This is a genomic window from Bradyrhizobium sp. 215_C5_N1_1 (assembly GCF_052075935.1).
Lineage (GTDB): Bacteria > Pseudomonadota > Alphaproteobacteria > Rhizobiales > Xanthobacteraceae > Bradyrhizobium > Bradyrhizobium barranii.
Genome location: NZ_CP197228.1, coordinates 6,336,247 through 6,566,932, shown reverse-complemented (window position 1 = coordinate 6,566,932; position 230,686 = coordinate 6,336,247). Strand labels below are relative to the sequence as shown.

Below are 230,686 nucleotides of genomic sequence, written 5' to 3'. Positions count from 1 at the left end.
CCTTCCAGGTCGACGGCACACACGGCTCGGCGGTCGCGGGCCTGTCGGATTGCATGATCCAGGCGCGGCAGGCAACGCCCCGGCCGGTGTGGAATCCCGACGAGAAGCGGCTGCACGACTTCTACGGCGACTGGCAGAAGCTGCCTGACAACGTCACCTACGACAACGGCTTCAAGGAGCAGTGGGAGATGTTCATCCGCCACGTCTACGAGGACGCGCCCTACAAGTTCACGCTGCTCGAAGGCGTCAAGGGCGTGCAACTCGCCGAATGCGCGCTGAAGAGCTGGAAGGAGCGGCGCTGGATCGACGTCGCCCCGATCGAGGCCTGAGGTCAGTTGGATAAGCCGCGATGTTTACCAAGCCGTCATTGCGAGCGAAGCGAAGCAATCCAGAGTCCCTCCGCGGCGACGGTCTGGATTGCTTCGTCGCTTCGCTCCTCGCAATGACGGGGAGAGGTCTGAAATCATGAACAAACCCGTCCAACCAATGTCGTCATTGTCGCTCAAGCTCCCGAAAGCGGATCGTTCGATCGAGACCTACCGGCTCGCGGCGTCGCGAACGTTCCCCGCGAAGCTCGAAGGACCTTTGAACCGCATCGCGTTCTCGGCCGTGCACACGGTTGTCGATCCCTTTGCGGACAACGATCCCTGGCTCTCGGCTGCCATCGACTGGGACAAGACCATCGCCTTCCGCGAGCATGTCTGGGACCTCGGCCTCGGCGTCGCCGAAGCCATGGACACCGCGCAGCGTGGGATGGGGCTGGACTGGCCGACCTCGCTGGAGCTGATCACACGTTCGGTCGGTGCCGCCAAGCGGCGCAATGCGCTGGTGTTCTCCGGCGCAGGTACGGATCATCTTGCGGTCGAGGATGCCAAGAGCCTCGACGACGTCATTCGCGCCTATGAGGAGCAGCTCTCGGCCGTCGAGAAGGTCGGCGGCCGCATCATCCTGATGGCGTCGCGTGCTCTCGCAAAACTCGGCCGCAGCGCCGACGATTACGCCAAGGTCTACAACCGCGTGCTGTCGCAGGTCCGCGAGCCCGTGATCATCCACTGGCTCGGCGATATGTTCGATCCCGCTCTGACCGGATATTGGGGCACCAAGGACCTGGACAAGGCGATGGACGTTGCGGTGGCCATCATCAACAACAACGCGGCCAAGGTTGACGGCGTCAAGGTTTCGCTACTCGACAAGCAGCGCGAGATCGACATGCGCAGGCGCCTGGACAAGCGCATCAAGATGTACACCGGCGACGATTTCAACTACGCGGAGCTAATCGCCGGCGACGACCAGGGCTTTTCGCACGCACTGCTCGGCATCTTCGATGCCATCGCGCCGGCTGCCTCTTATGCGTTGTCACGCCTCGCGGCAGGCGACGAGGCCGGCTTCCACGACGTGCTGGGGCCGACCGTGCCGCTGTCGCGTCATATCTTCAAGGCGCCGACGCGCTTCTACAAGACCGGCGTGGTGTTCATGGCCTATCTCAACGGCCACCAGGATCATTTCACCATGGTCGGGGGACAGGAGAGCGCGCGCTCGATGCTGCATCTGGCCGAGCTGTTCCGCCTCGCCGATCAGGCCGGGCTGCTGGCCAACCCCGAACTGGCGACCCGTCGCATGAAAACAGTGCTGGCCTCTCACGGGCTGGACTCCTGATGCGCGATTTTTCGTCCGACCATCGCTGGCTGTCGCTCAACACGGCGACGGTCCGCAAGCAGGGTGACCTCGTCGAGATCATCGACGCCTGTGCGAAGCATGGCATCCGCGCCATCGACCCCTGGCGCGATCAGGTCGCTGCCGTCGGTCTCGACCGCGCCGCACGCGCGGTGCGCGACGCCGGCCTCGAGCTGTCGGGCTATTGCCGCGGCGGCATGTTCACCTCGGACGCATCGCGTCGCGGCGAAGTGCGCGACGACAACCGCCGCTGCGTCGACGAAGCCAAGGCGCTGGGCGCGCCCTGCATCGTTCTCGTCGTCGGCGGTCTGCCGCAATATTCGCGGCCGGGCAGCGAGGCGTCCAAGGACATCGTCGCAGCGCGCGGTCAGGTCGAGGAGGCTCTCGCCGAGATGCTCGACTATGCCAGACAGGCAAAGCTGCCGCTGGCGATCGAGCCCTTGCATCCGGCCTACGCTGCCGACCGCGCCTGCGTGAACACGACGAAACAGGCGCTCGACATCTGCGATCGGCTCGACCCGGGCCGCAGCGGCATGCTTGGCGTCGCGCTCGACGTCTATCACATCTGGTGGGATCCGGAGCTGATGGCCCAGATCGCGCGTGCCGGCAAGGATCGCCTGCTGGCCTTCCATGTCTGCGACTGGCTGGTGCCGACCAGGGACATCCTCAACGACCGCGGCATGATGGGCGACGGCGTGATCGACATCAAATCGGCGCGCGCCGCTGTCGAAGCGCAAGGCTATGCCGGTTATTCGGAGATCGAGATCTTCTCCAACGACTGGTGGAGCAAGCCGATGGACGAGGTGCTGCGCACGTGCATTACGCGGCACAGGACGGTGGTCTAGCTCCCACGCGCGCTGTCCTCACGGGCTTGCGACTTGTTGCCGCGTGTTGAAGCGCGCCTTCCCCTTCACGGCACCGAAGCGGCGGGCTCGCTCAGCGAGCCGGTTGGAGTACCACCAACGAGAGGTGGACAGCCGTCAGCTTTCAGGCAGAATGATATCATCCCGATGCCGCAGCCTCGCCACGGTCTGCGCCAGATCGGATGCGGTAATCAGTGGCATCAACGATCGGCAGGCACGGCGGATGTACCCACGCCTGATGATCTTGAATGGCCCCGGCGCGCAATCGTCGGGGCCATTGTTGTGATCGGCGGGGCAAGGCTAGCGACTTTTGCCGGAGGCCCCGGCGTGTTCCAGCCCCAGGCCCGTTCTATTGCGGCAATAAGGAAAGACCGCCCGAAGGCGGTCTTGCAGTCCAATGTGCCGGGCCAAAATAGTTTCGGGATCAAACCTTGTCCGGCCCGGTCTAATCGCCAGCTAACCACTATCCCGGGAAGGCCGCTGACAATTAAGATTTCAGTCCTGAAATGGAATGCAACAGCGACTTGGGAACCCGTCGTCCGACGCGAGTCTTGTTGCGTGCCTGCGTACAGCGCTGGCCGAAGGGGCTACGGCGCTGAGAACTTCGACTAGCTCTCAGGCTGGAGCTGCTCACGTCGGTGAAAAGTCAGACGATTGCGCTATCATCGATTGACCGTCAAACACCGGACTATCACTCGTCAATTCAATCTGCGAAATTGTGACAACATAAGTGCGCTTGTAAACAAGCTGGCGCGAAGGGAGGTTCGCAGTGGAGGCAGTGGAGAGAGTGCAGCGCTTGCGTGCGATGAGTTCGCTGTGCCGCCAACAGGCCGCGTACAACAGCATGAACAAATGGAAGCTGCTCGCAGAAGCAGAATACTGGGACCACCTGGCCGATCTTGAGTTGTCTGCTCACTCCCAGCAATGCAGCGCCATCAGCTCGGATGAGAAAGAGCGGCCTCAAGCGATCCCAACCGCGACTGACGCTGGACCGAAGACGATTTCCGTCGCGTGAGGTCAAGGCGAGGCGGTTGTTTGCATTCCGTGCCACCGCATTTCTCACAGAGAGAAGCGGCCCGGACACGTATGTTCTGGCCGAACTGTGGAGCAGGGCGATGATGGCACCCCGCGTCGCTCGGCCGCTGCGCACATTGCAACGAGGGAATGCGACGCTGCTGCCGTCACGGGCCTGCGAGCTGTTGCAGCGTGTTGAAGCGCGCCTTCTGCTCGCTGCTCAGCGTGGCATAGAACTCGTCCAGGGCGGGCTCGACCAGCTTGGCGGCCTGAAGCATGGCCTCGAGCCGGTGCTGCATCGCCTCTAGTCGTCCGACCGGCGTCAGCGGTACATCGTTCGGACAGGCCGCCTGTAGGCCCTCAACGCCCTTCGCCGTCGCCTCGCCGAGGCGGTCGAGCGCTTCCTTCTGCTTGCCCGCGGGGTGGAGGACAGCCTCGATCCTCTGGATCGGCAACTGGGTCAGGCCGGACTTCGGATCGCCGCAGCCTTCGGCACTGGCTTCCTGGGCATTGGCTTCCTGCTGCCGAGGCGAGCGGTCGCCGATTTTGGGGCCGAGCGCGTTGAAGCGGGCCTGCTGCTCGTCACTGAGCGAGTTGTAAAAAGTCTCCAGTGCCGGTCGCACGATCTTGACAGCATCCAGTGTCGCGCTGACGCGGTTCATCATCGCCCGCAAGCGGCCAGGCGGCGTCAGTGCATATGTCTCTGCGCAGGAGTCCTTGAAAACACCGGCGGCGTTGGCCGCCGCGGTCTTCAACGCGTCGAGCAGCGCGCGTTGCTCCGCCGTCGGCCGCACTGCCCGCGTGATATCGTCAAGCGGCCAAGCGGTGACGCCCTTGTCCGGTGTGCCGCACAATTGCTGCAGCGTTTGCGGGCTCACGCTGGCGCGCTGGCGCGCGCGGGTGCCGCCGCCGGCTTGCGGATAGTCATTCGGGTTGGTGCTGGCATAGGCGGAATAGGGGCTGTCATCGCCCCAGAACATGGTGTCGACGAAGTCGTCATACGCGTACGCCCAATAGCCGGGCTCGTAGGCATAGGACCAGAACGTGTAGTCAAAAATGTCGGAATAGGCGTAAGGCCAGAACACGGGCCCAAGCCATGCCACGAACACCGCGGGATGGCGGTGTCGCCAGGCCTGCCGGGGAGCCCAGCCGCTGTGGCGGGCGACGAGGGCCGCCTGGGTTTGTCCGGCCGCCCGCTCGCGGAAGTGCGCGGCAAACCGCCCGCGCGCGGCGGCCGCCGCTGCAACTGATGCAGCGGGGGCCTGCAGCCCCAGCCTCTGCTGGCGCGCCAGATCGATTTGCTGCGCCCGTTGCTCGTGCTGCAGCAGACGGTTCTGCGCCTGCAGCGCGCGTTCTTGTGCGCGTTGCGCGCGTGCGCCGTCCGGCTTTTGCGACTGCAACGTCTGCACACGCTGCTGGAGGCGATCGATGCGGGTCTGGCGCTCCGCGGTCTGGCGCGACAGCATCTCGCGCTGTCCCTGCTCGACGTGCTGCTCACGCTGTTGTACGCGCTGCTCGCGCTCCAGCAGCCTATTCTGCGACTGCAGCAATCGCTGCTGCTCGCGTTGCGCTCCCGCGCCTTCCGGCTTTTGCGACTGCAATGTCTGCACACGCTGTTGCAAGCGGTCGATGCGGCCCTGGCGTTCCGAGGCTTGGCGCGACAGCGTCTCGCGCGGCCGTTCCGGCCGCTCGCTCACGGCCGGCGGCGCGCTGGGGTGTGAGGGGGCGGCAATATGCGGCGTCGGCGGCGGTGCCATCGCCGGACGTTGCGGAGCTGCCGGCGCGCGATGGAATTCAGGTCGCGGTGCCGCCACGTGCGGGGCAGCTCGCTGCGGTGGTGCCGCGAAGTGCGGGGCCGGGCGCGGTGGCGGTGAGGCCATGCGAGGCGCCGGACTCGGCGCCATGGCCGGTCGCTGCGGCATGGCCGGAGGATGAAATGCCGGCGCAGCGGGACGCGCCATCGCAGGTGGCGCCGCCGGTCGGGCCATCGCAGGCGGCGCTGCCGGTCGGGCAGCCGCTCCCGGCGGCCCACCCCGACCATGATGGTCCTGGGCGGACGCACCGACGCTCGCCGTGAGCATCGACACACCGACCAAAAACGCCGAAAGGCACACGGCACGCGGAAGCATGATCGCAACTCCACGCTCGTCCCAGTCGCCCGGAACCGTTCAACGCGCAGGTGGCGAAATCGTTCGTTGTTGACTGCCCGCGGCCTTGCGGTCTTCCGACGCAGGCAGAGCTCAGGCGAAATCCTGCGTCAGGGTGGCAGCGATTCTCTCCAAGGCCCAATCAACCTGGTCACTGGTAATCACCAGCGGCGGGGCGAAGCGGATCGTGTGCTCGTGGGTATCCTTGGCGAGGATGCCTTCGGTCTGCAGAGCCTCACAGTAGCGGCGCGCACGGCCGGCTTCAGGGTTGAGCTCGACCGCCAGCATCAGCCCGCGTCCGCGCACGTCGCGCACCGTGTTGGCGCGGATGCTTCTGAGGCCTTTCAGGAAGCGCTCACCTTGCACCGCAGCGTTCTCGATCATCCCTTCCTCGACGAGAACGCGGAGCGCCGCCCGCGCCACCGCGCAGGCGAGCGGATTGCCACCGAATGTTGAGCCATGCTGACCTGGTTTCAGCGTGCCGAGGACCTCGTTGTTGGAAAGCACGGCCGAGACGGGATAGAAACCGCCGGACAAAGCTTTGCCGAGCAGCGTCACATCCGCCTCGATGCCCTCGTGCTGTTCCGCAAGCAGCTTGCCGGTGCGGCCGAGTCCAGTCTGGATCTCGTCGAGGATCAGCATCACGTCGTGCGCCGTGCAGAGCTCGCGCACCCCCGTGAAATAGCCTGCCGGTGGAATGATGACTCCGGCTTCGCCCTGGATGGGTTCGACCAGGAAGGCGACGGTGTTCGGCGTGATTGCGTCTTCCAGCGCGGCGAGATCGCCGAAGGGAATGATTTTGAAGCCCGGCGCAAAGGGGCCGAAATGTTCGCGCGTGGCCGCGTCGGTCGAGAAGCCGACGATGCCGAGGGTGCGTCCATGGAAATTGTTGGCGCAGACGATGATCTCGGCTTGCCCGTCGGGCACCCCCTTCACCTCATAGCCCCATTTGCGCACGGACTTGATCGCGCTCTCAACGGCTTCGGCTCCGCTGTTCATCGGCAGCACCTTGTGAGAGCCGGTGAGTTCCGCGATCTCCTCGTAGAAGGGAGCGAGCTGGTCGTTGTGGAATGCACGCGAGGTCAGGGTCAATCGGCCGGCCTGCTCGACCATGGCGGCCAGGATTTTCGGGTGGCAATGGCCCTGGTTGACCGCCGAATAGGCGGAGAGGCAATCCAGATATCGGTTGCCCTGGGTGTCCCAAACGAAAACGCCTTCGCCGCGCGACAGGACAACGCCAAGCGGCTCGTAATTGCGGGCGCCGAAGCGCGCCTCCCTCGAGATGAAATCAGCGACTGGCGGACTACTCATTCGTCACTCCAGCTCACGTGTCTTACGCATTCTAACAGATAATGCGTCGCTCGTTCGAAACGATGCCCGCGGGCCTCAACCTATAGAGCAGGGCACGCTCAGGAAGCCGCGGAACCGCACCCGTCCGCCCCGCACCGGATGGCCGCTCACGGCATAGTTCGGGAAGCGCGCCAGGAAGCGCGAGATCGCAATCGCGCCTTCGAGTCGCGCCAGCGCCATGCCGGCGCATTGATGCGCGCCGGTGGCGAAGGCGAGATGCCGGTTCGGCGTGCGCGCGATGTCAAAGCGTTCGGGCTCCGGAAACTGGGCGGGATCGCGGTTGGCCGCCCCGATGCACAGCGTCACCGACGTGCCGGCGTCGAGCATGACGCCGCCGAGCTCGATCTTCTCTGTCGTCATGCGGTTGCCGAGCTGGTTCGAGCTCTCGTAGCGCAGCATCTCCTCGACGGCAGTCTTGATCATGTCGGAGTTTTCGATCAGCCGCTGCTTCTGGTCCGGATTCCGGTGCAGCGCGACGAGGCCGTTGCCGATCAGATTGGTGGTGGTCTCGTGCCCGGCGTTGAGCAGGAAGATGCAGTTGTGCAGCAGCTCCTTCTCCGTCAGCCGCTCGCCGTTTTCCTCGCCGTTGCCTTCTCCCTGGATCAGGCGCGTCAGCACGTCACGCTCGGGATTGCCGGGCTTTTGGCGCCTGCGCGCGACCAGGGTTTCGAGATAGGCGAGGAAGTCCTTTACCGCCTTGTTGCCGCGCGCAGCCACTTCGGGCGACACCACCGGCTCGAGTGCACCGAGGATCGCCAGCGACCAGTCGCGCAGCGGCTCGCGTTCGTCGTGGGGAACGTCGAGCAGATTGCCGATCACTTCGATGGGGATCGACGCGGCGAAGTCGTCGATCAGCTCGCAAGCCCCCTTGGCGGCGATGGCATCGAGCAGGCCGTCGACCAGCTTGACGATATCGGGCTCCATCCCCGCGATCGCGCGCGGCGACAGCGCGCCCATGATCAGGCGGCGCACGCGGGTGTGGGCGGGCGGGTCGTTGAAGACGAGGCTCGTGGTGTGGTGCTCGTAAAGCGGGGTGTCGCCGTATTTCGGCGCGAACTCGCGCTTCTTGTCCGAACTGAACGACTTTGTGTTCTTGTAGGTGGTGACGAGATCGTCATAGCGGGTCAGGAACACAGTGCCGTTGGGGAGGCGCTTGACCGGCTCGTTTTCCCGCAGTGCACGATAAGTCGGGTAGGGATCGTCGTAGAATTCGGGTGTCAGCTTCTCCAGATCGAAATTGGCCGCCAGTTCTTTCGCACTTGCGTTCATCGCCGCCATACTCGCCGGTTGAGACCGATATGCTGTTTTCGCTCTTTCGAGCGGCTCGGCTCACCGTCTACAGTCGTGTCGTGATTTGCAAGCCGACCGGACAGGAAAATGCACGCCCGCGCTGACGCTGCCGACACGGCCCCGAATTGGCCCGACGATATTTTCGCGACATTGCAACGCTTCGACGTCCGGCAGGCGCCTTACGTGCCCGACGCCGGCCATTCGAAGTTGATTCAGCGCGTGCTGGCCTCAACCACGATGCGCGGCATTCCGCTGACGACGGAGGAGGAGGGCGTCGCGCTCCTGGCCGGGGCCTGGACCGGCGGACAGCGCGGCGTGCTTCTGATGCAGTCGAGCGGGGTCGGCAATTGCATCAACATGCTGTCGCTGATCCCGATCCTGCGCTTTCCGTTCCTGACGCTCGTGACCATGCGCGGCGAGTGGGGCGAGTTCAATCCATGGCAGGTGCCGATGGGATCGACCACGCATTGCGTGTTCGAGCTCTCTGGCGTCCAGGTGCTGCGCGCGTCCAATGCGGCCGAGGTGCCGGCCGTGCTGGAGGCGGCCGCAGCGCAGGCCTACAACGCGCTCACGCCCACCGCCGTCCTGCTGTCGCAGCGCCTGATCGGCGCCAAGGTTTTCACCAAATGAGCAAGGCCAATCTCCTCGACCGCCGCCAGGTGGTGTCTACCCTGCTTGCGAACCGCAAGAACGTCGTCGCAATCGGCGGCCTCGGGGCCTCCACCAACGACATGTGTGCCGCTGGCGACCACGCGCGCAACTTCTACCTCTGGGGCGGCATGGGCGGCGCGGCGATGATCGGGCTTGGTCTGGCGCTGGCGCAACCAAAACTGCCGGTGCTGGTCATCACCGGCGACGGCGAGATGCTGATGGGGATGGGGAGCCTTGCCACCATCGGCCTGCAGAAGCCGTCCAACCTCTCGATCGTGGTGCTCGACAACGAGGCCTATGGCGAGACCGGTGGCCAGACCAGCCACACCTCCGCAGCTGCCGACCTCGTCGGCGTCGCCAGGGCCTGCGGCATCGGGGACGCCCGCGCGATCTCGACCATGGCCGAGGTCGAGGCCTTCGCCAAAGCCGTCCACAACGTCTCGGCGGGGCCGCGATTTGCCAATGTGAAGATCGATAGCGCCAGCCTGGACCGGATTCTCCCAGTCCGGGACGGGACTTACATCGTCAACCGGATCCGTGGCGATCTCGGCTTCCAGCCGATCTAGCCCTGCTTGGCTCCGTCCTGAGCAACGTTCCGGGCCCTCCGGGCGGGGAAGTGTGACCATTTTCCAACAAGTTTGCACCCACGTAGGTTGCGTCGCAGCATTCTGCTTGACTTTTGCGTGGGTGAGTGCTTACTCACTAACATGAGCTCACTGCGAATGACGAGCGACCTGAGGCGTCAATTGATCCTCGGTGCCGCAAAACGCTGCTTTGCCCGACACGGCTATACCGGCACCACGACCAAGAGCGTGGCGGCCGCCGCTGCCATTTCCGAGGCGCTGCTGTTCAAGCATTTTCCGTCCAAGGCGGCGCTCTACGCCGAGATCCTCAGCGACGAGTGCGAAGCCGATCCGGCACTGACGGACCTGCTCGAGCGGGAGCCCTCGACGGCCACGCTGGTCGAGTTGATCCGCGGCATGGTCCAGCATTTCCTCCACATCGCCGACGGGCCCGATCAGGAGGAGGCGCAGCGCCTGCGACTGATGGCCACCAGCCATCTGGATGACGGCGAATTCGCCCGTCTGCTATATGCCAAGATCGAGAAGCTGATCGGGGCGGTCTTCCTCGCCTCGCTCGAGCGCGCGGTTGCCAGCGGTGACGCGCGGCCGTTCAGCGGCGATCCGCTCAACCTGTTCTGGTTCGCGCATCATTCGGTGATGATGGCTGCGCTGACCAGGCTGCCGGCCACGCCCTGCCTCGTCTACGGCAAGGCGAACGATCTGGAGCGGCAGCTCTGTGAGTTTCTCCTGAGGGGTATCGGACTTAACGACGCCGCAATTGCTTCGCATTTGGGCCGCGATCAGGCCGCGGATGCGGGCAAGACGGCGATTGCAGAAAGCGCATGACATGAACATCGTAACCGAACACAAGATTTCGGGCGAACCGATCGACACCAAGGCTCCCAAGCGTCCGGTCAGGCCGGTGCTGTGGTTCATCATCGTCGGCACGCTCCTGGGCGTGCTCGTTGGCGGCCTCGTCTGGTTCAATTACTTCCGCGGCCAGATGATCAAGCAGTTCTTCGCCAACAACAAGCCGCCGCCGACCGCGGTCAGCGCGGCCGAGGCGAAGTCCGAGGTGGTGCCGAACCTGCTCACCGCAGTCGGTGGCCTTGCCGCCGTGCACCAGGTCGACGTCAGCGCCGACGTCAACGGCCGCGTCACCGAGATCAAGTTCGAGCCGGGTACGCATGTCGATTCCGGCACGCCACTGGTGCAGTTCTTCGACATGCCGGAGCAGGGCGACCTCGCCAACTACAAGGCGCAGGCAACCGTCGCACAGCTCTCGCTCGACCGCGCCAAGCAGCTGGCATCGCGCCAGTTCGGCCCGCAGGCGACCGTCGATAACGCGCAGGCCGCCTACGATCAGGCGCTGGCCGGCATCGCCAAGACCGAGGCGGTGATCTCGCAGAAGCTGGTGCGTGCGCCGTTCTCCGGCGATCTCGGCGTCCGCAAGGTCGAAGTCGGCCAGTACCTGACGGCCGGCACGGCGATCGTCTCGCTGACCGATCTGTCGGAGCTGTGGGCCAACTTCACGGTGACCGAAAAGGACTCGGGCAACCTCAAGGTCGGCCAGCCGGTCCGGCTCAAGGTCGACGCCTACCCCGGCCGCACCTTCGATGCCAAGATCACCACGATCGAGCCGCAGGTCGCGGCCGACACCCGCAACATCCGCGTGCAGGCGACGGTCGCCAATCCGGAGAAGATCCTGAAGCCGGGCATGTTCGTGACCACGACGGTGGTGCTGCCGGCGAAGCCGGCCGTGATCACCGTGCCGGAAACGGCGGTCGATTACACGCTGTACGGCGACTCCGTGTTCGTGATCACCGAGAAGAAGGAAGAGGACGGCAAGACCAGCCTCTCCGCAGTGCGCACGTTCGTGCAGACCGGCAGCCGGGTCGACGGTCGCGTCGAAATCATCAAGGGCGTGAAGGTGGGCGACAAGGTCGTCGCTGTCGGCCAGCTCAAGCTGCAATCGGGCGCCCCAGTTGCGATCTCGACCGATCCGGCGCCGCAGATCCCGGCGCAGCCGCCGCGCTACTGATCCAATACATCCAGGTGATCCGGCCTCGCCGGGTCACTTTTCTTGAGACAAAGAAATCGAGATCGCCGCGATGCGCTTTACCGATATTTTCATCAAGCGACCGGTCCTGTCGGTCGTCGTCAGTCTGCTGATCCTGCTGATCGGCCTGCGCGCGGCGATGGTGCTGCCGATCCGGCAATATCCGAAGCTGTCGAACACGGTCATCAACATCACGACCGTCTATCCCGGCGCGTCCGCAGACCTGATCCAGGGCTTCATCACGACGCCGATCGAGCAGGCGGTCGCCTCGGCCGAAGGCGTCGACTACATGACCTCGTCCTCGGTGCTCGGCACCTCGACGATCCAGGTCTACATCAAGCTGAACTTCGATCCGAACCAGGCGCTCACCGAGGTGCTCGCCAAGACCAACTCGGTCAAGTACCTGATTCCAAAGGAATCCAACGACCCGATCGTCACCAAGACCACCGGCCAGACCACGGCCGTGATGTATCTCGGCTTCTCCTCCGAAGAGCTGTCGGGCTCGGCGATATCAGACTATCTGACGCGTGTGGTGCAGCCGGTGCTGTCGACGGTCGACGGCGTGGCCTCGGCCGACATTCTGGGCGGCCAGACCTTTGCGATGCGGCTGTGGCTCGATCCCATGAAGATGGCCGGCCGCAACGTGTCGCCGGCCGATGTCGCCGCCGCGATCGCCGCCAACAACTTCCAGTCCGCAGCGGGGCAGACCAAGGGCTATCTGATCGTTTCCAACATCTCGACGAACACCAGCCTGACTGACGTCAACCAGTTCAGGAAGATGATCGTCAAGGCCAAGGACGGCGGCTTTGTGCGGATGGAGGACATCGCCACAGTCGAACTCGCCGCCCAAAGCACGGATGCCAGCGTCGCCTTCAATGGCGAGCATGCGATCTTCATTGGCGTGAACGCGACGCCGCAGGGCAACCCGCTGACGCTGGTCAAGGGCGTGCGCGCACTGTTCCCCGAACTCGAGCGCAATCTTCCGCCGTCGATGAAGATGAAGGTCGCCTACGACTCGACCAAGTTCATCCAGTCTTCGATCGACGAGGTGGAGAAGACGCTGGGTGAAGCCGTGATCATCGTGATCGTGGTCATCTTCCTGTTCCTGGCCTCGCTCCGTTCGGTCATCATTCCCGTCGTCACCATTCCGCTGTCGATGATCGGCGTCTGCACCTTGATGCTGGCGTTGGGTTTCAGCTTCAACCTTCTGACCCTGCTCGCGATGGTGCTCGCGATCGGCCTCGTGGTCGACGACGCCATTGTCGTGGTGGAGAACATCCATCGCCATCTGGAGGAGGGGAAGACGCCGGTTCAGTCGGCGCTGGAAGGCGCGCGCGAAATCGTTGGGCCGGTCATCTCCATGACCATCACGCTCGCGGCGGTGTACGCGCCGATCGGCTTCCTCGGCGGCCTGACCGGTTCGCTGTTCCGCGAATTCGCCTTTACGCTCGCGGGCTCGGTGATCGTGTCAGGTGTGATCGCGCTGACGCTGTCGCCGATGATGTGCTCTATTCTGCTCAAGAATACCGAAGAGGGCCGCTTCGCCAAGCTGGTCAACAAGGTGTTCGGCGCTTTGACGCGCTGGTATGGGCGCAGGCTCGACCGCTCGCTCGATTACAAGGCGATCACCGGTCTGTTCGCGGTGACGATCCTCGGGCTGGTTGGCTTCCTCTACATGCACACCTCGAAAGAGCTGGCGCCTGAGGAGGACCAGGGCATCGTGTTCGCGGTGACCAAGGCGCCGAAATACGCCAACATCGACTATGTCGATTTCTACGGCGAGAAGCTCGACGAGAAATTCCAGAAGTTCCCCGAAACCGATCTGCGCTTCGTGCTGAACGGCATCAACGGCCCGCAGGGCGGCATCGCCGGCATGCTGCTGAAGTCGTGGGACGAGCGCAAGCGCTCGTCGATCCAGTTGAAGCCGCTGGTGCAGGCCGAGCTTTCCAAGATCGAGGGCGTGCAGGCTTTCGCGTTCAACCTGCCGCCGTTGCCGGGTGGCCCCGGCGGTCTGCCGGTTCAGATGGTGATCAATTCCACCGCGGGCTTCCAGACGGTCTATGAGCAGATGGAGAAGCTGAAGGACGCCGCGCGCAAGAGCGGCATGTTCATCGTCTCCGACAGCGACCTCGCCTACAACCAGCCGAACGTGGAGGTCACGATCGACCGCACCAAGGCGCAGGATCTCGGCGTTAACATGCAGAACCTCGGCTCTACGCTCGCGGTGCTGCTCGGTGGCAACTACATCAACCGCTTCAATCTGGAGGGCCGGTCCTACCAGGTGATCCCACAGGTGCCGCGCAGCAGCCGGCTCTCGCCGGAATCGCTCGGCGGCTATTATGTGACGACCAACACGGGCCAGCAGCTCCCGCTGTCGACCGTGGTCTCGGTCAGGACCAAGACTGATCCGAATTCGCTGACGCATTACAATCAGCTCAATTCGGCGACGTTCTCGGCTGTGCCGATGCCCGGCGTGACGGTCGGATCGGCGGTCGACTTCCTCGAAGGCGAGGCCAAGAAGCTGCCGGCCGGCTTCAGCCACGATTATCTCGCGGACTCCAGGCAATACGTGCAGGAGGGCAACCAGCTTGCGATCACCTTCGGTTTTGCGCTGATCATCATCTTCCTGGTGCTGGCGGCGCAGTTCGAGAGCCTGCGTGACCCGTTCGTGATCATGATCTCGGTGCCGATGGCGATCGTGGGTGCGCTGATCCCGCTGTTCTTTGGCATGGCGACCATGAACATCTACACCCAGGTCGGTCTGCTGACCCTGGTCGGCCTGATCACCAAGCACGGCATCCTGATGGTGGAGTTCGCCAACGAGCTCCAGGTCAACGAGCGGCTCGACCGCCGCTCGGCCATCGAGATGTCGGCCCGCATTCGTCTGCGGCCGATCCTGATGACCACGGCCGCGATGGTGACCGGCCTGATCCCGCTCCTGACTGCGTCCGGCGCGGGCGCGGCCAGCCGCTTCTCGATCGGCCTCGTGGTGGTCGCCGGCATGTCGATCGGTACGCTGTTCACGCTGTTCGTGCTGCCCGCAGTCTACGTCGTGCTGGCAACCGACCACCGCGCGGCGGCCGATTCCGAGCGGAACAAGGAGGTCAACGATCTCGACCTCAATTCCAAGGCGCTGCGACCGACCTGAGCCGCAGGTCAGCGAACCAGAGGGCGGCAGCGGCATCCGTTGCCGCCCTTTTCATTTGCCCCGCAGCCTGCGGACGCCGTCAGGCTTAGGGGGAGCCCTTTCCGCGTTGGCGAGAGACAAGTTCCGGCCTTCTTGCTAGATTCGCCGGGATGAGCATCTCCCTCCACCCCGACACCCCGCAAGCCAGGACGGCGCCGAGCGCGGCCGCGGCTGGCGTCGTGCCCGGCGAGGCGGCGGGGCGCGGGATCAGGACCCGGCTTTTCACCAAATATGTCGCGCTCTTCGTGGCCGTCGTCGCCATTGCGCTGCTGGCCAACGGGCTGTTCGAGGTCTTCTTCTATTATCGCGAGCACAAGGCCGCGCTGATCCGGGTCCAGCATGAGCAGGCGGAGGCGGCGGCGGCCAAGATCGGCCAGTTCGTCAAGGAGATCGAGAGCCAGCTAGGCTGGACCACGCAGCTGCCCTGGTCGGCGGGCTCGATCGAGCAGCGCCGGTTCGACGCACAACGGCTGCTGCGCCAGGTGCCCGCGGTCACAGAGCTCGCCCAGGTGGATGCGACCGGCAAGGAGCGCTTGCGGGTCTCGCGGCTGGCCATGGACGCGATCGACAGCGGGATCGACCTGTCGGCCGACCCGAAGTTCACCGAGGCGGTCGCGCACAAGGTCTATTACGGCCCGGTCTATTTCCGCAGGGAGTCCGAGCCCTACATGACGCTCGCGCTGGCCGGCGCGCGCAAGGATGCCGGCGTCAGCATCGCGGAGGTCAATCTCAAGCTGATCTGGGACGTCGTGTCCCAGATCAAGGTCGGCGAACACGGGCACGCCTATGTGGTCGGCCCGGAGGGACGCCTGATCGCGCATCCCGACATCAGCCTGGTGCTGCGCAACACCGACATGTCGGGCCTCGCGCAGGTGCGCGCCGCGCAGGCTGGAGGCGGCACCCTGTCCGACGCGCTCCCCGAAGCGCGCAATATCCAGGGGCAGAAGGTGCTGACCACATCGGCCCCGATCGAGCCGCTGCATTGGACCATGCTCGTCGAGCTGCCGGTCGAGGAGGCCTATGCGGCGCTCTATGCTTCGCTGCAGCGGCTGGCGATCGTGTTGCTCGCAGCGTCGATCTTCGCGGTGCTCGCCGGGATTTTTCTCGCACGCCGCATGGTCGGACCGATCCAGGCCCTGCGCAGCGGCGCCGAGCGGATCGGCGGCGGCGATTTCTCGCAGCGCATCTCGATCAAGACCGGCGACGAGCTCGAAGGACTCGCCGACCAGTTCAACGACATGGGCGCGCGATTGCAGGAATCCTATGCGGATTTGGAAAACAAGGTCGAGCGGCGGACGGCTGAATTGTCCGAAACGCTCGAGCAACAGACGGCGACTTCTGAGGTGCTGGAGGTCATCAGTTCCTCTCCGGGCGAACTCGCTCCCGTGTTCTACAAAATGCTCGAAAATGCGACGCGGGTCTGTGGCGCAAGTTTCGGCGTCATGAATCTCTGGGACGGTGAAAGCTTCACGATTGCGGCGGATTACAATGTGCCGGCTGCGTTCGCTGCTTCGCGAAAAGATGTGGAAATCCGACCTCGTCCGAACAGCGCGCTCGCCGAGGTCGTCAGGACACGTGAGGTCGTCCACGTTCACGATGTGCGAAACACACCTGCCTATCTTGCTGGTGGGCCTGCCGTTCGCGCGATCTCAGACGTCGCCGGCGCCCGTACGATCGTCATCGTGCCGATGCTGAAGGAGAACGAGCTGATTGGCACGATCGCGGTCTATCGCAAGGAGGTCCGTCCGTTCGCCGACAAGCAGATCGCACTGGTTGAGAATTTCACCAAACAGGCTGTGATTGCGATCGAGAACGCTCGACTGCTCAAGCAGCTTCGTGAGCGTACCACGGAGCTGTCGCAGTCGCTCGACAATCTGCGTACCGCGCAGGATCGCCTGATCCAGACCGAGAAGCTCGCCTCCCTCGGCCAGCTCACGGCGGGGATCGCCCACGAGATCAAGAACCCGCTCAATTTCGTCAACAATTTCTCCTCGGTCTCGACCGAGCTGATCGATGAACTCAACCAGGCCCTGCAATCGGCTTCGCTCGACGGCAAGACGAAGGAGGAGGTCGACGAGCTGACCGGCATGCTCAAGAGCAATCTCGAGAAGGTGGTGCAGCACGGCAAGCGCGCCGATTCCATCGTCAGGAACATGCTGCTGCATTCGCGCGCGGGTTCCGGCGAGCATCGTCCCAGCGATATCAATGCCATCGTCGAGGAAAGCCTCAATCTCGCCTATCACGGCGCGCGCGCGGAACGGCCCGCCTTCAACGTCACGCTCGAGCGCGAGTTCGATCCCGGGGCCGGGATGGTCGATGTCTATCCGCAGGAGATCGCGCGCGTCTTGCTCAATTTGATCTCGAACGGCTTCTATGCTGCGGCCAAGCGCAAGGAGAGCGCGACGGACGGCTTCGAGCCCACCTTGAACGCGGCCACCAAAAACCTCGGCGACAAGGTCGAGATCCGGATCCGCGACAACGGCACAGGGATTCCGCCCGAGGTGAAGGCGAAACTGTTCAATCCGTTCTTCACCACCAAGCCGGCCGGCGAGGGCACCGGGCTTGGCCTGTCCATGAGTCATGACATCGTCGTGAAACAGCACGGCGGCACGATCGACGTGAACACCACACCCGGTGTATTCACCGAATTCATCATCACGTTGCCGCGCCAGATGGCGGCGGACGATACTCCCGGAGGCAAGAATTGAACGTTTACATCCTGGTCGTCGATGACGAGCCCGACGTCGAGGCGCTGTTCCGGCAGCAGTTCCGGCGTGACCTGCGCGCCGGACGCTTCCAGATGGAATTCGCGCCGTCCGCGTCCGATGCGCTCAGGCTCGCCTCCGAGGTGCGCGACCCCTCGTTGATCCTGATCCTGTCCGACATCAACATGCCCGGCATGAGCGGGCTCGACATGCTGCCCAAGGTGCGCGCCGAGCATCCGGACGTTCCCGTCATCATGATCACGGCCTATGGTGACGCCGAGACGCGCCGGAAGGCGATCGAGCGTGGCGCCATCGGGCTCCTCACCAAGCCGATCGATTTTGCGCTGCTGCGGCAGGAGATCGACACGAGGCTCGAGCAAGCCGCATGACTTCGACCATCCTCTTCGTCGATGACGAGCCAGACCTCGAGGCGCTGATCCTGCAAAAGTTTCGCAGGCAGATCCGCGACGGGCTCGTCGACATCATGTTTGCACGCGACGGCGTCGAGGCGCTGGAATCCCTCGAGCAGAACCCGCATGTCGACATGGTGGTCTCCGACATCAACATGCCGCGGATGGATGGGCTGTCGCTGCTGGCGAAGCTCCAGGAGGCCGAGGACAAGAAGTCGACCATCATCGTCTCGGCCTATGGCGACATGAGCAACATCCGCACCGCCATGAACCGCGGCGCGTTCGACTTCCTCACCAAACCGATCGACTTCGCCGACCTGGAAGCCACGATCGAGAAGACCATTCGCCATATCGAGATGCTGCGCGAGGTACGGCGCCGTCAGATGGAGGCGGAGCGGGCCCATGCCGCGCTATCGCGCCATTTCTCGCCCGAGCTCGCCAAGCGTCTGGTGGCTGGCGGCGAGGGTGAGGGGATCGAGGTGCAGTGGCGCGATGTCGCCACCATCTTCACCGATATCACCGGGTTCACCTCCCTGGTCGAGAGCGCGCCGCCCGAGACGCTGGGCGCGCTCCTCAACGAATATGTTGGCGGGATGACCGAAACCATCTTCGCGCATGAGGGGACGGTCGCAAAAATCATCGGCGATGCGATCCAGGTGCTCTTCAATGCGCCCGGCGATCAGCCGGACTATGCGACGCGTGCGGTCGCCTGCGCCCATGACCTCGATGCCTGGGCGCAGGATTTCTGCGCGCGCCAGAGGGCCGTGGGCGTGAACTTCGGCACCACCCGCATCGGCATTCACGCCGGGCCGGCTCTGGTCGGCAATTTCGGAGGCAACCGCTTCTTCGACTACACCGCGTATGGAGACACCATCAACATCGCGGCGCGACTGGAGGCCGCCAACAAGCATCTGGGAACACGCATCTGCGCCAGTGCCAGCGTCGCCAAGGCGGCCGAGCATTTTCAAGGCCGTCCCGTGGGTGATCTGATGCTGCGCGGACGCAGCGAACCGCTGCGCGCGTTCGAACCGTTGCTGCAGGAAAAATTCGAAGCGCCAAGGACGGCGCAATATTCCGAGGCTTTTGCCAAGATGGAAGCCGGCGACGTCGCGGCGATGCCGGCCTTTGCCGCGCTGGTCGGGATCCACGCCGACGATTCCCTGGCCGGCTTTCACCTGAAGCGCCTGCTCAACGGCGCCAAGGGTGTCCGCATGAAACTGGAATAGGAGTTCGACATGATTGGTGATTTCTCCGCCGGCAACTATCGTTTCATTCCGTCCGTGTTCCAGTATTCGGCGGGTGCCGCCGCTGACGACGGCTACGAGATCGAGCGGGTTCGGTTCGACCGCCTGGTGCCGCTGGCCGAGGGATTTGCGCTCGCGGCGAAGTATATCCAGGAAGCAGGCCGGCCGCTGACGGCGTTCTGTGCCTGCGAGTTGCGCTCACCGGCGGCCTTCAGCGAGGACGGCTTTCGCGCATTCAACCTGCACTATGTGAAGACGCTGTCCGAATGGGGCATCTTCGACGGCACCACCAATCCGGTGGCGCGCAGCAATGTCTGTCCGGAGATCGATCCGCCGTCCGAGCCGTCGTTCTATGCCTTCTCCTTCACGCGTCCGACGACATCGAAGGCGCCAAGTTTCGTGATCGCCGGTGGCGCCGAGACGCGCGAGGGCGGCGGGACCTATGTCGAGCGCACCGTGCGCTACCGCGACCTCAGTCCGGAGGGGCTGCGCGAAAAGGTGCGCTTCACCACCACGTCGCAGATGGAAAACCGGATGACGGCCTTCGGCTTCGGCTGGAAGGACACCACCGGCGTGCAGGCCTATTCCGTGCACGATTTCCACCACGCGCTGGTCGACGAACTGGTCCGCCGCGGCGCGTTGCGCTCCGGCCTGACCTGGCATTTTGCCCGTCCGCCAGTAGTCGATCTCGAATACGAGATGGATTGTCGCCGCGTGATGCGCGAGACCGTGATCTAGCGCTGACGCGGGTCGAGCGCGTCGCGCAGGCCGTCGCCGAGCAGGTTCAGCGACAGCACCACGAGGAAGATCGCAAGGCCCGGCCAGATCGCCATCCACGGCGCCTGGGTCAGGAAGCGCTGCGCCGCGTTGAGCATGCTGCCCCAGGACGGTGCGGGCGGCTGCTGGCCGAGGCCGAGGAACGACAGCGCGGCTTCGGCGATGATGGCGGCGGCGATCGACAGCGTCGCCTGCACCAATAGCGCGGGAAGGATGTTCGGCAGGATGTGCGAGAAGGCAATGCGCCACGGCGGATTGCCGAGCGCGCGCGCCGCCTCGACATAGTCTTCGGCCTTGACGCTCAAGACCTGCCCGCGCGTCAGACGGATGAAGATCGGCGTGGCCGAGATGCCGATTGCGATCATGGCATTGCCGAGGCTGGGACCGAGGAAGGCGGCCAGCGCAATCGCCAGGATCAGGAACGGGCAGGCCAACATTGCATCGGTGATCCGGCTGATCAGCGCGTCAACAAATCCGCCGCGATAGCCGGCGAGGAGGCCAAGAGGGACACCGATCCCGAGCGCGATCGCGACCGAGATCAGACCCGCCATCAGCGAGGCCCGCGCGCCGTAGATGACGCGGCTCAGGATGTCGCGGCCGAGATCGTCGGTGCCGAACCAGTGAGCGGCGGTGGGCGGCTTGCGCACCAGGCTCCAGCTCGTCGCAATGGGATCATAGGGCACGACCAGCGGCGCAAGGGCCGCAAGCAGGATGAAGGCCGTGATCACGACAAGCCCGAAGACCGCAGCCTTGCGCTTGAACAGGCGCCGCCGCGCACGGCGCGCCGGGCTGTCCAGCTCGTAGGCCTGGGAGGCGGGACTGGCTGGCAGTGCGGCGTCGGTCATCGTCTAACCTCGCAGCCGCGGATTGACGAGGACATAGGCGACGTCGGCAACGAGATTCAGTGTGATGTAGACTGTGGCCGTCACCAGCACCACGCCCTGCACCACCGCATAGTCACGGTTGAAGACGGCATCCACGATCAGCTTGCCGAAGCCGGGAATGGAGAAGATCTGCTCGGTCAGCACCGCGCCCGACAACAGCGTGCCGAGCTCGAGCGCACCGAGGGTGATGATCGGCGTGAGCGCGTTGCGCATCGCATGCTTGAGGATCACCGAGCGCTCGGAGAGACCTTTCGCGCGCGCGGTGCGGACATAGTCGCTCTCCAGAACCTGGAGCATGGCGCTGCGCGTGTGCCGCATCAGGACCGCCGAAATTGCGTTGCCGAGCACGAAGGCCGGCATGATGGTGGCTGCCAGGCTCGCGCGCCAGTCCTCGGTCAGCGGCACGTAGCCTGAGGCCGGCAGCCAGCCCAGGTGAATCGAGAACAGGAAGATCATGAGGATTCCGAGCCAGAAATTCGGCGTCGAGATACCCCACAGCGCGAACAGGTTGGCACCATAGTCCCAAACCGTGCCCTTCTTCACCGCGGAGATGATGCCGGCGGGAATGCCGATGAGGAACGCGATCAGGATCGCCATCGAGCCGAGCTGGAGCGTCACCGGCAGCTTCTGTGCGATCAGCTCGCGCACCGGCATCTTGTTGCGCAACGACTCGCCGAAATTGCCTGAGAGAACGCCCTTGAGCCAATAGACGTACTGCACGGGGATCGGCTGATCCAGCTTGTACTGCTGGCGGATCTGTTCGATCACGGCGGGATCGCGCTCCTCGCCGGCCATCACCAGCGCGGGATCGCCCGGCAGCAATTGCTGGAGCGAGAAGATCAGCACCGACACGAAGAACAGTGTCGGCACGATCTGCGCGATTCGGTGGGCGAGGAAGTTCAGCATGGCTCCACGCGCGTCCCAACCGCTGCCGTGATCACTTGAACTTCAATCCGACCACACGCACCAGCCCATCGGGCATCTGCCTGTAGCCGTCGAGCTTCTTCGTGTGCGCGATCAGCAGTGTGCGGTGGTAGATGTAGATGATCGGAAAATCGTCAAGCAGGATCTTGGTCAGCTTTTCGTAGATCGCCTTGCGCTCCTCGACGTCGGACGTCATGCGTCCATCTTCCATCAGCTTGTCGGCCTCGGGGTTCGAATACACGCCGTCGTTTTGCGGCGCCTTGCTGCGCATGAAGATGTAGGAATTGCCGTCGGGATCGATGCGGCCGCTCCAGTTGATCTGGAAGATCTGGAACTCGCCGGCTTGAGCCTGCTTGAAGGTCGTCGCGAATTCGACCGCGCGGATCTTGATGTCAAAACCCGCTTCCGCGGCCATGGACTGGACGACCTGGGCGACGGCTTCGTTCTCCGCGCCCTTGGGGATCATGTAATCCACCGTCACCGGCGTGGTGACGCCGGCTTCCTTCAGCAGCGCCTTGGCCTTCGCGATGTCGCGACCGCGAACCGGGAACGCTTTCTGGTAATAGGGATGCTTCGGGCTGACCCACTGATTTCCAGGCGTGAACTCGCCGTTGAAGACGACCTGGTTGAGCGCTTCGCGGTCGATCGAGAGATCGAGTGCCTGGCGGACCTTCGCCGACTGGCTCAGCGGCCCCTTGGTTTTGTCGTTTCCGATATTGACGGTCAGGCCGAGATAGCCGAGCTCCGGCGCGGTCGACAGCACGAGGCGGGAATCGGCGCGCACGTCCTTGATGTCGGTGGCGAGCACGCGCTCGATCAGATCGAGCCCGCCGGACTTGAGGTTGGCAAGGCGCACCGTCGCGTCGACAATCGGCAGGAACACGACGCGGTCGATATGGATGTTGTCCTTGTTCCAGTAGTCGGCAAACTTCTCGAACACCATGCGGTCCTGCTGGACGCGCTCGACGAATTTGTAGGGACCGGCGCAGACCGGATGCAGGCCGAACTTGTCGCCGGCTTCCTTCGCCGCCTTCGGCGAGACCATCATGCCGGAGCGGTCGGTGAGCTGGGCGATCAGCGGCGAGTAGGGCGTCTTCAGCACCAGCTTGATGGTCAGCGGATCGACCACCTCGACATGGTCGACGCTGGCAAGCTCGGACTTCCGGAACGAGGTCGGCAGCGTCATGTGACGCTCGATCGAGAATTTTGCGGCTTCGGCGTCCAGCGGCTCGCCGTCGTGGAATTTGACGTTGGGCCGGAGCTTGATCGTCATCTCCTTGCCGTCGGCCGAGGTCTCGTAGGACAGCGCGAGCTGCGGCACGATGTTGAGCTTCTCGTCGATGTCGAACAGCTTGTCGCAGAAGGCGGAGAAGACGATGCGGCCGACATAGGTGCGGCCGATGCTGGGATCGAGGATGTCGGGGTCTTCGGCGATGCCGATGCGAAGCGTGGTCTGAGCCTGGGCTGCGCCCGCGAGCGACGTCAGCACAGCCGACGCCAGGATTGTCAAACGCATGAAACTCATCGCTCTCAACCTCTGTTTTGCGGCTATGCCGGGTCCGTTCCCAATGAACTAACCCCGCTGCCGCGGACTGCTTCCGGGCCGCCGCTGAAGGCGGCGACCAATTTTTCAAGGACCGGCGAAAAGCCGCCGTCGGACGGGACGATCGCCGCGGAGGACGGCAGTTCCGACGTTCGGTGACAGGCCGTTGCATGTCCGATGCCATCCGGCACCAGCTGCGGCATTTCACTGCGGCAGCGGTCGACGACGTAGGGGCAGCGGGTGTGGAAGCGGCATCCCGGCGGCGGGTTGAGCGCGCTCGGGATCTCTCCCTGCAGCACAATCCGGCTGCGCTTTGCCCGCGGTTTAGGCATGGGGATCGCGGACAGCAGCGCACGGCTGTAGGGATGGCGGGGTGCCGCGAACAGGGCGTCCGCCTCGGCAGTCTCGACGATCTGGCCGAGATTCATCACGGCGACATGGTCGGCGATGTGCTTGACCACAGCCAGATCGTGCGAGACGAAGATGTAGGCCAGCCCAAGCCGGTCCTGCAGCTCGCGCAGGAGGTTGAGGATCTGCGAGCGGATCGAGACGTCCAGCGCCGAGACCGGCTCATCGCAGATGATCAGTTTTGGTTCGACCGCGAGCGCGCGGGCGATGGCGATGCGCTGGCGCTGGCCGCCGGAGAATTCGTGCGGATAACGCCGCTCGAGCCGCGGCTCGAGGCCGACCAGTCGCAGGATTTCCGCGACGCGCTCGCGCCGTTGCGCCGGCGGTACCAGATCGTGCAGCGCCAGCGGCTCGGCGAGAATCTGGCCGACCGTCATGCGCGGATTGAGCGAGGCGTAGGGGTCCTGGAAGATGATCTGTGCTTCGCGGCGGAAGGCGCGGAGCGCCCCGGCGTCCAGCGAGAGCAGGTCACGGCCGGCGAAACGCACCGTGCCTGCATCCGGCTCGATCAGCCGCAGCACCAGGCGACTGACGGTGGATTTGCCGCAACCGGATTCGCCGACCAGGGCCAGCGTCTTGCCGGCGTCGAGAGAGAAGCTGACGCCATCGACCGCTTTGACATGCCCCAGTGCCCGGCCGAACAGCGAGCGCCCGGCGACAAAATGCTTGACCAGGCCTTCGACCTCGAGAAGCGCCATCACGACACCAGAAGTTCGAGCGGCGCGCGGATGCAGCGCGAGAGGTGGCCGGGGCTGACTTCGACCAGCGGTGGCGGCGCCTTGGTGCAGGCGTCCAGCACGAAGGGGCAGCGCGCGGCGAAACGGCAGCCAGCGGGTGGCTGCGCCATGTTCGGCACCATGCCCTCGATCGTGGCCAGTTGCTCGGCGCGATGATCGAGCCGCGGGATCGAGCCCAGCAGGCCGACGGTGTAGGGATGCTGCGGCATGGCGAACAGCTCGTCGACCGGCGCGCGCTCGACGATCTCGCCGGCATACATCACCGCGACCTCGTCGCAGACTTCGGCGACGACACCGAGATCGTGGGTGATCAGGATGATAGCGGCGCCGCTCGCCGCCTTCAGTTCGCGCATCAGCTCCAAAATCTGCGCCTGCAGGGTGACGTCGAGCGCGGTGGTCGGCTCGTCTGCGATCAGCAGCCGCGGGTCGCAGGCCAGCGCCATCGCGATCATCACGCGCTGGCGCATGCCGCCGGAGAGCTTGTGCGGATATTCGTCGATCCGCCGCTCGGGCGAGGGGATGTGAACGCGCCGCAGCAGCTCGATGGCCCGCTCGCGCGCGCTGCGCCGGGAGCCGCCGCGATGGCGCAGAATGGTCTCGATGATCTGGTCGCCGATGGTGAAGCTCGGGTTGAGCGACGTCATCGGCTCCTGAAAAATCATCGCCAGCCGGTTGCCGCGGAGGTCGCGCAGCGTCTGGTCAGGAGTCTTCAGCAGGTCGAAGCCGTCGAAGCGGATTACGCCGGAGATCTCCGCGCTTTGCTTCGGCAAAAGCCCCATGATCGCCAGCGACGTCACGCTCTTGCCGCAACCGGATTCGCCGACGAGGCCGAGCGTCGCGCCATTGGCGACGCTGAGATCGACGCTGTCGACGGCGTGGGTCACGCGGCCGTCGTCGCCGTGGAAGCGGATGCGCAGATCCTTGATCTCGATGAGAGGACTTGCGCTCATGATTGCCTTGCTCGGCTCGCAGCAATGCTGGCGTCGATGACGCTGCGATCGGTGTTGCCTGCCGGGTTCTGCCGCGTCGGCATGGAAGAGCGGAAATGCACCCAGAGTTCCTGACTGACGCGCTCCAGCCGTTCGAGTTCGCCCAGCGGATCGAGATGATCGTCGGCGCGAATGTCCAGCGCCGGCCATTCCTCCTCGCCGTGGATCAGGAGCGCAGCGGATTGCTTGCCGCGCTTGTCGCCGCCGGCGGCCTCGCCCGCGCGCATGGCGGCGAGCAGGCGGCGCGGGAAGGGCAGGCTGTCATTGGCGATATAGGTCTTCGCGGTCTCGTCGAGCACGTCGGCGCCGGCAAGCATGTTGCCGGCGATCGAGAAGCCGCTGCCGGCGATGTGCCCGCACCAGTCGACGCAGTCGCGCCCGGTATGCGCGGCGATCGCGCCGCTGGCGTCCATGATGTGGATCTGGCGGCTCTCGCGGCCGTCGTCGGTCGCGAGCTGGGTGGCGAGAACGTTATGCGCATTCAGGCCCTCGCGCAGCAGCTTGACGCCGTCGATGCCGTAATAGGGATTGACGAAGGCCTGGGTCGCGATGGCGCCGAGACCGGCCGCGATGTAGGGCACGCGCGCTCCGACGGCGAAGAAGCGGGTAGCTACAGCGATGCCGAACTGGCCGGTGGCAGGGTCTCGCGCGATGATCGACCAGGTCATGTGCTGCCTTCAGCGCCCTGCGGCGTAGCCCTGCATGCCACGCGGGTTGGCGGCGGCGCGGCGGCGCACCCCGACGCGCGAGGCCGCGGTGAGGCGACCTTCCGACCAGTCGGGGCCGACCTCGACAATGTGTCCGCGCTCGCGAAGGTTCTCGATCGTCGCCTTCGGCACGCGGTTCTCGACCACGAGCACGCCGGGGCGCGCGGTGCGCGGCCAGAACGAGATCGGGAAGTGCTCGGAGTGCCAGGCCGGCGCGTCGATCGCTTCCTGCAGATTGAGGTTGCAATGGACGTGCCGCAGGAAAAACTGCGTGATCCACTGATCCTGCTGGTCGCCGCCGGGCGAGCCCCAGGCCAGATACGGCTCGCCGTCGCGTAGCGCCATGGTCGGCGACAGCGTCGTGCGCGGCCGCTTGCCCGGCGCAAGCGCGGCGGGATGGTCTTCCTCCAGCCAGAACATCTGCGCGCGGCTGCCGAGGCAGAAGCCGAGCTCCGGAATGATCGGCGAGGATTGCAGCCAGCCGCCCGATGGCGTCGAGGACACCATGTTGCCGGCCTTGTCGATGATGTCGAAATGCACGGTGTCGCCGCGCACCTCGCCGAAGCGCCCGACTGTCGGCTCGCCCGCGCCAAGCGCGCCGACCGCCTCACGCTGCCCCTCGGCGCGGCGCAGCTTGACCACGCCGCCAAAACCTTCGACCGAACCGGGGAGGAAGTCGAGCGATGCCTTCTCTGAGATCAGTTTGCGACGTTCGTCGTTATAGGCATCCGACAGCAGCGTCGCGATCGGGATCTCGCTGAATTTGGGATCGCCGTAGAATTTTTCGCGGTCGGCAAACGCGAGCTTGGCGCATTCGATCTGGAGGTGGATGAATTCCGGCCCGGTCGGATCTAGCCCGTCGAGCGCAAAGCCCTTGAGCAGCGCGAGCTGCTGGAGCGTCACCGGACCCTGGCTCCAGACGCCTGCCTTGCAGACGGTGTAGCGGCCATAGTCGTAGGTCAGCGGTGCCTCGATCGTCGGCTGCCAGCGCGCCATGTCGTCGGCCGAGAGCACGCCGCGATGCGGCGAGCCGCTGACATCCATCACTTCCTGGGTGCGGCAGAACTTGTCGATGGCTTCCGCAACGAAACCTTGCGACCAGGCCTTTCGCGCGCGCTCGATCTCGGCGTCGCGGTCACCGCCGCCGCTCTCGGCTTCGCTGAGAATGCGGGCGTAGGTCGCAGCCAGCGTCTTGTTGGTGAAGAGCGTGCCGGGCCTCGGCACTTCGCCATTGGGCAGATAGACCGCCGCCGAGGTCGGCCAATGCTTGCGGAACAGTTGCTCGACGGTCTGGATCGTGGCGCAGGCGCGCTCGACCAGCGGATAGCCGTCGCGCGCGTAGGAGATGGCCGGCTCCAGCACGTCGCGCACGCGCATCGTGCCGTAGTCGCGCAGCAGCATCATCCAGGATTCGAACGTGCCGGGGACGCAGGCCGCGAGCAGGCCGGTGCCCGGCACCATGTCGAGGCCTTCGCTCTTGTAATGCGCGATGGTGGCGCGCGCCGGCGCCGGGCCCTGGCCGCAGATCACCTCGGTGCGTGCGCGTTTGACGTCATGCACGATGATGGGCACGTCTCCGCCGGGGCCGTTCAAATGCGGTTCGACGATCTGGAGCGTGAACGCTGTGGCGACGCCGGCGTCGAAGGCATTGCCGCCCTTTTCCAGGATGGCCATGCCGACCGCGGTCGCGATCCAGTGTGTGGTGGCGACGACCCCGAATGTGCCCTCGATCTCGGGGCGCGTCGTGAAGGGATCGGGATTGACGTTGCTGGCCATGGGATTTCGCTACCTTATTTGTCGCGCGCGCAATTGATCACAGGCAATGCCGTGCCGCCAATGCGCAGGCCGCATGGCACGCGCGCGTCACGCCGGGACCGGCGCGGTGTTCACCGCATGGCAGGCGACGCCGGCGATCAGTTCCGGGGCTTCCTTGCGGCAGAGATCGAACGCCAGCGGGCAGCGCGGATTGAAGGCGCAGCCGGGCGGCGGATTGATCGGATTCGGGATCTCGCCCTTCACTGGAATACGCTGGCGGCCCGACATTGCGAGATCGGGCACGGCGCCCAGCAGCATCTTGGTGTAGGGCATGCGCGGTCGGGCGAACAGCTCGCGTCCCTCCGCGATCTCGACGATGCGGCCGAGATACATCACGCCGACGCGGCTCGCCATGTGGCGGACCACGGCGAGGTTGTGGCTGATGAACATGTAGGTCAGGCCGAACTTGTCCTGGAGGTCGCGCATCAGGTTCAGGATCTGCGCCTGCACGGAGACGTCGAGCGCCGAGGTCGGCTCGTCGCAAACGATGAACTCCGCATCGGAGGCGAGCGCTCGCGCGATCGCGATGCGCTGGCGCTGGCCGCCGGAGAATTCGTGTGGAAATTTCAACCGGTCGTCGGGATGCAGCCCGACAAGGCTGAGCAGTTCGCCGACGCGCGCCTGGATGTCGCGCTCGCCCTGGATCAGGTCGAAGGCGCGGATCGGCTCGGAGATGATGGCATCGACCCGGAAGCGCGGGTTCAGGCTCGCATAGGGGTCTTGAAAGATCATCTGGATGCGGCGGCGCAGTTTTCGCCGCGCCTGCGCCTGCCGTGGATCGGTCATCGAGATGCCGTCGATCAGCACGTTGCCGGAACTCGGCGGCAACAGGCCGACGACCATCCGCGCCACCGTGGTCTTGCCCGAGCCGGACTCGCCGACCAGAGCAAAGGTCTCGCCCTTCCTGATGTCGAAGCTAACGTGATCGACAGCCTTGAGATATTCGAGATGCCCGCCTTCGAGCACGCGGTTGAGCCAGGGTTTTGAGACGTCGAAGACGCGGCGCAGATTTGTGGCCTGGACGAAGGGCGTGCTCATGCCGCGCTCTCCGCAGGCACGGTGTCGTAGAGATGGCAGGCAACGGACTGTGTGCCGCGCGATAGTGGCTCCGGCCGTTCAACCCGGCAACGATCGAAGGCGAAGGCGCAGCGCGGATTGAACGAGCAGCCGCGCGGGATCGCCGACAGGCGCGGCATGGAGCCGGGGATCTGCACCAGGCGCTTGTCGTCCCCGGCAAGCGTCGGGATCGCGCCCATCAGGCCCTTGGCGTAAGGGTGCAGCGGATTCCTGACGACGTCCTGTACCGGGCCGATCTCGGCGACGCGGCCGGCATACATCACCGCGACGCGGTCGGAGGTCTCCGCGATCACGCCCATGTCGTGCGTCACCAGCATCACGGCGGTGCCGTGGTCGCGGCCGAGCCGCTTGATCAGCGAGATGATCTGCGCCTGCACGGAGACGTCGAGCGCGGTGGTTGGCTCGTCCGCGATGATCAACTCGGGCTCGGCGCAGATCGCCAGCGCAATCACAACGCGCTGGCGCATGCCGCCGGAGAATTCGTGGGGATAGCCGTCGATGCGCTTTTCCGGCGCGGGAATACCGACCTCGGCGAGCAGGTCGATGGCGCGGCGGCGGGCGGCCGTCTCGGACAGGTTCAGGTGGGTTTTGATCGTCTCGATGATCTGGTCGCCGACGCGGTACAGCGGATTGAGCGAGGTGAGGGGATCCTGGAAGATCATGCCGATCCGTTTTCCCCGGATGCGGCGTATCTGCTCGGCGGGCAAATTGTCGATGCGCTGGCCGGCGAGACGAATCTCGCCGCCGGCGATGCGACCGGGCGGATCGATCAGGCCGATCACCGCCAGGCCGGTGACGGACTTGCCGGCGCCGGATTCGCCGACCACGCCGAGCACCTCGCCCTTGGCGATGTCGAACGAGACGCCGTCGATCGCGCGCAGCGTGCCGCGGCGAGAGGCGAACTCGACCTGAAGATTGCGCACGGAGAGAACGGGTTCGGTCATGGGCGAGGCGTTTTCATCGAAGCTTTGCTCATCGAAGTTTCGGGTTGAGCGCGTCGCGCAGCCAGTCGCCGAGCAGGTTGATCGACAGGATCAGCGCGGCGAGCGCAAGCCCGGGGAAGGCGACGATCCACCATTCGCCCGCGAACAGATAGTTGTTGCCGATGCGGATCAGCGTCCCGAGCGACGGCATGGTGTCGGGCAGGCCGACACCGAGGAAGGACAGGGTCGCCTCGGTGATGATGGCAAGCGCGAGGTTGATGGTGGCGATGACCAGGATCGGTCCCATCGTGTTGGGCAGTACGTGTCGCAGCATGATCTTTGGCGCGGGCAGGCCGATCAGCTGCGCTGCGGCCACGTAATCCTTGTTCTTCTCGACCATCACGGAACCGCGCACCGTCCGGGCATATCCGACCCAGAAACTAAGCCCGATCGAGATCACCAGCACCACCAGCATGCTGTTGGCATCCAGCCGGTTGCCGAGGATCGATTTCGCGATGCCGTTGATCAGCAGCGCGATCAGAATGGCGGGGAAGGTCAGCTGCACGTCGGCGATCCGCATGATCACGCCGTCGACCGCGCCCCCGAAATAGCCGGCGGTCAGGCCGAGTGCGATTCCGAGCGCGCCGGCGAAGACCACGCCGGCGACGCCGACGGCGAGCGAGATGCGCAAGCCATAGAGGATGGCGGAGAACACGTCGCGGCCCTGCTCGTCGGTGCCGAGCAGGAACGGGCTCTGGCCGTCGGCGGTCCAGAGCGGTGAGATCCGCGAGTTCATCAATTGCAGCTGCGCCGGATCGAACGGGTTCTGCACCGCGAGTGCCGATGCAAAGATCGCGAGCAGGAAGAACAGCACGGTAATGGCCGCCGCCACCATGGTCAGCTTGGAGCGGCGGAACGAATAGAAAATGTCGCTGTCGAGCGCGCGGCTGAGCCAGCTGCGGGCGGCATGCGTCGGCAGCGTGCTCTGCTTGTCGGAATTTGAGGCGACTACGTCGGACATGGAGGCTGCCTCATGCGGCGCGGCCGATGGTCGAGCGCAGGCGCGGATCGACCACGGTGTAGAGGATGTCGACCACCAGATTGATGGTGACGAAAATCAGAGAGACCATCAGCAGGTAGGCGGCCATAATCGGGATATCGACGTTTTGCACGGCCTGCACGAACAGAAGTCCCATGCCGGGCCATTGGAATACGGTTTCGGTGATGATCGAAAATGCAATAACCGAGCCAAACTGTAGTCCGGCCACCGTGATGACGGGAATGAGCGTGTTCTTCAGTGCGTGGCCGAAATGGATGGCACGGGTGGTCAGCCCGCGGGCCCGAGCGAAGCGAATATAGTCGGTCCGAAGCACTTCCAGCATTTCCGCGCGCACCAGCCGCATGATCAGGGTCATCTGGAACAGGCCGAGCGTGATCGAGGGCATGATCAGCGCCTTCAGGCCCGACAGCGTGAGCAGCCCCGTCGTCCACCAGCCGAGCTTGACCACCTCGCCGCGACCGAACGAGGGCAACCAGCCCAATGTCACCGCGAACAGATAGATCAGGAGAATGCCGATCAGGAAAGTCGGCAACGAGATGCCGATCAGCGAAACCGCCTGGAATAATTTGGCGAGCACGGTGTCGCGTTTGAGCGCCGAATAGACGCCCATCAGGATGCCGAACACCATTGCGAATACGGTCGCGCAGATCGCCAGTTCCAGCGTCGCGGGCATGCGCTCCATCAACAGCGTAGAGACCGGCTGACGGAACTGATAGGAGACGCCGAATTTGAACTGCGCGGCGTTGCCGAAATAGCGGACGAACTGCACCGGCACGGGATCATCGAGGCCGAGCGATTTGCGCACGGCTTCGCGTTCGGCCGCCGACGTATCGATCGAGACGATCTGGTTGACCGGGTCGCCGGCGAAGCGGAACATCGAGAACGCGATGATGCCGACGGCGAACATGACGCCGATGGCCTGAAGGGCGCGGCGAAGAGTGAAAGCGAGCATGCCTTCCACTATCCTTGGGTGTGCGTTTGGCTGACGTCTTTGTCAGCCGGAAAAGGAAAGGTCCCGGAAGCCTGACGCTGCCGGGACCTCGTGTTCAACTGTCGCTATTCCTTCTTGGTCGCCCAGTGGAACATGACCAGATTGTCGGCGCGCTGCGGCAGGTTGACCTTCTTTGATACGCCCCAGGCCAGCGCCTGCTGGTGCAGCGGGATGTAGGACCAGTCCTTGTTGCCGATTTCGTAGGCCTGCTTGATCAGCTGGTTGCGCTTGGCGGTGTCGGTTTCGACCAGCACCTTGTCGGTGATGGCGTCGAACTCCTTGTTGCAGTAACCGCCGAGATTGGCTTCGCCGCGCGAGGATTTGGCATCGTCGCGGCAGCCCATGATGTCAAAGAGCACGTTGTGGGAATCCATCGTGCTCGGCGTCCAGCCCAGCATGTAGAACGAGGTCTGGTAGCCGCCTTGCTTCAACACCTTGGCGAAGTATTGCGCCTTGGGCTGCGCCAGCAGATTGATCTTGACGCCGATGCGGGCGAGCATGCCGACGACGGCCTGGCAGATCGCGGCGTCGTTGACGTAGCGATCGTTCGGGCAATCCATGGTGACCTCGAAGCCGTCGGGGTAGCCGGCCTCGGTCAGGAGCTTCTTGGCGCCTTCAGGGTCGAATTTCGGCCGGGTGAACTCCTTGGACAGCAGGAACAATTCCGGAGCGATCATCAACGCCGACGGCGTCGACAGCCCGCGCATCACGCGCGTCTTGATCAGCTCGATGTCGATCGCCTTGTAGAAGGCCTCGCGGACGCGGATGTCCTTGAATGGGTTCTTGCCCTTGATGCTGGAGTAGAGCAACTCGTCGCGGACTTGATCGAAGCCGATGAAGATGGTGCGCAGCTCCGCCCCCTTCAGCACCTGGGCGTTCGGGCTCGAATCGACGCGGGAGATGTCCTGGATCGGCACCGGCTCGATGACGTCGACTTCGCCCGACAGCAGCGCGGCGACGCGGGTGGCGTCGGAGGCGATCGGGGTGAAGATGATCTCCTTCAGGTTACCTTCGACCTTGCCCCAGTAATTGGGATTGGCCTTGAACACCGTCTTCACGCCGGGCTGGTGGCTCTCGATGATGAAGGGACCGGTGCCGTTTTCGTGGAGCGAGGCGTAGCTCGGCGTGGTCGCCGCCACCGGCGTCGGGTCGACGACGTTGTTCTCCTCGGCCCATTTCTTGTCCATGATGTACCAGACATCCCACGCGTTATGCAGGATGGGATTGGGCGAGGGCAGGACGAAATCGACGGTGTAGTCGTCGACCTTGATCACCTTGACGTCCGGAGCAAGGCGGGTCTGCATGTTGGACCCCTTCTTGCGGACGCGATCGGCCGAGAACAGCACGTCGTCGGCGGTGAAGGGATCGCCGTTGTGGAATTTCACGCCTTTGCGCAAATGGAAGCGCCAGCGGGTCGGCTCCGGGGTTTCCCAGCTTTCCGCCAGCGCCGGAATGATCTTGAGGTCCTTGTCGCGCGCGGTGAGGCCTTGATAGACGTGACCGAGATGGGCGTGAGTGGTGCTCTCGTTGAGGGTATAGGGATCTAGCGACTTCAGGTCACCCTGGTTGGCATAACGTAGCGTCTGGCTCGACGCCGACGAGACCGTCAACGCAAACGTACCGGCGAGCGTCGCCGCAAACAGAGTTCGACCGACTGACATTCTTGACCCTCTCCACTCTGCCGCGCCGTGATTTTTGATTGTTCGGCGGGCGTCCCAATCCATGTTGCCCAGAGTCCACGACCCGTGCAAGCGCCATTCCAGCAAGGAACGCGCCAAGTTGCGCCGCTGTGCAGCAATGCTGGCCGACAATCTGGCGGCGAGGGGTTCGCGGGCGATATTCGACTTTCGATCGGTGAAGTCCCCGGCCGCGGGGCCCTCGTGCCCCGCCGGGCGCCGAGGAAGCGGGCTCATGGCGGGCGCGATTTCATTGACCATATCCGCCGATCGCGGAAGCAAGGCCGGCCGCCAGCCTCAGGTCGCTTGCGTTGCACACCGTCTCGCGGCGATACTGCGACAGGCCGCTCGAATCTCATCTGGAGGGGACATGAAAGTTAACATCGAAATTGACTGCACCCCCCTTGAAGCCCGCCAGTTCTTCGGACTACCCGACGTGATGCCGATGCAGACCGCCGTGATGGACAAGTTGCAACAGCAGATGATGTCCAATATCGACAAGGTCTCGCCGGAATCGCTGATCCAGAGCTGGTTCACCTTCGATCCCAAGATCGCCGAGCGGTTTCAGGACATGTTCGTCACCATGGCCGGTCTCGGCAGCCCGCGCAGCGGCGACAAGAAGAAATAAATGTCGCCCGGGCCGGACGAGCCGCAGGGGTCGGGCCGGCTTCGTCCGCCGAGCCTCGGCCTGCTGCTGGCCGAAGCCCGTGGACTTTTCGAATTCAACGCCAGCGTAATGCTGTCGCCGCTCCTGATGCGCGCGCCCAGGGGCGACGGCCATCCGGTGCTGGCGCTGCCGGGCTTTCTTGCCAGCGATCTTTCGATGGCGCCGATGCGGCGCTATCTCAGCGAGCTCGGCTATGAGGCGCATGCCTGGCGGATGGGGCGCAATCTCGGTGGGCTGGAACGGATGAGGGAAGCCCTGCGCAAGCGCCTTGCCGAAATCCACGCCACGAGCGGACGCAAGGTCAGCCTGGTCGGTTGGAGTCTCGGCGGCGTCTATGCCCGCGATCTCGCGCTCCAGGCGCCCGAGATGGTCCGTTACGTCGTCACGCTCGGCAGCCCGTTTGCCAACGACGTGCGGGCGACCAACGCCACGCGGCTGTACGAAGCGCTGACCGGCGAGCGTGTCGAGGATTTCGCCGAACTGCGCGAGGCGATCGCCGGCGATCTGCCGGTGCCGGCGACGTCGATCTATTCGCGCGCCGACGGTGTCGTGAACTGGCGAACCTGTTTGTTGCGTCCCTCCGACCGCGCCGAGAACATCGAGGTGCACCTGGCGAGCCATATCGGGCTCGGCGTGAACCCCGCGGCGCTGTGGGCCGTGGCGGACCGCCTGGCGCAACCGGAGGGGGAATTCTGGCCGTTCGACCGGGCAGGGCCGTTTGCCATTGCATATGCCCCGCCGGAACGGGCAGTATCGGCCTGACGAGAAGCGCCGGCAAAGGCGCCCGTCGAAACGAGCGGAGGGAACTATGGCTGACGGTAAGAAGCTGTCGTCGCTGGACGCATCATTTCTCTATCTGGAAACGCCGGAGATGCCGATGCATGTCGGCAGCATGGCGATCTTTCGCCTGCCTGACGACTACAAGGGCGACTTCTTCGAAGACTTCAAGGCGATGATCGTCTCGCGCCTGCACATCGCACCGATCCTGAAGGCACGGCTGGAGAAGGCGCCGCTCGATATCGATCATCCCTCCTGGGTCGAGGACGACCAGTTCGACATCGACCGCCACATCTTCCGCGCCAGCCTGCCGCAGCCGCGCGACCGCGCCACGCTCGAACGCATCGTCGGCTGGATGCACGCCAAGCTCTTGAACCGCGCCCGGCCGCTCTGGGAGTTCTACGTGTTCGAGGGCATGAAGGACAACGAGGTCGGGCTCTATTCCAAGATGCACCATGCCGCCATCGACGGCGGCGCCGGGGCGGCGCTGACCAACATGATCTACGATATCTCGCCCACCCCCCGGAAGGTCGATCCGCCGACGGCGGGCAGCAAGCCCGGACAGGAGCCGCGCGACATCGCCGCCAACCTGCTCGATTCCTATCAGCAGCTCTTCACCCAGCCGCTCGATGCCTCGGCCGCCGCGAAGAACCTGCAATTGCCGCGCACGGGCAAGAGCGACATCGGCTCGATCCTGTTCGACAATGCGATGTATCAGATCGAGAGCGCGGTGCGCTTCGCCGGCAACATCCCGACCATGGTCAAGAGCGTCTCCGACGTGCTCGGCAAAATCTCCGATCCGAAATCCCGGGAAAGCCTCGCCAGCATGGTGTCGCCGCCGACCATGCTGAACAAGACGATTTCCTCGGAACGCAGCTTTGCCGGCGTCTCGATCTCGCTGTCGCGTTCAAAGGCGCTCGCCAAGCAGGCCGGCGGCAAGCTCAACGACGTGGTGCTGGCGCTCGCCTCCGGCGTGGTCCGGCGCTACCTCCAGCAATATGGCACGCTGCCGGCGAAATCGCTGACCGCCGCCGTGCCGATCTCGCTGCGCGAGGAAGGCAACACCGAGGCCAACAACCAGGTGTTCGGCATGATCTGCTCGATCGCGACCAATATCGACGATCCCAAGGCGCGGCTGGAGGCGATCATCGCGCAGTCGACCAAGTCCAAGGAGATGTCGCATCCGTTGCGGGCCCTGATGCCGCAGATTTCCAACATCTCGATGCTGGGTGCGCCGATGATGGTGCAGGTTCTGGCGCTGCTCTACAGCCGCTCGAACCTGTCGGATGTGCTGCCGCCGGCGGCCAACATCACGGTGTCCAACGTGCCGGGGCCGCGGCAGACGCTCTATGCCGCCGGCGCGGAGCTGTTGCACATCTTCCCGGTGTCGATCTCGACGCATGGACAGGCGCTCAACATCACCGTGCAGAGCTATCGCGACCAGCTCGACTTCGGCTTCATCGTCGGCGCCAACATCATTCCGCACGTGCAGGTGATGTGCGACATGCTGCCGGAGGAGTTCGCCGCGCTGGAGGCGGCCTACGCGCCGCCGGCGGCCGACGTCAAGGGCGCCGCAGAGTAGGAATATTGCGATGATTGAGATGCCACCGCTCAAGTTCGTGCAGACGAACGGAATCCGCATGGGCTACTACGAGGCGGGCCCGGTCAGCGACAAGCCGCCGATGGTGCTGTGCCACGGTTGGCCGGAACTCGCCTTCTCCTGGCGTCACCAGATCAAGGCGCTAAGCGAGGCCGGCATCCGGGTGATCGCGCCGGACCAGCGCGGCTATGGCGCGACCGACCGGCCCGAGCCGGTCGAGGCCTACGACATCGAACATCTGACCGGCGACCTCGTTGGGCTCCTCGATCATCTCCAGATCGACAAGGCCATCTTCGTCGGTCACGACTGGGGCGGCTTCATCGTCTGGCAGATGCCGCTGCGGCACATCGACCGGGTTGCGGGGGTGGTCGGCATCAACACGCCTCACACCAACCGTGCCTGGGCCGATCCGATCGAGCTGCTGCGCGCTCGCTTCGGCGACAAGATGTACATCGTGCAGTTTCAGGATCCGGCGCGTGAACCCGACAGGATCTTCGGCAGTCGCGTCGAGCAGACATTCGATGCGTTCATGCGCAAGCCGGCGCCGCGCCCGCCCGATGCGCCGGCTGAGGAAGTGATTGCCGGCGTGGGCGCTTCGCCGCGGGTCAATCTGGCGTTTCCGCAGATGATTGCGGCTTACGACGCGAAGCACGATCCGCGCACGCCGATCCTGTCGCCGGAAGAGAAAAAGGTGTTCGTCGACAATTTCACCAGAACGGGCTTCACCGGCGGCATCAACTGGTACCGCAACATGTCGCGCAACTGGACGCGCGCCGAAGGGCTCGATCATACGGTGCGGGTGCCGTCGCTGATGATCATGGCCGAGAACGACGCGGTGTTGCCGCCGTCTTCCGCCGATGGCATGGACAAGCTGATTCCCGATCTCGAAAAATACCTGGTCCGCGACAGCGGCCATTGGACGCAGCAGGAGAAGCCGGAAGAGGTCAGCGCCAAGCTGATCGAATGGCGTAGAAGGCGGTTTGGTTAGCGCTCGTCGTTGCGAACGCGTCATTGCGAGGAGCGAAGCGACGAAGCAATCCAGACTGCCTCCGCGGATATATTCTGGATTGCTTCGCTTCGCTCGCAATGACGACATTGAGGCAGGGGGACTACATTTCGATGTCATCCAAGAACCGTCTGGACCCGATTCCGCAGCCGCCGACCAAGCCGGTGGTCGGCAACATGCTGTCGCTGGATTCGGCCGCGCCGGTGCAGCACCTGACCCGGCTTGCCAAGGAGCTCGGGCCGATCTTCTGGCTCGACATGATGGGTTCGCCGATCGTCGTCGTCTCCGGCCATGATCTCGTCGACGAGCTGTCCGACGAGAAGCGCTTCGACAAGACGGTGCGCGGTGCGCTGCGCCGCGTGCGCGCGGTCGGCGGCGACGGCCTTTTCACGGCCGACACCAGGGAGCCGAACTGGAGCAAGGCGCACAACATCCTGCTTCAGCCGTTCGGCAACCGCGCCATGCAGTCCTATCACCCGAGCATGGTCGATATCGCCGAGCAGCTCGTCAACAAATGGGAACGGCTCAACGCCGACGACGAGATCGACGTCGTCCATGACATGACCGCGCTGACGCTGGACACAATCGGCCTGTGCGGCTTCGAGTACCGCTTCAATTCCTTCTATCGACGCGACTACCATCCCTTCGTCGAGTCGCTGGTGCGCTCGCTCGAAACCATCATGATGACGCGCGGCCTGCCGTTCGAGCAGCTCTGGATGCAGAAGCGCCGGAAGACGCTCGCCGAAGACGTCGCCTTCATGAACAAGATGGTCGACGAGATCATCGCCGAGCGCCGCAAGAGCGCCGAAGGGATCGACGACAAGAAGGACATGCTCGCCGCGATGATGACCGGCGTCGACCGTTCGACCGGCGAGCAGCTTGACGACATCAACATCCGCTACCAGATCAACACGTTCCTGATCGCGGGGCACGAGACCACCAGTGGCCTGCTGTCCTACACGCTCTACGCTCTGCTCAAGCACCCGGACATTCTCAAGAAGGCCTATGACGAGGTCGACCGCGTCTTCGGCCCCGACGTCAACGCGAAGCCGACCTACCAGCAGGTGACGCAGCTCACCTACATCACGCAGATCCTCAAGGAAGCTCTGCGGCTGTGGCCGCCGGCGCCGGCCTATGGCATCTCGCCGCTGAACGACGAGACTATCGGCGGCGGCCAGTACAGGCTTAGGAAGGGCACCTTCATCACCATCCTGGTGACGGCGCTGCATCGCGATCCCTCGGTCTGGGGTCCGAATCCGGACGCCTTCGATCCCGAGAATTTCAGCCGCGAGGCGGAGGCCAAGCGGCCGATCAACGCCTGGAAGCCGTTCGGCAATGGCCAGCGCGCCTGCATCGGCCGCGGTTTTGCGATGCACGAGGCGGCACTCGCGCTCGGCATGATCCTCCAGCGCTTCAAGCTGATCGACCATCAGCGCTATCAGATGCATCTGAAGGAAACGCTGACGATGAAGCCGGAAGGCTTCAAGATCAAGGTACGTCCGCGCGCCGATCGCGAGCGCGGCGCCTATGGCGGTCCTGTCGCAGCTGCGTCCTCGGGGCCGCGGGCGCCTCGTCAGCCGACGACGCGGCCCGGCCACAATACGCCGATGCTGGTGCTGTACGGCTCCAATCTCGGCACGGCCGAGGAGCTCGCGACGCGCATGGCCGACCTTGCCGAGATCAACGGCTTTGCCGTGCATCTCGGGCCGCTCGACGATTACGTCGGCAAGCTGCCGCAGGAGGGTGGCGTGCTGATCATCTGCGCCTCCTATAACGGCGCGCCCCCTGACAATGCGACGCAATTCGTCAAATGGCTCGGCGACGATCTGCCGAAGGATGCCTTTGCCAATGTGCGCTACGCTGTGTTCGGCTGCGGCAACAGCGATTGGGCGGCGACCTATCAATCGGTGCCGCGCTTCATCGACGAGCAATTGTCGAAGCATGGTGCGCGCGCGGTCTATCCGCGCGGCGAAGGCGATGCGCGCAGCGATCTCGACGGCCAGTTCCAGAAATGGTTCCCTGCGGCCGCGCAGGTCGCCACCAAGGAATTCGGCATCGACTGGAATTTCACCCGCACCGCGGAGGACGATCCGCTCTATGCGATCGAGCCTGTCGCAGTAACCGCCGTCAACACCATCGTCGCGCAGGGCGGTGCTGTCGCGATGAAGGTGCTGGTCAATGACGAGCTTCAGAACAAGTCCAGCGCCAATCCGTCCGAGCGTTCGACGCGCCATATCGAGGTGCAGCTGCCGTCCAACATCACCTACCGCGTCGGCGATCATCTGAGTGTGGTCCCGCGCAATGATCCGACGCTGGTGGATTCGGTTGCCCGTCGCTTCGGCTTCCTGCCGGCGGACCAGATCAGGCTTCAGGTCGCCGAAGGCCGCCGCGCGCAGCTGCCGGTCGGCAATGCCGTCTCGGTCGGACGCCTGCTCAGCGAGTTCGTCGAGCTGCAGCAGGTGGCGACACGGAAGCAGATCCAGATCATGGCAGAGCACACCCGCTGCCCGGTCACCAAGCCTAAGCTGCTGGCCTTCGTTGGCGAGGAGGCCGAGCCGCTCGAGCGCTATCGCACCGAGATTCTGGCCGGGCGCAAATCGGTGTTCGACATGCTGCTCGAATATCCGGCCTGCGAGTTGCCGTTCCACGTTTACCTGGAAATGCTCTCGCTGCTGGCGCCGCGCTACTATTCGATCTCGTCGTCGCCGTCGGTCGACCCGGCGCGATGCAGCGTCACGGTCGGCGTGGTCGAAGGGCCGGCCGCCTCCGGGCGCGGTGTCTACAAAGGCATCTGCTCGAATTATCTCTCCAACCGGCGTGCGGGCGATGCGATCTATGCCACCGTGCGCGAGACCAAGGCCGGCTTCCGGCTCCCGGATGAGTCATCGGTGCCGATCATCATGATCGGCCCGGGCACCGGGCTTGCGCCGTTCCGCGGCTTCCTCCAGGAGCGCGCTGCGCGCAAGGCGAAAGGCGCCGCCCTCGGTCCGGCCATGCTGTTCTTCGGCTGCCGCCATCCCGACCAGGATTTTCTCTACGCGGAGGAGCTGAAGGGGCTGGCGGCAAGCGGCATCACCGAGCTCTTCACGGCATTCTCGCGTGCAGATGGACCGAAGACCTATGTGCAGCACATGCTTGCCGCGCAGAAGGACAGGGTCTGGCCGCTGATCGAGCAGGGCGCGATCATTTATGTCTGCGGCGATGGCGGCAAGATGGAGCCCGACGTGAAGGCCGCGCTCGTTGCGATCCATCGCGAGAAGAGCGGCAGCGATGCCGCCACAGCTGTGCGCTGGATCGAGGAGATGGGCGCGAAGAACCGCTATGTGCTGGACGTCTGGGCGGGAGGGTGATTGTTCGTCCGATCGTGCTAAAGCTTTCCCATGATTCCCTGGGAAAAGATCGACACCGCAAAAATCCCCGGCTCCGACGAGGAGCTCCGCCTGATGCGGCGCGGCAAGGAGTTCTCCATCAAGCTCGGCACCAACGAGCTGATGAACAACCGCCTGTCGGGCTCTGAGGCGGCGCTCGCGACACTGGCGGCGAAGCAGATCGAGAAGGTCGCAAAGCCCGTTGTCCTCATCGGAGGCCTCGGGATGGGCTTTACGCTGCGCGCGGCGCTGACTGTGCTCGGGAGCAAGGCGAAGATCGTGGTCTCCGAGCTCGTGCCGGCGGTGGTCGCCTGGGCGCGCGGCCCGATGGCCGAGGTCTTTGGCGACAGTCTCGATGATGTCAGGGTGAAGATCCGGGAAACCGATGTCGGCGAGATCATCCGCGCGCAGCGGTCGGCCTTCGACGCCATTCTGCTCGACGTCGACAACGGGCCGGAGGGGCTGACCCGGAAGGGCAATAACGCACTCTACAATGCGAGCGGGTTGAAAGCGGCGAAGGTGGCGCTGCGGCCGGGCGGCGTGCTCGCCGTCTGGTCGTCGGGACCCAACCCGGCCTTCACCAAGCGCCTCGGCAGCGCCGGCTTCGATGTGAACGAAGTCAATGTCCGGGCCACCGGACGAGGCGGCGGCGCGCGCCATGTAATCTGGATTGCGCGGAAGAGCTAGGCGGCGATTTGTAGCCCGGATGGAGCGAAGCGAAATCCGGGGCGGTCGATCCGCAAAGAGTGGTCCCGGATTACGCTGCGCTTCATCCGGGCTACGGCTCTAGAACATCGTATTGTTGTTCGCCGGATTTTCCGGGATGTCCTGAACAACGTCCCAGTGTTCGACGATCTTGCCGTTTTCCAGCTTGAAGATATCCACGATCGCGCGGCCCCTGCTGCCGGGCTCGCGAACGGAGTGGACATGCAGGATGACGAAGTCGCCGTCGACGAATGAGCGCTTGATCTCGCTGTGCGAGCTCGGGAACTTTTCGCGCAGGAAGCCGATGAACTTGCGAAAACCGTCCGGACCATCGGGCGCGTTCGGATTGTGCTGGACATAACGGTTGCCGACATAGGCGAGGGCGGCGTCGGCGTCCTTTTGGTTAAGGCCCTTCTCGTAGAAGGCCAGCACGGCGGCGCGGTTGGCTTCTTCCTGCGCGCTGGCGGCCAGCGCAGCGCCGTTGCTGAGGGACAGCATGAGAATGGAAGCCGCAATCATTGCGACGGGCCGGACGATGAGATGCATGTGAACTCCGAGAGGCCGCAGCCTCTGTCTTGCGATTGAGGGAGGCCTGTATAGCTTTCGCGCCGGCTCACGTTAAGAGAGTAACCGGAAGCTCACATGGTCACCGCGAGGAGACCGGTCGCGTTTACGCCGCCTGCGCCGCCGCCCCATGAGCGTGCTTGTCGATGGCGCGGATGATGTCGGGCCAGAAGCGCATCGGCAGCGCATGGCCCATGCCGTCGATCATCAACAGCTTTGCGCCGGGAATCGACTCTGCGGTGTCCTTGCCGCCTTCGGGCCGCACCAGCGGATCGACGGTGCCGTGAATGACCAGCGTCGGTGTTTTCACGCCATGCAGCCGCTCCTTGCGGCTGCCGGAGGCGAGTACGGCGCGGAGCTGCCGGCCGACGCCGGCCGGATTGAGGCCGCGTGCGAACACGCGCTCGGCACGATCGGGGTCGAGCGCTTCCTCTTCCGGAAAGGACCCGGCGCGCAGCACCTTCCAGGTCTCGCCGAAGCGGACGATGAACTCCTCCTTGCTTTGCGGCGGCGGAGCCATCAGCATCGCGGAGGCCTCGCGTGTCGGCGGTGGCACGCGCGGATTGCCTGTCGTCGACATGATCGAGGTGAGCGAGCGCACGCGCTCTGGAAACGACAGCGTCACCTCCTGCGCGATCATGCCACCCATCGAGGCGCCAACCAGATGCGCCGACTTGATGCCGAGCGCATCCATCAGGCCGACCGTGTCCTTCGCCATGTCGATCAGCTTGTAGGTCGCGGCGACGGGAATCTTGAGAAAGCGCAGCTTCAGCAGCTCGAGCGGCGTCAGGCGTTTGCCGCCCGTCAGATGGCTCGACTTGCCGATGTCGCGATTGTCGAAGCGGATCACGCGAAAGCCATGCACGGCGAGCTGCTCGCAGAACGCATCGTCCCAGTGGATCATCTGCGCCCCGAGCCCCATGATCAGCAGTAGCGGCTCGGCATTGTCGTTGCCGAAGATCTCGTAGCAGATGTCGATGCCGTTGGCGCGGATGCTCTGGGGCGGCTGATGGGTGGTCACGGGCGCGTTCCCTCCTGCTGATCGATGCTGTATCGCACGGTTTGCCGCCGCAAAGAAGCCGTGTGCGCCGCACCGCGCGACCTGCCGGTTGACCGCTCCCTCGCAACGGTGTGGTATGGCGAAAAAAGAAGGGCATCGCAGCTCTCGATATCAGGAGGACGCCGATGACCGACAAGACCAATGACCCCGTCGCCATGTGGCAGAAGATGGTTGGTGAGATGGAGAAGGGGTTCAACTCCTTCGCCAACCAGGCCATGTCGTCGCCCGAGTTTTCACAGGCGATGAACCGCGCGGGAGGGGTTGCTGCAGGTGCTCAGAAGCAACTCGGCGAGCTCATGGAAAAATATCTGGTCTCCATGAACCTGCCCAGCCGCGATCAGGTCACTGGCCTTGCCGAAAGGTTGCAAGCCATCGAAGGCCAGATCGGTGAGATCAAGTGGATGCTGAGCCAGATGGCGGCACGTTCCGGCGTATCTCAGGGCTCCGATACGGCATTGCGACCGCCGCGCACCAGGCGCCCGCCGTCCGAGGGCGGAGAGCAGACATGAATGCAGCCACCGGACTAGATCTCGCATCGATCCCGGATCGCATCCAGTCCGAGGTGCAGCGCGCCATCCAGCGCAGCATCAAGGGCGTCGAATATTTCTCGACTTCGGGCCCTTCGCTCGGCTCGACGCCGAAGGACGTGCTGCATTCGCGCGGCACCATGAGCCTCTATCACTACAGGCCGATGTCCGACGAGATCTACCGCGTACCGGTCTTGATCGTGATGGCGACCACCAATCGTGGCTACATCCTCGATCTCGTGCCTGGTCAGAGCTTCATCGAGTTCCTGCTCAAGCGCGGCTACGACGTCTACATGCTGGACTGGAGCGCGCCGCGGCCGGAGGAGAAGAGCCTGCGCATGGAGGACTACGTCCTCGACTTCATCCCGGATTGTGTCCGCCGCGTGCAGGCGGATTCCGGCGAGCAGGACGTCTCGGTGATCGGCTATTGCTTCGGCGGCGTGCTGTCGCTGCTCTACGGCTCGATCCACAAGGACGGGCCGATGAAGAATTTGATCTGCTTCACCACCCCGATCGACTTTCGCGAGATGAAGCTGTTCTCCAATTTCTCCGACCGCCGCTATTTCGACGTCGACCGCCTCGTCGACAGCGTCGGCAACGTGCCGCCGGAGATGATCCTGTCCTCGTTCGAGATGCTGCGCCCGGCCTCGCGCACGGCGAGCCAGATCCAGCTTTGGGAAAACATCTGGAACGATGAGTTCGTGAAATCGTATCGCATGTTCGACCGCTGGGCGACCGACACGCTGCCGCTTGCGGGCGAGTATTTCCGCACGATCACCAAGGATCTGATGTGGGACAACAAACTGTTCAACGACACTATGTCGGTCGGCGGCCGCGCGGCGAAGCTCGAAGACATCAAGGTGCCGTTCCTGCATGCGGTCGCCGAGCACGATCACATCGTGCCGTATGACGCCGCAAAACACCTGATCGCGAAGATCGGATCCGATGACAAGGAAGAGGTGATGCTGAAGGGCGGTCACGTCTCGCTTGTCGCCGGCGCCAACGCTGTGAAACGGCTGTGGCCGAAACTGGATTCCTGGCTGGGGAAGAGATCGACATGAGTGAGCAGCGTTCCTATCCGCGTCAGGTCAAGACCGACGCTGGCGATATCGAGATCCGCCTGATGTCGCCTGCGGACGAGGCCGCGATGCTGGCCTTCGGCAAGGGCCTGCCGACCCATGATCTGTTGTTCCTGCCGCGCAACATCAGCGAGCCGAAGGTGCTCTCGGCCTGGGTCAAGGAGATCGAGCGCGGCGCGATTACCAGCCTGCTCGCGGTCAGGGACGCCAAGGTCGTCGGCTGCGGCACGCTGGTGCGCGATCCGCATTCCTGGTCGCCCCATGTCGGCGAGATCCGGATGGTTGTTTCCCTCGACGTGCGCGGGAAGGGGGTCGGGCGGGCGCTCTCGCAGGAGACCTTTGCGCTCGCGCTCGGCGCCGGCCTGGAAAAGCTTTCGGTCCAGATGACGGTCGACCAGCAGGCGGCGATCGCCTTGTTCGAGAGCCTCGGCTTCAAGGCCGAGGCGCTGCTGCGGGACCATGTCCGGGACGTCGACGGCAAGACCCACGACATTGTCGTGCTCGGGCACAATATTGCGCAGGTGCAGGCCCAAATGGAGGCCTATGGGCTGCCGGGTGCCGTCCAGCATTAGGGGCGGCCGGCTCGTTATCCGGAACCCGTCTGGCCAGGGAGGCGGCAAATTGCCTTCCATTAAGGCTTTTCACGATTTCGTGATATCGCAGTGCAATACGAATATTGCATCGCACCATTAATTATGTCATACAAGCCGTGCCCCGGGCCAATGAGGACGGGGTGAGCCCATAGCTCAACCCAATGAGGATGGAGAGAACCCCATGACCACCGAAACCAACACTGCCTTCGAGGGCTTCAAGGACGCTTTCAAGAACATCCAGAACCTGGAAGTTCCCGAGGCCGCTCGCGATTTCGTCAAGAAGTCCGCCAACACCGCCAAGGACCGTGCTGCCGAGGTGTTCGCTGGCTCCGAGCGCGTGACCGCCGCCGTCGAGAACGCGGTGACCGAGTCCGTCACCGAGGCCGGCAAGATCAGCCGCAACATCCAGCAGGCGATCTATGAAGACGCCGAGGCGTTCTTCTCGGGCATCGACAAGCTCGCGTCCGCCAAGTCGGTCAGCGAAGCCGTCGAGATCCAGTCGAGCCTGCTCCGCGCCCGCGGCGAAGTCTTCGTCTCGCGCGCCAAGGCGACCGCCGACTATGTCGGCAAGCTCGCTGCCAACGGTGCGAAGTCCGCTCAGGACAACTTTGCCAAGGTCTACACCAAGACCGCTTGATACGGCACCCTGAGTACAAACTGAAATTTGAGGCCCGCTTCGGCGGGCCTTTGTTTTTTGCGCTGCCGTCATTGCGAGCGAAGCGAAGCAATCCAGTCCGTCTCCGTGGAAAGACTCTGGATTGCTTCGCTTCGCTCGCAATGACGAGTAGGGTGATGCAGTGATGACCCCGCCCGCTACCTTCTCCTTCGACACCCCCGGTGACGCCGAACGCGCGGCGGAGCTTCGCCGCGTCAAAGCACTGGCGACGCTGGTGCTGGCCTCGACGCTTGCCCTGTTCGTCGTTGCGAAATGGCTTCTGCCAGTGCATCCCGTGTTCGGCTTCATCGCGGCCTTCGCAGAAGCTGCGACCATCGGCGGGCTCGCCGACTGGTACGCGGTGGTCGCGCTGTTCAAGCGGCCGCTCGGCCTGCCGATCCCGCACACCGCGATCATCCAGAGCAATCAGGCCCGCATCGCCGACAAGCTCGGCGAGTTCATCCAGGTGCATTTCCTCGAGGCCCGCCCCGTCGAGGCCAAGCTGAGGGAGATCGATTTCGGCTCCTTCGTCGCCGACTGGCTGCGCGACCGCAAGCGCAGCGATGATCTCGCGCGTTTCGCGCTGCGCCTGCTGCCGGAGGCCGTCTCCGCGACGGAAAGCTCGGGTCTGATGACCTTCATCATTCGCCGCATGTCCTCGCAGCTCCAGGCGATCGACCTTGCGCCGCTCGCGGCCGGCACGCTGCGCGGCTTCGTCGCGGAAGGGCGGCATCAGATCCTGTTCGATGATCTCCTGCGCGTGATGCACGAGACGCTGAATCAGACCGAGACGATGGCGATGATCCGCGAGAAGGTGCGCGCGGAGTTGCCGACCCTGCTCAGGCTCTATCGCGCCGACAAGTTTCTGGTGAACAAGATCGTGGCGTCCGCCACGGCTTTTTTCAACGAGGTGCGCAGCGATCCCAAACATCCGTTTCGCGGCGAATTCGATCGCATGGTGCTGGGCTTCGTCGACCGGCTCGGCACCGATCAGGCCTATATCGACCGCATCGACGGATTGAAGCGCGATCTGCTCGCCCGGCCCGAGCTTGCCGATCTCGCCCGCACCGTCTGGGCCAACACGCGCTCCTTCATCGAGCGCAGCGCGAGCGGCGAGACGCAGGTGCTGCAGCATCATCTCGCCGGGATGTTCGTCGCCGCGGGCGAGGCGCTCGCCGGCGATGCCGAGCTCCGCGGCGAGATCAACAAGGGTCTGGTGGCGGTGCTGCGCAGCTTCGTTGCGGATCAGAAGAGCGGCGTCTCGACCTTCATTTCCGACCAGGTCAAGGCGTGGGATATGGCGCAGCTGATTTCGCTGATTGAAATCAACATCGGCCGCGACCTGCAATACATCCGCTTCAATGGCTCGCTGATCGGCGGGCTCGCAGGTCTTGCTCTCTACTCCGTAGAATTCCTGCTTCGGTGGTTGTGACTTTTGCGTCACGGACGCTGGCATTCACGCGCGGGCCTATTGTCGCCTTGGGTTTCACCCGCTTGAATGTCGGGCATCGGCCGCCTAGCTGATTCATGCTGCGTTGCGGAACGTTCGAGAAGCCGGAGTGTTGGAATTCATACCCATTTGCCGGCATCGCAACCGGTAGCCTTTTCAGCAATTCTGCCCAGGGGACCATTGATGACTGCTACTGCCCAGACGCTGCGTCCGCCGTCCCGCACCTTGATGTTCCTGGAAGGGCGCGCGATCCACGAGTTCGGCGCATTCCTCGGCGCACTGCCGCTGCTGAGCCTTGCGCCCCGCGGCGATGGGCATCCGGTGCTGGTGTTCCCGGGCCTCGTGGCCTCCGACGCGTCGACGCGCGCGCTGCGCTCGTTTCTGACCAGCAAGGGCTACGCGGCAAGCGGCTGGCGCCAGGGCCGCAACTACGGCCTGCGCGAGGGCGTGCAGCATGCGATGGTCGATCTCGTGCAGGAGCTCAGCGACAAGCATGGCCGCAAGATCAGTCTGGTCGGCTGGAGCCTCGGCGGCCTCTATGCGCGCCAGCTCGCCAAGATGATGCCGGCGCGCGTGCGCCAGGTGATCACGCTCGGCAGCCCCTTCGCGGGCGATCCCCGTTCGACCAATGCCTGGCGCGTCTATGAATGGGCGAGCGGCCGGAAGTCCGACGAGGTCGATCCGCAGTTCGGCGGCGAGCTCGCCGTCCCGCCGCCGGTGCCGACCACCGCCGTCTTCAGCCGCACCGACGGCGTCTGCGCCTGGCAGGGCTGTATGGAGAAGACGGGCGCGCAGACCGAGAGCATCGAGGTCGAGAGCAGCCATTGCGGCATGGGCCATCATCCCGCAGCCGTCTATGCGGTCGCCGACCGCCTCGCGCAGAAGGAAGGCCAGTGGCGGCCGTTCGACCGCAGCGGCTGGCGCAGCATGATCTATCCCGATCCGCATCGGTAAGCGCGGCCTGCATGGTTCGAGACGCGCGGCTTTGCCGCGCTCCTCACCATGAGGACTGAGAGCTAGTGACGCCGCGCGAAAGCGATCAGACCTCATCCTGAGGAGGCGCGAAGCGCCGTCTCGAAGGATCGAGCCCGGCTCTCGCTTTGATTGTCGCCCCCGTCCATTGTCGCGCCCGCACCAAACGCGCTATGCCTCGCGCATGGCGCATCCATTGTCCCGCATCATCGACCAGCTCAAGCGTGAGCCGTCACGCACGGGCTCCATCGTCATCACCGTGTTTGGCGACGCCATCGTGCCGCGCGGCGGCTCGGTGTGGCTCGGCACGCTGTTGGAGTTCTTCGAGAGTCTGGACATCGATGCCGGCGTGGTGCGCACCGCGATGTCGCGCCTTGCTGCCGATGGCTGGCTGATGCGCGAAAAGGTTGGCCGTAACAGTTTTTATCGCCTGGCCGACAAGGGAAGTCAGACCTTCGAGGCCGCCACGCGCCACATCTACGATCCGCCATCGTCGGACTGGACCGGGCGCTTCGAGCTGCTCCTGATCGGCAACGGCGAGGATCGCGACGTCTCGCGCGAAGCGCTGCGCAACGCCGGCTTCGGCAGTCCGCTGCCCGGCGTGTGGGTCGCGCCATCAGGCGTGCCGGTGCCGGACGAGGCTGCCGGGGCGATCCGTCTCGAAGTCTCGGCTGAAGATGACAGCGGGCGCCGTCTGCTCAGCGCGAGCTGGCCGCTGGACCGCACCGCCGACGCCTATCTGAAGTTCATGAAGACGTTCGAGCCGCTCCGTGCCGCTATCGCGCGCGGTGCGGATCTGTCCGAGGCCGACGCCTTCACCGCGCGGATCCTGCTGATCCACTACTACCGCCGCGTCGTGTTGCGCGATCCGCTGCTGCCCGAGAGCCTGCTGCCCGGCGACTGGCCTGGCAGGGCAGCACGTGAAGTCTGCCGCGAGGTCTATCGCGCGCTGCTTGCGCCGTCGGAACAATGGCTTGATAGCCATGGAACCAATGAGAAGGGGCCACTGCCGCCGGCTCGAAAGCTCCTGGAGCGGAGGTTCGAGGTCTGATTTATATGTTACAGAAATATATTGCATGAAGTAATTTTTGTTATATATTGCCTCCCAATAAACGGGAGGATGCGCATGTATACCCAGGCGCTGAATACGGCCGAGACCGACGACCGCGGTCTCGAGGATGCGGCGAAGGCTGCGCAGTTCCAGGCCCGCATCGATGCCGAGGAGCGCATCGAGCCGAACGACTGGATGCCGGCGGCCTATCGCAAGACGCTCACCCGCCAGATCTCCCAGCACGCCCATTCCGAAATCGTTGGCATGCTGCCTGAGGGCAACTGGATCACGCGCGCGCCGACCTTGCGCCGCAAGGCGGCGCTGCTGGCCAAGGTGCAGGACGAGTGCGGCCACGGACTCTATCTCTACGCCGCCGCCGAAACGCTCGGCACCTCGCGCGAAGAGCTGGTCGACGCCATGCTTGCCGGCAAGGCCAAATATTCCTCGATCTTCAACTATCCGACGCTGACCTGGGCCGATATCGGCACCATCGGCTGGCTGGTCGACGGCGCCGCGATCATGAACCAGATCCCGCTGTGTCGTTGCTCCTACGGCCCGTACGCACGCGCGATGATCCGCGTCTGCAAGGAGGAATCGTTCCACCAGCGCCAGGGCTACGAGATCATGCTGACGCTGTGCCGCGGCTCGGATGAGCAGAAGGCGATGGCGCAGGATGCGCTGAACCGCTGGTGGTGGCCGGTGCTGATGATGTTCGGTCCGCCCGATGCGACGAGCCAGCACAGCGACACATCGACGAAGTGGAAGATCAAGCGCTTCTCCAATGACGAGCTGCGCCAGAAGTTCGTCGATGCCACCGTGCCGCAGGCGCAATATCTCGGCCTCACCATTCCCGATCCCGGCATGACGCAGGACGCCGAAGGCCACTGGCGCTACAGCGAGATCGACTGGACCGAATTCAAGCAGGTGCTGGCCGGTAACGGCCCCTGCAACCGCGATCGGCTCGCCGCGCGTCGCAAGGCGCACGATGAGGGCGCCTGGGTGCGTGAGGCGGCAGCTAGCTATGCCGCAAAGCGGGCGCGGCGTCAGACCGCACAAGCCGCGGAATAAGGAGATCACGATGGCCACGCCAAACACGCCGCTGTGGGAAGTCTTCATTCGCAGCCGCAACGGGCTCGCGCACAAGCATGTCGGCTCGCTGCATGCGAACGATGCCACCATGGCCCTGCAGGCCGCGCGCGACATTTACACCCGGCGCGGCGAGGGGCTGTCGATCTGGGTCGTGCCGTCGACCGCGATCACCGCGAGCGATCCGGCCGAGAAGGGCATGATGTTCGAGCCGGCGGAATCGAAGATCTACCGGCATCCGACGTTCTACGAGGTGCCGGAAGAAGTGGGGCACATGTGATGCTTGTGGCCAACATCCAGGTCGCGGAAACACCGCTGGTGCTCTACGCGCTGCGCCGCGCCGACGATGCGCTGATTATCGGTCATCGGTTGTCGGAATGGTGCGGACATGCGCCGATGCTGGAAGAGGACATGGCGCTCTCCAACATCGCGCTCGATCTCATCGGCCAGGCGCGTGAACTCTACACCTACGCAGCCAAAACCGAAGGCAAGGACAACAACGAGGACAAGCTCGCCTATTTGCGCGACGTCAGGCAGTACCGCAACCTGCTGCTGGTCGAACAGCCGAATGGCGACTTTGCCCAGACCCTGGTGCGGCAGTTCTTCTATTCTGCCTTCGCCGACCTCTATTGGCGCGCGATGATGAATTCGCGCGATACGACGCTCGCGGCCATTGCCGCCAAGTCCGAGAAGGAGACCGCTTATCATCTGCGCCACGCCTCCGAATGGATCATTCGGCTCGGCGATGGCACCGGTGAGAGTCACGCCAGGGCGCAGGCCGCGATCGATCACCTCTGGGCCTTCACCGGTGAGATGTTCGCCGTCGATGACGGAGAGCGCGCCCTGATCCATGCCGGTATCGCGATTGATCCCGGGACCTTGCGCGGTCGCTGGCTGAAGACGCTCTCCGATGTCGTCAGCGAAGCAACACTCACACTGCCGCAGAATGACTGGATGCAGCAGGGCGGCCGCGTGGGCCGCCACAGCGAGCATCTCGGTCATCTCCTGTCCGAGCTTCAGTCGATGCAGCGTACTTTTCCGGGGCTGACATGGTGACAGTGCTGGACCGCGACAGTGAGCTGCGCCGGCGCGCCTGGGACGCCGCGGCGGGCGTCGTTGACCCCGAAATCCCGGTGCTGACCATCGCCGATCTCGGCGTGCTGCGCGATGTCGTGCTCGACGGCGATCATGTCGAGGTCGCGATCACCCCGACCTATTCGGGCTGCCCGGCCATGAACATGATTGCGTTCGAAATCGAGCTTGCGTTGGAGCGCGCCGGTTTTCGCCAGCCAAAAGTCCGCACCGTGCTGTCGCCGGCCTGGACCACCGACTGGATGAGCGAGGAGGGCCGCCGCAAGCTGCACGCCTACGGCATCGCGCCACCGCAGGCGTCAAGCTCCCGCCGCGCGCTGTTCGGCGAGCAGGCCATCGCGTGCCCGAAATGCGGCTCTGACAAGACCGAGCTGCTGTCCGAATTCGGCTCGACCTCCTGCAAGGCGCTGTGGCGCTGCAAGGCCTGCCGCGAACCCTTCGATTATTTCAAGTGTCATTGATCATGTCCGCAGCCGCACCGCGCTTTCATCGCCTGACCGTCAACGACCTCCGCCGCGAGGCGGCCGATGCCGTATCGATGACCTTTGCGGTCCCCGGCGAACTCGCGGGCGACTACGCTTTCGCGCCCGGCCAGTACCTCACGCTCCGCACCATGCTCGATGGCGAGGAAGTCCGGCGCTCCTATTCGATCTGCTCGGGTCCTGACGATGGCGAGATCCGCATTGCCGTGAAGAAGATTGACGGCGGAGCATTTTCGAACTGGGCGGCGGATGAACTCAAATGCGGCGACGAGCTCGACGTCATGACGCCGACCGGGCGCTTCGGCGTGATCCCGCCGGCAGATAGCGGACGCATCCATGTCGGCTTTGCCGCGGGCTCCGGCATCACACCGATCCTGTCGATCGTCAAGGGCGTGCTTGCGCGCGAGCCGCACAGCCGCTTCTTCCTGTTCTACGGCAACCGCGCCACCGACAACATCATGTTCCTGGAGGCACTCGAGGAGCTGAAGGACCGCTTCATCGATCGCCTCTCGATCTTCCACGTCATCTCCGGCGAGGAGCAGGACATCCCGATCCTGCATGGCCGGCTGGACGGCAATAAGGTGAGAGTGCTGCTGCGTTCCCTGGTGCCGGCCGCGAGTGTCGATCATGTCTTCATCTGTGGTCCCCTTGGCATGAGCGAGGAGATCGAGGTGACTTGCAGGGATCTCGGCATCGCGGAAGAGCGCATCCACGTCGAGCGCTTCGTCTCCGAATTCGGCGGCAAACCGCGACCGAAGAAGATCGTTGCACCCGACGCGCCGCCGAAGGCGATCGCCTCGCTGATCATCGACGGCAAGCGCCGCGACGTGCCGGTTGCCGAGGACGAGGCGATCCTCGATGCCGCGCTGCGCGCCGGCGTCGATCTGCCCTTCGCCTGCAAGGGTGGCATGTGCTCGACCTGCCGCGCCAAGCTGGTCGAGGGCGAGGCGCCGATGGACATCAACTATTCACTGGAGCCCTGGGAATTGAAGGCCGGCTTCGTCCTGACCTGCCAGGCCAAGCCGTCGTCGGAGCGGGTCGTGGTCGATTACGATCACGTTTGACAGTTATGGCCGGGCAGCAGAGCATTGTGGCCAAACATTTGGCCGGGAGAAGCGCGTGAACGTCAAAGCCAACCTGTCGCCCGAGGATATTGCCCGCGCCTGCGCCGACGCGATGTGGGCCGAGGATGATGCCTCCAAGGGTCTCGGCATGGAGATCGTCGAGATTGGTCCGGGCTTTGCGACGCTGGCGATGAATGTGCGGCCGGAGATGGTCAACGGCCAGCGCATCGCCCATGGCGGCTTCATCTTCACGCTCGCCGATTCCGCCTTCGCGTTTGCCTGCAATTCGCACAATGAACGTGTCGTGGCGGCACAGGGCCAGATCACCTTCATCAAGCCGGGCAAGCTTGGTGACCGCCTCGTTGCAAGGGCGCGCGAGGTCAGCCGTGGCGGACGCTCAGGCATCTACGACGTGCGCGTGACAGCCGGCGACACCGTCATCGCGGAATTCCGGGGGCATTCGCGTGTCATTCCCGGCACGTGGCTGCCGACGCAAGATCAATAAAAAGAACCAACCAATAAAAAGAACCAACCAATGTGGGGAAACGAGGATGGCTCTGACGAGGCTCAAGGAAGGTGGCAACGCCTATCGTGCCGAGATGGACGCGCATGAGCGCGCCTCACGTGACGAGATCATGGTGCTGCAAAAGCAGCGGCTGGCCTGGTCGCTGAAGCACGCCTACGACAACGTCGCGCATTACCGCCAGGCCTTCGACAAGGCCGGCGTGCATCCGTCCGACTTTCGCGAACTCTCCGATCTCGCGAAATTCCCGTTCACCGTGAAGACGGATCTGCGCGACAATTATCCCTTCAACATGTTCGCCGTGCCGCGCGAAAAGCTGGTGCGCGTGCATGCGTCGTCCGGCACCACGGGCAAGCCGATCGTGGTGGGCTATACGCAACGCGACATCGACACCTGGTCGGAGGTGATGGCACGCTCGATTCGCGCCGCCGGCGGCCGCACGGGCATGATCATCCACAACGCCTATGGTTATGGCCTGTTTACCGGCGGATTGGGCGTGCACTACGGCGCCGAAAAACTTGGTTGCACCGTGGTGCCGATCTCCGGCGGCATGACCGAGCGGCAGGTGCAGCTCATCAACGACTTCCGACCCGACATCATCACGGTGACGCCGAGCTACATGCTGGCGATCCTCGACGAGTTCAAGCGCCAGAAGCTCGACCCGCGCCAGTGCTCGCTCAAGGTCGGAATCTTCGGCGCCGAGCCCTGGACCAACGCGATGCGCGGCGAGATCGAGGACGCCTTCGACATGGACGCGACCGACATCTATGGCCTCTCGGAGGTGATCGGTCCAGGCGTTGCGCAGGAATGCATCGAGACCAAGGACGGCCTGCACATCTGGGAGGACCATTTTTATCCCGAGGTGATCGACCCGGAGACTGGCGCAGTGCTGCCGGACGGCGAGAAGGGTGAGCTGGTCTTCACCTCGCTGACCAAGGAAGCCTTCCCGGTGATCCGCTATCGCACCCGTGACCTGACGCGGCTGCTGCCGGGCACGGCGCGGCCGGGCATGCGGCGGATGGAGAAGGTGACGGGCCGCTCCGACGACATGATCATCCTGCGCGGCGTCAATCTGTTCCCGACCCAGATCGAGGAGGTGTTGCTTGCGACCGACTGGTGCGGCGGGCATTTCATTCTTGAACTCACCCGCGAAGGCCGCATGGACGAGCTGACCATCATTGCCGAGGCGCGGCCGGAAAGCTGGGACGGCCGGGGGTTGGTCGATCATGCCGATCGCATTTCGACCCACATCAAGAACACGATCGGGGTCAGCTCCAACGTGCGGGTGGTCGCGCCGGCCACGTTGGAGCGCTCGCTCGGCAAAGCCAAACGCCTCTACGACAAGCGGCCGAAGGATTAGCCGTCGCTCCTCATGGTGAGGAGCGCCAAAGGCGCGCCTCGAACCATGAAGGCCTGGATGCTGCAGCGCGGGCCCACATCCTTCGAGACGCCGCTCGCGCGGCTCCTCAGGATGAGGGGAGGCGGTTGACTTGACCGGTCCCAAAGGCGACAAGGCCCGCGAGAAATCGTGGGTCTTTCGATGTCATCAGCCGATCGCAAAACCGTCGAAGCGCACTGCGTCCGCCTCGATGCCAAGGCCGATAATGCTGCGGCGATCGCGCCGCTGATCGAGCGTCATATGCTCACGCGCGGTCCGAAGGACCTCCTGATCGAGATCAAGGCCGCCGCCGTCAACCCCTCCGATGTGAAGGCCGCGACCGGGCTGATGCCCTATGCGGTCTTCCCCCGCACGCCCGGCCGCGATTATGCCGGCGTGGTGATTGACGGGCCGGCCGATACGATCGGCCGCGAGGTGTTCGGCTCCTCCGGCGATCTCGGCATCCGCCGCGACGGCACCCATGCCAGCCATCTCGTCGTCGAAGCCGACGCCGTGGTGGAGAAGCCGAAGACGGTGTCCTGGGAGGAGGCCGCCGGCGTCGGCGTGCCCTTCGTCACCGCGATGGAAGGCTTTCGCCGCGCCGGCGTTCCAAAGCCCGGCGAAACCGTGCTGGTGTTCGGCGTCAACGGCAAGGTCGGTCAGGCCGCGGTCCAGATCGCGACGTGGCAGGGCGCGCGCGTCATCGGCGTGGTGCGCAAGGCGGAAGCCTATGAGGGCCATGCCAACGCAGCCATCGAGGTGATTGACGCCTCGGCGACCGATGCCGCCACGCGCGTGCGCGAACTGACCGGCGGCAAGGGGGCCGACATCGTCTTCAACACGGTCGGCGATCCCTATTTCCAGGCCGCGCACAAATCGCTCGGATTGCGCGGCCGCCAGATCCTGATCGCCGCGATCGACCGCATCGTGCAGTTCAACATCCTCGAATTCTACCGCGGGCAACACACCTATGTCGGCATCGACACGCTCGGGCTGTCCTCGGCCGCGACCGGCGCGGTGCTGCGCGACCTCGGCCCCGGCTTTGCGAGCGGGCACCTGAAACCGTTTCCGATCAAGGCGAATGCCGTCTATCCGCTGGAGCGCGCCAAGGAGGCCTATGTCGCGGTCGCCGGTTCGTCGCGGGATCGCGTGATCCTGAAGCCTTGATCATGGACTCGTCCATCCAACTCGTCATCCTTGCCGGCCTCGTCATCGGGCTCATCTATGGCGCCGTGGGCCTGCTCAGCGGCTTCTGCCTGATGAGCAGCATGCGCGGCTGGCTGGTCGAAGGAGACGGGCGGCTGGTGCGAACCTTTGCGATGGCGATTGCTGTTGCGGTTGCTGCGAGCCAATTCCTTGCCGGTAGCGGCATGGTCGATCTCGGCAAGTCGATCTATCTGCAACAATCCTTTTCAGTGCCGGTGCTGTTCCTCGGCGGCCTGTTGTTCGGCTACGGCATGGTGTTGTCGAACGGCTGCGGCTCGCGGGCGCTGGTGCTGCTCGGCCGCGGCAATCTCCGCTCTTTCGTCGTCGTGATCGTGCTCGCCATCGCCGCGCAGATGACGCTCAAGGGCCTGATCGCGCCGGCGCGCATCGCGCTGCTTCAGGCCTCGCAAACGACCGTCAACGCCAATTCGCTGCCGTCACTGTTGGCGACATTCGGCCCCGGCGAAGCGGCATCGCGCGCGCTGGGCGCTGCCGTAATCGTCGTTGCGCTGATCCTGTTTGCGTTCGCGCACCCGGCGTTCCGGCGTTCGCCCGGCCAGATTGCAGCCGGTGTCGTCGTTGGCCTCCTGGTCGCCAGCGGCTGGTTCGTCACCGGCTATCTCGGCGCCGACGATTTCAATCCGGTCCCGGTGACCTCGCTCACCTTCGTCGCGCCGATTGCCGATAGCCTGCAATACGCCATGCTCTCGACCGGTCTGACGCTCAACTTCGGCATTGCTACCGTGGCCGGCGTTCTCGCCGGCAGCCTTGTCACCGCGCTCGCCACAGGCCGTTTCCACCTCGAAGGTTATTCCTCGCCGCGCCACATGCTGCGGTCTGCCGGCGGCGCCGCGCTGATGGGGATCGGCGGCGTGATGGCGTTCGGCTGCTCGATCGGGCAGGGGCTCACCGGCGTATCGACGCTCGCTCTGGGCTCGTTCGTCGCGGTCGCCGGCATCCTGCTCGGCACGACGGCCGGCCTGCGCGGCGCACTGCGGGTTCAGCCGCTCGCGGTGGCCTGACCGCGCAGCAGCCGGTCGCCCAGCGTCGCAAGACCGATGCCGGTGACGATCAGTCCGGCCGCGACGGCAAGGCTCATGTCGATCGGCTCGCCCAGCAGGATCGCCGCGCTGGCGATGCCAACGAGCGGCGTCCCGGTGGTGCCGAGCGACGTCGTCAGGGCCGAGATGCTCTTGTTGACCATCGACATCGCCCAATAGGCCAGCGCCGTTCCGATCAGGCCGGAATACAGGAAAAGCAGCACGAGCTTCCACGACCATTCCGCGTGCGGCGGGCCCTCCATGATAACAGCCGATCCCGTCAGTACGATCGTCGCCACGAGCACCTGCCAGAGCAGGAGCTGGAGCGGCGATGCAATCCAGCGATGCGCGCTCATATAGATGATGTTCGCGGCCCAGGACATCGCGGCCAGGACGACCATGCCGGCCCCGAGCAGGACGTTGGTATTGGTCCAATCGATCGACGTGGGGTTCAGGATCACGGCAAGGCCGATCAGCCCGAGCAAGGCGCCGGCGAGCTTGGGCGCCGTCAGCGTATCCTTCCCCAGCAAGGGCGCGGCGATCGCGACCCAGAGCGGCGTGGTGTAGCCGAGCACGATCGCCTTGCTTGCGGGCAGGAAGCGCACACCGGCCGCAACCAGAACCGAGAACACCGTCATGTGCAGCAGCGCGACGCTGAGGATCACCGGAATGTCGCGCCGCTCCGGGATCATCAGATTGTTGCTCAGCCCGAGGATCACGAACAATCCGGCCAGCGCGATCCAGCTCCGGATCGCCGAAGTCCATAGTGGCGGAAGGAACTGGACGAGTTGCTTCGTCACCGACCAGTTCACGCCCCAGGCCAGCACGACGATCAGGAACAGGCCGACGGCCGCGCGGGAGGAGAGGGAGTTCATCGCAAAATCCTTGAAGCAGTCCAGTCCGGCGGATAGCATCCGGAGTGGCACCTGAAAAAGTGCCAGATCGGAAAGGAATAAGGTGCCAGTTTCGGAAGGTGTGATCTCCGCCCTGATCGAGCTGAAGCGGACCGACGACGAGGGGCTGACGGCGCAGCTGACGAGCCAGCTGCGAAACCTGATCGCGACCGGTCGGCTCGGCAAAGGCCGCGCGCTGCCGTCGAGCCGCCGGCTCGCGAGCGACCTCGGCGTCTCGCGCAACACCGTTACTTATGCCTTCGAGCAGCTCGCCGCCGAGGGATATCTCGAGGCGTCGCACGGTCGTCGTCCCATGGTCACGGTCGACGGCGGCCGTAACGAAGGGACGGGCGCGGTCGCACCGAGCGTCCGCTCGGGCAAGCCGCGGCTCTCGCCCTGGGCGTCGAAGCTCAAGCAGACCGACTGGCCGATGTCCTATCAGGCGCCGCTAAAACCCCTGCGTCCGGGGCATGGAGATGCGCGGGAGTTTCCACACGAAGTGTGGGCCCGCTGCCTGCGCCGCAGCGCGGTGCGCGCAGCCAAGCGTGAGCTTGGACCGGTCAACCGGACGCGCCTGCGCCGGGCGCTGGCGCATTATCTGGCCGCCAGCAGGGGCGTCCGCGCCGCCGCGGACCAGATCCTGATCCTGCCGAGCGCGCAGGCCGCGCTGACCCTGATTGCGGCTGCGCTCATCACGCCCGGCGACGATGTCTGGGTCGAGGACCCCGGCTATCCCGGCGCTGCGGCGGCCTTCCGCGCCTCCGGCGCGCGCGTGATGGGGATGAAGCTGGATGAGCAGGGCATGCAGCGGATGCCGGGCATGACCGCGCCAAAGCTCATCTTCATGACGCCCTCGCATCAGCATCCGACCGGGCGGCTGATGTCGCTCGCGCGCCGCACCGAATTCCTGGGCATGAGCAGGCCAGGCGAGACCTGGATCGTCGAAGACGATTACGACGGCGAATTCCACTATGACAGCCGGCCGGTGCCGGCCTTGCAGGGGTTAGACGCCCATGGCCGCGTGTTCTATGTCGGAACGTTTTCGAAGGCGATGACGTCGGATATCCGGCTCGGCTATGTCGTCGCGCCACCAGGGCTGGTCGGCACCCTCGAGATCGCACAGCGGCACATCGGGCTGATCGCCTCCAGCCACATCCAGGAAGCGCTGGCGGAGTTCATCGCCGACGGGCATTTTCTCGCGCATCTGCGCCGGATGCGGCGGCTCTATCACGCGCGCCGCGATCACCTCGTCGAGGGACTGGAGTGCCATCTGGGCGAAGTTCTGTCCGCCGAAGTGCCGTCGGGCGGCATCCAGCTGGTCGCCCGCCTCAAGCGCGGTCGCGCCGATCAGGCGGCGGTACAACGGCTGGTCGAGGCAGGCGTCGAAACGCGGGCCCTGTCCAGCCTGGCGCTCGGCCGTCCACGCGACCATGGCCTGCTGCTCGGCTTCGCGGCCTGGCGCGAGAATGAGATCAGCGCGGCGGTGCGGACGATGGCGTCGTGCTTCTAGAGCATGATCCGGAAAAGTGTGAAGCGGTTTTCTGAAAAGATCATGCTTAAACAATAACGCGCTAGTCCACGGCCTTCGTCACGATGCGGATCTCCGAGGTCAGCGTCCGGTGCACCGGACATTTGTCGGCGATCTCCATCAACTTCTTGCGCTGCTCCGCGTCGAGCGCGCCGTCGATCGCGATGTCGCGCTCGATCTGGTCGAGCATGCCATCGCGCGTCTCGCACTCCGCGCAGTCCTTGGCGTAGATTTTCGAATGCTTCAGCGTGACCGTGACGCGATCGAGCGGCAGCGATTTGCGATCGGCATAGAGGCGCATGGTCATGGAGGTGCAGGCACCCAGCCCGGCGAGCAGGAAGTCGTAAGGGCCGGGGCCGGCATCCTCGCCGCCGGCCGCGACCGGCTCGTCAGCCACCAGGTGATGCGGGCCGACGGTGATGGCCTGGTTGAACTTGCTCTTGCGGGTTTCCTGCACCACCACTTTGCGCGGCTCTTCCGCGAGATCCATCGCCTTCGCGGGCTTCGCGGTGTCGATGTAGCGGCTGGCCCAGGCCGCGATCACGTCGGCCGCGTAGAGGGCGTCGGCCGGCTTGGTCAGGAGATGATCGGCGTGGTCGAGCGAGACGAAGCTCTTGGGGTGTCTTGCCGCAACGAAAATCTTGGTCGCATTGTCGATGCCGACGGTGTCGTCGACAGGTGACTGCATCACCAGCAGCGCCTTGTGCAGGCCGGTGATGTCCTTCATCAGTTCTTGCTCGGCGATGTCGTCGAGGAATTCGCGCTTGATCCGGAACGGGCGCCCCGCGAGCGAGACCTCGACTTCGCCCTGCGCGCGGATGCTGTCGAGATGCTCGCTGAACAGACCGGTGACGTGAGCGGGATCGGACGGCGCCGCGATGGTCACGACAGCCTTGGCTTCCGGAATCCTTCCGGCCGCGGCGAGGATCGCGGCACCGCCGAGGCTGTGGCCGATCAGGATCGATGGCGCCGTGCGGAGCTGGCGCAGATGATCGGCGGCGCGCACGAGGTCGGCGACGTTGGAGGTGAACGTCGAATTGGCAAAATCGCCTTCGCTGGAGCCGAGCCCGGTGAAGTCGAAGCGCAGCACCGCAATGCCCGTGGCGGCGAGCGCGACCGAGATGCGTTTTGCTGCCAGCGTGTCCTTGCCGCAGGTGAAGCAGTGCGCGAACAGCGCGTAGGCCGCGGGCTCGCCATCGGGCAGTTCCAGCGCGGCGGCTAGTTGATGGCCACCTTCGCCGGTGAATTGAAAGCGTTCGGTCGGCATGGGTTTCCCCCGTCCTTGCTTGAACTTAATCGCTTGAATAACGCTGCTCGGCCCAGGGATCGCCGCGGTTATGATAGCCGCGGACTTCCCAGAAGCCCGGCGCGTCCTCGGTCAGGAACTCGATGGCCTGGAGCCATTTGGCGCTCTTCCAGAAATACAGATGCGGCACGACGAGCCGTACCGGGCCGCCGTGCTCTTCGGTCAGCGGCTGACCCGACCAGCTGTGGGCGAGCAGCGCGTCTTCGGCGGCAAAGTCTTCCAGCGTCAGGTTGGTGGTGTAGCCGTCATGGGAATGCAAGACAACGAAGCGCGCGTCCTCGCGCGGCCGGCAGGCTGCCAGCAGTTCGCGCGTGGCGAGCCCTTCCCATTGATTGTCGTAGCGCGACCAGGTCGTCACGCAGTGAATGTCGGAGGTGAACTGCGCCTGCTTCTGCGCTGCGAATTCGGCAAACGTCCAGAATACGGGGGTCTCGATCGCACCGTAGACGTCGAGCCGCCAGCGCTCGCGCGAAACCGGCGGCACGACTCCGAGATCGAGCACCGGCCAGTCCTTGGTGAGATGCTGGCCCGGCGGCAGCCGCTGATCCTCCGGTCGCGTAACGCGGCCGGTGAGGAAGCGGCCTTCGCGCGCCCATTTCTCCTTGGTGCGCGTCAGCTTGCTGTCGGGCGGCTCGTTGTCGTCGGCCATGAGCTACTCGTGGCGGTGCATCGCGGAGGCGTGCTTGGTGTCACGCATGGTGGAATAGATGATCAGCGACAAACAGATGACGCCGGCGAGATAGTAGTAGAACCACTCCTCATGCCCGATGCTCTTGAAATAGAGCGCGATCGCCGGCGCCGTACCGCCGAAGATCGAGACCGTGATGGCGTAGGGCAGGCCGACACCGAGGGCGCGGACATTGGTCGGGAACAGCTCGGCCTTCACCACGGCGTTGATCGAGGTGTAACCGGCGACGAACAACCAGGCGCAGCAGATCAGGATGAAGGCCATGAAAGGCGACTTGGTCTCCTTCAGCGTCATCAGCAGCGGCACGGTCGCGAGCGTACCCGCGACGCCGAAGAAGATCAGCAATGGCTTGCGCCCGATCTTGTCGGAGATCGCGCCGTAGATCGGCTGCAGGATCGTCGCGAAGATCAGCGTGCCGAAAATCACGAAAGTGGTCTGGTCCTCGGTCAGGCCGACCGAGAGCTTGACGAACGTCTGCATGTAGGTGGTGAAGGTGTAGAACGCCGCGGTGCCGCCGGCCGTGAGGCCCACTACCAGCAGCAACTCGCGCGGGTAGCGTAGCAGATTGGCCAGCGAGCCGGTCGGCTTCACCACCTTCTTGGCTTCCTCGAAGGCCTCAGTCTCGTGCAGATTGCGCCGCATCACCGCGGCAAAGATCGCCAGCGCCGCGCCGATCGCAAACGGGATGCGCCAGCCCCAGGCCCTCAGCTCCTCCGGCGTGAGGAAGACCTTTTGCAGGAGCAGCAGCACGATGATCGCGGTGAGCTGGCCGCCGATCAACGTGACGTATTGAAAGCTCGAATAGAAGCCGCGATGCTTGGGATCGGCAACCTCGCTGAGATAGGTTGCGCTGGCACCATATTCGCCGCCGAGGCTCAGGCCTTCGATGACGCGGGCGAGCGCCAGGATCACCGGCGCGGCGAAACCGATGGTCGCATAGGTCGGCGTCAGCGCGATGATCAGCGAGCCGAAGCACATGAAGACGACGGATAACGTCAGCGAGATACGCCGGCCGAAATGATCCGCGATGTAGCCGAACAGCCAGCCGCCCAAGGGGCGCATCAGGAAGGTCGCCGCGAACACCACGGCGACGTTCAATTGCTGGACGACGGGGTCGTTGCCGGGGAAGAAGGCCGGAGCGAAATAGAGCGCGAACGCCGTATAGGCGTAAAAATCGTACCACTCGACGAGATTGCCGATCGAGCCGATGAAGATCGCCTTGATCCGCCGTTTGGCGTCGGCGATGTCGATGTCGATATCGATGTGATCAGAGGCCGGTAGGGTTGCTTGCTCTGTCACGTCCGGCCTCTCTCCGTTGGTCTTGGAAAGGCCTACATCGCCTTTCCGAACAGAAATGGCAACTGGCGGGGGCCTCTCACCGTGCCCTGTGACCAGGTCACCGTGCCTGCCGGATCGAGGGAGAAGTCCGGGATCCGCTTCAGCCATTCCTCCAGCGCAACCTGCATCTCCATGCGTGCAAGGTTGGAACCGACGCAGCGGTGGATGCCGAGGCCGAAGGCGGCATGGCGATTCTCCCGGCGGTCGATCACGACTTTGTCAGCGTCCGGAAACATCTTGGGGTCGCGGTTGGCGGCCGGGAACGACAGCAGCACCATGTTGCCCGCCTTGACCGGGCAGCCCGAGATCGTGGTCTCCTTGACCACCTCGCGGGCCATGGTCACCGGCGAATAGGCCCGCAGCAGCTCCTCCACGGCGATCGGGATCAGCCCGGGCTCGGCGATCAGCCGTTCGCGGTCGGCCGGCGTCCGGGCGAGATGCCAGAGCGAGGAGCCGATCGCACTCCAGGTGGTGTCGATGCCGGCGATCAGGAGCAGCCGCAGCGAACCCAGCACATGGGACTCTTCCAGCGGCTGGCCTTCCTTGTCCTTGGCGTTCATCAAATAGGAAATCAGGTCGTCGGTCGGCTTCGATCTGCGCTCCTCGATATGCGTCCTGAAATAGGCGCTCATCTCCTGCACGGCCTGGAGCAGCTTGTTCTCGTCCTTGATGCCGAGCTCGAGGATCATGTGGATCCAGTCGATGAACAGATCGCTGTCGCTCTCGGGAATGCCGAGCATATGGGCGATGGCCTGAACCGGGATATATTTGCTGTAGCGCGCTGCGGCATCGACCTTGCCATCGGCGATGAACCCGTCGATCAGCTCGTTGCAGATCGCGCGCATCCGCGGTTCCAGCTTCTTCATCGCGTCCGGCGTGAAAGGCGGCAACAGCAATTGCTTGGCTGGCTTGTGCACGGGCGGGTCGGAGGTGATCGGCGGAGCGGCGTTCCTGGCGACTTCGGGCCGAACGTCACGGACGATGATGCGGCGCGAGGAGAAATGCTCGGTGTCGTTGGCGATCTCGCGCACCGCCTCATAAGTCGTCGGCATGTAGCAGCCGAGGAAGCGCTTTGTATGCACCACCGGGCTCGCGGAGCGAAGCTCCTCCCAGATCGAGAACGGATCCTCCGTCCATTGCGGATCGGTGTGGTCGAAATCGTTGACCCAGTCGGTGACGGGCGGGTGGGCGACAGGCTGGCTGACGTCGGACATGGCAGGAAATCCCTCAGGGCTCGTGTTCGCTAAAAGCACGCAAGCGGGCAGGGGCCGCGCTACTCCTCGATCACATCGATTGCGATTTCCGGGCAATTGGATTTGGCAAGCCAAGCCTTGTCTTCAAGGCCGGGCGGCACGGTGCCGTCCCCGGCCTCATGGGCGTTGCCGTATTCGTCGAGCTCGAACAGCTCCGGCGCGAGCGCCTTGCAGCGCGCGTGGCCCTGGCATTTATCGGGATCGACGTGAACCCTCAGTCGCTCTGTCATGGCGGCTTCCTCGGTCGTGTGCGCGGGACGAAGGCCGCGCGTTCCTCATGTCAATTTTATCGGCGGCATTTGTCGCCGCTTTAAGTTATATCCTATTACATTCGCGGCGGGCTTCCCCTGTCAAGGGCAAACTTATAGGCTTGACGCAACATGCGTTCACAACTCGTCCGTAAGCCGGAGAATACCTACCACCATGGCGATCTCCGTGACGCCTTGATCAAGGCTGCGCTGCGCGAGGCGGAGCAGGGCGGTGCCGAGGCGATCAGCATCAAGGCGCTTGCCAAACAGCTCGGCGTCTCGCAGCCGGCGCCGTATCGGCATTTTGCCGACCGTGATGCGCTGCTAACTGCGGTGACGGCGGAGGCGTTCCGGCAGCTCAGTGCACTTCTGCGCGAGGCGATGGCGAAGCCGTCGAAGCAATCGAAACTGTCGCGGCTGGCGCAGGCGACGCTCGATTTCGGTCTGCGCCGCAACGGCATCTATCGCCTGATGTTCGCTTCCCGCACCGTGTCATGCGCGGCGAAGGGCAGCGAGCTGCACGACGCCACGCGCGAGACTTTTGCGCTGGTGATCGAAGCCCTCGAGGCACCGGCGGTCGGCTTCTTGCGCGAACGGCAAGCCCTCAAGATCTGGGCGGCGTTGCATGGCGTCGTGATGCTGGCCGAGCAGGGCCTGTTCACCGGCGAGGCCGCGCATGCCACGCGCGAGGAACTGGTCGAGGACTTTGTGAACGAAACGAAGGCCGCGCTTGCTGCTGCGATCAAGGATGCGCGTCGTCGGAAAAAGGCCGGCGCCTAGGCCTTCGCTTTCAGCAGCCTCATCAACTTGTCGACCGCGCTGTCCGGGGTCGTCACGACCGGGCGGCCGGTGGCTTCGGCGACCAGCGGAGCGGTTGCCGCGATGCTGAATTGCGCGAGCGCAATGACGTCGCAATCGCGCAAGTCCTTTGAAGCCTCGACAATCAGCCTGTCGTGCGTGGCGCGATCGCCGCGATCGAGCGCCGCCAGCGCGCCCTCAGCGAGTTTCGGCACGACCTGGGCGGAGGCCGGAAACTCCGGTGGCATCGAGGCCAGTGTCGGCGGGAAGGTCGAGAGCAGGCCAATGCGCTTGCCCATGGTCACGGCCTGCTCGATCATCGCCTCGTTCGGCTTCAGCACGGGCATCGGCGCATGTGCGCGCGCGACGGCCTTGATGCAGGGGCCGAAGGCCGAGCAGGTGAACAGGATTCCGTTCGCTCCCGTAGCTGCCGCATAGTCGCCGAGCGCGAGGAAGCGCTCGGTCATGGCATCGTTGAGCACGCCGTCGCGGGCCAGATCCGCCGACAGGCTGTCGTCGAGCAGGTTCATCAGCCGCGCCTCCGGCCACGCCTTCGCGAACGCGGCCTCGATCGGCGCGATGGAATGCTTGAGGGCGTGGATCAGGGCGATGCGCATCGGTGTCTCTTCTCCCTCTCCCCGTTCTTACGGGGAGAGGGGCGGGGTGAGGGGCTCTATCCACGTTGAAGGTGAGGGATGAATTCGCGGAGGCTCCCCCTCACCCGACCGCTGCGCGGTCGACCTCTCCCCGCAGGCGGGGAGAGGTGAAGCACCGTTTACTTAAACGGCACCGCGTACATCAAGCCGCCCTTGCTCCAGAGGCCGTTGAGGCCGCGGTCGAGCTTGAGCGGGCTCGCCTTGCCGACATTGCGCTCGTAGATCTCGCCGTAATTGCCGGTGGCCTTGATCACCGTCACCAGCCATTTGTTGTCGAGACCGAGCCGCGAGCCGAGGTCGCCGGAGGCACCCAGCAGGCGCTGGACCGCCGGCGTCTGTGACTTCGCCATCTCGTCGACATTGCCTTGCGTGACACCGAGTTCCTCGGCCTCGATCAGGCCGTAATGCAACCAGGTGATGATGTCGCTCCAGACTTCGTCACCGTTGCGGGTGAACGGCCCGAGCGGCTCCTTGCTGATGGTCTGCGGCAGCACGACGTAGTCGGCCGGATTCGGCGCCGCGGTCGTCACGGCGCCGGCGAGCGCGGAGGCATCCTGGGTCATGGCATCGCAGCGGCCGCCGAAGAAGGTCTGGTACATGGTGTCGACACGGTCGAATACCAGTGGCTTCCAGTCGATGCCGTTAGCGCGGCCGTAATCGCCGAGCGTGACCTCATGCGTGGTGCCCTGCGCGACGCAGACAGTCGCACCCTTCAAATCCTTGATCTCCTTCACGCCGAGGTCCTTCTTCACGACAAAGCCCTGGCCGTCGTAGAAGTTGACCGGACCCTGGCGGAGGCCCAGCGTCACGCCACGCAGATAGGTCTGGGTCGAGTTGCGGTAGAGTACGTCGATCTCGCCCGATTGCAGCGCGGTGAAGCGGTTCTGCGCGGTCAGCGAGACGTAGCGCACCTTGCTGGCGTCGCCGAGCACGCCGGCCGCGAGCGCGCGGCAATAATCGACGTCGAGACCCTTGTAATTGCCCTGCGAGTCCGGCGCGGAGAAACCGGCAAAGCCGGCGCTGACGCCGCAGATCAGCGTGCCGCGGCTCTTCACCGTGTCGAGCGTCGCCGCCGACGCGGCAACCGTCGATGCCGCGAGCATGCCGGCTACGATAACCACTTTCCTCATCATATGACTCTCCCCTCAGTGATTGACACTACGCAACACGTTGTCGACGGCGGTGCCGAGCTTGTCGACGATCAGATCGATCTCGGCAGCCGAAGCGATATAGGGCGGCGCCAGCAGCACATGGTCGCCACGGACGCCGTCCACGGTACCGCCACCGGGATAGCAGCTGAGCCCGTTGGCGAAGGCTTCCGCCTTGATCTTCTGGTTCAGCTTGAGCGCCGGATCGAACGAGGTGCGTCCGGCGCGATCGGCGACGAGCTCGATCGCCCAGAACAGGCCGCGGCCCCTGATATCGCCGACATGGCGGTGATTGCCGAAGCGCTCGGTCAGCCGCTGCTCGAGCTGTTTGCCGCGCTCCTTGACGCGGTCGAGCAGGCGGTCCTCGCGGATCACATCCTGCACCGCGAGCGCGGCCGCGCAGGCGAGGGGATGCGCCAGATAGGTGTGGCCATGCTGGAACGCGCCGGAGCCCGCGCGGATGGTGTCGATGATCTTGCCGCTCGCGAGCATCGCGCCGATCGGCTGGTAGCCGCCGCCGAGGCCCTTTGCGATCGCCTGGATATCAGGAGCAATGCCCTCCTGCTCCCAGGCGTGCGTCGTGCCGGTGCGGCCCATGCCGCTCATGACTTCGTCGAGGATGAGGAGGGCGCCATGCCGGTCGCAGATCTCACGCACCGCCTTGAAGTAGCCGTCCGGTGCCGTCACCGCACCGGCGGTGGCGCCGACAACAGGCTCTGCGAGGAACGCCGCAACGGTGTCCGGTCCAAGCCGCTGAAACTCGGCTTCGAGCTCCGCGGCCAGTCGCGCCACGAACTGCGCATCGGATTCGCCCTCGTGCTTCTCGTGATAGGCAAAGGCCGGCGTCACATGGCTGAAGGCGCCGGACAGCAGGGGCGCATAGGGCGCGCGCCGCCAGGCATTGCCACCGGCGGCGAGCGCGCCGAGCGTGTTGCCGTGATAGCTCTGCCGCCGCGCAATGAAGTGCTGCCGCTGCGGCTCGCCGCCTTCGATGAAATATTGCCGCGCCAGCTTGATGCTGGCTTCGATCGCCTCCGATCCGCCGCTGACGAAATAGGCGTAGGCGAGACCGCCGGGTTCATGCCCGACCAGCGTCTCGGCCAGCACCTCGGCCGGCTCGGAGGAGAAGAAGGCGGTGTGCGCATAGGCCAGCGTCGAGGCTTGTTTTGTCATCGCCGCGATCACGCGCGGATGCTGATGGCCGAGGCAGGAGACGGCTGCGCCGCCGGAGGCGTCGATCACGCGCCGCCCGCCCTCGGCGAAAAGATAGACGCCTTCGCCGCCGATCGCCTTGGGCGGCGTTTCGCGCAACGAACGGTGCAGCACGCGGCTGGTGCGAGCGGCCATGGGTCAACCTTTCTCTGGGACGTAAGTGGAGGCCGCGGCGAGCCGCGCCTCGGTGGTTTCCAGGCGCTTCTTGGCGGCCGTGCCACCGAGCGAGAATGTGACCGCCGCGAGCGATTGCGCAATCGCGATGGCACCCGTGAGACTCGGGAAGAAGCCGGGGGACGAGGCCGCCTCGAACAGCAGCACGTGGTCGGCGCCTTCGGCCATCGGCGCCGAGAGGCTGTCCGCGATCGCGATCAGCGCTGCGCCGGCACGATGGGCGGCCTGCGCAACACGGACGCTCGCATGCGTGTAGGGCAGGAAGCCGATGACGATGACGGCTTCGCCGGGACGAAAGGCGCCGAGATCGAGATCGTCGGGGCCGGATGCACCGACGAGTTGCACCTGTTCGGGACGGAACAGCCGGAGCTCGTAGTTCAAGAGCTCCGCGACGCCCCGGCAGCTTCGGTAGCCGGCAATCCAGATCCGCTTGGCGTCGTGCAGCGCGCGGGCTGCATCCGCAATCGGCTGGGCCGGAATGCGCAGAAGGCCGGCGCCCTCGGCCTCGAGCTTGTCGGTGACGAGCGCGACATCGGCGTTCGGGCCGTGACGGCGGCTCTTGGCGCGGCCGGAGAAAGGTGAGATCTGCGATGGCCGCCGCGCTTCGGTGAGCGCCGCGCGCAACTGGTCCCAGCCGGAATAGCCGATGGCCTTGGCAAGCCGCGTGAATGCGGCCGGGTCGGCGCCGGCCTCGGCGGCGAGATCGCGCATCGAACGGGTGGTGGCGTCGTAGTCATTGGCGGCAACGAAGCGGCCGACCTCCTGCAGGCGCAGGGGGAGCGATGGCAACGCAATGCGCAGTTCGCTCAAGGGCGAGGATTTCGCGGGCTCGGCCATGAAACATTTGTTGCACGATTTTCAGATTGGTGCAACAGTTGACGTGCGCCGCCGGAAATCGTTGCTCTTGAGAAGGGTTTTTGTGCTGTGACTTCAGACAGTCCGAGACCGCCGCCCCGCCGTCGCTTCTTCGGCGGATTTGGGCGCCGAGAGCTGCAAGGCCTGTTCTGGCAGGTGCTCGTCGTCGGGATCGTGCTTGGGGTTGTCGCCTTCCTCTGGTCCAACACCGTCACCAATCTCTCGGCCCGCCGCATCACCACCGGCTTCGCTTTCCTCGGCCGCGAAGCCGGCATGCCGATCGCCGACAGCCTGCTCGCCTATAATCCGAGAGACACGTACCTGTGGGCCTTCGTCGTCGGCATCGCCAACACCTTGCGCGTCGCCGTGATCGGCATCGTGCTCGCGACGATCCTGGGCACGCTGATCGGCATTTCGCGTCTCTCCGCCAACTGGCTGTTGTCGCGGCTCGCCGCCGTCTATGTCGAAACGCTCCGCGACATCCCGCTGCTGCTTCAGCTCCTGTTCTGGTACGTCTTGATGCAGGCACTGCCGGCCGCGCGCGCGGCCTGGCGGCCGGTCGAGGGCGTATTTCTGTCCAATCGCGGCCTGATCCTGCCGGCAATCCCGCTGGGCTCGCCGCAGCTCTGGGTGCTCGGTACAGCCGTGCTCGGGCTTGCCGTGTTCTATCTCATCAGGCGATGGCTGATCGCGCAGCAGATGCGCGACGGCAAGCCGCGGCCGGCGTGGCCCTTTGCGGTTGGCCTCATCGTCGCGCTGCCGGCGGCAATGTCCGTGGCGCTTGGTGTGTCCTGGAAGATCGAATGGCCGGAGCTGCGCGGCTTCAACTTCGTCGGCGGGCTGACGCTCGCGCCGGAGTATTTCGCGCTGCTGATCGCGCTCGTGACCTATACCTCGGCCTTCATTGCCGAGATCGTGCGCAGCGGCATCCAGTCCGTGCCGCGCGGACAATGGGATGCCGCCAATGCGCTCGGCTTGCGCCGCAGCTTCATGCTGCGCCAGATCATCCTGCCGCAGGCGCTGCGCGTCATCGTACCGCCGATGACGAGCCAGTATCTCAACCTGACCAAGAACTCCTCGCTCGCGGTTGCGATCGGCTACCAAGACGTAGTGTCTGTCGCCAATACCACGCTGAACCAGACCGGGCAGGCGATCGAGGCCATCGCGCTGATCATGGCGGTGTTCCTGACCATCAGCCTCGGCATCAGCTTCTTCATGAACTGGTACAATTCGCGCATCGCGCTGGTGGAGCGCTGATCATGACGGCGATCACCGACATTCCGGACGCCCCGCGCGCTGCCCGCCGCCCGCAGATGGGCAATCCGGTGCTGCGCTGGCTGCGCACCAATTTGTTCTCGTCGATTCCCAACGCCGTTCTTTCGGTCGTGCTGCTGGCGATCCTCGCCAAGGGCATCTTCAGCTTCGTGCAGTGGGGCATCGCGAATGCCGTGTGGCTCACGCCGGCAAACGACTCCAGCGCCTGCCGCGCCGCGCGCGGCCTCGGTGCCTGCTGGGCGATCATCCCCGAAAAATATCGCTTCATCCTGTTCGGCACCTATCCGTTCGACGAGCAGTGGCGGCCGGCGCTGTCGGTGGTGCTGTTCATCGCGCTGTTCTATCTCTCCACCCGCCGCGCCCTGTGGCGGCGCGAGCTGGCCTATATCTGGATCGGCGCGCTCGCGTTGATCAGCGTACTGATGTGGGGCGGCGTGTTCGGGCTCTCCTTTGTGTCGCAGGACCGTTGGGGCGGATTGCCGGTGACGCTGATCCTGGCGACGTTTGGTCTCGCGTTCGGCTTCCCGCTCGGAATCCTGGTCGCACTCGGCCGGCGCTCAAAGCTGCCGGCGATCCGCTCGCTCTCGGTGCTCTATGTCGAGCTGATCCGCGGCGTGCCGCTGGTGAGTCTGTTGTTCATGGCGAGCGTGATGTTTCCGCTGTTCATGCCGAGTGGATTCAACATCGACAAGCTGTTGCGCGCGCAGATCGCCATCATCCTGTTCGCGGGCGCCTACCTTGCCGAAGTCATCCGTGGCGGCCTCCAGGCCGTGCCGCGCGGGCAATATGAGGCCGCCGATGCGCTGGGGCTGTCCTACTGGCGCAAGCATCGCCTGATCGTCCTGCCGCAGGCGATCCGCCACGTCATCCCGCCGCTGGTCAACACCTTCATCGCTTTCTTCAAGGACACCAGCCTGGTCCTGATCATCGGCATCTTTGACCTGCTGACGACGGCCAAGACCGCGATCATCGATCCCGCCTGGCAGCAATTCTCGGTCGAGGTCTACATCTTCGTTGCCGCGATCTACTTTGTGTTTTGCTTTGCGATGTCGCGGTACAGTCGCGGCCTGGAGGCGAATACCGCCTCGAGGTGAGCGGCTTTCCCCGCCGCGGGAGCGGGCCAGAAGCGCTGGAAGCCCATACTGGAGCGCGAAATGCTTATGCCGCGCCTATATCGCGTGCCTGGATTCAAACTGGCAATCCTACGCGGCGAGATCCATCTGCAATTTGCTGGTGGCACTCACAAGAGGCACGTCACATCATGATGAAATCAGTTCTCGCAGCGTCGGCCATGCTGGTCGCGCTTTGCTCCGCCGCCTCTGCCCACGAGGCAATGAATCACTCGCACATGGCTTCGGCGGCCACCGCCCAGATGTCGGAAACGCATCCGAACTCCTTCGCCTTCGCCGCTCCAACGGATGAGGCCGGATACGATGCGCATCGGTATCACGGCGGGCCGAAAGCGAACGACTAAGGTCTGACCGGCGCACGGCGGGGGACGGCCAAGCCTCCGCCGTGCGGCCCGCGTCAGGCCTTCACCTTGGGATCGATCGGCGTGGAGCCGCGCAGACCCAGAATATCTTCCAATACCTTCGCGCCGGCGATCACCTGCGCATCCGCGCGCGGGGCACCGACGACCTGTACGCCGACCGGGAGGCCAGACGCCGTGAAGCCGCAGGGCAGCGACAGCGACGGGCAGCAGGCGAGCGTGATAGCGTAGACGATGCCGAGCCATTCGACATAGTTCTCGAACTTCTTGCCGGCGCATTCGGCGACATAGCGGTGCTCGATCGGGAAGGGCGGCACGATCGTGGTTGGCGTCAACAGCAGGTCGTAGTTTTTGAAGAACTCGATCGCGCGCGCGGTCATGCCGACGCGTTGCGCCTCGGCGCGCGCGAGCTGCTCGACGGTGAGCTTGAGGCCTTCCTCGATGTTCCAGATCACCTCGGGCTTCAGGAGGTCGCGCTTGGTCCGCAGCAGATTGGCCTTGGTGATCGCGAAATCGAAGGCGCGCAGGACGTGGAAGCATTCATGCGCCTCGCGCCAGTCCGGATGCGCTTCCTCCACGATCGCGCCGGCCTCCGCAAAGCGTTCCGCGGCCTTGCGCGTGATCGCCTTGACCTCTGGATCGACCGGCGTGATGCCGAGATCGGGCGAATAGGCGATGCGCTTCGGCTTCTTGCCTGACTGCGCCGCCGACAGGAACGAGGTCGCAGGCGCCGGCAGCGACAGCGGGTCGTCCGCATAGTCGCCGCTCATGGCATCCAACAGCAGCGCAAGATCCTCGACGTTGCGCGCCATCGGCCCCACCACGCCGAGATTGCGGTCGATCGCCGATTTGGGCGTATGCGCGACGCGGCCGATGCTCGGCCGCATGCCAACCACGCCGCAGAAGGCCGCGGGGCTGCGCAAGCTGCCGCCCATGTCGGAGCCCTGGGCGAGCCAGGCCATGCCGGTGGCCAGCGCCACCGCCGCGCCGCCGGAGGAGCCGGCCGCAGACTTCGTCGAATCCCAGGGATTGAGCGTCGCGCCGAACACTTCGTTGAACGTGTTGGCGCCAGCGCCGAATTCCGGTGTGTTCGACTTGGCGTAGACGACCGCGCCATTGCCTTCGAGGTTCTCGACCATGAGATCGGACTGCTTGGGCACATTGTCCTTGAAGATCGGCGAACCCTGCGTATTCAGCACGCCCGCGACATCGGTCAGGTCCTTGATCGGTACCGGCAGGCCCGCGAGCAGCCCGCGCGCGCCGGCCGGCTTCTGCATCAGCGCCTTGGCGTTGTCCCGCGCGCGATCGAAGCATAGCGTCGGCAGTGCGTTGACCTTGCCGTCGACCTCACCGACGCGCTTCTCCAGCACATCCAGAAGCTCGAGCGGCGAGACGTCGCCGGATCGCAGCTTGTCGACGACGGTGCAGGCCGTTTCTCGGATCAGGTCTTGAGACAACTATTTTACTCCTGTGCTTATTCATTCGTCGTTGCGAGCGCAGCGAAGCAATCAGAACTGCCACAGCGGATGCATTTCTGGATTGCTTCGCTGCGCTCGCAATGACGGGAAAAAACTAACCCCAGCCCGCGCTGATGCCGCCATCCACGGTATAGATGACCCCCGACGTATATCCGGCGCGATCAGACGCCAGGAACGCCATGAGATCGCCGATCTCGCGCGCATGCGCGGGCCGGCCGAGCGGCAGGCTCTTCTGGAATTCCTTGTAACGGCTCTCATCGCCGAACTGGTGCTTTGCCCGCGTCTTGAGCAGGGTGACGTGGCGATCAGTGCCGACCGGGCCGGGATTGATGCCGACCACGCGGATGTTGTCGGCAAGGCTCTTGCCGCCGAGCGCGCGGGTGAAGGCCATCAATGCGGCGTTGCCGGCGCTGCCGCAGATGTAATTGGCGTCGAATTTTTCGCCGGCCGCGCCGATGTCATTGACGATGACGCCGCCGCCCTTCGCCTTCATCTGCGCGTAGATCTGCCGCGTCAGGTTGACGTAGCCGAACACTTTCAATTCCCAGGCGTGCCGCCAGGTCGCCTCGTCGATCTTGTCGATCGAGCCGCCGGGGATGTCGCCGGCATTGTTGACGAGCACGTCGATATCGGCGGCTTCCGTCGCGAGCCGCGCCAAATCCTCGGCCTTGCGCAGGTCCACGATGCTCGTCGCGGCATCGATCTGGTGCGCGGAGCGCAGACGGTCCGCCAGCGCCTTGAGCTGGTCGCCGCTGCGGGCGGCGAGCAGGAGGTTTGCGCCCTCCTCGGCAAACGCCTCGGCGGCGGCTGCGCCAATGCCTTTGGACGCGCCCGTGATCAGGACGCGCTTGCCACGCAGATGCAGATCCATGAAGGGTACTCGCTCGGTGGGAACATCAGGATCAAACCAGTAGGCGCTCGGCCGCGCCACGGTCAACATTGCAGTGCAGCGTTGCACTGCTGCCGAGTTTGGTCCATTGCAGTGCGGTCAAAAAGGCGGCGGCTGCCGGACCAACCAAGGACGTTCTCGATGAGCAAGAAACAGTACCGGATTGCAGTCATTCCCGGCGACGGCATCGGCAAGGAAGTGATGCCCGAGGGCCTGCGCGTTCTCGAGGCAGCGGCGAAGAAGCACGGGGTGTCCCTGCATTTCGACCATTTCGACTTCTCGTCCTGGGACTATTACGAGAAGCACGGCCAGATGATGCCCGACGACTGGAAGGAAAAGATCGGCAAGCATGACGCGATCTATTTCGGCGCCGTCGGCTGGCCGGCCAAGATTCCGGATCACGTCTCGCTGTGGGGTTCGCTGATCAAGTTTCGCCGCGAGTTCGACCAATACGTGAATTTGCGCCCGGTGCGGCTGATGCCCGGCGTGCCGTCGCCGCTGGCGAACCGCAAGCCCGGCGACATCGATTTCTGGGTGGTGCGCGAGAACACCGAAGGTGAATATTCCTCCGTCGGCGGCCGCATGTTCCCGGACACCGACCGCGAGTTCGTGACGCAGCAGACGGTGATGACCCGCATCGGCGTCGACCGCATCCTGAAATTCGCTTTCGAGCTCGCGCAGTCGCGGCCGAAGAAGCACCTGACCTCGGCGACCAAGTCGAACGGCATCTCCATCACCATGCCCTATTGGGACGAGCGCGTGGAGGCGATGGCGAAGAAGTTTCCGGGCGTGAAGTGGGACAAGTACCACATCGACATCCTGACCGCGAACTTCGTGCTGCATCCGGACTGGTTCGACGTCGTGGTCGGCTCGAATCTGTTCGGCGACATCCTCTCCGATCTCGGCCCGGCCTGCACCGGCACCATCGGCATCGCGCCATCAGGCAACATCAATCCCGAGGGCGATTTCCCCTCGGTGTTCGAGCCGGTGCACGGCTCGGCACCCGACATCGCGGGGCAGGGCATCGCCAACCCGATCGGCGCGATCTGGTCCGGCGCGATGATGCTCGAGCACCTCGGCGAGAAGGAAGCCGGCAAGTCGATCGTCGATGCGATCGAGCGCACGCTCGCCGAACGCACGCTCCGCACCAAGGATCTCGGCGGCAACGCCGACACCACCGCCTGCGGCAAGGCGGTTGCGGATATGGTGGATTGAGGCGGCAGATCTTCCCCTCTCCCCTTGTGGGAGAGGGTGGCTCGCCGCGTAGCGGCGAGGCGGGTGAGGGGTCTGTCTCCGCAGAGACGGGCCTCCCGTCCGAGAAGTTTTTCTTCGCGGAGAGAACCCCTCATCCGGCGCTTCGCGCCACCTTCTCCCACAACGGGAGAAGGGAAGGGCAGCGGTGTTTTTGGCGCACCCTAGACATACGATTTCCGCGTTGGATCGAAGATCGGCGGATAGTCGTTCTCGTCGAGTAGATCGAGAAACGGATCGAGCCCCCTGGACTTGATCAGCCCGAGCTCCTGATGCGAGATCAGGTTCACGGTCAGGATCTCCACGGGATCGCTCGCGATCTCCAGCGCCTCGGCGATCTGCTTATCGGGGCCGATGATCGGTGTGAGAAACAGGAACGTCTGGAAGTCCGTTCCTGCAACCGGCGGACACGGCAGCGCGACGTGATGACCAAAACCGAACCAGGTCGTGTCGATGAACGGCAGATTGGCGAGCCAGCGCAGATTGGCGCAAACCTCCTCTGTCGGCTCCCGGACATACCACATCAGCTCGGCACGTGGCTTTGCGTCGCCATGCACCCCCGGCATTCGCTGTTCGCTCATGCCGTTGGTCAGAAGCACATAACCTTCGTCAGATCCCTCTTCGCACACCGGCACGAAATCGCGGCCAAAGGCGTGGATGTCGATGCGGCGCTCCGCGCTGTCGGTGAAGCTGTGCTCGGGCTCGCCCAGCTCGCTTTCATAGATCGCGAGCCGGTGCCGGTAGAAGTCGGTTTCGGGTAACGGCTCGCTCGAGCCGGACATGAGCTTTGCAAGACGGGAGAACATGTGAACCTCGAGGGCGGATGTGGACCGGGATATCCGCGTTGTCGCGAGACGACGCGGGCCGGTTCAAATCCGTTCCACGAGTGCGGTGATGCTTCGCTTTAGTCCAGACCTCGTTGCGCGATAGTGCACTTGGCCGGGCTATTCTCAGCGATGCGCTTCGTTCCCGACTAGCCCGCGATCTTCTCGATCGCCGCCTGATCCAGCCCGAACTTCGTCCCGGCCTCCAGGATTTCCTGCCAGGTGGTCGGGTCGACCGGAATGCCTTCGGCCAGACGCTTCTTCCTGGTCTCGCGCTCGGGATCGCCGGCGATCTTCACCTTGTCGACGCCGGGAGCGGGCGGCGAGCCGGTGTGCCAGGCAACAAAACTCTCGACCTCGCTCGCAAGGTTGTCGCCGGTGCCGAGCTTGTTCGGGTCGATGACGATCGAGAGCATGCCGTTGAGGACGTTGTACTTGCCGTCGGACGGGCCCTTGACCACCTGCCCGCCGGAGAGCGCGCCGCCGAGGATTTCGCACACCAGTGCGAGGCCGGAGCCCTTGTGCTCGCCGAACGGCAGGATGGCGCCGTGCGGCGGGATCACGGTGTAGCGCGGGTTGGTGGTCGGCTTGCCTTCATTATCGATGATGGTGCCAGGCTCGAGTTCGACGCCCTTGTTGTGGGCGACGCGGGTCTTGCCCTGCGCGATCCTGCTGGTGGCGAAGTCGAGCACGATCGGGTCCTTGCCCCTGCGCGGGATGCCGACGCAGAACGGGTTGGTGCCGTGGCGCGCATCGCTGCCGCCCCACGGCGCCACGATCGGGCGCGAGATCACGTTGACGAAGTGGATCGAGACCAGCCCGTGGTCGATGCACTGCTCGGCCCAATGGCCGATGCGGCCGATGTGGTGCGAGTTGGAGAGGCCGACGAGACACACGCCGTTGCGCTTGGCGCGCTCTGCCGCCAGCTCCATCGCTTCATGGCCGATCACCTGGCCATAGCCGGTGAGGCCGTCGAGGGTGAGAAGCGGGCCGGTGTCGAGCACGACCTTGACGTGCGCGTTCACGGCGAGGCCGCCCGTGGTGACGCTCTGGACATAGCGCGGGATCATGCCGACGCCGTGCGAGTCATGTCCTCTAAGATTGGCCTCGACGAGGTTGGTGGACACGAGCTCGGCTTCGCGGTCCGTAGACCCGCCCGCCTTGACGATGGCACGGACGACGTTGGTGAGCGGCTCTGCCTTGATGGTGCGATAGTCGGCCATTGTTGTTGCTTTTATCCCTTCACGATCCGGCGGCAATGGACCCATGCCGCTTCAATCAGGTTCTCGCTCGCTTCCGGCGTGCGGAAGGCCGAATGCGCCGACAGCGTCACGTTCGGCAGTCTTGTCAGCGGATGGTCGCCGGGCAGGGGCTCGATGTTGAAGACGTCGAGGCCGGCATGGCGGATATGCCCCGACTTCAGCGCGTCGATCATCGCCTGCTCGTCGACGACCGCGGCACGCGCGGTGTTGATCAGGATGACACCGGGCTTCATCGCAGAAATCTTCTCGCGCGTGATCATGCCGCGGGTCTCGTCGTTGAGCAGCAGATGGAGCGACACGACGTCGCTTCTCGCCAGCAGCGTGTCGAGATCGGTGAACTCGACGCCAGGATGGCTCTTTGGCGATCGGTTCCAGGCGATCACCTTCATGCCTGAGCCGACCGCAATGCGTGCGACTTCCGCGGCGATGCCGCCGAAGCCGATCAGGCCGAGCGTCTTGCCGGTGAGCTGCATGCCATCCTCGCGCAGCCAGTTGCCGCCGCGCATCTCGCGATCCATCATCGCGATGACGCGGGCGGAGGCCCACATCAGCGCAATCGCGGATTCGGCGACGGCGGTGTCGCCATAGCCCTTGATCAGGTGCACGGAGATGCCGAGCTCGGCGAGTTCTTCCGGATTCATGTAGCTGCGCGCGCCGGTGCCGAGGAACACGACGTGCTTCAGCCCCGCGCATTTCTTCGCGACCTCGGTCGGCAGCGCGGTGTGATCGACGATGGCGATCTCGGCACCATCGAGGACTTCAGGATATTGCTCCGGCTTGATGTCGGGATCCCTGTGGATCCGCACCTTGGGGTCGCCGGGCTTCTCCAGCCGCTCCATGATCACGGCGAGGGCTTCGTTGGCGTCGACGAAAACTCCGCGCATGGCTCTCTCCGATCAGGACGCGACGCCGGCGATCGCCAGCACGGTATGCATCAGCACGTTGGTGCCCGCGGCGCAGTCGGGCTGCGTGGCGTCTTCCAGCTCGTTGTGGCTGATGCCGTCCTTGCAGGGCACGAACACCATCGCCGCCGGCATGACGGTGTTGAGGTTGCAGGCATCGTGGCCGGCGCCGGAGGTGATGCGGCGGGAGGAATAGCCGAGCGTCTTCGCTGCGTTCTCGACCGCCGCGATCAGCTTGGGATCGAAATGCGTCGGCGGCTTGCGCCAGACCAGGTCGATCTTGACCTCGACCTTGCGGCGCGCGGCGATCTCGGCAGTGGCGGCGCGCAGATCGCGATCGAGCGCGTCCATGATGGCGCCATCCGCGCTGCGGCAGTCCATGGTGAAGGCGATCTCGCCGGGAATGACGTTGCGCGAGGGGTTTGCGATCACGGCCTCGCCGATGGTGCCGACTGCTTTCGGCCCGTGCTTCTTCGCGATGGCCTCCATCGCCAGCACGATTTCGGAGAGCGTCGCGAGCGCATCGCGCCGCAGCGGCATCGGCGTCGATCCGGCATGGCTCTCGAAGCCGGAAATCTTGCCGTCGTACCAGAGCACGCCCTGGCCGGAATCGACCACGCCGATGGTCTTGCCTTCGGCCTCGAGGATCGGACCCTGCTCGATGTGCAGCTCGACGAAGCAGCCGAGCTTCTGGAAGCCGACCGGCTTGTCGCCGCGATAGCCGATGCTGTCGAGCGCCTGGCTGACGGTCGTGCCGTCGATATCCTTGCGCGACAGGATGTCGTCGGTGGTGAAATCGCCGACGTAAGCGGCGGACGCCATCATCGCCGGTGCGAAGCGCGAGCCTTCCTCGTTGGTCCAGTTGACGACGCAGATCGGCGCTTCGGTTTCGATGCCTGCGTCGTTCAGCGTGCGGATCACTTCCAGCGCGCCGAGCGTCCCCAGAATGCCGTCATACTTGCCGCCGGTCGGCTGGGTATCGAGATGCGAGCCGATGCCGACGGGCAGCTTCGACATGTCGCGGCCCTTGCGCAGGCCGAACTGTGAGCCGAGCGCATCGGCGTGCACCTCGAGGCCGGCGTCCTCGCAGGCCTTGCGGAACCAGTCGCGCACTTGCTTGTCTTCGCTGCTCAGCGTCAGCCGCCGCACGCCGCCCTTGGCCGTCCCGCCAAACTGCGCGGTCTCGTGGATGGAGCCCCAGAGGCGGGCGGAATCGATCTGCAGATTGGTGGCGGCTCGGCTCATGCGGTCGGTCTCTCGGTTGTCCGGCGCCTTTTTCAATGACGCGCCGGCGCGGACTCGTCAACCGCGAGGCTGCTCTGCGCAATCTGCCGTGCGAGCTCGGCGACGCGCTCCACCGCGACGACGTCAGGCGAGGCGAGCCAGCTCGCCGTGAATGTCAGCGGCGCTATGGCGAGATCGGTTTTGAGCAGTTGCAACCGCCCGTCGGCGAGCTCGTTCTCGACGATGGCGTCGGGGATCACGGCGATGCCGAGCCCTTCGACCGCCATGTGGATGACCGTCGCCAGCGATGCGGACGCATGCAGCCGGATCGGCGGCAGTTCCGGCCGGTCGAAGACTTCGCGCACGACCTCGTAAGGCCTGGTCTTGCGCGGGAAGGTGATGATCGGAAACCGCGCGAGGTCGGCGCGCGTCACCGGGCCGTTGCCGAGCCCGAGCGAGGGGCTTGCGAGAAAGCCGATCGGATAATCCGCGAGCACGCGATTGTGGACGCCCGAGGCCGACAGCGGCCCCACCACGAAGGCAAGCTCGATCTCCTGCGCGAGCAGGCGCGCAGTGAGGTTCGGCGTGATGTCGACCTCGATCTCCAGTGACAGGTTCGGATAGACTTCGTTCATGCTCTTGACGAGCCGCGGCAGCCAGGTGTGCACGATGGTCTCGGCGACGCCGAGGCGCATCACGCCGCGCATCGCCGAGCGGTCGCCGATCTCGGCGATCATCGCCGCCCTCAGACCGATCAACTTCTCCGCATAGACCATCATCTGCCGGCCGCTCGGCGTCGGCGAAGCAACGCGATGATCGCGGTTGAGGAGCTTTACGCCCATCTCGCGCTCGAGCTGGGCGATGCGCTGGGAGATCGCCGGCTGGGTCGTATTGAGCCGTGCTGCGGCGCCGCGAAAGCTGCCGAGCTTCACAACCCAAAGGAAGGTTTCGATCGACCTGAAGTCCAGCATGAGAAGGATTTTCCCGATCGATAAATCTAATTTATCAAGATCGATTAGAAAGGAAGATTAGACTTTATAGCATGCTTGGTGTTGGCTGTCTTTGTCGAGTTTATAGGCAGGTCGATCAAATGACTGTTTTGGTGGCAGCGCAGCAAACTGAAACGCCCGACACGCTCCCGAGCCGCCAGGCGCGGCTCGCCTATCGCGGCGGCCAGGTCGGATCTACTGCCGGCGTCGCCCCCGGCTTCGTCCAGGGCAATCTGGCGATCCTGCCGGCCGAATACGCCAGCGCCTTTCACCGCTTCTGCCAGCTCAATCCGAAACCGTGCCCGATCATCGGCATGTCCGACGTCGGCAGCCCGCACATCCCCGCGCTCGGCGCCGATCTCGACATCCGCACCGACGTGCCGCGCTACCGCATCTGGCGCGACGGCGAGGTGGTCGACGAGCCGACTGACGTGACCAAGCATTGGCGCGACGATCTCGTGACCTTCGTGCTCGGCTGCTCGTTCTCGTTCGAAGAGGCGTTGCTCGACGAGGGCATGCCGATCCGTCACATCGAGCAGAACGTGCGCGTGCCGATGTACCGCACCAACATCGCCTGCGGCGAGGCCGGTCCGTTCGCCGGTCCCATGGTGGTGTCGATGCGTCCGTTCAAGCCGGCCGATGCGATCCGCGCGGTGCAGATCACCTCGCGTTATCCCGCCGTGCACGGTGCCCCCGTGCATCTCGGCCATCCGCATTTGATCGGCATCAAGGATCTCGCCAAGCCGGATTACGGCGATCCCGTGCCCGTCGCCGACGACGAGATCCCGGTGTTCTGGGCCTGCGGCGTGACGCCGCAATCGGTGATCAACGCCGCCAGGTTGCCGTTCGCGATCACGCATTCGCCCGGCCTGATGCTGGTGACGGATCTGAAGAACCGGAACATGGCCGTGATTTAGTAGGCAGCGTTTGCTGCTTCTTCGGGCTTTACCGCGTCCATCAATCGCTCCATTCGATCAGTCGAAATTTAGTAACAGGGGACTTTGCCATGACGATCTCTCGCCGCGACGTGCTGCTTGGTGCCACAGCCACTGCCGCGCTGGTGCCGCTCGCTGCACGCGCCCAGACCTCCGAGGTCGTGATCGGCGTGATCTATCCGTTCTCCGGCGGCAGCGCGCAGCAGGGCGTCGACGCGCAGAAGGCCTATGAGACCGCGCTCGAGGTCATCAACAAGGACACCGATTTCGATCTGCCGCTGGCCAAGGGCGAGGGTCTGCCGGGCCTCGGCGGCGCAAAAGTCCGCCTCGTGTTCGCCGACCACCAGGCCGATCCGCAAAAGGGCCGCGCCGAGGCCGAGCGCCTGATCACGCAGGAGAAGGTCTCCGCGATCATCGGCACCTATCAAAGCGCGGTCGCCGTCACCGTCAGCCAGATCTGCGAACGCTACCAGATCCCGTTCGTCTCCGCCGACAACTCCTCGCCGAGCCTGCATCGCCGCGGCCTCAAATATTACTTCCGCGCTGCCCCGCATGACGAGATGTACTCGGCTGCGATGTTCGACTTCTTCGATGCCTTGAAGAAGAAGGGCACCAAGATCGAGACGCTGTCGCTGTTCCACGAGGACACCATCTTCGGCACCGATTCCGGCAACGCCCAGGCCAAGATCGCCGGAGAACGCGGTTACAAGATCGTCTCCGACATCAAGTATCGCGCCAATTCGCCGTCGCTGTCGGCCGAAGTGCAGCAGCTCAAGAGCGCCAATGCCGACGTGCTGATGCCCTCGAGCTACACCACCGACGGCATCCTGCTGGTCAAGACCATGGGCGAGCTCGGCTACAAGCCGAACGCGATCGTGGCGCAGGACGCCGGCTTCTCGGAGAAGGCGCTCTATGATGCCGTCGGCGACAAGCTCGAAGGCGTGATCTCGCGCGGCACCTTCTCGCTCGATCTCGCGCAGAAGCGTCCCATGGTCGGCAAGATCAACGAGATGTTCAAGGCGCGCTCGGGTAAGGACTTCAACGACCTGACCTCGCGCCAGTTCATGGGCCTGATCATCCTGGCCGACGCCGTCAACCGCGCCAAGTCGGCCGACGGCGAGAAGATCCGCGATGCACTGGCCGCGACCGACATCCCGGGCGAGCAGACCATCATGCCCTGGAAGCGCGTCAAGTTCGACGAGGCCGGCCAGAACAACGACGCCGACCCGGTGCTGCTGCAATATATCGGCGGCAAGTTCGTCACCATCTTCCCGCCGCAGGCCGCGATCGCCGAAGCGACCTGGCCGATGAAGTAAGATTGGGAAGCGGGAGCTCGGACGTAGCTCCCGCCCTCATCCTGAGGAGCGGGCGTAGCCCGCGTCTCGAAGGACGAGGGCTGGGCCATCCTTCGAGACGCGCGCTGGTGCGCGCTCCTCAGGATGAGGATCTATTTCGGGGGACGACTTTTGACAGCTCAAGCCATTATCCAGAGTCTCGCGAGCGGCCTTCTGATGGGCCTGCTCTACGGACTGATCGCGGTCGGCCTCGCGCTGATTTTCGGCCTGATGGACGTCACGAACTTCGCCCATGGCGAATTCCTGATGCTCGCGATGTACCTGTCCTTCTTTCTGTTCGCGTTCTTCGCGATCGATCCCCTGCTGTCGGCCCCATTGGTCGCAGCGGCGATGTTCGTGTTCGGAGCGGTGGTCTATCTACTCCTTGTACGCTTCGCCATGCGGGCCAAGGCCAATGCCGGCATGGTGCAGATCTTCACGACTTTCGGCCTTGCGATCGTGATGCGCGGCCTCGCGCAGTACTTCTTCACGCCGGACTATCGCAGCATTCCACAGTCCTGGCTTGGCGGTAAAACCATCTCGGTCGCCGGCATCTTCCTGCCCGAGCCGCAGCTCATCGGTGCGCTGGTCTCGATCGCGGCCTTCGCCGGGCTCTACCTCTTCATCAACCGCACCGACTTCGGCCGCGCGCTGGAAGCCACCCGCGAGGATCCCGGCGCCGTCGCGCTCGTCGGCATCGACAAGAACCGCGTGTTCGCGTTCGGCTGGGGCCTCGGCGCCGCGCTGGTCGGTCTCGCCGGTGCGATCATGGCGGTGTTCTTCTACATCTATCCCGATGTCGGCGCGTCGTTCGCGCTGATCGCCTACGTGACCGTGGCGCTCGGCGGCTTCGGCAGCGTGTTCGGCGCCTTCGCCGGCGGCATCATTGTCGGCCTGGTCGAAGCGGTGACCGCGCTGGTGTTGCCGCCATCGCTGAAGTCCGTCGGCATCTATGCCGTCTATCTCCTCGTCGTCTTCATCCGGCCGCGCGGCCTGTTCGGGTCGATGTGATGGACAAGGCTTTTGCAGCGCGGCGCCGCCGCGACCTCATCATCGCCGCAGTGCTGGCCGGGCTCGCAGCGCTGGCTCCGCTGTTGATCAAGGATGTTTACGTCCAGAACATCCTGATCCTGACCCTGATGTATGCGGCGCTGTCGCAGAGCTGGAACATCCTGTCCGGCTATTGCGGGCAGATCTCGCTGGGACACGCGCTCTATTTCGGCATCGGCGCCTACACCACCGAGCTGCTGTTCACCAAGTTCGGCGTGCTGCCCTGGTTCGGCATGCTCGCCGGCGGCGTGATTGCGGCGATCATCGCAATGGGGCTCGGCTATCCCTTCTTCCGCCTGCGCGGCCATTACTTCGTGATCGCGACCATCGTCATCGCCGAGATCGGACTGCTCTTGTTCCAGAACTGGGAATGGGCGGGGGCTGCGATGGGAATCACCGTTCCCGTGCGCGGCGACAGCTGGCTGAAATTCCAGTTCATGCGCAGCAAGCTGCCGTACTTCTATTTCGCGCTGGTGCTGTGCAGCCTCGCCTGGTTCGTCACCTGGTGGCTGGAGGACTCCAAATGGGGCTTTTGGTGGCGCGCGGTGAAGGACAATCCGGAAGCGGCCGAGAGCCTCGGCGTCGTCGTGTTCAACTCCAAGATGGGCGCGGCCGCGGTCTCCGCCTTCCTCGTCGCCATCGGCGGTGCCTTCTATGCGCAGTTTCTCGCCTATATCGACCCCGAAAGCGTGATGGGCTTCCAGTTCTCGCTGCTGATGGCGCTGCCGGCCGTGCTCGGCGGCATCGGCACCCTCTGGGGGCCTGTGCTTGGGGCTGCCATCCTGATCCCGATGACGGAGCTGACGCGCTCTTATATCGGTGGCTCAGGCCGTGGCGTTGACCTCATCGTCTACGGCGCCCTGATCGTCGCGATCTCGCTGGCCCTGCCGCGCGGCTTGGTGAGCCTGTTCTCCCGTTCGAAAGCAAGAGGAGCCACGCGATGACTGCGCTCCTTGAAACCCGCGGCGTCTGGCAGCGGTTCGGCGGCCTCGTCGCCAACAGCGATGTCTCGATCTCGGTCGGCCGCGGCGAGATCGTCGGTCTGATCGGGCCGAACGGTGCCGGCAAGTCGACGCTGTTCAATCTCATCGCCGGCGTCTTGCCGCCGACGCAAGGGTCGATCTGGTTCGACGGCGAGGATGTCACGAACATGCCGGCGGCCGAGCGCTGCCAGCGTGGCGTCGGGCGCACCTTCCAGGTGGTCAAGAGCTTTGAGACCATGACTGTTATCGACAACGTCATTGTCGGTGCTCTCGTGCGCAACACCGTGATGCGCGAGGCACGCCGCAAGGCGCATGAGGTGCTCGAATTCACCGGCCTTGCCGCGCGCGCCGACGTGCTCGCGAGCGACCTCGTGCCGGCCGAGAAACGCCGCCTCGAAGTCGCCCGTGCGCTGGCGACCGAACCAAAGCTGCTGCTGCTGGACGAGGTCCTCACCGGCCTGACGCCGACCGAAGCGCAGACCGGCGTCGCGCTGGTGCGCAAGGTGCGCGATGCCGGCATCACCGTGTTGATGGTCGAGCATGTCATGGAGATCGTGATGCCGCTGGTCGACCGCGCCATCGTGCTCGACCTCGGCAAGGTGCTGGTCGAGGGTAAGCCTTCCGACGTCGTCCGCGATCCCAAGGTGATCAGCGCATATCTGGGAGATCGTCATGCTGTCGGTGCATGAAGTCACGACCGCCTATCAGGGTCTGGTCGCGATCTCCGCGGTCTCGATCGAGGTCCAGAAGGGCGAGATCGTCTGCGTTGCCGGCGCCAATGGCGCGGGCAAGTCGACGCTGCTCAAATCCATCGCCGGCGCCGAGCGTCCGCGCTCGGGCACGGTGACGTTCGACGGCAAGCGCCTCGACGGCATGGCGCAGCATCATATCACCGCCACCGGCATCGCCTATGTGCCGGAGAACCGCCGCCTGTTCCCGCGCCTGTCGGTGCGCGACAATCTGCGCCTCGGCAGCTATCTGTACCGCGGCGACGCCGACCGCGAGGGGCCGCTCAATCTCGTGTTCACGCTGTTCCCGCGTCTCCAGGAACGTTTGGAGCAGCGCGCCGAGACGCTGTCCGGCGGTGAGCAGCAGATGCTCGCGATCGGCCGCGCGCTGATGACGCGCCCGCGGCTGTTGATGCTGGACGAGCCCTCGCAAGGCATCATGCCGAAGCTGGTCGACGAAATCTTCCAGGCGGTACTGCGCATCCGCGACGCCGGCATGACCGTGCTGATCGTCGAGCAGCGCATGGCCGAGTGCCTGGAGATCGCCGACCGCGCCTACATCCTGCAAACCGGCCGCGTGCTGATGCAGGGCCCGGCCGCGGAGATCAGGGGGAACCCGGACGTACGGAAGGCGTATCTGGGGCTGTAGCTGCAAATTGTTGGGCGCGCGCGTCCCACACTCTCGGTGTCATCGCCCGACTTGATCGGGCGATCCAGTATTCCAGAGACGTCAGAGAGATACGGATAAGCTGCGGCGTACTGGATTCCCCGCCTTCGCGGGGAATGACAGCGTTGCGCGGGGCGGTCCTGCCCGACTCTCGACCGCACGAAGCCTAATGCTCGTGCCCATGCTCCGGCAGCGCCACCCCGAACACCTTCACCAGATCCTTCACCTGCTCCGGCGACAGATACCGCGGGTTCATCCCGCGCAGCAGCAGGTACAGCTTCGCCGTCTCCTCCAGCTCCTCCGTCGCGAACACCGCGGCCTCCAGCGTGTCGCCGGCGACCACCGGGCCGTGATTGGCGAGCAGCACGGATGAATATTTGCCCGCCAGTCCCTTGATCGCATCCGCAACCGCGGGATCGCCGGGGCGGTAATAGGGCACAAGCGCGGTGGCGCCGCATTTCATCAGATAATAAGCCGTCATCGGCGGCAGCGCGGCGCGCGGGTCGATCTCGGGCAGCATCGAGAGCGCGACCGAATGGGTGGAGTGCAGATGCACGATCGCCCGCGCGCTTTCGCGCGTGTCGTAGAGCGCGGTGTGCAGCGGAACTTCCTTGGTCGGCGCATCGCCCGAGAGGAGGCGCCCCCGTGCGTCCAGCCGTGACAGTCGCGCCGGGTCGAGGAAGCCGAGCGAGGCGTTGGTGGGGGTGACGAGCCAACCCCCGTCGTGCATCTTGACGCTGATATTGCCGGAAGAGCCCGGCGTCAGCCCGCGCTCGAACAAGGACCGTCCGAAGCGGCAGATATCCTCACGCAGCCGGGTCTCGTTGCTCATAGCCGTCATGCCCGCTTGTCTCACGCTTTGGCAGCGCGGCCAAGCCGTGTTATTCGGATCAGTGAGCCGCCGCAAAGGGCGGCCGTCCAGGAAACGTTCGCAAGGGTCAGTTGCATGTCCGCCTCCACGTCACAAAATCAGCGTATCGCCGTCATCGGGCTCGGCTCGATGGGGTTCGGCATGGCAACCTCGCTGAAGCGCGCCGGTCATGCCGTGACCGGCTGCGACGTCTCGGCTGACGCGGTGGCGCGTTTCGTGAAGGACGGTGGCGCGGGCGCCAGCACGCCGGCGGAAGCGGCCAAGGGCGCCGACATCGTCGTCAGTGTCGTCGTCAATGCCGCGCAGACCGAGACCATCCTGTTCGGCAAGGATGGCGCCGCCGAGACCCTGCCGAAGGACAGCGTCTTCCTGTCCTCCGCCACCATGGACCCGGATGTGGCCCGTCGCCTCGCGAAGCAGTTGGAGGCGACCGGCCGTCACTATCTGGATGCGCCGATCTCCGGCGGCGCGCAGCGCGCGGCCCAAGGCGAGCTGACGATCCTTGCCTCCGGCAGTCCCGCTGCCTTTGCGAAGGCACGGCCGGCGCTCGATGCCATGGCGGCAAAACTGTACGAGCTCGGCGATGCCGCAGGGCAGGGCGCCGCCTTCAAAATGATCAACCAGTTGCTCGCCGGCGTGCATATCGCCGCCGCCAGCGAAGCGATGGCGTTCGCCGCCAAGCAGGGTCTCGACATCCGCAAGGTCTATGAGGTGATCACGGCCTCCGCGGGCAATTCTTGGATGTTCGAGAATCGCATGCCGCACGTGCTCGACGGCGATTACACGCCGCGCAGCGCGGTCGAGATCTTCGTCAAGGACCTCGGCATCATCCAGGACATGGCGCGCAGCGCCCGCTTCCCGGTGCCGGTCTCGGCCGCCGCGCTCCAGATGTTCCTGATGACATCAGCTGCCGGCATGGGCCGCGATGACGACGCCTCGGTGGCGCGCATGTATGCGCAGGTCACCGGCGTAAAACTTCCCGGCGACAAGTAGAGCCAAGAGGATTCCGATGCCCCGTTTCGCCGCCAACCTCTCGATGATGTTCACCGAGGTGCCGTTCCTCGACCGTTTCGACGCCGCTGCGCAAGCGGGCTTCACCGCGGTCGAATTCCTCTTTCCCTACGAGCATCCGGCCGAGGTGGTCGGCGAGCGGCTCAAGCGCAACGGTTTGACGCAGGCGCTGTTCAACCTGCCGCCGGGCGACTGGAACGCCGGCGAGAAGGGCTTTGCGGCGCTGCCGGCGCGATTCTCCGATCTCAAGGCGAGCCTGGAGACCGCGTTGCCTTACGCCAAGGCGACCGGTGTCAAGCGGCTGCACTTGATGGCCGGCATTGCCAACCGCGGCGAGCGCGTCGCGATCGAGGCGTTCTACAAGTCGGTGGCGTGGGCTGCGGAGTTCTTTGCTCCGCACGGCATCGACATCGTGCTCGAGCCGATCAATGCGCGCAATGTGCCCGGCTACTTCCTCAACGATTTCGGCTTCGCGCGCGACCTGATCCAGGAGCTGAGACTGGCGAACCTGAAGCTCCAGTTCGACATCTATCACTGCCAGATCATCCACGGCGACGTCACGATGCGCCTGCGCGAGATGATGCCGATCATCGGGCATATCCAGATCGCCAGTGTCCCCTCGCGCAACGAGCCCGACGGCGAGGAGCTGAATTATCCGTTCCTGTTCACCGAGCTCGACCGGCTCGGCTATACCGGCTTCGTCGGCTGCGAATACAATCCGCGCGGCAAGACCACCGATGGCCTCGCCTGGTTCAAGCCTTATGCGGGAGTGAAGCCGTGACGCTCGCACTGGGTTGCGTCGCCGACGACTATACCGGCGCCTCCGATCTCGCCAACACGTTGACGCGCGCGGGCCTGCGTACCGTGCAGACCATCGGCGTGCCCGCGGACGATCTCACGCTGCCCGAGGTCGACGCCGTCGTGGTGTCGCTGAAGAGCCGCTCGATCGAGGCAGGCCTTGCCGTGTCGCGTTCGCGTGCGGCGGAGAAATGGCTGCGTGACCGCGGGGCGCGCCATGTGCTGTTCAAGATCTGCTCGACCTTCGATTCCACCGATGCGGGCAATATCGGCCCGGTGATGGACGCGCTGCGCGCCGATAGCGGCGAGGCCGTCGTGCTGGTGACGCCGGCCTTCCCGGAGACCGGTCGCACGGTCTATCAGGGCAATCTGTTCGTCGGCGCCGTGCCGCTGAACGAGAGTCCGCTCAAGGACCATCCGCTCAACCCGATGCGCGATTCCAACCTGGTGCGCGTGCTGGCACGCCAGAGCAAGACGCAGGTGGGTCTCGTCGACCTCGCGACCGTCACCCGCGGCGCGGAGGCCGTGCGGGCTCGGCTTGCCGAATTGTCAGGCAAGGGCACCGGTGCCGCGATCATCGATGCCGTGTTCGACCGCGACCTCGAGACCATCGGCCTCGTCGCTGCCCAGCATCAGCTGTCGGTCGGCGCCTCCGGCATCGGCCTCGGACTGGCGCGGGCTCTGGTCTCGACGGGCAAGGTCAAGTCGGCCGCTGGCAGCGGCGGGGCGGACGCCGCCGTCGGCGGACCGGCGGCCTGCCTCGCCGGAAGCTGCTCGCAGGCGACGCTTCAGCAGATCGCCAATGCCGAACGCGTCATGGCGGTGCTCCATCTCGATCAGGACCGTATTCTTACGGGAGCGGACGAAGTGCAGCGCGCGATCGCCTGGGCCAAGCCGCGTTTAGCCGACGGTCCGGTCCTGATCGCGTCGAGCGCGACACCGGATCAGGTCGCCGCCTTGCAGGCGCGCCACGGCCGCGATGCAGCCGGTCACGCCATCGAGCAGGCGATGGCCGACATTGCGGAAAACCTAGTCAAATCAGGCGTCCGGCGGCTGGTCGTGGCTGGCGGCGAGACCTCCGGCGCCGTCGTCGATCGCCTCGGGATTCCCGGCTTTCTGGTCGGCGCTGAGATCGCTGCGGGCGTCCCGGTGCTGCGCGCCGTCGGCGCTGAAGCAGGCGATATGTTGCTCGCGCTGAAGTCCGGAAATTTCGGCGGGCCGGAATTCTTCGCGGACGCGCTTGGGCTCATGCGCTGAGCGCAGGGCGTTCTTAGCTGCCTGTTCATTTCTTTCAGGCTCCGTACTCGAACGGAGTCGTAGTTAACATCTGCTCAGTCGCTCTGTTGTCTGATGTCGGCGTCGCTCCTTTTGGTTGATTGTTAAGACCTCCCGGACGCGCGCCCGCGCCAGCACAACGAGACCCGATTATGTTCGCCACCATTTCCATTCGCGCCAAGATCATCAGTGTCGTGGCGTTCCTGCTGGTCGCGATGACCGGCATGGGCCTGCTCGCCGTCACGAAGATGCGGTCGATGAACGCCAACACCACCGACATCACCACGAGCTGGCTGCCCAGCGTCCGGGTGCTCGGCGAACTCCGCGCTAGCGTCATCACCTACCGCAACGTCGTTCGCCAGCACATGCTGTCCGAGACCCTCGAGGAGAAGCTCGCCAACGAAAAGACGGCCGGCACCGTCATCGAGGCGCTCGCCAAGTCCCGCAAGGCCTACGAGCCGATGATCACCTCACCCGAGGAGCGCCGGCTGTACAACGAATGGGCCAAGCTCTGGGACGATTACAAGAAGGGCACCGAAGACGTCATGGCGCTGTCGCGCAAGGAGGCCGGCAAGGTCCCGCATGACGCCCAGGAGCTGAACACCAAGACGGTCAACAAGATCGGCCTTGCGTCGGATGAGGTCCTGATGAAGGACATCGATCTCAACACCAAGGGCGGCGACCAGGCTGCCCAGGATGCCGCCGACAGCTATTTCTATGCCTTCATGCTGGTCTCGATCATCCTCGGCGCCGCCGTGATCATCGGCATCGGCGTCAGCTTCTACCTGGTCCAGGACGTCTCCGCCGGCATCAACTCGATCATCCAACCGATGCAGGCGCTCGGCAAGGGCGACCTCTCCGCCGAAGTCCCGCATCGCGGCGAGAAGACCGAGATCGGCGCCATGGCCGACGTGCTCCAGATCTTCAAGGAAGCCTTGATCGCCAAGAAAGCCGCCGACGAGGCCGCCGCCGCCGATGCCGAAGCCAAGATCGAGCGCGGCCGCCGCGTCGACGGCATCACCCGCGATTTCGAAACGATGATCGGCGAGATCGTCCAGACCGTGTCGTCGGCCTCGACCCAGCTCGAGGCCTCCGCCTCGACGCTGACTTCGACTGCCGACCGCTCCCAGCGGATGGCGACTACGGTCGCCGCGGCCTCGGAGGAAGCCTCGACCAACGTGCAGTCGGTGGCCTCGGCCACCGAGGAGATGGCCTCGTCGGTCGGCGAGATCAGCCGTCAGGTGCAGGAATCAGCGCGGATGGCGGGCGACGCCGTCGGCCAGGCCCGTGCCACCACCGAGCGCGTCAGCGAGCTGTCCAAGGCGGCTTCTCGCATCGGCGACGTCGTCGAGCTGATCAACACCATCGCGGGCCAGACCAACCTCTTGGCGCTGAACGCCACCATCGAGGCGGCGCGTGCCGGTGAAGCCGGCCGCGGCTTCGCGGTGGTCGCCTCCGAGGTGAAGGCGCTCGCCGAGCAGACCGCCAAGGCGACCGGCGAGATCGGCCAGCAGATCTCCGGCATCCAGGCGGCGACCAACGACTCGGTCGGCGCCATCAAGGAGATCTCCTCGACCATCGAGCGTCTCTCCGAAATCTCCTCGGCGATTGCGGCTGCGGTGGAAGAGCAGGGCGCAGCGACCCAGGAGATCGCCCGCAACGTGCAGCAGGCGGCGCAGGGCACCCAGCAGGTCTCCTCCAACATCACCGACGTGCAGCGCGGCGCGACCGAGACCGGCACGGCCTCCTCGCAGGTGCTGTCGGCAGCGCAGATGCTGTCCAACGACTCGAGCCGCCTCAAGACCGAGGTCAGCAAGTTCCTGACCAACGTCCGCGCGGCCTAAGCCGGGACACGCTCGCAGTTCTGAAGGCGGCGCCTGCGGGCGCCGCTTTTTTACGTGGGGGTGAGCCGCTTTCGTAATCTTCCGGCCGCAGGCTGCATATCTGGAATGCGATTTCGCAGTGCGATAGCAGGGAAGTGACCGGACGGGGCGGCGCTGTCGTTGGCCATTTCCACGGTGTTCGGGTAAATCAGCCCTAGGAACCCGTGGGGCGTGTTCCCTGTCCCCGATTTGGAATTGCCTGACCAATGATTGCTCTGGTCCGTATTGCCCTGAGCCGACCCTACACGTTTGTCGTGCTCGCGCTTCTGCTCCTGATCATCGGGCCGCTCGCGGCCCTGCGGACGCCGACCGACATCTTCCCGGACATCCGCATCCCCGTGATCGGCGTGGTCTGGCAGTACACCGGCCTGCCGCCGGACCAGATGTCCGGCCGCATCACCACGCCGTTCCAGCGCGCGCTGACGACGACCGTCAACGACATCGAGCATATTACAGCTAACTCCTATAACGGCTTTGGCATCATCAAGATCTTCTTCCAGCCGAACGTCGACATCCGCACCGCCAACGCGCAGGTCACCGCGATCTCGCAGACGCTGCTGAAGCAGATGCCGCCGGGCGCAACGCCGCCCCTGATCCTGAACTACTCCGCCTCGACCGTGCCGATCATCCAGGTGGCGCTGTCGGGCGATGGCCTGACCGAGCAGAACCTCGCCGATATCGGCATCAATAATCTGCGCACCCCGCTGGTCACGGTGCCCGGCGCGGCGATCCCGTATCCGTTCGGTGGCAAGCAGCGCCAAATCCAGATCGACCTCGATCCTACCGCGCTCCAGGCCCGTGGCCTGTCGGGCCAGGACGTCGCCAACGCGCTCGCAGCCCAAAACCTGATCACGCCGGTCGGCACCCAGAAGATCGGCCAGTTCGAATACAACATCCAGCTCAACAACTCGCCGCTGAAGATCGACGAGCTCGGCAATCTGCCGATCAGGACCGTCAACGGCGCGATGGTCTATGTGCGCGACGTCGCGACCGTGCGTGACGGCAATCCGCCGCAGACCAACATCGTCCACGTCGACGGCAACCGCTCGGTGCTGATGATGGTGCTGAAGGCGGGCGCGACCTCGACGCTCGATATCATCGCCGGCATCAAGCAGAAGGTTATCGACGTCAAGGACCAGCTGCCGGACGCGCTGAAGATCGGCTTCATCGGCGACCAGTCGGTGTTCGTCCGCGGTGCGATTCAAGGCGTCGCGATCGAAGGCGTGATCGCGGCGCTGCTGACCAGCGTCATGATCCTGCTGTTCCTCGGCAGCTGGCGCTCCACGGTCATCATCGCGGTCTCGATCCCGCTCTCGGTGCTCGGCGCCATCATCATGCTGTCGGCGATCGGCGAGACGCTCAACATCATGACGCTCGGCGGCCTTGCGCTCGCGGTCGGCATCCTCGTCGACGATGCCACCGTGACCATCGAGAACATCAACTACCATCTGGAGCAGGGCAAGCCGGTCGAGCAGTCGATCCTCGACGGCGCCAATCAGATCGTGACGCCGGCCTTCGTCTCGCTGCTATGTATCTGCATCGTGTTCGTGCCGATGTTCTTCCTCTCCGGCGTCGCCCGCTTCCTGTTCGTGCCCATGGCCGAAGCCGTGATGTTCGCGATGATCTGGTCGTTCATCCTGTCGCGCACGCTGGTGCCGACCATGGCGAACTATTTGCTGCAGGCGCACGTCCATCACGAGGGCGCGCCGCCGAAGTCGCGCAATCCGCTGGTGTGGTTCCAGCGCGGTTTCGAGAAGCGGTTCGAGCGCATCCGCGGCGGCTACCATAATCTGCTGGGACTGGCGCTGGTGCACCGCGCGGTGTTCGTGATCGGCTTCCTCTGCGTGGTCGGCGCGTCCTTCGCGCTGGTGCCGTTCCTCGGGCGCAACTTCTTCCCGGCGGTCGATGCCGGCAATATCCTGATGCATGTCCGCACCCAGGTCGGCACCCGCGTGGAGGAGACGGCCAACCAGCTCGCCGACGTCCAGAAGGCGATCCGCAAGCTGATCCCCGGCGAAATCGAGACGCTGACCGACAACATCGGCATGCCGATCTCCGGCATCAACATGACCTACAACAACACGGGCGTGATCGGCCCGCAGGACGGCGACATCCAGATCAAGCTGAAAGAGGGCCACAAGCCGACGGAAGAGCACGTGCGCGTGCTGCGCGAGCAGCTGCCGCGCCTGTTCCCCGGCGTCAGCTTCGCATTCCTGCCGGCCGACATCGTCAGCCAGATCCTGAACTTCGGCGCGCCGGCGCCGATCGACCTGCAAATCCGTGGTGCCAATATCGGCGCCAACTTTGCCTACGCCAACAATTTGCTGGCGAGGGTTCGCAAGATCCCGGGCGTTGCCGATGCGCGCATCCAGCAGTCGCCGAACAACCCAACCTTCAACATCGATGTCGACCGCACCCGCGCGCAATATGTCGGCCTGACCGAGCGCGACGTCACCAACAGCCTCGTGGTCAATCTCGCCGGCTCCTCGCAGGTGGCGCCGACCTACTACCTCAATCCGGACAACGGCGTGTCCTACTCGATCGTGATGCAGACGCCGCAATACCAGATCGACTCGCTCAGCGCGCTCCAGACGCTGCCGATCACGGCCACCGGCAATTCCCAATCGCCGATCCTCGGCGGCATCGCCGACATCAAGCGCTCGACCTCGAGCGCGGTGGTGTCGCAATACGACATCCAGTCGCTGGTGCAGATCTTTGCCACGACCTCGGGCCGCGATCTCGGCGCGGTCGCCGCCGACATCCGCCAGGTGATCGCCGACACCGCCAAGGACGTGCCGAAGGGCTCCTCCGTGGTGCTGCTCGGCCAGGTGCAGACCATGAACAGCGCCTTCACCGGATTGCTGTTCGGCCTGCTCGGTGCCGTCGTGCTGATCTACTTCCTGATCGTCGTGAACTTCCAGTCCTGGTCCGATCCGTTCGTGATCATCACGGCGCTGCCGGCCGCGCTCGCCGGTATCGTCTGGATGCTGTTCATGACCGAGACGACGCTGTCGGTGCCGGCGCTCACCGGCGCGATCATGTGCATGGGCGTTGCCACCGCCAACAGCGTGCTGGTGATCTCCTTCGCCCGCGAGCGCTACGAGGAGCTCGGTGACCCCATCGCCGCTGCACTCGAGGCCGGGTTCGTCCGGTTCCGCCCGGTGCTGATGACCGCGCTCGCCATGATCATCGGCATGGCGCCGATGGCCCTGGGGCTCGGGGAGGGCGGCGAGCAGAATGCGCCGCTTGGCCGCGCCGTGATCGGCGGCCTGATCTTTGCAACTTTCGCCACGCTGATGTTTGTTCCCGTGGTGTTCAGTATGGTACACAAGAAACAAGGCGCCAAAGCCGCCGCCCCATTGGAGACTCCGCATGTCGCCCACTGAACCCCGCTCCCCGGTGTCGCACCGGAAACTGGGCATCTTCGGCGTGGTGGCGCTGATTGCGGCAGGCCTCGTCGTGGGTACCGGCATTCGTGCCCGCGAGGAGCAGGGCTCCAAGCTGAAGGAATGGACCGACGATCAGGCCGTTCCCAGCGTTGCGGTGACCCTGCCGAACGCAAAATCCCTCAACGGCACCATCGACCTGCCGGGTCGGCTCGAAGCTTATTACCGCGCGCCTATCTTCGCACGCGTCTCCGGCTATCTGAAGAGCTGGAGCGTCGACATGGGCGCGCGCGTCAAGGCGGGGCAGGTGATCGCCGAGATCGAGGCGCCCGACCTCGACCAGCAACTGCTTCAGGCCCGCGCCGACCTCGCCAGCCAGCAGGCCAGTGCCAGGCTCTCGGAAGCAACGCTCAACCGGCGCAAGACGCTGGTCGCCTCCAACTTCGTCTCCGCGCAGGAGATCGACGAGCGCACCGCCGATCTCTCCAATAAGAACGCGGCCGTCCACTCAGGCCAGGCAAATGTCGAACGGCTTGAAGCGCTGGCCGGCTACAAGAAGATCACGGTGCCGTTCGATGGCGTGGTCACGGCGCGCGATACCGACGTCGGCGCGTTGATCAATGCCGGCGGCGGCTCCGGCCCGGCGATGTTCGTGGTCTCCGACATCACCAAGCTGCGCGTTTACGTCAACGTTCCCCAGAACTACGTGCCTGCGATCAAGATCGGCGCCAAGGCCACCATGGTCATGCCGGAATACCCGAACCGGACATTCCAGGCGACGGTCGAGGCGTCTTCGCAGGCCGTCGACGTCGCCTCAGGAACCACCCGCATGCAGCTTCGGCTCGACAATTCCAACGGCGAGTTGATGCCCGGCGGCTATGCCAGCGTGAAGCTCAACCTTCAGCGCGACACCGCGCCGCTGAGCATTCCCGCCAGTGCCCTGATCTTCAACGGCAGCGGTCTGCGTGTTGCGACCGTCGGTCCCGACGACAAGGTGCAGTTCAAGACCGTGACCATCGCACGCGATCTCGGCAAGGAGATTGAACTCGCCTCGGGCATCGCACCCGACGACCGCGTCATCACTGCCCCGCCGGATGGCCTTTCCGACGGCGACCAGGTTCGCGTCGCCGGCGGTGCCAAGGGCAAGCCGGCGACGGCGTCGGAGAAGCAGGCGCCGAAGGGCTAGGTTGATCTCGTAGGGTGGGCAAAGCGAAGCGTGCCCACCGTCTTCACGTGATTGGAAGAAGAATGGTGGGCACGGCGCAAGAGCGCCTTTGCCCACTCTACGAAAGCTACGTCACCCGCCACTCCGGCACGTCATCCGCGGCCATCGCGATCTCGCCGAGCGAACCCACCGGCGTGCGATCCATGTTCAGCAAGTGCGCCAGAGTCGCCGTATCGCTGGCCGCGATGCGCCCCAGCGTACGTCGATCATCTTCCGTCCGCAGCATCACCACGCCGTGTTCGACCTCGCCGCCGCGGCCATAGAGCACCGTGAAACTCTCGACCTTGCCCCTGCCTGAGACCTCCGTGACGAACTCGGGCACCGCGCGCTTGTTGCGGTCGGCCTCTGCCTGCACGCTCGTCTCCTGCGCCAGCGCCTCACGCGGCGTCTTCGACACCACCAATGCGTGGTGCTTGGTGACGAAGCCGCCCTGGCCGTAGAGCAGCCCGAGCTTGGCACCATCGCGCACACGCCGCAGCATCGCGCAGGCCGCGTGCGTCATGTAGGTGTTGAGTGGCGCGCCGAAGAAGGTGAGGCCACCGGTCACGGTCGGCTGCACGTCGGCCCCGAGGCCCAGCGTCCGCCGCGCCATCTTGGGCACGCAGGGGAAGCAGCTATAGAGCTCGATCGCGTCGAATTTCTTGCCGTCGCCGCCGGCGAGATCCATCGCCGCCTTCAGCACCGCATTCTGCGGATGGCTTTCATGGAACTGATCGCGCAGGAGGTAATCGCGCGGCTCTTCGGCCGAGGCGCCGCCAAGCGGGTAGACCAGCTTGTCCTCGGCGATGCCGGCCGCGCGCGCCTTGGCGAGGTTGGTGAGCAGCAGCGCGCCGCCCATGTTGACGCTGGGGTTGGCGACCATGAGCTTGTTGTAGGGCCAGGCGATCAGCCGGTTGTCCGCCGTCGGCGTCGTGATCTCGTCCGGCGCATAGCGCCGCTTCAGCCAGGCGTTGGGATTTTCGGCGGCGGCCTCGGAGTAGCGCGACCACAGCGTGCCGGACTCTGCCATGGCTTCACGCGGCGTCTGGCCCCAATGGGCGGAGGAGGCGGACTCATAGAATGGATAAACCGTGACGGGACGGAACACGCCGAGCTTCACCGCCAGCGGCTTCTGGAATGCCGCCCCACGCTTGGGCTCCTCGACGTCGTGGGCGAACGGCGTCCAGGGTAGCTTGACCCCGGCGCGCTCCGCCTTGGTCGCGGTCGACTGCGCCTCCGCGCCGCAGACAGCCGCCACCGTGCATTCGCCGCGCGCAATGCGTTTTGCCGCCTCGTGGATGTAGCGGATCGGGCTCTCGCCGCCGACGGGGCCGTAATAGCAATGCGCCGGCGCAATGCCGAGCCGCTGCGCCAAAAGCTTTTCCGGATCGCGATAGCGCCAGCTCAGGAAGTTGACGACGTCGAGCGACTGCACCTCGCCAAGCAGTTTTGCGCCGGCGTCCTGTTCGGCCCGCCGTAGCGCCTGTTCGAGCAGATCGAGCGGCTCGAGGCCGTCGGTGATCTCCTTGGGTCGGTCGACGATCTCGCCGATGCCGACGATGACGGGGATGAGGTCTTCCGGGATAGAGGTCTTGGTCATTTCTTCTTGGTTCACTTTCTGGGTCTTCGGCACGCCGTCGCCCTTCGAGGGCCGCTGAAGAAGCGGCCACCTCAGGGTGACGGCTACGGATGAAGCGTCATCCTGAGGTGCGAGCCGAGCGACGCTTGCGGCGCTTGGCGAGCCTCGAAGGATGAGCCACGGACTCTATTCCGGCCACAGGCAATTACTCCGCCACCAGCGCATTCATGTGCTCGACGGCCTCGGCAAACTCTTCCTTGAACTCCTGCACCACCGCGCCCGCCGACTTCACGCTGTCGATCAGGCCGACGCCCTGGCCGACGAAATAGCTGACGAGGTCGCGCGCTTTTGCGTTGCCGCTCGCCGCCGCGCGATCGATCGCGTTGAAGGCGTCGCGGCTGATGACGCTTTGCAGCGGCATCGGCAGCGCGCCCGGGCTTTCCGGCGCGCGGTCCCAGGCATCGGTCCAGACCGAGCGGAGCTGGCGTGCTGGCTTGCCGGTGCGCCCCTTCGAACGGATCGCGTCGCGCGAGGACGCCGTGATCATCTTCTCGCGGAAGATCGCCGTGGTCTCGGCCTCGACGGTGGCGAGCCACACCGAGCCGGTCCAGGCGCCGGCCGCGCCCATCGCCATGCAGGCGGCCATCTGCCGTCCCGTCATGATGCCGCCGGCCGCGAGCACCGGCACGTCGCGGATATTCTTGATCGCCTTGATCACCTCCGGCACCAGCACCAGGGTGGAGACCTCGCCGCAATGGCCGCCGGCCTCGGTGCCCTGCACCACGAGAATGTCGACGCCGGCGGCGACCTGGCGCAACGCATGCTCCTTGGCGCCGACGAGGGCGGCAACCGGCACGCCGTGCTTCCTGCCCATCTCGATCATCGCCTTCGGCGGCACGCCCAGCGCGTTGGCGATCAATCGGATCGGATGGTTGAAGGAGACCTCGAGCAGCTGAAGTGCGGTCTTCGCGTCGAACGGTTGCGGCTGGTTGTCGGCCACATCACTTGTCGTCAACTCGATGTCGTATTTCTTCAGGAGGTCGCGCGTGTAGGCGCGGTGCTCCTGCGGCACGCGCGCCTCCAGGCTCTTCCAGGTGACGTCCTTCTCGCCTGCGGTCGAGATATTCTCGGGGATCAGCACGTCGATGCCGTAGGGCTTGCCGTCGACATGCTCGTCAATCCATTTCAGCTCGCGCTCGAGCGTGTCGGGCGTGTGCACGGTGGCACCCAACACGCCGAAGCCGCCGGCACGGCTGACGGCGGCAACGACGTCGCGGCAATGGCTGAAGGCGAGCAGTGGGAACTCGATGCCCAGCATGTCGCAGATCGGCGATTTCATGGCTCTCTCCCGGCAGCCGTCGCGTTGCTGTTGTTGCTTTGCTTGAGCGAAGGCGCTTCGACGCTAGCCCATCGTCGCTAGCGATGCCAATCCGGATTTGGCCGCGCATCTTGCGTGCAGACGCCACGCGGCGGATGAGCCATTCCGCTGCACAAAATAAACAGACCGGAGCCCGCCGATTTGCCTCTTGCGCTTTTGTGGGTCTGTGAGAATGCTGGCGCAAACAAAGAGAAAACAGCGAGGGAGCGCCAACCGATGTCGCAAGCGCAAGCGAGTCCGGCCCGAACCGTGAAGGCCTACGACGTGGTCGTCGTCGGCGCGGGCTTTGCCGGCATGTACATGCTGCACCGCCTGCGCGGTCTTGGCTTCTCGGCGCGCGTCTATGAGCAGGGCGGTGGCGTCGGCGGCACCTGGTACTGGAATCGCTATCCCGGCGCGCGCTGCGATGTCGAGAGCATGCAGTATTCCTACTCGTTCTCGGAAGAGCTTCAGCAGGAATGGGACTGGAGCGAGCGCTACGCGCCGCAGCCGGAGATCCTGAACTACGCCAACCACGTTGCCGACCGTTTTGATCTTCGCCGCGACATCCAGTTCGACACCCGCGTCGAGCGCGCGGCGTTCGACGCGCGGGCGAAGTGCTGGTCGGTGACGACGTCCGACGGCAAGACGGTTGAGGCGCAGTTCATCGTGCTCGCGACCGGCTGCCTCTCGAACGCGCGCAAGCCCGACATCAAGGGCCTCGAGAGCTTCAAGGGACCGGTCTACCACACTGGCAGTTGGCCGCATGAAGACGTCGACTTCACGGGCTTGCGCGTCGGCTTGATCGGGACGGGATCGTCTGGCATCCAATCGACGCCCGTCATCGCCGAACAAGCAAGACATCTCACCGTGTTTCAGCGCACGGCGAATTTTTCGATTCCCGCGCGCAACGCCGCGCTGACCGACGAAGAGCGCAACAACGTCCGCAAAACCTATCCGGAGATCCGCCGCTTCGCCCGCGAAATCGCACGCAACGGCATTTTCGCCGAGCAACCCGATCGCGGCGCACTCGACGACAGCGATGAGACCAGGAATGGCAAATATTCGGCGCGCTGGGAGCGCGGCGGGCTCACCTTCATGTATGTCTACAACAATCTCGGCCTCGAGCGATCGGCGAACGATACCGCGGCGAACTTCGTGCGCGGCAAGATCGCCGAGATCGTGAAGGACCCCGAAACCGCGAAGCTGTTGCAGCCGAACAGCCATCCGATCGGCACCAAGCGCATCTGCATCGATACGGATTATTTCGCGACCTTCAACCGGCCGAACGTCTCGCTGGTCGACATCAAGACCAATCCAATCGAGGAGGTCACCGCGAATGCCGTGCGTGTCGCAGGCAAGGACCACGAGGTCGATGCGCTGGTGATGGCGACGGGGTTCGATGCCATGACTGGCTCGGTCGCGAAGATCGACATCAGTGGCCCGGGCGGACGGACGCTGAACGAGAAGTGGGCGGAAGGCCCGAAGACCTATCTCGGGCTGATGAGCGCGGGCTTTCCGAACCTCTTCATCATCACCGGCCCCGGCAGCCCGTCGGTGCTCTCGAACATGATCGTCTCGATCGAGCAGCATGTCGACTGGATCGCCGATTGCCTCGTTCACATGCGCAGGCAGGGTGTTGCCACCATGGAGGCAAGCGGGGAGGCCGAGGACAAGTGGGTCGCCCATGTCAACGAGGTCGCCCACGGCACGCTCTATCCGCAGGCCAATTCCTGGTACATGGGCGCCAACATTCCAGGCAAGCCGCGCATCTTCATGCCCTATATCGGCGGCGTCGGCGTCTACCGCCGGATCTGCGACGAGGTCGCGGCGAAGGGATATGAGGGGTTTTTGCTGGAGAGGGCCGAGCAGGGGCTGACTGCGGCCGCGTCCTGAGCCTCGCTCCGATCGTCATTCCGGGGCGCCGTAGAGCGGCGGGCCCGGAACGACGGCGGGGAAGTGGCCTGCCATGACGAAACGTAGAGTTGCCCCGCCCGGCAATGCATTTCTGCGCCCTTGCCATCGGCCATTCGCGGGCTAATTAATGCAGGCGCATCTTTTCGCCGGAGCCCCCGCATGACCGACGCCCCCGCCTACGTACCGCCCAAAGTCTGGATCTGGAACAAGGAGAACGGCGGGCAGTTCGCCAGCATCAACCGCCCCATTGCCGGCGCGACCCACGACAAGGAGCTGCCGGTCGGCAAGCATCCCTTCCAGCTCTATTCGCTGGCGACGCCGAACGGCGTGAAGGTCACGGTGATGCTGGAGGAACTGCTGGCGCTCGGCCACAAGGGCGCCGAATACGACGCCTGGCTGATCAGGATCGGCAATGGCGACCAGTTCGGCAGCGGCTTTGTCGACATCAACCCGAACTCGAAAATTCCCGCGCTAGTGGACCGCTCCGGTCCCGAGCCGATCCGGGTGTTCGAATCCGGCTCGATCCTGGTCTACCTCGCCGAGAAGTTCGGCGCCTTCCTGCCGAAGGATATCAAGAGTCGCACCGAAGCGATGTCCTGGCTGTTCTGGCAGATGGGCAGCGCGCCATATCTCGGCGGCGGTTTTGGTCACTTCTACGCCTACGCGCCGACCAAGATCGAATACGCCATCGACCGTTTTGCGATGGAGGTCAAGCGCCAGCTCGACGTGCTCGACCGGCGCCTCGCCGACAACGAGTACCTCGCGGGCAATGAGTACACCATCGCCGACATCGCGGTGTGGCCCTGGTATGGCGCGCTCGCCAAGGGGCTGGTCTATGGCGCCGGCGAATTCCTGTCGGTGCAGGACTACAAGCACGTGCAGCGCTGGACCGATCAGATCGCCAAGCGCCCGGCCGTCAAGCGCGGCCGCATGGTCAACCGCGTCTCCGGCGATCCCGCCAGCCAGCTCCACGAGCGGCACGACGCCGGCGATTTCGACACCAAGACGCAGGACAAGATCGGCGAGCCGGCGGCGACGTAAACGGTGCTCGCTTCACCTCGCCCCGCTTGCGGGGAGAGGTCGAATTCGATCGAAGATCGAATTCGGGTGAGGGGGACTCTCCGCGAGTCCAACTCACACTGTTTTCTCGGAAGCAGCCCCTCACCCCAGCCCTCTCCCCGTAAGAACGGGGCGAGGGAGCGCGAGGCGCGGCCTACTTCCTCTTCGCCCCCTCCGCGGCCGGAAACACCACGCGATCATCCGTGCGGCAGTAGCGGTCGGCGAACATGCGGCCGATCGGGTGATAGCGGTCCATGTGCACCCGCATCGCCTTGTCGTCCCAGAGCTCGTCGCGGATATGGAAGTGGATGCCTTCGCCCATGATCAGCCGGCGATCGTCGTTGACGTCGATCATCTTCCAGAGCTTGCACTCCATCGCCCAGGGCGTGTCGGCGAGCCGCGGCACGGCGATCTTCGCCGACGGTGCGAGCTTCAGCCCGAGATAGTCAGGCTCGCCCACTTCAGGGGGAAAATCTCCGCTGCTCTCGTGCATGGCCTTCGCCAGCGGCTCGTCGGCGAGGTTGACCACGAACTCGCCGGTGCGCTGGATGTTGAGAAACGTGTCCTTGTCCTGGCCGTTGGGCTTCCGGTTCGCCGCGAACATGCACAGCGGCGGATCTTCGCAGAAGGCGTTGAAGAAGCTGAACGGCGCGGCGTTGACGACGCCGGTCGGCCCGACCGAGGTCACCCACGCGATCGGCCGTGGCAGGATGAAGGACGTCAGCACCTTGTAGCGCTCGCGTGGCGTCAGGTCGCTGGCGGCGTATTCCATGGTGGCTCCGTAGGAGTGAAACTCTCGTAGGGTGGGCAAAGCGAAGCGTGCCCACCACTTCTTGCGAAGCCGCGATGGTGGGCACGGCGCGCGAAGAGCGCGCCTTTGCCCACCCTACGGCTCTTCCCGAGCGGGGAGAGGCCAGAGACTTTTACGCCATGCTCAACTCGTGGCGTCCCACCACCATCCAGTGCACCTCGTCCGGACCGTCGGCGAAGCGCAGATGGCGGACGTCCTGGTACATCTCCGCGAGCGGGGTCCAGTGCGAGATGCCGGTGGCGCCGTGCATCTGGATCGACTGGTCGATGATCTTGCAGGCGCGCTCCGGCACCATGGCCTTGACCATGGACACCCAGACGCGGGCCTCCTTGTTGCCGAGCACGTCCATCGCCTTGGCGGCCTTCAGCACCATCAGCCGCATCGCCTCGATCTCGCAGCGCGCCTGCGCGATGATCTGCATGTTGCCGCCGAGATGGGCGATCTTCTTGCCGAAGGCCTCGCGGGTGAGGCCACGCTGAACCATCAGATCCAGCGCCTTCTCGGCCTTGCCGATGGTGCGCATGCAGTGATGGATGCGGCCCGGGCCGAGGCGGAGCTGCGAGATCTCGAAGCCGCGGCCTTCGCCGAGCAGCATGTTCTCCTTGGGCACGCGGACGTTGTTGAAGCGCATGTGCATGTGGCCGCGCGGGGCGTGGTCCTGGCCGAACACGTACATGGGCCCGAGCACCTCGACGCCGGGCGTGTCGCGCGGCACCAGGATCTGCGACTGCTGCTTGCTCGGCGCCGCATCCGGATTGGTCTTCACCATCACGATGAGGATCTTGCAGCGGGGATCGCCGACGCCGGAGATGTAATATTTCTCGCCGTTGATGACCCATTCGTCGCCGACGAGCTTTGCGGTCGTCGAAATGTTCTTGGCGTCGGAGGAGGCGACGTTCGGCTCGGTCATGACATAGGCCGAACGGATCTCGCCGTTCATCAGCGGCTTCAGCCACTTCTCCTTCTGCTCCTTGGTGCCGACGCGCTCCAGCACTTCCATGTTGCCGGTGTCCGGCGCCGAGCAGTTCATCGTCTCGGAGGCCAGCGGGCTCTTGCCGAGCTCGGAGGCGATATAGGCGTAGTCGAGATTCTTCAGGCCCTGACCGGTCTCGTCGTCGGGCAGGAAGAAATTCCAGAGGCCTTCCTTCTTGGCCTTGTTCTTGGCGACCTCGAGCACCTCGAGCTGTTTCGGCGTAAAGCTCCAGCGATCCTGCTTGCCTTCGCCGGCCTTGGCGAATTCGATCGACATAGGCTCGACGGTGTCGCGGATGAATTTCCTGACGTGATCGTAGAGCGGCCGGACCTGGTCCGACATGCGAAGATCGTTGAGCTCGTCGCCGGGATTGAGGGTGTAGTTGGTGGTGCGGGGTATGTAGGCGTGCTTTGTCATTGTTCCTCCCGGGGTCACTGAGATCGCGTTGGGCCGCAGAATAGTCGCAGCGCGGCCAAAGCGCGAGCGCGCATTTTTTCAGGCGACCCATGCCATGCGATGGAATATCGCGAGAGTGTTTGAAATGTTGTTTGAACGGCGTGAGGAGGCAGGTGCGGGCCGCACTCACTGTTGTCATCGCCCGGCTTGACCGGGCGATCCAGTACTCCGTGACGTCAGCGATTTACGGAGAAGCCGCGGCGTACTGGATTCCCCGCTCCAGTGCGCAATTGCGCACAAGGCGGGGAATGACACCGTCCTGGAGCAATCAGTTCGGCAGCCGATGCATCGCGCAGATCTTGTTGCCGTCGAGGTCGCGCAAATAAGCGATGTAGAGCTTGTTCCCTGCGCCCTCGCGGATGCCGGGTGGATTCTCGATCGGCGTTCCGCCGGCGGCGACGCCGGTGGCGTGCCACTTGTCGACCTGCTCAGGCGAGTTGGCGGCAAAGCCGATGGTGCTGCCATTCGCACACGTGGCGGCCTCGCCGTTGATCGGCTTCGTCACCGAGAACACGCCGGTCTTGGTGATGTAGAAGATGCGATGGCCGTCGACCCTGGCCGGGCGCACCTCGAGCGTGCCGAGCAGCTGGTCGTAGAACGCCTTGGCCTTGTCCAGGTCGTTGGTGCCGATCATGATGTGTGAGAACATTTGCCCATTCCCCTCAGAGTTTGTAGCCCGGATGGAGCGCAGCGAAATCCGGGTCTTGCTTGTTTTTGAAAATCCCGGATTACGCTTCGCTCCATCCGGGCTACGAGATTCAAAACGCCGTATAGCCGCCGTCGATCACGAACGTATCCGCGGTGTGATACGACGACGCCTTGCTCATCAGATACACCGCGATGCCGCCGAAATCGCTGGCCTCGCCGAAGCGCCGCATCGGAATGCGCGGCATCACATTGGCGACGAACTTCTCGTTGGCCATGATGCCCGCGGTCATGTCGCTCTTGATCCAGCCGGGCAGGATCGCGTTCGCGGTGACGCCGTGACGCGCCAGCTCGACGCCGAGCGCGCGCACCAGCGCGTTGATCGCGGCCTTGGTCGCGGCATAGTGCTCATTGCGCGCAGTGCCGAAGATCGAGGCGAGGCTCGATGTCGCGACCAGCCGGCCGAAGGGATCGCCGGCATTGGCGCGCTCGGTCATGTGTTTTGCGGCGGCCTGGAAAGCGTGGAACACGCCGTCCAGATTGGTCGCAAACATCGTGCGCCACTCTTCCTCGGTGCGCTCGATGAAGGAGCGCCGGCCGCCGCCGCCGATACCGGCATTGGCAAAGCAGCCGTCGACCCGGCCGAAAATGTCGAGCGTCGCCTTCATCGCGGCATTGACCGAAGCCGGATCGGTGACGTCGCAGACGCGGGTGTCGACCTTGCCGGAGAGGCCCGTCATGCTCGCGGCAGCAGCCTTGTTCTTGTCAGGATTGCGGCCCCAGATCAAGACGTTGCAGCCCTGGCCGGCGAGCGCCTGCGCGATGCCGAGCCCGATACCGCCATTTCCGCCGGTGATCACGGCGACGCGGCCGCTGAGGTCGAAAAGGTTCATGGCGCGTTTCCTGTTTTTGGCACGGGCGCGCGCCAGCCTGTGCGCGCAAGATTGTGCGATACGACGACAAGGTATGTTCGGACCACCATGGACAAGGCCGCGACAAAAATCAAATATGCGCCCCGGCAAAACTAATTCCGGTCTGCGAAACATCGCTAGTACCAACTGACGAGGAAACCATGCAGTTCAAACACGTCACGCTCGATTTCGATGGCTCGGTCGCGATCCTCCGGCTCGACCATCAGGAGGTGATGAACGCGGTCTCCATGGACATGCTGGGCGGCCTCTCCGATGCCCTCGACGCGATCGAGGAGAAGAAGGGCGAGGTGCGCTGCGTGGTGCTGACTGGCGCGGGGCGGGCGTTCTGCACCGGCGCGAATCTGCAAGGGCGCAACAACCAGTCGAAGAAGACCAAGGCCGGCCTGACGCTCGAGACCGGCTTTCATCCCTTCCTGCGCCGCATCCGCAATCTGCATTGCCCGATCGTCACTGCCGTCAACGGCCCGGCCGCCGGCGCCGGCATGAGCTTCGCGCTGCTCGGCGACATGATTTTGTGCGCGCGGTCCTCTTACTTTCTTCAAGCCTTCCGCCGCATCGGCCTGGTGCCGGATTGCGGCTCGACCTGGCTGCTGCCGCGCCTGATCGGCCGGGCGCGTTCGGTCGAATTGTCGCTGATGGGCGAGCGCCTGCCGGCCGAGAAGGCGCTGGAATGGGGCCTCGTCAACCGCGTCTATGACGACGGCGTGCTGATGGAGGAGGCGATGAAGCTCGCGCGCGATCTCGCCAGCGGCCCGACGGTCGCGCTGTCGCTGATCCGCAAGCTCTACTGGGACAGCCCCGAAAATTCGTTCGAGGATCAGCTCAATCTCGAATTCCAGTGCCAGCTGCGTGCCGGCGACACGGACGATTTCCGTGAAGGCGTTGGCGCGTTCCTGGAGAAGCGCCCGGCGCAGTTCAAAGGCAAATGATCGAGGCCGAGCTCTCCCGCAGCGTCGCGCGCTGGTGCGAAGGGGCGACTGGCGTCACCGGCGCGGCAAAACTGTCCGGCGGCGCCAGCCAGGAAACCTGGCGCTTCGACATCGAGCATCCCGATGGGCCGATCGGCGCGATCCTGCGCCGCTCGCCGAAGGGCTATGGCGCCGCGCCGACGCGCGCGGCAGGTCTCGCCGCCGAAGCCCAGTTGATGCAGCTTGCCTATGAGGCGGGCGTGCCGTCGCCGCGCGTGATGCATGTGTTGACGCCCGACGAAAATCTCGGCACCGGCTTCATCATGCAGCGGGTCGAGGGCGAGACCATCGCCCGTAAGATTCTTCGCGATGATGAGTACGCGGCGGCGCGGCCGCGTCTCGCGCGGCAGATCGGCGGCGTGCTCGCCGGCCTGCACAAACTGCCACAGGACAAGCTGCCCGAGCTGCGCAGCCGGTCCGCGACCCAGGAGATCGGCGAGTTCGAGCGCGACTATCGCAGCCTGAACTGGCCAAAGCCCGTGTTCGAGCTGGCGCTGCGCTGGCTGCGCGACCATGATCCCGGCCCCTCGGCCGAGACCACGCTGGTGCACGGCGATTTCCGCAACGGCAATCTCATCATCGGCGCCGACGGCGTCCGCGCCGTGCTCGACTGGGAGCTCGCCCATCTCGGCGATCCCATGGAGGATCTCGGCTGGGTCTGCGTCAACTCCTGGCGCTTTGGTGAGATCGACAAGCCGGTGGGCGGTTTTGGCACACGCGAGGAATTGTTCGCCGGCTATGAGGCCGCGGGCCGCAAATGCGATCCTGCGCGCGTCAAATTCTGGGAAGTGATGGGCACGCTGCGCTGGGGCATCATGTGCGGCGGCATGATGCAGCGGTTCCGCGAGGGGCCGGATCATTCGATGGAACGCGCCATGATCGGCCGCCGCGCCAGCGAGACCGAGATCGATCTGTTGCGGCTGCTGGCGCCGCGCGGGAGCTGACACATGCAGGACGAACCGACACCGACCGAGCTGACCAAGGCGGTCGCCGATTTCCTCGGCAACGACATCACGCCGCTGATCTCCGGCCATCAGGCCTTCAAGCTGCGCGTCGCCATCAACATCCTCGACCTCGTGACGCGGCAGCTGACGCAGGAGGAGAGGAGCGACGCGAAGGAGGTGGAGCGGCTGCGCGCGCTGCTCGGCATGGACGGCCCGGTGGCCGATCTCAACCGCGCGCTCGCCGATCGCATCGCCAAGGGTGAGATTGATCTGGCAACGCCGGGGCTCGCCGAGCATCTCTGGCAGACCACAATGGATAAGCTAGCGGTCGACCAGCCGAACTATGCCTCATACAAGCGGGAGCTGGGGCGAGGCGGGTAGACGGTGCCATATTCTCCGCTGTCATCGCCCGCCTAGTGCGCAATTGCGCACAGGGGGGGCGATCCAGTATTCCAGAGACGGCAATGAGATGCGTTGAAGCCGCGGCGTACTGGATGCCCCGGTCAAGCCGGGGCATGACACCTGTGGTGTTGGGGCATCCGTCGTCGTGACGAGGAGAGCGGCGCTCTACTTCCCCACCCATTTCGGCGGCCGCTTCTCCGAGAATGCCTTCGGGCCCTCGATATAATCCTGCGAGGCCACCATCGCCTTCACCGCTGGATATTCCCGCTGCTCCTCGATCGCCTGCTCCAGCGAGACGGCGAGGCCCTTCTGGATGGTCTGCTTCGACGCCCGGATCGACATCGGCGAGTTCTTGGTGATCATCTCGGCCCAGCGCAGCGCGCCCGACAGGGCCTCACCCTGCGGCACCACCTCGTTGACGAAGCCGAGCTCATGGCCCTCCTTGGCGCTGACATGGCGCGCAGTGAGGATCATGCCCATGGCACGCTTGAGCCCGATCTGGCGCGGCAGCCGGTGCAGGCCGCCGGCGAGTGCGGCAAGGCCGACGCGCGGCTCGGGCAGGGCGAAGGTCGCATTCTCCGAGGCGATGATCAGGTCGCAGGCGAGCGCGATCTCGAAGCCGCCGCCCATGGCGACGCCGTTGACCGCGGCGATGATCGGCTTGTCGCAATCGAAGCGCGAGGTAAGGCCGGCAAAGCCGCCCTTGTCCCAGCCGCGCTTTCCGCCCGCCGCCTGCCACTTCAAATCGTTGCCGGCGCAGAACGCCTTGTCGCCGGCGCCGGTGACGATCGCGACCCACTGCTCGGGATCGGCTGAGAAATCGTCAAACACCTTCTGGAGCTCGAAATGCGCGTCGGTGTGCAGCGCGTTGTAGACCTCGGGCCGCGACAGCGTAACGATCGTGATCGGCCCCTTGCGTTCCACCTTTGAGAATTTCAGATCCATCGCGCGCTCCCGCATTTTCTCGTGAAGGAATATTGGCGTCATACTAGCGCGTGCCAGCGCCGCGACACCATCGAATTGCGCGGGCGCGCCTTGCGCCCGTCACACGCCTTGCCTTGCTTGACTTGCGCGCGCACTTCTCACCTTAATCGCGCGAAGCAAAAGCGCGGTTAGCGCCTTAACGCAAAACGACAAAACTACTCCGGGAGAGAGCCGTGGATTTCTCATTGCCTGCCGATCTCGTCGCCTATCTCGGAGAGCTCGATCGATTCATCGAACGCGAGATCAAGCCGCTCGAACAGGCCGACGACAACATCCGCTTCTTCGACCATCGCCGCGAATGGGCGCGCACCGATTTCGACAATGGCGGCCTGCCGCGCCATGAGTGGGAAGCGCTGCTGCGCAAGGCCAAGGATCTCGCGGACGCCGCCGGCCATCTGCGCTTTCCGGTGCCGAAGCAATATGGCGGCAAGGACGGCTCCAACCTCTGGATGGCTGTGATCCGCGAGCACTTTGCCGCCAAGGGTCTCGGCCTGCACAACGATCTTCAGAACGAGCACTCCATCGTCGGCAATTTTCCCGTTGTCACCATGCTCGATCGCTATGGCCGCGACGACCAGAAGGCGATGATCGGCGGCTCGATCAGGGGCAAGTACCGCATCACCTTTGGATTGACGGAGCCGCATCACGGCTCGGACGCGACGCACATGGAGACGCGCGCGGTGCCCGCGACCCGCGACAACGTCAAGGGCTGGATCATCAACGGCGAGAAGATGTGGACGACCGGCATGCACGTCGCCACGCATTGCGCGCTGTTCGCGCGCACCTCGGGCAATGACGGCGATGCCCGCGGCATCACCTGCTTCCTGGTGCCGGCCAAGAGCCATGGCGTGAAGGTCGAGGAGTACATGTGGACCTTCAACATGCCGACCGACCATCCGCGCGTCAGCTTTACGGACGTGTTCGTGCCTGAGGATGCGCTGTTCGGCGAAGTCGGCCGCGGCCTGTCGCTGGCGCAGTGCTTTGTCCACCAGAACCGCATCCGCCAGGCGGCAAGCTCGCTCGGCGCCGCCGTCTACTGCATCAACGAGAGTGTGAAGTACGCGCGCGAGCGAAAGCCGTTCGGCAAGGCGCTCGCCGAGAACCAGGCGATCCAGTTTCCGCTGGTCGAGCTCGCGACCCAAGCCGAGATGCTGCGCCTGTTGATCCGCAAGACAGCCTGGGAGATGGACCAGCTCAATGAGGAGCAGATCGAGCGCACGCTCTCCGACCGCGTCTCCATGTGCAACTACTGGGCAAACCGCCTCTGCTGCGAATCCGCCGACCGTGCCATGCAGGTCCACGGCGGCATGGGCTATTCACGCCACAAGCCGTTCGAGCACATCTACCGCCACCACCGCCGCTATCGCATCACGGAGGGGAGTGAGGAGATCCAGATGCGGAAGGTGGCGGGGTTCTTGTTCGGGTATATGGGGCCGGGGAAGCATTAGAGAGACGCTGCGATCTCTCCCCGAGTCGTCCCCGCGAATGCGGGGAGGACCCATAACCCCAGGGAGTAGTTTGAGGCGAGACGGCAACTCCGTGTCTTCGCCAAACTCCACCCTGTGGTTATGGGTCCCGGGCTCGCGCTGCGCGCGCCCCGGGACGACGACGCGGATAGAGCGGGGCTAATTCACCCGTCGGTCCTTCCCTACCCAATACGGCTCCCTCAGCTGCCGCCGCAAGATCTTGCCTGACGGATTCCGCGGCAGCGCCGGCAAGAACTCCACGCTCTTCGGTGTCTTGAATCCAGCGATACGTTCGCGGGTGAAGTTGATGATGTCGGTGGCGGTCGCCTGCTTGCCGGGCTTCATCACCACGACGGCCTTCACGGCTTCGCCCCATTTGTCGTCGGGCACGCCGATCACGGCGGCCTCGGCGACGTCAGGATGATCGCACAGCGCGCTCTCGACCTCGGCCGGGTAGATGTTCTCGCCGCCGGAGATGATCATGTCCTTGATGCGGTCGTGGATGTAGAGATAGCCGTCCTCGTCCATGTAGCCGGCGTCGCCCGTGCGCAGCCAGCCATCGCCGCGCAGGGTCGAGGCGGTCGCCTCCGGTAAATTCCAATAGCCGGCCATGTTGGAGCCCGAGCGCGTCGCGATCTCGCCGACCTCGCGCGGCGGCAGCGGTTTGCCGTCCGCATCCAGAATCGCGATCTCGACGCCCGGCAGCGCCTTGCCGGCCGAGCGCATCCGCTCGAGGCCCTCGACGTGGTCCTCCGGCGGCAGCGCGACGATGGTGCCTGTCGTCTCGGTCATGCCGTACATCTGCACGAAGCCGCATTTGAAGATCTCGATGCATTCCTTCAGCAGCGCCGCCGGAATGGGCGAGGCGCCATACAGCATGTATTTCAGGCGCGAGAAATCGACCGTCTTCGCGCGCGGCTGCCGTACCACGAACTGCATCGCCGCCGGCACCATGAACAGCTTGGTGATGCCCGACTGCTCGAAGAAATCCAGCACCTTGGTCGGATCGAACTCGCGCGCGATCACGCCGCGGGCGCCGTGATAGAGTCCCATCACGCCCCAGCCGGAGCCGCCGATGTGGAAGATCGGCATCGCCACCAGCGACACGTCGTCGGTCGACCACCGGTTCCACTCCGGCTTGTCCTCGGCATTGCCTGTTTGTACGAGGTTGAGGAAGTTCGCATGCGACAGCATCGCGCCTTTCGGCTTGCCTGTCGTGCCCGACGTGTAGAGCTGGATCGCGATGTCCTTCGTGTCGATCGGCACCTTCGGGTCGTCGCCGCTTTGCGCATCGCGCCAGGCCGTAAAATCCTGCCATTCCGGCGCGCCGCCTTCAGTGGTGATGACGGTGCGCACGCCAGGCAGCTGGTCCTTGATCTGGCGGACCTGCGCGATGAACTCCGGCCCGACGAACAGCACCGGCGCCTTGCAATCCGCGACGATGAACGCGATCTCGGGCCCGGCAAGCCGCCAGTTCACCGGCGCCATCACCACACCGGCCTTCATCGCGCCCATCAGCAGCTCGAAATAGAGATCGCTGTTCTTGCCGAGATAGGCGATGCGGTCGCCGCGTCTGACACCCATCGCGATCAACGCGTTGGCGACCTTGTTGGTCTTGACGTCAAACCCGGCAAAGCTGGTGAGGCGGCCCTCGAACTCGTAGGCGGTCGCGTTGCCGCGGCTGGTCGCGCGCTCGCGCACCATGTCGGCGAGATTCGCCAATGGCTGTGTGGTGGACATGTCTCTCCCGTGGCGTCTTGTTTTTATGTCTGGGAGTGTGGCGTCATCCGCGGGTGAAGACAAGATGGGAGAGGCCCCGCTGTCGTCCCGGACAAGCGAAGCGCCGATCCGGCAACTGTTATGTCGGCTTGACGTTCAGGTAGGGCTTCCTGTCGCGCATCATGGCGTTGAGGACCGTCAGCAGCTTCCTGGCGACGGCAATGAGGGCGAGTTTGGCTGGTTTGCCGGCCTGTCGCAATCGTACGTAAAAGACCTTGAACGGATCGGCCCGGCGGCCCGCGTTGAGAGCAGCCATGTAAAGGGCATCACGGACGCGCTTTCGGCCCCCGGCGATCTTACGTTTGCCACGGTAAGCCCCGCTGTCGACGTTGAAGGGAGCCAGGCCGGCTAGCGCTGCCACCTGCTTCGGTCCCACTTTTCCGAGTTCCGGCATCTGCGCGATCAGTTGCATGCAGGTTACGGGACCCACGCCAGGAAGTGAACGTATCAACTGCGCATCGCCCGAGATCTCCGGCTCGGTCTTGATCAGCGTGCTGATGTCGGCCTCGATCTCGGCGATCTCGCCGTCGAGGACCTCGATGAGACGGCCGATACGATCGGCCATGGCACGGTCGTCGGCCTCGCTGCGCCGGTTCTTCTCCTGCGCACGCATGAGGACCAGCTGATCCCGCCGTTTTGCGAGCCTCGCCAAGGCATTGCGGGCGGGATTGGCAATTTGCTCGGTGGCTGGCTTCAGGGCCCGCGCAAAGGCCGCCAGCATCCTCGCATCGATCGGGTCGGTCTTGGCGAGCTGGCCGCTGGCGCGCGCAAAGTCGCGAGCCCGGGCCGGGTTGATCCGCGCGAAGCGGATACCGGCCTGACCCAGCGCCTCGCGAAGTTCGAGATCATAGACACCCGTTGCCTCGAAGACGACCAGCACGTCGCATCGCCAACGCGCCACGATCTGTGTGATGGCCTGCGGCGCGTTGGCGATGCGCTCCGGCACACCCAAGCCCTCATCGAAGATATCGAGATGTTGTTTGGAGACGTCGATTCCGACGTAACGAAGGGGTATGATCACGGTGCCTGTCCCTGTGATGCGAGGTCTGTTGCCGCAGCCTCGTGCAACTGTTCAGGTTGATAGATGGAACGGGCGGGAGACCGGGCCGGATCACGGCGTCAAGCGCCAAGGACCCAACGGCTTCCCGCCCACTCCATCATGACAGGCTTCCAAGACACAGGGACCCAAAGCCACAGGGAGGAGTGTGGCGCGAGATCGGGTTGTGAGTCTTCGCCAAACCTCATCCTGGGGTTATGGGTCCCGGGCTCGCGCTATGCGCGCCCCGGGACGACAGCGGTGGGTGCATCACCCCCGCTTCGCCCGGTCCTTCTCGTTCTGCGCCATGATGCTCTCGCGCGCGGTTTTCCAGTCGTCGTCGCTCCAGTCGCGGAGCTGGTAGAAATTGCCGCCCATCGCCAGCGCCTGCGCGCCGTCCATCGCGATGGTCTCGCCGCTGATCCAGTCGCAGCCGCCGGAGATCAGGAACACCGCGAGGTTCTGCAATTCCTCCATGGTGCCGACGCGGCCCATCGGGTTCATCGCCTTGGTGCGCGCGCCGGCTTCGTCGCCGGGCTTGATGCGCTTGCTCATGCCCTCGGTCGGGATCTCGCCCGGCGCGATCGTGTTGAGGCGGATGCCGTAGCGGCCCCATTCGGTCGCGAGCGACATCGTCATGGCGTGGATCGCCGACTTGCTCATCGCGGACGGCACCACGTAAGGCGAGCCGTTGCGCACCCAGGTCGTGGTGATGGAAACGACATTGCCGGGCTGCTTCAAGGCGATCCAGCGCTTGCCGACCGCATGGGTCACATAGAACGTGCCGTGCATCACGATGTTGGCGACGGCATCGAAGCCGCGGGGCGAGAGCTCTTCGCTGCGCGAGATGAAATTGCCGGCCGCGTTGTTGATGAGATCGGTGAGGGGAGCGTCACGAAAGATGGTCTCGATCATCTCTTCGACCGCGAGCGCGTTGCGGATGTCGACGCCGTGGCTGGTGACGCGGCCACCATACTCAGCCATCAGCTCGGTCGCGGTCTCGTCGCACACGATCTTGCGCCGGCCGCAGATGTGCACCTCTGCTCCAAGCTGGAGGAAGCGCGCCGCCATCGACTTGCCGAGCCCGGTGCCGCCACCGGTGACAAGGATGTTCCGGCCGGCCAGAAGATTTTCCTTGAACATGGCTGTTTCCTCCGCAGGCATTGTCAGTTAATTGGTCGATTGACTAAATCCGGCCGCCGGCTTCCTGTAAAGCGGCACTGAACAAGAACAGGGGAGAATTCATCCATGGAAGAGCGCGTCTCGATCTCGATCTCGGAAGGCGTCGCCGACGTGCGCCTGGTGCGCGCGGACAAGATGAATGCGCTCGATCAGGCGATGTTCGAAGCCCTTGTTGCCGCAACCGACCGGCTTTCGAAGGAAAAGGGCGTGCGTGTCGTCGTGCTCTCGGGCGAAGGCCGCGCCTTCTGCGCCGGTCTCGACATGGGGCGTTTTGCCGCCATGAAGGAGACAGGCGGCAACGGAATTCCGGGTGGCGAAAATCGCGATCTCACCAAACGTACGCATGGCCAGGCGAACTTTCCGCAACAGGCGGTATGGGGCTGGCGCCAGCTTCCGGTTCCCGTGATCGCGGCCGTGCACGGCGTCGCTTTCGGCGGTGGGTTCCAGCTCTCGCTCGGTGCCGACATGCGCTTTCTCTCACCGGATGCGCGGATGTCGGTGATGGAGATCAAATGGGGCCTCGTGCCCGACATGGCCGGCACGCCGATCCTGGCCTCGCTCGTGCGCGACGACATCCTGCGCGATCTCACCTACACCGGCCGCATCTTCTCCGCACAGGAGGCGATGAGCTACGGCCTCGCGACGCGCATCTGCGACGACCCGCGCGCCACGGCTCTCGAAGTCGCGCGCGAAATCGCCGGCAAGAGCCCCGATGCGATCCGCGCCGCCAAGCGCCTGCTCAACAATCTCTCGGTCGATCCGGGCCCGGCGCTGCTCGCCGAGTCGGTCGAGCAGCAGAAGCTGATCGGCAGTGCGAACCAGACCGAAGCGGTGCGCTCCAATCTGGAGAAGCGCGAGGCGAGGTATGTAGACTGACAGGCTCTCCGTCATGGCCGGGCAGAAGCGCGAAGCGCGTCTTCGCGCTAGATGTCCCGGCCATCCACGTTCTTGGTCAGAAGCGGCAAGCAAGAACGTGGATCACCGGGACAAGCCCGGTGATGACGACTAACTGGCAACGTCGCTAAACAACAAAGAAAAACAAAAATGAGCGAAACGTCCCCATTCCTCGGCATCGTCTCCGGCGAGCGCCGCCGCACCCATGCCGAAGTCGCCAACCGCGCTGATCGCATCGCGAGCGGCCTCGCCAAAATCGGCGTCAAGCAGGGCGATTGCGTCTGCATGCTGATGCGCAACGATATCGCCTTCCTCGAAGCCGCCTACGCCGCGATGCGGCTCGGGGCCTATGGCGTGCCGATCAACTGGCACTTCAAGCCGGAGGAGATCAACTACATCCTCGGGGATACCGGCACGTCCGTGCTGATTGGACATGCCGACATGCTGCACGCCCTGCGCGATGCCATTCCGAAAGGCGTCACCGTGCTCAGCGTGCCGACCCCGCTGGAGATCCTGTCCAACTACAAGATCGACCCCGATCACCTGAAGACGCCGGACTTCGCGATCGATTTCGAATCCTGGCTCGCACAGTACCCGCCCTACGACGGCCCGGTCGTGCCGCAGCCCATGAACATGATCTACACGTCAGGGACGACCGGCCATCCAAAGGGCGTGCGGCGCAATGCGCCCACGCCGGAACAGGCGGCGGCCGGCGAGCGCATGCGTGCGATGATCTATGGGCTCAAGCCCGGCGCCCGCGCGATCCTGCCGGGCCCGCTCTATCACTCCGCGCCGAACTCGTTCGGCATCCGCGCCGGCAAGCTCGGCGGCGCACTGGTGCTGATGCCACGGTTCGAGGCCGAAGAATTTCTGGACCTGATCGAACGATACAAGATCGACACCATCTTCATGGTCCCGACCATGTTCATTCGCCTGATGAAGCTGCCTGAGGCGGTGCGCAGGAAGTATGATGTCTCCTCGCTCCGCCACATCATCCACGCCGCCGCGCCATGTCCGGCCGACGTCAAGCGCGCGATGATCGAGTGGTGGGGGCCGGTGATCTACGAATTCTACGGCTCGACTGAATCCAGCGCCGTCACCTTCGCGACCCCCGAGGATGCGCTCAAAAAGCCCGGCACCGTCGGCAGGATTTCGCCGGGCGCCGAGCTGCGCTTCATCGGCGACGACGGCCGCGTGCTGGGCGTGGGCGAGATCGGCGAGATCTATTCCCGCATGGCCGAAATGGCTGACTTCACTTACCACAACAAGCCGGAGAAGCGCGCCGAGATCGACCGCGACGGCTTCATCACCTCCGGCGACGTCGGCTATATCGACGAGGACGGCTACGTCTTCATCTGCGACCGCAAGCGCGACATGGTGATCTCAGGCGGCGTCAACATCTATCCGGCCGAGATCGAATCCGTGCTCCACGCCGTGCCCGGCGTGCATGATTGCGCCGTGTTCGGCATCCCCGATGCCGAGTTCGGCGAGGCGCTGATGGCGGTGGTCGAGCCGCAACCAGGTGTCACGCTCGATGCCGGCGATATCCGCACCCGGCTCAAGGGCTCGCTCGCCGACTACAAGGTGCCCAAGCACATCGAGATCCGCACGAGCCTGCCGCGCGAAGACTCCGGAAAAATATTCAAGCGCCGCCTGCGTGATCCCTATTGGGAGCAGGCGGGGCGGAAGATTTGAAAGCCTTGTAGCCCGGATGGAGCGAAGCGCAATCCGGGGCGGTGCTCGCGTCAGAAAGACCCCGGATTTCGCTTCGCTCCATCCGGGCTACGAACACAGGAACGAATGATCATGACCGACGCCGCAAACGAAGTCCTCTATGAGGTCGCCGACCACATCGCGGTGATCACGCTGAATGCGCCGGAGCGCATGAACACGATCTCCGGCCCGATGCTGAACGATCTGGCGCGGCTGCTGACCGAGGCCAATGAGGACCGCAACGTCCGGGTCGTGATCCTCACCGGCAAGGGGCGGGCATTCTGCGCCGGCCTCGATTTGCGCAAGGAGCGCGACGGCAATGGCCTCAGCGCCGCGTCTTCGCCGACCACGATCAATCTGCGCAACACGCCGCCGACCGTGCTTCAGGCGATGGACAAGCCGACCATCTGCGCCGTCAACGGCGGCGCCGCTGGTTACGGCATGGACACCGCGCTCGGCTGCGATATCCGCATCATGGCGGAGTCCTCGAAGCTTGCGGCGGCCTTCGTCAAGCGCGGCGTCGTGCCGGAATCCGGCGGCACCTGGCTGCTGCCTCGGATGCTCGGCTGGGCCAAGGCTTCCGAGCTGATCTTCACCGGCCGGACGCTCAGCGCCCGCGAGTGTCTGGAATGGGGCCTCGCCAACGAGGTCGTGCCGGATGCCGACTTGATGGGCCGCGCCCGCGCCATCGCCCGCGAAATCGCAGCCAACGCGCCGCTCGCGGTGCAGGCCTCCAAGCGCATGATGCGGATGGGCCTCAACGAGAACTTCTCCGATCACGTTCACCACGTCTACCTCCAGCTTCTGCCGCTGTTCAAGACACAGGACATGGCCGAGGGCATGAAGGCGTTCATGGAGAAGCGTGAGCCGAAGTTCGAGGGGCGGTAGGCGCCGCCTGATCGCGCACGCTGGAGTAGCAATCAGTAATCGGCTCGGCTAGGTTGACGTTCCCACGCCAACCGCTTGCGATCGCCGATGCCCTCATACCGCGCCAGCTTCTTCGAAGTTCCTCATGCGGCCCTTTACGCGCTAATGACGGTGACCGTCCTGGCGTCGGGATTCTGCTTCATCCAGGCAGGCAGTCCGGCGGCGCCGGCAGAGTTGCTGTATCGCTATGGCGGCATGTATTCGGGCGCAATCGCGCGGCATGAGTACTGGCGCCTGCTCGCCTATGGCTTCCTGCATGTCAACTTCGTCCACCTCACCATGAACATGTTGTGCCTCGTGCTGTGGGGCGGACATCTCGAGCGGCGAGTGGGACCGGCCTATTTCCTCATCATCTATCTCTGCGCGATGGTGTTCGGCGCCGTCATCGGCAATGGCATCCATTCCACGCCCTATTTGACCGTCGGCGCGTCCGGCGCCACGTCGGGCATTTTGGGTGCGCTGCTCTGCCTGTGGATCCTCGGCAAGCTCGACGTCAGGTTCGACTTCTTCGCCATCAACATCGGATTGAACATCGCGTTTGCGCTCGGCAATTCGCGGATCGACTGGGGCGTCCATCTCGGCGGCTTTGCGGCCGGATTGATCGCCTGCGCATTGCTGGACCTCATCGAGAAGGCGAATCCTTACGCGCTTCGTTGCAAATTTCCCGAAGCCGTGAAGGTCAATCTCACTCTGTTGGCCTGTGTTGCTGCTGCGTGGGCTTGGAGCGGTCAGGCCATCGCCGCCGGGATTTCCGGATGGGGCCTGGCCATCGTTGTCGTGGTCGCATGCTGTGCGGTCGTGAAGGTGGTTGATCTCGTCCTCTCCATGAAGAAGGGTCTTGCGATCGTCGTGGTCGCCCTGGCTGGAGCGAATGCTGTCACCGTCCTGCTGTGCGGTTTGGCTCTGGCATCTTCTTGCAGTCCGCGCTGGCCAACCGGGTCCGCTCCACTCGATAATCTTCTCGTCATATTCTGTCCCAATCCTGTTCTGATCTCGGGGCTGGCCGCGATCGGTGCCGCCGCGGTGACGCTGTGGCTCTGCGCAAGGGAAATTTCGCGCGGGATCGAGGATGTCGGATTTGTCGGCACATCGCTGCGTGCCGAACGCAGCCGGCGTCATGGACTATGACCGCGGAGGTCGTGCTATAAGAGGGCTCATTGACCCCGGATCATCCCAAGGTTCCTAAATCTAATGGCCCCCGTTTCCATTCTGCTCAACGTGATCTGGATTCTCATCGGCGGTGCCTGGATGGCATTCGGCTGGCTGGTGGCTTCCGTCATCATGGCCATTACCATCATCGGCCTTCCCTGGGCGCGGGCGGCGTTCAACATCGCGGTCTACGCCCTGCTGCCGTTCGGCTCGCGCGCGGTCAACCGCGACGAGGTCACCGGTATGGGCGATATCGGCACCGGCCCGCTCGGGGTGATCGGGAACATTATCTGGTTCGTGCTGGCCGGCTGGTGGCTGGCACTCGGCCACGTGCTGACAGCCGTGATCTTCGCCGTCACCATCATCGGCATTCCCTTTGCCTGGGCCCATCTGAAGCTCGCGGGGATCGCGCTCTGGCCGATCGGCAAGGTGATCGTGCCGGCCTAGCCGCAAGGAGTGATCGCCCCTTTCAGTGTGCGCCGCCCCCAACTTCATCTTGCGCTGCGGCAAAAAACTTGCACACTCGGCGGAGCCGGGCAGCGAAGCGAGCTCGAACAAGGAAGCGAGCCATGTCCCTCCAGACCGTGCCACCCGACGCCATCGACAACCGCGCGAACCGCGCTGAGGACGCCCAGGCGCTGGAGGCAGATGCGCGGCTGCGTGACGACATCCGCCTGCTCGGGCGTATCCTGGGCGACACCGTGCGCGACCAGGAAGGTGCTGAGTTGTTCGACCTGGTCGAGCGCATTCGCCAGACCTCGATCCGGTTCCACCGCGACGAGGACCGGCTCGCCCGTCGCGAGCTCGAGCAGATCCTCGACAGCATGTCGACCTCCGAGACGGTGCGGATCGTCCGCGCCTTCAGCTATTTCTCCCACCTCGCCAACATCGCCGAGGACCAGAACAACATTCGCCAGATGCGCGCCCGCAGTGCCGCCCAGAGCTCTGGTTCCGGCGTGCTGGCGGAGACGCTGGCCCATGCCAGGGACGCCGGGATCAGCTCCGATGTGCTGCGCAATTTCTTCAAGACCGCGCTGGTCAGCCCGGTCCTGACCGCGCACCCGACCGAGGTCCGCCGCAAGAGCACCATGGACCGCGAGATGGAGGTCGCCAGCCTGCTGGACCGCCGCGAGCGTGTAGCGCTCACCGCGGACGAGGCCGCTGCCAGCGACGAGCAGCTTCGCCGCGAGGTGCTGACGCTGTGGCAGACCAATCTCTTGCGCCGGACCAAGCTCACCGTGCTCGACGAGGTCGCCAACGGCCTGTCGTTCTACGATTACACCTTCCTGCGCGAGGTGCCGCGGCTGGTCAACGTGCTCGAAGACCGACTGGAGGAGGCTGGCGAGGCGGCTGCAAGCGAGCTCGCCTCGTTCCTGCGCATGGGCAGCTGGATCGGCGGCGACCGCGACGGCAATCCCTTCGTCACCGCCGACGTGATGCGCGGGACGCTGCGGCTGCAGTCGAGCCGGGTGATGCAATTCTATCTCAACGAGCTGCATGTGCTCGGCTCGGAGCTGTCGATCGCGGCGCACCTCGCCGACGTCTCCGAGGAGCTGCGGACGCTGGCGGAACGCTCGCCCGACACCTCGCCGCACCGGAGCGGCGAGCCTTATCGTCTCGCGGTCTCCGGCATCTATGCGCGCCTGACGGCGACGGCCGAAAAGCTCGAGGTCGAGATCACGCGCCGGCCGGTCGGCAAGGGCAGGCCCTACGAGACCGTCAGGGAGCTGCAGGCCGATCTCGATGTGCTGCACCGTTCGCTGATCTCCAACAATGCCCGCGTCATCGCCCGCGGCCGGCTGCGGCTGCTGCGGCGTGCGGTGGATTGCTTCGGCTTCCATCTGGCGCGGCTCGACATCCGCCAGAATTCTGCTGTGCACGAACGTACCATCGCCGAGCTGATGGACGCCGCCAATCCCGGCATGTCCTATCTCGCGCTGGGCGAGGACGCGCGCATCTCGCTGCTCACCAATGAATTGCGCAGCACGCGCTCGCTGGTCTCGCCATTCGTCAAATACAGCGACGAGACCATGGGCGAGCTCAACGTCTTCCATTCCGCCGCGGAGGCGCATGCGAAGTTCGGCTCGGACGCCATTCCCCAATGCATCATCTCGATGTGCAAGGGCATGTCCGACATGCTCGAGGTGGCCGTGCTGCTCAAGGAGGTCGGCCTCGTTCATCCCTCCGGGCGCAGCGCCATCAACATTGTGCCGCTGTTCGAAACCATCGAGGATTTGCAGGCCTCCAGCGCCATCATGGATCGCATGCTGTCGCTGCACGATTACCGCCGCCTCGTCGACAGCCGCGGCAGCGTGCAGGAGGTCATGCTCGGCTATTCCGACTCGAACAAGGATGGCGGCTTCGTCACCTCGGGCTGGGAGCTCTACAAGGCCGAAATCGGCCTCGTCGACGTGTTCGAGCGCCACAGCGTGCGACTGCGCCTGTTCCACGGTCGCGGCGGCTCGGTCGGCCGCGGCGGCGGCCCGAGCTATGACGCCATCATCGCCCAGCCCGGCGGCGCGGTGAACGGGCAGATCCGCATCACCGAGCAGGGCGAGATCATCTCGTCGAAATATTCCAACGCCGAAGTCGGCCGCAACAATCTGGAGATCCTCGCTGCCGCGACGCTGGAGGCGAGCCTGCTGCATCCGCGCCAGAGCGCGCCGCGCCGCGAATATCTCACCGCGATGGACGAGCTTTCAAATTTGGCTTTCAAGGCCTATCGCGGCCTCGTCTACGAGACCGACGGTTTCGTCGATTACTTCTGGGCCTCCACCGTCATCAACGAGATCGCGACGCTGAACATCGGCAGCCGTCCCGCCTCGCGCAAGAAGACTCGGGCGATCGAGGATCTGCGCGCCATTCCGTGGGTGTTCTCCTGGGCGCAGTGCCGCCTGATGCTGCCCGGCTGGTACGGCTTTGGCAGCGCGGTCGAGCAGTGGATCGCGGAGCATCCCGACAAGGGCATGCCGTTCCTGAAGGAGCTCTACAGGGAATGGCCGTTCTTCCGCATGCTGCTGTCGAACATGGACATGGTGCTGGCGAAAAGCTCGATCGCGATCGCCTCGCGCTATGCCGAGCTCGTGCCGGACGAAGCCTTGCGCGAAAAAATCTTCGGCCGGATCCGCCGCGAATGGCATTCCTGCATCGAGACGCTGCTCGACATCATGGGCCAGGACCGGCTGCTCCAGGGCAACCCGCTGCTGGAGCGCTCGGTGCGCCACCGCTTCCCCTATCTCGATCCGCTCAACCACGTGCAGGTCGAGCTGCTCAAGGAGCATCGCGCGCAGAACCCGGACGAGCAGGTGCTGCGCGGGATTCAGCTCACGATCAACGGCATTTCGGCCGGATTGCGGAATACGGGGTAGTAGGGCGAGTAGCGAACAGAAGGCGTGCCGCTGCCGACTATTCGCTACTCACCATTCGCTATTCGTTGATGTTCACGGCTTTAGTGCGCCCTGCACACCGGTGTACACAGCATAGAGCGATGTCGAGCCACAGATATAGAGTCTGTTTCGCTGCTGCCCGCCGAAGCTCAGGTTGGCGACGGTTTCCGGGATGTGAATTTTGCCAAGCAGTTGGCCGTTGGCCGTATAGCAGCGCACGCCGTCTTCGTTCGGATCGCCCCAGCCCACCGAACACCAGACCCGTCCTTCGGTGTCACAGCGGACGCCGTCGGTGATGCTTGGCTTTGGCATCTCGGCGAAGACCTTGCTGTTCGACACTTTCCCCGCCGCCACGTCGAGGTCGAACACGCGGATATGCGATGGGTTGTCCGGTCCGTCCGTGAACCCGGTCTCGCAGATGTAGAGCTTCTTCTCGTCGGGCGAGATGGTGATCCCGTTGGGCTCCACAAAATCGTCGATGACGACCTTGACGTCGCCGGTTTTCGGGTCGACGCGGTAGACGTTCTTCTTCTCCTGCTCGGGGTCGGCCTTGATGCCCTCATAGAAGCCACCGATGCCGTAGGCCGGATCGGTGAACCAGATCGCGCCATCGGCGGTAACGACCGCATCGTTCGGCGAGTTCAGTCGTTTGCCATTGAATTTGTCGGCAATAATGGTGATCGAGCCGTCGAGTTCGGTGCGCGTCACACGCCGCCCGCTATGCTCGCACGTGATCAGGCGTCCTTCGCGATCGATCGTGTTGCCGTTCGAGTTCATCGAGGGTTGACGGTAGACGCTGGTATGACCGTCATCCTCCGAGAAGCGCATGATGCGATTGTTGGGGATGTCGCTGAACAGCAGATATCGTCCGGCTGCAAAATACACGGGACCTTCAGCCCATCGGAAGCCGGTTGCAACACGCTCGACCGCCATGGTGCCGGCGAAGGCCGGGAAGTCGGCAGGCCCGAACGTTGGCGGCCCCTTCTTCGCGGATTCCAGACGGGAGTCCGGGTAGCGGCTGCCGGGAAGCGGTCCCAAGGGCAACGGGGCCGTCGATATCGTCGGAGTGCCGGTCTGGCCGAACGGCGTGACGGAGGCCGCCAGGGCTGCGTTCATGGTGACGCCCGTCGCGGCTACTGCAGCCGCCGCGCCCTTCAAGAGGGTGCGGCGCCCGAGGCAAGGCTCGTCAGTATCGGCAGAATTGGTCAGTGATTTTGTCATAGTCGCCTCCCGTTTTTTGTTGGAAGGAAACCATTCGCCCGCAATCGGGCGTAATGCGGGCGATCTCCGGCCGGACAACCGGAGATCGCAATGCAACAATAGCTGGGAGAACGGCTAGACGGGATCCCAGGGGAAGATGTCGGCCGAACGGTCGAGCTTGTAGAACGAGCCCTTCAGTGCCGGCATGCCGTGTTCCGCGATCGTTTGCGGCGTCCAGCCCTCGCTGCGATGAACCGAGCGCAGCGGGCGGTTCTGGCTGAACAGGAACAGCTCGTTCATGCGTGCGCCGAAGATCTGCCCGGAGACGTCCTTGGCGGCATCGGAGAGCAGATAGGCGCAGATCGGCGCGATCTTCTCCGGTCCCATTTGCTTGATCTTCTCGACGCGCGCCTTCTCGGCTTCGGTCTCGGTCGGGATGGTGCCGATCATGCGGGTCCAGGCGAACGGCGAGACGCAGTTGGAGCGGACGTTGAAGCGGCCCATGTCGAGCGCGATCGACTTTGACAGGCCGATGATGCCGAGCTTGGCCGCGGCGTAGTTGGCTTGGCCAAAATTGCCGATCAGGCCGGAGGTCGAGGTGAAGTGCACGAAGGAGCCGCTCTCCTGCTCGCGAAAGATCCGCGCCGCGGCGTGGCTGACGTAGAACGAGCCCATCAGGTGAACCTTGATGACGGCCTCGAACGCTTCCACGCTCATCTTGTGGAAGATCATGTCACGCAAGATGCCGGCATTGTTGACGACGCCGTCGAGCTTGCCGAAATGATCGGTCGCGGTCTTCACGATCTTGCTGGCGGGGACAGCCTCCGCCACCGACTCGAAATTGGGCACCGCGATGCCGCCGCGCTTCTTGATCTCGTCGACCACCTCCTCGGCGGGCGAAGCGCTGGAACCGGCGCCGTCGGCGGCAACACCGGGGTCGTTGACGACGACCTTGGCGCCCTCCGCCGCGCAGAGCAGCGCGATCTCGCGCCCGATGCCGCGGCCCGCGCCGGTGACGATGATGACCTTGTCTTGAAGTGATTTGCTCATGTGGGTTCTCCGCTAGCCGTTCCAATTTCCGCCGTCATTCCGGGATGCGCCGCAAGGCGCAGGCCCGGAATCCATACTCCCGATCGTGGTTATGGATTCCGGGCTCGTCGCTGACGCGACGCCCCGGAATGACAGTCGTTACCTCTCGTTCGTAAACACGATCGTGCCTGATGCCGCGAACATGCCGCCGACGCCGTGGCACACCGAAATCTTCGCATTCGGCACCTGGGCCGGGGCAATCCCGCGCATCTGGCGTACGCTCTCCTGGAGTGCGTACATGCCGTACATGCCCGAATGCATGTAGGACAGGCCGCCACCATTGGTGTTGAGCGGCAGCTTGCCGCCGGGGCGCGTGTTGCCATCCGCGATGAATTGGCCGGTTTCCTCGTGCGGCATGAAGCCGAGGTCGCCAAGGCCGAACAGCGGCAGATGCGCAAACGCATCGTAGATCATGAGATGGTCGACATCCCGGTGCGCGATGCCGGCTTCCTTAAAGGCGAGGGGGCCGGCAGTCTTGAACGCGCGCGAGGAGTTGAACGTTTCCATCTGGCTGACCATCGGCGTCTCCACGCTCTCGCCGGTGCCCATGATGTAGACGGGCTTCCTCGGAAAATCCTTGGCGCGGTCGGCCGAGGTCAGGATCAGCGCGCCGCCGCCGTCAGTGACGAGGCAGCACTGGAGCAGCCGGAACGGATAGGCGATCATGCGCGAGTTGAGGACATCAGCGACCGTGATCGGGTCCTTCATCATCGCGCGGGGATTTTTGGCCGCCCATTCCCGCTGCACCACCGCCACCGAGGCGAGCTGCTCATGCGTGATGCCGTAGGTCTTCATGAAGCGCAGCACGGGGATCGGGAACATGCTGGGTGGCCCGTAGATGCCGTAGGGCGCCTCGAACTGTCCTTGCAGGCTGTCGGCGGGGATCGAGCGCGGCGCCTTGCCGATCATCGACTTGCCGCTCTCGGCATGGGTGATCAGCACGGTCTTGCAGAGACCGGCCTCGATCGCCGCGGCGGCATGGCGAACATGCAGCATGAAGGAGCAGCCGCCGACCGAGGTGCCGTCCACCCAGGTAGGCTTGATGCCGAGATAATGGCAGACCTGCTGCGGCGTTTCGACCGCGGTGGCAAAGCCGTCGATGTCGGAGAGTTTCAGCCCGGCATCCGCGATGGCGTTGAGCGCCGCATCCGCGTGGAGCTGGAGCTGCGACATATTGGGGATGACACCGAGCTCGGTGGTCTCGGCCGCGCCGACGACGGCAACCTGGTTGCTGCGCATGGCCTATCCCTTCGCCGGACGGAACACGGGGAGGGTGATCTTGTCGTCGAGCGCCTGGAAGGCGACTTCGAGCTTCATGTCGAGCTCCAGCGCCTCCGGCGTCTGCGGACAGTCGATGATGTTGCTCATCATCCGCGGTCCTTCGGCAAGCTCGACCACCGCGATCGCATAAGGCGGTGTGAAGCCGGGAGCGGCGGGACGATGATTGATCACGTAGCTGTAGAGGAAACCGTTGCCACTCTCGCCTTGAAGATGCTGACCTTGCGCGAGGCGCAGGACGGGCAGAACGGGCGCGGCGGGAAATAGACATGCGCGCAGGCGTCGCAGCGCTGCAAACGCAATTCGCCCGCTTTCGTGCCGTCCCAGAAATGCTGGGTCTCCGGCGTCGGTTTCGGGCGCGCGCGCTGCGGTTCGGCCATGTCGGAAAACCCTCCCAAAGGCAATTCTTGCTAATGCCTGGGCTTCACGCCTGGCTGTTTCGATCTTGATGCGACAATCGACCATCGCGCGTCAACGGTCCAGCAATGCGCATGCATGCCATCATGCGCACAATGCTTGTGTCGAACCGAGGCGGCGCTATAGATTGCGCGCGCAATATTCCGTGAGACAGACATGCCCGATTTTCCGACACTGGCGAAACTCGCCGACGACCTCGAAAGCGGCCGCACGACCTCCCGCAAGCTGGTCGAGGCATGCCTCGCCAGGATCGCCGACCCGGCCGGCGAGGGCCAACGCACATTCATCCACGTCGACAAGGACGCCGCGCTCGCAACCGCGGATGCGATGGACGGCTTGCGCAAGGCCAAGGCGGCGCCGTCGCGCTATGCCGGTATCCCGGTCTCGATCAAGGATCTCTTCGACATCAAGGGCCAGGTCACGCGCGCCGGCTCCCGCGCGCTCGACGATTCTGCGCCGGCCGATCAGGACGCCGCGACGGTGGCGCGGCTGCGCAAGGCCGGCTTCGTCGTGATCGGGCGGACCAACATGACCGAGTTCGCCTATTCCGGCATCGGCATCAATCCGCATTACGGCACGCCGAAGGGCGCCTGGAACCGAGCCGAGGGACACGTGCCCGGCGGCTCGTCCTCGGGCGCCGCGGTGTCCGTGCTCGACGGCATGGCGCATGGCGCGCTCGGCACCGACACCGGCGGCTCCTGCCGGATTCCGGCCGCCTTCAACGGCATCGTCGGCTACAAGCCGACGCAGCGCCGCGTGCCGCTGGACGGCTCCGTGCCGCTGTCCTTCTCGCTCGACAGCATCGGGCCGCTGGCGCGGTCGGTCAGCTGCTGTGCCATTCTCGATGCCGTGCTCGCGAACGAGCCGATCGTCCCGCTGAAGCCGCGGCCGGTAAAGGGCATGCGGCTCGCAGTGCCGACCACGATTGCGCTCGACGATCTCGATGCGGACGTGGCCTCGACGTTCGAGCGCGCGCTCAAGAGCCTCGCCGATCACGGTGCGATCATCGAGCGGATCGAGATGGCCGAATTTCACGACATCGGCCCGATGAACGCCAAGGGCGGCTTTGCGGCGTCCGAAAGCTATGCCTGGCATCGCTACCTCATTACGGCCAAGGGCGACGTCTACGACCCCAGGGTCTCCGTGCGCATCATGCGCGGCGAGGCGCAGAGCGCTGCCGATTACATCGATCTCCTCAACGAGCGCCGCTCGCTGATCGTGCGCGTCAATGCGCGCGTCGCGCCCTATGACGCGCTGGTGCTGCCCACCACCGCCAACACGCCGCCGAAGATTTCCGATCTCGCCGATGACAAGGCGTTCACCAGGGAAAACCTGCGGGCGCTGCGCAATTGCACCCTCATCAACATGATCGACGGCTGCGCCATCTCGCTGCCCGCGCATCGCGAGGGTGACGTTCCTGTCGGCCTGATGCTGGCGGGCGCGGGCGGATCTGACCGTCGTATTTTCGAGCTTGCTGCCGGCATGGAGGCCGTAATTCGTGTTTGACCTGACTTTCACCGTTGACGCCCAGGACACCACCACGCCGCTGACATTGGCGATCGACCAGATGGTCATTGCGGGCTGGACCGGCCGCGATCCCGTCGCGCGCGACAAGCACATCGCCGAGCTGCAAGAGATGGGCATCGCCCCGCCGGCCTCGACGCCGATCTACTACCGCGCCTCGGCGCGCCGGCTGACCCAGGAAGACGGCATCGAATGCTGTGGCGGCGATTCCTCCGGCGAGGTCGAATTCGTGCTGATCGGCTGGCAGGGCCGCATCTTCGTCGGCTGCGGCTCCGACCATACCGACCGCAAGGTCGAGGCCTACAACGTCACGGTCTCCAAGCAGATGTGCGACAAGCCGGTCGCATCCACGCTCTGGGAGCTCGAGGACGTCATCGGTCATTGGGACAGGATGATCCTGCGCTCCTACGCCACCATCAAGGGCGAGCGCGTGCTCTACCAGGAGGGCACGCTGGACGCGATGCTGCCGGTCGCCGACCTCATCGCGCGCGGCTTTGAGGGTGGCAAGTTCCCCGACGGCTGCGCCATGTTCGGCGGCACCTTTGCTGCCAAGGGCGGCATCCGCCCGGCGGACCGGTTCGAGTTCGAGCTCGAGGATCCGGTGCTGAAACGGACGATCAAGCACGGGTACGACGTGACGACGCTGCCGGTGCGAGGCTGATACCCCTCCGCCGTCATTGCGAGGAGCCCTTGCGACGAAGCAATCCAGGATCCCTCTGCGGAAAGACTCTGGATTGCTTCGCTGCGCTCGCAATGACGAGGAGATAGTCGGGAATCGGGTGGCAAAGGGCGGGCCGGTCTTGCGAAGGTGGCAGTCATGACAGCAACGGCACGCAAATCACCCCCTAAGCCCTCAGTCGACCTCGCCACCCACGTCGACGCCCTCGACTGGCCTCAAATCACCGTCGAGCTCGATGCCCAGGGCAGCGCCGTCCTGAAGGATCTGCTGACGCCGGACCAATGCCGCGCCATCGCCGCGCTCTATCCCGATGATGCGGGCTTCCGCAGCCGCATCGTCATGGGCCGCCACGGGTTTGGCCGTGGCGAGTACAAATATTTCTCCTACCCGCTGCCCGATCTGATCGCGGAGCTCCGCCCGGCGCTCTATGCGCATCTTCAGGGCGTTGCCAATCGTTGGAACGAGGCGATGGGGATCGACATCCGTTATCCAGCCGCGCATGCGGCGTTCCTCAAGCGCTGCCACGAGGCAGGCCAGGCGCGGCCGACGCCGCTGCTGCTGCAGTACGAGACCGGCGATTTCAACTGCCTGCACCAGGATCTCTATGGCGAGCACGTGTTTCCGCTCCAGGTCGCGATCCTCTTGTCCGAGCCGGGACGCGATTTTACCGGCGGTGAGTTCGTGCTGACCGAGCAGCGCCCGCGCATGCAGTCGCGCGCCGAGGTCGTGCCGCTGGCGCAGGGCGACGCTGTGGCCTTTGCCGTGCATCACCGCCCGGTGCAGGGGACACGCGGCACCTACCGCGTTAATCTCCGCCATGGCGTCAGCCGGATCAGGTCCGGCCAGCGTCATACGCTGGGTGTGATCTTCCATGATGCCAAATGAGCGCTGCGATTGACGGGTGATCTGTTCGACACGGCCGCCGAGGCACAGCCGTCGCGTGAGGAGATCGCCGACGGCGCCGTGTTGCTGCGCGGATTCGTCAGGCCGATCGAGAGCGAGCTGATCGCCGCCGTGCGCGCGATCGTGGCGCAGTCGCCGTTCCGCCGCATGACCACGCCCGGCGGCCACCTGATGTCGGTGGCGATGACCAATTGCGGCGAGCGCGGCTGGATCACCGATCACACCGGCTATCGCTATGATCCGATCGATCCGCGAACCGGCGCGCCATGGCCCCAGATGCCGACGGTGCTTCGCGACCTGGCTCGAGGCGCGGCGGAGCAGGGCGGGTTCACCGACTTTGCGCCCGACGCCTGCCTCGTCAATCGCTACGAACCCGGCACGCGGCTGTCGCTGCATCAGGACAAGGACGAGCTGGACTATTCGGCCCCGATCGTCTCGGTCTCGCTCGGGCTGCCCGCGACCTTCCTGTTTGGCGGCCTGGCGCGCAGCGACAAGTCACGCCGCTTCCGGCTCGTCCATGGCGACGTCGTGGTCTGGGGCGGGCCGAGCCGACTCGCCTATCACGGCGTCGCGCCGCTCGCCGATGGCGAGCACGCCCTGCTCGGGCGGCAGCGGATCAATCTGACGTTCCGCAGGACGCGGTGAATCAAGCAGAGTGCTTGCTCGCAGGAAATCGGCTAGACTTGGGGCTACCCGAGTACGAAAGTCGAGGGGCCCATGCAGCAAATACCGGGATGGCTGAGCACGGCGCTGATCGGTGCTGTGATTGCAGCCTTGGGGTATGTCTCGAAGCTTGCGATCGAAAGTGCTCTTCAATGGAGGGCGGCCCGTACTGCGCGGCGCGCTCAGCTTGTTCACCTGCTATCCCTGCTGCTGGCGACGAGGAAGGCCTTCATTATACAGAACGCGCTGGCACGGCGGCTCTGCGACGAAATCACTCGTGCTCATCCGGAGCTAGATGGGTCGTATGACAACGTTCTTGCCCACGGATATCTCTCTTTGGACGACCGACAGAAGTTAGAGCATGGCGTCATCCGCAATTATACGAGCAACTGTTTGTACCCACTGAACTTGCAAATCATCGATTGGCTTTCGAAGGACGATTATTTCAAAGGCGGAGGCAGACAACAACAGGCCAAAGAGCTCTCAGTAAGATTGCAGACGCTTTTTGCTCATTTGGTATTGTGGCGCGCCAAGTACGAGTTTTGGATACCTTCCAGGCCGGAGCGCGCCATCGTATACATGGCTGACGAGGATGCTCACGGCATAAGTTTTCCCACCGGTATCGAGGACCTGATTTCTCGCGTGGCCGATGACATGATCGGCTCGCCGGGCGAGGCGGCGACTGGGAAGAGCCCGTGAGAAGCTCTACGGCTTCGGCGGATGAATGAACGCCCACGGGCTGACTTCCGAATCCCGCGTCACTTCCACCGAAATCAGATATGGCCCGTCATGGGCCAGCGCCTTTTCCATCGCCGCCTTGAACTGGTCCGGCGCGGTGACACGCGCGGCCGCCACACCAAAGGACTCCGCGAGCTTGACGAAATCCGGATTGACCAGATCGGACGCGACCACGCGGCCGTTAAAGCGCTCGCGCTGGTCGCGGCGGACATTGCCATAGGCGTTGTTGTTGAACACCAGCGTCACCACGCCGATGTTGAACTGCACGGCGGTGGCAAGCTCCTGCACGCCGAACATGAAGCCGCCGTCGCCGGTGATCGCCACCACGGGCTTGTCGGGATTGGCCACCTTGGCACCAAGCGCGGTCGGGAAGCCCGAGCCGAGCGTTCCCTGATAGCCTGACGTGATGAAGGTGCGCGGCTCGTAGATCGGAAAGCCGTACCAGGACGCGAAACCGAACTGCGACAATTCGTCGGTGACAATCGCGTTCGCCGGCAGCACCTCGCGCAGGATGTTGAGATAGGCCATCTGCGGCTGGATGCTCTGGATCTCTGCCAGCGCGGTCGCGGTGGCCTCGCGGATCGCGGCGCGGCGGCCGGCGGTCTTGCCGTAGCCGGCCTTGCTGACCGCTTGGATCAGATCGGCGGTCGCGGTCTTGGCATCGGCGACGATGGCGGTGTCGGAGATGAAGCGCCGCATCTCGACGGGATCGATGTCGATGCGGATGCTCTTCAATCCGTCGGGACGATACGGCCAGCGCGACATGGTTGGCAGCTCCAGCCGCGAGCCGATGCCGATCATGAGATCGGTCTTCGGCCATAGCTTGTAGGCGGCAGCCATCGTGAGCCCCAGCTCATGCGCGTTGGAGACGATGCCGCGCCCGCTGCGGAAGGCGACGACGGGTGCATCGATCATCTCGGCGAGCTCGAGGATTTCGTCGCGCGCCTCGATCGCGCCGCTGCCGACAAAGATCATCGGCGCCTTGCTGCTCCTGATCACCGCGGCCGCCTGGGTGATCAGATCAGGATCGGGGAGTGGCGCGGGCAGCGGCTCCAGCACCTTCGCGGCACAGGTGTCCGCGCGCTGGGTGAAGACGTCCCAGGGCATCTCGACCGAGGCGGGGCCGCGACGGCCGGACGTCATTTCCTGGAAGGCGCGCGACACGGTGGTCGGCGCGTTGCCGGGCGTTTCAATCCGATCCGCCCACTTCACATAGGTGCGCAAGGTCGCGAGCTGGTCCGGCATCTCGTGCAGATGGCCGCGGCCCTTGCCGAGAAATTGCGTCGGCACCTGGCCGGTGACGCACAGCACCGGCTCGTTGCAGCCGTAGGCGGTCAGCAGCGCCGCACTCGCGTTGAGCACGCCGGGGCCGGGCACCACGCTGAACACACCGGGCTTGCCGCTGGAGCGCGCATAGCCGAACGCCATGTAGCCGCAGGCCTGCTCGTGCCGCGCGCCGATCACCTTGAGCTGGGCCTGGTGGAAGGCGTCGAACAGGCCGTAGACCTGCGCGCCGGGCAGGCCGAACACGGTGTCGACGCCGTGGGCGACAAGGCCGCTTACGATCGCTTCGCCGCCGGTGAGGGTGGTCATTGCACTATTCCATTTCGATTGTTGTCAGGCTTCGTCGACGACGCCATTCCGTAGCATGCCGATGCCTTCGGCTTCGACCTCGATGACATCGCCGGGCGTCAGATAGCGCGGCGGATCGAACCGCGCACCGGCACCTGTCGGCGTGCCCGTCACAATGATGTCACCGGGGACCAGCGTCGCGAAGGTCGAGATATAGCTGATGAGATAGCGGAACGGGAACATCAGCCGGCTGGTCCGGTCCTCCTGCCTGAGCTCGCCGTTGACATGCGTGGTCAGACGAATGTCGGCGATCTGCGATTCCCGCGTGTAGGGCACGAGCCACGGGCCGAGGCTGCCGCTGGAATCAAAATTCTTGCCCTGCGTGACATTGAACTTGGCGTGGCGCAGCCAGTCGCGCACCGAGCCTTCGTTGCAGAGCGTGAGCGCCGCGATGTGGTCGAGCGCGGCACTTTCCGCGATGTGCCGGCCGGCCTTGCCGATCACAAGCACGATCTCGCCTTCGTAGTCGAGCTGCGCTGACGCGCGCGGGCGCACCAGCGGCGTCTCGTGGCCGACGAAGGAGCGGGGCGAGCGCATGAACATGCTCGGATATTTCGGCGCCTCCTGGCCGTCCTTGTACTCGGCATTGCGGTCGGGATAGTTGACGCCGATGCAGATGATCTTTTCCGGCGCGGGCACGGGCGGCAGCCAGGTGATGTCGCCGAGCGCATGGTCTGGCGTCAGGCTGGCTGCCTCCTCGGCAAGGCCCACGAGCTTTCCGGCGGCGATCACTTCGCGCAGCGTCGGATAGTCTTTTGCGTGGCGTGCGGAGAGATCGACGATGCCGCCCTCAAGGACGGCGCCGTACTTGGTTTCACCCTTGACGGAATAGGTGGCGAGGCGAGGGAGCTTCATTGGTGACTCTTCACTTCCTGTCGTCCCGGCGAACGCCGGGACCCATACCGCGGAATCTATCGATTGGATGAGGTAGGAGTACCGAACAACGGGTCTTCACCAAACTCCTCCCTGTGGTTATGGGTCCCTGCTCCCGTGCGCAATTGCGCACTAGGCAGGGACGACGAAGAGAGAGGCTTTGCCTGTCATCGGCATTAATCCGCCACCAGCACGTCGGCGACGAACTTCGGCTCACGCACGGCCTGCCCGCTGAACGGCGAGCCCTGCTCGAACCAGGACCGCGGCGCCGGCGCGCCCCACAGCGTCTGGCGGCGCGGATCGCGCAGCGACCAGCGCAGCGGCTCGTGGTCGTGATCGCCGGTGAAGTAGTCGCTGGTGTAGAGTTCGAGGCGGTGCCCGTCGGGGTCGCGCACGTAGAGGAAGAACGCATTCGAGATGCCGTGGCGTCCCGGGCCGCGCTCGATGTTCTTGACGAAGCCTTGCGAGGCCATCACGTCGCAGAGATGGATGATGTTCATCGCCGTCGGCGTCCAGTAGGCGAAGTGGTGCAGGCGAGGGCCCTTGCCGTTGGTGATGGCGAAGTCGTGGACATTGCCCTTGCGATGCATCCAGGCAGCCGCAATGCGCCCGTTCGGTCCGTCCTCCTCGGCATATTCGGTGAGGCGGAAGCCGAGCCGCGCGTAGAACTCGACGGTGTCCTGCACCTCGGCGGCGAAGACGTTGAAATGATCGAGCCGCTGTGGATGGCATCCCCTGTAGAGATCGTAGCGGCGAAGCAGATGCGGGCGCCGGTCCATCGCGGCGTAGAGCTCGATCTGGAAGCCGAAGGGGTCGGTGAATTGCAGCGTGCGGCCCTGGAAGGGCTGGTCGACGAAGGCGTAAGAGAGACCGTTCTCCGAAAGGAAGGAGGCGGCCTTGTCGAGGTCTTTGTCGTTGCCGACTTTGAAGCCGAGCCGGGCGCAGGCGGGCACCGCCGCCTTGCGCAGCACCAGCGAGTGATGCTGGTGCTCCTCGGCTGCGCGCAGATAGACGACCTTGTCGTCGGCATCCTCGACATGCAGGCCGACGGTGGTCTCGTAGAATTCGCGGCTGAGCTTCAGGTCAGTCACGTCGAGCACGACGTGGCTGGAGCGGATGATGTTGAACGGCGGTTCGAAGATGTGTTGCGGTACGGGCATCGGCGTTTCCCCTCGGTCTTCTGTCATTCCGGGGCGGCTCGCAGAGCCGAGCCCGGAATCCATCGCGCAGCAGAGTTGGTGGATGAATGGATTCCGGGCTCGCGCTCCGCGCGCCCCGGAATGACAATCAAATTCCCAGTTTCTGAATCTTGTGCGTGCCCCGCGCCAGCGAGACGTGCTTGGTTTCCATGTAGAAGTCGAACGAGTAGTCGCCGCCATCGCGGCCGATGCCTGAGGCCTTCATGCCGCCGAACGGCGTCGGCAGATGGCGGACGTTTTCCGAGTTCAGCCAGATCATGCCGGCCTCCAGCGCGTCGGCAACGCGCAGTGCGCGGCCGACGTCGTTGGTCCAGACATAGCCGGTCAGGCCGTAGCGGGTGTCGTTAGCGATCTCGATGGCGTCGGCCTCGTCCTTGAAGGGCAGCACGGTGAGGAAGGGGCCGAACACTTCCTCTTGCGCCACGCGCATCTTGCCGGTTGCGCCGGTCACCAGTGTCGGCTCGACGTAATGTCCGCCGCCCGGGCCGTCATAGGCCTTGCCGCCGACTGCGATCGTCGCGCCGTCCTGCCGCGCGACGTCGAAATAGGAGCACACTTTGGCCAGGTGCCGCTCGTGGATCAGCGGCCCGATCTCGGTGGCGGGATCGAGCGGATGGCCGACCTTGAGTGCCTTCACGCGCGCGGTCAGCTTCTCGATGAATGTCTCGGCAATGTCTTGCTGGATCAGCAGACGGCTCGACGACGTGCAGCGCTCGCCGTTGAGCGAGTAGATCATGAACACGACGGCATCGAGCGCGCGGTCGAGATCGGCGTCGTCGAACACGATCACCGGGTTCTTGCCGCCGAGCTCGAAATGCACGCGCTTCAAGGTCGGCGCGCCCTGAACCATGATCGCCGATCCCGTCGCGCTCTCGCCGACGAAGCCGATCGCCTTGATCGCGGGATGCTCGGTCAGGGCCTTGCCGGCCTCCTCGCCAAAACCGTGCACGGTGTTGAGCACGCCGTCGGGAACGCCGGCTTCCTTGACGAGCCTTGCCAGAACGGCGGCCGTCACCGGCGACCATTCGGCCGGCTTGTGCACGACGGTGCAGCCCGCGGCCAGTGCCGGCGCGATCTTCCAGGTCGAGAGCATGAACGGCGTGTTCCACGGCGTGATCACGCCGACCGGGCCGATCGGCACGCGGGTCGAGACGTTCCAGTGCTCGTCGCTCGGCGTGTTCTGGCCATCGCGCGCCTCGGCGCATTTGTCGGCGAAGAAGCGAAAATTCTCGGCGGCGCGGATCGCGGCCTTGGCCATGAAGCGATAGGCTTGGCCGGTGTCGATGCATTCGAGCACCGCGATGTCTTCGGCATTGTCCTCGATCGCGTCGGCGACGCGGTGCAGCAGCTTCTTCCGCATCGCCGGTCCCATGTCGCGCCAGGACTTGAAGGCCAGCGCAGCGGCGGTGGCTGCGGCGTCGATGTCCTCGGCGTTGCCGCGTGCGACGCTCGCGAGCGTGGCGCCATCGACCGGCGACTTCGTCTCGAATGTCTCACCGGAGATCGAGGCGACGATCTTGCCGTCGATCATGTGGCCGATGCCGTCGGCCCGCAGCTTCTTCAGCAGCGGTGCTGCGCGGTCGCGATTGGCCTGGAACACATCGGCTTTCGGCGTGGGCTTATCCATGGGCAGCCTCCACTTTCAGGGCGTCGTGGATGTTGTTGCGCTTCCAGCTGGTGTCCTTGTCGTTGATCTGCATGTCGAACGACAGGGCGAACTTGCTGGCGGCGAAGACGGGATCGAGATGTTTTGAAAGCGCCTGGAAGACGTGCTCGCCGGCTTTCTGACGCGTGGGAAGGTCGCGGCCTTCGCCGATGCGCAGGACCATGTCGAGAAAGCTGTAGTCCTGCCGCGCGTCCGCGATCGCGTAGTGCTCGCACCTGACAGCGCGGACGCGGATGCCGCCGAGCGGGAAGATGCCGGTCTCGACTGCCGCCTTCCGCACCACCTCGCAGACGGCGCCGATGTCGAGGCGGCCGTCGAGATTGGCCGAATATTCGATGGTGAAATGCGGCATCGCGGTTTCACTCCCTGTTTTTTTGTTCGTCTAAGCGAAGTAGCAGCTCACCGAGCCGTAGGCGCCATAATCGGCCTGAATTGTGTCGCCCTTGCGGGTCTCGATCGGACGGATGAAGGAGCCGGCGAGCACGACCTGCCCGGGCTCGAGCGCAAGGCCGAGCGGCGCGATCTTGTTGGCGAGCCAGGCCACCGCAGTCGCGGGATGATTGAGCACGCCGGCGGCAAGGCCCGTCTCCTCGAGCTGGCCGTTCCTGAAGCAGAGCGCGCCGATCCAGCGCAGGTCGGCGTCCAGCGGGCGGATCGGCCGTCCGCCGAGCACGATGCCGGCATTCGCCGCGTTGTCGGCGATGGTGTCAAAAATCTTTCGCGTCGCCTTGGTCTTGGGATCGACGCGCTCGATGCGCGTGTCCAGGATTTCCAGCGCCGGCACGACGAAGTCGGTGGCGTTGAGCACGTCGAACATCGTGCAGTCCGGCCCCGCGAGGCGCTTGCTCATGACGAAGGCGAGCTCGGCCTCGACGCGCGTGGCGATGAAGCGCTCGGTCGGGACAAGGCCGCCATCGGCAAAGAACATGTCGTCGAGCAGCACGCCTGAATCCGGCTCGTCGATATTGAGCGCGCTCTGCATCGCCTTCGAGGTCAAGCCGATCTTGTGGCCTTTGACGGTGCGGCCCTCCGCGAGCTTGAGGTCGACCCAGGCCTTTTGAATCGCGTAGGCGTCAGCGATGGTAATGCCTGGAAAATCCTGCGAGAGCTGCCGGATCTGGGTGCGGGTCTTCTCCGCCTGATGCAGACGGTTCGCGCAAGCTTGGATATCGTCGTTGGAAAGCGCCATCTGTGATCTTACAAATCGTGGTGCCCGGAGATACTTAACATGTTAAGTGAATGCGTCAAACACAATTTGGGTTTGCTGCACTGCAAACATTTTGCGGCTTGAAAGGACGACATGGCGAAGAGACCGGCTGATCCCGCGAACGGAAGTGAGCCCGCCGCACGGCAGGTGCCGATGCGCGACTTCTCGCGCTCGCTGCCGATGTCGCTGCTCAGGGCGCGTGAAGCGGTGATGCGGCAATTTCGTCCCAAGCTGCGCGAGCACGGCCTGACCGAGCAGCAATGGCGCATCCTCCGCGCACTGGCAGCCATCGAGGCCGCGGAGGTGACAGAGCTCGCGCGCACGGCATTTCTCCTCGGCCCGAGCCTGTCGCGCATCCTGCGCGATCTCGAGGCGCGCAATCTGATCGAGCGCAAGACCGCGAAGGCGGACCAGCGCCGCAGCATGGTCTCGATCTCGAAGGAGGGCGTGAAGCTGATGGCCGCGGTCGCCCCATCCTCGGAAGCGATCTACGCCGAGATCACGCAACGCTTCGGCGCGCGCAAGCTCGCCGAGTTGCAGGAGATGCTCGGTCAGTTGGAATCGTGTCTCGCTTCCACGGGCGCGAGTGACGTCACGGATGAAACGTAACGGCAAATTTGCATGATCACTTTCCAACTACGCATGACTGTCATCATTGCATAATGCGTGGGCAGCGCGATCGCCACGAAATGCGTGAAAATGCCGTGAGAAATCGCTGAGAATAGACAGCCGTCGCGGGTGTTGATCACTATTGGGTGCGCGCTCTGCGCAGTTAGTCGATGTTGGCGCAATATCAATTTACTCGTATCGGCAGAATTCGTAAGTAGCATCCGGTTCTGTATTCAGCGATAGAGCCAAGACCAAGAAGGGCCGACAAGGATGCCCGGCCCCAGGGAGGAATGAATGAGACTGACGAGACGCGACTTCGCGGCCGGAATTGCTGCCGGCATTGCCGCGCCATACCTCATCAAGAGCGCGCATGCGCAAGGCGCCACCATCAAGATCGGCATGTGCGCGCCCGTCACCGGTCCCGCCGCTGAATCCGGCGGTTACGCCATCAAGGGCGCCAAGCTCGCGCTCGAAGCTGTGAACAAAGCCGGCGGTATCCTGGGAAAACAAGGCGAGTTGATCGTCGAGGACGACCAGACCACCAATCCCGGCATCGTGCTCGCTTTCTCCAAGCTCGCCGCGCAGTCCGACATCGTCGGGTTCCTCGGCTCGATCCGTTCGACCCAGGTGCACGCGATGGCGCCCGACGTGATCAAGCTTGGCAAGCCCGTGATGATCGGCGGCACCGATCCTAACCTCACCCACATGGGCAATCAGTGGCTGTTCCGCTGCCGCCCCAATGACAGCTATTCCGGTCGCGTCATCGCCGAATACGGCGTCAATACGCTCGGCAAGAAAAAGTGGGCCGTGCTGCACTCGACCGACGCTTTTGGCACCGCCGGCGGCAAGGCGTTGACCGCCGCGCTCGAAAAGCTCGGTGCCCCCTCGGTGCTCGACCAAGGCTACGCCAACCAGAGCCAGGACTTCACCCCGGTCGTGCTCGCGATCAAGCAGTCCGGCGCCGACATCCTCGGTTCCTACTTCACGTTCGAGAACGATCTCGGCATCTTCGCCCGCCAGCTCCGTCAGCTCGGCGTCAACATCCCGTGGGTCGGCTCGCCTTCGATCGTCAACATCACCGCGCTGAAGCTCGCAGGTCCCGCGCTCTACAACACGTATGGCGTGGCGGACTATGCCGAGGATTCCAGTGAAGGTTCGAAGGCATTCGGCAAGATCTACCGCGATGCGGTCAAGGTCGCGCCCGACAACCAGAGCTCCTGGACCTTCGACGCCATCAGCGTCTTGTCGGCGGCCATCAACAAGGCCGGCACGACCGATCCGGCCAAGGTCCGCGAAGCCATCCTCGCGATCAAGAAGTTCCCGGGTGCCGAGGGCGAATACAATTTCGACCAGAACGGCGATGGTCTCCACGGCTACAACATCGTGAAGAACGAGAAGGGCAGCATCGTCTTCGACAAGCACATCGAGTTCAACGACTGACGTTGAAACGGCCTCCCCGATTTCGATCGGGGAGGTCGAACCGTCTTTCGGCGAACGCATCCGACCTCCAACAGAAGCTTGTCATGGATCTCGCCCTACAACTCCTTTTTACCGGCATCGGTATCGGCGCCGTCTACGCGCTCGTCGCGCTTGGCTTCGTGCTGATCTTCCGTGCCACCAACGTGGTGAATTTTGCCCAGGGCGAATTCTCCATGGTCGCGGCCTATCTGATGGTCGTCGCGGTCGAAGCCGGTCTGCCCTATTGGGCGGCCTTCATCGTCGCGCTGCTCGGCATGGCGCTGCTCGGTGTCATCTTCAATCTCGGCGTCTATTATCCGCTGCGTCACCGCACCTATCTGCCTGTGATCATCGCCACCATCGGCGCCTCGATCCTGCTCGCCAATTCCGTGCTCGCGATCTACGGTCCGCAGCCGCAGGTGCTGGAAGGCTGGTTTGAAACGCCCGGCATTCAAGTCGGCCCGGTCTATCTCGACAGCCAGTATCTCCTGATCATCGGCGTCACCATCTGCCTCGTGATCTTCAATTTCTGGTTCTTCGAGAAGACGCTGCTCGGCAAGAAGCTGCAGGCGACCTCGCAGGACAAGGAAATGGCCTCGCTGCTCGGCATTTCCGTCTCCACCATGATCATGATCACCTTCATCTATTCGGCGGTGCTTGGCGGCCTTGCCGGCATCCTCGTCGCACCCGTGCTGTTCGTCTCGATCCAGATGGGCTCGACGATCGCGCTGAAGGCGTTCGCGGCCACCATCATCGGCGGCTTCGGCGACGTTGCCGGCGCCATCATCGGCGGTCTTGCGCTCGGCGTGATCGAGACCTTTGGTGCGGCCTATATCTCGGTGCCCTACAAGGACGGCTTCGCCTTCCTGGTGCTGGTCGCCTTCCTGATCTTCCGGCCGCAAGGCATCTTCGGCGAACGCGTGGCGGAAAAGGCATGAGCGCACCCAGCGACAACATGCCGATTCCGGCGCCCGCCATCCGTTCGAAACCGCTCGTGATCCGGCACCTGCCGTACTTCATCGGCGCGGCGATCCTGGTCGCGCTCGCGGCCAACATGCGCTTCGACGGATACGTCCATAACATCCTGCTGCAGGCCACCACGTTCTCGATCGCGGTGTTCGGCCTCTCCGTCGTGCTCGGCCTGTGCGGCCAGATCAATCTGGCGCAGGCGGCGTTCTTCGGGCTCGGCGCCTATGCGGTCGGCATGGGCACGACGGATCTGCAGCTCAGCTTCTGGCTGTGTCTCGTCGGCGGCTGCGTGATCTCGCTGCTCGCGGGCGCGTTCCTCGGCATGTCCACGCTGCGGCTCGGCGGCCATTATCTTGCGATGGTGACGATCTCGTTCCAGCAGATCGTCACGCTGGTGATGATCAACGCGATCTGGCTCACGCGCGGTCCCGACGGCGTCCCCAACATTAAGCGTCCCGACCTGTTCCAGTCGTCGCAGAGCTATCTCGCCTTCTGCGTGGCGATGCTGGCGATCGTCGGCTACCTGGTCTGGCATCTCTCCGACACCAAGCTCGGCCGCGCCATGCGCGCCGTGCGCGACAACGAGCTTGCGGCCGGCGTCAACGGCATCGACGTCTTCCGCACCAAGATCTACGCCTTCGCGCTCTGTGCGCTGCTCGGCGGGCTCGCGGGCGGATTGTTTGCCGGCGGCTTCGCCTATGTCAGCCCCGATCAGTTCTCCTTTGCAGAATCGATCGTGTTCCTGACCATGTCGCTGCTCGGCGGCGTGGCCTCGCCGATCGGTTCTGCCATCGGCACGGGTCTCTTGATCCTGATCCCGGAATGGCTGCGCTTCCTCAAGAGCGTGCCGGGCCTGTATCTCGCGATCTACGGCCTGTTCGTGATCCTGATCATCCGCTTCATGCCCGACGGCATCTGGGGCTTTGTTGCGGACGCCTTCACGCGCTGGCGCGCCAAGATCAAGGCGCCGCCGGCAGCGGCTGCCCTGCAATTGAAGCCGGCGACGATCGGCGGCGACACGGTGCTGGAAGTCACCGGCCTGTCGAAGCATTTCGGCGGTCTCAAGGCCGTCGACGGCGTCGACATCGCCGTGAAGCGCGGCGGCGTGCATGCGCTGATCGGGCCGAACGGCTCGGGCAAGACCACGACGCTCAACGTGCTCTCGGGTCTCTATGAAGCGACAGCCGGCAGGATCGTGCTCGACGGCACCGACATCACCCACATGCCGCCGCATCAGCGCACGGCGTCTGGTCTCGGCCGCACGTTCCAGAACATTCGCCTGTTCCGTTCGATGACGGCGCTGGAGAATGTCGAGATCGGCGCCGAGCGGCCCGGCAACACCATGGTCGGGAAGGGCGACGACGCCCTGACCGAGCGGGCGATGGAGGCGCTGACCTTCGTCGGGCTCGGCAGCCGGGCCAACGAGCTGATCTCGAGCTTCTCCTACGGCCATCAGCGGCTGATCGAGATTGCCCGTGCGCTGGCCTCGAACCCGACGCTGCTGCTGCTCGACGAGCCCGCTGCCGGCCTCAACTCAACCGAGAAGCTGGAACTGCACGAGCTGCTCAAGCGCATCGCGGCGCAGGGCCTGACGATCCTGATCATCGATCACGACATGACGCTGGTCTCGGAAGCGGCCCAGCACATCACCGTGCTCAACTTCGGACGCCGTATCGCGGACGGCGAATCCCTGGCCGTGCTGCGTCATCCCGACGTCGTCTCCGCCTATCTCGGGAGCGAATGATGCCGTTGCTCGAAATCCGCAATCTGGTGGTGCGCTACGGCGAGATCGAAGCGCTGCGCGGGGTGACCTGCGCGGTGGAGCAGGGGCAGGTGGTGACGCTGCTCGGGGCCAACGGCGCTGGCAAGTCCACTACGCTGCGCGCCATCTCCGGCCTCGCCAAGCCGACCTCCGGCGACATCCTGTTCGACGGCAAGTCGATCGCAGGTCTTGGTCCGGAAGCGATCGTCCGCATGGGCATCTCGCACGTGCCGGAAGGCCGCAGGGTCTTCCCGGGTCTCACCGTGAAAGAGAACATCATGCTCGGCGCGTCCAATCGCCGCGCGCCGACCTCGGAGATCTCGCGGGAGGCGGACGCGATGTTCGACCTGTTCCCTGACATCCGGAAGTTCACCAACGCACTCGGCTGGACGCTGTCCGGCGGCCAGTTGCAGATGGTGGCGGTTGCGCGCGGCTTGATGGCCAAGCCGCGGCTGTTATTGCTCGACGAGCCCTCGCTTGGTCTTGCGCCCGTCATCGTGCAGGCCGTGTTCAAGATCATCTCGGAGATCCGGCGCAACACGACGGTGCTGCTCGTCGAGCAGAACGCGCGCATGGGCCTGTCGGTGGCCGATTACGGCTATGTGCTCGAAACCGGCCGCATCGTGCTCGGCGGCAAGCCCGACGCGCTCTGGGGCAACGAAGCGATCCGCGCCGCCTATCTCGGCGGCCATGCCAAGGTGAATGCTTAACCGGGGAGTTTCTTGATGGTCACGATCCAGGTCCAGAACCTCATCGACTTCGTCGGCGAGGTGTTTGGTCACGCAGACTCCTCGCCGGAGGAAGCGAAGCGGATCGCGACCTATCTCACCACGGCCAATCTCACCGGCCATGACAGCCACGGCGTGATCCGCGTGCCAGTCTACATCCGCTGGAAGAAGACGGGTTTCGTGGTCCCGAACCAGAACGCAGAGGTGGTTGTCGACACGCCTTCGCTCGCGGTGGTCGACGGCAAGTTCGGCTATGGCCAGACCGTGACGCCGCAGGCGGTCCGGATCGGCATCGAGAAATGCAAGAAGGCGGGCCTTGCCGCGGTTGCGCTGCGCAATGCCGGTCATATCGGCCGCGTCGGCGACTGGGCCGAGATGGCTGCCGCCGAAGGGTTGGTCTCGGTGCATTTCGTCAATGCGGCCGGCTCGCTGCTGGTGGCGCCGTTCGGCGGCGTCGAGAAGCGGCTCTCCACCGCGCCTTACTGCGTCGGCATCCCGCGCGAGGGGCAGGATCCGATCGTGCTGGATTTCGCCACCTCGGTCGTCGCCGAAGGCAAGGTGCTGGTCGCGAGCCGCGGCGGCAAGAAGCTGCCGAAGGGCGCACTGGTCGATGCCGACGGGACCCTGAGCGAGGACCCGACCGTGCTCTACGGGCCCTTCACGCCGGAAGGGCCGCGCGATCACACCAAGGGCACCGGCGCGATCCGTGCCTTCGGCGACCACAAAGGCTCGGGTCTGGCCTTCATGTGCGAGCTGCTCGGCGGCGCGCTGACCGGAACCGGGGCCACCTCGGGCGGGCGGCGCTTTGCCAACGGCATGCTGGCGTTCTATGTCGATCCGAAGGTGATTGATACCTCCCATGTGTTCGACGCAGAGGTATCGCGCTATACGGACTTCATCCGTGCCACCAAGCCGATGGCAGGGGTCGATCAGGTGCTGATTCCCGGCGATCCCGAGCGGAAAACCCGGGCCGAGCGCACCAAGAACGGCATCCCCTTGCCGGATGACACCTGGGCGGCAATAGTGAACACCGCCCGCGAGGTCGGCGTCAGCGAAGTCAGCATCCAGCGGGCGACCGCATAGGCCTTGCGTCATTGCGAGCGTAGCGCGGAGCCCCGGTTCGCGGTAACAGCAGAGCCGTGCTGTCGCGGCGCTCGTCATGGTGACGAAGGTCCAAACAACGGTCCAAGCAACAAAAGAAGGAAGGCAACGTGGCGAACAAGGTCAAGGAAATCTGGAAGTCGGGCAAGGCCGTGGTCAACGCGTGGCTCGCAATTCCCTCCGGCTTCTCCGCCGAGATGATCGCGCAATGCGGCTTCGACAGCGTCACCGTCGACATGCAGCACGGCGTGCAGGACTATCTCTCGATGGTGCAGTGCTTCCAGGCCATGGACAAGCATCCCGTGACCCCGATGGTCCGCGTGCCCTGGAACGAGCCCGGCATCATCGGCAAGGTGCTCGACGGCGGCGCCTATGGCGTGATCTGCCCGATGGTCAACACGGCGCAGGAGGCCAAGAACCTCGTTTCCTATTCCAAGTATCCGCCGCAGGGCGTCCGCTCCAACGGCCCGATCCGCGCCGGCATGTACGGCACCGCGGGCTCCTACCAGAAGACCGCGAATGCCGACACCATCCTGCTGCCGATGATGGAGACCAGGACCGCGGTCGAGAACATGGAAGCGATCCTCGACGTCGAGGGCATCGATGGCGTCTATATCGGCCCGTCCGATCTCGGCTTCTCCTACGGCCTCGAGCCCAAGCTCGACCGCACCGAGCCGGAGATTCTCGCGATCTACGACAAGATCATCAAGGAATGCGCCAAGCGCGGTCTCAACCCGGGCATCCATTGCAGCGGTGCGGAAGGCGCAGCGCGTGCGATCAACATGGGCTTCAAGCTGGTGACGTTGTCCAACGAAGTCGGCCTGATGACGACCTACGCCAAGATGCAGGTCAACGCGACCCGCAAGGATTCGGCCGGGAAGGCCTGATCTCGTGTCCCGGACGCGATGCGGCGCCTAGCGCCGCTTCGCAGAGCCGGGACCCAGTTGCTTGCGAAAGAAACGACACATGGGGCCCCGGCTCAGCAGCGCACCGTTTCACGCTGCGCTGCGTCCGGGGCACGATAGTTTTGATACAGGAGACCTGCCATGACCATCAGCCCCGTCATTCGCCTCCATCCCGATGATGGCGTGCTGATCGCGCGCGCGAGCCTGCCGCCGGGAACATTGGTTGCCGACGGCGTGACCACGGTCGAGCGCATTCCCTCCGGCCACAAGGTCGCGATCAAGCCGATCGCAGTGGGCGAGCCGGTCAGGCGCTACGGACAGATCATCGGCTTTGCGACGGTGCCGATCGCGCCGGGCCAGCACGTGCATACGCAGAACTGCGGCATGGGCGATTTTTCCAAGGACTATGCCTATTGCGCCGACGTCAAGCCGACGCCGAACTTCGATCTGCCGGCAACCTTCGAGGGCATCCGCCGCCCGGATGGCCGCGTCGCCACGCGCAACTATATCGGCATCCTCACCTCGGTGAATTGCAGCGCGCATGTCGCAAGCCTCGTCGCCGACGTCTTCAAGAAGAATCCGTTCACCGGCGACAATCCGCTCGCCGACTTCCCCAATGTCGACGGCGTGGTCGCGCTGACCCATAAGACCGGCTGCGGCATGACGCAGAACGAGCCCTTGGCGCTGCTCCGCCGCACGCTCGGTGGCTATGCGCGTCACGTCAATTTCTCCCACGTCATCGTGCTTGGGCTGGGCTGCGAGGTGAACCAGATCGGCGGCCTGATGGAGGAGCAGAAGCTCGCCGGCCGCCTGCGCGCGATGGACATCCAGGAGGTCGGCGGCACCCGCAAGACTGTCGAAGCGGGTATTGCCTTCGTGCGTGAAGCTCTCGCGGACTCCAACAAGGTCAAGCGCGAATCCGTGCCCGTCAGCGAACTCACCGTGGCCCTGCAATGCGGCGGCTCGGACGGCTATTCCGGCGTATCCGCGAATCCGGCGCTTGGGGCTGCCAGCGATCTCATCGTCCGTCACGGCGGCACCGTGATCCTGTCCGAGACGCCGGAGACCTATGGCGCCGAGCATCTGCTCACGCGCCGCGCCGTCAGCCGCGAGGTCGGCGAGAAGCTGGTCGATCTCATGCGCTGGTGGGACGCGTATACCGAGCGCGAGGGCGCCGAGATGAACGCCAATCCGAGCCCCGGCAACAAGGCCGGCGGCCTCACCACCATTTTGGAGAAATCGCTCGGCGCGATGGCCAAGGCCGGCACCACCAATCTCGTCGACGTGCTGCGCTATGCCGAGCCCATCACCAAGAAGGGTTTCATCTTCATGGACACGCCCGGCTACGATCCGGTCGCGGCGACCGGCCAGGTCGCCGGCGGTGCCAATCTGGTCTGCTTCACCACCGGCCGCGGCAGCGTGTTCGGCTGCAAGCCGGCGCCCTCGATCAAGCTTGCCACCAACACGCCCATGTACAAGCGCATGGAGGAGGACATGGACGTCAATTGCGGCACCATCCTCGAAGGCGAGGAGAGCGTCGAGCAATGCGGCCAGCGCATCTTCGAGCTCATCCTGAAGACGGCGTCCGGACAGCCGACCAAGAGCGAGAGCTTCGATTTCGGCGGTGCCGAATTCGCGCCCTGGGTGCTCGGGGCGACTATGTGAGGCTACGCGGCAGTTACGGAATGGTGACCGACAACGCCCGGAAGTAGCTTGCCGGAACATGGTCGCGCACGAAGCCGGGCAGTACGTCGGATTGGTCGAGCGTCCGCGGGTCGATGTTGCGGAGTTCCTCGATGCTTGGGATCTTCAGGTGGAAATTGCCTCCGGTAAGAAGGGTACCAAGCCCGACTAGGTTGAAGCTGGGGTCGTTTCCCTCTTTCGACGCCGGCACCTGACCTGCGAAGGTCGAGCCAGACGCGCAACGCAGCATTCGGCCGACGTGGCGGAAGTTGCCTCGCAGGCTGGGTGGAACGGCCGGGACGATGTCGTTACCGTTGACGAGCCGGAACGTGCTTTCGCTGAGAGGCTCGTAGGCTTCAAAGAAATCCTGACCGCCGGTTCGCGGCCCGCCAAACGTGTAAATGGCGGTTGCCCGTAGGCCAGCATCCAACGCCCGCAGTGCTGAGATATTTGCCAAGGCGCCGCCCATGCTGTGTCCAGTAAAGAAGAGCGGCTGTCCGGCGCCGCCACTCCTGATCGCGACTTCGATGTCTGATCGGACTGCATCGACGGCTTCGGCAAATCCCTTGTGAAGAACATTTTGACTTGGTGCGAGGGTGAAGTCGGTGATCCAATCCTTGATACTGAGCGGATCGGTGCCGGAGAGTGTGACGAAAGTCGCGCCGCGTCCGACGGCGACAATGAAGCGGGCTTTTGGCGGTACCAAACCTGTAGCGGGAGTGTCGGCACCGAAGCCGCGCATCTCTAGCCCCAGTGCCGTCAGGATATTGTCTACCTTGTCGCGGTCGTCGGTCTCGTAGGCGAGCTGCGACAACCACATCATGGCTTGCGCGTTTTCCGGTGTGAAACCTGGAGTGACAGTGAAACCATCGAGCGCGTCGGCGCGATAGGAAGCCCGCGGGAATCTGACCAGAAAGCTCATCGGAAACATCTCCTCTTTCAGGCCGCGCCACGCGTCGAGACGTTGCGCGGCAACCATTACGAACGGGAGAGTCCATCATGCGCAAAGCGGCGCGTCGGGCGCGGCTTGTGCAGGCAATGGTTCATTCGATCATAGGTAGATCACTTCGGCAAGTGTAACTCGCAATTCAGCCCGCGGCGTAGGCAACCCGTGCCCGTTGTTAGTGCTTGATCCCACCCGGAACCGGTGTTCTGCTCAAAAAAGCTGCTGGAGCACCGCACCCCGTGTCGATCTACGTCGCATTACACCACGTCACGCACTACAAATACGACCGCCCGATCGATCTTGGCCCGCAGACCATCCGCCTGCGGCCGGCGCCGCATACGCGCACGCCGGTTCTGAGCTATTCGCTCAAGGTCACTCCGGCCAATCATTTCGTGAACTGGCAGCAGGATCCGCAGGGCAATTGGCTCGCGCGCTACGTCTTTCCGGAGAAGACGACCGAGCTGAAATTCGAGGTCGATTTCACGGCGCAGATGACCGTGGTCAACCCGTTCGACTTCTTCGTCGAGCCTTATGCCGACAGCTTTCCGTTCGAGTATTTGCAGGATCTGAAGACCGAGCTCGCGCCGTATCTCGAGACCATCAAGCCCGATCGCCTGTTCGCAAAATTTCTCGACGCGATCCCACCTGAAGCCCCGAACACCGTCAACTTCCTGGTCGATCTCAATCGCGAGCTTCAAAAGCACGTCCGTTACATCATCCGCATGGAGCCCGGCGTGCAGACTCCGGAGGAGACGCTCTCCTCCGGTGCCGGATCGTGCCGCGACTCCGCCTGGCTCCTGATCCAGACCTTCCGTCATCTCGGTCTCGCGGCCCGTTTCGTCTCCGGTTATCTCATTCAGATACGCCCCGACATCGATCCGATCGAGGGACCGCCAGAGGTCGAGAACGATTTTACCGACCTGCATGCCTGGGCCGAAGTCTATTTGCCCGGCGCGGGCTGGATCGGCTTCGACGCGACCTCGGGTATGCTCGCGGGCGAGGGGCACATCCCGGTTGCGGCCACGCCGCACTATCGTTCGGCGGCGCCGATCTCCGGCGGCGCCGGCTTTGCCGAGGTCGAGTTCGAGTTCGACATGAGCGTGAAGCGCATCCGCGAGGCGCCGCGCATTACAAAGCCGTTCTCCGACGAATCCTGGACGCGGCTCAATGACCTCGGCGAGCAGGTCGACGGCGATCTCGCCGCGCAGGATGTCCGGCTGACCATGGGCGGCGAGCCGACCTTCGTCTCCGTCGACGATCTGGAAGCGGCGGAATGGAACACCGAGGCCGTCGGCCCGACCAAGCGCGCGCTCGCCGACGATCTGATCCGCCGCTTGCACACGCGCTTCGGGCCGGGTGGCCTGCTGCACTTCGGCGAGGGCAAATGGTATCCCGGTGAAAGCCTGCCGCGCTGGGCCTTTGGCCTGTACTGGCGCAAGGACGGCGTACCGATCTGGAAGAATGCCGATCTGATCGCCAGGATCGAGAATCCGCGGCGCGCCGAGGTCAAGGACGCCCAGGAATTCGTGGAGGGCGCGGCGGCGCGGCTCGGACTTGATCCCGGCTACGTCATCCCAGCCTATGAGGACACCGCGTACTGGCTCCAGAAGGAAGCCGAGCTTCCCCTCAACGTCGATCCGTCCGACTCCAAATTATCCGATCCCGAAGCCCGCGCGCGGATGGCGCGCGTGTTCGACGAGGGCCTCAACACGCCGCGTGGCTTCGTGCTGCCGGTGCAACGCTGGAACGCGCCGCCGCGCTGGCGCAGCGAGCGCTGGCAACTCCGGCGCAATCATCTGTTCCTGATGCCGGGCGATTCACCGCTGGGCTTGCGCCTGCCGATCGGCTCGCTCGGCTACATCCCGCCCAACCAATATCCTTACATCGTCGAGCAGGATCCGTTGGAGCCGCGGGGCAAGCTGCCGGTGTTCACCCTCGCCGCGCGCCCGGAATCGCCGCCGCAGGTCGCGCCCGAGCATCTCAACACGTCCGTCCCCGTCCGCACCGCGATGTCGGTCGAAGTCCGCGACGGCGTGCTCTGCGCCTTCATGCCGCCGGTGGAGCGCATCGAGGATTATCTCGAGCTGGTCGCGGCCCTCGAAGCGACCGCCGAGGAGATGCAGATCCAGGTTCACGTCGAAGGCTATCCGCCGCCGTTCGATCCGCGCATCGAGGTGATCAAGGTGACGCCCGACCCTGGTGTCATCGAGGTCAACATCCAGCCGGCCAAGAGCTGGCGCGAGGCGGTCGACATCACCGTCGGGCTCTATGAGGACGCCGGCAAGACACGCCTCGGCGCCAACCGCTTCCTGGTCGACGGCCGCCACACTGGCACCGGTGGCGGCAACCACGTCGTGGTCGGCGGCTCCAGCCCGCAGGACTCGCCGTTCCTGCGCCGGCCTGATCTCTTGAAGAGCCTCGTGCTGTACTGGCAGCGGCATCCGTCACTGTCCTATTTCTTCTCCGGCCTGTTCATCGGCCCGACCAGCCAGGCGCCGCGCATCGACGAAGCCCGGCACGACAGCATCTACGAGCTCGAGATCGCGCTCTCGCACGTGCCGCCACCGGGCTACCAGACGCCGCTGTGGCTGGTGGACCGGCTGTTCCGGCACCTGCTCGTCGACATCACCGGCAACACCCACCGCGCCGAGATCTGCATCGACAAGCTCTATTCGCCCGATGGCACCACTGGCCGGCTCGGCCTCGTCGAATTCCGCGCGCTCGAAATGCCGCCCGATCCGCGCATGTCGCTGGCGCAGCAGTTGCTGATCCGCGCGCTGATCGCAAAATTCTGGCGCGAGCCGCAACAAGGCAAGTTCGTGCGCTGGGGCACTGCGCTGCATGATCGCTTCATGCTGCCTCACTTCATCTGGCAGGATTTTCTTGACGTGCTTTCTGAGTTGAAGCAGTCCGGCTATCCCTTTGAGCCGGAATGGTATCTGGCCCAGCTCGAATTCCGTTTCCCCGCCTTCGGCCGCGTCCATCATGGCGGCGTGACGCTGGAATTGCGTCAGGCGCTGGAGCCCTGGCACGTGCTGGGCGAGGAGGGCTCGGCCGGCGGCACGGTGCGCTACGTCGACAGTTCGGTCGAACGACTTCAAGTGAAAGCTGAGGGCTTTGTCGAGGGCCGCCACATCGTGACCTGCAACGGCCGCCGCCTGCCGATGACCTCGACCGGTCGCTCGGGCGAAGCCGTGGCCGGCGTCCGCTTCAAGGCCTGGCAGCCGGCCTCCGGCCTGCACCCGACCATCCCCGTTCACGCGCCCCTGACCTTCGACCTGATCGACACCTGGAACGGCCGCTCGCTGGGCGGCTGCGTCTATCACGTCGCCCATCCCGGCGGGCGCAGCTACGACACCAAGCCCGTCAACACCTACGAGGCCGAGGCGCGGCGGCTGGCGCGCTTTCAGGACCACGGCCATACGCCGGGTCCGATGCAGCCCCCGCCCGAGGAACGCACAAATGAGTTTCCGCTGACCCTCGACTTGCGGACCCCGCTCCTGCAATGAGAATGATGGTGGGGCAGGGAGAGGCGCATGGGCGAGGGCGCAGCCGAGCAGGACGACAAGACGGGTAAGGCGCGAGGTCAGCGCGAAGGCCAGCGCCGCCTCGCGCAATGGGTCCGCGACTATAGCCGCCTGCCCGGCATCCCCGACGAGTTCCTGGGGCCCGACGGCGCCCCCCGCGCGGTCTGGAGCCGCTTCTTCGACGCCTTCGGCGCGCTCGCGCCGGACGAGATCGAACGGCGGTTCGGCATGGCCGACCGCCATTTGCGCGAGGCCGGCGTCACCTACCGTGCGCCCGGCGACAGCGCCGATCGGCCGTGGTCGATCAGCCATCTGCCGCTGCTGATCGACGAGGCCGACTGGAAGCAGCTGTCCGCCGGCATCACCCAGCGCGCCGAGCTGCTCGAGCTCGTGCTGCGCGACATCTATGGCGAGGGGCGGCTGGTCGCGGAAGGCGCGCTGCCGGCCGCCGCGATCGCCGGCAGTCCCGAATATCTCCGTCCCGTCTGTGGCGTGCCGCCGCCGGGCGGGCGCTATCTCTCGCTCTATGCCGCCGATGTCGGCCGCGGACCCGACGGGCGCTGGTGGGTGCTCGGCGACCGCACGCAGGCGCCCTCAGGCGCGGGCTATGCGCTGGAGAACCGCCTGGTGCTCTCGCGCGCCTTCTCCGATCTCTACAAGTCGATGAACGTGCCGCGCGTCGCGCCGTTCTTCGAGGCGTTTCGCGACAGCCTGCGTGCGCGCGCCGATCGCGACGAGCCGCGCATCGGCGTGCTCACGCCGGGCAGCTTCAGCGAGACCTATTTCGAGCACGCAACCCTGGCGCGCTATCTCGGCTTTCTGCTGGTCGAGGGCGACGATCTCGCCGTCAGCGACAACCGTATCCACATCCGCACCGTCGCCGGCCTCAAGCGGCTCGACGTGCTCTTGCGCCGGGTCGATTCCAACTCGCTCGATCCGCTCGAGCTCGATGCCTCCTCGCATCTCGGCGTGGCCGGCCTGATCGACGTGCTGCGCAAGGACGGCGTCGTCGTCGCCAACATGCCGGGCTCGGGCGTGCTGGAGGCGCGCGCGCTGCTCGGCTTCCTGCCGGCCCTGAGCCGCCGCCTGCTCGGGCAAGAGCTCAAGATGCCGCATATCGCGACCTGGTGGTGCGGCCAGCGCAACGCGCGCGACGAGGTGTTGTCACGGCTCGACGAGGTCGCGATCGAGGGCGCCTATCGCCGCGGCGTTCCCGGCTTCGACAGCAATGGCCCGGTGCTCGCGAGTGAGCTCGACGCCGCCGGGCGCCAGCGTCTCGTCGACGCCATCAGCGCGCGCGGCATGGACTATGTCGGCCAGGAGATGGTGCGGCTTTCGACCATGCCGGTGTGGGAGCAGGGCCAGCTCACGCCGCGTCCCTTCGTGCTGCGCGTGTTCGCGGCCGCGACGGCCGACGGCTGGGCTATCATGCCCGGCGGCTTCTGCCGGATCGCCGAGCAGGCGGACGCGCGCGCGGTGTCGATGGGCGACGGCGCGCGCGCCGCCGACGTCTGGGTGGTCTCGGACAAGAAGGTCTCGATCGCGACGCTGCTGCCCGCGACCGACAAGGTGCGGATCCGCCGCATCGCCGGCGTGCTGCCGAGCCGCGCCGCGGACAATCTGTTCTGGCTCGGCCGCTATCTCGAACGCGCCGAGGCAACGCTGCGGCTGGTGCGCGCGCTGGGTTCGCCGAGCGGGCCCAACAAGGGCACCGCTGCCTCGCTGCAATCGGCCGACCGCATCCAGCGCCTGCTGGTGGCGTGGGGCGCGATCTCGCAGGCCTCGCGCACGGCGCCGGGGCGCATCGTCGCCGAAGCACTGCAGAGCCCGGAGCGTTTCGGCTCGGCGCTGTCGCTGGTGCGCGCGGCGCAGCGCACGGCGACATCCTTGCGCGAGCGGCTGTCGCCCGACGCCTGGCAGGTCATCACCGAGATGGCCGATCGCCTCGCCTACGAGGTCGAGGACGACGACGACGTGCTGAGTGCGGCCGAACTGACCTTGCAGGAGCTTGCGAGCTTGGCGGGGCTGGCGCAGGAGAACATGAACCGCGCCGCCGGCTGGCGCTTCCTCGATATCGGCCGCCGCACCGAGCGCGCCATCAACACCACGCGCTTCGCGCGCCAGTTCGCCTATGACGAGGCCTGCGACGAGGACCTCGATATCCTGCTGACGCTGGTGGATTCCCAGATCACCTACCGCTCGCGCTATCTGCTGGCGCCGATCCTGGCGCCGGTGCGCGATCTCGCCGTGCTCGACAGCTACAATCCGCGTTCGGTCGCGTTCCAGGTGACGACGCTGAACGAGCACATCGCTTCGCTCCCGAGCCTGAAGGAGCACGGCCTGATCGAGCAGCCGCAGCGGCTCGCGGTGGCGGTGCAGTCCATGCTGGCCACCGCGGAAGCCGAGAAGCTCGAGGTCAAGACCCTGTTCTCGCTGGAGCAGGACCTGCTCAGCCTCGCCGAGGCGATCGGGCTGCACTACTTCCCGCACGGCCCCAATGCGAGCCGGCCGGAAAAGCTGACGGGGCTGGCGTGATCTACGACATCCGTCACGTCACGACTTACGAATACGAGAGTCCGGTCAGCTTTGCCCGCTGCACGCTGCGGCTGGAGCCGAAGAGCGGCGACGGTCAGGAGCTGATCTCGCACAGGGTCGAGATCCGGCCGCGCCCGTCCGAGCGCCACGTCCGCCGCGACTTCTTCGGCACGCTCACCGAGAGCGTCGTGATCGAAACCGCGCACCGAAACTTGCGCATCGACTCGCGCTCGCGCGTGTCCGTCTCGCGCAAATCGCCGGCGCGCGATGCCGTCAGCCCGCCCTGGGAAAGCATCCGCGACATCGCGTTTGAAGCAACGAGCCTCGGGCCGTCCTCGCCGGTCGGCTACGTCTTCGCGAGCCCGCTGGTGCCGGTGCTGCACCCCGTCAGCGCCTATGCGGCCACGAGCTTTGCGCCAGGCGCAGGGATCCTCGCCGGTGCGACCGATCTCATGCATCGCATCCGCACCGAATTCCGCTACGATCCGAAGGCGACGGTGATCTCGACGCCGCTTGGCGAGGTCTTCGACAAGCGCCACGGCGTTTGCCAGGACTTTGCCCATGTGATGATCGCAGGGCTACGCGGGCTCGGCCTTCCGGCTGCCTATGTCAGCGGCTATCTCCGTACCATTCCGCCGCCGGGCCAGCCGCGTTTGCAGGGCGCCGATGCCACCCATGCCTGGGTGTCGCTGTGGTGTGGGGCTGAGCTTGGCTGGGTCGATTTCGATCCGACCAATGATTTGCTGGTCGCCAACGATCACATCGTGCTCGCGGTCGGCCGCGACTTTTCCGACGTCTCGCCGGTCGACGGCATCATCGTCGGCTCGCCGAAGCAGAAGCTCGGCGTCGCCGTGGACGTGCTGCTGGTGGAATAAAAGCGGTCTTGACGGGCCCGGCCAGGCTGTGTCGCGCCCCGACTGCAACCGTGATGTCGCAGGGCACAACAGCAACATATTTCCGTAAATTCGTCCCGGCGTTTGGTCACTTGGCCCAAGATGGGCTATGCTGGCCGTTGCGTCGAAGACACGAAATGAGACGTCGGGAGCTGGCGTGGGACACCACCGACGAGCGGGGCTGCATCCATGATGACGTTACCGAGACTGGCGGCTGAATCCCTGGAGAAAGTGCTGGGCTCGTTCATGCGTCGCAGGTACGGCGAGTCTCCCGCGAACATCGTCGAGAGCGCGACGCGCACCGCGATGGAGTGCATTGGCAACAGCGACGCGCTCTACCACAATGTCGAGCACACGATGCTGGTGACCCTGGCGGGCCATTCCATCCTCAGCGGCCGATATCTCCACACCCACCTCGAGGCCGCGGATTACGTCCACATCCTGATCGCGTGCCTCGCCCACGACATCGGCTATGCCCGGGGCCTGTTCGAGGAGGATGACAATGACGGCTTCGTGATCGACGCGGCGGGCACCAAGGTTTCATTGCCGCGCGGCGCCTCGGATGCCAGCCTGATGATGTATCATGTCGACCGGTCGAAGCTCTATGTCATGCGGCGGCTGCAGCATATCCCGGGGCTGGACCCGGAACGCATCGCCAGCGCCATCGAGGGCACTCGCTTCCCGGCCCGCGAAGGCCAGGACTACGACGACGAAGCCTCGATCCTGCGTGCCGCCGATTTCATCGGCCAGCTCGGCGATCCCAACTATCTGCGCAAGGCCAACGCGCTCTATTACGAATTCGAAGAGGTCGGCATCAATCGCCAGCTCGGCTACGACTCGCCCGCCGACATCGTGAACCGCTATCCACAATTCTACTGGAACAGCGTCGCACCGCACATTCAGACCGAGATCGGCTACCTCAACAAGACCGAGATCGGCCGGCAGTGGATCGCCAATCTCTACAGCAACGTGTTCCGCGCCGAACGCGAGATCTCGCTGTCTGGCCCGCAGAAATAGCCCCCGTAGCCCGCATGGAGCGAAGCGGAATGCGGGGACGCCTGTATCCGCGAATCCCGGATTGCGCTGCGCTCCATCCAGGCTACGGCCTCTCAACTCCGTGAGCAAATCATGCAACAAAAAACCATCGCCACGGATATCCTCGACATCGCCTATCTCGAATACGGCGCACCGGATGGCTGGCCCTGCATCATGGGCCACGGCTTTCCCTACGATGTGAACGCCTATGCCGAGACCGCGCCGCTGATCGCGGAAGCCGGCGCGCGGGTGCTTGTGCCCTGGCTGCGCGGCTACGGGCCGACGCGGTTCCGGTCCGCAGCGACGCTGCGCTCCGGTGAGCAGGCGGCGCTCGGCGCCGATCTGCTGGCTTTCATGGATGCGCTTCGCATCGAACGCGCGGTCGTCGGCGGTTACGATTGGGGCGGACGCGCGGCCTGCGTGGTCTCGGTGCTGCATCCCGAGCGCGTGATCGCCCTCGTCTCCGGCAATTCCTACAACATCCAGAACATCGCGCGTGCGATGGAGCCGGCTTCGCCACCGGAGGAGGCGGCGCTCTGGTATCAATATCTCTTCCACAACGAGCGCGGCCGCCGCGCGCTGGAGCGCAACCGGCGCGGCTTTGCGCGCCAGCTCTGGGCGATGTGGTCGCCGAAATGGGGCTTCGACGACGCGACGTTCGAAACGAGTGCGGTGGCGTTCGACAATCCTGATTTCGTCGATGTCGTGATCCACTCCTACCGTCATCGCTATGGGCTGGTCGAAGGCGATCCCGCCTATGCCGCGATCGAGGCCAAGCTCGCCGCGCAGCCGCCGGTCCGTGTCCCGACGATCGCGGTCGACGGCGACAGCGACGGCGTCAATCCCGGCACCGCCCATCATGCGCCCAAATTCGAAGGCGTGTTCGAACGGCGTGTCTTCGCTGGAGCCGGCCACAACCTGCCGCAGGAGCGGCCTGCCGAATGGGCGCGCGCTGTGCTCGACGTGCGGAAAGCAGCCTCGTAAAGCCCGGCTTTCCCGCCCCGCCGCCCGGTCGCCCGATTTTTCGCGACTTCGGGAACCTTTTCCGATTGCAGCCGTCCAAGCTGAGGGACCGCCAGATGTGCGCGGCCCATTGCAGGGAGGCTATTGATGAATTCACATGCGCGCAGGTTGGAGGGCGTCGCGGTGGCGCAGCTGCCGGGCGAACGGCCTGGCAGGGCCGAGGTCGAGCAGGCGGTCCGGACCATGATCCGCTGGGCGGGCGACGATCCCGCCCGCGACGGCCTGCACGACACGCCGGACCGGGTTGCGCGCGCCTTCGCAGAGTATTTTTCCGGCTATGCGCAGGATCCGACCGAAATCCTGCAAAAGACCTTTGAGGAGATCGAAGGCTATGACGAGATGATCGTCCTGCGCGGCGTTCGCTTCGAAAGCCATTGCGAGCACCACATGGCGCCGATCGTGGGCCGCGCCTGGGTCGCCTATATCCCGCAGGGCCGCGTCGTCGGCATCAGCAAGCTCGCGCGGGTGGTGGATATCTACGCAAAACGCCTCCAGATCCAGGAGAAGATGACCGCGCAGATCGCCAATACGATCAACGATGTGTTGAAGCCGGAAGGCGTCGGCGTCATCATCAAGGCGACGCATCATTGCATGACCACGCGTGGCGCGCACAAGCCTGGGACCGATCTCGTCACCAGCCGCATGCTGGGCGTGTTCCGTGACAACGCGTTGACGCGCCAGGAGCTGTTGGGGCTGGCCAATTCGGACGCGTGATCCGCGCGGGCCGAGCTGAAGGAGACGACACCATGACCGAGCACAAGACGCCGAGCGGGCCGGACCTCACCAGGGGCGTGTTGCTAACCGCGTTCGAGGACGGCAAGCTGCTCGGCCATGTCGGCGAGGAAGATGTGCTACTGGTAGCCGCAGATGGCGAGGTCTTCGCGATCGAGCCGTCCTGCAGCCACTATCACGGTCCGCTCGCCGAAGGGCTGGTCGTGGGCGACACGATCCGCTGCCCCTGGCATCACGCCTGCTTCTCCTTGCGCACGGGCGAAGCCACCCGCCCGCCGGCGCTGAACGCGCTGGCGGTCTGGGAGGTCACGCGCGACCAGGACAGGATCTCGGTTCAGCGCAAGCGCGAGATGCCGCAGCCTGCAGCGTCACATCGCAGCGCGCCGACGCCGGAAAAATTCGTCATCGTCGGCGGTGGTGCGGCCGGCTTTGCGGCCGCCGAGACGCTTCGGCGCGAGGGCTTTGCCGGCGCCATCACCATGCTGAGCGATGATGGCGCGATGCCGGTCGACCGGCCGAACCTCTCCAAGGATTACCTCGCCGGCAGTGCACCCGAGGATTGGCTGCCGCTGCGGGGCGAGGACTATTATCAGGACGCGGGCATCGATCTCAGGCTCAACACGAACGTCGCAGCGATCGATCCGAAGGCGCGCACCATCACGCTCGGCAATGGCGACAAGCTGCCGTTCGACCGGCTGCTGCTCGCGACCGGCGCCGAGCCGGTCAAATTGCAGATTCCGGGCGCGGACCAGCCACACGTGCACACCTTGCGCACCGTTGCCGACAGCCGCGCCATCATCAAGGCGGCGGGTAGCGCGAAGCGCGCGCTGGTGATCGGCGCCAGCTTCATTGGCCTCGAAGTCGCGGCCTCCTTGCGAGCGCGCAAGCTGGAGGTGCATGTGGTTGCCCCCGAGAAGCGGCCGATGCAGCGTGTGCTCGGCCCCGAGATGGGCGACTTCGTCCGCGCGCTGCATGAAGAGAACGGCGTCCACTTTCACCTCGAGGACACCGTGGAAAAACTCGAGGGCAAACGCGCCACGCTGAAGAGCGGCAGCGTGATCGAGGCCGATCTGGTCGTGGTCGGGATCGGCGTCAGGCCGCGCCTTGCGCTCGCCGAGCAGGCGGGGCTCGCCATCGATCGCGGCGTCAGCGTGAACGAATATCTCGAGACCAGCGCATCGGGCATCTTCGCGGCCGGCGACATCGCGCGCTGGCCCGATCCCCATTCGGGCCAGAACATCCGCGTCGAGCACTGGGTGGTGGCGGAGCGGCAGGGCCAGGCCGCGGCGCGCAACATGCTCGGCAGGCGCGAACGCTTCGACGCCGTGCCGTTCTTCTGGTCGCAGCACTATGACGTTCCGATCAACTATGTCGGCCATGCCGAGAGCTTCGACGACATCGCGACCGACGGCAGCATCGACGGCAGGGATTGCCTGCTGAAGTACCGCAAGGGCGGGCGCGTGCTGGCGGTTGCTTCGATCTATCGCGATCTCGATAGTCTCAAGGCCGAGCTCGACATGGAGCGCTCGCGCGCGTGAGGCGCCCCGTCCGCTCTTGACTTAAGTCAATGGGGGCTCCCGCGGGGGCTGCTCTACTGGCTGTTGTCCCAGCGCGGCTCGTGCTATCCTGAGATGTGCCTTGGGACTTCGCATGCAGGAGTAGCCGTCATGACAAGTGCTTCGGATACGTCTCCAAACTTGGGTCTTGGGTCCGGCATTGCTGCGCTGCACGCCAAGTGGGGCTGGATCGTCGCCCTCGGCGTCGTCTATCTCATCACCGGCTTCATCGCGCTCGGCAGCATGATGATGGCGACGGTGGCGAGCGTGCTCGTGGTTGGTGTGATGATGATCATCGCCGGGGTCACCGAGGTGATCGGCGCGTTCCAGATGAAGAGCTGGGGCAAGTTCCTGATCTGGGCCTTGCTCGGCGTGCTCTATATCGTCGCGGGCTTCCTGACCTTCGAGAACCCGTTGTTCGCCGCGGTGCTGCTTACCTTGTTCCTCGGCGCGTCGCTGCTGGCCTCGGGCGCCGTCAGGCTGTTTCTCGCCTTCAGCATGAAAAGGGAAAGCCCGTGGGTGTGGGTGGCACTGTCTGCGGTCATCACCCTGCTGCTCGGGCTCTTGATCCTGGCGCGCTGGCCGGTCAACAGCGTCTATATCCTCGGCCTGTTCCTCGGCATCGACCTGATCATGGCCGGCGCCGGCTGGGTCAGTCTGGGCTTTAGCCTGCGGCGGCGCCATTAAGGCTTGATCCGGAGAAGGACCGTGGTCGCCCAAGAGCGCGATGACGGTTCATCCAGATTTCATCGCGCGTCGGGCGACGCTGAGGGATTGTCATGCGCTGGTTTCATCTTGCCGTGATCGTGTTTTTCGCCGCAGCGACCATCGTCTTCGCCGTGCAGAATCTCGACACGGTCACGATCTCCTTCTTCAAGATGAATCTCAGTCTGCCGCTCGCGCTCCAAACCCTCGTTGTCTATCTCGTTGGAGCCGCGACCGGCGGCAGCCTGTTCGCCCTGCTGCGGCGTTCATACGCAGGTTCCAAACGAGACGTCGAATGAACCAGCAACTCGACGCAAGACCATCTTGCGGAACTCCGCTGATCTGACGTGCTGGCAAAAAGCAGCACGCCGCGCGGTCGCCTCGCGTGGACGATCATCACCGGGGAGAAACCATGAGAGCCGCTTTGGTCCTGGCCGCAGCGCTAGCTGCCGCCTGCCTGTCCACGCCCGTCTCCGCGCAAAAGTCCTACGGTCCCGGCGTCAGTGACACCGAGATCAAGATCGGCAACACCATGCCCTATAGCGGCCCCGCATCGCCGCTCGGCATCACCGGCAGGGTGATCTCCGCTTATTTCGATGAGGTGAACGAGAAGGGCGGCGTCAACGGCCGCAAGCTCAACCTGTTGTCGCTCGACGACGCCTTCTCGCCGCCGAAGACCATGGAAGCCGCGCGACGTTTGGTCGAGGGCGACGGCGTCGCCTTCATCTTCGCGACCATGGGCACGGCGCCGAGCTCGGCGATCGCAAAATACCTCAACAGCAACAAGGTGCCGCAGCTGTTCCTGATCAGCTCGGCCTCGAAGTGGAACGATCCCGCCAACATGCCGTGGTCGATGGCGCTGCCCTGGGCGCCGAACTACACCAGCGAGGCCGCGATCGACGTCGCTTACGCCCGCGCCAAGAACCCGAACGCGCGTTTCGCGGTGCTCTATCAGAACGATGACGCCGGCAAGGAATATTTTCGCGGTGTCAAGGAAGCGCTTGGTGCCGACGCCGACAAGGCGCTCGCGATGGCCTCGAGCTTCGAGGTCACCGATCCCACCGTCGATTCCCAGGTGCTGACGCTGGCCAACACCAAGGCTGATGTCTTCATGATCTATTCGGTGACGCCGCGCGCCTGCGCGCAGGCGATCCGCAAGGCCCATGAGGTCGGCTGGCAGCCGACGCGCTTCCTCGCCTCCGGCTGCGCCAACAAGGCGACCGTCATGGTCCCTGCGGGCCTCGATGCCGGCAAGGGCGTGCTGTCGCTCGGCTCGCTCAAGCCGTTTGTCGAGCAGCCGAAGGACGACCCGTCGATGACGGCCTATATCGACTTCATGAAGAAGCGCCTGCCCAATGCCGACATCAACAATGTCGCCGGCCTCTACGGCTACACCGTCGCCGAGGCACTGGTCGTCCTGCTCAAGCAGTGCAAGGACAATCTGACGCGCGAGAACATCATGGCGCAGGCGGCGAACCTCAAGAACGTGCCGCTGTCGCTCTTGATGCCCGGCATCACCCTCAACACCACACCGCAGGATTTCCGCCCGATCAAGGACGGCTATATGCTCCAGTTCGACGGCAACGACTGGATCGTGGCGAGCGAGCTCTTGCGCGGGACGTGAGGGGGCGTTCTCTCCGCGAACTCGGAATCGTAGGGTGGGCAAAGGCGCACTTGCGCCGTGCCCACCACCGATCCAACACCGAAACAGAAACGTGGGCACGCTTCCGCCTTCGCTCTTCGAGCTACGGCGGACAAGTCGCTTTGCCCACCCTACGACACCGCTAGCAAAGCGGCCACACAGACGGTGCACCCTCTCCCCTTGTGGGAGAGGGTGGATGCGCGAAGCGCAGCCGGGTGAGGGGTGTCTCTCCTCACGACTGCTTGTGCGAGTGGATACAACCCCTCATCCGGCGCTTCGCGCCACCTTCTCCCACAAGGGGAGAAGGGAAGAGCTAAGCGCAGCGAACAGGAGACCACCATGGACTTTCAACACTCCGCCCGTTCGCTGGAGCTGCAGGAACGCGTTCGCCAGTTCATGCTTGCGCATGTCGAGCCGGTCGAGGAGCTCTATTACGAGCAGGTCAAGCCGGAGGCCGCGCGCTACAAGACGCCGCAGGTCCTCCAGGACCTGAAGCGGCTGGCACGCGAGCAGGGGCTCTGGAACCTGTTCCTGTCAGGCGAGCACGGCCAAGACCCTGACAACACTGGCCTCACCAATCTCGAATATGCGCCGGTGAAGGAGATCATGGGCCGCATCCTCTGGGCGCCTGAAATCTTCAACTGCTCGGCCCCTGATGTCGGCAACATGGAGGTGCTGGCGAACTACGGCACGCCGGCGCAGCAGGAGCGCTGGCTGAAGCCGCTGCTGGAGGGGCGCATCCGCTCCGGCTTCTCGATGACGGAGCCGCAGGTCGCCTCCAGCGACGCCACCAACATCCAGTGCGAGATCAAGCGCGACGGCGGCGACTACGTCATCAACGGCCGCAAATGGTTCACGTCAGGCGCGATGAATGAGGATTGCGAGATCCTGATCGTGATGGGCAAGACCGCGCCCGACGATCCCGACCGCCATCGCCAGCAATCCATGATCCTGGTGCCCAAGGCGACGCCCGGCGTGCGCATCGTCCGCGACATGCTGACCTACGGCTACGACGACGCGCCGGTCGGCCATCCCGAGATCGTCTACGAGAATGTCCGTGTGCCGGCCGAGAACATCCTGCTCGGCGAGGGCCGCGGCTTCGAGATCGCGCAAGGCCGGCTCGGCCCCGGCCGCATCCATCACTGCATGCGCTTGATCGGCTGCGCCCAGCGTGCGCTGGAATTGATGTGCCAGCGCTCGGTGTCGCGCACAGCCTTCGGCAAGCCGCTCGCAGACCAGGGTTCGGTGCGCGAGGACATTGCGCACTCCTTCTGCGAGATCGCGCAGGCGCGGCTCCTCACGCTGCAGGCCGCCGACAAGATGGACCGCGAAGGCAACAAGGCCGCGCGCGACCTGATCGCCGCCGCCAAGATCGTGGTGCCCAGCATGGCCGCTCGCGTCATCGACCGCGCCATCCAGATCCACGGCGCCGCCGGCGTCTCGCAGGACACCTTCCTCGCCCGCGCCTACGTCTATGCCCGCTTCATCCGCATTGGCGACGGCCCCGACCAGGTGCACCTTGCCGCGGTCGGCAAGGAGCTGATCAAGCGCGGCGGAGTGATGGGGTAGGGCCTGACCCTCTCCAGGAGCGCGTGCACCTTGATGTGGGATGAACGCTCATAGCGGCGCGCAGGATGCCGCGCGCAACCCCGGCGTCTCGCCATTCGACCTGACATTTAACCATGAAACGGCACTGTTTCAGGTCGTTACCGTATTGTTTCAGATCATTGTAGCACAATAGTAACGACTCTCGATTGAAAGTGGCGCTGAGTACGCGCAGCGGCAGGTTCGCGCACGGGTGAGAGAGAACAGACCGCTTCCGTTCGAGGAGAGGGCCTTTGCCGGCGTCAAAAGAGGCGGTCACGCCCCTGGCCATGTCAGGAAGCACGTTTAGCATGAGCTACCGCTGGATCATCGTGTCGGCGATCCTGCTGATGGCCTTGCTCGTTCAAATGCCTGTCGTTCTCAACGCGGATTTGAGCTGCCTGCTGACCGAAGGCGAGAAAGTTCTCGATGGCGGAAAGCTCGGCGTCGACGTCTTCGAACTGAATCCGCCGCTGTCGGTCTATTTGTACATGCCGGCGTTGCAGCTTGCGCGCATCACCGGCATTGCCCCCGAGATCATCGTGATCATCCTGGTGATGATCGAGATCGTTGCCGCACTCGTCATCATCGATCGTGCCGCTGCGGCGGCAAAGCTGGAAGCCGACGAGAGGAGCATTACGGCGTGCGTGCTAGCATTCCTGTTCGCAATTTTTCCCAGCGCCGTATTCGGACAGCGTGAACACATCGCCGTCATTGCGATGACGCCTTTCGTCGCCATCGCTGCGATCCGCTGGCGCGGGCTTGCGCCCGGACCGGTTGCGATCCTGGCGGGACTGGGTGCCGGGTTGGGCATGAGCCTGAAGCCCTACCTTACCCTCGTGGTCGGCCTGCCGATCATCCTCTGCGTCCTCCGTCAACGCTCCATCAAACCCTTGTTCACACCCGAAGCGTGTGCGGCCGCTGCTGTCGTGATCGGCTATGGAGCGGTGCTCGCCATCTTCTTTCCGGCTTATCTGTTGACCTTTGCCCCGATGGTTACTGCCGCTTATGTGCCATTGAGGATGGATTTCGGCGATCTGCTTTTTTTCCCGGCCGTTATGCTGGTCGCTTCCGTCGGCCTCGTGCGCCTGTTGGCGCCGCAGGACTTCAAATGGGAAGGCGGCGCAACGCCGTGGCTGGCCGCAGCGGTTGGCGGAGCGGCGAGTTTCATCATCCAGGGTAAGGGCTGGACCTACACGGCATTTGCGCTTTGCATGTTTGCGAGTGCCGCGCCATTGCTGCAGGCTCGCACGAAGACGTTGCGCCTGCCTGTCATGATCTGCGCCCTTGCTGCGATTGTGTGCATCGGCTCCCGTTTGTCCCTTCAGGTGCGGCCGTTCCCGCCACTGGAGGGGCGTATCCTGGCCCTTGCAAAGCATCCGCGGCTGATCACGATCGGCGATCACGTCGCTCTCGGGCATCCGCTCGTCCGTCAGATCAATGCGACCTGGGCGGGCAACACGTGTGGGCAGGCGTTGGCGGCCGGCTCAATGCTCCAACAGAAGAGCTCGCAACTGCCTGAGGGTGAGCGAGCGAAACTGGACGGCATCATCAATTTCGAGCGGCGGCTGCTGTTGGCGGACCTGCGGGCCGGTCGGCCGAATGTGATTCTCGTGGATACCTATCTGCTGAGCTCAATGCCGTTCGATTGGCTGGCCTGGGCCAATTCGGATCCCGACCTCAAGGCGGAGTTGAGCCGTTATCGTGAAGTCGCGGATGCCGACGGCCGCGTTCGCATCTTGGTCGATCCATCCGGCTCGGAATGATAGTCCCGTCTCGCTCGATGTGAGCTGTCGATGGCAGTGCTTGCCGGGCTGCAGTGGCTAATAGCCGCTTTCGTTTGCTTGGCCGCTTATTCGTGGTGGCCGACGTCACGTCCCTAAGGGGCCGGTCCAACGCAATTCGGGTGTGCAATGGCGAGACTCATCACGCTTGCTGGTTTGCCGGGGGTCGGCAAGTCAAGCATTGCCCGGGTTCTGGCGCGGCGTACCGGAGCCGCCTGGCTGCGGATCGATTCGATGGATCAAGCGATCTGGGCATCCGGTACTGCACCGGCTGATCTGCTGGACTGGACCTATCGCGCCGCTCAGGCCGTCGCGACAGACAACCTCGCCCTCGGCCTGGACGTGATTGCCGACTGCGTCAATGATTGCGAGGAGGCGCGGGAAGGCTGGCAAATCGCTGCGCGAAAGGCTGGCGCCGAGATCGCCTGGATCGAGGTGGCGTGCAGCGATGCAGACGAGCACCGACGCAGGATTGAGACGAGATCGACCGACATTGCCGGGCTGTCGTTGCCCGGCTGGAATGCGGTCGCCGGCCGAGCGTACGCTCCGTGGGAGCGCGATCATTTTACGGTCGACACAGCACGGCGCAGTCTCGAGCAGTGCGTGGAAGAAGCGCTCGGCCTGCTTGACCGTCGGTAGCCGCTTCTGGCGCCTCCTTCCGCAAACACAAGTCTACTGAAGCTGACCCAGCTCATCCATGGCGCCTGACGCCGCCACGATGACATCATGCCAGTGTTTTGCCCGACGAGTCAAAGCGATTTCGTAAAATCAGTAGTCATCCGAGCGCGAAGCCAAGCCATTGATATCGCTGGCCCCGGCTACTGTGCATGGGGTTGTTTTTCAGTTTTGGTTCTGGCAGGCCTGCCGCCGGCCTCATGGCGCCGCGGTGCGCCGGATCATTTCGCCTTCATCATCCCGCTTTGGCGATACGGCTGTCGGCCGCTCCCGAACGCAGGTTCTGGAAGAACTTTTCCACCTCGCGCGACAGCGTGTCCGCCGTCTCCGTGAGGCTGCTCGCCGCCGTCAGCACGGAGGCTGCCGCCGTGTCCGTCTCGCCGATGGCGTCGCGCAGCGAGGTGATGTTGGCGACCAGGGTCTCGTTGCCCTGCGCGGCCGATTGGGCGTTGGACGAGATCTCGCGCGTGGCGGTGTCCTGCTGGCCGATGGCGCCGGCGATTGCCGAGGTGACGTCGCTGATCTCGCGCACGGCGCCGCCGATCTCGCGCACGGCATCGACCGCGTTGCGGGTGGACGCCTGGATCATCGAGACGTTCTCGCCGATCTCGGCGGTCGCCTTGGCGGTCTGACCCGCCAGCGCCTTCACTTCGTGCGCAACGACGGCAAAGCCGCGGCCGGCGTCACCGGCGCGCGCGGCTTCGATGGTGGCGTTGAGCGCGAGCAGATTGGTCTGCTCGGCGATGGCCTGGATCAGGTTGAGCACGCCGTCGATGCGCTGGGTGGCGGCCGCGAGGCTTTCGATCTCGGAGATCGACTTCTCGGTGCGCTGACCGGTCTGCTCGACCGCGCTTGCGGACTGCCGGACCTGGCGGCCGATCTCCACCACCGACGCCGACAGCTCCTCGGCTGCGCCTGCCACCGCGGTGACGTTGTGCGAGGCCTGCTCGGTGGCGTTCGCCGCGGTGCCGGCGCGGCTGTTGGCATCCGCTGTGACGCGGGTGATCGTCTGCGCGGTCTCGCGCATGACAGAGGCGTTGTCGCTGAGGCCGCGCATGATCGCGCCGATCGCCTCGCGAAACGCGTCGACGGATTGCTCGATGTGGCGGGCGCGCTGCTCGCGCGCGGCGGAGTCCTGCGAGACCTGCGAGGCGAGATTGCGGTTGCGGCCCATCGCGTCCTGGAAGATCTGGATGGCGCGTGCCAGCGCGCCGATCTCGTCGGCGCGGTCAGAGTGCGGTACCACGACATTCTCGGCGCCGTCCGCGACCTGCTCGATGGTCGCGGTGATGGCGGAGAGGGGACGGGCGATCGAGCGGGCGATGATGACGATGCCGATCACGACGAGGGCCAGCGCGACGCCGCCGAGGCAGGTCAGCACGAAGGAGAGGGTGCGATTGGTCTCGGTCTCTTGCGCGATCTGTCTGGCGCGTTCGGCATAGACCTTGTACAGTGCCTCGAGATCCTTGTTCAGCGCCGAGCGCACGGCGCGATTGGCGTCGTTGTCGCCCCATTCGCGGCCCGCGGCCGCATTGATCTCGACGCCGCGGCGCACCAGCTCCTTGCGGAACTCGACGAACTGCTCGATGCGCTTCTTGAACGTGGCGAACTGCTCGGCATCGTCGGCTTTGACGATGGTCTCCCAGCGCTTCACGACGTCGAGGATCTGGGCGTTGAACTTGAGCAGGCCTTCGCCGTATTTCTTCACGACGGCCGGTTCGGTCGACATGTAGACGCCGCGCGATTCCATCACGACCGCGTAGACCAGCGAGTTGACTCGCTCGACATTGAGCGCGGCGGCGTTCGCCGTCTCGATCGCGCTCGTCAACTCGGCGCTGCGGCGGCTGTTGTAGTCGGACAGCGTCGCGATCGCCGCCGTGAGCAGCGCGAACAGCGCGAAGATCGCGTAGAGCTTGGTCGCAAGCGTGAAACGGCCTGCCACCCCCGTGGCATTCCCAGATCGGTCGGTTGTCATGCTTTTCAGAGGCCCCAATGGCCGGCAGTGGCCGGAGAGCGCGGTCGTATAAAATTGATGCAAAACTATGCAGAATGAAGATGGACGCCGTCTTAACGCCGTGGCCCGGCCCCTTCGTCCTTAGTCGAAAGAAAGGTAAGATATTTCAGTGTCTTGATCTGGGTATAGTTTGGGATCGCGCTGATGTCGGCCACTGGCCGATGAACCCCGGAGGGGCCTTTGGTCTACCGCCACACCATCGACGCCACGACCTACACGTTCCCGGACCTGCGCGACCTGCTCGCCAAGGCGACGCCGCCGCGCTCCGGCGACCGGCTGGCCGGAATTGCCGCGGCAAGTGCCGCGCAGATGATCGCGGCGCGGATGGCGCTCGCCGACGTCCCGCTCGGGCAGTTCTTGCAGGAAGCTGTCATCCCGTACGAAGCCGACGAGGTCACCCGCCTCGTCATCGACAGCCACGATGCCAGAGCATTCGCGCCGGTGGCTTCGCTGACGGTCGGCGCCTTTCGCGACTGGCTGCTGTCGGACGCGGCGACATCCGAGGTTTTGCGCAGGCTGGCAGGCGGCATCACCCCGGAAATGGCGGCCGCGGTCTCAAAGCTGATGCGCAACCAGGACCTGATCCTGGCGGCGCGGAAATGCGAGGTCACCACCGCCTTTCGCAACACCATTGGCCTGAAGGGGCGGATGAGCACGCGGCTTCAGCCCAACCATCCCTTCGACGACGCCAGGGGCATCACCGCCTCGATCCTCGACGGCATCCTGTTAGGGGCCGGCGATGCCTGCATCGGCATCAATCCGGCGAGCGACGATCCCGCTGTCATTGCGCAATTGCTGCGGCTGCTGGACGAGATCATCGCGCGGCTGAAGATCCCGACGCAAGCTTGCGTGCTGACCCATGTCACGACGACGCTGTCGCTGATCGGGCAGGGCGTGCCGGTCGACCTCGTCTTCCAGTCGGTCGCCGGCACCGAGGCCGCCAATCGCAGCTTTGGCGTCGATCTCGCGCTCCTGAAGGAGGCGCAGCAGGCCGGCCTCTCGCAGAAGCGCGGCACGGTCGGCGAGAACGTGATGTATTTCGAGACCGGCCAGGGCTCGGCGCTGTCGGCGGGCGCCCATCACGGCGTCGACCAGCAGACCTGCGAGGCGCGGGCCTATGCGGTCGCCCGCGCCTTTGCGCCATTGCTGGTCAACAGCGTGGTCGGCTTCATCGGCCCGGAATATCTCTACGACGGCAAGGAAATCATCCGTGCCGGGCTGGAGGATCATTTTTGTGGCAAGCTGCTCGGCCTGCCGCTCGGGATCGACATCTGCTACACCAACCACGCCGAGGCGGACCAGGACGACATGGACAATCTGCTGACGCTGCTGGCGGCCGCCGGTGTCACCTTCATTATGGGTGTCCCCGGGGCCGACGACGTCATGCTGAACTACCAGTCGACGTCTTTTCACGACGCGCTCTATGTCCGCGACGTCTTCGGCCTGCGCCGCGCGCCGGAATTCGACGACTGGCTGGTGCAGTCGGGGATCGCGGGCGCCGATTTCCGTCTTGCCGGCGACGCAGGCCTGCTGCCCGATTTTGCCTCACGGCTGATCGCGTGACGCGGCGGGAGCGCCCGGCGGCTTGAGGAAACCATTGGTCCCTCTCGGAATTATGGTCCTGCCACAATATTGAGAAATTCCGGCGACAGCATTACGCTATGTGTCTGGCTGGCAATTTCCGCAGCTATGTCGACCGTGGCGGGGGAGCTTTGATGCGAGCTGAAAGTAACGGTACGGCCCGGCGAATTCTGTGCGTGTTTCCCCGGTACACCTCGTCGTTCGGGACGTTCGAGCATTCCTATCCATTGACCGACGGCGTCTGCGCCTTCATGCCCCCGCAGGGGCTCTTGCTGCTCGCGGCCTATCTGCCCGAGGAGTGGGAGGTCAAATTCGTCGACGAGAATCTCCGTCGCGCGACCAACGAAGAGTTCGCGTGGGCGGAGGCGGTCTTCGTCAGTGGCATGCACATCCAGCGCCAGCAGATGAACGACATCTGCCGCCGCGCCCATGAGTTCGATCTCCCGGTCGCGCTCGGCGGTCCTTCCGTCAGCGCCTGCCCGGACTATTATCCGTCCTTCGACTATCTCCATGTCGGCGAACTCGGCGACGCCACCAATCGGCTGATCGAGATTTTGGCGCGCGACACGTCGCGTCCCGGGGAGCAGGTGGTGCTCACCACCAAGGACCGCGTGCCGATGACGGAGTTTCCGATCCCGGCCTACGAACTCGCCGACGTGAAGAAATACTTCCTCGGCAGCATCCAATATTCCAGCGGCTGCCCCTATCAGTGCGAGTTCTGCGACATCCCCGGCCTCTACGGCCGCAATCCGCGCCTCAAGTCGCCCGAGCAGATCATCGCCGAGCTCGACCGCCTGCGCGAATGCGGGATGACCGACACGGTCTATTTCGTCGACGACAATTTCATCGGCAACCGCAAGGCGGCGATGGACCTGCTGCCGCATCTGATCGAATGGCAGAAGCGGACCGGCTATGTGGTGCGGCTCGCCTGCGAGGCGACGCTCAACATCGCCAAGCGGCCCGAGATCCTCGAAAAGATGCGCGAGGCCTATTTCATCACCATCTTCTGCGGCATCGAGACGCCCGATCCCGACGCGCTGAAGGCGATGCACAAGGACCACAACATGATGGTCCCGATCCTCGAGGGCGTGCAAACGATCAACTCCTACGGCATGGAGGTCGTGTCCGGCATCATCATGGGGCTCGACACCGACAAGCCGAACACCTCGGAGGCGCTGCTGGCCTTCGTCGAGGAGTCCCGGATTCCGCTGCTCACGATCAACCTGCTCCAGGCGCTGCCGAAGACGCCGCTGTGGGACCGTCTGGAGCGCGAGGGACGCCTGATCGAGGATGACGGTCGCGATTCCAACGTCGACTTCCTGTTGCCCTATGATGAGGTCGTCGCATCCTGGAAGCACGCCATGGGCGTCGCCTACGAGCCCGAGAAGGTCTACGCGCGCTTCCAGTATCAATGCGACAACGTCTATGTGCACCGCCTGAAGATGCCGACGCCGGACGAGATGAAGACCTGGCCCAACATCCGGCGCGGTCTCGTGATGCTGCGCAACATCTTCTGGAAGGTCGGTGTGCTCGGCGACTACAGGCGCGTGTTCTGGAAGTTTGCGCTCGGGCGCATCAAGCGCGGCGACCTCGAAGGGCTGATCGGCTGCACCTTGATCGCGCACCATCTGATTACGTTTGCGCGCGCGGCGTCCAGCGGCAGGCAAAACGCCTCGAACTATTCGATCCGCCTGCGCGAGGCCTCCGTTCCCGCCGAATGACGCGACATGTCTGATCCGGCCGTCCCGCGCCGCCCGACCCTCGATCTGCGGTCGCTGACGCCTGCGCGCGTCGCGCTCGGCCGCAGCGGCGCGAGCGTGCCGACAAGGGCCTTGCTGGATTTCACGCTGGACCATGCCCGCGCCCGCGATGCCGTGCATGCAGTCTTCGACGCGCCGCGTCTGGTCGCAGATCTCCGCGCGCTTGGCCTTATCGTCACCGAGGCGCGGAGCCAGGCGGTCGACCGCAGGGATTATTTGCGGCGGCCGGATCTGGGACGACAGCTCGATGCCGGTTCAGCGGAGCTTTTGGCGCGAAGTGCCTCGGAGCCGTGCCAGCTCGCCATCGTGATCGGCGACGGCCTGTCGTCGGCCGCGGTCCACGCCCATGCGGTGGCGCTGGTGTCTCACCTGCTGCCGCTGCTTGCGGAAGGGAACGACGTCGCGATTGGACATTTCGTTGTCGCCTCAGGCGCGCGCGTCGCGCTCGGCGACGAGATCGGCGCCATTCTCGGTGCGCGCATGGTGGTGACGCTGATCGGCGAGCGGCCGGGCCTGTCCGCGCCCGACAGCCTCGGCGCCTATCTGACCTTCGCACCGAAGCCGGGCCGCACCGATGCCGAGCGCAATTGCGTCTCGAACGTCCACAAGGCCGGGTTGAGCCATGACGAGGCCGCCTTCAAAATCGCCTGGCTTGTTCGCGAGGGGCTGGCGCGGGAGGCCACCGGCGTGGCGCTGAAAGACGAGAGCGGCGATCCTCCCGCTCGAATCGGGACGATCCGGCCGGAATGACCGGTATCAAGGGTCGAAATCGCCGCATGTTGATCCAATTTGTGCGCTTGCGCGCGCTTGCGAGAGGGCGTTTGGACCTGCTAAACCCCTCGCGGCGATTTTCCGCGCATTTTCAAAGGGCAAGCCTCCCATCTGTATGGCATTTTCAAGCCGTTCGCGGGACGCAATAAGCTCACAGACCCGAGCCGATTAGGAACTGGACAAGGCATGCTCGAAAAGCACCGCGAGAATGAGGTTCATGTCGACAAGGTCGAGCAGGGACCGACGTCCTCGATCGCCTTCGGGCTCGAGCGCATCGGGCTGATCGCCGTCCGGGCGCCGATCGTCTCCTGCATCGTTCTGCTCGCCCTGATCGTCGGTGCCGTGTTCGGCATTCACCGGATCAAGATCGACGATTCGCTGTCCCAGCTGTTCCGGTCCAACACGCCGGAATTCCGCCAGTATGAAGCGGTGACAAAGAAGTTCCCGGCTGAGGAATTCGACGTCCTCGTCGTGGTCGAAGGCAAGACCCTCCTGGCGCGGAATAACCTCGAGAAGCTGCGCGACTTCGTCACCGACATGCAGCTGGTCGAAGGCACGCGCGGCCTGGTCTCGCTGTTCTCGGCGCGGCAGGCGCCGGCGCCGGGCAGGCTGCCGGCGGCGCTGTTCCCGCCCGAACTGCCCGAGGGCGCGGCCTATGACAAGTTCGTCGAGACCGTCAAGAACAACGAGATCATCCGCGGCAAGCTGTTGTCGGACGACGGCACGCTGGCGCTGATCGTGCTCTCGCTCGATCCGGAGGTGGTCGCCTCCAGCAAGCTGACCAAGACCGTCGGCGACATCCGTGCGCTGATGAAGGAAGACCTCGGCAATACCGGCCTCAACGTGCAGCTCTCCGGCGTGCCGGTGATGCAGCTTGAGATCCGCAACGCGGTCGAGCGTGACGGGCTGACCTACAACATCCTCGGCATCCTCGCCGGCTGCGTTATCGCCATCATCTTCTTCCGCAAGATCTCGTTCATGGTCGCGGCGGCGTTCCCGCCGATGATTGCGATCCTGCTGGCGCTCGGTGCGCTCGGCTGGGCCAATTTCAATCTCAACATGTTCCTGAACGTGATGACGCCGCTCATCATGGTGATCAGCTTCTCGGACTCGATGCAGTTGACGTTCGCCGCGCGCGACCGGCTGATCGCGGGCCAGGACAAGTTCACCGCGTTCAAGAACGCCGTGCTGGTGGTGGGCCCGGCCTGCGTGCTGACGCACGGCACCGCCGGCATTTCCTTCATCGCGCTCCAGTTCTCCGACTCCGACCTGATCCGCAAGTTCGGCGAGGCGGGCCTCGCCGCCACCATCATCGCGCTGGTCGCGGTGCTGTCGCTGGTGCCGGTGTTCGGCGTGCTGCTGGTGCGCAATGAGAAAGTCTTTGCTTCCAAGTTCCAGAGCGCGGATGCCGGCGTGCAGGCGCTGCGCAATTTCTGCTACTGGATCGCGGTCCGCATGGTGGGCCGTCCCGGCCTGTTCAGCCTGATTGCAGTGTTGTTCGTCGCGGGCCTCGGCGTCATCTACGCCAATCTGGAACCGCGCTACCGGCTCGCGGATCAGGTGCCGGACAAGCGCCAGGCCGTCGCCGCCAGCGACCGGCTCGATGCCAAGCTCACCGGTGCCAATCCGGTCAACGTGCTGGTCCAGTTCCCCAAGGGTGAGACGCTCTACTCGCCGGAGACGCTCCAGACCATCGCGGACGTGCATGCGACCGTCGAGAAGGCGGCCGGTGTCGGCAACGTCTGGTCGCTCGAGACCCTGCGCCGCTGGCTCGCAGACAAGGCCGGCAGCGCCGACGTCGCGACGCTGAAGGAATATGTCAACGTCATCCCCGAGCATCTGGTCCGGCGCTTCATCGACGCCGAGCAGGACGCCGTCGTGGTCGCAGGCCGCGTGCCGGACAAGGATTCCAGCCAGCTGCTACCGATCGTCGACAAGCTCGATTCCGAACTTGACGCCGTCCGCAAGAAGCATCCGGGCTACGAGATCGCGGTAACGGGTCTTGCCGCGATTGCCGCGCGCAACTCGGCCGGCATGATCGAGAAGCTCAACCGCGGGCTCACTGTCGAATTCGCGCTCGTCGCGATCTTCATCGGCCTTGCCTTCCGCTCCTGGGTCGTGATGTTCGCCTGTATCCTGCCGGGCATCTTCCCGGTGGTGATGTCGGGAACGGTGCTGTGGGCGATGGGCGAGGGGCTGCAATTTGCCAGTGTCGTGGCGCTGACCGTTTCGTTCGGCCTGGGCTTGAGCGCGACGATCCACTTCCTCAATCGCCTCAGGCTGGAGAGCAAGCCGGGCGTCGGTTCGGCGCTCGCGGTGGAGCGCGCGACGGTGCTGGTCGGCCCGGCGTTGATCCTGACCACGCTGGTGCTGGCCTGCGGTCTCGTCGTCACCGTGTTCTCCGACCTGCCGTCGCTGCGGCTGTTCGGCTGGCTCAGCGCCTTCTCGATGGTGATGGCCCTCGTCGCCGACCTCTTCATCCTGCGGCCGACGGCGATGTGGCTGATCAACCTGCACGCCAAGCTTCAGGGCCCTGACAAGCCGGCGATCTGAGCGGGCGGCATACGCCGCCCTTTGCTCACGCCTCGACCCGGACGATCCCGTACGGATTGAACTTGAAATCGTCCTCGGCGTAGTCCTGCTCCCGCGAGAGCGTAAGCTTGCGATCGCGTAGCGTCGCTTCGATGCCACTCTCGGCCATCGCGTTGGCAAGCTCCTCCATGAGCATCACCGCCGACCATTCGTTGCCGCGCGATTTCGCGACATAGATCTCCGGCAAGCCGACGAGGTGATAGCCGACGGTCTCGTAATAGCGATCGCCGCCGAGCGGACGCTTGGCGAAAGCAAGACGACACGCCTTGGCGACGGCGAGGGTCATGCCAAGGCCCTGACTGGTCTTTGCGCCCTTGCGGGCCTGATCGCCGAGACTGCGCCACCGCTCGAGGCCGTGGGCAATGCCGGCGCTTTCGCCCTTCACGGCGGTGGCACCGGCTTCGATCATCTCCTCGACGATGCGCAAGGCCGCGGCCGAAAAGGCGACTGCCTTCTGCTGCTCCAGCGGCGGGCTCAGCAAATAGAGCACCGCTTTGTGGCTGGCCACGGTCGCTTCGTCCGCGGCAGACCAGGCTTTCGGGAAGACGCGGTCCCAGCACACGCCGAACGACCGCTCCATGTGCGGATCGGGTTTGGCTTGCGAATAGGTGCGGTCGATCTCGAAGTTGAAATCCGCGATTGTCTTGGCCACCGCCTTCGACGGGTGCAGCAGGCTCTCGTCCTTGCCGAGGAAGCAGAGCACGTGACGCGGTTTTACCGACGAAGGCTGCATGCTCGTACCTGCTGGTCATTGGCGAAGGCGCGGCTGGTTACGAAGAGCCCGGCGGCCTTGAGCAGATGTCTGCGAATTGGGTCCATGTCCGCAACAATGTCAGCAAAAAGCCCCCGGCTCGCGAGAACCGGGGGCGTGTTCCTTATCCGCTGGGAAGGGCGTCAGCCCTTCGTCATCGTGATGTTGACGCCGCGGATCTCGCCCTTCGAGCTGATCTGCACCGTCTGCTTGGTGCCGTTGGTGCGCAGCGACAGGTTGGCGGCGAAGCCGTTGGCTTCGACGAACACCTCGATCTGGCCGCCGCCGGCGGTGCCCTGGAGATTGCCGAAGATGTTGCGGTTGGTCTCGCTCCAGTTGCCGGAGATTCGCTCGCCCTGGCTCGTCACGTCGCTGGTGAGGTCGAACTTGTAGCTGTCGGACGCGCAGTGAAGGGCCTGCTTGAGGCTGAGACCGGTGCCGGCGACCTTGTAGTCGGCCTTGCAGCGGATGCGCTCGGTGCTGCCATCGGACAGCGACACCGTGCCGGTGCCGCTCCACGCACCGTCGAAACCTGCAAACGGTCCGGACGACTGAGCATGGCTTGCCGAGACTGAGAAGAGCAGCGCAGCCCCGATGCCGGCCGCCTTGATTGCCTGTCCAGATCGCCCAAAGAATTGCATTTTGAATATCCCGTTTTCGAGCGACGTTCGCTTAGGATGAACGTCTCGCCACATCGAAAGTTTAGTGTTCCGAGGCTGTGTCTGGTTCAAAGTCTGACAGCCGGGGATGGCGGTTCACGACGCCCTCGCGCCAGGTCAGGCTGCGCGATTCTCTCTGTTTCGGTGTGTTTCTGGCGGGAAAAGCAGGGCGGAGAGATGCAGCTCTGCAACAGGTACGCATCAAAACGCGGTGTGCCAGAATTATGACGTAGTATCAAACTCTTACATCTGCCAATGAAGAGCGAGGGAAGACCTAATTTGGTGGCTGTGGCGCCAATTTGGCCGCATTTGCCAGTGCTTGTGCCTTCTCCGAGGCCGCACGTTCCGCGGCGACTTGCCATCAGAACAATCCATTCCGGTCGTCCGCCCTGTGCTGTCCGGGATTGGTGCGATTCTGCCGTCAGAATGAAGGAATACAATGCGTAAGCTTCTCGTCGCTCTCACCCTGCTGTCGGCATCCCTTTCGACGGCGGCATTCGCCCAGGCAGGACGCGGCACGGACGCGGAACAGAAGGCCTGCACGCGCGATGTGCAGAAGTTCTGCCGTCCGGTCATCGACCAGGGCGATTTCACCATCCTGGCCTGCCTCAAGGAGAACCGGGCCAAGATCTCGCAGGCCTGCGACCAGGTCCTGAAGACCCACAACCAGTAAGCTCGGCCACTGGCCTACCAAGGGCGGCCCCGGGGCCGCCTTTTCGGGCCGGATCCGGAAGGGCAGCCATCGAGAGACAGGATTGGTTTTGCGGCCGTATTCCCCTATATGGGGGCCGCGGCGGCATCGCCGGCATGAGCCCGCGCGAGCGAAAAAGCCCTTCCTGTCCAAACGATTGTAAACCAGCCCTCGATGACCTCTGCGAGCGAATTGCGATCCGGCAAGGGTGACCGCGACGAGAATTTTCCCGTCGCGTCCTGGATCATTCATCCGCGCCATCGCGCGCTGATCCTGGCGTACTACAATTTCGTCCGCACCGCCGACGACATCGCCGATCACGCGACGCTGCCGCCCGACCAGAAGCTCGCTTATCTCGACCTGCTCGAGGCGGAACTGCTCGGCGAGGGCGACACCCAGGCCGAAGCCGTCATTCTGCGGCGGGCGCTGGCCGAGCGAGGCATGGCGCCGCGCCACGCGCTCGACGTGCTCATCGCGTTCCGCATGGACGTCACCAAGCTGCGCTACGAGAACTGGGACGAGGTCATCCACTATTGCCGCTACTCGGCGATGCCGGTCGGCCGTTTCATGCTCGACGTCCACGGCGAGAGCACGTCGACATGGGCGGCCTCGGACGCGCTCTGCGCAGGTCTTCAGATCAACAACCACCTCCAGGATTGCGGCAAGGATTTTCGCGAGCTCAATCGCGTCTATCTGCCGCGCGACGCGCTGGCCGCGAGTGGCGCCTCGGTCGAGCAGCTCGGGCTGACGCAGTCGCCGCCGGCGATGCTGGCCTGCCTTCAGGCGCTCGCCGTGCGCAACGCAGCCCTGCTCGACGAGGGCCGGTCGCTCAGCGCGGAGATCCGCGATTTCCGCCTCGGCGTCGACGTCGCGGTGATCCAGGCCTATGCCGATCGCATCGTGCGCCTGTTGAAGGTGCGCGATCCCCTGCGCGAGCGCGTGCATCTGAACAAGTTCGAGCTTCTCACTTTCAGCCTCGCCGGCATGATCGGCGAAGTCGGCCGCCGCGCGATCGGGCGCAAGGCCATTTCCAGACCGGGGACTGCACATGACGCTTGAGGCGACCTCGCCCAGCGCCAATTACGGCTCGACCGCATCGAACAGCTCCTTCTACGCTGCGATGCGCATCCTGCCGCATGACCAGCGCGAAGCGATGTTCCAGATCTACAGCTTCTGCCGCCAGGTCGACGACATCGCCGATTCCGACGGCCCGCGCGACGAGCGGCTCGCCGCGCTTCAGGAGTGGCGCAACGACATCGACGCGCTCTATCAGGGCCATCCGCCGCCGCGGCTGAAGGACTACGTCGCCTCGGTGAAGACCTTCGGCCTCAAGCGCGAGGATTTCCTTGCGATCGTCGACGGCATGGAGATGGACGTGCCGCAGGACATCCGCGCGCCCGACATGACGACGCTCGATCTCTACTGCGATCGCGTCGCCAGCGCCGTGGGGCGGCTGTCGGTGCGGGTGTTCGGCCTGCCCGAGGAAGACGGCATCCAGCTCGCCTACCATCTCGGCCGCGCGCTCCAGCTCACCAACATCCTGCGCGACATCGACGAGGACGCTGGCCTCGGCCGGCTCTATCTGCCGCGCGAGGCGCTGCTGCATGCCGGCATCACCTCCAACGACCCGAACCGCGTGATCACCGAGCGCGCGCTGCCGAAGGTCTGCCAGCCGCTGACGCAGCGTGCGAAGGCGCATTTCGAGAAGTCTGACGAGATCATGAACCGCAACAAGCGCCGCGCCGTGCGCGCGCCGCGGATCATGTCGAAATACTACCATTCCATTCTGGACCTCCTGATCGCACGCGGCTTCAACGCGCCGCGCGAGCCGGTGCGTGTGTCGAAGGTCGCGCGCATCCTGATCCTGCTCCGTTACGCTTTCATCTGATGCAAAAGACAGCTCACATCATCGGTGCTGGAATTTCCGGCCTCTCCGCCGCCGTGCGGCTCGCCAATGCCGGCTTCAAGGTCGCCGTGCACGAGGCGACGCACCAGGCCGGCGGCCGCTGCCGTTCCTATTTCGACGGCGCCACCAATCTCACCATCGACAACGGCAATCATCTGCTGCTGTCGGGCAACAGCCATGCGCGCGCCTATGCCCGCTCGATCGGCACCGAGGCGGGCCTCGTCGGCCCCGAGCGCGCGCAGTTTCCGTTCGTCGACATCAAGACCGGGCAGCGCTGGCAGATCGATCTCGGCGATGGCCGGCTGCCGACCTGGGTGCTCGACGAGAGCCGCCGCGTTCCCGACACCGGGCTCAGCGATTATCTCAAGCTGGCGCCGCTGATCTGGGCGTCGGAGGAGACGCTGGTCGGCAAGTCCATTCCCTGCGAAGGCATCCTGTATCAGCGGCTGGTGCAGCCGCTGCTGCTTGCGGCGCTCAACGTCGATCCGCCCGAGGGCTCGGCCGGGCTTGCCGGCGCGATCGTGCGCGAGACGCTGCTTGCCGGCGGACAGGCGTGCCGGCCGCTGATTGCGCGCGACGGCTTGAGCGCCGTGCTGATCGAGCCTGCCGTCAAGTTCTTGCAGGAGCGCGGCCACACCGTTCAGCTCGGCCATGAGCTGCGTTCGTTTACGACCGGTGACGGCAAGGCCAGCGCGCTGAATTTCGGCAGCGAGGATGTGATCCAGCTCGGTGAGGGCGATGTCGTCGTGATGGCAGTGCCGCCGCGTGCCGCTGCGAGCCTGCTGCCCGGGCTGAAGACGCCGACCGAATTCCGCGCCATCGTGAACGCGCATTTCCGCTTTGAACCGCCGCCGGGCTCGGCGCCGATCCTCGGCGTGATCGGCGGCGTCGTGGAATGGCTGTTCGCGTTCCCGAACCGGCTCTCCGTGACCATCAGCAATGGCGACCGCCTGGTCGACATGCCGCGCGAGGAACTCGCGCAGGCGATCTGGAACGACGTCTGCAAGGCGGGCGGGGTCTCCGGCGAGCTGCCCCCCTGGCAGATCGTGCGCGAGCGCCGTGCCACATTTGCGGCCACGCCGGCCCAGAATGCCCTGCGTCCGGGGCCGGCCACTGCGCTGAAAAACCTGTTTCTTGCCGGCGACTGGACTGCTACGGGATTGCCTGCAACCATCGAGGGATCGGTGCGGTCCGGTGATCGCGCCGCCGATCTGGTTTTGGCCGCAAAGCGGCCCTGACGGGCAAAGTCCCGGTCAATTTCAATCGACTATCGGAGCAATCGAGCGACATGGATTCCGTGAACGCGACCAGCCGCGAAGCCTTGGAATCGGGCGTCCTGGAATCGAGCATTGCGTCGGCGACGCAAGGCGTTCTCGGCTTCCAGCAATCCGACGGCCATTGGGTGTTCGAGCTCGAGGCCGACTGCACCATTCCGGCCGAATACATCCTGCTGCGCCATTATCTCGCAGAGCCCGTGGACGCCGTGCTCGAGGCCAAGCTCGGCAATTATCTCCGCCGCGTGCAGGGCGCCCATGGCGGCTGGCCGCTCGTGCATGACGGCGAGTTCGACATGAGCGCGAGCGTGAAGTCCTACTTCGCGCTCAAGATGATCGGTGATTCCGTCGACGCCCCGCACATGGTGCGTGCGCGCGAGGCGATCCATGCCCGCGGCGGCGCGATCAACAGCAACGTCTTCACGCGCTTCCTGCTTGCGATGTTCGGCGTGGTGACCTGGCGCGCGGTGCCGGTGCTGCCGATCGAGATCGTGCTGTTGCCGTTCTGGTCGCCGTTCCACCTCAACAAGATTTCCTACTGGGCGCGCACCACCATGGTGCCGCTGATGGTTCTCGCCGCGCTGAAGCCGCTGGCGAAGAATCCGAAGGGCGTCGGGATCGACGAGCTGTTTCTCCAGGATCCGCGCTCGATCGGCATGACCGCGAAGGCGCCGCACCAGAGCATGGCCTGGTTCGTGCTATTCCGCGCGCTCGACGGCATTCTGCGCGTGATCGAGCCGATGTTTCCGAAGAGCCTGCGGCAGCGCGCGATCGATACGGCGCTCGCCTTCACCGAGGAGCGGCTCAACGGCGAGGACGGCATGGGCGCGATCTATCCGCCCATGGCCAACATCGTCATGATGTATGACGCGCTCGGCAAGGACGAGAATTATCCGCCGCGAGCGGTCACGCGCCGCGGCATCGACAAGCTGCTCGTGTTCAACGGCGACGAGGCCTATTGCCAGCCCTGCGTCTCGCCGGTGTGGGACACGACGCTGACCGCCCACGCGCTGCTCGAAGCCGGCGGTGACATAGCCCTGCCTGCGGCCAAGCAGGGCCTCGACTGGCTGATCCCGAAGCAGGAGCTCGAGGTGAAGGGCGACTGGGCGGTGAAGCGGCCCGACGTGCGCCCGGGCGGCTGGGCCTTCCAGTACAACAATGCCTATTATCCCGATCTCGATGACACCGCGGTGGTGGTGATGTCGATGGACCGCATGCGACGCGAGCACGGTGCGACCGGCTATGACGCCGCAATCGACCGCGGCCGGGAGTGGATCGAGGGCATGCAGAGCGACGACGGCGGCTGGGCCGCCTTCGACGTCAACAACCTCGAATACTATCTGAACAACATCCCGTTCTCGGACCATGGCGCGCTGCTCGATCCGCCGACCGAGGACGTCACCGCGCGCTGCATCTCCATGCTGGCCCAGCTCGGCGAGACCGAGAAGACCAGCAAGCATGTCGCCGACGGGGTCGCCTACCTCAGGAAGACCCAGCACCCGGAAGGGTCCTGGTACGGCCGCTGGGGCATGAACTTCATCTACGGAACCTGGTCGGTGCTCTGTGCCCTCAACATGGCCGGCGTCCGCCATAACGACCCGATGATTCGGAAAGCCGCCGACTGGCTGGCCTCGATCCAGAACAAGGACGGCGGCTGGGGCGAGGCCGCCGTCAGCTACCGTCTCGACTACAAGGGCTGGGAGGCGTCTCCCTCGACCGCCTCGCAAACGGCATGGGCCTTGCTTGCCCTGATGGCTGCTGGCGAGGTTGATCACCCGGCCGTCGCCCGCGGGGTGGAGTACCTGATTGCAACACAGAACAAAAAAGGACTGTGGGACGAGCAGCGGTACACCGCCACAGGCTTTCCTCGTGTATTCTATCTGCGTTATCACGGTTACCCGAAGTTCTTCCCGCTGTGGGCGTTGGCGCGGTATCGGAACTTGCGGAACACCAACAGCAGGGTGGTAGGGGTCGGGATGTGACTTTGGGGACGGGGGACTATCTGACCGTGGGTAATGCCATCGACCCGCGGCCGATATTGATCGTGACTGGACTGGTTCAGGAGGCCCGTATCGCGGCTGGGCCCGGAATGGCGGTCATTTGCTCGTCGAGCAGCCCGACCCAGTTGCGGGCGCTTCTGACGGTGGTGGATCCCGAGACGATTCGCGGCGTGATCTCGTTCGGCGTGGCCGGCGGGCTCGACCCGACGCTGCGCTCCGGCGACGTCGTGCTGGCGACCGAGGTGCTCTCCGGCGATACCCGCTGGGCCGCGGGCCTGTCGCTCGGCGACGACCTGATCGACCGCCTGACGTCGGGCCGCCGCCGCGTGGTGCGCGGCAGCCTTGCCGGCGCCGAGGAGGTGGTTACGAAGCGGTCCTGCAAGGCGGCGCTGCATTCGGAAACCGGCGCCTCCGCCGTCGACATGGAGAGCCACATCGCGGCCGCCTACGCCGCCGAGGCGGGGCTGCCCTTTGCCGCGGTCCGCGTCATCAGCGATCCCGCCCATCGCGCGCTGCCGGCGCTCGCCCGCGCCGCCATCAAGCCGAACGGCCAGATCGATCTCGCCGCCGTTCTGCGCGGCATCGTGCGCAATCCGACCACGCTGCATGCGCTGGTCTCGACCGGCATCGACTTCAACCGCGCGCTGCGTAGCTTGCGCGGCTGCCGCGACTATTTGATCGGCACCGAGCTCGTCGACAGCGAGGCCCTGGTCTCCAAGGCGGCCTGACCTCTTGATACGATAAAGCAAAGGGCCCGGTCGCCATTGGCGACCGGGCCTTTTGCGTTTTGGTGCCTGCTCACTCGGTCGCTTCCATGCGGTTTCGATCCACGACCCACAGCGTCCGTCGCATCATGCCCTCGACAATTGCCGCCGACTCGCTTGGACGCAGATAGATCGCCGTCGCACGACGCTCGTTCCGGACACGCTGGGCTCGATCGTCGGTTTGCTGGATTCAGCGCGATCAGCCTGACGAAGGTCGGCAATCTGCCTTATGGCACGAGTGGCCGCGCAGGGCCGTTTGGCTTCACGGGGCAGCGGATCTGCCTCCGGTCGCCTCGGGGCGTTCGTGCCGAAGATGAAAAGGCCCGGTCGCGGTGGCGACCGGGCCTTCTTTGTTCGTACCGACTTGCGTGCTTACGCGGCGGTCGACGCCTTCCGCGCCGCCTTCTCCTGCGCCGCGGCCGCCTCGTCCTTGCGGATCTCCGACAGGCGCTTCTGCACTTCCGCCGAGAAGATGTACTGCGCCGGACGCTGCTTGGTCATGTCGATCTCGGGCGCCATCGGGCCCGTGGTCCTGATGCCGCGCAGCGACACCCACATCGCCTTCAGCGGGTGGCTGATGGCAGCGGTCGCAGCCGTCGGCTCGTAGCCGCAATGGGCCATACAGTCGGCGCACTTCTCGTACTTGCCGGTGCCGTAGGTTTCCCAATCGGTGGTGTCCATCAGCTCCTTGAAGGTCTTGGCATAGCCTTCACCGAGCAGATAGCAGGGCTTCTGCCAGCCGAAGATGTTGCGCGCGGGCATGCCCCACGGCGTGCACTCGTATTCCTGGTTGCCGGCGAGGAAGTCCAGGAACAGGCCGGAATGCATGAAGTTCCACTTCTTGCCCTTGCCCATCGCGAAGACGTCGCGGAACAGCTTCTTGGTCTTGGTGCGGTTGAGGAAGTGCTCCTGGTCCGGCGCACGCTCATACGCATAGCCCGGCGACATCGAGACGCCGACACCGAGCTCGACGGTGAGGTCGAGGAATTTCGCGATCTCCTCGGCCGGATGGCCGTCGAAGATGGTGGCGTTGACGTTGACGGTGAAGCCGCGCGCCTTGGCCGCCTTGATCGCGGAGACGGCGCGGTCGAACACGCCCTTCTGCGACACAGCCTTGTCGTGATGGTCCTTCAGGCCGTCGAGATGCACCGAGAAGAACAGGTACGGGGAGGGCGTGAACAGGTCGAGCTTCTTCTCGAGCAGCAGCGCGTTGGTGCAGAGCGAGACGAACTTCTTGCGTTCGACCAGGCCGCGCACGATCTCGCCGATCTCCTTGTGGATCAGCGGCTCGCCGCCGGGAATGGCGACCATCGGCGCGCCGCACTCGTCGGCCGCGTCCCAGCACTCCTGGGCGGTCATGCGGCGGTTGAGGATCGCATCCGGATAATCGATCTTGCCGCAGCCGACGCAGGCGAGGTTGCAGCGGAACAGCGGCTCCAGCATCAGCACGAGCGGATAGCGCTTGCGGCCAAGCAGTTTCTGCTTGAGCAAATAGCCGCCGATACGCATTTCCTTGAAGAAGGGGATAGCCATTACAAGTTTCTTTCTGGGCTAGGAATTCGGGTGGGTCAGCTCGCAGCCAGTTCGGCCGGAAGCCGGAATTCGATGTTTTCCTCGCGGCCCGGCAGCACCGAGACCTTGACTGGTCCGATCCGCCGCATCGCTTCGATCACGTCATCCACGAGTACCTCAGGCGCCGAAGCGCCGGCCGTGACGCCGACGGTCTTGGCATCTTTCAACCACTCCGGATTGAGCGCGCTGCCGTCGGCAATCAAATAACTCGCGACGCCGGCCTCAGTGCCGATTTCGCGGAGCCGGTTCGAGTTCGAGCTATTGGCAGCGCCCACCACCAAGATCACGTCGACCAGCTTGCTCAAGTCCCTTACCGCAGATTGGCGGTTCTGTGTCGCATAGCAGATATCCCGGATATCCGGGCCTTGAATATCTGTAAAGCGGGCCTGGAGGGCCGCAATAATGTCCTTGGTGTCGTCGACCGACAGGGTGGTCTGGGTGATGTAGGCCACTGGCGTATCCGCCTGCAGCGTCAAGGCCTTAACCTCTTCAACGCTTTGGACAAGCAGCACCGGGGCGGGAACCTGGCCCATCGTGCCCTCGACCTCGGGGTGGCCGGCATGGCCGATCAGGATCAGGGTGCGGCCCCTGGAGATGTAGCGTTTCCCCTGATTGTGAACTTTCGTGACCAGGGGGCAGGTGGCATTGAGCACCGGAAGGTCGCGCGCGGCAGCCTCTTCCTCGACGCTGCGGGCGACGCCATGGGCACTGAAAACGGTCACGGCTTTCGGCGGAACCTCGGACAGTTCCTCGACGAAGATCGCGCCCTTGTTCTTCAGGCTCTCGACCACGTACTTGTTGTGCACGATCTCGTGGCGCACGTAGACGGGCGGGCCGTACTTCTCCAGCGCCCGTTCCACGATCTCGATCGCACGCACCACGCCCGCGCAAAAGCCGCGCGGCTGCGCTAGATAAACTTCCATAGGACGCCCATCACGCAATTTGCACCAATCCGCTTCTCAAGTCCCCGGCGGCACTTCGATACTGTCCAATGAGTTGCAATAACCGCACCATTGGTTTCGCGCACGCGGTAACCGCCCACCCTATCTGGGCCCCGGCGCATGGAGGCACAGCACTTTGTGTCAAAAAATCGGCAAAAAGGAAAGACCGGATGAAACCCTGGTTCCGTTACCGTGCGCATCCGCGGTATTATAATAGGGCATGCGCTCTGAGCAAAATGGCGACATTTGTGCTCACCGCTTCGCCACTTTCCCGCCTCAAGTCACCGGCTATACCGACCGCCCCGCATGATTTTGCCTAGGTCTGTCGCCGTTTACCTCGAACCTTCGTGCGGCGAGAACCACTCAAAACAGCAATAGGTTTCGCCGGGGAACTCCGATAAACAGCGGGCGTTTCCGGCAAGCTGTTAACCGCAGAAAGAAAAGATGCTGCAAAGCGTAGTCGTTGCCATCGTCAGGGCCTGCACCCGGTTTGCCTCCCTCGTCGTCGTTCTCGGGCTCCTGCTTTCGGTCGGGGCGGGCTATTACACGTCTAAGCATTTCGCCATCAACACCGACATCAATTCGCTGATTGCCCAGAATTTGGACTGGCGCCAGCGCGACCAGCAATTCGACCGTGCCTTCGACCGCGACGCGACGATTCTCGCGGTCGTCGAGGCCAGGACGCCGGAGATGGCGACCGCGGCGGCGGATGCGCTCTTCGCCAAGCTGAAGGACAACAAGACCGACTTCCAGTCGATGCAGCAGCTCGGCACCGGCGAGTTCTTTGAGAAGAACGGCTTGCTGTTCCTGCCGACCGAAGAGGTCGGCAAGATCACCAGCCAGTTCGAATCCGCAGCGCCCCTGGTCGAGATCATGGCCGGTGATCCCTCGATCCGCGGCCTGACCGGCGCGCTGGAGACGGGACTTGCCGGCGTCAAGCGCGGCCAGGTCAAGCTCGACAATACCGCGCGGCCCTTCAATCAGATCGCGCAGACCGTCGAGACCGTGCTCAACAAGGGCAAAGCGAGCTTCTCCTGGCGTGAGCTCGTCAGCGACGAGCCGCTGACGGATTCCGATAAGCGCGCCTTCATCGAGTTCAAGCCGATCCTGGACTACAACGCGCTGGAGCCCGGCAAGGGCGCCACCGACGCGATCCGCAAGGCGGCAGTTGATCTGGATTTTGCGAACAAGTACCAGGCACGAGTGCGACTGACCGGTCCCGTCCCGATCGCCAACGAGGAATACGCCACCGTCCAGGAGGGCGCCGTCGTCAACGGCGTCGGGACTGTGCTGGTCGTGCTGCTCATCCTGTGGATGGCGCTGCACTCGTCGAAGATCATTTTCGCGGTGTTCGTCAATCTCTTCGTCGGCCTTGCGCTGACGACCGCTGCCGGCCTGATGATGGTCGGCTCGTTCAATTTGCTGTCGATCGCGTTCGCCGTGCTGTTCGTGGGACTGGGCGTCGATTTTGGTATCCAGTACAGCGTCCGCTACCGCTCGGAGCGCTACAAGCACAACGATCTCTCCGGCGCGCTGGTGCTTGCCGCCAAGCGCTCCGCGGTGCCGCTGTCGCTGGCGGCAATGGCGACCGCCGCCGGCTTCCTCTGTTTCCTGCCCACCGATTACAAGGGCATCTCCGAGCTCGGCCAGATCGCCGGCGTCGGCATGCTGGTGGCGTTCCTCTCCAGCATCACCGTACTGCCCGCAATGCTGAAGCTGTTGAACCCGCCCGGTGAGCAGGAGCCCGTCGGTTATGCCTTCCTGGCGCCGCTCGATTACTTTCTGGAGAAGCACCGTGTGCTGGTCGTGGGCGGCACGTTGCTGCTGGCGCTCGCCGGCCTGCCGCTGCTCTACTTCCTGAAGTTCGACTTCAACCCGATGAACCTGCGCAACCCGAAGGCCGAGTCGATCGCGACCTTCCTCGATTTGCGCAAGGATCCGAACACCGGCGCCAATGCCATCAACGTGATGACCACGTCCGAGGAGCAGGCGAGGCAGGTCGAGGCGAAGCTGGAGAAGGTGCCGGAGGTGCTGCGCGTGATGTCGCTCGACAGCTTCGTGCCGACCGACCAGGCGCCAAAGCTGAAGCTGCTCGCGCAGGGCGCCAAGGTGCTCAACCCCGCGCTCAATCCTGACCAGGTCGACGCTGCGCCAACGGACAAGGAAAACGTCGAGGCGTTGAAATCCTCGGTCGACAATCTGCGCCGGACCGCCGGTGACACGAAGGGCCCGGGCGCCGTCGCCTCGCGCCGGCTGGCGGACGCGCTCGAAAAGCTCGCCAATGGCGACGAGGCCACGCGGAACACGGCGCAGGACGTGTTCGTCACGCCGCTGAAGATCGCGTTCGGCCAGCTCAGGAACGCGATGCAGGCCGGGCCGGTCACCCTGGCCTCACTGCCCCCCGAGCTCGTCAGCGCCTGGAAGAGCAAGGACGGGATCATCCGCGTCGAGGCGCAGCCGAAGGGCGATCCCAACGACAACGACACGCTGCGCAAATTTGCGGCGGCGGTGCTCGCGGCCGAGCCGACCGCGATCGGCGGGCCGGTCTCGATCCTGAAATCCGGTGACACCGTGGTGAAGGCGTTCATCCACGCCGGCATCTACGCGCTGCTGGTGATCGGCCTGTTGCTTTGGATCACGCTGCGGCGGTTCGTCGACGTGCTGATGACGCTGGTGCCGCTGCTGGTCGCCGGCGCGGTGACGCTCGAAATCTGCGTGTTGATCGGGCTGCCGCTCAACTTCGCCAACATCGTCGCGTTCCCGCTGCTGCTCGGCGTCGGCGTCGCCTTCAAGATCTATTATGTCGTGGCCTGGCGCTCGGGCAGGACAAACCTGCTCCAGACCAGCCTGACACGCGCGATCTTTTTCAGCGCGCTGACGACGGCGACCGCGTTCGGTAGCCTGTGGCTGTCGAGCCACCCCGGAACGTCCAGCATGGGCAAGCTACTCGCACTCTCGCTGGTGACGACGCTTGCCGCAGTGCTGCTGTTCCAGCCGGCCCTAATGGGCAAACCCCGCAATCTCAGGGAGTAGGCAGATGTCGCCGACCGGGTCGGCGGCGTTCTTCTGACCGGGCTTGGCGGTGGTAGCGGTCTTCTGGGCTGCGGGGGCAGGGGCCGGCGCTGTGGCGCTGGCGCCGGTCGTGCCGCCTGTTGTCGGGCCGCCTGTGGTGCCGCCGTTGTTGCCTTGGGCTTTCGGCGCCGCGCCGGTGGGCTTCGGTGCGCCCTTGGCCATGGCGTTGGCGGTGCTCAAAGGAATCGGCGGGGCGACGCGGGTCCAGGTCTCGCCGCCGCAGAGGAAGCCCATCACGCAGCCCTTGATTTCGAGCTGGTCGGTGCCGACGGTCGTGATGGTTGCGCTGTAGAGCTGGCCGTCCTTGGCGTTGTAGACCTGCCCTTCCCACTGATCGACGCCGGGCTTCTTCTTCATGTCGATCAGGGTCGCCATGCCCAGCGTCGGCCTGGTCTTTTTCGACGGATCCGGATTGTATTCATCGCGGCCGCCGGGCTGTTTTTCCCAGGAAACCGCGCCCCACATGCTGCCATTGCATTGGGCGACACGAATGTTGGCGACGGCGTCGGCGACCCGCCAGTCGCCGGTGGGATCGGCGGCGAGCGCGGGTGTCAGGCAGGTGTAACCACCAGCCAGTATTAGTCCGGTGTAAAGGGCTAAACGCATGATAGTTCCTTGGCAGTGCAACATGGTTTAAAGCTGTGCTTGCGAAGATGGTCCGAAAAAGGGCAAAAGGCCGCACAGACCGTTTTCGGTAACGGTCCCTTTTCAGTTGACGAGCCGGCCCTCAAGCGAAGTATGTAGCGGATGCACAGCCCAAATCCAGACATGTCTCAGCTATTCGCGGACCGTCAGGCCCAGCGCAGCACCCTGCATAATCGGTATCTGAACGAGCAGTTCGTTCGGGTTCTCAAGACCATCGGCTACGATGTCGGCTTCCAGAAGGGGCAGGGGCAGTACCTCTACGATCGCGAGGGGGCGCGCTATCTCGACCTGTTGTCCGGCTTTGGCGTGTTCGCGATCGGGCGCAATCACCCTGTCATGCGCGAGGCGCTCAAGAGCGTGCTCGATGCCGACCTGCCCAATCTGGTCCAGTTCGACGTCTCGGTGCTTGCCGGCGTGCTCGCCGAGCGGCTGCTGAAATACGTCCCCTATCTCGACAAGGCGTTCTTCGCCAATTCCGGCGCCGAATGCGTCGAAGCCGCGATCAAATTCGCCCGCGGCGCCACCGGCCGTCCCGGCATCGTCTATTGCGCCCACGGCTATCATGGCCTGACCTACGGCGCGCTGTCGCTAACGGGTGATTCGAACTTCCGTACCGGCTTCGAGCCGCTGCTGCCCGGCTGCACCTCGATTCCGTTCAACGACCTCGCCGCGCTCGAAAAGGCGCTGGCCTCGCGCGAGGTTGCGGCCTTCGTCGTCGAGCCGATCCAGGGCAAGGGCGTCAACATGCCCACCGACGAGTTCCTGCCGGGCGCTGCCGCGCTCTGCAAGAAATACGGCACGCTGTTCGTCGCCGACGAGATCCAGACCGGCATGGGCCGCACCGGCCGCTTCCTGGCGGTCGAGCACTGGAACGTCGAGCCCGACATGGTGCTGCTGTCGAAGTCGCTGTCCGGCGGCCACGTGCCGGTCGGCGCCGTGCTGACGCGCAAGAGCATCTTCGACAAGATCTTCAACCAGATGGACCGCGCCGTGGTGCACGGCTCCACCTTCTCCAAGAACGATCTGGCGATGGCCGCGGGCATCGCGACGCTCGACGTCATGGAGTCCGAGAAGCTGATCGAGTCCGCCGCCAAGCGCGGCGCCGAGCTGCGCCTCGCGCTGACGCGCATGGTGCCAGGCTACGAGCTGATGAAGGAAGTGCGCGGCAAGGGCCTGATGATCGGCGTCGAGTTCGGCCCGCCGAAGTCGCTGCGGCTGCGGGCGTCCTGGAACGTGCTGGAAGCTGCCAACAAGGGCCTGTTCTGCCAGCTCATCACCGTGCCGCTGTTCAAGGACCACAAGATCCTCACGCAAGTCGCCGGTCACGGCAGCCACACCATCAAGCTGCTGCCGCCGCTCACCATCACCGAGGAAGATTGCGGCTGGATCGAGCGCGCCTTCGACGACGTCATCGCCGGCAGCCACAAGGTCCCCGGCGCGATCTGGTCGCTCGGCAAGACGCTGGTGGACAACGCGGTGCGGCGGTCGGCGTAAATTCGCCGATCTATCTCAGCGGTCGTCATTGCGAGCGAAGCGAAGCAATCCAGTATCCCTCTGCGGATGCGGGCTGGATTGCTTCGCTCCGCCAGCTACCCCTCCACATTCGCCTTCATCGCCGCCTCGAACTTGTCGACGAATTCGGCGAGCTCGTCGGCGCCGATATCGCTGACGGCCCAGAAGTTCAGGCCGCGATTGCCCCAGCGGCGGCAGTTGAAGCCCTGCATGGTCTCGGTCTTCGGCGCGCGATATTCCGCGTTCGATGTCTGCGATACGAACAAATTGATCACGTGCTGCCGGCGCTTGTAAACGACGGCGCCGATGGCGCGGGCGTCGATATAGTCGAGCCGGCCGCCGACCAGCGTGAAGCCTTGCGCGGTGAGATCGATCACGGGCGGGGCGACGTCGAGCTTGCCGTTGAACCACGGCTTCACGGTGTGCTGGTCGGTGGAGACCACGTCGATGAGATGGCCGGCCTGAAGCGAGCGCAGATGCGCGGAGACGACCTCCGACAGGATGCGCTGCTGGTCGTCCTGGCGCAGCACCACGGCGACGACGCCGGAGGCGGCGAGCGCGGAGACGGCCGAGCCCATCGCAAAGCCGCGCAGCACGGAGCGGCGGGTCGGTTGCCGGCGCTGCGGCTGCGGCAGCGCGGCTTCGATCCGGGCGCGCAGGCTAGCCGGCGCGGCATAGCGCAAATCGGTGTCGGCGAGCACGCGCTGCATCTCGCGTTGTGCGGCAAACTCCGCGGCGCAGTCCGGGCAACTGGCAATGTGGGCTTCGACCTCGCGCGCGTGGCCGGCATCGAGCTCGTTGTCGAGCAGCGCGTGAAGCAGGATTTTTGCTTCGTCGCAGGTCATCTCGAGTGCTCCTCTTCCGCCGTCCAGGCCGCGCGCAGCATGGCGCGGGCGCGGGCGAGGCGGGACATCACGGTGCCGACGGGGGCGCCGACGGCCTCGGCGATTTCACGATAGGACAGGTTGTTGATCTCCCGCAGCACGAATGTTTCCTTGAACGGTTCGGCGAGCGCGTCGATCAACTTGCGGATGGCGCCGGCATCGCGGCTGCGCAGCACCTCGGTCTCGGGGCTCGCCTCGCTCTCCTGCCAGATCGGCGTCTGCTCGGCGGCGCCGGGCGTATCCTCGATCGCGCTGGGCCTGTGCGCGCGCCGCGCGTATTCTGCGTTGCAGACGTTGCGCAGGATCGCGAACAGCCAGGGCTTCATCGCCGGCCCGCGATAGCTGTCAAAATGCTTCAGCGCGCGCAAATAGCACTCCTGCACCGCATCCTCGGCGTCGGAGGCATCGCGCAGCAGATAGCGCGCGAGCGTGTAGACGTCGTCGAGATAGGGCAGCGCGGCTTCACGGAAGCGCTGCGCCTTCTGCAAATCGTCGTTGGCGGGCATCGCTCCTCGCTTTGCCTCTTGTTCTGCGCGTCGCGTTGTTTCGTCCCTGTTTGTTTCGTCTCCGTGTGTGACGGAAGGCACACGAGCCCGGCCGGCGTGGGACCACCGGCCGGGCAAGACGTTGATGCCTTGGTTTGAGACGTTACTCAACCTTGATCATCCCCGTCATGTGCGGGTGCAACGAACAAAAATATTTGTAGTCGCCCGCATTGGTGAAGGTGAACGAGAACTTGTCGTCGGTGTCCAGGGCCTTGGACCTGAACTTGCCGGCCGACACCACGGTGTGCGGGATGTCGTCCCGGTTGGTCCAGGTCACGGTGGTGCCGAGCTTGATCTTCAACTCGGCCGGCTGGAAAACGAAATTGTCGATATGCACTTCCATGTCGTCGGCACGGGCCGTCGTTGCGGGCAACAGGATGGCCGCGACCACGGCGACACCGAAGTCGCGGCGATTGAGTGTTTTCATTGTCAGCTTCCGTTCAGCCTTTTTCCGTTCAATCTTGGATCAACCCTGCAGCGGCGTGTCGATGATCGCGAGCCGCTGCTCGTTCTGCTTGAAGTTGATGCTGGCGACGCCGAGCATGCCGCGCAGCTTTGCGTCCTCGACCTTCATCGGTCCGGGCGAGGGCGCGGTCCCCGGCGCGGGCTGCGGGAACGCAGTCGAGCGCGCGGTGTGGAAAGTGACGTTGCCCTCGACCTTCTGCATCACCTGATGGATATGTCCGTTCAGCACGGTGACGGAGCCGAAGCCCTTGACGTATTCGAGCGCGCGACCGCCGTCCTCGGTGCCCCAGCCCCATTCGGGATAGACCGTCCAGAGCGGGATATGCGCGAACAGCACGATCGGTGTCGATTTCGACTTGCCGCGCAGATCGTCCTCGAGCCAGGCGAGTTGCTCGGCGCCGAGATTGCCGAGACCGCCGCCCTTGAGGTCGACGACGTTGACGAGGCCGATGAAGTGTACGCCGCCGGCGTCGAACGAATACCAGCCTGCACCCTTGGTGCCGCGGCCGTAACGCTCGCGATAGAATTTCACCTCCTCGTCGAGAAAGTCATGCTCGCCAGGCACGTAGTGCACGTCGAGCTTGCTCTGCGAGATGATGCGGTCGGCATTGTCGAACTCGGCGGCCTTCGACAGGTGCGTGATGTCGCCGGTGTGGATCATGAAGGAGGGTTTTGCCGGCATTGCGTTGATCTTGTTGATGGCCTCCTCCAGCGTGCCGAGCGCGTTGGGGTTTGCCGGCTTGTCGAAGCCGACATGGCTGTCGCTGATCTGGAGGAAGGTCATGCCGGGCGCGGCTGCCGTGGCGGCCTGCGCGGAATCGATGATGCCGAGCGAGCGCGGCACGCCGCCCGTGATGGTCCAGAGCACCCCGGTGCCGGCCCAGGTCATGCATTCCAGCACCTTGCGGCGGCTGACGCCGTCCCCGTGATCGTGTCCGCTCATCGCACGTCTCCACTTCGCCCGGAATTGGGCTTCGGGGAGGTGATTGGGGGCGGAGGAGACTTATTCCCGGATGCGATGACGTTTTCGTGAGGTGGTAGGGTCTCGTGTCCCGGACGCGGTGCAGCGCCCAAGAGCGGGTTCACGCGCGTCTTCGACGCGTTATGGCGGTGCGCCGCAGAGCCGGGACCCACGCGGCTCGGATTGTCTGGGCCGGGCTCTGCGCAGCAGCGTTGCACGCTGCAGCGCGTCCGGGGCGCGAGACTTATTTCGCGAATTCCCGCACGGCCTCCACCACGCGTTCCGGCACTTCCTGCGCCACGCAGTGCCCGGCGCCCTCGAAGACCAGTGTGCTGACGCGCGGAATCAGCGACACGGCGCGTCGCGCCATCTCCTTGTAGATCGGCCCCGACTTCGCGGCGGTGGTGACGCGCACCGGGCAGTCGATCTCGGTGAGCGAGACAAACGGATTGCCGCGGGCATCGCCGACATAGACCTGCTCCATCGCCTCGTAGATCGGACGCAGGATTGCGAATTCGATCTCGGGCGTGCAGCAAAGCCGAACCCGGCCATTCTCCAGCGGCACGAAGCCGTGGCGCACATAGGCCCGCAGCGATGGTTCGGTCCAATCGGCAAACGCCGGCGCTGTGCGGTAGCGCTCGAACACGGTGTCGGCACTGTCGAATTCGGCCCGCCGGCGCAGCGTGCCCTGGACGCGGGTGAGCGAGTCTTCGCTCAAGCCTCCGGGCCGCGCCGCGCGCGGGTCCATCACGGTCGGCTCCATCACGAACAGGCGCGTGAAGCGTCCTGGCCGAAGTTTCGTCGCGAGCAGGAGATCGGTCGCGCCGGCGCTGTGGCCGATGCCGTAGACGTCGCGCAGATCGAGCGCATCGATCACCCGGCAGACATCCTCGGCATAATCAAGGAAATGATAGGCATCGGGCTTGTGGCTCGCGCCGTGGCCGCGGCGGTCGAGCGCGTAAACGGTGCAGGTCGATGCAAGCTCGCGCGCGACCTCGTCCCAGACGTCGGCGACGAAACCGGTGCCGTGCACGAGCAGCGCGGGCGGCCTCCCGCTCTCGCCCCATTGCAGCATCGCGATCTGCGCGTCAGTGGGGCCAATGGAGAAGCGATGTGGATTGATCATGGGGACGGGACGCTACTTCGCGTCCTCCAAAATCATCGTCGCGCCCTTCTCGGCGATCATCGCTGTCGGCGTATTGGTATTGCCTGACGTTATCGTCGGCATGATCGACGCGTCGATAATGCGCAGGCCGCTCAGGCCGTAGAAACGCAGCCGCTCGTCCACCACCGCCATCGGATCATTCGCCGCGCCCATCTTTGCGGTGCCGACGGGATGGAAGATGGTGGTGCCGATGTCGCCGGCGGCCTTGGCGAGCGAGGCATCGTCGTCGCCGACGGTGGGACCGGGCAGATATTCGCTCGGGCGATATTTCGCGAGCGCCTTCTGCCGCATCAGTCGCCGCGTGGTCCGGATGGCGTCGGCGCCGACCTGGCGGTCGTCGTCGGTCGACAGATAGTTCGGCGCGATGATCGGCTTCTCGTCCAAGCTCGCCGAGCGCAGCCGCACCGTGCCGCGCGAGGTCGGCTGCAGATTGCAGGCGCTCACGGTGATCGCGGGGAAGCAGTGCAGGGGATCGCCGAACTTGTCGAGCGACAGCGGCTGCACGTGGAACTGGATGTTGGCGCGGGCGCGCGTCGCGTCGGAGCGGGTGAAGATGCCGAGCTGCGACGGCGCCATGGTCAGCGGTCCGCGGCGGCGGAAGGCGTAGTCGAGCCCCATCAGGCCACGGCGGAACAGATTGTAGTAGGTCTCGTTCAGCGTGCGCACACCCTCGACCTTGTAGATCGCGCGCTGCTGGAGATGGTCCTGAAGGTTGCGGCCGACGCCGGGCTTGTCCATCACGATGTCGATGCCGAGCGGCGACAGCCAGTCGGCGGGACCGATGCCGGAGCGATGCAGCACCTGCACTGAGCCGATGGAGCCTGCCGAGAGGATCACCTCGCGCTTCGCGCGCGCCTCGATGACCTCGCCATTCTGGATGAAGCGTACGCCGACGGCGCGGCCCTGCTCGATGATGAGACGATCGACCAGCACGTTCTTCTCGAGCCGCAGATTTTGGCGGTTCAGTGCGGGCTTGAGGAAGCCGCGCGCGGACGACCAGCGCCGACCGCGCTTCTGGTTGACGTGGAAATAGCTGGTGCCTTCGTTGTCGCCGGTGTTGAAATCCGGAATGCGCTTGATGCCCATCTCCTCGGCGGCGTCGCCCACGGCGTCGAGAACGGCCCATGACAGCCGCGGCGCCTCGATGCGCCAGCCGCCGCCGGCGCCGTGATGCTCGCTCGCGCCGAGGAAGTGATCTTCGAGTTTCTTGAACAGCGGCAGCACGTCGTCATAACCCCAGCCGGTCATGCCGAGCTGGCGCCAGTGGTCGTAATCAGCGGCCTGTCCGCGCATCGAGATCATGGCGTTGATCGCCGAAGAGCCGCCGATCACCTTGCCGCGGGGATAGGCCAGCGAGCGGCCATTGAGACCGGGCTCGGCCTCGGTCTTGAACATCCAGTCCGAACGCGGATTGCCGATCGCGAAGAGATAGCCGACCGGAATGTGGAACCAGATCCAGTTGTCGTCGCCGCCGGCTTCGAGAATGAGGACGCGATTCCCTGATACGGCCGAGAGGCGGTTGGCGATGATGCAGCCGGCCGTGCCGGCCCCGACGACAATGTAGTCAAACTCACCTTCGAGCCGCCTCGGCATTCTGCTTCCACCCAAACAGGCGTCATGCCCAGGCTCGTCCCGGGCATCCACGCGCTTTCCGTCCTAATAGTCAGACGTGGATGGCCAAGACAAGCTGGTGACAGGCCCGGCCATGACGAGAGCACAGGGGACCCTCGATCCACGGGAGTTAGGTGGACTGGTGCTTGCATGGTAGACAGTCCTGTATTCCCAACAAGGCTTGAGACCCTCCATGCCCATCGTGAACCGAGTCGCCGACCTCCAACCCGATATTCAGGCATGGCGCCGGGACATCCACCAGCATCCGGAGCTGCTGTACGACGTTCACCGCACCGCAGCATTCGTTGCGGACCGGCTGCGCGAGTTCGGCTGCGACGAGGTCGTGACCGGCCTCGGGCAGACCGGCGTGGTCGGCGTGATCAAGGGCAGCAAGCCGGCCGGCGATGGGCTCAAGGTGATCGGCATGCGTGCCGACATGGACGCGCTGCCCGTCGACGAGCAGACCAACCTGCCTTACGCCTCCAAGACTCCGGGCAAGATGCACGCCTGTGGCCATGACGGCCACACCGCGATGCTGCTCGGTGCGGCCCGCTACCTTGCCGAGACCCGCAACTTCGCCGGCGATGCTGTCGTAATCTTCCAGCCTGCCGAGGAAGGCGGCGCCGGCGGCGCGGCCATGGTCAAGGACGGCCTGATGGAGCGTTTCGGCATCGAGCAGGTCTACGGCATGCACAACGGCCCGGGCATTCCGATCGGCTCGTTCGCAATCCGGCCGGGCCCGATCATGGCGGCGACCGACGAGGTCGACATCATGATCGAGGGCCTCGGCGGCCACGCCGCGCGTCCGCACAAATGCGTCGATTCCGTGCTGGTCGGCGCGCAGGTGATCACCGCGCTGCAGTCAATCGTCGCCCGCAGCGTCGATCCCCTGGAATCGGCCGTGATCTCGATCTGCGAATTTCACGCCGGCAACGCCCGCAACGTCATTCCGCAGACCGCAACGCTGAGGGGCACCATCCGCACGTTGTCGCCGGAGGTGCGCAAGCTGGTCGAGAAGCGCGTGCACGAGGTGGTGGCGGGCGTGGCGCAGATCACCGGCGCCAAGATCGACCTGCACTACAAGCGCAACTACCCTGTCGTGAACAACCACGCTGCGGAGACCGAGGTGGCGCGGCGCATCGCCAGGAACGTTGCCGGCGAGGCCAATGTGCACGAGATGCCGCCGCTGATGGGCGGCGAGGATTTCGCCTACATGCTGGAAGCGCGGCCCGGCGCGTTCATCTTCTGCGGCAACGGCGACAGCGCCGGCCTGCATCACCCAGCCTACAATTTCAACGACGAGGCGATCGTGTTCGGCACGTCCTATTGGGTCAAGCTGGTCGAGGAATCGCTCGCGGCGTCTTAACGCCGCCCCCCGAACCACAAACGAAAAGGGCCCGTGCATCGCACGGGCCCTTTGTCTTTGAGGCGCGTGATCGGCTTCAGAAGATCCGCGAGAAGATCACATACAGCGTGGCCGACAGCGCGATCGCGCAGGGCAGCGTCAGCACCCAGGCCATCAGCAGGTTGCGGATGGTCGCCATCTGCAGGCCCGAGCCGTTCGCGGCCATGGTGCCGGCGACACCCGACGACAGCACGTGGGTGGTCGAGACCGGCAGGCCGAACACGTCGGCGGCGCCGATCGTGGCGGCGGCGACCAGCTCGGCGGAGGCGCCCTGTGCGTAGGTGAGATGGGTCTTGCCGATCTTCTCACCGACGGTGACGACGATGCGCTTCCAGCCGACCATGGTGCCGAGGCCGAGCGCGATGGCGACGGCGACCTTCACCCAGGTCGGGATGAACTTCGTGGCGCTATCGAGGCCGCCCTTGTAGGCGTTCAAGGTCGCGACCTCTTCCTTGTTGAGGTCGTTTTCCTTGTCCTTCATCAGGAAGCGGATCGCTTCCGAGGTCAGGTACATGTCGTTACGGGTGTTGCCGACCACTTCCGCCGGTACCTTGTTGAGCGAGCCGTACTTCGCGACCTGGTCGCCGACATCCTTCACCAGCACCGACAGCGAGGGGTAGGTGCCTTCGCTGATGTGGTGCGAGGTGATGTACTGCGTCACCGCAGGACGAGGATCGCCGATGATCGAGTGACCGGCGCCCTTGGCCGCGATCACCTTGGAGGCGGCCTCCGAGACCTTCTGGAACTGGGCGACCTGGCTCTCCGGCAGCGCGCGGTTGAGCGCGTAAGCGGTCGGCACGGTGCCGATCAGGATCAGCATGATCAGGCCCATGCCCTTCTGGCCGTCGTTCGAGCCGTGGGCGAAGCTGACGCCGGTGCAGGTTGCGATCAGCAGGCCGCGGATCCAGAGCGGCGGCGCCTTGTTGCCTTCGGGCGCGGCATAGAGCGCAGGGTTGCGCACGATGAACTTGAGCAGCAGCAGCAGCACGGCGGCGCAGATGAAACCGAACAGCGGCGACAGCAGCAGCGCGTAGCCGATCTCGGTGGCCTTGCTCCAGTCGACGCCCGAGGTGCCGTCGCGGCCGCGCATGACGGCATTGGCGATGCCGACGCCGATGATCGAGCCGATCAGCGTGTGCGAGGAGGAGGCGGGCAGGCCGAAATACCAGGTACCGAGGTTCCAGATGATCGCGGCGATCAAGAGTGCGAACACCATGGCGAAGCCGGCGCTGGAGCCGACCTGGAGGATCAGCTCGACCGGCAGCAGCGAGACGATGCCGAACGCGACCGCGCCGGAGGACAGCAGCACGCCGAGGAAGTTGAAGAAGCCCGACCACATCACCGCGAATTCAGCCGGCAGCGAATGGGTGTAGATCACGGTCGCCACCGCGTTGGCGGTGTCGTGGAAGCCGTTGACGAATTCGAAGCCGAGCGCGATCAGCAGCGCGACGAACAAGAGGATGTAGGGCAGGAAGGTCGTCACCTTCGTGCCGGTCGCGTTGACGTCGACATAGATGCTGTAGGCAACGAACAGCAGGCCTGCGGCAAGGATGCCGAAGAACAGGATCATCGTGAGCGGGTTAAAACCCTTGTCGAGATTTGGCCTGGAAGCCGGCTGGACGGGCGTCGGATCGCCTACCGCACGGTCGAATGCAACGTCTGTCATTTTTGGACGCCCCTTAACTAATTTGAAGGGGCTATTGTCCGCGATGGATTTGAAGGCTGGATGACAACTGCGTCCTAAAGTCGCTTTCCCACCAGTATTCGCCAGTATTTAGGCGGCGCGTGGGGCTTTCTTCTGCAAACTGGCGGCAATCTTCAGGTCTTCGACAAAGCGCTGATATTCCAGCACTTTGGCTTCCGGATCAGGCAGCCGCAACAGATAGGACGGGTGCACCGTCACCAGTGCCTTGCGTCCCTCGGGCATATCTATGAGCCGGCCACGGGTCTTGCCGATCGGGGTGATCTTGCCGAACACGCTCTGCGCGGCGGTGGCGCCCATTGCCACGATGAGCTCGGGCTGGATTGCCGAAACTTCCCGCTCGTACCATTGCCGGCACGCCCGGATCTCCGGCGTCGCCGGCTTCTGGTGCAGACGGATCTTTCCGCGCGGCACGAATTTGAAGTGCTTGACCGCGTTGGTGACGTAGACCTTGTTGCGGTCGACGCCGGCTTCCTGAAGCGCACGGTCGAGCATCTGGCCGGCCGGGCCGATGAAGGGGTGGCCGGCGAGGTCTTCCTTGTCGCCGGGCTGCTCGCCGACCAGCATGATGGTCGCGTCTTTCGGGCCCTCGCCGAACACGGTCTGCGTCGCGTCCTTGTAGAGCGGGCAGGCGCGGCAGTGCGCGGCCTCCTCGCGGAGCGCTTCGAGATCGTCGGCAGCCAGCTTGCGTGGCATCGGAGCCTCCGGCCGCTTCTGGGGCTTGTGCGGATCGGTTGCGGCATTGGCGATCATGGCGCCGGTCATGCGCTCGGCGTCCTCGATCAAGGGCTTAATGATCGACGCCTCGGGCAGGTTCCTCCAGTATTTCTTCGGCATCTCCGTCTGCATCGCCTTCACCTTCAGCCGCGCCGGGTTGAAGATGCTGGCGTAGTAGCGCCGCCAGGTTTCCTCGAGCCGGTCTTCGCCGGGTGCTTCGCTCTTGCTCACGCCCGACGTGAACGAGAGCGCGTGGCCATCCCAATGCGCACACAGATCGGGTGTCAGGATCGACCATGGCATGTCGGCGAAGCGCTTGGCAAAGAACGGCGCGGCAAGCTCGACGATGTAATGCTCCGGCTCGAACCAGGCGACGTAATGCGCCGCGCGCTCGCGGCCGATCTCGCGGAAGCGCACGAAGGCATGCATCTTGTGCTCGTCGCGATGGACTGCTCTTGCCATGGCGGTGACTTGCGCGACATCAGGATTGGTCGCGACCTCGATGAGATCGTGATTGTCCTTCAATCGCCAGAGCAGGCGATAGAGGATCGCAAAGCGCTCGCCGTCGCGATGCAGGATCGCGGCCTTGGCGAGATCGACGAATTTTGCCGAGACGTTAAAGGTGCTGTCGTTCACCTCAAATATCGGAGACGGGGAGGGCGGTGCAAACAGCTCGGCTTCGCCGCCTTGTACGGTCCAGGTGACATCGGTTGGCTGCACATGATGCAGCACGAGGCTACGCGCGGCTTTGCGCCAGCCGTCGAAATCGGTTTCGGTGTCGAGGGTGATGTACTGCATCAGAAGCCAAACCCCAATTGTGTTGCCTTCGGCTTGAACCGTTCGATCAGCCGCGCCTCGTCGAGGCGATGCGGCGCGGGCCGGTGATCGCTGAGGACGATGAATGGCAGCGCCTTGTTGCGGGGCACATGCAGCCGCGCGAGATCGGAGAGGCGGATCGTGGTGGTGCGCCGCGTCGCGATGATGCGTTCGACCGCCTTGGTGCCGAAGCCCGGCACGCGCAACAGCTCCTCGCGGCTGGCGCGGTTGACGTCGAGCGGGAAGCGGTCGCGATGGCGCAGCGCCCAGGCGAGCTTCGGATCGATGTCGAGCGGCAGCATCGCGCTGTCGTCAACGATCTCCGCAACGTCGAAACCGTAGAACCGCATCAGCCAGTCGGCCTGGTAAAGCCGGTGCTCGCGCAGCAGCGGCGGCTGTACCAGAGGCAAAGCGCGGCTGGCATCGGGGATCGGGCTGAAGGCGGAGTAATAGACGCGCCGCAGCCGGTAGGAGCCATAGAGATTGGAGCTGGTGTGCAGGATGGTGTGATCAGAGGCCGCGTCGGCGCCGACGATCATCTGTGTGCTCTGTCCGGCGGGCGCGAAGCGCTGCGGCCTGGCCTTCGTCTTTGTGCTGCGGTTTTCCTCGGCCTCGTCGAGCTTCAGCCGCAGCCGGCCCATGGTGCGGCGGATCGCGCGCACATCCTTTTCCGGTGCGTATTGCTGCAGGCTCGTCTCCTCAGGCATCTCGATGTTGATGGAGAGGCGATCTGCATATTTGCCGGCTTCCGCGATCAGCGCGTCGTCGGCCTCGGGAATGGTCTTGAGATGGATGTAGCCGCGGAAGTGATGCTCCTCGCGCAGTTTGCGCGCGACGCTGACCACCTGCTCCATGGTGTAGTCGGGGCTGCGGATGATGCCGGAGGAGAGAAACAGGCCCTCGATGTAATTGCGCCGGTAGAAGTCGAGCGTGAGCTTGACCACTTCGTCGATGGTGAAGCGGGCACGCGGCACGTTGGAGGAGGCGCGGTTGACGCAATAAAGGCAGTCGTAATTGCAGGCGTTGGTCAGGAGCACTTTGAGCAGCGAGATGCAGCGTCCGTCCGGCGCGTAGGAATGGCAGATGCCCATGCCCGGCGCGGTCGAGCCCATGCCCTTGCCATCGCTGGAATCCCGCTTCTCGGTGCCGCTGGAGGCGCACGACGCGTCGTATTTGGCGGCATCAGCCAGAATCTCCAGCTTGCGTTGTACGTCCATCGTGGAATCCCTTTGATTCAGCTTACGAATCCGGATGAGCACCAATTCGATTGACTCCCCGGCCGCTGTTAGCTTTATATTAGAACATATCATGAACAAATGAGCCAGCCGTAGGTTCTTATTTTTGAGAACCTCGGCAATCACCTCTGAAGGAGCGGCGTATATGAGCGGCGCACGGATGAACGCGCTTGCGACCTTGCGCGGCCAGATCGAGCGCATCGAGACGGCGGAGGTCGTGCATCAGCACGATCGCGTCGCGCTCGGCCACGACGAGGTCGACAGCGCGCTGAAGGGCGGGCTCGCGCGCGCGGTGATCCACGAGGTGTTTTGCGAGGGCCGGCAGGGAACCGCCGCGACGGGTTTTGTCATGGGGCTTGCGGGGCGTGTCTCGCGGCGCCGGCCGCTGCTGTGGGTGCGGCAGGATTTTTCGGAACTCGAGACCGGCGCGCTGTCGATGAGCGGGCTTGCCGAGATCGGTCTCGATCCGCGCCGCGTGGTGATGGTGCGCGCCGCCGATGTCGAGAGCGCGTTGCGGACCTCGGCCGATGCGCTCGCCTGCGACGCGCTTGGCGCCGTTGTGCTCGAGCTCTGGGGTGAGACGCGGCAGTTCGATCTCGTGGCGAGCCGCAAGCTGACACTGGCCGCGCAAGGCTCCGGTGTCACCGGCCTGATGTTGCGGATGGCCGCGCAGCCGCTGCCCTCGACCGCGGAGACGCGGTGGATGTTGCGCGCGGCGCATTCGCCGCCGGGCCCGGCATGGAGCTCCTGGGGCGCGCCGCGCTTCGATGCCGAACTCTTGCGCAATCGTCATGGCCCGTGCGGCCGGTGGATCATGGAATGGAAATGTGATGAGTGCCAGTTCTCTGAACCGTCGACGTATCCTCAGCCTGTGGCTGCCGCGCCTGCCCATCGATCGGATTCAGCGGTTCTTCGGCGCGCTGGGTAAGACCAATGATCCGAGCATCGTTGTCATCAAGGACAACAATGCGCTGGTGATCCATGCGCTGGACGAAGCCGCCGAGCGCCTCGGCTTGCACATCGGCCAGCCCCTGGCCAATGCACGGGCGATGTGTCCGGACTTGAAAGTGTTCGACGCCGATGTCGTGGCCGATGCGAAGACGCTCAGCGACGTCGCCGACTGGTGCGACCGCTTCACGCCGCTGGTGGCGCTCGATCCGCCGTACGGGCTGTTTCTGGACATCACCGGCTGCGCGCATCTGTTCGGCGGCGAGGCTGCGTTGTTGCAGACCTTCGTCCGCGCGCTCGCCCGTCAGGGTTTTGCCGTCAGCGCGGCGATCGCCGGCACCTCGGTCTGTGCGCGCACGCTGACGCGGCAGGCCTCCGGCACCATCGTCGCCGATGGCGGGGAGGCGGCGGCGATCAGCCGGCTGCCGGTATCCGCGCTTGGTGCGGGCGAGGCCATCACCACTGGTCTGCGCCGCGCCGGCCTGAAAACCATCGGCGATGTCGCCTCGCGCGAGCCGCATGAGATCACGGCGCGGTTCGGCGCGCGGTTCTCCACGCTGCTCGCGCATGCGCAGGGGCATGGCGATGCCCCGATCAATCCGCGCAAACCGCTGCCGGATTATATCGTGGAGAAGCGCTTTGCCGAACCGATCGCCACCGACACCATGATCGCGCTGACGCTGTCGCGGCTCGCCGACACGCTGATCGCGTCCATGGAGAAGCAGGGCAAGGGCGCGCGGCGCCTGGAAGCCGCCTTCTTTCGTACCGACGGCGTGGTGCGCGCGATCATGGTCGAGACCGGGCGGCCGGTGACGCAAAGCAAAGTCATCGACCGGCTGTTTCGCGAACGTCTCGATGCGCTCGCCGATCCGCTGGATCCCGGCTTTGGTTTCGACATGGTGCGGCTGTCGGCGAGCCGCACCGAGATCGTGGTGCAGGAGCAGCGCGATCTCGACGCCCATGTCCATGACAATGACGAGCTCGCCGCGCTGATCGACCGCATCGCCGCGCGCATCGGCGGAAAGCGCGTCGTCGTGCATTTGCCTGAGGATACCCATATCCCCGAATGTGCGGTGCTGGCCGCGCCTGCCCAGCACCATCTCGCCGTGGCCATGCAGGCCGAATGGCCGGCGCGCGCCGAGAGCGAGCCGCCGCTGCGCCCCCTGCGGCTGTTCGACAGACCGGAGCCGATCAAGGTGCCGTTCGCGACCGTGCCGGACGGCCCGCCGCATCAGTTCACCTGGCGGCGTGCGCTGCATGCGGTGGTGCGGGTGGAAGGGCCCGAGCGCATCGCGATGGAATGGTGGCGGCAGGACGGCAAGCAATTGACGCGGGATTATTTCCGCATCGAGGATGCCGAAGGCCTGCGCTTCTGGATCTTTCGCGACGGTCTTTACGAAGGAGAGGTGTTCGACGACGAAGGCAAACCCATTCCCCCCAACTGGTATGTGCACGGTCTCTTCGCATGACCACGCCCGCTTATGCCGAGATCGGCATCACCACCAACTTCTCCTTCCTGCGCGGCGGCTCGGATCCGCGCGCCTATGTGCATCAGGCGAGCATCCTCGGCATTCCCGTGATCGGCATTGCCGACCACAACACGCTCGCCGGCGTGGTGCGCGCCTACAAGGAGCTCGACAATGACAAGGTGCTGCACAAGCCGAAATTGCTGATCGGCGCGCGCATCGTCTTCATCGACGGCACGCCCGACATTTTTGTCTATCCGCGCGACCGCGCCGCCTATGGCCGGCTGTGCCAGCTCCTCACCAGAGGCAAGCGCGGCGACGACATCACGCGGATCGAGAAGGGCGAATGCCATCTCTCTTTTGCCGACCTTCTTGAGTTTTCCGAGGGCCAGCTCCTGATCCTGACGCTGCCGCATCGCTTCGAGCCCGCGCAGGCGCTGGATGTTCTCGCCAAGCTTAAGGACAGCCGCGCCGAGGGCGTGTGGCTGGCGGCGAGCCTGGTCTATCGCGGCGACGACCGCCGCCGCCTGGCGCGGCTCGATGATCTCGCCGCCAAAGCAAACGTGCCGCTGCTCGCGACCAACGAGGTGCTCTATCACGATCCCGGCCGCCGTCCGCTCCAGGACGTGCTCACCTGCATCCGGGAAAAAACCACGATCGAGGCGGTCGGAAGGAAGCTCGAAGCCAACGCCGAGCGCTTCCTGAAGACGCCACGCGAAATGTCGCGGCTGTTCCGCGATTTTCCCGAGGCGATCGCGGAGACCATGCGCTTTGCGGGCAAGATCGATTTCACGCTCGACCAGCTCAAATACCAGTATCCGGACGAACCGGTGCCGCGGGGCAAGACCGCGCAAGAGCATCTGGAGGATCTGACCTGGGCCGGCGTCGACAAATATTTCGGCGGCAAGATCGATGACAAGCTGCGCACGACCCTGAAGAAAGAGCTCGCGCTGATCGCCGAGCTGAAATACGCGCACTACTTCCTCACCGTGCACGACATCGTACATTATGCGCGCAGCCAGAACATCCTGTGCCAGGGGCGGGGATCGGCGGCGAACTCAGCGGTCTGCTACGTGCTCGGCATCACCTCGGTCAATCCGACCAGCGTCGATCTCCTGTTCGAGCGCTTCATCTCCAAGGAGCGGCTGGAGCCGCCTGACATCGACGTCGATTTCGAGCATTCGCGGCGCGAGGAGGTGATGCAATATGTCTATCGCCGCTACGGCCGCCACCGCGCCGCGATCATCGCCACCGTGATCCATTACCGTCCACGCAGCGCCATTCGCGACGTCGGCAAGGCGCTGGGCCTGACCGAGGACGTCACCGCCGCGCTCGCCGACACCGTCTGGGGAAGCTGGGGCAAGGGCCTCAACGACATGCAGGTCAGGCAGGCCGGGCTCGATCCCAGCAATCCCATGATCAACCTCGCGGTCGAGCTTGCGACCGAGCTGATCGAATTCCCGCGTCATCTCTCCCAGCATGTCGGCGGCTATGTGCTCACCCAGGACCGGCTCGACACCTATGTGCCGATCGGCAACGCCGCGATGGACGAACGCACCTTCATCGAGTGGGACAAGGACGACGTCGACGCGCTCAACATGATGAAGGTCGACGTGCTCGCGCTGGGCATGCTGACCTGCATCCGGAAATGTTTTGATTTGATCGACCACCACAAGGGCAAGCGCTGGGTTCTGGCGAGTGTCCCTCAGGACGATCCCAAGGTTTACGACATGCTGTGTGCTGGGGAATCCCTCGGCGTGTTCCAGGTCGAGAGCCGCGCCCAGATGAACATGTTGCCGCGGTTGAAGCCGCGGACCTTCTACGACCTTGTCATCGAAGTCGCGATCGTGCGGCCCGGACCGATCCAGGGCGACATGGTGCATCCGTATCTGCGACGGCGGAACGGCCAGGAAAAGGTGAGTTATCCCTCGCCATCACCCGAACACGGTCCCGCGGACGAACTCTACAAGGTGCTGCACAAGACGAAAGGCGTGCCCTTGTTCCAGGAGCAAGCCATGCGCATCGCGATCGAGGCGGCAAAATTCACCTCCGAGGAGGCTAACGGCCTGCGCCGCTCGATGGCGACCTTCCGCAATGTCGGCACCATCGGCCAGTACGAGGAGAAGCTGATCGGCAACATGGTCGCGCGCGGCTACGATCCCAACTTCGCCAGAAGCTGCTTTGACCAGATCAAGGGCTTTGGCTCCTACGGTTTTCCAGAGAGCCATGCCGCGAGCTTTGCTCAGCTCGTCTACATCTCGTCATGGCTGAAATATCATCACCCCGATGTGTTCTGTTGCGGCCTGTTGAACTCGCAGCCCATGGGCTTTTACGCGCCCGCGCAGATCGTCGGCGACGCCCGCAAGAATGGCGTCGAGGTGCGCGACATCGACGTGTCCTGCAGTTTTGCGCAGAATACGCTGGAGAATATGGACGACGGATATTGCGCCGTGCGTCTGGGTTTTCGCCAGATCGACGGCTTCCACTGGCTCGATCCGGATGAGGAGGAGCTTAAGAGGCAGCAGGCTGAGCGGCAGGGCAAGGTCTATGTCACTCAGGAAGACTGGGCCGACCGCATTATCAAGGCTCGCGACCGCCAGCGGTTCACCTCGCTCGAAGACTTCGCCCGCGACACCGGCCTGCCCAAGCGTGCGCTGATCCTGCTCGCGGATGCCGACGCCTTCCGCTCGCTCGGCCTCGACCGCCGCGAGGCGCTGTGGCAGGTGCGGCGGCTGCCCGACGACGTGCCGCTGCCGCTGTTCGAGGCCGCGACCGCGCGCGAGCAGCCGGACGAGCATGCAAAACCGTTGCCGGAGATGCCGCTGGCCGAGCAGGTGGTCGCGGACTACCAGACTATCCGGTTATCGCTGAAGGGCCATCCGATGGAGTTTTTGCGCGAGATGTTTTCGCGCGAGCGTGTCGTGGCCTGCAGGGACATCAGCCATGAGAACGAGCGGCGCCGCGTCCGCTGCGCCGGCGTGGTGCTGGTGCGGCAGCGGCCGGGCAGCGCCAGCGGCGTCGTGTTCATGACGCTGGAGGACGAGACCGGCATCGCCAATGTCGTGGTGTGGCCCAAGATCATGGAGCAGTACCGCAAGGAAGTGATGGGCGCACGCCTCATCCTGGTCGAGGGCTATATCCAGAGCAGCCCCGAAAAGGTGACGCATCTCATCGCCCAGCGCATGGTCGACCGCTCGCACGATCTGGTCGGCCTCGCCAACGACGCGCTGAGCCGCAAGCATCCGGTGCCGGCAGGCGCCGACCTGATCGAGCCCCTCAACGACGATCCCCGGGCCCACGCGGATATGCCGGCGCAAAAAATCCGCCACCCCCGCAACGTCCGCATCCTGCCGCCATCGCGGGATTTCCATTGAAGATGTGACGCAGAATGCTGCCACACCGTCATTGCGAGCGCAGCGAAGCAATCCAGACTGCCGCCCGTGGAAAGACTCTGGATTGCTTCGCTGCGCTCGCAATGACGAGCTTGTTGAGCCGGGCCGTGTCATACTCTCGGTGTCATACCCTGCGAAAGCGGGGTATCCAGTACGCTGCGGCTTCTCGGTTCTAGCCGCGCTGTCTCTGGAATACTGGATCGCCCGATCAAGTCGGGCGATGACAGAGTGCCCGCTCTAAAAATTCACCCGGTTCGAGATCGCGCCGTCCACGACGAGATTGGAGCCCGTGGTGAACCCCGACACCGGGCTTGCCAGAAACACCGCCGCGCTTGCGATCTCCTGCGGCGTTGCCATGCGGCCCGTCGGGTTGCGCTTCATCGCGTCGTTGTAGCGCTCCGGCATGTTCTGCTCGATCATGTTCCAGACGCCGCCCTTGAAATAGACCGTGCCGGGCGACACCACGTTGACGCGGATCTTCTTCTTTGCGTATTGCCGCGCCAATCCCTTGGCCATGTGGATCAGCGCCGCCTTGATCGGGCCGTAGGAGCTGGCGAGATCGGCCTGCGCCGCCGAGATCGAGGAGATGATGACGAAGGCGGCATCGCCGCTTTTCTCGCCGCTGGCCTCGAGGAACGGCCGCGCGGCGTCGAACGCATGCACGGCGCCGAGCACGTCGAGCCGGAAGTTCTGTTCCCAGGACGCCGCATCGTGGCCCTGCGCCATCGCGCCGGCATTGGCGAACAGCAGGTCGACGCCGCCGAGCTCCTTTGCAGCAGTCTCGATCCAGGATTTCAGCGCCGCGCCGTCGGTGACGTCGACCGGTCCGCCGCTGGCACGGATTCCGCTTGCCTTGAGTTCAGTGACGGTCGCCGCAACCTGATCGGCGTTGCGCGCGCACACCGCGACGTTGGCGCCTTCGCCGGCCAGTGTCGCCGCAATCGCCCGCCCGATGCCGCGCGTGCCGCCGAGGACGATGGCGTTTTTTGCTTTGAGACCGAGATCCATTGTTTGGTTTTCCTTTTTGTTGGTGCAAAGAGTGTAGCCGTTTCAGGAGACATGCTGAACTCTCCAATTCGTCCTTGCGAGCGTAGCGAAGCAATCCAGGAATGCATCCGCAGAGACAGTCTGGATTGCTTCGTCGCAAGGGCTCCTCGCAATGACGACGCGGAGAGGCGGTCCTCTCACTCCGGTGCCGCCCCCACCGGCGGGCCGCCGGGCGGGCGGTGCAGGAAGGTCAGCGAGACGTAGGCGCCGGCCCACGAGCCGATCGCCGCGAAAGCGACATAGAACGGGTTTTCGGTGTAGCTGATCACGGCGTAGGAGGAGAGCAGGTACCAGACCGCGCTCCAGTTCGCCGCCGGCACGCGCTTGCGCGCGATCACGGCCGAGGTGAACATGACATAGACTGCGTCGGTGGCCGCCGTTGCGATGAACACGGCGCCTGCGGTGAGGGGATCTACGGCGGCCATTGCATTCCTTTCTGCGATCATGACATGGTCGCGAAAACTACAGCATGATCCGGAAAATGCGCAGCGGATTTACGAAAAGATCATGCTCAAATCTGAAAGGGAGAGAAGCGGTCATGCAAAGCCCCGCCGATATTCTTAGGGATCTCTGGACCTCCATCGGCGGCGACAAGGCCGCGCTCGAGCGCGTGCGGCTGACCGGCGAGGAGCCGCAAATTCCGTCCTCGTTTCGCGTCGCCGTCGCCGGACAGACGACGATCGCAGCCGCCGGTCTTGCCGCCGCCGAAATCCGGAGACTGCGCAGCGGTGAGACGCAGGACGTCTCCGTCGACATGCGCCACGCCGTCGCCGAATGCCGTTCGGAGCGCTATTTGCGCCTCGACGATAAGCCGCCGCCGCCAGCCTGGGACGCCATCGCCGGTGTCTACAAGACCGGCGACAACCGCTTCGTCCGCTGCCACACCAATTTCCCGCATCATCGCGACGCCGTCTGCAACGTGCTCGGCTGCGAGCCCGAGCGCGACAAGGTTCAGGCCGCGTTGATGCAATGGAAGGGCGAGGATTTTGAAACTGCGGCCTATGCCGCGGGCGGCGTCGTCGCCCTGATGCGTTCCTACGACGAATGGTCCGCGCTGCCGCAGGCGCGCGCGCTCGCCGAACTGCCGTTGGTCTCGATCGAGAAGATCGGCGAGGCCCCACCCAAGCCATGGCCGCAGGGATTGTCGAACGGCGATCGTCCGCTTTCCGGCCTGCGCGTGCTCGATCTCTCGCGCGTCATCGCGGGCCCCGTTGCCGGCCGCACGCTCGCCGCGCACGGCGCGGATGTGCTGCTCGTCTCGGGGCCGGAGCTGCCGGCCATTCCCTGGCTCACCATCGACACCGGCCGCGGCAAGCTCACCACGTTGGTCGAGTTGAAGAGCGAGGCGGGCAGGGCGCAGTTGCGCGAGCTGTTGAAGGGCGCCGACATCTTCTCGCAAGGCTATCGTCCGCGCGCGCTTGCAGCCCTCGGGTTCGCGCCGGAGGATGCAGCGAACATCAATCCCGGCATCGTCTATGTCACGCTGTCGGCCTATGGCCATGCCGGCCCCTGGGCGGAGCGGCGCGGTTTTGATTCACTGGTGCAGACCACGACGGGCTTCAACCACGCCGAGGGGCAGGCCGCGGGCATCGACGGTCCGAAGGAATTGCCGGCGCAGATGCTCGACCATGCCACCGGCTATCTGATGGCGTTCGGCGCGATGATGGCCAAGGCACGCCAGGCCCGCGAGGGCGGGAGCTGGCACGTGCGCGTGTCGCTGGCGCAGACCGGACGCTGGCTGTGGAATCTCGGCCGGCTCGATGGCGGCCTGGACACCCCGGATCTTACGGGCGAGGCCGTACATGCTGCATTCATCGAGTCCATGCCATCTGGCTTCGGCACGTTGAAGGCGGTGCGCCATTCCGCGCTGCTGTCGACCACGCCGGCGCGATGGAGCCGCCCGGCGATGCCGCTCGGCAGTCATCCGCCACAATGGCCGGCGCGAAACTGACGTGAAGCTGACGCGATGCAATATTTTAACGCAAACGGAAAGGTGGCTGGCGTTTTTTAGGTTGTTTGAAATCCCAATTCAGCACTATTAGCGCGACCGATAAGGCAGGCGTCTGCCGAGATCGTCGCAGACTTGACCGGGCCCCATGGTAGTTGAAAATACCAAGCGATTGCAGGTGTTTACAAAACAACGGGTGATCACATCCGTAGTTTTACTGGCACTCGCCTGCGCCGGTGCCTATGGCTTCCTGCGTGCGGGGGCCAAGGAAAAGAGCCACTCCGAGGTCTCCAGCCAGTCGCGCAGGAATGCGCAGAATTTCACGCCGACGCCGTCCGAGTGGGCGACGCTGACGATCGAGCCGGTCAAGGCCAAGACCTTCCGGGCCGAATATGTCACCGAGGGCAAGGTCGCGGTCGACGAGGATCGCTCGACGCCGGTGTTCTCGCCCTATGCGGGCCGGGTGACCAAGCTGCTCGCCAAGCCGGGCGAGATGCTGAAGCAAGGTCAACCGCTGTTCACGATCGAGGCCGCCGACACCGTGCAGGCCCAGAACGATTTCATCGCGGCGATGACCTCGCAGAACAAGGCGAAGTCTGCGATCGATCTTGCCGACATCCAGTTCAGGCGCGCCAAGGACCTCTATGAGGGCCGCGCCATTCCGCTGAAGGACTATCAGCAGGCCGAAACGACCCAGGTCCAGGCGCAGAACGACGTGCGCTCCTCGGGGACGGCGCTGGAAGCCGCGCGCAACAAGCTGCGCATCCTCGGCTTCACCGACGAGACCATCAAGGCATTCCAGGACAAGGGCGTCATCGATCGGGAGATCACGATCTACTCGCCGATCTCCGGCACCGTCGTGCAGCGAAAGATCGGCCCGGGCCAATACGTCAATTCCGGCGCTAGCGATCCGGTGTTCGTGATCGGCGACCTCTCGACGGTCTGGCTCACCGCCTTCGTGCGCGAGAGCGATGCGGCCGCGGTGTGCATCGGGCAGGACATCAGCGTCAACGTGATGGCGCTGCCGGGCCACCCCCTGACCGCCAAGATCAACTACGTCGCCGCCGCCATCGATCCCACCACCCGCCGCCTGCTGGTTCGCGCGACCATCGACAACAAGGACGGCCTGCTCAAGCCGGAAATGTTCGCCAACGTCACGATCTATTCGGCCGGCGACCGTGCCGCGCCGGCGGTGCCGAAGCAGGCGCTGATCTATGAGGCCGACAAGGTCCGCATCTGGGTCGCGCGCGAGGACAAGTCGGTCGAGCTTCGCCAGATCAAGACCGGCCTCATCAATGGCAATTTCGTCGAGATCACCAGCAATCTGAAGCCAGGCGAGCAGGTCGTCACCAAGGGCAGCCTGTTCATCGACCGCGCGGCGTCCGGTAGCTGATCGACGACCCAAGAAAATTGAAGACCTGAATGGATCGTCTCGTCGCCCTTGCCGTCAACCGGCGCTTCCTGATGGTCGGGATGTTCTTCGCCGTGCTGATCGGCGGCCTGATCGCGTTCAACCAGCTCAACATCGAGGCCTATCCCGATCCGACGCCGCCGATGGTCGACATCGTGACGCAGAGCCCGGGCCTGTCGGCGGAAGAGATCGAGCGCTACATCACGATTCCAATCGAGACCCAGGTCGCGGGTCTGAAGAACCTCACGACGATCCGCACCATCTCGCTCTACGGCCTCTCCGACATCAAACTGCAGTTCTCCTTCGCCTACACCTATGACGAGGCGCAGCAGCAGGTCTTGAACCGGCTGGCGCAGCTCGCGCCGCTGCCGGGCAATGTGCAGCCGCAGATCTCGCCGCTCAGCCCGATCGGCGAAATCTTCCGTTACCGCCTCGTCGGCCCGCCGAACTACAGCGTGCTCGACCTCAAGACCATCCAGGACTGGATCCTCCAGCGCCGCTTCCGCGCCGTACCCGGGGTCATCGACGTCACCGGCTGGGGCGGCAAGAGCAAGACCTACGAGCTCCAGGTCGACTTCAACAAGCTCGTCGCCAACGGCCTGACGCTGCCGCAATTGCTCCAGGCGGTCAGCAATTCCAACGTCAATGTCGGCGGCAACACCGTCAATATCGGCCAGCAATCGGCCGTGGTACGCGGCGTCGGCCTGATCCGTTCGATCGACGACCTCGCCAACACCATGGTCTCGCAGACCAACGGCAATCCGGTGTTGGTCAAGGACGTCGCCACCGTCACTGTCGGCCAAAAACCCCGTCTCGGCATTGCCGGCATCGACGATTCCGACGACATCGTGCAGGGCATCGTCCTGATGCGCCGCGGTGAGCAAAGCTCGCCAACCATCAAGCGCGTCCACCAGCTCGTTCAAACCATCAACAACTCCAGCATCCTGCCGCCCGGCGTGCGCATCGAGCGCATCTACGATCGCGGGGACCTGATCGAACTCACCACCCACACCGTGTTGCACAACATGGTGGTCGGCATCCTGCTCATCGTACTGTTGCAGTGGATGTTCCTCGGCGATCTCCGCAGCGCGCTGATCGTCGGCGCCACCATTCCGTTCGCGCTGTTCTTCGCCGTGATCATCCTGGTGCTACGCGGGGAATCCGCGAATCTGCTGTCGGTCGGCGCGATCGATTTCGGCCTCATCGTCGACGCCACCGTCATCATGGTGGAAGCGATCTTCCGCCGCCTGACGCAGACCACGCCGGTGTCGGAATCCGAGCAGATGTCGCCCGAGACGCTGTTCGGCATGAAGAGCCACGCCATCCTCAGCGCCGCCGCCGACGTGTCGCGCTCGATCTTCTTTGCCGCCGCCATCATCATCGCGGCGTTCCTGCCGTTGTTCACGCTGTCCGGCGTCGAGGGCAACATCTTCGGGCCGATGGCGCGCACCTATGCCTATGCGCTCGCCGGCGGGCTGCTCGCGACCTTCACGGTTACCCCGGCGCTGTCCGCGATCATTCTGCCTGCGCATCTCGAGGAGACCGAGACGAGGGTCATGCGGATCCTGCACCGGATCTACATGCCGGTGCTGAATTGGGCCGTCGCCAACCGCGGCATCATGCTCGGCGGCGCGGTCGGTCTCGTGCTGATGACGGTGGCGCTCAGCCGCCTGCTCGGCCTCGAATTCCTGCCCAAGCTGGAAGAGGGCAATCTCTGGATCCGCGCCACGCTGCCGCCGACCATCTCGCTCCAGGAAGGCAACACCTACGTCAACGAGATGCGCAAGCTGATCCGTGCCCGGCCCGAGGTGGAATCCGTGGTGTCGCAGCATGGCCGCCCCGATGACGGCACCGACGCGGCCGGCTTCTTCAACGCCGAGTTCTTCGCCCCCCTCAAGCCCGCGAGCCAATGGCCGGGGACGCACGACAAGGAAGAGTTGACCGCGCAGCTATTGAAGCAGCTCGACGATCGCTTCCCAGGCGTCGAATTCAACTTCTCGCAATATCTCCAGGACAACGTCTCCGAAGCCGTCTCGGGCGTGAAAGGCGAGAACTCCATCAAGCTGTTCGGCAGCGATCTCCAGGCGCTCACCGACACCGCCAACAAGATCAAGTCGGTGCTGGCGACCGTGCAAGGCGTCACCGACCTCGCGGTGTTCACCTCGCTCGGGCAGCCGACCATTCAGATTGACATCGACCGTGCCAAGGCCGCGCGCTATGGGCTCGCGCCGGGCGACATCAACGCCACCATCAAGGTCGCGATCGGCGGCGATACCGCGGGCGATCTCTACGAGCCGGGCTCCGATCGTCACTTCCCGATCATCGTCCGCCTCGCGCCGGAATATCGCAGGAGCGCCGAGGCGATCCAGAATTTGCGCATCGGCGCGCCTGGCCCCAACGGCACCGTCACGCAGATTCCCCTGAGCGAGGTCGCCACCATCAGCCTCGTCTCCGGTGCCGCCTACATCTATCGCGAGCAGCAGGAACGCTATCTGCCGATCAAGTTCTCGGTGCGCGAGCGCGACCTCGGCAGCGCGATCCGCGAGGCGCAACAGAAGGTCGCCGAGCAGGTGCAGCTGCCGCCCGGCGCGCACATGGACTGGGTCGGCGAGTTCGGCAATCTCCAGGACGCCATCCGCCGGCTGTCGATCGTGGTGCCGATCTCGCTGGCGCTGATCGGCGTGCTGCTCTGGTTCAATTTCGGCTCGATGACCGACACGCTGCTCGCCATGAGCGTGATTCCGATGGCGATCTTCGGCGGCGTGCTCGGTCTCTTGATCACCGGCACCGCCTTCAGCGTCTCCGCCGCGATCGGATTCATCGCGCTGTTCGGCATTGCGGTCATGGACGGCATCATCATCCTGTCGCAGTTCAACCAGCTCATCGAAGAAGGCATGGACCGCGTGAGCGCGGTGATACGCACCGGCGAGTTGCAGCTCCGGCCGGTGCTGATGACCTGCGTCGTTGCCGGCGTCGGCCTGCTGCCGGCGGCGCTGTCGGAAGGCATCGGCTCGCAAGTGCAGAAGCCGCTCGCCGTCGTCGTCGTCACCGGCATGATGCTCGCGCCGGTCGTGATCCTCGTGACCTTGCCGGTCCTGATCTCCTTCTTCTCCCGCCGCGCGCGCTGATCGCGCGCCGTCGCCGCGCCTCAGAATCCGTAGAGACGCGCGGGATTGTCGACCAGGATCTTCTTGCGCACCTCCGCATCCGGCGCCCACACCGGAAGCTGGTTGAGGAGCCGGCCGTCTTCGATCTGATAGAAGGGCGCGATGTCGGTGGGCTTGCGTCCCTCGACGGGGCTGGAATCCGGATGCGGCCAGTCGGTGCCCCAGACGATGCGGTCCGGGTTCGCCGCGATCAGCGCCCGGGCATAGGGCACCATGTCCTGATAGTCGGGCGCGAGGTTCGACGAGCGATAGGCTCCCGAGATCTTCACATAGGCCTTACCGGATTTGACGAGCGCGATCAGGTCGGAGAATCCCGGCTGCTCCAGTCCGAGCGACGCCTCGAGGCCGCCGAAATGGTCGAACACAGCCGGCACAGGCGAAGCCAGCACGAGCTCCTTGATCGCCGAGATCATCGGCAGCGTGGTGTAGAGCTGCACGTGCCAGCCGCGTGCCTTCATGCGCTCGACGGCGGCGGTGAAGCGCGCGCGGCCGACATTCGGATCGCTGACGCCGCCGGTGGCGAGATTGATGCGACTGCCGCGAAAACCGTCCGCCTGCATCGCGTCGAGCTGGGCTTCCGTGGTCTTGTCGTCGATCACGGCCACTCCGCGTGCGGTCGCGCCGCGCGCCTTCATGCCGAACAAGGTGGAGGAATTGTCGGTGCCATAGACGCTCGGCGTCACGATCACGACGCGCTCGATATGCAGCGCCTTGTGCAGCGCCGCCATTTCCTCGGGGCTTGCCGGTTCCGGCGTATAGACGCGCCCCGCGAAGAACGGAAACTTTTCGACGTCACCATGGATGTGCGTGTGGCAATCGCAGGCAAGGGCCGGAACGTCGAAATCGACCGGCGTCGCGGGCTGCGCCGCACGGGCGTGAGCTTTGTTGGTCATGGCTACTCCGGCGGCAAGGGAGGCAAGCAGGACGCTGCGTCGGTTGAGTATGGTTCTCTCCCTGCTTCGTTATTTTTGAGGTGGGACCGGAACAATATCACATCAGCCGGGTAGCCGCTCCGCTTCACTGCATAGCTGCTCGACAAGATCCGCAAGCCGGCGTGAGCCGTCGATGCGCACGACCGGGCAGGGCAGGCCCGCGAGCCAGGCTTCATCTTTTGTGAGACTGCGGCCCTCGCGATCGCCGGCTTCGTAGCGCGAGGCCCATTCGACGAACGACTCCGTCTCCTCGTGACGCCAGCCGCCCTGTGCGACGGCATCAGCTCCGAAATGCGTAGCCTCGCGGCCACGCAGGCGCTGCAAGCGAAGCTCGCGCGGTGTCGTCACAAAGACGACAAGATCGAAGAACGGGACGAGTTCGTCGCCCCAGCCGGTGACGGTTCCGCTCAGCACCCAGTCGAGACGCGGCAGAAACATCTCGCGCATCAGGCGCAGGCGCTCCGCGGCAGGGCGCGTCGTCTGGTGGGGCGGCACGGTCGGCAGCCAGAAATAATCGTCGCTGTCGTGATGCGGCAGCGCAAGCCGGCCGGCGAGCGCGCGACCGAGCGTCGTCACGCCGGAGCCCGAAGCTCCCATCAGATGGATGCGGCGGCTCTTCATCGGCATCAGGCCAGACGATTTGAAACTACTGCCCCGACGGCGTGCGCAGGCCGTGCCAGGCGTCGCGGACCTGCTGGTAATGCACCTCGGGCAGATAGTCCGGCGTGTTGAGGCTGAGCGTCTTGACGTCGAGATGGCCGACGGCGCTGAGCAGCGTGTAGGAGGCGATGACGCGGTCGCGCAGTGCGCCGATCAGGCGGGCCTTGGCCTGGATCAAATCGGCCTGCGAGTTCAGCACGTCCACCGTCGTGCGCTGCCCGCCGGCGGCCTCGCGCTGCACGCCCTGGAGCGCGACGGTCGCCGCCTTCACCTCTGATTCGGAAGCGGAGACCGTGATCTTGGCGCCCTCATTGGCGACCCAGGCGCTGGTCGCCGCCGTGCGCGCCTGGTTGCGGACCTGGTCGAGCACGAGCCGGCTCTGCGCCGTGATCTCCTTGGCCTGTCGGGTCTGTGCGGCGGCCTGGCCGCCGTCGTAGATCGGCGCGGTGACGTTGGCGACGATCGAGGCCTGGTCTTCGGCGATGGTGCTCAGCGTCGGGTCGTTGCTGCGGCTCTTGCTGGCACTGCCCTGGAGACTGGCGCTCGGCAGCAGCGCGCCCTCGGCGACGCGGATGTTGGTCGAGGCGACATCGACGTCGAAGCCCGCCGCCATCACCGCTGGATGCTGGCGGATCGCCGTCGTCAGCGCATCCTCGCGGCTCTTCGGCAGATAGCGGTCGACGACTTCGGCGGGCCGAAGCTGCGATGGCGCATTGCCGATCACCTGCGCGTAGACCGCCTGGCTCACCGCCAGCGCGACTTCCGCGGCGTTGAGGTCGGCGAGCCCCCGGCTGAGCCGCGCCTCGGCCTGGGCGCTGTCGGTCGGCGTGACGTCGCCGGCGTTGAGGCGGCGTTGGGTGACGGCGAGCGTCTCGCGCAGGAACGCGACGTTGGAGCGTTGCGCCTCGACCAGTGACTGGTTGGCCAGCACGTTGGTGTAGGCGGTGACCGCGTCGAGCAGCACGCCTTGGCCGACATTGCGCAGCGCCTCGCGGCCGGACTGCACCTGAAGTTCCGCAGCGCGGACGCTGTTGGCGGTGCGGAACCCGTTGAACAGGGTCTGCGTCACGGTGACGCCGATGATCCACGGCTTCAGATTGGCGGTCTGGATCGTGTTGTCGGGCAGCAGATTGCGCACCGATTGCAGGCCGGCGCTGAGGCTTGCCACGATCTGCGGCCGGTAGCCGGCGAGGGCCTGCGGCACGTTTTCATCCGTGGCGCGTTGCCGCGCGCGCTCGGCATTGAGCTGCGGGTTGGTCTGGTAGGCCTTGGCGAGCGCCTCCGGCAGGGCTTCCGCCCATGCGGCGGAGGGCAGGGCGCAACAGAGCGCCAGCGTGGTCCATGTCGCAAGCACAGGACCCACGCCCGATCGATGCCGCGTCATCACGCGACCAACTCTGGCGGCACGCCCAATCATGTAATCCTGCTAAACCCCGGCTGTCCGCCCCCGCCGACGGTGGCCTCTTAACTGTTTAACCAGCCGGGGTCCCGCAGGCAAACTGCCGCGGGGAAAACCCCCATCTATTCCGTGCTTGTTGCAGGTGCGTCACAGGGTTTCTGCACCAGAGCGGCGAAGCCTTACACCAGCCTGACCGCTCGCGGGCATTACCGGTTCTTGTTGACAGGCTTGCGCTTCTCGATGAACGCCGCCATGCCCTCGGAGCGGTCCTCCAGCGCGAAGGTCGCGTGAAACAGGTTGCGCTCGACGCTCATGCCTTCGGCGAGCGTGGTCTCGAAGGCGCGGTTGACCGCTTCCTTGGCCATGGCGACGGCGGGCCGCGACATCGATGCGATCTTTTCGGCGGCTTCCATGACCTCGTCCATGAGCTTGTCGGCGGGCACGATGCGGCTGACGAGGCCTGAGCGCTCTGCTTCCGCCGCATCCATCATGCGGCCGGTGAGGCAGAGGTCCATCGCCTTCGACTTGCCGATCGCGCGGGTCAGGCGCTGGGTGCCGCCGATGCCGGGAATGGTGCCGAGCGTGATTTCGGGCTGCCCGAACCTGGCGGTGTCGGCGGCGATGATGAAGTCGCACATCATGGCGAGCTCGCAGCCGCCGCCGAGCGCATAGCCCGCAACCGCGGCGATGGTCGGCTTGCGGCAGCGCGCGACGCGATCGCCGCCGATCGCGGCGAAATCCTCGGAGAACATGTCGATGAAGCCTTTCGGCTGCATCTCCTTGATGTCGGCGCCGGCGGCAAAGGCCTTCTCGCTGCCGGTCACGACGATGCAGCCGATGGCGTCATCGGCCTCGAGATCGTCGACGGCCGCGGCGATCTCGCGGAAGACGCCGAAGGAGAGCGCATTGAGCATCTTCGGCCGGTTCAGCTTGATGATGCCGACCGCGCCTTTGCTCTCGACGATGATGTGTTCGAACGTGCTCATGCTCCACCCACGCGTTTGATTGGGCGGGCAATGTGCCCGCTGGCGCGGTGGGCTTCAAGGGCCGAAAAGCTGTCGGAACGAGGCCGTCCGGAACGCGCGGCGAGACGCGCGTTCCGGACGAGGTCCCTCACCCCAAAATCAGGCCAAAAACCAGGCCAAGCATCAAGCGAAGAACATGCGTGCGGCAGACGCCAGCGTCAGCAGCGTGCCGACGCCGATGAAGATCTTGCCGATCAGCGAGCTCTGGTCCCAGGCCGAGCTGTGGCTGCTCGCCATCACCGGCGCCGGCCGCGCGTCGGTTGCGGCGATCACCGCCTTCTGTGCCGGCGGGTCCTGTTGGAGGGCGCGGTCGATGTCGTTGAGCTGATCGGGCGCCACCACCTGAGCCTCGTCATTCGGCGCGGTGGTATTATCGGCTGCAGCCTGAACGTTGTCGTTGGCGCGGCCGGTCAACGCGGAGGCCGCGGCAGCCGTCGGCGTATCGGCTGCGGCGATCTGCGCGTTGGCGTTGGCGACTGCCGGCGGCATCTGGCTCAAGGCCGGCACGTCGTTTTCGGCCTTCGCCGCGCCGTCCTTCTTGTCGGCCTTGTCGTCGGATTTCTGCGCCGTCTTGCCGCTGTCGCGGTGGCGCGATGCATGGCGCCGCTGCTTGCTCGGCTTGACTGCGTCGGCCTGGTTGCCCGCGCTGTCCGATTGGCTGCTTGCGGCTGAACTCGGTGCCGCCTGTGCAGCGGCTCCGACCAGCACGAAAAGGCCGGCAAGAAGAATCAGTGCGGCGCGCCCGCTGGCTTTCATCATGTTGACGATCTCCCCAATTCCGCCTGTCCCGGGACCGAACAGAGCCCCTGGGGCGTGACCACAGCGGGGCAAAAAATGGGAATCTTCGGGCTATCCCGGGCAAAAGCGGGGCAAACCGCCGCCTCGCAACCGGCCGCCGGATGCGGACGGGACCGATCGGTGTTATGAGCCGTCGCGGGTTTCGACGGCCGCATCGCGTGGCGAGGCACGGCGCAGATCACGAAGTCGTGATCTTTCTGGTGCCGGCGTAACAAACTGAAAGAGCTGCCGAATTGCATGGTGAGGGCGCGTGCGCGGACGTGAGGACGAGTGGACCGGCCTGATGCGGTCGGCCATGGCAGGCGATGATGCGGCGTATCATCGCCTGTTGAAGGCGGTCACGCCTGTGCTGCGCGCTGCCGCGAGGCGGGGTCTGGCGCGGGCCGGGCAGCCTCCCGACCAGGCCGAGGATATCGTGCAGGAGATTTTGTTGGCGGTGCATCTGAAGCGGCACACCTGGGACAGCGAAGCCCCCTTCGCCCCGTGGCTGTTTGCGATCGGGCGCAACAAGCTGATCGATGCGCTCCGGCGGCGGGGCCGGCGGGTCTTCGTCAACATCGACGATTTCGCCGAGACGCTGCCGGGCGAGGCACCGCAGGAGACGGCCTCGGCGGCCGAGGTCGCAACGCAGCTCGACACGCTGCCGCAGCGCCAGCGCGACGTGCTGCAGTCGATCGCCGTCGACAGCGCTTCGATCAAGGACACGGCGTCAAAGTTTTCGATGAGCGAAGGTGCGGTGCGGGTCGCGCTGCATCGCGGACTTGCGGCGCTGACTGCCAAACTGCGGGACCACTAGTCATGGATACCGATCAACTCATTCGCTCGCTCGCGGCCGACAACGCCCATCGCGCGCCGCGCGTCGGTGCCGTGCTGACGATGGCGCTGCTGGTGGCGGCGCCGTTCTCGATCCTGATCTTCGCCAGCTTCCTTGGCGTGCGGCCCGACGTGATGACCGCGATGCATAATCCGTTCTTCGACACGAAGTTCGCGGTCACGCTGTCGCTTGCGATTCCCGCGATCATCGTCAGCCTGCATCTGTCGCGGCCCGAAGCCTTGATGCGCGGCTGGGGCTGGCTGCTGCTGCTTCCCGTCGGCCTGCTTGCGGTTGCGATCGGCGGCGAGACCATGATGGCCCCGGCGATGCCGATGACGATGCGGCTGGTGGGCAAGAACTCCCGGGTGTGCATGCTCGCGATCCCCGCGATGTCGCTGCCGCTGCTTGCGGGCGCGCTGTTCGGCCTGCGCCACGGCGCGCCGTCGCATCCTGCACTCGCCGGCGCGCTCGCCGGCCTGCTGTCGGCCGGCCTTGCCGCAACGCTCTACGCCTCGCACTGCACCGACGACTCGCCGCTGTTCGTCGCGACCTGGTACACGATCGCGACGGCACTCGTGACCGCGATCGGCGCCTACGCGGGTTCGAAAGTTTTGCGCTACTAGCGGCGGCGGCCTCACGCCGCCGGCGTCGTGCCCTGCTGCATGCGGTGGAAGCGCAGCACCTGCTGCGCGGTCGATGAGCGCAGGGCCTCGTAGGCATCGCGCAGCGTCAGCATGTCGGTCTTCGAGCCGCCCGAGAGCTTTTCGCGCATCGCGATGATCGCGCGGACGCTCGACCATTGCATGCCCGCGACCTTGGCGAGAACCATCACGCCCTCGTTGCGGCTCTCGATCATCATGTTCTCGGCGGTCTCGACCGCGACGCCCGCGAGTGCTGCGAGCCCCGCATTTGTCTCGTCGAACTTGCCCTGCTCGGCGAAGCTGGTGACCTGAAACTCGTTGAGACGACCGTCCTCGTGCAGCGATCTCACCAGCGCGCGCGCCATTTCGGTCTGCCTGGTCATGGCGGCGGCGCGGACCCGATGGGTCGCTTCCTGGACCACGCTGGACACTTCGTCCGCGAGCTCCGGATGCGCGGTCTCGAGCTTCCTGCGCACGCTCAGGGACGCCTTGGCGATCAGCTTCAGGTAGTGATGGCGCGGCAGGTCGGGCCGCAGGCCGATGCAGGTGGCGAGGTCATCGTCGCGTTCGGCGCGCGTGACGAGGTCGGTAAAACTTCCCTCGGAGAGCTGCGCGCCCGGATTGCTGACGGTCGATTGCACGACGTCTTCGTTGCCGCGCGCCACCAGCACGTCGGTCAGCGCTTCCGACAGCACCCGCCGCAGCGAGATCGCCTTGAGATGCGCCTGGCCCCTGGTGCGCGCGATCTCGATCAGGGTCGCCTCGTCCAGCCGTTCCGATTTCGAGAGCACGGGGCCGGAGACCTCGATCACCTCGTCGAGCGCGAGGGTGCGGATGATCCTGGGCGGCGCGGCCGCGATCGGCGCGAGACGGTTGGCGAGCAGCGCTCTCGCCGAGGTCTCGATCTGCTCGATCAGGCACTGGAACACGTCGTCGAACACCCTGATGTGCTCGTCGGAATAATCCACCGCATTGTTGATGAAGAGATCGGTGACGCGGCGCAGGGCCTCGACCCGGCGCGCGACGGTGCCGTGCGAGAGCGCGGTCTGCAATTCATCAAGCAGGTTCTCGGATGGTTTGTCGGATTTCGATCTCATGGCCCTGTCCTGGAGCGTTCGGTCCGGCTGCGGCTTCTGCGCAGCCAGGAAAAAATGGATTAGTCAGCTCGTTGCAATACGGTTGCGCCCTTGCGCCTTGGCGGAATAAAGCGCGCTGTCGGCGCGTGCGAGAAACGTGTCGGCAGTATCGTTGTCGCGCAGCGTCACGACGCCCGCGGAAATCGTCACCCGCATGCCGGGGGAAAATGCGCTCCAGTCGAGATCGGCGACGATGCCGCGCAGCCGCTCGAGCATGCGCCCAGCTGCGCCGCCGTCGGTGCCCGGCAGCAGCAGCAGAAATTCCTCGCCGCCATAGCGGCCGAAAAAGTCGGCCGGGCGGATATTTGCAAAAATGGTGATGGCGAAGGTGCGCAGCACCTCGTCGCCGACGGGGTGGCCGTGGGCGTCGTTGATGCGCTTGAACCAGTCGAGGTCGATCAGCGCGATGGCGCAAGGTGCGGACGCCTGCTGCGACTTTTCGACCTCTGCATCGAGCAGCCGCATGATGCAGCGGCGGTTGTAGGAGCCGGTGAGCTCGTCGAGCTCGGCGAGCTCCTCGATGCGCTGATAGGCGGCCTTCAGCTCGATGCTGCGCCGGTACAGGACCTTTCGCAGTGTGGCACCGAACAGGCCGAGGAAGGCGCACTGGCCGATCACCAGGACGAAGCACAGCATCGAGGCGGTCCGCTGGAGCTTCGTGGCGACTGGCATGCCGATCGGCAGGTCGGAGGCGAGGAAGACGGCCGCGAGGCAGGTCGTCGCGATCGCCCAGGTGAACATCGCCTGCGCCGAGGTCATGCGCAGCGTGCCGAAGGCGAAGATCAGGAACAGCACGCTGATGAAGGCGATGCCGAGGGTCGGCACCGACACCAGGAAGATGAACTGCAGCGCCATGTGCGCCGAGATCTGGAAGACGGTGAGATAATGGTCGCTGTGTCTGTCGCCGACGCCGGCTTCCGACATCACGACGAAGATGCCGATGATCATCAGGCCGCCGACCCAGAACAGCGACGGAACGTTCATCGGGACGACGCCGTCATGGGCATAGATCAGCAGCACGAAGGCGCCGAGCGAGTAGCTTGCGACCTGGCCGACATACATCTGCCGGCGTTGCCGGACCCGGCGTGCTCGTACCTCGGGCGCAGCCGCGTCGGGCATGAGAACGAGATCCGCGACCTCAGCGGCATTCCTCTCCGGTAAGGTCGTCGCGGCCGTGCTCATTGTCCCGCCAAGGGTGAATGTCGCCCAAAAATCTACGCGGCAAGCCTTTAGGTTTGGTATCCTTCGAAATCGAATCCAAACGGTGCAGCGCGCAACAGGGTGACAGCGGCCGGCGGGGAAATTTGCCGGCGATTAGGCATCGTTGGCGACGGGGTCGAGCCAAAGCAGGGCTTGGTGAGACATACGTCGTGCAGGGCTGCTATGGTTCCATCATGTCGGGCCGTCCGCGCCGGACGGCATTGCGCAGGGAATTCTTCATTACTATGTTACCGTTATCGAGCGAGCCGGCCAACCGCCGCGGGTGGCAAAAGGAAAATTCGCGTATGTGGGGTAGATCACACAGACCCCCGTGTGACTGCGGTAGGCTGAAGAATTTCGCCCCGCCCGTCGAACCGTCCGCCGCGCCGACCCGACCAACTTTGCGAGACGGGCATTGAGCGTGACACAGGCGGCTTCGGACGAGGTCCTCATCGCCAGGATCGCTCAAGGTGACCGGCTCGCCATGCAGGTGCTGTACGGGCGGCACCATGTCAGGGTCTACAGGTTCGGGCTAAGGCTCGTGCGGGACGAGCAGGCGGCGGAAGACCTCATCAGCGAGGTGTTTCTCGACGTCTGGCGTCAAGCCGGCAAGTTCGAGGGTCGATCCGCCGTTTCCACCTGGCTGCTGGCAATCACCCGATTCAAGGCCCTGTCTGCGCTCCGGCGCAGGAAGGACGTTGGGTTGGACGACGAAGCTGCCAACGCGATCGAGGATTCGTCTGACGATCCGGAAATCGCGGTGCAGAAAAAGGATACCAGTGAAGCGTTGCGGGAGTGTCTGACGGGCCTCTCGCCGGACCATCGGGAAATCGTCGATCTCGTCTACTACCACGAGAAATCCGTGGAAGAAGTGGCCGAAATCGTCGGTATTCCGGAGAACACTGTGAAGACGCGCTTGTTCTATGCGCGCAAGAAACTGGCCGAACTGCTGAAGGCAGCCGGCGTTGAGCGAGGCTGGCCATGATGGCATTGAGCAAAAAGATGCTGGAGCAAGAGCCCAGTGAAATTGAACTGCTGCTGCCCTGGCACGCCGCCGGCACGCTGAACACGCGTGACGCTCGCCGCGTCGAGGAAGCGCTGGCGCGTGATCCGGCGCTTGCAAAGCAATATGCCGCGATCCGCGGCGAGTACGAAGAGACCATCCATCTGAACGAGAGCTTGGGGGCTCCGTCGGCGCGGGCGATGCAGAAGCTGTTCGCCGCGATCGACGCCGAGCCGGCGCGGCCGGTCGGTTCGCTGCCGCTCTCGGCGCGCATCGCGACCTTCTTCTCGAGCCTGTCGCCGCGTACGCTGGCCTGGTCGGCGAGCCTGGGTGCCATCGCGCTGCTGCTCCAGGCCGGCATCATCGGCGCCGTGCTGATAAAGACCCAGCCCGCGACCTTCGAGACCGCTTCGCTGTCGGTCGGCGCGCCGATCACGCGTGAGCTTGGAGCTCCACCTGCGCGCGCGCTGGTGCGCTTCACGCCCGAGGCGCGCGTCGCCGACATCACCGCGCTGCTCGACAGCTACCAGGCTTCGATCATCGGCGATGCCAAGGGCGGCATGTTCCGTCTCCAGTTCGACAAGGCGATGGGCCGGGACGAGCTCGCCTCGCTGCTCGGCAGGATGTCGCGCGAGAAGTTCGTCAACCTCGCCGTCGCGGCGCCGTAAGGCGCCGCTGCACCGATGACGCGCAAGTCCGAGAGTAAGTCGCGAGCCGGGGCCTACGCTTCATCGGTCGGAGCTGCACTCCTGCTCGCCGGTCTCGGCGTCGAGGTTGCGCAGGCGCAGGCGATCATGCGCACGCCGACGATCAGCGTCCCCACGCGCACCCCGACCATCTCTCCCAGCATCGCCGCGCGCGTCAGCCCCGGTGTTGGTGCGCGGGCTGTCGGCGTCGGCCCCGGCCCGCGTTCTATCCCTGCTATCCCGCGTACCACCACCACGGCGCGGATGCGACCGACCCCAGTGCTGCCCTATGCGCGCTATTCGCCGAACCTCTATCCGGCCTGCACCGCCCCCTATCGCGACGCCGACGGCGAATGCCTGGCGCAGCCGGGCGCGGGCGGCGATGGCGCGGGAAAATCGGGCAAGAAGAGCGCCGGGAAGGGGCGGGGCAACAGCACGCCGGCCGCCGTCGACTTGCGCCCCTTCGCCAACGAATTCGTGGCCGAGATCGACGGCGCGCTGTCGGCGACTGAAGCCGACGAGCTTGCGCGTCGCCACGGCTTGACGCGTGTCTCATCCGAGAATTTCCCGCTGATCGGGGCGACGTTCGGCCTGTTCCGCATCACGGACGGCAGGCCTTCCGAGACGGTGCGGCGTGAGTTCGCCGCCGACGGCAGCGTGCGCTCGCTCCAGCCGAACTTCCGCTACGTGCTCCAGGATCAGAAATCGTCAGTGCCGACCGAGGGCGATCCCGCGCAATACGCGCTGGCCAGGCTTCGCCTGCCGCAGGCGCATACGCTGGCGCACGGTGCCAACGTGACGGTTGCCGTGATCGACTCCGGCATCGACGCCCAACATCCCGAGCTCGCCCACTCCATCGCCGACAACTTTGATGCGCTCGGCAGCGCCGAGGGCCCGCATGTCCATGGCACCGGCATTGCCGGCGCCATCGTGGCGCATGCCAAGCTGATGGGCAGCGCGCCCGAGGCGCGCATCATCGCCATCCGCGCCTTTGGCGGCTCGACGGGTGGAGCCCAGAGCTCGTCCTACATCGTCCTGCGCTCACTGAATTACGCCGCCGAGCACGGCGCGCAGATCGTCAATATGAGCTTTGCCGGTCCGAAGGATGCCGTGATCGAGCGCGCCATCGCGGCGACCGCCGCCCGCGGGCTGGTGCTGATCGCGGCAGCCGGCAATGCCGGCGCGAAATCGCCGCCGCTCTATCCAGCCGCCAATCCCAACGTGATCGCGGTCAGCGCGACCGACCAGCAGGACAAGCTGTTCTCGGCGTCCAACCGCGGCAATTACATCGCGCTGGCCGCGCCCGGCGTCGACATCTTCCTGCCGGCGCCCGACGGCAAGTACCAGATGACCTCGGGGACCTCGTTCTCGGCCGCCTATATCTCCGGCGTCGCCGCGCTGCTGCTCGAGCGCAATTACACGCTCAAGCCGGAGGCGCTGCGCATGACGCTGGCGAAGACCGCGCGCGACCTCGGCTCACCCGGCCGTGATGATCTGTTCGGCGACGGTGAGGCCGACGCGTTTGCCGCAGTGATGGCCGTTCCCGCCGACAGCGCGACGCCTGTTGCGGCTGCGTCCGGTACAACAAAACGTGAAGATGCCGAGAAGCGTCGCGACGAGCCTGGCATCCGCGCGATCGAACAACCTTCGCTGTCGAGCGCAGACGATAAATCCACGATTTCTCAGGCGGATAGGCCGGCGACGCGATAGCGGCTGCGACAACTTTGCGCGCCGTGCGAGGGCCAAGAAATCGAACGCCGCATTGAACGTTCAGCCGGCTGCCACGACCAAATTATGTGGGAGCGGTCATCCCTCCCCATAAGTCATATCAGGCGCGAGCGCCCATCCACCCCAAGCGCCCATATGGCTCGACCCGTCCGGTTGTCCCCCCGGACGGGTCTTTTCTTTTCAGGCGTCTGATTTCTTGAATCGCTCGGCACGATCAGCTTCTGGTTGAGCGAACGTGGCGGCGCCCCTTGTCGGCGTCCGGGAGTCGCCCCGCAGGCCGGTTATGCTTGTGCGAAGCTTGACTCGAAAACACAGCAATTGTCCGCACGACTACGGTGATTGACGACGACCGGCGTGTCGTTGCTGGACAAGTCAAAACTTTTCCACAAAATATTCATGTCGCGTCTAAATTGATTCGTGTGCGTTGCGTCGCGTCCGTATTTTTCTCCCAACGGGCTGGTTTATGACACATCGCCAAGAGGCTGTTCGCGACGTGGCGCGTGGCCGCGACATTGCGGCACGCTGGTGCGCTCTCGCCGAGCAGCGGCTGGAACATCTCTCCGAAATGTTCGAGACCGGACGCTGGCGCCGCTATCACTCCGAGCTCGCATTCCTCGAAAACATCCAGGAAGCCAAGCGCGCCGTCCAGACCTGGCGCGCGCTCGCGACCGGTAGTGACGTGGCCGCGGCGGCCGCGAGTGTCTCGCCCGTATTCGGCTGGTCGCCGGCGACCATGCCCCGCGTGTTTCCGCGCGACCAGCAGGCCCAGACCGTGCAGCCGAAGGCCGTCCACATCGCCGCGGAGACCGCCGTCCCGGTCAGGCTCGCGCCCAAGCCGGAGGTCCTTGCCGAAATCACCGAAGCCCCGCTCGCGCCGCGAGCGACGCCTGCTACGGTGGCATTGTTCACTGCGCCCGCCGCTGTCGCGCCGCTCAAGGCTCCCGCTGCGCGGGCGCCGCTCACCGCACCCGCCGTGAGGTCGCCGGTTGCCGCGCCTGCCGCAATGGCGGCGTTCACCACGCCTGCCGTGAAGGCGGCGTTCGCCGCACCTGCCGTGAAGGCGCCGCCCGCCACACCTGCTGTAATGGCAACGCTTCTGCCGCAGTTCGCCCCGCCCGCCGCCGAAATTGTCGCCGCTCCCGAGCGCGTCGTCGAATTCACCTTCAGCCTCGACGGCCTGCAAGCGAAGTACCCGCTGCTGAGGAACGCGTTCTAGCGTTTGGGCTCCGGGATGAGGGCGGCAGCTACCGCCGCACCGCATTGCCGCCGACCACCAGCTGCGCAAAGCGCTGTGCGCCGTCGGCCGACAGATCCGACGTCACTGCACGGGCGTGATCGAGCCCAACCACGGCGCCGCGCGGGGTTTCCGAGATCATGTTGTTGTTGACGAGCGCGGTGCCTGCGCCGGACACCACGGAGACGCCGACGCCGGCCAGCGCCTTGCGGATCACATTGCCCGTGATCGCGACGTCGCGCAGATATTTGCCCCAGCCGGCGACGATGCCATAGGACGGCGCGTTCTCGATCACATTGCCGGTCACGGAGCTGTCAGCCTCGATGTAGATGCCCACACCGGCATCGTCGTCGGGGGCGGTGCCGATCGGCCGCTTCGGGATCAGATTGCGGATGATGTTGCCCTGGACCACCGCGATGCGGCCGCCTTCGTTGAAATTGCAGACCGAGACGCCGACGGCGGCACCATCGACCGTGTTGTTGGCGATCATCGCGGCCTCGAACGCGAACTCCGAATAGAGCGCGACCTCGCGCACGTCGCTGACGCTGTTGCCTGATATGTGGATGTTCGACGCCGAATTGCCGCGCACCGCCGAGTAATCGCAGTTCCTGATGCGATTGCCGCGCACGATCACGTTGCCGGCGCGAAACGCGTTGATGGCGTTGCCGTACTGGCCCGAGCCGCCGGGGCCGGCCTTGATGTCCTCGATGCGGTTGTCAGTGACCAGCGTGCCGTCGTCGCCGATTGCGGTGCGCAGGATCTCGATGCCGTTGTCGTTGGTGCCGATGATGGTGTTGCGGGACACGCTGAGGCCCTTGGCGTCGAACGAGACGACTGCCGTCACCGCGATGTTGGTGAAGATGTTGCCCGAGATGTCGCCGGACACCTGCTCGAGCCAGATGCCGCTGCCGCCGGAGCCGGTGATCTCGCAATCGGTGATGCGGACGTCACGCCCGCCGAGGACATGGATCAGTCCGCGCCGCGTCGGCAGCGGGATGCCGCCGCCGTCGAAGATGAGGCCGGTCAGGCCGATCGAGTCCGACCCGTCGCTCTGGATCGCTGCGGCCCCGCCGGTGAAGATGATTTTTGTCGCGCCGCGCACGCCGATCAGCTGGGCGCCATTCGGCAACCGCAGCAATCCGC

Annotated in this window: 196 protein-coding genes and 1 pseudogene (2 of these 197 running past the window's edge); 116 read left to right on the top strand and 81 right to left on the bottom strand. The window is 64.7% G+C overall.

Annotation, left to right across the window (positions count from 1 at the left end):
* From AB7G19_RS31525 to AB7G19_RS31510, 4 genes are all read left to right on the top strand, one after another.
* On the top strand, positions 1-329 hold the 3' portion of the coding sequence (locus AB7G19_RS31525; protein ID WP_441268726.1) for a Gfo/Idh/MocA family protein. It extends 823 nt beyond the left edge of the window; the window shows 329 of its 1,152 coding nt (coding positions 824-1,152); its start codon lies beyond the left edge, outside the window; it ends in the stop codon at positions 327-329.
* Positions 330-465: 136 nt separating this feature from the next.
* Entirely contained in the window at positions 466-1,656 is a 1,191-nt protein-coding gene (locus AB7G19_RS31520; RefSeq protein WP_085404404.1) for a dihydrodipicolinate synthase family protein, read from the top strand.
* Positions 1,656-2,519, top strand: coding sequence for a sugar phosphate isomerase/epimerase family protein (locus tag AB7G19_RS31515; RefSeq protein WP_085404403.1), 864 nt, complete (start codon positions 1,656-1,658; stop codon positions 2,517-2,519). The genes AB7G19_RS31520 and AB7G19_RS31515 overlap by 1 nt, the downstream gene beginning before the upstream one ends.
* Before the next feature lie 787 nt (positions 2,520-3,306).
* Entirely contained in the window at positions 3,307-3,552 is a 246-nt protein-coding gene (locus AB7G19_RS31510; protein WP_343287559.1) for a hypothetical protein, read from the top strand.
* Positions 3,553-3,718: 166 nt separating this feature from the next.
* On the opposite strand, the gene AB7G19_RS31505 is transcribed toward AB7G19_RS31510, so the two are convergent.
* The 3 genes from AB7G19_RS31505 to AB7G19_RS31495 all read right to left on the bottom strand — a co-directional run bounded on the left by AB7G19_RS31505 (position 3,719) and on the right by AB7G19_RS31495 (position 8,317).
* Positions 3,719-5,248 carry a Spy/CpxP family protein refolding chaperone gene (locus tag AB7G19_RS31505; RefSeq protein WP_244623357.1) on the bottom strand — a complete coding sequence of 510 codons (1,530 nt, stop codon included), beginning with the start codon at positions 5,246-5,248 and terminating at the stop codon, positions 3,719-3,721.
* 543 nt (positions 5,249-5,791) lie between these two features.
* Positions 5,792-7,009: an ornithine--oxo-acid transaminase gene (rocD, locus tag AB7G19_RS31500; protein WP_085404402.1), complete on the bottom strand. Its 1,218-nt coding sequence runs from the start codon at positions 7,007-7,009 to the stop codon at positions 5,792-5,794.
* A 75-nt stretch (positions 7,010-7,084) separates the two neighbouring features.
* Complete coding sequence (locus tag AB7G19_RS31495; protein ID WP_014496967.1) at positions 7,085-8,317, bottom strand: cytochrome P450; 1,233 nt, start codon at positions 8,315-8,317, stop codon at positions 7,085-7,087.
* 108 nt (positions 8,318-8,425) lie between these two features.
* On the opposite strand from AB7G19_RS31495, the gene AB7G19_RS31490 reads away from it, so the two are divergent.
* The 9 genes from AB7G19_RS31490 to cnbZ all read left to right on the top strand — a co-directional run bounded on the left by AB7G19_RS31490 (position 8,426) and on the right by cnbZ (position 19,895).
* Complete coding sequence (locus AB7G19_RS31490) at positions 8,426-8,968, top strand: phosphonopyruvate decarboxylase (protein ID WP_085404401.1); 543 nt, start codon at positions 8,426-8,428, stop codon at positions 8,966-8,968.
* Entirely contained in the window at positions 8,965-9,555 is a 591-nt protein-coding gene (locus AB7G19_RS31485) for a thiamine pyrophosphate-dependent enzyme (RefSeq protein ID WP_085404400.1), read from the top strand. The genes AB7G19_RS31490 and AB7G19_RS31485 overlap by 4 nt, the downstream gene beginning before the upstream one ends.
* A 141-nt stretch (positions 9,556-9,696) precedes the next feature.
* Positions 9,697-10,398: a TetR/AcrR family transcriptional regulator gene (locus AB7G19_RS31480; protein ID WP_085404399.1), complete on the top strand. Its 702-nt coding sequence runs from the start codon at positions 9,697-9,699 to the stop codon at positions 10,396-10,398.
* A 1-nt stretch (position 10,399) separates the two neighbouring features.
* Positions 10,400-11,593 (top strand): efflux RND transporter periplasmic adaptor subunit, encoded by a 1,194-nt coding sequence (locus AB7G19_RS31475; RefSeq protein WP_085404398.1) that lies wholly within the window; start codon positions 10,400-10,402, stop codon positions 11,591-11,593.
* Positions 11,594-11,663: 70 nt separating this feature from the next.
* The gene (locus AB7G19_RS31470; RefSeq protein ID WP_071915899.1) at positions 11,664-14,759 is read left to right on the top strand and encodes a MexW/MexI family multidrug efflux RND transporter permease subunit; all 3,096 of its coding nucleotides are present in this window, start codon (positions 11,664-11,666) and stop codon (positions 14,757-14,759) included.
* A 149-nt stretch (positions 14,760-14,908) separates the two neighbouring features.
* Positions 14,909-17,506: a sensor histidine kinase gene (locus tag AB7G19_RS31465; protein WP_085404397.1), complete on the top strand. Its 2,598-nt coding sequence runs from the start codon at positions 14,909-14,911 to the stop codon at positions 17,504-17,506.
* A complete protein-coding gene (locus tag AB7G19_RS31460; protein ID WP_014496960.1) occupies positions 17,503-17,892 on the top strand; it encodes a response regulator in 390 nt (129 codons plus the stop codon). Before AB7G19_RS31465 ends, AB7G19_RS31460 begins: the two co-directional genes overlap by 4 nt.
* Entirely contained in the window at positions 17,889-19,139 is a 1,251-nt protein-coding gene (locus AB7G19_RS31455) for an adenylate/guanylate cyclase domain-containing protein (protein ID WP_085404396.1), read from the top strand. Before AB7G19_RS31460 ends, AB7G19_RS31455 begins: the two co-directional genes overlap by 4 nt.
* A 9-nt stretch (positions 19,140-19,148) precedes the next feature.
* Positions 19,149-19,895 (top strand): 2-amino-5-chloromuconate deaminase CnbZ, encoded by a 747-nt coding sequence (gene cnbZ / locus AB7G19_RS31450; RefSeq protein ID WP_085404395.1) that lies wholly within the window; start codon positions 19,149-19,151, stop codon positions 19,893-19,895.
* Here the strand turns inward: cnbZ and AB7G19_RS31445 are convergent.
* The 12 genes from AB7G19_RS31445 to AB7G19_RS31390 all read right to left on the bottom strand — a co-directional run bounded on the left by AB7G19_RS31445 (position 19,892) and on the right by AB7G19_RS31390 (position 33,653).
* A complete protein-coding gene (locus AB7G19_RS31445; RefSeq protein ID WP_085404394.1) occupies positions 19,892-20,779 on the bottom strand; it encodes an ABC transporter permease in 888 nt (295 codons plus the stop codon). The two genes, cnbZ and AB7G19_RS31445, sit on opposite strands and share 4 nt — an antisense overlap.
* 3 nt (positions 20,780-20,782) lie before the next feature.
* Positions 20,783-21,724 (bottom strand): ABC transporter permease, encoded by a 942-nt coding sequence (locus AB7G19_RS31440; protein WP_071915894.1) that lies wholly within the window; start codon positions 21,722-21,724, stop codon positions 20,783-20,785.
* A 31-nt stretch (positions 21,725-21,755) separates the two neighbouring features.
* The gene (locus AB7G19_RS31435; protein ID WP_085404393.1) at positions 21,756-23,267 is read right to left on the bottom strand and encodes an ABC transporter substrate-binding protein; all 1,512 of its coding nucleotides are present in this window, start codon (positions 23,265-23,267) and stop codon (positions 21,756-21,758) included.
* Between the two features lie 23 nt (positions 23,268-23,290).
* The gene (locus AB7G19_RS31430; RefSeq protein ID WP_085404392.1) at positions 23,291-24,391 is read right to left on the bottom strand and encodes an ABC transporter ATP-binding protein; all 1,101 of its coding nucleotides are present in this window, start codon (positions 24,389-24,391) and stop codon (positions 23,291-23,293) included.
* Positions 24,391-25,380, bottom strand: a complete 990-nt coding sequence (locus AB7G19_RS31425; protein WP_135215964.1) for an ABC transporter ATP-binding protein — start codon at positions 25,378-25,380, stop codon at positions 24,391-24,393. Before AB7G19_RS31425 ends, AB7G19_RS31430 begins: the two co-directional genes overlap by 1 nt.
* Positions 25,377-26,087 carry a DUF1028 domain-containing protein gene (locus AB7G19_RS31420; protein ID WP_085404390.1) on the bottom strand — a complete coding sequence of 237 codons (711 nt, stop codon included), beginning with the start codon at positions 26,085-26,087 and terminating at the stop codon, positions 25,377-25,379. Before AB7G19_RS31420 ends, AB7G19_RS31425 begins: the two co-directional genes overlap by 4 nt.
* A gap of 9 nt (positions 26,088-26,096) precedes the next feature.
* The gene (locus AB7G19_RS31415) at positions 26,097-27,902 is read right to left on the bottom strand and encodes a gamma-glutamyltransferase family protein (protein WP_085404389.1); all 1,806 of its coding nucleotides are present in this window, start codon (positions 27,900-27,902) and stop codon (positions 26,097-26,099) included.
* An 87-nt stretch (positions 27,903-27,989) separates the two neighbouring features.
* Entirely contained in the window at positions 27,990-28,979 is a 990-nt protein-coding gene (locus AB7G19_RS31410; protein ID WP_085404388.1) for an ABC transporter ATP-binding protein, read from the bottom strand.
* The gene (locus tag AB7G19_RS31405; protein ID WP_085404387.1) at positions 28,976-29,962 is read right to left on the bottom strand and encodes an ABC transporter ATP-binding protein; all 987 of its coding nucleotides are present in this window, start codon (positions 29,960-29,962) and stop codon (positions 28,976-28,978) included. Before AB7G19_RS31405 ends, AB7G19_RS31410 begins: the two co-directional genes overlap by 4 nt.
* A gap of 28 nt (positions 29,963-29,990) precedes the next feature.
* Positions 29,991-30,962 (bottom strand): ABC transporter permease, encoded by a 972-nt coding sequence (locus tag AB7G19_RS31400; protein WP_085404386.1) that lies wholly within the window; start codon positions 30,960-30,962, stop codon positions 29,991-29,993.
* 10 nt (positions 30,963-30,972) lie between these two features.
* Positions 30,973-31,953, bottom strand: coding sequence for an ABC transporter permease (locus tag AB7G19_RS31395; RefSeq protein ID WP_063984746.1), 981 nt, complete (start codon positions 31,951-31,953; stop codon positions 30,973-30,975).
* 104 nt (positions 31,954-32,057) lie between these two features.
* Positions 32,058-33,653, bottom strand: coding sequence for an ABC transporter substrate-binding protein (locus AB7G19_RS31390; RefSeq protein WP_085404385.1), 1,596 nt, complete (start codon positions 33,651-33,653; stop codon positions 32,058-32,060).
* Between the two features lie 385 nt (positions 33,654-34,038).
* Between AB7G19_RS31390 and AB7G19_RS31385 the strand changes: the two genes are divergently transcribed.
* The 6 genes from AB7G19_RS31385 to AB7G19_RS31360 all read left to right on the top strand — a co-directional run bounded on the left by AB7G19_RS31385 (position 34,039) and on the right by AB7G19_RS31360 (position 41,773).
* On the top strand, positions 34,039-34,296 hold the full coding sequence (locus tag AB7G19_RS31385; RefSeq protein WP_071915885.1) for a DUF6489 family protein: 258 nt from the start codon (positions 34,039-34,041) through the stop codon (positions 34,294-34,296).
* Positions 34,297-35,097 carry an esterase/lipase family protein gene (locus AB7G19_RS31380; protein ID WP_085404384.1) on the top strand — a complete coding sequence of 267 codons (801 nt, stop codon included), beginning with the start codon at positions 34,297-34,299 and terminating at the stop codon, positions 35,095-35,097.
* 46 nt (positions 35,098-35,143) lie between these two features.
* The gene (locus AB7G19_RS31375; RefSeq protein ID WP_028157105.1) at positions 35,144-36,694 is read left to right on the top strand and encodes a WS/DGAT/MGAT family O-acyltransferase; all 1,551 of its coding nucleotides are present in this window, start codon (positions 35,144-35,146) and stop codon (positions 36,692-36,694) included.
* A gap of 10 nt (positions 36,695-36,704) precedes the next feature.
* Positions 36,705-37,700 (top strand): alpha/beta fold hydrolase, encoded by a 996-nt coding sequence (locus AB7G19_RS31370; protein ID WP_028146842.1) that lies wholly within the window; start codon positions 36,705-36,707, stop codon positions 37,698-37,700.
* Between the two features lie 131 nt (positions 37,701-37,831).
* Positions 37,832-41,068, top strand: a complete 3,237-nt coding sequence (locus AB7G19_RS31365) for a bifunctional cytochrome P450/NADPH--P450 reductase (protein ID WP_085404382.1) — start codon at positions 37,832-37,834, stop codon at positions 41,066-41,068.
* A gap of 30 nt (positions 41,069-41,098) precedes the next feature.
* Positions 41,099-41,773: a spermidine synthase gene (locus AB7G19_RS31360; RefSeq protein ID WP_085404381.1), complete on the top strand. Its 675-nt coding sequence runs from the start codon at positions 41,099-41,101 to the stop codon at positions 41,771-41,773.
* Between the two features lie 99 nt (positions 41,774-41,872).
* Here AB7G19_RS31360 and AB7G19_RS31355 read toward each other — a convergent pair whose 3' ends face one another.
* Both AB7G19_RS31355 and AB7G19_RS31350 read right to left on the bottom strand, forming a co-directional pair.
* Positions 41,873-42,337, bottom strand: coding sequence for a nuclear transport factor 2 family protein (locus AB7G19_RS31355; protein WP_085404380.1), 465 nt, complete (start codon positions 42,335-42,337; stop codon positions 41,873-41,875).
* A gap of 124 nt (positions 42,338-42,461) precedes the next feature.
* Positions 42,462-43,376 carry an alpha/beta fold hydrolase gene (locus tag AB7G19_RS31350; RefSeq protein ID WP_085404379.1) on the bottom strand — a complete coding sequence of 305 codons (915 nt, stop codon included), beginning with the start codon at positions 43,374-43,376 and terminating at the stop codon, positions 42,462-42,464.
* Between the two features lie 164 nt (positions 43,377-43,540).
* Here AB7G19_RS31350 and AB7G19_RS31345 point away from each other — a divergent pair, with 164 nt between their 5' ends.
* The 16 genes from AB7G19_RS31345 (at position 43,541) to AB7G19_RS31270 (ending at position 57,595) form a co-directional block, all read left to right on the top strand.
* Positions 43,541-43,924, top strand: coding sequence for a hypothetical protein (locus tag AB7G19_RS31345; protein WP_085404378.1), 384 nt, complete (start codon positions 43,541-43,543; stop codon positions 43,922-43,924).
* On the top strand, positions 43,921-45,003 hold the full coding sequence (locus tag AB7G19_RS31340; RefSeq protein WP_085404377.1) for a PHA/PHB synthase family protein: 1,083 nt from the start codon (positions 43,921-43,923) through the stop codon (positions 45,001-45,003). The genes AB7G19_RS31345 and AB7G19_RS31340 overlap by 4 nt, the downstream gene beginning before the upstream one ends.
* On the top strand, positions 45,000-45,593 hold the full coding sequence (locus tag AB7G19_RS31335) for a GNAT family N-acetyltransferase (protein WP_063984735.1): 594 nt from the start codon (positions 45,000-45,002) through the stop codon (positions 45,591-45,593). The genes AB7G19_RS31340 and AB7G19_RS31335 overlap by 4 nt, the downstream gene beginning before the upstream one ends.
* 202 nt (positions 45,594-45,795) lie before the next feature.
* The gene (locus AB7G19_RS31330; RefSeq protein WP_085403967.1) at positions 45,796-46,251 is read left to right on the top strand and encodes a phasin; all 456 of its coding nucleotides are present in this window, start codon (positions 45,796-45,798) and stop codon (positions 46,249-46,251) included.
* Between the two features lie 163 nt (positions 46,252-46,414).
* Positions 46,415-47,701: a DUF445 domain-containing protein gene (locus tag AB7G19_RS31325; protein ID WP_085403966.1), complete on the top strand. Its 1,287-nt coding sequence runs from the start codon at positions 46,415-46,417 to the stop codon at positions 47,699-47,701.
* 201 nt (positions 47,702-47,902) lie between these two features.
* Positions 47,903-48,673: an esterase/lipase family protein gene (locus AB7G19_RS31320; protein ID WP_085403965.1), complete on the top strand. Its 771-nt coding sequence runs from the start codon at positions 47,903-47,905 to the stop codon at positions 48,671-48,673.
* Positions 48,674-48,875: 202 nt separating this feature from the next.
* On the top strand, positions 48,876-49,742 hold the full coding sequence (gene paaX / locus AB7G19_RS31315) for a phenylacetic acid degradation operon negative regulatory protein PaaX (protein WP_085403975.1): 867 nt from the start codon (positions 48,876-48,878) through the stop codon (positions 49,740-49,742).
* Between the two features lie 75 nt (positions 49,743-49,817).
* A complete protein-coding gene (gene paaA, locus AB7G19_RS31310) occupies positions 49,818-50,810 on the top strand; it encodes a 1,2-phenylacetyl-CoA epoxidase subunit PaaA (protein ID WP_085403974.1) in 993 nt (330 codons plus the stop codon).
* Positions 50,811-50,820: 10 nt separating this feature from the next.
* Complete coding sequence (paaB, locus tag AB7G19_RS31305) at positions 50,821-51,108, top strand: 1,2-phenylacetyl-CoA epoxidase subunit PaaB (protein WP_014496929.1); 288 nt, start codon at positions 50,821-50,823, stop codon at positions 51,106-51,108.
* Positions 51,108-51,884 (top strand): 1,2-phenylacetyl-CoA epoxidase subunit PaaC, encoded by a 777-nt coding sequence (gene paaC / locus AB7G19_RS31300; protein ID WP_085403964.1) that lies wholly within the window; start codon positions 51,108-51,110, stop codon positions 51,882-51,884. Before paaB ends, paaC begins: the two co-directional genes overlap by 1 nt.
* Positions 51,878-52,381: a 1,2-phenylacetyl-CoA epoxidase subunit PaaD gene (gene paaD / locus AB7G19_RS31295; RefSeq protein WP_085403963.1), complete on the top strand. Its 504-nt coding sequence runs from the start codon at positions 51,878-51,880 to the stop codon at positions 52,379-52,381. Before paaC ends, paaD begins: the two co-directional genes overlap by 7 nt.
* Positions 52,382-52,383: 2 nt before the next feature.
* A complete protein-coding gene (paaE, locus tag AB7G19_RS31290; RefSeq protein WP_085403962.1) occupies positions 52,384-53,466 on the top strand; it encodes a 1,2-phenylacetyl-CoA epoxidase subunit PaaE in 1,083 nt (360 codons plus the stop codon).
* Between the two features lie 55 nt (positions 53,467-53,521).
* Entirely contained in the window at positions 53,522-53,971 is a 450-nt protein-coding gene (paaI, locus tag AB7G19_RS31285) for a hydroxyphenylacetyl-CoA thioesterase PaaI (protein ID WP_085403961.1), read from the top strand.
* A 46-nt stretch (positions 53,972-54,017) separates the two neighbouring features.
* Positions 54,018-55,349 carry a phenylacetate--CoA ligase PaaK gene (paaK, locus tag AB7G19_RS31280; protein ID WP_085403960.1) on the top strand — a complete coding sequence of 444 codons (1,332 nt, stop codon included), beginning with the start codon at positions 54,018-54,020 and terminating at the stop codon, positions 55,347-55,349.
* 180 nt (positions 55,350-55,529) lie between these two features.
* Positions 55,530-56,534, top strand: coding sequence for a quinone oxidoreductase family protein (locus tag AB7G19_RS31275; protein WP_085403959.1), 1,005 nt, complete (start codon positions 55,530-55,532; stop codon positions 56,532-56,534).
* 2 nt (positions 56,535-56,536) lie between these two features.
* Positions 56,537-57,595, top strand: coding sequence for a YeeE/YedE family protein (locus AB7G19_RS31270; RefSeq protein WP_085403958.1), 1,059 nt, complete (start codon positions 56,537-56,539; stop codon positions 57,593-57,595).
* Here AB7G19_RS31270 and AB7G19_RS31265 read toward each other — a convergent pair.
* On the bottom strand, positions 57,574-58,488 hold the full coding sequence (locus AB7G19_RS31265) for a DMT family transporter (protein WP_085403973.1): 915 nt from the start codon (positions 58,486-58,488) through the stop codon (positions 57,574-57,576). The two genes, AB7G19_RS31270 and AB7G19_RS31265, sit on opposite strands and share 22 nt — an antisense overlap.
* Positions 58,489-58,570: 82 nt before the next feature.
* On the opposite strand from AB7G19_RS31265, the gene pdxR reads away from it, so the two are divergent.
* A complete protein-coding gene (pdxR, locus tag AB7G19_RS31260; protein WP_085403957.1) occupies positions 58,571-60,016 on the top strand; it encodes a MocR-like pyridoxine biosynthesis transcription factor PdxR in 1,446 nt (481 codons plus the stop codon).
* Positions 60,017-60,077: 61 nt separating this feature from the next.
* Here the strand turns inward: pdxR and AB7G19_RS31255 are convergent, their stop codons facing one another.
* From AB7G19_RS31255 to AB7G19_RS31235, 5 genes are read right to left on the bottom strand one after another with little or no spacing between them, the layout of a single operon-like run.
* Positions 60,078-61,301 carry a bifunctional alpha/beta hydrolase/OsmC family protein gene (locus tag AB7G19_RS31255; RefSeq protein WP_085403956.1) on the bottom strand — a complete coding sequence of 408 codons (1,224 nt, stop codon included), beginning with the start codon at positions 61,299-61,301 and terminating at the stop codon, positions 60,078-60,080.
* 25 nt (positions 61,302-61,326) lie between these two features.
* Entirely contained in the window at positions 61,327-61,989 is a 663-nt protein-coding gene (locus AB7G19_RS31250; protein WP_085403955.1) for a sulfite oxidase-like oxidoreductase, read from the bottom strand.
* Positions 61,990-61,992: 3 nt separating this feature from the next.
* Positions 61,993-63,327, bottom strand: coding sequence for an MFS transporter (locus tag AB7G19_RS31245; RefSeq protein ID WP_085403954.1), 1,335 nt, complete (start codon positions 63,325-63,327; stop codon positions 61,993-61,995).
* Positions 63,328-63,359: 32 nt separating this feature from the next.
* Entirely contained in the window at positions 63,360-64,580 is a 1,221-nt protein-coding gene (locus AB7G19_RS31240; protein WP_085403953.1) for a cytochrome P450, read from the bottom strand.
* Between the two features lie 59 nt (positions 64,581-64,639).
* A complete protein-coding gene (locus AB7G19_RS31235) occupies positions 64,640-64,849 on the bottom strand; it encodes a ferredoxin (protein WP_007607931.1) in 210 nt (69 codons plus the stop codon).
* A gap of 150 nt (positions 64,850-64,999) precedes the next feature.
* Between AB7G19_RS31235 and AB7G19_RS31230 the strand changes: the two genes are divergently transcribed.
* Entirely contained in the window at positions 65,000-65,647 is a 648-nt protein-coding gene (locus AB7G19_RS31230) for a TetR/AcrR family transcriptional regulator (protein WP_063984718.1), read from the top strand.
* Here the strand turns inward: AB7G19_RS31230 and AB7G19_RS31225 are convergent.
* The 4 genes from AB7G19_RS31225 to AB7G19_RS31210 form a co-directional block, all read right to left on the bottom strand.
* Positions 65,644-66,282, bottom strand: coding sequence for an aspartate/glutamate racemase family protein (locus tag AB7G19_RS31225; protein WP_085403952.1), 639 nt, complete (start codon positions 66,280-66,282; stop codon positions 65,644-65,646). The genes AB7G19_RS31230 and AB7G19_RS31225 overlap by 4 nt on opposite strands.
* 158 nt (positions 66,283-66,440) lie before the next feature.
* A complete protein-coding gene (locus AB7G19_RS31220; RefSeq protein ID WP_063984716.1) occupies positions 66,441-67,454 on the bottom strand; it encodes an amino acid ABC transporter substrate-binding protein in 1,014 nt (337 codons plus the stop codon).
* A 12-nt stretch (positions 67,455-67,466) separates the two neighbouring features.
* Entirely contained in the window at positions 67,467-68,816 is a 1,350-nt protein-coding gene (locus tag AB7G19_RS31215) for an aspartate aminotransferase family protein (protein ID WP_085403951.1), read from the bottom strand.
* Between the two features lie 3 nt (positions 68,817-68,819).
* Positions 68,820-69,692, bottom strand: a complete 873-nt coding sequence (locus AB7G19_RS31210; RefSeq protein WP_135215962.1) for a MurR/RpiR family transcriptional regulator — start codon at positions 69,690-69,692, stop codon at positions 68,820-68,822.
* Between the two features lie 87 nt (positions 69,693-69,779).
* Here AB7G19_RS31210 and AB7G19_RS31205 point away from each other — a divergent pair, with 87 nt between their 5' ends.
* The 3 genes from AB7G19_RS31205 to AB7G19_RS31195 all read left to right on the top strand — a co-directional run bounded on the left by AB7G19_RS31205 (position 69,780) and on the right by AB7G19_RS31195 (position 72,459).
* Complete coding sequence (locus AB7G19_RS31205; protein ID WP_085403949.1) at positions 69,780-70,967, top strand: amino acid ABC transporter permease; 1,188 nt, start codon at positions 69,780-69,782, stop codon at positions 70,965-70,967.
* 2 nt (positions 70,968-70,969) lie between these two features.
* Positions 70,970-72,079, top strand: coding sequence for an amino acid ABC transporter permease (locus AB7G19_RS31200; RefSeq protein WP_085403948.1), 1,110 nt, complete (start codon positions 70,970-70,972; stop codon positions 72,077-72,079).
* A 197-nt stretch (positions 72,080-72,276) separates the two neighbouring features.
* Entirely contained in the window at positions 72,277-72,459 is a 183-nt protein-coding gene (locus AB7G19_RS31195) for a hypothetical protein (RefSeq protein ID WP_135215961.1), read from the top strand.
* A gap of 53 nt (positions 72,460-72,512) precedes the next feature.
* Here the strand turns inward: AB7G19_RS31195 and AB7G19_RS31190 are convergent, their stop codons facing one another.
* Complete coding sequence (locus AB7G19_RS31190) at positions 72,513-73,931, bottom strand: amidase (protein ID WP_441268725.1); 1,419 nt, start codon at positions 73,929-73,931, stop codon at positions 72,513-72,515.
* 115 nt (positions 73,932-74,046) lie between these two features.
* Entirely contained in the window at positions 74,047-74,823 is a 777-nt protein-coding gene (locus AB7G19_RS31185) for an SDR family oxidoreductase (protein WP_085403946.1), read from the bottom strand.
* 159 nt (positions 74,824-74,982) lie between these two features.
* Here AB7G19_RS31185 and AB7G19_RS31180 point away from each other — a divergent pair, with 159 nt between their 5' ends.
* A complete protein-coding gene (locus AB7G19_RS31180; RefSeq protein ID WP_063984708.1) occupies positions 74,983-76,056 on the top strand; it encodes a tartrate dehydrogenase in 1,074 nt (357 codons plus the stop codon).
* 200 nt (positions 76,057-76,256) lie between these two features.
* Here the strand turns inward: AB7G19_RS31180 and AB7G19_RS31175 are convergent, their stop codons facing one another.
* The 5 genes from AB7G19_RS31175 to AB7G19_RS31155 all read right to left on the bottom strand — a co-directional run bounded on the left by AB7G19_RS31175 (position 76,257) and on the right by AB7G19_RS31155 (position 81,275).
* Positions 76,257-76,898: a suppressor of fused domain protein gene (locus tag AB7G19_RS31175; protein ID WP_071915765.1), complete on the bottom strand. Its 642-nt coding sequence runs from the start codon at positions 76,896-76,898 to the stop codon at positions 76,257-76,259.
* Positions 76,899-77,065: 167 nt separating this feature from the next.
* Positions 77,066-78,139, bottom strand: a complete 1,074-nt coding sequence (locus tag AB7G19_RS31170; protein ID WP_071915764.1) for a malate/lactate/ureidoglycolate dehydrogenase — start codon at positions 78,137-78,139, stop codon at positions 77,066-77,068.
* An 11-nt stretch (positions 78,140-78,150) separates the two neighbouring features.
* Positions 78,151-79,062 (bottom strand): NAD(P)-dependent oxidoreductase, encoded by a 912-nt coding sequence (locus tag AB7G19_RS31165; RefSeq protein ID WP_085403945.1) that lies wholly within the window; start codon positions 79,060-79,062, stop codon positions 78,151-78,153.
* A gap of 12 nt (positions 79,063-79,074) precedes the next feature.
* Positions 79,075-80,325 carry a Zn-dependent hydrolase gene (locus AB7G19_RS31160; RefSeq protein ID WP_085403944.1) on the bottom strand — a complete coding sequence of 417 codons (1,251 nt, stop codon included), beginning with the start codon at positions 80,323-80,325 and terminating at the stop codon, positions 79,075-79,077.
* A gap of 32 nt (positions 80,326-80,357) precedes the next feature.
* Entirely contained in the window at positions 80,358-81,275 is a 918-nt protein-coding gene (locus AB7G19_RS31155) for a LysR family transcriptional regulator (protein ID WP_085403943.1), read from the bottom strand.
* A gap of 119 nt (positions 81,276-81,394) precedes the next feature.
* On the opposite strand from AB7G19_RS31155, the gene AB7G19_RS31150 reads away from it, so the two are divergent.
* The 6 genes from AB7G19_RS31150 (at position 81,395) to AB7G19_RS31125 (ending at position 86,972) form a co-directional block, all read left to right on the top strand.
* Positions 81,395-82,210 carry a putative hydro-lyase gene (locus AB7G19_RS31150; RefSeq protein ID WP_071915761.1) on the top strand — a complete coding sequence of 272 codons (816 nt, stop codon included), beginning with the start codon at positions 81,395-81,397 and terminating at the stop codon, positions 82,208-82,210.
* Between the two features lie 89 nt (positions 82,211-82,299).
* A complete protein-coding gene (locus AB7G19_RS31145; protein ID WP_085403942.1) occupies positions 82,300-83,544 on the top strand; it encodes an ABC transporter substrate-binding protein in 1,245 nt (414 codons plus the stop codon).
* Between the two features lie 150 nt (positions 83,545-83,694).
* Positions 83,695-84,573: a branched-chain amino acid ABC transporter permease gene (locus AB7G19_RS31140; RefSeq protein ID WP_085403941.1), complete on the top strand. Its 879-nt coding sequence runs from the start codon at positions 83,695-83,697 to the stop codon at positions 84,571-84,573.
* A complete protein-coding gene (locus tag AB7G19_RS31135; protein ID WP_063984699.1) occupies positions 84,573-85,556 on the top strand; it encodes a branched-chain amino acid ABC transporter permease in 984 nt (327 codons plus the stop codon). The genes AB7G19_RS31140 and AB7G19_RS31135 overlap by 1 nt, the downstream gene beginning before the upstream one ends.
* Positions 85,553-86,284 (top strand): ABC transporter ATP-binding protein, encoded by a 732-nt coding sequence (locus AB7G19_RS31130; protein ID WP_028146884.1) that lies wholly within the window; start codon positions 85,553-85,555, stop codon positions 86,282-86,284. The genes AB7G19_RS31135 and AB7G19_RS31130 overlap by 4 nt, the downstream gene beginning before the upstream one ends.
* Positions 86,268-86,972 carry an ABC transporter ATP-binding protein gene (locus AB7G19_RS31125; RefSeq protein WP_085403940.1) on the top strand — a complete coding sequence of 235 codons (705 nt, stop codon included), beginning with the start codon at positions 86,268-86,270 and terminating at the stop codon, positions 86,970-86,972. The genes AB7G19_RS31130 and AB7G19_RS31125 overlap by 17 nt, the downstream gene beginning before the upstream one ends.
* Positions 86,973-87,156: 184 nt before the next feature.
* Here AB7G19_RS31125 and otnC read toward each other — a convergent pair whose 3' ends face one another.
* On the bottom strand, positions 87,157-87,831 hold the full coding sequence (gene otnC, locus AB7G19_RS31120) for a 3-oxo-tetronate 4-phosphate decarboxylase (protein ID WP_028146885.1): 675 nt from the start codon (positions 87,829-87,831) through the stop codon (positions 87,157-87,159).
* Positions 87,832-87,936: 105 nt separating this feature from the next.
* Between otnC and ltnD the strand changes: the two genes are divergently transcribed.
* The 6 genes from ltnD to AB7G19_RS31090 all read left to right on the top strand — a co-directional run bounded on the left by ltnD (position 87,937) and on the right by AB7G19_RS31090 (position 97,400).
* Positions 87,937-88,854: an L-threonate dehydrogenase gene (gene ltnD, locus AB7G19_RS31115; protein ID WP_014496893.1), complete on the top strand. Its 918-nt coding sequence runs from the start codon at positions 87,937-87,939 to the stop codon at positions 88,852-88,854.
* 16 nt (positions 88,855-88,870) lie between these two features.
* Positions 88,871-89,653, top strand: a complete 783-nt coding sequence (otnI, locus tag AB7G19_RS31110) for a 2-oxo-tetronate isomerase (protein WP_085403939.1) — start codon at positions 88,871-88,873, stop codon at positions 89,651-89,653.
* Positions 89,650-90,927 carry a 3-oxo-tetronate kinase gene (otnK, locus tag AB7G19_RS31105; RefSeq protein WP_135215959.1) on the top strand — a complete coding sequence of 426 codons (1,278 nt, stop codon included), beginning with the start codon at positions 89,650-89,652 and terminating at the stop codon, positions 90,925-90,927. Before otnI ends, otnK begins: the two co-directional genes overlap by 4 nt.
* 170 nt (positions 90,928-91,097) lie before the next feature.
* Positions 91,098-92,789: a methyl-accepting chemotaxis protein gene (locus AB7G19_RS31100; protein WP_063984694.1), complete on the top strand. Its 1,692-nt coding sequence runs from the start codon at positions 91,098-91,100 to the stop codon at positions 92,787-92,789.
* A 245-nt stretch (positions 92,790-93,034) separates the two neighbouring features.
* Positions 93,035-96,214, top strand: coding sequence for an efflux RND transporter permease subunit (locus AB7G19_RS31095; RefSeq protein WP_085403937.1), 3,180 nt, complete (start codon positions 93,035-93,037; stop codon positions 96,212-96,214).
* On the top strand, positions 96,201-97,400 hold the full coding sequence (locus AB7G19_RS31090; RefSeq protein ID WP_085403936.1) for an efflux RND transporter periplasmic adaptor subunit: 1,200 nt from the start codon (positions 96,201-96,203) through the stop codon (positions 97,398-97,400). The genes AB7G19_RS31095 and AB7G19_RS31090 overlap by 14 nt, the downstream gene beginning before the upstream one ends.
* Before the next feature lie 106 nt (positions 97,401-97,506).
* On the opposite strand, the gene AB7G19_RS31085 is transcribed toward AB7G19_RS31090, so the two are convergent.
* Positions 97,507-99,018 carry an acetyl-CoA acetyltransferase gene (locus tag AB7G19_RS31085; RefSeq protein WP_085403972.1) on the bottom strand — a complete coding sequence of 504 codons (1,512 nt, stop codon included), beginning with the start codon at positions 99,016-99,018 and terminating at the stop codon, positions 97,507-97,509.
* A 184-nt stretch (positions 99,019-99,202) separates the two neighbouring features.
* On the bottom strand, positions 99,203-100,336 hold the full coding sequence (locus AB7G19_RS31080) for a nitronate monooxygenase (protein WP_085403935.1): 1,134 nt from the start codon (positions 100,334-100,336) through the stop codon (positions 99,203-99,205).
* A gap of 255 nt (positions 100,337-100,591) precedes the next feature.
* Between AB7G19_RS31080 and AB7G19_RS31075 the strand changes: the two genes are divergently transcribed.
* Entirely contained in the window at positions 100,592-102,250 is a 1,659-nt protein-coding gene (locus tag AB7G19_RS31075) for a flavin-containing monooxygenase (protein ID WP_135215958.1), read from the top strand.
* A 180-nt stretch (positions 102,251-102,430) separates the two neighbouring features.
* Positions 102,431-103,312: a glutathione-dependent disulfide-bond oxidoreductase gene (yghU, locus tag AB7G19_RS31070; protein WP_085403934.1), complete on the top strand. Its 882-nt coding sequence runs from the start codon at positions 102,431-102,433 to the stop codon at positions 103,310-103,312.
* 172 nt (positions 103,313-103,484) lie between these two features.
* Here yghU and AB7G19_RS31065 read toward each other — a convergent pair whose 3' ends face one another.
* The 4 genes from AB7G19_RS31065 to AB7G19_RS31050 all read right to left on the bottom strand — a co-directional run bounded on the left by AB7G19_RS31065 (position 103,485) and on the right by AB7G19_RS31050 (position 107,108).
* A complete protein-coding gene (locus AB7G19_RS31065; RefSeq protein WP_085403933.1) occupies positions 103,485-104,102 on the bottom strand; it encodes a flavin reductase family protein in 618 nt (205 codons plus the stop codon).
* 151 nt (positions 104,103-104,253) lie between these two features.
* On the bottom strand, positions 104,254-105,531 hold the full coding sequence (locus AB7G19_RS31060; protein ID WP_014496881.1) for an acyl-CoA dehydrogenase family protein: 1,278 nt from the start codon (positions 105,529-105,531) through the stop codon (positions 104,254-104,256).
* A gap of 307 nt (positions 105,532-105,838) precedes the next feature.
* The gene (locus tag AB7G19_RS31055; RefSeq protein ID WP_028146897.1) at positions 105,839-106,219 is read right to left on the bottom strand and encodes a VOC family protein; all 381 of its coding nucleotides are present in this window, start codon (positions 106,217-106,219) and stop codon (positions 105,839-105,841) included.
* Positions 106,220-106,328: 109 nt separating this feature from the next.
* Positions 106,329-107,108: an SDR family NAD(P)-dependent oxidoreductase gene (locus AB7G19_RS31050; RefSeq protein ID WP_085403932.1), complete on the bottom strand. Its 780-nt coding sequence runs from the start codon at positions 107,106-107,108 to the stop codon at positions 106,329-106,331.
* Positions 107,109-107,287: 179 nt separating this feature from the next.
* Here AB7G19_RS31050 and AB7G19_RS31045 point away from each other — a divergent pair, with 179 nt between their 5' ends.
* The 3 genes from AB7G19_RS31045 to AB7G19_RS31035 are packed head-to-tail and all read left to right on the top strand — an operon-like array spanning position 107,288 to position 109,440.
* Positions 107,288-108,076 (top strand): enoyl-CoA hydratase/isomerase, encoded by a 789-nt coding sequence (locus AB7G19_RS31045; protein WP_028146899.1) that lies wholly within the window; start codon positions 107,288-107,290, stop codon positions 108,074-108,076.
* The gene (locus AB7G19_RS31040; RefSeq protein WP_085403931.1) at positions 108,073-109,059 is read left to right on the top strand and encodes a phosphotransferase family protein; all 987 of its coding nucleotides are present in this window, start codon (positions 108,073-108,075) and stop codon (positions 109,057-109,059) included. The genes AB7G19_RS31045 and AB7G19_RS31040 overlap by 4 nt, the downstream gene beginning before the upstream one ends.
* Before the next feature lie 3 nt (positions 109,060-109,062).
* Positions 109,063-109,440 (top strand): DUF6285 domain-containing protein, encoded by a 378-nt coding sequence (locus AB7G19_RS31035; RefSeq protein WP_085403930.1) that lies wholly within the window; start codon positions 109,063-109,065, stop codon positions 109,438-109,440.
* Positions 109,441-109,626: 186 nt separating this feature from the next.
* On the opposite strand, the gene AB7G19_RS31030 is transcribed toward AB7G19_RS31035, so the two are convergent.
* Positions 109,627-110,406, bottom strand: coding sequence for an enoyl-CoA hydratase-related protein (locus AB7G19_RS31030; RefSeq protein WP_085403929.1), 780 nt, complete (start codon positions 110,404-110,406; stop codon positions 109,627-109,629).
* Between the two features lie 212 nt (positions 110,407-110,618).
* Here AB7G19_RS31030 and AB7G19_RS31025 point away from each other — a divergent pair, with 212 nt between their 5' ends.
* Positions 110,619-111,893 carry an acyl-CoA dehydrogenase family protein gene (locus tag AB7G19_RS31025; protein ID WP_441268724.1) on the top strand — a complete coding sequence of 425 codons (1,275 nt, stop codon included), beginning with the start codon at positions 110,619-110,621 and terminating at the stop codon, positions 111,891-111,893.
* A gap of 177 nt (positions 111,894-112,070) precedes the next feature.
* Here the strand turns inward: AB7G19_RS31025 and AB7G19_RS31020 are convergent, their stop codons facing one another.
* The 3 genes from AB7G19_RS31020 to AB7G19_RS31010 form a co-directional block, all read right to left on the bottom strand.
* Complete coding sequence (locus AB7G19_RS31020) at positions 112,071-113,651, bottom strand: fatty acid--CoA ligase (RefSeq protein ID WP_085403927.1); 1,581 nt, start codon at positions 113,649-113,651, stop codon at positions 112,071-112,073.
* A 118-nt stretch (positions 113,652-113,769) separates the two neighbouring features.
* Complete coding sequence (locus tag AB7G19_RS31015; protein WP_085403926.1) at positions 113,770-114,711, bottom strand: IS110 family transposase; 942 nt, start codon at positions 114,709-114,711, stop codon at positions 113,770-113,772.
* A gap of 285 nt (positions 114,712-114,996) precedes the next feature.
* Positions 114,997-115,869, bottom strand: a complete 873-nt coding sequence (locus tag AB7G19_RS31010; protein ID WP_063986558.1) for an SDR family oxidoreductase — start codon at positions 115,867-115,869, stop codon at positions 114,997-114,999.
* 105 nt (positions 115,870-115,974) lie between these two features.
* On the opposite strand from AB7G19_RS31010, the gene AB7G19_RS31005 reads away from it, so the two are divergent.
* The 6 genes from AB7G19_RS31005 to ppc all read left to right on the top strand — a co-directional run bounded on the left by AB7G19_RS31005 (position 115,975) and on the right by ppc (position 123,959).
* A complete protein-coding gene (locus tag AB7G19_RS31005; protein WP_085403925.1) occupies positions 115,975-116,784 on the top strand; it encodes a crotonase/enoyl-CoA hydratase family protein in 810 nt (269 codons plus the stop codon).
* A 168-nt stretch (positions 116,785-116,952) separates the two neighbouring features.
* The gene (locus AB7G19_RS31000) at positions 116,953-118,497 is read left to right on the top strand and encodes an acyl-CoA synthetase (protein WP_085403924.1); all 1,545 of its coding nucleotides are present in this window, start codon (positions 116,953-116,955) and stop codon (positions 118,495-118,497) included.
* Between the two features lie 111 nt (positions 118,498-118,608).
* The gene (locus tag AB7G19_RS30995; protein ID WP_085403971.1) at positions 118,609-119,403 is read left to right on the top strand and encodes an enoyl-CoA hydratase/isomerase family protein; all 795 of its coding nucleotides are present in this window, start codon (positions 118,609-118,611) and stop codon (positions 119,401-119,403) included.
* 87 nt (positions 119,404-119,490) lie between these two features.
* A complete protein-coding gene (locus AB7G19_RS30990) occupies positions 119,491-120,570 on the top strand; it encodes a rhomboid family intramembrane serine protease (RefSeq protein ID WP_085403923.1) in 1,080 nt (359 codons plus the stop codon).
* Between the two features lie 63 nt (positions 120,571-120,633).
* The gene (locus AB7G19_RS30985; protein WP_071915736.1) at positions 120,634-121,038 is read left to right on the top strand and encodes a YccF domain-containing protein; all 405 of its coding nucleotides are present in this window, start codon (positions 120,634-120,636) and stop codon (positions 121,036-121,038) included.
* A 122-nt stretch (positions 121,039-121,160) separates the two neighbouring features.
* Positions 121,161-123,959 carry a phosphoenolpyruvate carboxylase gene (gene ppc, locus AB7G19_RS30980; protein ID WP_085403922.1) on the top strand — a complete coding sequence of 933 codons (2,799 nt, stop codon included), beginning with the start codon at positions 121,161-121,163 and terminating at the stop codon, positions 123,957-123,959.
* A 72-nt stretch (positions 123,960-124,031) separates the two neighbouring features.
* On the opposite strand, the gene AB7G19_RS30975 is transcribed toward ppc, so the two are convergent.
* The 4 genes and pseudogenes from AB7G19_RS30975 to AB7G19_RS30960 all read right to left on the bottom strand — a co-directional run bounded on the left by AB7G19_RS30975 (position 124,032) and on the right by AB7G19_RS30960 (position 127,924).
* Positions 124,032-125,198 carry an SMP-30/gluconolactonase/LRE family protein gene (locus AB7G19_RS30975; protein ID WP_085403921.1) on the bottom strand — a complete coding sequence of 389 codons (1,167 nt, stop codon included), beginning with the start codon at positions 125,196-125,198 and terminating at the stop codon, positions 124,032-124,034.
* Between the two features lie 114 nt (positions 125,199-125,312).
* The gene (locus tag AB7G19_RS30970) at positions 125,313-126,227 is read right to left on the bottom strand and encodes an SDR family oxidoreductase (RefSeq protein ID WP_085403920.1); all 915 of its coding nucleotides are present in this window, start codon (positions 126,225-126,227) and stop codon (positions 125,313-125,315) included.
* A gap of 138 nt (positions 126,228-126,365) precedes the next feature.
* Positions 126,366-127,505 (bottom strand): thiolase C-terminal domain-containing protein, encoded by a 1,140-nt coding sequence (locus AB7G19_RS30965; protein WP_085403919.1) that lies wholly within the window; start codon positions 127,503-127,505, stop codon positions 126,366-126,368.
* A 3-nt stretch (positions 127,506-127,508) separates the two neighbouring features.
* A pseudogene (locus AB7G19_RS30960) lies at positions 127,509-127,924 on the bottom strand (Zn-ribbon domain-containing OB-fold protein).
* A gap of 193 nt (positions 127,925-128,117) precedes the next feature.
* Between AB7G19_RS30960 and AB7G19_RS30955 the strand changes: the two are divergent.
* The 5 genes from AB7G19_RS30955 to AB7G19_RS30935 all read left to right on the top strand — a co-directional run bounded on the left by AB7G19_RS30955 (position 128,118) and on the right by AB7G19_RS30935 (position 132,429).
* Positions 128,118-129,467, top strand: a complete 1,350-nt coding sequence (locus AB7G19_RS30955) for an amidase (RefSeq protein ID WP_085403917.1) — start codon at positions 128,118-128,120, stop codon at positions 129,465-129,467.
* A complete protein-coding gene (locus tag AB7G19_RS30950; protein WP_085403916.1) occupies positions 129,460-130,146 on the top strand; it encodes a DUF2848 domain-containing protein in 687 nt (228 codons plus the stop codon). The genes AB7G19_RS30955 and AB7G19_RS30950 overlap by 8 nt, the downstream gene beginning before the upstream one ends.
* Before the next feature lie 156 nt (positions 130,147-130,302).
* Positions 130,303-131,049: a 2OG-Fe(II) oxygenase gene (locus AB7G19_RS30945; RefSeq protein ID WP_085403915.1), complete on the top strand. Its 747-nt coding sequence runs from the start codon at positions 130,303-130,305 to the stop codon at positions 131,047-131,049.
* A gap of 9 nt (positions 131,050-131,058) precedes the next feature.
* Positions 131,059-131,712 carry a DNA oxidative demethylase AlkB gene (gene alkB, locus AB7G19_RS30940; protein WP_085403914.1) on the top strand — a complete coding sequence of 218 codons (654 nt, stop codon included), beginning with the start codon at positions 131,059-131,061 and terminating at the stop codon, positions 131,710-131,712.
* A 72-nt stretch (positions 131,713-131,784) separates the two neighbouring features.
* Positions 131,785-132,429 (top strand): hypothetical protein, encoded by a 645-nt coding sequence (locus AB7G19_RS30935; protein WP_028146918.1) that lies wholly within the window; start codon positions 131,785-131,787, stop codon positions 132,427-132,429.
* A 6-nt stretch (positions 132,430-132,435) separates the two neighbouring features.
* Here AB7G19_RS30935 and AB7G19_RS30930 read toward each other — a convergent pair whose 3' ends face one another.
* The 6 genes from AB7G19_RS30930 to hpaH form a co-directional block, all read right to left on the bottom strand.
* A complete protein-coding gene (locus tag AB7G19_RS30930) occupies positions 132,436-134,061 on the bottom strand; it encodes a thiamine pyrophosphate-dependent enzyme (RefSeq protein ID WP_085403913.1) in 1,626 nt (541 codons plus the stop codon).
* A 24-nt stretch (positions 134,062-134,085) separates the two neighbouring features.
* On the bottom strand, positions 134,086-134,955 hold the full coding sequence (locus AB7G19_RS30925) for a fumarylacetoacetate hydrolase family protein (protein ID WP_085403912.1): 870 nt from the start codon (positions 134,953-134,955) through the stop codon (positions 134,086-134,088).
* Positions 134,956-135,149: 194 nt separating this feature from the next.
* Positions 135,150-136,133 carry a 3,4-dihydroxyphenylacetate 2,3-dioxygenase gene (hpaD, locus tag AB7G19_RS30920; RefSeq protein ID WP_085403911.1) on the bottom strand — a complete coding sequence of 328 codons (984 nt, stop codon included), beginning with the start codon at positions 136,131-136,133 and terminating at the stop codon, positions 135,150-135,152.
* A 127-nt stretch (positions 136,134-136,260) separates the two neighbouring features.
* The gene (gene hpaE, locus AB7G19_RS30915; RefSeq protein ID WP_085403910.1) at positions 136,261-137,799 is read right to left on the bottom strand and encodes a 5-carboxymethyl-2-hydroxymuconate semialdehyde dehydrogenase; all 1,539 of its coding nucleotides are present in this window, start codon (positions 137,797-137,799) and stop codon (positions 136,261-136,263) included.
* Positions 137,792-138,190 carry a 5-carboxymethyl-2-hydroxymuconate Delta-isomerase gene (locus tag AB7G19_RS30910; RefSeq protein ID WP_085403909.1) on the bottom strand — a complete coding sequence of 133 codons (399 nt, stop codon included), beginning with the start codon at positions 138,188-138,190 and terminating at the stop codon, positions 137,792-137,794. The genes hpaE and AB7G19_RS30910 overlap by 8 nt, the downstream gene beginning before the upstream one ends.
* Before the next feature lie 30 nt (positions 138,191-138,220).
* A complete protein-coding gene (gene hpaH, locus AB7G19_RS30905) occupies positions 138,221-139,027 on the bottom strand; it encodes a 2-oxo-hept-4-ene-1,7-dioate hydratase (RefSeq protein ID WP_085403908.1) in 807 nt (268 codons plus the stop codon).
* 111 nt (positions 139,028-139,138) lie between these two features.
* On the opposite strand from hpaH, the gene hpaR reads away from it, so the two are divergent.
* The 8 genes from hpaR (at position 139,139) to AB7G19_RS30865 (ending at position 148,242) form a co-directional block, all read left to right on the top strand.
* Positions 139,139-139,654 (top strand): homoprotocatechuate degradation operon regulator HpaR, encoded by a 516-nt coding sequence (gene hpaR / locus AB7G19_RS30900; RefSeq protein WP_085403907.1) that lies wholly within the window; start codon positions 139,139-139,141, stop codon positions 139,652-139,654.
* Positions 139,655-139,948: 294 nt separating this feature from the next.
* Positions 139,949-141,094: an ABC transporter substrate-binding protein gene (locus AB7G19_RS30895; RefSeq protein ID WP_085403906.1), complete on the top strand. Its 1,146-nt coding sequence runs from the start codon at positions 139,949-139,951 to the stop codon at positions 141,092-141,094.
* An 83-nt stretch (positions 141,095-141,177) separates the two neighbouring features.
* Positions 141,178-142,050 carry a branched-chain amino acid ABC transporter permease gene (locus AB7G19_RS30890; RefSeq protein WP_071915720.1) on the top strand — a complete coding sequence of 291 codons (873 nt, stop codon included), beginning with the start codon at positions 141,178-141,180 and terminating at the stop codon, positions 142,048-142,050.
* Positions 142,047-143,825: a branched-chain amino acid ABC transporter ATP-binding protein/permease gene (locus tag AB7G19_RS30885; protein ID WP_085403905.1), complete on the top strand. Its 1,779-nt coding sequence runs from the start codon at positions 142,047-142,049 to the stop codon at positions 143,823-143,825. The genes AB7G19_RS30890 and AB7G19_RS30885 overlap by 4 nt, the downstream gene beginning before the upstream one ends.
* Positions 143,825-144,553 carry an ABC transporter ATP-binding protein gene (locus AB7G19_RS30880; protein WP_063986556.1) on the top strand — a complete coding sequence of 243 codons (729 nt, stop codon included), beginning with the start codon at positions 143,825-143,827 and terminating at the stop codon, positions 144,551-144,553. The genes AB7G19_RS30885 and AB7G19_RS30880 overlap by 1 nt, the downstream gene beginning before the upstream one ends.
* Before the next feature lie 15 nt (positions 144,554-144,568).
* Positions 144,569-145,654 carry a malate/lactate/ureidoglycolate dehydrogenase gene (locus AB7G19_RS30875; protein WP_085403904.1) on the top strand — a complete coding sequence of 362 codons (1,086 nt, stop codon included), beginning with the start codon at positions 144,569-144,571 and terminating at the stop codon, positions 145,652-145,654.
* Between the two features lie 128 nt (positions 145,655-145,782).
* A complete protein-coding gene (locus AB7G19_RS30870; RefSeq protein WP_028157190.1) occupies positions 145,783-146,559 on the top strand; it encodes an HpcH/HpaI aldolase family protein in 777 nt (258 codons plus the stop codon).
* 159 nt (positions 146,560-146,718) lie between these two features.
* Positions 146,719-148,242: a UxaA family hydrolase gene (locus tag AB7G19_RS30865; protein ID WP_071915717.1), complete on the top strand. Its 1,524-nt coding sequence runs from the start codon at positions 146,719-146,721 to the stop codon at positions 148,240-148,242.
* 13 nt (positions 148,243-148,255) lie between these two features.
* On the opposite strand, the gene AB7G19_RS30860 is transcribed toward AB7G19_RS30865, so the two are convergent.
* Positions 148,256-149,182, bottom strand: coding sequence for a lipase family protein (locus AB7G19_RS30860; RefSeq protein ID WP_161495909.1), 927 nt, complete (start codon positions 149,180-149,182; stop codon positions 148,256-148,258).
* Positions 149,183-149,445: 263 nt separating this feature from the next.
* Here AB7G19_RS30860 and AB7G19_RS30855 point away from each other — a divergent pair, with 263 nt between their 5' ends.
* The 13 genes from AB7G19_RS30855 to AB7G19_RS30795 all read left to right on the top strand — a co-directional run bounded on the left by AB7G19_RS30855 (position 149,446) and on the right by AB7G19_RS30795 (position 166,861).
* Positions 149,446-152,715 carry a DUF2126 domain-containing protein gene (locus tag AB7G19_RS30855; RefSeq protein WP_441268723.1) on the top strand — a complete coding sequence of 1,090 codons (3,270 nt, stop codon included), beginning with the start codon at positions 149,446-149,448 and terminating at the stop codon, positions 152,713-152,715.
* A gap of 27 nt (positions 152,716-152,742) precedes the next feature.
* The gene (locus tag AB7G19_RS30850; RefSeq protein WP_135214867.1) at positions 152,743-155,268 is read left to right on the top strand and encodes a circularly permuted type 2 ATP-grasp protein; all 2,526 of its coding nucleotides are present in this window, start codon (positions 152,743-152,745) and stop codon (positions 155,266-155,268) included.
* Positions 155,265-156,143: a transglutaminase family protein gene (locus AB7G19_RS30845; RefSeq protein WP_085403900.1), complete on the top strand. Its 879-nt coding sequence runs from the start codon at positions 155,265-155,267 to the stop codon at positions 156,141-156,143. Before AB7G19_RS30850 ends, AB7G19_RS30845 begins: the two co-directional genes overlap by 4 nt.
* Before the next feature lie 207 nt (positions 156,144-156,350).
* Positions 156,351-157,178, top strand: a complete 828-nt coding sequence (locus tag AB7G19_RS30840; RefSeq protein ID WP_441268722.1) for a metal-dependent phosphohydrolase — start codon at positions 156,351-156,353, stop codon at positions 157,176-157,178.
* Between the two features lie 111 nt (positions 157,179-157,289).
* On the top strand, positions 157,290-158,180 hold the full coding sequence (locus AB7G19_RS30835; RefSeq protein ID WP_085403898.1) for an alpha/beta fold hydrolase: 891 nt from the start codon (positions 157,290-157,292) through the stop codon (positions 158,178-158,180).
* A 126-nt stretch (positions 158,181-158,306) separates the two neighbouring features.
* Positions 158,307-158,933 (top strand): GTP cyclohydrolase I FolE, encoded by a 627-nt coding sequence (folE, locus tag AB7G19_RS30830; protein ID WP_071915711.1) that lies wholly within the window; start codon positions 158,307-158,309, stop codon positions 158,931-158,933.
* Positions 158,934-158,965: 32 nt separating this feature from the next.
* The gene (locus tag AB7G19_RS30825; RefSeq protein ID WP_085403897.1) at positions 158,966-160,489 is read left to right on the top strand and encodes an FAD-dependent oxidoreductase; all 1,524 of its coding nucleotides are present in this window, start codon (positions 158,966-158,968) and stop codon (positions 160,487-160,489) included.
* A 129-nt stretch (positions 160,490-160,618) separates the two neighbouring features.
* On the top strand, positions 160,619-161,194 hold the full coding sequence (locus AB7G19_RS30820; RefSeq protein ID WP_014496836.1) for an HdeD family acid-resistance protein: 576 nt from the start codon (positions 160,619-160,621) through the stop codon (positions 161,192-161,194).
* A 92-nt stretch (positions 161,195-161,286) separates the two neighbouring features.
* Complete coding sequence (locus tag AB7G19_RS30815; protein ID WP_014496835.1) at positions 161,287-161,511, top strand: hypothetical protein; 225 nt, start codon at positions 161,287-161,289, stop codon at positions 161,509-161,511.
* 113 nt (positions 161,512-161,624) lie between these two features.
* On the top strand, positions 161,625-162,836 hold the full coding sequence (locus tag AB7G19_RS30810; RefSeq protein ID WP_041955751.1) for an ABC transporter substrate-binding protein: 1,212 nt from the start codon (positions 161,625-161,627) through the stop codon (positions 162,834-162,836).
* A 357-nt stretch (positions 162,837-163,193) separates the two neighbouring features.
* Positions 163,194-164,423, top strand: a complete 1,230-nt coding sequence (locus AB7G19_RS30805; protein WP_085403896.1) for an acyl-CoA dehydrogenase family protein — start codon at positions 163,194-163,196, stop codon at positions 164,421-164,423.
* Between the two features lie 326 nt (positions 164,424-164,749).
* Positions 164,750-166,204 (top strand): hypothetical protein, encoded by a 1,455-nt coding sequence (locus AB7G19_RS30800; RefSeq protein WP_085403895.1) that lies wholly within the window; start codon positions 164,750-164,752, stop codon positions 166,202-166,204.
* 147 nt (positions 166,205-166,351) lie between these two features.
* Entirely contained in the window at positions 166,352-166,861 is a 510-nt protein-coding gene (locus AB7G19_RS30795; protein WP_085403894.1) for an AAA family ATPase, read from the top strand.
* A gap of 271 nt (positions 166,862-167,132) precedes the next feature.
* Here the strand turns inward: AB7G19_RS30795 and AB7G19_RS30790 are convergent, their stop codons facing one another.
* The gene (locus tag AB7G19_RS30790) at positions 167,133-168,872 is read right to left on the bottom strand and encodes a methyl-accepting chemotaxis protein (protein ID WP_085403893.1); all 1,740 of its coding nucleotides are present in this window, start codon (positions 168,870-168,872) and stop codon (positions 167,133-167,135) included.
* A 219-nt stretch (positions 168,873-169,091) separates the two neighbouring features.
* On the opposite strand from AB7G19_RS30790, the gene AB7G19_RS30785 reads away from it, so the two are divergent.
* From AB7G19_RS30785 to AB7G19_RS30770, 4 genes are all read left to right on the top strand, one after another.
* Positions 169,092-170,474: an ethanolamine ammonia-lyase subunit EutB gene (locus tag AB7G19_RS30785; RefSeq protein ID WP_085403892.1), complete on the top strand. Its 1,383-nt coding sequence runs from the start codon at positions 169,092-169,094 to the stop codon at positions 170,472-170,474.
* 152 nt (positions 170,475-170,626) lie between these two features.
* Positions 170,627-172,213: a B12-binding domain-containing radical SAM protein gene (locus AB7G19_RS30780; RefSeq protein ID WP_085403891.1), complete on the top strand. Its 1,587-nt coding sequence runs from the start codon at positions 170,627-170,629 to the stop codon at positions 172,211-172,213.
* 6 nt (positions 172,214-172,219) lie between these two features.
* Entirely contained in the window at positions 172,220-173,002 is a 783-nt protein-coding gene (eutC, locus tag AB7G19_RS30775) for an ethanolamine ammonia-lyase subunit EutC (protein WP_085403890.1), read from the top strand.
* A gap of 207 nt (positions 173,003-173,209) precedes the next feature.
* Positions 173,210-175,576, top strand: a complete 2,367-nt coding sequence (locus tag AB7G19_RS30770; protein WP_071915703.1) for an efflux RND transporter permease subunit — start codon at positions 173,210-173,212, stop codon at positions 175,574-175,576.
* 25 nt (positions 175,577-175,601) lie between these two features.
* On the opposite strand, the gene AB7G19_RS30765 is transcribed toward AB7G19_RS30770, so the two are convergent.
* A complete protein-coding gene (locus AB7G19_RS30765) occupies positions 175,602-176,348 on the bottom strand; it encodes a hypothetical protein (protein WP_441268721.1) in 747 nt (248 codons plus the stop codon).
* Between the two features lie 161 nt (positions 176,349-176,509).
* On the bottom strand, positions 176,510-177,007 hold the full coding sequence (locus AB7G19_RS30760; protein ID WP_028146949.1) for a hypothetical protein: 498 nt from the start codon (positions 177,005-177,007) through the stop codon (positions 176,510-176,512).
* A gap of 457 nt (positions 177,008-177,464) precedes the next feature.
* On the opposite strand from AB7G19_RS30760, the gene AB7G19_RS30755 reads away from it, so the two are divergent.
* From AB7G19_RS30755 to AB7G19_RS30730, 6 genes are all read left to right on the top strand, one after another.
* Positions 177,465-177,698, top strand: coding sequence for a hypothetical protein (locus AB7G19_RS30755; RefSeq protein ID WP_028143219.1), 234 nt, complete (start codon positions 177,465-177,467; stop codon positions 177,696-177,698).
* Positions 177,699-177,890: 192 nt separating this feature from the next.
* On the top strand, positions 177,891-178,775 hold the full coding sequence (hpnC, locus tag AB7G19_RS30750) for a squalene synthase HpnC (RefSeq protein ID WP_014496822.1): 885 nt from the start codon (positions 177,891-177,893) through the stop codon (positions 178,773-178,775).
* The gene (hpnD, locus tag AB7G19_RS30745) at positions 178,765-179,604 is read left to right on the top strand and encodes a presqualene diphosphate synthase HpnD (protein ID WP_071915699.1); all 840 of its coding nucleotides are present in this window, start codon (positions 178,765-178,767) and stop codon (positions 179,602-179,604) included. Before hpnC ends, hpnD begins: the two co-directional genes overlap by 11 nt.
* Positions 179,604-180,860: a hydroxysqualene dehydroxylase HpnE gene (gene hpnE, locus AB7G19_RS30740; RefSeq protein ID WP_441268720.1), complete on the top strand. Its 1,257-nt coding sequence runs from the start codon at positions 179,604-179,606 to the stop codon at positions 180,858-180,860. Before hpnD ends, hpnE begins: the two co-directional genes overlap by 1 nt.
* 50 nt (positions 180,861-180,910) lie before the next feature.
* The gene (shc, locus tag AB7G19_RS30735) at positions 180,911-182,878 is read left to right on the top strand and encodes a squalene--hopene cyclase (RefSeq protein ID WP_085403886.1); all 1,968 of its coding nucleotides are present in this window, start codon (positions 180,911-180,913) and stop codon (positions 182,876-182,878) included.
* Entirely contained in the window at positions 182,875-183,624 is a 750-nt protein-coding gene (locus tag AB7G19_RS30730) for a phosphorylase (RefSeq protein WP_063984634.1), read from the top strand. The genes shc and AB7G19_RS30730 overlap by 4 nt, the downstream gene beginning before the upstream one ends.
* Positions 183,625-184,032: 408 nt before the next feature.
* Here AB7G19_RS30730 and hpnH read toward each other — a convergent pair whose 3' ends face one another.
* A complete protein-coding gene (gene hpnH, locus AB7G19_RS30725) occupies positions 184,033-185,193 on the bottom strand; it encodes an adenosyl-hopene transferase HpnH (RefSeq protein ID WP_063984632.1) in 1,161 nt (386 codons plus the stop codon).
* A 35-nt stretch (positions 185,194-185,228) separates the two neighbouring features.
* Complete coding sequence (gene ispH, locus AB7G19_RS30720) at positions 185,229-186,155, bottom strand: 4-hydroxy-3-methylbut-2-enyl diphosphate reductase (RefSeq protein WP_063984631.1); 927 nt, start codon at positions 186,153-186,155, stop codon at positions 185,229-185,231.
* A gap of 462 nt (positions 186,156-186,617) precedes the next feature.
* On the opposite strand from ispH, the gene AB7G19_RS30715 reads away from it, so the two are divergent.
* The gene (locus AB7G19_RS30715) at positions 186,618-189,206 is read left to right on the top strand and encodes an MMPL family transporter (RefSeq protein ID WP_085403885.1); all 2,589 of its coding nucleotides are present in this window, start codon (positions 186,618-186,620) and stop codon (positions 189,204-189,206) included.
* Here AB7G19_RS30715 and AB7G19_RS30710 read toward each other — a convergent pair.
* Entirely contained in the window at positions 189,174-189,851 is a 678-nt protein-coding gene (locus AB7G19_RS30710) for a DUF2147 domain-containing protein (protein ID WP_085403884.1), read from the bottom strand. The genes AB7G19_RS30715 and AB7G19_RS30710 overlap by 33 nt on opposite strands.
* A gap of 141 nt (positions 189,852-189,992) precedes the next feature.
* Here AB7G19_RS30710 and hpnO point away from each other — a divergent pair, with 141 nt between their 5' ends.
* Positions 189,993-191,384, top strand: a complete 1,392-nt coding sequence (hpnO, locus tag AB7G19_RS30705; RefSeq protein WP_028146959.1) for an aminobacteriohopanetriol synthase HpnO — start codon at positions 189,993-189,995, stop codon at positions 191,382-191,384.
* A 95-nt stretch (positions 191,385-191,479) separates the two neighbouring features.
* On the opposite strand, the gene AB7G19_RS30700 is transcribed toward hpnO, so the two are convergent.
* The 6 genes from AB7G19_RS30700 to AB7G19_RS30675 form a co-directional block, all read right to left on the bottom strand.
* Positions 191,480-192,247, bottom strand: a complete 768-nt coding sequence (locus AB7G19_RS30700) for an anti-sigma factor family protein (protein WP_085403883.1) — start codon at positions 192,245-192,247, stop codon at positions 191,480-191,482.
* Positions 192,244-192,792 (bottom strand): sigma-70 family RNA polymerase sigma factor, encoded by a 549-nt coding sequence (locus AB7G19_RS30695; RefSeq protein ID WP_028146963.1) that lies wholly within the window; start codon positions 192,790-192,792, stop codon positions 192,244-192,246. The genes AB7G19_RS30700 and AB7G19_RS30695 overlap by 4 nt, the downstream gene beginning before the upstream one ends.
* A 142-nt stretch (positions 192,793-192,934) precedes the next feature.
* The gene (locus AB7G19_RS30690; RefSeq protein WP_028146964.1) at positions 192,935-193,258 is read right to left on the bottom strand and encodes a cupredoxin domain-containing protein; all 324 of its coding nucleotides are present in this window, start codon (positions 193,256-193,258) and stop codon (positions 192,935-192,937) included.
* 39 nt (positions 193,259-193,297) lie between these two features.
* Positions 193,298-194,239: a metallophosphoesterase family protein gene (locus tag AB7G19_RS30685; RefSeq protein WP_085403881.1), complete on the bottom strand. Its 942-nt coding sequence runs from the start codon at positions 194,237-194,239 to the stop codon at positions 193,298-193,300.
* Positions 194,240-194,501: 262 nt separating this feature from the next.
* On the bottom strand, positions 194,502-195,383 hold the full coding sequence (locus tag AB7G19_RS30680; protein ID WP_085403880.1) for an alpha/beta fold hydrolase: 882 nt from the start codon (positions 195,381-195,383) through the stop codon (positions 194,502-194,504).
* Positions 195,384-195,395: 12 nt separating this feature from the next.
* Positions 195,396-197,015 (bottom strand): GMC family oxidoreductase, encoded by a 1,620-nt coding sequence (locus tag AB7G19_RS30675; RefSeq protein WP_085403879.1) that lies wholly within the window; start codon positions 197,013-197,015, stop codon positions 195,396-195,398.
* Positions 197,016-197,226: 211 nt separating this feature from the next.
* On the opposite strand from AB7G19_RS30675, the gene AB7G19_RS30670 reads away from it, so the two are divergent.
* Complete coding sequence (locus tag AB7G19_RS30670) at positions 197,227-198,399, top strand: M20 aminoacylase family protein (protein ID WP_085403878.1); 1,173 nt, start codon at positions 197,227-197,229, stop codon at positions 198,397-198,399.
* Positions 198,400-198,475: 76 nt separating this feature from the next.
* Here the strand turns inward: AB7G19_RS30670 and AB7G19_RS30665 are convergent, their stop codons facing one another.
* The 3 genes from AB7G19_RS30665 to AB7G19_RS30655 form a co-directional block, all read right to left on the bottom strand.
* The gene (locus tag AB7G19_RS30665; protein WP_028146969.1) at positions 198,476-200,104 is read right to left on the bottom strand and encodes an inorganic phosphate transporter; all 1,629 of its coding nucleotides are present in this window, start codon (positions 200,102-200,104) and stop codon (positions 198,476-198,478) included.
* 108 nt (positions 200,105-200,212) lie between these two features.
* Positions 200,213-201,655, bottom strand: coding sequence for a UdgX family uracil-DNA binding protein (locus tag AB7G19_RS30660; protein ID WP_085403877.1), 1,443 nt, complete (start codon positions 201,653-201,655; stop codon positions 200,213-200,215).
* Positions 201,655-202,890, bottom strand: coding sequence for a putative DNA modification/repair radical SAM protein (locus AB7G19_RS30655; RefSeq protein WP_085403876.1), 1,236 nt, complete (start codon positions 202,888-202,890; stop codon positions 201,655-201,657). The genes AB7G19_RS30660 and AB7G19_RS30655 overlap by 1 nt, the downstream gene beginning before the upstream one ends.
* A 163-nt stretch (positions 202,891-203,053) precedes the next feature.
* Here AB7G19_RS30655 and AB7G19_RS30650 point away from each other — a divergent pair, with 163 nt between their 5' ends.
* From AB7G19_RS30650 to AB7G19_RS30640, 3 genes are read left to right on the top strand one after another with little or no spacing between them, the layout of a single operon-like run.
* Complete coding sequence (locus AB7G19_RS30650) at positions 203,054-203,836, top strand: ImuA family protein (RefSeq protein WP_085403875.1); 783 nt, start codon at positions 203,054-203,056, stop codon at positions 203,834-203,836.
* Positions 203,739-205,325, top strand: coding sequence for a Y-family DNA polymerase (locus AB7G19_RS30645; protein ID WP_085403874.1), 1,587 nt, complete (start codon positions 203,739-203,741; stop codon positions 205,323-205,325). The genes AB7G19_RS30650 and AB7G19_RS30645 overlap by 98 nt, the downstream gene beginning before the upstream one ends.
* Entirely contained in the window at positions 205,322-208,696 is a 3,375-nt protein-coding gene (locus AB7G19_RS30640) for an error-prone DNA polymerase (RefSeq protein ID WP_085403873.1), read from the top strand. The genes AB7G19_RS30645 and AB7G19_RS30640 overlap by 4 nt, the downstream gene beginning before the upstream one ends.
* Before the next feature lie 255 nt (positions 208,697-208,951).
* On the opposite strand, the gene AB7G19_RS30635 is transcribed toward AB7G19_RS30640, so the two are convergent.
* Both AB7G19_RS30635 and AB7G19_RS30630 read right to left on the bottom strand, forming a co-directional pair.
* Positions 208,952-209,722: an SDR family NAD(P)-dependent oxidoreductase gene (locus AB7G19_RS30635; RefSeq protein ID WP_085403872.1), complete on the bottom strand. Its 771-nt coding sequence runs from the start codon at positions 209,720-209,722 to the stop codon at positions 208,952-208,954.
* A 176-nt stretch (positions 209,723-209,898) separates the two neighbouring features.
* On the bottom strand, positions 209,899-210,186 hold the full coding sequence (locus tag AB7G19_RS30630; protein ID WP_085403970.1) for a hypothetical protein: 288 nt from the start codon (positions 210,184-210,186) through the stop codon (positions 209,899-209,901).
* Between the two features lie 113 nt (positions 210,187-210,299).
* Here AB7G19_RS30630 and AB7G19_RS30625 point away from each other — a divergent pair, with 113 nt between their 5' ends.
* The 3 genes from AB7G19_RS30625 to AB7G19_RS30615 all read left to right on the top strand — a co-directional run bounded on the left by AB7G19_RS30625 (position 210,300) and on the right by AB7G19_RS30615 (position 216,248).
* Positions 210,300-211,712, top strand: a complete 1,413-nt coding sequence (locus AB7G19_RS30625; protein WP_085403871.1) for a CoA transferase — start codon at positions 210,300-210,302, stop codon at positions 211,710-211,712.
* 145 nt (positions 211,713-211,857) lie between these two features.
* A complete protein-coding gene (locus AB7G19_RS30620; RefSeq protein WP_085403870.1) occupies positions 211,858-213,102 on the top strand; it encodes an efflux RND transporter periplasmic adaptor subunit in 1,245 nt (414 codons plus the stop codon).
* 29 nt (positions 213,103-213,131) lie between these two features.
* Positions 213,132-216,248 carry an efflux RND transporter permease subunit gene (locus AB7G19_RS30615; protein ID WP_063984613.1) on the top strand — a complete coding sequence of 1,039 codons (3,117 nt, stop codon included), beginning with the start codon at positions 213,132-213,134 and terminating at the stop codon, positions 216,246-216,248.
* Between the two features lie 20 nt (positions 216,249-216,268).
* On the opposite strand, the gene AB7G19_RS30610 is transcribed toward AB7G19_RS30615, so the two are convergent.
* The 5 genes from AB7G19_RS30610 to AB7G19_RS30590 all read right to left on the bottom strand — a co-directional run bounded on the left by AB7G19_RS30610 (position 216,269) and on the right by AB7G19_RS30590 (position 221,062).
* A complete protein-coding gene (locus AB7G19_RS30610; RefSeq protein ID WP_085403869.1) occupies positions 216,269-217,231 on the bottom strand; it encodes an amidohydrolase family protein in 963 nt (320 codons plus the stop codon).
* Between the two features lie 51 nt (positions 217,232-217,282).
* On the bottom strand, positions 217,283-217,840 hold the full coding sequence (locus AB7G19_RS30605) for a hypothetical protein (RefSeq protein WP_085403969.1): 558 nt from the start codon (positions 217,838-217,840) through the stop codon (positions 217,283-217,285).
* Positions 217,841-217,865: 25 nt separating this feature from the next.
* On the bottom strand, positions 217,866-219,296 hold the full coding sequence (locus AB7G19_RS30600; protein WP_094184354.1) for a TolC family outer membrane protein: 1,431 nt from the start codon (positions 219,294-219,296) through the stop codon (positions 217,866-217,868).
* A 188-nt stretch (positions 219,297-219,484) separates the two neighbouring features.
* Positions 219,485-220,264 carry an enoyl-CoA hydratase gene (locus tag AB7G19_RS30595; protein WP_085403867.1) on the bottom strand — a complete coding sequence of 260 codons (780 nt, stop codon included), beginning with the start codon at positions 220,262-220,264 and terminating at the stop codon, positions 219,485-219,487.
* 162 nt (positions 220,265-220,426) lie between these two features.
* A complete protein-coding gene (locus AB7G19_RS30590) occupies positions 220,427-221,062 on the bottom strand; it encodes a hypothetical protein (protein WP_085403866.1) in 636 nt (211 codons plus the stop codon).
* Between the two features lie 289 nt (positions 221,063-221,351).
* On the opposite strand from AB7G19_RS30590, the gene AB7G19_RS30585 reads away from it, so the two are divergent.
* Together AB7G19_RS30585 and AB7G19_RS30580 are read left to right on the top strand one after the other, a co-directional pair.
* On the top strand, positions 221,352-221,897 hold the full coding sequence (locus tag AB7G19_RS30585; protein WP_028146986.1) for a sigma-70 family RNA polymerase sigma factor: 546 nt from the start codon (positions 221,352-221,354) through the stop codon (positions 221,895-221,897).
* A gap of 2 nt (positions 221,898-221,899) precedes the next feature.
* The gene (locus AB7G19_RS30580; RefSeq protein WP_085403865.1) at positions 221,900-222,538 is read left to right on the top strand and encodes an NrsF family protein; all 639 of its coding nucleotides are present in this window, start codon (positions 221,900-221,902) and stop codon (positions 222,536-222,538) included.
* Between the two features lie 11 nt (positions 222,539-222,549).
* Here the strand turns inward: AB7G19_RS30580 and AB7G19_RS30575 are convergent, their stop codons facing one another.
* Both AB7G19_RS30575 and AB7G19_RS30570 read right to left on the bottom strand, forming a co-directional pair.
* Entirely contained in the window at positions 222,550-223,653 is a 1,104-nt protein-coding gene (locus AB7G19_RS30575; protein ID WP_085403864.1) for a DUF2336 domain-containing protein, read from the bottom strand.
* 63 nt (positions 223,654-223,716) lie between these two features.
* Complete coding sequence (locus AB7G19_RS30570) at positions 223,717-224,874, bottom strand: GGDEF domain-containing protein (RefSeq protein ID WP_085403863.1); 1,158 nt, start codon at positions 224,872-224,874, stop codon at positions 223,717-223,719.
* A 433-nt stretch (positions 224,875-225,307) separates the two neighbouring features.
* On the opposite strand from AB7G19_RS30570, the gene AB7G19_RS30565 reads away from it, so the two are divergent.
* From AB7G19_RS30565 to AB7G19_RS30550, 4 genes are all read left to right on the top strand, one after another.
* Positions 225,308-225,877 carry a sigma-70 family RNA polymerase sigma factor gene (locus tag AB7G19_RS30565; protein ID WP_008140099.1) on the top strand — a complete coding sequence of 190 codons (570 nt, stop codon included), beginning with the start codon at positions 225,308-225,310 and terminating at the stop codon, positions 225,875-225,877.
* Positions 225,874-226,563 carry a hypothetical protein gene (locus AB7G19_RS30560; RefSeq protein WP_085403862.1) on the top strand — a complete coding sequence of 230 codons (690 nt, stop codon included), beginning with the start codon at positions 225,874-225,876 and terminating at the stop codon, positions 226,561-226,563. The genes AB7G19_RS30565 and AB7G19_RS30560 overlap by 4 nt, the downstream gene beginning before the upstream one ends.
* A 15-nt stretch (positions 226,564-226,578) precedes the next feature.
* On the top strand, positions 226,579-228,291 hold the full coding sequence (locus AB7G19_RS30555) for a S8 family serine peptidase (RefSeq protein ID WP_441268719.1): 1,713 nt from the start codon (positions 226,579-226,581) through the stop codon (positions 228,289-228,291).
* A gap of 481 nt (positions 228,292-228,772) precedes the next feature.
* On the top strand, positions 228,773-229,525 hold the full coding sequence (locus tag AB7G19_RS30550; protein ID WP_094184353.1) for a TIGR03809 family protein: 753 nt from the start codon (positions 228,773-228,775) through the stop codon (positions 229,523-229,525).
* A 28-nt stretch (positions 229,526-229,553) separates the two neighbouring features.
* On the opposite strand, the gene AB7G19_RS30545 is transcribed toward AB7G19_RS30550, so the two are convergent.
* Positions 229,554-230,686: the 3' portion of a TIGR03808 family TAT-translocated repetitive protein gene (locus AB7G19_RS30545; RefSeq protein ID WP_063984604.1), read on the bottom strand. The gene runs 238 nt beyond the window's last position; 1,133 of the gene's 1,371 nt are visible here — the last part of the coding sequence; its start codon lies beyond the right edge, outside the window; its stop codon occupies positions 229,554-229,556.

Bases quoted from the DNA above. Each gene is read 5' to 3' on its own strand.
- AB7G19_RS31520 (WP_085404404.1), top strand. From the start codon at position 466: ATGAACAAACCCGTCCAACCAATGTCGTCATTGTCGCTCAAGCTCCCG.
- AB7G19_RS31515 (WP_085404403.1), top strand. From the start codon at position 1,656: ATGCGCGATTTTTCGTCCGACCATCGCTGGCTGTCGCTCAACACGGCG.
- rocD (WP_085404402.1), bottom strand. From the start codon at position 7,009: ATGAGTAGTCCGCCAGTCGCTGATTTCATCTCGAGGGAGGCGCGCTTC.
- AB7G19_RS31495 (WP_014496967.1), bottom strand. From the start codon at position 8,317: ATGAACGCAAGTGCGAAAGAACTGGCGGCCAATTTCGATCTGGAGAAG.
- AB7G19_RS31490 (WP_085404401.1), top strand. From the start codon at position 8,426: ATGCACGCCCGCGCTGACGCTGCCGACACGGCCCCGAATTGGCCCGAC.
- AB7G19_RS31485 (WP_085404400.1), top strand. From the start codon at position 8,965: ATGAGCAAGGCCAATCTCCTCGACCGCCGCCAGGTGGTGTCTACCCTG.
- AB7G19_RS31480 (WP_085404399.1), top strand. From the start codon at position 9,697: ATGAGCTCACTGCGAATGACGAGCGACCTGAGGCGTCAATTGATCCTC.
- AB7G19_RS31475 (WP_085404398.1), top strand. From the start codon at position 10,400: ATGAACATCGTAACCGAACACAAGATTTCGGGCGAACCGATCGACACC.
- AB7G19_RS31470 (WP_071915899.1), top strand. From the start codon at position 11,664: ATGCGCTTTACCGATATTTTCATCAAGCGACCGGTCCTGTCGGTCGTC.
- AB7G19_RS31465 (WP_085404397.1), top strand. From the start codon at position 14,909: ATGAGCATCTCCCTCCACCCCGACACCCCGCAAGCCAGGACGGCGCCG.
- AB7G19_RS31455 (WP_085404396.1), top strand. From the start codon at position 17,889: ATGACTTCGACCATCCTCTTCGTCGATGACGAGCCAGACCTCGAGGCG.
- cnbZ (WP_085404395.1), top strand. From the start codon at position 19,149: ATGATTGGTGATTTCTCCGCCGGCAACTATCGTTTCATTCCGTCCGTG.
- AB7G19_RS31445 (WP_085404394.1), bottom strand. From the start codon at position 20,779: ATGACCGACGCCGCACTGCCAGCCAGTCCCGCCTCCCAGGCCTACGAG.
- AB7G19_RS31440 (WP_071915894.1), bottom strand. From the start codon at position 21,724: ATGCTGAACTTCCTCGCCCACCGAATCGCGCAGATCGTGCCGACACTG.
- AB7G19_RS31435 (WP_085404393.1), bottom strand. From the start codon at position 23,267: ATGAGTTTCATGCGTTTGACAATCCTGGCGTCGGCTGTGCTGACGTCG.
- AB7G19_RS31430 (WP_085404392.1), bottom strand. From the start codon at position 24,391: ATGGCGCTTCTCGAGGTCGAAGGCCTGGTCAAGCATTTTGTCGCCGGG.
- AB7G19_RS31425 (WP_135215964.1), bottom strand. From the start codon at position 25,380: ATGAGCGCAAGTCCTCTCATCGAGATCAAGGATCTGCGCATCCGCTTC.
- AB7G19_RS31420 (WP_085404390.1), bottom strand. From the start codon at position 26,087: ATGACCTGGTCGATCATCGCGCGAGACCCTGCCACCGGCCAGTTCGGC.
- AB7G19_RS31415 (WP_085404389.1), bottom strand. From the start codon at position 27,902: ATGGCCAGCAACGTCAATCCCGATCCCTTCACGACGCGCCCCGAGATC.
- AB7G19_RS31410 (WP_085404388.1), bottom strand. From the start codon at position 28,979: ATGAGCACGCCCTTCGTCCAGGCCACAAATCTGCGCCGCGTCTTCGAC.
- AB7G19_RS31405 (WP_085404387.1), bottom strand. From the start codon at position 29,962: ATGACCGAACCCGTTCTCTCCGTGCGCAATCTTCAGGTCGAGTTCGCC.
- AB7G19_RS31400 (WP_085404386.1), bottom strand. From the start codon at position 30,962: ATGTCCGACGTAGTCGCCTCAAATTCCGACAAGCAGAGCACGCTGCCG.
- AB7G19_RS31395 (WP_063984746.1), bottom strand. From the start codon at position 31,953: ATGCTCGCTTTCACTCTTCGCCGCGCCCTTCAGGCCATCGGCGTCATG.
- AB7G19_RS31390 (WP_085404385.1), bottom strand. From the start codon at position 33,653: ATGTCAGTCGGTCGAACTCTGTTTGCGGCGACGCTCGCCGGTACGTTT.
- AB7G19_RS31385 (WP_071915885.1), top strand. From the start codon at position 34,039: ATGAAAGTTAACATCGAAATTGACTGCACCCCCCTTGAAGCCCGCCAG.
- AB7G19_RS31380 (WP_085404384.1), top strand. From the start codon at position 34,297: ATGTCGCCCGGGCCGGACGAGCCGCAGGGGTCGGGCCGGCTTCGTCCG.
- AB7G19_RS31375 (WP_028157105.1), top strand. From the start codon at position 35,144: ATGGCTGACGGTAAGAAGCTGTCGTCGCTGGACGCATCATTTCTCTAT.
- AB7G19_RS31370 (WP_028146842.1), top strand. From the start codon at position 36,705: ATGATTGAGATGCCACCGCTCAAGTTCGTGCAGACGAACGGAATCCGC.
- AB7G19_RS31365 (WP_085404382.1), top strand. From the start codon at position 37,832: ATGTCATCCAAGAACCGTCTGGACCCGATTCCGCAGCCGCCGACCAAG.
- AB7G19_RS31360 (WP_085404381.1), top strand. From the start codon at position 41,099: ATGATTCCCTGGGAAAAGATCGACACCGCAAAAATCCCCGGCTCCGAC.
- AB7G19_RS31355 (WP_085404380.1), bottom strand. From the start codon at position 42,337: ATGCATCTCATCGTCCGGCCCGTCGCAATGATTGCGGCTTCCATTCTC.
- AB7G19_RS31345 (WP_085404378.1), top strand. From the start codon at position 43,541: ATGACCGACAAGACCAATGACCCCGTCGCCATGTGGCAGAAGATGGTT.
- AB7G19_RS31340 (WP_085404377.1), top strand. From the start codon at position 43,921: ATGAATGCAGCCACCGGACTAGATCTCGCATCGATCCCGGATCGCATC.
- AB7G19_RS31335 (WP_063984735.1), top strand. From the start codon at position 45,000: ATGAGTGAGCAGCGTTCCTATCCGCGTCAGGTCAAGACCGACGCTGGC.
- AB7G19_RS31330 (WP_085403967.1), top strand. From the start codon at position 45,796: ATGACCACCGAAACCAACACTGCCTTCGAGGGCTTCAAGGACGCTTTC.
- AB7G19_RS31325 (WP_085403966.1), top strand. From the start codon at position 46,415: ATGACCCCGCCCGCTACCTTCTCCTTCGACACCCCCGGTGACGCCGAA.
- AB7G19_RS31320 (WP_085403965.1), top strand. From the start codon at position 47,903: ATGACTGCTACTGCCCAGACGCTGCGTCCGCCGTCCCGCACCTTGATG.
- paaX (WP_085403975.1), top strand. From the start codon at position 48,876: ATGGCGCATCCATTGTCCCGCATCATCGACCAGCTCAAGCGTGAGCCG.
- paaA (WP_085403974.1), top strand. From the start codon at position 49,818: ATGTATACCCAGGCGCTGAATACGGCCGAGACCGACGACCGCGGTCTC.
- paaB (WP_014496929.1), top strand. From the start codon at position 50,821: ATGGCCACGCCAAACACGCCGCTGTGGGAAGTCTTCATTCGCAGCCGC.
- paaC (WP_085403964.1), top strand. From the start codon at position 51,108: ATGCTTGTGGCCAACATCCAGGTCGCGGAAACACCGCTGGTGCTCTAC.
- paaD (WP_085403963.1), top strand. From the start codon at position 51,878: ATGGTGACAGTGCTGGACCGCGACAGTGAGCTGCGCCGGCGCGCCTGG.
- paaE (WP_085403962.1), top strand. From the start codon at position 52,384: ATGTCCGCAGCCGCACCGCGCTTTCATCGCCTGACCGTCAACGACCTC.
- paaK (WP_085403960.1), top strand. From the start codon at position 54,018: ATGGCTCTGACGAGGCTCAAGGAAGGTGGCAACGCCTATCGTGCCGAG.
- AB7G19_RS31275 (WP_085403959.1), top strand. From the start codon at position 55,530: ATGTCATCAGCCGATCGCAAAACCGTCGAAGCGCACTGCGTCCGCCTC.
- AB7G19_RS31270 (WP_085403958.1), top strand. From the start codon at position 56,537: ATGGACTCGTCCATCCAACTCGTCATCCTTGCCGGCCTCGTCATCGGG.
- AB7G19_RS31265 (WP_085403973.1), bottom strand. From the start codon at position 58,488: ATGAACTCCCTCTCCTCCCGCGCGGCCGTCGGCCTGTTCCTGATCGTC.
- AB7G19_RS31255 (WP_085403956.1), bottom strand. From the start codon at position 61,301: ATGCCGACCGAACGCTTTCAATTCACCGGCGAAGGTGGCCATCAACTA.
- AB7G19_RS31250 (WP_085403955.1), bottom strand. From the start codon at position 61,989: ATGGCCGACGACAACGAGCCGCCCGACAGCAAGCTGACGCGCACCAAG.
- AB7G19_RS31240 (WP_085403953.1), bottom strand. From the start codon at position 64,580: ATGTCCGACGTCAGCCAGCCTGTCGCCCACCCGCCCGTCACCGACTGG.
- AB7G19_RS31235 (WP_007607931.1), bottom strand. From the start codon at position 64,849: ATGACAGAGCGACTGAGGGTTCACGTCGATCCCGATAAATGCCAGGGC.
- AB7G19_RS31230 (WP_063984718.1), top strand. From the start codon at position 65,000: ATGCGTTCACAACTCGTCCGTAAGCCGGAGAATACCTACCACCATGGC.
- AB7G19_RS31225 (WP_085403952.1), bottom strand. From the start codon at position 66,282: ATGCGCATCGCCCTGATCCACGCCCTCAAGCATTCCATCGCGCCGATC.
- AB7G19_RS31220 (WP_063984716.1), bottom strand. From the start codon at position 67,454: ATGATGAGGAAAGTGGTTATCGTAGCCGGCATGCTCGCGGCATCGACG.
- AB7G19_RS31215 (WP_085403951.1), bottom strand. From the start codon at position 68,816: ATGGCCGCTCGCACCAGCCGCGTGCTGCACCGTTCGTTGCGCGAAACG.
- AB7G19_RS31210 (WP_135215962.1), bottom strand. From the start codon at position 69,692: ATGGCCGAGCCCGCGAAATCCTCGCCCTTGAGCGAACTGCGCATTGCG.
- AB7G19_RS31200 (WP_085403948.1), top strand. From the start codon at position 70,970: ATGACGGCGATCACCGACATTCCGGACGCCCCGCGCGCTGCCCGCCGC.
- AB7G19_RS31195 (WP_135215961.1), top strand. From the start codon at position 72,277: ATGCTGGTCGCGCTTTGCTCCGCCGCCTCTGCCCACGAGGCAATGAAT.
- AB7G19_RS31185 (WP_085403946.1), bottom strand. From the start codon at position 74,823: ATGGATCTGCATCTGCGTGGCAAGCGCGTCCTGATCACGGGCGCGTCC.
- AB7G19_RS31180 (WP_063984708.1), top strand. From the start codon at position 74,983: ATGAGCAAGAAACAGTACCGGATTGCAGTCATTCCCGGCGACGGCATC.
- AB7G19_RS31175 (WP_071915765.1), bottom strand. From the start codon at position 76,898: ATGTTCTCCCGTCTTGCAAAGCTCATGTCCGGCTCGAGCGAGCCGTTA.
- AB7G19_RS31170 (WP_071915764.1), bottom strand. From the start codon at position 78,139: ATGGCCGACTATCGCACCATCAAGGCAGAGCCGCTCACCAACGTCGTC.
- AB7G19_RS31165 (WP_085403945.1), bottom strand. From the start codon at position 79,062: ATGCGCGGAGTTTTCGTCGACGCCAACGAAGCCCTCGCCGTGATCATG.
- AB7G19_RS31160 (WP_085403944.1), bottom strand. From the start codon at position 80,325: ATGAGCCGAGCCGCCACCAATCTGCAGATCGATTCCGCCCGCCTCTGG.
- AB7G19_RS31155 (WP_085403943.1), bottom strand. From the start codon at position 81,275: ATGCTGGACTTCAGGTCGATCGAAACCTTCCTTTGGGTTGTGAAGCTC.
- AB7G19_RS31150 (WP_071915761.1), top strand. From the start codon at position 81,395: ATGACTGTTTTGGTGGCAGCGCAGCAAACTGAAACGCCCGACACGCTC.
- AB7G19_RS31145 (WP_085403942.1), top strand. From the start codon at position 82,300: ATGACGATCTCTCGCCGCGACGTGCTGCTTGGTGCCACAGCCACTGCC.
- AB7G19_RS31135 (WP_063984699.1), top strand. From the start codon at position 84,573: ATGGACAAGGCTTTTGCAGCGCGGCGCCGCCGCGACCTCATCATCGCC.
- AB7G19_RS31130 (WP_028146884.1), top strand. From the start codon at position 85,553: ATGACTGCGCTCCTTGAAACCCGCGGCGTCTGGCAGCGGTTCGGCGGC.
- AB7G19_RS31125 (WP_085403940.1), top strand. From the start codon at position 86,268: ATGCTGTCGGTGCATGAAGTCACGACCGCCTATCAGGGTCTGGTCGCG.
- otnC (WP_028146885.1), bottom strand. From the start codon at position 87,831: ATGACGGCTATGAGCAACGAGACCCGGCTGCGTGAGGATATCTGCCGC.
- ltnD (WP_014496893.1), top strand. From the start codon at position 87,937: ATGTCCGCCTCCACGTCACAAAATCAGCGTATCGCCGTCATCGGGCTC.
- otnI (WP_085403939.1), top strand. From the start codon at position 88,871: ATGCCCCGTTTCGCCGCCAACCTCTCGATGATGTTCACCGAGGTGCCG.
- AB7G19_RS31100 (WP_063984694.1), top strand. From the start codon at position 91,098: ATGTTCGCCACCATTTCCATTCGCGCCAAGATCATCAGTGTCGTGGCG.
- AB7G19_RS31095 (WP_085403937.1), top strand. From the start codon at position 93,035: ATGATTGCTCTGGTCCGTATTGCCCTGAGCCGACCCTACACGTTTGTC.
- AB7G19_RS31090 (WP_085403936.1), top strand. From the start codon at position 96,201: ATGTCGCCCACTGAACCCCGCTCCCCGGTGTCGCACCGGAAACTGGGC.
- AB7G19_RS31085 (WP_085403972.1), bottom strand. From the start codon at position 99,018: ATGACCAAGACCTCTATCCCGGAAGACCTCATCCCCGTCATCGTCGGC.
- AB7G19_RS31080 (WP_085403935.1), bottom strand. From the start codon at position 100,336: ATGAAATCGCCGATCTGCGACATGCTGGGCATCGAGTTCCCACTGCTC.
- AB7G19_RS31075 (WP_135215958.1), top strand. From the start codon at position 100,592: ATGTCGCAAGCGCAAGCGAGTCCGGCCCGAACCGTGAAGGCCTACGAC.
- yghU (WP_085403934.1), top strand. From the start codon at position 102,431: ATGACCGACGCCCCCGCCTACGTACCGCCCAAAGTCTGGATCTGGAAC.
- AB7G19_RS31065 (WP_085403933.1), bottom strand. From the start codon at position 104,102: ATGGAATACGCCGCCAGCGACCTGACGCCACGCGAGCGCTACAAGGTG.
- AB7G19_RS31060 (WP_014496881.1), bottom strand. From the start codon at position 105,531: ATGACAAAGCACGCCTACATACCCCGCACCACCAACTACACCCTCAAT.
- AB7G19_RS31055 (WP_028146897.1), bottom strand. From the start codon at position 106,219: ATGTTCTCACACATCATGATCGGCACCAACGACCTGGACAAGGCCAAG.
- AB7G19_RS31050 (WP_085403932.1), bottom strand. From the start codon at position 107,108: ATGAACCTTTTCGACCTCAGCGGCCGCGTCGCCGTGATCACCGGCGGA.
- AB7G19_RS31045 (WP_028146899.1), top strand. From the start codon at position 107,288: ATGCAGTTCAAACACGTCACGCTCGATTTCGATGGCTCGGTCGCGATC.
- AB7G19_RS31040 (WP_085403931.1), top strand. From the start codon at position 108,073: ATGATCGAGGCCGAGCTCTCCCGCAGCGTCGCGCGCTGGTGCGAAGGG.
- AB7G19_RS31035 (WP_085403930.1), top strand. From the start codon at position 109,063: ATGCAGGACGAACCGACACCGACCGAGCTGACCAAGGCGGTCGCCGAT.
- AB7G19_RS31030 (WP_085403929.1), bottom strand. From the start codon at position 110,406: ATGGATCTGAAATTCTCAAAGGTGGAACGCAAGGGGCCGATCACGATC.
- AB7G19_RS31020 (WP_085403927.1), bottom strand. From the start codon at position 113,651: ATGTCCACCACACAGCCATTGGCGAATCTCGCCGACATGGTGCGCGAG.
- AB7G19_RS31010 (WP_063986558.1), bottom strand. From the start codon at position 115,869: ATGTTCAAGGAAAATCTTCTGGCCGGCCGGAACATCCTTGTCACCGGT.
- AB7G19_RS31005 (WP_085403925.1), top strand. From the start codon at position 115,975: ATGGAAGAGCGCGTCTCGATCTCGATCTCGGAAGGCGTCGCCGACGTG.
- AB7G19_RS31000 (WP_085403924.1), top strand. From the start codon at position 116,953: ATGAGCGAAACGTCCCCATTCCTCGGCATCGTCTCCGGCGAGCGCCGC.
- AB7G19_RS30995 (WP_085403971.1), top strand. From the start codon at position 118,609: ATGACCGACGCCGCAAACGAAGTCCTCTATGAGGTCGCCGACCACATC.
- AB7G19_RS30990 (WP_085403923.1), top strand. From the start codon at position 119,491: ATGCCCTCATACCGCGCCAGCTTCTTCGAAGTTCCTCATGCGGCCCTT.
- AB7G19_RS30985 (WP_071915736.1), top strand. From the start codon at position 120,634: ATGGCCCCCGTTTCCATTCTGCTCAACGTGATCTGGATTCTCATCGGC.
- ppc (WP_085403922.1), top strand. From the start codon at position 121,161: ATGTCCCTCCAGACCGTGCCACCCGACGCCATCGACAACCGCGCGAAC.
- AB7G19_RS30975 (WP_085403921.1), bottom strand. From the start codon at position 125,198: ATGACAAAATCACTGACCAATTCTGCCGATACTGACGAGCCTTGCCTC.
- AB7G19_RS30970 (WP_085403920.1), bottom strand. From the start codon at position 126,227: ATGAGCAAATCACTTCAAGACAAGGTCATCATCGTCACCGGCGCGGGC.
- AB7G19_RS30965 (WP_085403919.1), bottom strand. From the start codon at position 127,505: ATGCGCAGCAACCAGGTTGCCGTCGTCGGCGCGGCCGAGACCACCGAG.
- AB7G19_RS30955 (WP_085403917.1), top strand. From the start codon at position 128,118: ATGCCCGATTTTCCGACACTGGCGAAACTCGCCGACGACCTCGAAAGC.
- AB7G19_RS30945 (WP_085403915.1), top strand. From the start codon at position 130,303: ATGACAGCAACGGCACGCAAATCACCCCCTAAGCCCTCAGTCGACCTC.
- AB7G19_RS30935 (WP_028146918.1), top strand. From the start codon at position 131,785: ATGCAGCAAATACCGGGATGGCTGAGCACGGCGCTGATCGGTGCTGTG.
- AB7G19_RS30930 (WP_085403913.1), bottom strand. From the start codon at position 134,061: ATGACCACCCTCACCGGCGGCGAAGCGATCGTAAGCGGCCTTGTCGCC.
- AB7G19_RS30925 (WP_085403912.1), bottom strand. From the start codon at position 134,955: ATGAAGCTCCCTCGCCTCGCCACCTATTCCGTCAAGGGTGAAACCAAG.
- hpaD (WP_085403911.1), bottom strand. From the start codon at position 136,133: ATGCCCGTACCGCAACACATCTTCGAACCGCCGTTCAACATCATCCGC.
- hpaE (WP_085403910.1), bottom strand. From the start codon at position 137,799: ATGGATAAGCCCACGCCGAAAGCCGATGTGTTCCAGGCCAATCGCGAC.
- AB7G19_RS30910 (WP_085403909.1), bottom strand. From the start codon at position 138,190: ATGCCGCATTTCACCATCGAATATTCGGCCAATCTCGACGGCCGCCTC.
- hpaH (WP_085403908.1), bottom strand. From the start codon at position 139,027: ATGGCGCTTTCCAACGACGATATCCAAGCTTGCGCGAACCGTCTGCAT.
- hpaR (WP_085403907.1), top strand. From the start codon at position 139,139: ATGGCGAAGAGACCGGCTGATCCCGCGAACGGAAGTGAGCCCGCCGCA.
- AB7G19_RS30895 (WP_085403906.1), top strand. From the start codon at position 139,949: ATGAGACTGACGAGACGCGACTTCGCGGCCGGAATTGCTGCCGGCATT.
- AB7G19_RS30890 (WP_071915720.1), top strand. From the start codon at position 141,178: ATGGATCTCGCCCTACAACTCCTTTTTACCGGCATCGGTATCGGCGCC.
- AB7G19_RS30885 (WP_085403905.1), top strand. From the start codon at position 142,047: ATGAGCGCACCCAGCGACAACATGCCGATTCCGGCGCCCGCCATCCGT.
- AB7G19_RS30880 (WP_063986556.1), top strand. From the start codon at position 143,825: ATGCCGTTGCTCGAAATCCGCAATCTGGTGGTGCGCTACGGCGAGATC.
- AB7G19_RS30875 (WP_085403904.1), top strand. From the start codon at position 144,569: ATGGTCACGATCCAGGTCCAGAACCTCATCGACTTCGTCGGCGAGGTG.
- AB7G19_RS30865 (WP_071915717.1), top strand. From the start codon at position 146,719: ATGACCATCAGCCCCGTCATTCGCCTCCATCCCGATGATGGCGTGCTG.
- AB7G19_RS30860 (WP_161495909.1), bottom strand. From the start codon at position 149,182: ATGAGCTTTCTGGTCAGATTCCCGCGGGCTTCCTATCGCGCCGACGCG.
- AB7G19_RS30850 (WP_135214867.1), top strand. From the start codon at position 152,743: ATGGGCGAGGGCGCAGCCGAGCAGGACGACAAGACGGGTAAGGCGCGA.
- AB7G19_RS30840 (WP_441268722.1), top strand. From the start codon at position 156,351: ATGATGACGTTACCGAGACTGGCGGCTGAATCCCTGGAGAAAGTGCTG.
- AB7G19_RS30835 (WP_085403898.1), top strand. From the start codon at position 157,290: ATGCAACAAAAAACCATCGCCACGGATATCCTCGACATCGCCTATCTC.
- folE (WP_071915711.1), top strand. From the start codon at position 158,307: ATGAATTCACATGCGCGCAGGTTGGAGGGCGTCGCGGTGGCGCAGCTG.
- AB7G19_RS30825 (WP_085403897.1), top strand. From the start codon at position 158,966: ATGACCGAGCACAAGACGCCGAGCGGGCCGGACCTCACCAGGGGCGTG.
- AB7G19_RS30820 (WP_014496836.1), top strand. From the start codon at position 160,619: ATGACAAGTGCTTCGGATACGTCTCCAAACTTGGGTCTTGGGTCCGGC.
- AB7G19_RS30815 (WP_014496835.1), top strand. From the start codon at position 161,287: ATGCGCTGGTTTCATCTTGCCGTGATCGTGTTTTTCGCCGCAGCGACC.
- AB7G19_RS30810 (WP_041955751.1), top strand. From the start codon at position 161,625: ATGAGAGCCGCTTTGGTCCTGGCCGCAGCGCTAGCTGCCGCCTGCCTG.
- AB7G19_RS30805 (WP_085403896.1), top strand. From the start codon at position 163,194: ATGGACTTTCAACACTCCGCCCGTTCGCTGGAGCTGCAGGAACGCGTT.
- AB7G19_RS30800 (WP_085403895.1), top strand. From the start codon at position 164,750: ATGAGCTACCGCTGGATCATCGTGTCGGCGATCCTGCTGATGGCCTTG.
- AB7G19_RS30795 (WP_085403894.1), top strand. From the start codon at position 166,352: ATGGCGAGACTCATCACGCTTGCTGGTTTGCCGGGGGTCGGCAAGTCA.
- AB7G19_RS30790 (WP_085403893.1), bottom strand. From the start codon at position 168,872: ATGACAACCGACCGATCTGGGAATGCCACGGGGGTGGCAGGCCGTTTC.
- AB7G19_RS30780 (WP_085403891.1), top strand. From the start codon at position 170,627: ATGCGAGCTGAAAGTAACGGTACGGCCCGGCGAATTCTGTGCGTGTTT.
- eutC (WP_085403890.1), top strand. From the start codon at position 172,220: ATGTCTGATCCGGCCGTCCCGCGCCGCCCGACCCTCGATCTGCGGTCG.
- AB7G19_RS30770 (WP_071915703.1), top strand. From the start codon at position 173,210: ATGCTCGAAAAGCACCGCGAGAATGAGGTTCATGTCGACAAGGTCGAG.
- AB7G19_RS30765 (WP_441268721.1), bottom strand. From the start codon at position 176,348: ATGCAGCCTTCGTCGGTAAAACCGCGTCACGTGCTCTGCTTCCTCGGC.
- AB7G19_RS30760 (WP_028146949.1), bottom strand. From the start codon at position 177,007: ATGCAATTCTTTGGGCGATCTGGACAGGCAATCAAGGCGGCCGGCATC.
- AB7G19_RS30755 (WP_028143219.1), top strand. From the start codon at position 177,465: ATGCGTAAGCTTCTCGTCGCTCTCACCCTGCTGTCGGCATCCCTTTCG.
- hpnC (WP_014496822.1), top strand. From the start codon at position 177,891: ATGACCTCTGCGAGCGAATTGCGATCCGGCAAGGGTGACCGCGACGAG.
- hpnD (WP_071915699.1), top strand. From the start codon at position 178,765: ATGACGCTTGAGGCGACCTCGCCCAGCGCCAATTACGGCTCGACCGCA.
- hpnE (WP_441268720.1), top strand. From the start codon at position 179,604: ATGCAAAAGACAGCTCACATCATCGGTGCTGGAATTTCCGGCCTCTCC.
- shc (WP_085403886.1), top strand. From the start codon at position 180,911: ATGGATTCCGTGAACGCGACCAGCCGCGAAGCCTTGGAATCGGGCGTC.
- hpnH (WP_063984632.1), bottom strand. From the start codon at position 185,193: ATGGCTATCCCCTTCTTCAAGGAAATGCGTATCGGCGGCTATTTGCTC.
- ispH (WP_063984631.1), bottom strand. From the start codon at position 186,155: ATGGAAGTTTATCTAGCGCAGCCGCGCGGCTTTTGCGCGGGCGTGGTG.
- AB7G19_RS30715 (WP_085403885.1), top strand. From the start codon at position 186,618: ATGCTGCAAAGCGTAGTCGTTGCCATCGTCAGGGCCTGCACCCGGTTT.
- AB7G19_RS30710 (WP_085403884.1), bottom strand. From the start codon at position 189,851: ATGCGTTTAGCCCTTTACACCGGACTAATACTGGCTGGTGGTTACACC.
- hpnO (WP_028146959.1), top strand. From the start codon at position 189,993: ATGCACAGCCCAAATCCAGACATGTCTCAGCTATTCGCGGACCGTCAG.
- AB7G19_RS30700 (WP_085403883.1), bottom strand. From the start codon at position 192,247: ATGACCTGCGACGAAGCAAAAATCCTGCTTCACGCGCTGCTCGACAAC.
- AB7G19_RS30695 (WP_028146963.1), bottom strand. From the start codon at position 192,792: ATGCCCGCCAACGACGATTTGCAGAAGGCGCAGCGCTTCCGTGAAGCC.
- AB7G19_RS30690 (WP_028146964.1), bottom strand. From the start codon at position 193,258: ATGAAAACACTCAATCGCCGCGACTTCGGTGTCGCCGTGGTCGCGGCC.
- AB7G19_RS30685 (WP_085403881.1), bottom strand. From the start codon at position 194,239: ATGAGCGGACACGATCACGGGGACGGCGTCAGCCGCCGCAAGGTGCTG.
- AB7G19_RS30680 (WP_085403880.1), bottom strand. From the start codon at position 195,383: ATGATCAATCCACATCGCTTCTCCATTGGCCCCACTGACGCGCAGATC.
- AB7G19_RS30675 (WP_085403879.1), bottom strand. From the start codon at position 197,015: ATGCCGAGGCGGCTCGAAGGTGAGTTTGACTACATTGTCGTCGGGGCC.
- AB7G19_RS30670 (WP_085403878.1), top strand. From the start codon at position 197,227: ATGCCCATCGTGAACCGAGTCGCCGACCTCCAACCCGATATTCAGGCA.
- AB7G19_RS30665 (WP_028146969.1), bottom strand. From the start codon at position 200,104: ATGACAGACGTTGCATTCGACCGTGCGGTAGGCGATCCGACGCCCGTC.
- AB7G19_RS30660 (WP_085403877.1), bottom strand. From the start codon at position 201,655: ATGCAGTACATCACCCTCGACACCGAAACCGATTTCGACGGCTGGCGC.
- AB7G19_RS30655 (WP_085403876.1), bottom strand. From the start codon at position 202,890: ATGGACGTACAACGCAAGCTGGAGATTCTGGCTGATGCCGCCAAATAC.
- AB7G19_RS30650 (WP_085403875.1), top strand. From the start codon at position 203,054: ATGAGCGGCGCACGGATGAACGCGCTTGCGACCTTGCGCGGCCAGATC.
- AB7G19_RS30645 (WP_085403874.1), top strand. From the start codon at position 203,739: ATGAGTGCCAGTTCTCTGAACCGTCGACGTATCCTCAGCCTGTGGCTG.
- AB7G19_RS30640 (WP_085403873.1), top strand. From the start codon at position 205,322: ATGACCACGCCCGCTTATGCCGAGATCGGCATCACCACCAACTTCTCC.
- AB7G19_RS30635 (WP_085403872.1), bottom strand. From the start codon at position 209,722: ATGGATCTCGGTCTCAAAGCAAAAAACGCCATCGTCCTCGGCGGCACG.
- AB7G19_RS30630 (WP_085403970.1), bottom strand. From the start codon at position 210,186: ATGGCCGCCGTAGATCCCCTCACCGCAGGCGCCGTGTTCATCGCAACG.
- AB7G19_RS30625 (WP_085403871.1), top strand. From the start codon at position 210,300: ATGCAAAGCCCCGCCGATATTCTTAGGGATCTCTGGACCTCCATCGGC.
- AB7G19_RS30620 (WP_085403870.1), top strand. From the start codon at position 211,858: ATGGTAGTTGAAAATACCAAGCGATTGCAGGTGTTTACAAAACAACGG.
- AB7G19_RS30615 (WP_063984613.1), top strand. From the start codon at position 213,132: ATGGATCGTCTCGTCGCCCTTGCCGTCAACCGGCGCTTCCTGATGGTC.
- AB7G19_RS30605 (WP_085403969.1), bottom strand. From the start codon at position 217,840: ATGAAGAGCCGCCGCATCCATCTGATGGGAGCTTCGGGCTCCGGCGTG.
- AB7G19_RS30600 (WP_094184354.1), bottom strand. From the start codon at position 219,296: ATGATTGGGCGTGCCGCCAGAGTTGGTCGCGTGATGACGCGGCATCGA.
- AB7G19_RS30595 (WP_085403867.1), bottom strand. From the start codon at position 220,264: ATGAGCACGTTCGAACACATCATCGTCGAGAGCAAAGGCGCGGTCGGC.
- AB7G19_RS30590 (WP_085403866.1), bottom strand. From the start codon at position 221,062: ATGATGAAAGCCAGCGGGCGCGCCGCACTGATTCTTCTTGCCGGCCTT.
- AB7G19_RS30580 (WP_085403865.1), top strand. From the start codon at position 221,900: ATGGATACCGATCAACTCATTCGCTCGCTCGCGGCCGACAACGCCCAT.
- AB7G19_RS30575 (WP_085403864.1), bottom strand. From the start codon at position 223,653: ATGAGATCGAAATCCGACAAACCATCCGAGAACCTGCTTGATGAATTG.
- AB7G19_RS30570 (WP_085403863.1), bottom strand. From the start codon at position 224,874: ATGAGCACGGCCGCGACGACCTTACCGGAGAGGAATGCCGCTGAGGTC.
- AB7G19_RS30560 (WP_085403862.1), top strand. From the start codon at position 225,874: ATGATGGCATTGAGCAAAAAGATGCTGGAGCAAGAGCCCAGTGAAATT.
- AB7G19_RS30555 (WP_441268719.1), top strand. From the start codon at position 226,579: ATGACGCGCAAGTCCGAGAGTAAGTCGCGAGCCGGGGCCTACGCTTCA.
- AB7G19_RS30550 (WP_094184353.1), top strand. From the start codon at position 228,773: ATGACACATCGCCAAGAGGCTGTTCGCGACGTGGCGCGTGGCCGCGAC.